General features: G+C 62.3%; 212 protein-coding genes, 3 tRNA genes, 4 pseudogenes and 1 riboswitch (2 of these 220 running past the window's edge). Of the genes and pseudogenes, 131 read left to right on the forward strand and 88 right to left on the reverse strand.

Going from position 1 to position 224,682, the window contains the following annotated elements; translation table 11 throughout:
* From DEJ54_RS10325 to DEJ54_RS10345, 5 genes are all read right to left on the reverse strand, one after another.
* Window positions 1-373 carry the beginning of a 4-(cytidine 5'-diphospho)-2-C-methyl-D-erythritol kinase gene (locus DEJ54_RS10325; RefSeq protein ID WP_245447490.1) on the reverse strand. The gene continues 527 nt to the left of window position 1, outside the view, so the window shows 373 of its 900 coding nt (coding positions 1-373); its start codon is at window positions 371-373; its stop codon lies off the left edge, out of view.
* A 100-nt stretch (window positions 374-473) separates the two neighbouring features.
* Complete coding sequence (locus DEJ54_RS10330; protein ID WP_113154490.1) at window positions 474-659, reverse strand: NfeD family protein; 186 nt, start codon at window positions 657-659, stop codon at window positions 474-476.
* Window positions 660-743: 84 nt separating this feature from the next.
* Window positions 744-1,619, reverse strand: coding sequence for a S49 family peptidase (locus DEJ54_RS10335; protein ID WP_113154491.1), 876 nt, complete (start codon window positions 1,617-1,619; stop codon window positions 744-746).
* A gap of 82 nt (window positions 1,620-1,701) precedes the next feature.
* Window positions 1,702-2,484: a tRNA1(Val) (adenine(37)-N6)-methyltransferase gene (locus DEJ54_RS10340; protein ID WP_113154492.1), complete on the reverse strand. Its 783-nt coding sequence runs from the start codon at window positions 2,482-2,484 to the stop codon at window positions 1,702-1,704.
* Window positions 2,477-2,716, reverse strand: a complete 240-nt coding sequence (locus DEJ54_RS10345; protein WP_113154493.1) for a DUF2007 domain-containing protein — start codon at window positions 2,714-2,716, stop codon at window positions 2,477-2,479. Before DEJ54_RS10345 ends, DEJ54_RS10340 begins: the two co-directional genes overlap by 8 nt.
* Before the next feature lie 171 nt (window positions 2,717-2,887).
* Between DEJ54_RS10345 and DEJ54_RS10350 the strand changes: the two genes are divergently transcribed.
* From DEJ54_RS10350 to DEJ54_RS23715, 5 genes are all read left to right on the forward strand, one after another.
* Complete coding sequence (locus DEJ54_RS10350; RefSeq protein ID WP_113154494.1) at window positions 2,888-3,901, forward strand: polyprenyl synthetase family protein; 1,014 nt, start codon at window positions 2,888-2,890, stop codon at window positions 3,899-3,901.
* A gap of 127 nt (window positions 3,902-4,028) precedes the next feature.
* A complete protein-coding gene (locus DEJ54_RS10355) occupies window positions 4,029-6,074 on the forward strand; it encodes a tetratricopeptide repeat protein (protein ID WP_113154495.1) in 2,046 nt (681 codons plus the stop codon).
* A 117-nt stretch (window positions 6,075-6,191) separates the two neighbouring features.
* Complete coding sequence (locus tag DEJ54_RS10360; RefSeq protein ID WP_204360896.1) at window positions 6,192-7,124, forward strand: glycine--tRNA ligase subunit alpha; 933 nt, start codon at window positions 6,192-6,194, stop codon at window positions 7,122-7,124.
* Window positions 7,125-7,202: 78 nt separating this feature from the next.
* On the forward strand, window positions 7,203-7,415 hold the full coding sequence (locus tag DEJ54_RS23710) for a hypothetical protein (RefSeq protein ID WP_371685872.1): 213 nt from the start codon (window positions 7,203-7,205) through the stop codon (window positions 7,413-7,415).
* Complete coding sequence (locus DEJ54_RS23715; RefSeq protein ID WP_371685873.1) at window positions 7,416-7,586, forward strand: VOC family protein; 171 nt, start codon at window positions 7,416-7,418, stop codon at window positions 7,584-7,586. It abuts the gene before it with no gap.
* 24 nt (window positions 7,587-7,610) lie between these two features.
* Here DEJ54_RS23715 and DEJ54_RS10370 read toward each other — a convergent pair whose 3' ends face one another.
* Window positions 7,611-7,808, reverse strand: a complete 198-nt coding sequence (locus DEJ54_RS10370) for a hypothetical protein (protein WP_113154497.1) — start codon at window positions 7,806-7,808, stop codon at window positions 7,611-7,613.
* Window positions 7,809-7,949: 141 nt separating this feature from the next.
* Between DEJ54_RS10370 and glyS the strand changes: the two genes are divergently transcribed.
* Complete coding sequence (gene glyS / locus DEJ54_RS10375; RefSeq protein ID WP_113154498.1) at window positions 7,950-10,256, forward strand: glycine--tRNA ligase subunit beta; 2,307 nt, start codon at window positions 7,950-7,952, stop codon at window positions 10,254-10,256.
* Between the two features lie 98 nt (window positions 10,257-10,354).
* Here glyS and DEJ54_RS10380 read toward each other — a convergent pair whose 3' ends face one another.
* On the reverse strand, window positions 10,355-10,768 hold the full coding sequence (locus DEJ54_RS10380; protein ID WP_113154499.1) for a hypothetical protein: 414 nt from the start codon (window positions 10,766-10,768) through the stop codon (window positions 10,355-10,357).
* Window positions 10,769-10,867: 99 nt separating this feature from the next.
* Window positions 10,868-11,389, reverse strand: coding sequence for a hypothetical protein (locus DEJ54_RS10385; protein WP_113154500.1), 522 nt, complete (start codon window positions 11,387-11,389; stop codon window positions 10,868-10,870).
* Here DEJ54_RS10385 and DEJ54_RS10390 point away from each other — a divergent pair.
* Genes DEJ54_RS10390 through DEJ54_RS10400 form a run of 3 tightly spaced genes read left to right on the forward strand, consistent with a single transcriptional unit; the run spans window position 11,388 to window position 13,974 of the window.
* Window positions 11,388-11,573, forward strand: a complete 186-nt coding sequence (locus DEJ54_RS10390; protein ID WP_113154501.1) for a hypothetical protein — start codon at window positions 11,388-11,390, stop codon at window positions 11,571-11,573. The two genes, DEJ54_RS10385 and DEJ54_RS10390, sit on opposite strands and share 2 nt — an antisense overlap.
* The gene (locus DEJ54_RS10395) at window positions 11,566-12,522 is read left to right on the forward strand and encodes an L-threonylcarbamoyladenylate synthase (RefSeq protein WP_113154502.1); all 957 of its coding nucleotides are present in this window, start codon (window positions 11,566-11,568) and stop codon (window positions 12,520-12,522) included. Before DEJ54_RS10390 ends, DEJ54_RS10395 begins: the two co-directional genes overlap by 8 nt.
* Window positions 12,523-12,558: 36 nt before the next feature.
* The gene (locus DEJ54_RS10400) at window positions 12,559-13,974 is read left to right on the forward strand and encodes an FAD-binding oxidoreductase (RefSeq protein ID WP_113154503.1); all 1,416 of its coding nucleotides are present in this window, start codon (window positions 12,559-12,561) and stop codon (window positions 13,972-13,974) included.
* 39 nt (window positions 13,975-14,013) lie between these two features.
* Here DEJ54_RS10400 and DEJ54_RS10405 read toward each other — a convergent pair whose 3' ends face one another.
* From DEJ54_RS10405 to DEJ54_RS10415, 3 genes are all read right to left on the reverse strand, one after another.
* Complete coding sequence (locus DEJ54_RS10405) at window positions 14,014-14,418, reverse strand: MarR family winged helix-turn-helix transcriptional regulator (RefSeq protein ID WP_113154504.1); 405 nt, start codon at window positions 14,416-14,418, stop codon at window positions 14,014-14,016.
* A 169-nt stretch (window positions 14,419-14,587) separates the two neighbouring features.
* Window positions 14,588-14,971 (reverse strand): multidrug efflux SMR transporter, encoded by a 384-nt coding sequence (locus DEJ54_RS10410; protein WP_113154505.1) that lies wholly within the window; start codon window positions 14,969-14,971, stop codon window positions 14,588-14,590.
* A gap of 77 nt (window positions 14,972-15,048) precedes the next feature.
* Complete coding sequence (locus DEJ54_RS10415) at window positions 15,049-15,369, reverse strand: multidrug efflux SMR transporter (RefSeq protein ID WP_113154506.1); 321 nt, start codon at window positions 15,367-15,369, stop codon at window positions 15,049-15,051.
* Window positions 15,370-15,860: 491 nt separating this feature from the next.
* Between DEJ54_RS10415 and DEJ54_RS10420 the strand changes: the two genes are divergently transcribed.
* Complete coding sequence (locus tag DEJ54_RS10420; protein ID WP_113154507.1) at window positions 15,861-16,424, forward strand: DUF6101 family protein; 564 nt, start codon at window positions 15,861-15,863, stop codon at window positions 16,422-16,424.
* A 35-nt stretch (window positions 16,425-16,459) separates the two neighbouring features.
* On the opposite strand, the gene ubiA is transcribed toward DEJ54_RS10420, so the two are convergent.
* A complete protein-coding gene (gene ubiA / locus DEJ54_RS10425; RefSeq protein ID WP_113154508.1) occupies window positions 16,460-17,443 on the reverse strand; it encodes a 4-hydroxybenzoate octaprenyltransferase in 984 nt (327 codons plus the stop codon).
* Between the two features lie 158 nt (window positions 17,444-17,601).
* Between ubiA and purD the strand changes: the two genes are divergently transcribed.
* Window positions 17,602-18,876, forward strand: a complete 1,275-nt coding sequence (gene purD / locus DEJ54_RS10430; RefSeq protein ID WP_113156211.1) for a phosphoribosylamine--glycine ligase — start codon at window positions 17,602-17,604, stop codon at window positions 18,874-18,876.
* A gap of 37 nt (window positions 18,877-18,913) precedes the next feature.
* Here purD and DEJ54_RS10435 read toward each other — a convergent pair whose 3' ends face one another.
* Window positions 18,914-19,150, reverse strand: coding sequence for a hypothetical protein (locus DEJ54_RS10435; protein WP_113154509.1), 237 nt, complete (start codon window positions 19,148-19,150; stop codon window positions 18,914-18,916).
* A 267-nt stretch (window positions 19,151-19,417) separates the two neighbouring features.
* Here DEJ54_RS10435 and DEJ54_RS10440 point away from each other — a divergent pair, with 267 nt between their 5' ends.
* Together DEJ54_RS10440 and DEJ54_RS10445 are read left to right on the forward strand one after the other, a co-directional pair.
* A complete protein-coding gene (locus DEJ54_RS10440; RefSeq protein ID WP_113154510.1) occupies window positions 19,418-21,187 on the forward strand; it encodes an acyl-CoA dehydrogenase in 1,770 nt (589 codons plus the stop codon).
* A 23-nt stretch (window positions 21,188-21,210) separates the two neighbouring features.
* A complete protein-coding gene (locus DEJ54_RS10445; protein ID WP_113154511.1) occupies window positions 21,211-21,963 on the forward strand; it encodes a crotonase/enoyl-CoA hydratase family protein in 753 nt (250 codons plus the stop codon).
* A 3-nt stretch (window positions 21,964-21,966) separates the two neighbouring features.
* Here the strand turns inward: DEJ54_RS10445 and pdxH are convergent, their stop codons facing one another.
* Window positions 21,967-22,584: a pyridoxamine 5'-phosphate oxidase gene (pdxH, locus tag DEJ54_RS10450; RefSeq protein ID WP_113154512.1), complete on the reverse strand. Its 618-nt coding sequence runs from the start codon at window positions 22,582-22,584 to the stop codon at window positions 21,967-21,969.
* A 176-nt stretch (window positions 22,585-22,760) separates the two neighbouring features.
* On the opposite strand from pdxH, the gene DEJ54_RS10455 reads away from it, so the two are divergent.
* The 4 genes from DEJ54_RS10455 (at window position 22,761) to DEJ54_RS10470 (ending at window position 25,857) form a co-directional block, all read left to right on the forward strand.
* Window positions 22,761-23,105 carry an RT0821/Lpp0805 family surface protein gene (locus tag DEJ54_RS10455; RefSeq protein WP_245447492.1) on the forward strand — a complete coding sequence of 115 codons (345 nt, stop codon included), beginning with the start codon at window positions 22,761-22,763 and terminating at the stop codon, window positions 23,103-23,105.
* Window positions 23,106-23,224: 119 nt separating this feature from the next.
* On the forward strand, window positions 23,225-24,175 hold the full coding sequence (locus DEJ54_RS10460; RefSeq protein ID WP_113154514.1) for a DnaJ C-terminal domain-containing protein: 951 nt from the start codon (window positions 23,225-23,227) through the stop codon (window positions 24,173-24,175).
* A 155-nt stretch (window positions 24,176-24,330) separates the two neighbouring features.
* On the forward strand, window positions 24,331-25,149 hold the full coding sequence (fabI, locus tag DEJ54_RS10465; protein WP_113154515.1) for an enoyl-ACP reductase FabI: 819 nt from the start codon (window positions 24,331-24,333) through the stop codon (window positions 25,147-25,149).
* Between the two features lie 117 nt (window positions 25,150-25,266).
* Window positions 25,267-25,857 (forward strand): histidine phosphatase family protein, encoded by a 591-nt coding sequence (locus DEJ54_RS10470; protein ID WP_113154516.1) that lies wholly within the window; start codon window positions 25,267-25,269, stop codon window positions 25,855-25,857.
* 3 nt (window positions 25,858-25,860) lie between these two features.
* Here DEJ54_RS10470 and DEJ54_RS10475 read toward each other — a convergent pair whose 3' ends face one another.
* Window positions 25,861-26,109, reverse strand: coding sequence for a DUF1344 domain-containing protein (locus tag DEJ54_RS10475; protein WP_113154517.1), 249 nt, complete (start codon window positions 26,107-26,109; stop codon window positions 25,861-25,863).
* A 201-nt stretch (window positions 26,110-26,310) separates the two neighbouring features.
* Between DEJ54_RS10475 and aroC the strand changes: the two genes are divergently transcribed.
* From aroC to DEJ54_RS10510, 7 genes are all read left to right on the forward strand, one after another.
* A complete protein-coding gene (aroC, locus tag DEJ54_RS10480; RefSeq protein WP_113156212.1) occupies window positions 26,311-27,411 on the forward strand; it encodes a chorismate synthase in 1,101 nt (366 codons plus the stop codon).
* Between the two features lie 11 nt (window positions 27,412-27,422).
* The gene (gene ribB / locus DEJ54_RS10485; RefSeq protein ID WP_113154518.1) at window positions 27,423-28,526 is read left to right on the forward strand and encodes a 3,4-dihydroxy-2-butanone-4-phosphate synthase; all 1,104 of its coding nucleotides are present in this window, start codon (window positions 27,423-27,425) and stop codon (window positions 28,524-28,526) included.
* A gap of 141 nt (window positions 28,527-28,667) precedes the next feature.
* Window positions 28,668-29,594 carry a histone deacetylase family protein gene (locus tag DEJ54_RS10490; RefSeq protein ID WP_113156213.1) on the forward strand — a complete coding sequence of 309 codons (927 nt, stop codon included), beginning with the start codon at window positions 28,668-28,670 and terminating at the stop codon, window positions 29,592-29,594.
* Window positions 29,595-29,597: 3 nt separating this feature from the next.
* Window positions 29,598-29,849 (forward strand): exodeoxyribonuclease VII small subunit, encoded by a 252-nt coding sequence (locus DEJ54_RS10495; protein ID WP_113154519.1) that lies wholly within the window; start codon window positions 29,598-29,600, stop codon window positions 29,847-29,849.
* Between the two features lie 176 nt (window positions 29,850-30,025).
* Window positions 30,026-31,942: a 1-deoxy-D-xylulose-5-phosphate synthase gene (gene dxs / locus DEJ54_RS10500; protein ID WP_113156214.1), complete on the forward strand. Its 1,917-nt coding sequence runs from the start codon at window positions 30,026-30,028 to the stop codon at window positions 31,940-31,942.
* A 78-nt stretch (window positions 31,943-32,020) separates the two neighbouring features.
* The gene (locus tag DEJ54_RS10505) at window positions 32,021-32,755 is read left to right on the forward strand and encodes a TlyA family RNA methyltransferase (protein ID WP_113154520.1); all 735 of its coding nucleotides are present in this window, start codon (window positions 32,021-32,023) and stop codon (window positions 32,753-32,755) included.
* Complete coding sequence (locus tag DEJ54_RS10510) at window positions 32,752-33,993, forward strand: class I SAM-dependent RNA methyltransferase (RefSeq protein WP_113154521.1); 1,242 nt, start codon at window positions 32,752-32,754, stop codon at window positions 33,991-33,993. The genes DEJ54_RS10505 and DEJ54_RS10510 overlap by 4 nt, the downstream gene beginning before the upstream one ends.
* 31 nt (window positions 33,994-34,024) lie before the next feature.
* Here DEJ54_RS10510 and DEJ54_RS10515 read toward each other — a convergent pair whose 3' ends face one another.
* From DEJ54_RS10515 to DEJ54_RS10525, 3 genes are all read right to left on the reverse strand, one after another.
* Window positions 34,025-34,723 (reverse strand): NAD-dependent deacylase, encoded by a 699-nt coding sequence (locus DEJ54_RS10515; protein WP_371685875.1) that lies wholly within the window; start codon window positions 34,721-34,723, stop codon window positions 34,025-34,027.
* A 2-nt stretch (window positions 34,724-34,725) separates the two neighbouring features.
* A complete protein-coding gene (gene tldD / locus DEJ54_RS10520; protein ID WP_113154522.1) occupies window positions 34,726-36,144 on the reverse strand; it encodes a metalloprotease TldD in 1,419 nt (472 codons plus the stop codon).
* 95 nt (window positions 36,145-36,239) lie between these two features.
* On the reverse strand, window positions 36,240-36,710 hold the full coding sequence (locus DEJ54_RS10525) for an invasion associated locus B family protein (RefSeq protein ID WP_224873325.1): 471 nt from the start codon (window positions 36,708-36,710) through the stop codon (window positions 36,240-36,242).
* A gap of 395 nt (window positions 36,711-37,105) precedes the next feature.
* Between DEJ54_RS10525 and coxB the strand changes: the two genes are divergently transcribed.
* The 11 genes from coxB to rnhA all read left to right on the forward strand — a co-directional run bounded on the left by coxB (window position 37,106) and on the right by rnhA (window position 46,200).
* Window positions 37,106-37,966: a cytochrome c oxidase subunit II gene (gene coxB / locus DEJ54_RS10535; RefSeq protein ID WP_162742254.1), complete on the forward strand. Its 861-nt coding sequence runs from the start codon at window positions 37,106-37,108 to the stop codon at window positions 37,964-37,966.
* Between the two features lie 38 nt (window positions 37,967-38,004).
* Window positions 38,005-39,657, forward strand: coding sequence for a cytochrome c oxidase subunit I (gene ctaD / locus DEJ54_RS10540; RefSeq protein WP_113154526.1), 1,653 nt, complete (start codon window positions 38,005-38,007; stop codon window positions 39,655-39,657).
* An 86-nt stretch (window positions 39,658-39,743) separates the two neighbouring features.
* The gene (locus DEJ54_RS10545; RefSeq protein ID WP_113154527.1) at window positions 39,744-40,682 is read left to right on the forward strand and encodes a heme o synthase; all 939 of its coding nucleotides are present in this window, start codon (window positions 39,744-39,746) and stop codon (window positions 40,680-40,682) included.
* Between the two features lie 10 nt (window positions 40,683-40,692).
* Window positions 40,693-40,848: a hypothetical protein gene (locus tag DEJ54_RS23355; protein WP_204360791.1), complete on the forward strand. Its 156-nt coding sequence runs from the start codon at window positions 40,693-40,695 to the stop codon at window positions 40,846-40,848.
* Between the two features lie 7 nt (window positions 40,849-40,855).
* Window positions 40,856-41,470, forward strand: a complete 615-nt coding sequence (locus DEJ54_RS10550; protein ID WP_113154528.1) for a cytochrome c oxidase assembly protein — start codon at window positions 40,856-40,858, stop codon at window positions 41,468-41,470.
* A gap of 1 nt (window position 41,471) precedes the next feature.
* On the forward strand, window positions 41,472-42,356 hold the full coding sequence (locus tag DEJ54_RS10555; protein ID WP_113154529.1) for a cytochrome c oxidase subunit 3: 885 nt from the start codon (window positions 41,472-41,474) through the stop codon (window positions 42,354-42,356).
* A 198-nt stretch (window positions 42,357-42,554) separates the two neighbouring features.
* Entirely contained in the window at window positions 42,555-42,971 is a 417-nt protein-coding gene (locus DEJ54_RS10560; RefSeq protein WP_113154530.1) for a DUF983 domain-containing protein, read from the forward strand.
* Between the two features lie 38 nt (window positions 42,972-43,009).
* Complete coding sequence (locus tag DEJ54_RS10565) at window positions 43,010-43,723, forward strand: SURF1 family protein (protein ID WP_245447494.1); 714 nt, start codon at window positions 43,010-43,012, stop codon at window positions 43,721-43,723.
* A 49-nt stretch (window positions 43,724-43,772) separates the two neighbouring features.
* Window positions 43,773-44,786, forward strand: coding sequence for a 4-hydroxy-3-methylbut-2-enyl diphosphate reductase (gene ispH / locus DEJ54_RS10570; RefSeq protein ID WP_113154532.1), 1,014 nt, complete (start codon window positions 43,773-43,775; stop codon window positions 44,784-44,786).
* A gap of 2 nt (window positions 44,787-44,788) precedes the next feature.
* Window positions 44,789-45,757 carry a homoserine kinase gene (locus DEJ54_RS10575; protein ID WP_113154533.1) on the forward strand — a complete coding sequence of 323 codons (969 nt, stop codon included), beginning with the start codon at window positions 44,789-44,791 and terminating at the stop codon, window positions 45,755-45,757.
* The gene (gene rnhA / locus DEJ54_RS10580; RefSeq protein ID WP_113154534.1) at window positions 45,754-46,200 is read left to right on the forward strand and encodes a ribonuclease HI; all 447 of its coding nucleotides are present in this window, start codon (window positions 45,754-45,756) and stop codon (window positions 46,198-46,200) included. Before DEJ54_RS10575 ends, rnhA begins: the two co-directional genes overlap by 4 nt.
* Window positions 46,201-46,274: 74 nt before the next feature.
* Here rnhA and DEJ54_RS10585 read toward each other — a convergent pair whose 3' ends face one another.
* On the reverse strand, window positions 46,275-46,772 hold the full coding sequence (locus tag DEJ54_RS10585; protein ID WP_113154535.1) for a peroxiredoxin: 498 nt from the start codon (window positions 46,770-46,772) through the stop codon (window positions 46,275-46,277).
* 36 nt (window positions 46,773-46,808) lie between these two features.
* A complete protein-coding gene (locus DEJ54_RS10590; protein WP_113154536.1) occupies window positions 46,809-47,606 on the reverse strand; it encodes a protein-disulfide reductase DsbD domain-containing protein in 798 nt (265 codons plus the stop codon).
* 175 nt (window positions 47,607-47,781) lie between these two features.
* Here DEJ54_RS10590 and DEJ54_RS10595 point away from each other — a divergent pair, with 175 nt between their 5' ends.
* Window positions 47,782-48,363, forward strand: a complete 582-nt coding sequence (locus DEJ54_RS10595; protein WP_113154537.1) for a YqgE/AlgH family protein — start codon at window positions 47,782-47,784, stop codon at window positions 48,361-48,363.
* Window positions 48,364-48,490: 127 nt separating this feature from the next.
* Here DEJ54_RS10595 and DEJ54_RS10600 read toward each other — a convergent pair whose 3' ends face one another.
* From DEJ54_RS10600 to thrC, 4 genes are all read right to left on the reverse strand, one after another.
* Entirely contained in the window at window positions 48,491-51,304 is a 2,814-nt protein-coding gene (locus DEJ54_RS10600; protein ID WP_113156216.1) for an EAL domain-containing protein, read from the reverse strand.
* Between the two features lie 80 nt (window positions 51,305-51,384).
* A complete protein-coding gene (locus DEJ54_RS10605; protein WP_113154538.1) occupies window positions 51,385-51,987 on the reverse strand; it encodes a GNAT family N-acetyltransferase in 603 nt (200 codons plus the stop codon).
* Between the two features lie 14 nt (window positions 51,988-52,001).
* Entirely contained in the window at window positions 52,002-53,294 is a 1,293-nt protein-coding gene (locus DEJ54_RS10610) for a pitrilysin family protein (protein ID WP_113154539.1), read from the reverse strand.
* Between the two features lie 25 nt (window positions 53,295-53,319).
* Window positions 53,320-54,723, reverse strand: coding sequence for a threonine synthase (thrC, locus tag DEJ54_RS10615; protein WP_113154540.1), 1,404 nt, complete (start codon window positions 54,721-54,723; stop codon window positions 53,320-53,322).
* 344 nt (window positions 54,724-55,067) lie between these two features.
* Here thrC and DEJ54_RS10620 point away from each other — a divergent pair, with 344 nt between their 5' ends.
* Window positions 55,068-55,568, forward strand: a complete 501-nt coding sequence (locus DEJ54_RS10620) for a hypothetical protein (protein WP_222473843.1) — start codon at window positions 55,068-55,070, stop codon at window positions 55,566-55,568.
* 113 nt (window positions 55,569-55,681) lie between these two features.
* On the opposite strand, the gene DEJ54_RS10625 is transcribed toward DEJ54_RS10620, so the two are convergent.
* The gene (locus DEJ54_RS10625; protein ID WP_113154542.1) at window positions 55,682-56,371 is read right to left on the reverse strand and encodes an HAD family phosphatase; all 690 of its coding nucleotides are present in this window, start codon (window positions 56,369-56,371) and stop codon (window positions 55,682-55,684) included.
* A gap of 347 nt (window positions 56,372-56,718) precedes the next feature.
* On the opposite strand from DEJ54_RS10625, the gene DEJ54_RS10630 reads away from it, so the two are divergent.
* Entirely contained in the window at window positions 56,719-57,852 is a 1,134-nt protein-coding gene (locus DEJ54_RS10630; RefSeq protein ID WP_113154543.1) for a site-specific DNA-methyltransferase, read from the forward strand.
* A gap of 108 nt (window positions 57,853-57,960) precedes the next feature.
* On the opposite strand, the gene DEJ54_RS10635 is transcribed toward DEJ54_RS10630, so the two are convergent.
* Both DEJ54_RS10635 and mutY read right to left on the reverse strand, forming a co-directional pair.
* Complete coding sequence (locus DEJ54_RS10635; RefSeq protein ID WP_113154544.1) at window positions 57,961-58,572, reverse strand: HAD family phosphatase; 612 nt, start codon at window positions 58,570-58,572, stop codon at window positions 57,961-57,963.
* Window positions 58,573-58,578: 6 nt separating this feature from the next.
* Window positions 58,579-59,697, reverse strand: coding sequence for an A/G-specific adenine glycosylase (gene mutY, locus DEJ54_RS10640; protein WP_113154545.1), 1,119 nt, complete (start codon window positions 59,695-59,697; stop codon window positions 58,579-58,581).
* A 50-nt stretch (window positions 59,698-59,747) separates the two neighbouring features.
* Here mutY and DEJ54_RS10645 point away from each other — a divergent pair, with 50 nt between their 5' ends.
* The 4 genes from DEJ54_RS10645 to DEJ54_RS10660 all read left to right on the forward strand — a co-directional run bounded on the left by DEJ54_RS10645 (window position 59,748) and on the right by DEJ54_RS10660 (window position 65,352).
* Window positions 59,748-60,245: a DUF721 domain-containing protein gene (locus DEJ54_RS10645; protein ID WP_113154546.1), complete on the forward strand. Its 498-nt coding sequence runs from the start codon at window positions 59,748-59,750 to the stop codon at window positions 60,243-60,245.
* Window positions 60,246-60,370: 125 nt separating this feature from the next.
* Entirely contained in the window at window positions 60,371-61,081 is a 711-nt protein-coding gene (locus tag DEJ54_RS10650; RefSeq protein ID WP_113154547.1) for a DsbA family protein, read from the forward strand.
* Between the two features lie 158 nt (window positions 61,082-61,239).
* Window positions 61,240-61,839 (forward strand): DsbA family protein, encoded by a 600-nt coding sequence (locus tag DEJ54_RS10655; RefSeq protein ID WP_371685975.1) that lies wholly within the window; start codon window positions 61,240-61,242, stop codon window positions 61,837-61,839.
* Between the two features lie 54 nt (window positions 61,840-61,893).
* Window positions 61,894-65,352 carry a chromosome segregation SMC family protein gene (locus DEJ54_RS10660; RefSeq protein ID WP_113154549.1) on the forward strand — a complete coding sequence of 1,153 codons (3,459 nt, stop codon included), beginning with the start codon at window positions 61,894-61,896 and terminating at the stop codon, window positions 65,350-65,352.
* An 80-nt stretch (window positions 65,353-65,432) separates the two neighbouring features.
* On the opposite strand, the gene DEJ54_RS10665 is transcribed toward DEJ54_RS10660, so the two are convergent.
* On the reverse strand, window positions 65,433-65,777 hold the full coding sequence (locus DEJ54_RS10665) for a VOC family protein (protein ID WP_113156217.1): 345 nt from the start codon (window positions 65,775-65,777) through the stop codon (window positions 65,433-65,435).
* Between the two features lie 151 nt (window positions 65,778-65,928).
* Here DEJ54_RS10665 and DEJ54_RS10670 point away from each other — a divergent pair, with 151 nt between their 5' ends.
* Entirely contained in the window at window positions 65,929-66,390 is a 462-nt protein-coding gene (locus DEJ54_RS10670; RefSeq protein WP_113156218.1) for a DUF1810 domain-containing protein, read from the forward strand.
* Here the strand turns inward: DEJ54_RS10670 and DEJ54_RS10675 are convergent.
* Window positions 66,356-67,381, reverse strand: a complete 1,026-nt coding sequence (locus tag DEJ54_RS10675) for an AraC family transcriptional regulator (protein WP_113154550.1) — start codon at window positions 67,379-67,381, stop codon at window positions 66,356-66,358. The two genes, DEJ54_RS10670 and DEJ54_RS10675, sit on opposite strands and share 35 nt — an antisense overlap.
* A 432-nt stretch (window positions 67,382-67,813) precedes the next feature.
* Between DEJ54_RS10675 and DEJ54_RS10680 the strand changes: the two genes are divergently transcribed.
* Together DEJ54_RS10680 and ppdK are read left to right on the forward strand one after the other, a co-directional pair.
* On the forward strand, window positions 67,814-68,581 hold the full coding sequence (locus DEJ54_RS10680) for an MFS transporter (protein WP_371685877.1): 768 nt from the start codon (window positions 67,814-67,816) through the stop codon (window positions 68,579-68,581).
* Between the two features lie 264 nt (window positions 68,582-68,845).
* Window positions 68,846-71,521 (forward strand): pyruvate, phosphate dikinase, encoded by a 2,676-nt coding sequence (gene ppdK, locus DEJ54_RS10685; protein WP_113154552.1) that lies wholly within the window; start codon window positions 68,846-68,848, stop codon window positions 71,519-71,521.
* Window positions 71,522-71,563: 42 nt separating this feature from the next.
* On the opposite strand, the gene DEJ54_RS10690 is transcribed toward ppdK, so the two are convergent.
* A complete protein-coding gene (locus tag DEJ54_RS10690; protein WP_113154553.1) occupies window positions 71,564-71,926 on the reverse strand; it encodes a hypothetical protein in 363 nt (120 codons plus the stop codon).
* A 278-nt stretch (window positions 71,927-72,204) separates the two neighbouring features.
* On the opposite strand from DEJ54_RS10690, the gene DEJ54_RS10695 reads away from it, so the two are divergent.
* Window positions 72,205-72,984, forward strand: coding sequence for a DUF1499 domain-containing protein (locus DEJ54_RS10695; protein WP_113156219.1), 780 nt, complete (start codon window positions 72,205-72,207; stop codon window positions 72,982-72,984).
* Window positions 72,985-73,026: 42 nt separating this feature from the next.
* On the opposite strand, the gene DEJ54_RS10700 is transcribed toward DEJ54_RS10695, so the two are convergent.
* Complete coding sequence (locus DEJ54_RS10700) at window positions 73,027-73,932, reverse strand: MBL fold metallo-hydrolase (RefSeq protein ID WP_113154554.1); 906 nt, start codon at window positions 73,930-73,932, stop codon at window positions 73,027-73,029.
* A gap of 129 nt (window positions 73,933-74,061) precedes the next feature.
* Between DEJ54_RS10700 and DEJ54_RS10705 the strand changes: the two genes are divergently transcribed.
* The 3 genes from DEJ54_RS10705 (at window position 74,062) to DEJ54_RS10715 (ending at window position 76,973) form a co-directional block, all read left to right on the forward strand.
* Window positions 74,062-74,667, forward strand: a complete 606-nt coding sequence (locus tag DEJ54_RS10705; protein WP_113156220.1) for a biotin transporter BioY — start codon at window positions 74,062-74,064, stop codon at window positions 74,665-74,667.
* Between the two features lie 84 nt (window positions 74,668-74,751).
* Entirely contained in the window at window positions 74,752-75,738 is a 987-nt protein-coding gene (gene galE / locus DEJ54_RS10710) for a UDP-glucose 4-epimerase GalE (RefSeq protein ID WP_113154555.1), read from the forward strand.
* Window positions 75,738-76,973: an O-antigen ligase gene (locus tag DEJ54_RS10715; protein WP_245447496.1), complete on the forward strand. Its 1,236-nt coding sequence runs from the start codon at window positions 75,738-75,740 to the stop codon at window positions 76,971-76,973. Before galE ends, DEJ54_RS10715 begins: the two co-directional genes overlap by 1 nt.
* Window positions 76,974-76,994: 21 nt before the next feature.
* Here the strand turns inward: DEJ54_RS10715 and DEJ54_RS10720 are convergent, their stop codons facing one another.
* The gene (locus DEJ54_RS10720) at window positions 76,995-78,401 is read right to left on the reverse strand and encodes a mannose-1-phosphate guanylyltransferase/mannose-6-phosphate isomerase (RefSeq protein WP_113154556.1); all 1,407 of its coding nucleotides are present in this window, start codon (window positions 78,399-78,401) and stop codon (window positions 76,995-76,997) included.
* Window positions 78,402-78,909: 508 nt separating this feature from the next.
* Between DEJ54_RS10720 and DEJ54_RS10725 the strand changes: the two genes are divergently transcribed.
* From DEJ54_RS10725 to DEJ54_RS10735, 3 genes are all read left to right on the forward strand, one after another.
* Window positions 78,910-80,010 (forward strand): DUF2793 domain-containing protein, encoded by a 1,101-nt coding sequence (locus DEJ54_RS10725; protein WP_113154557.1) that lies wholly within the window; start codon window positions 78,910-78,912, stop codon window positions 80,008-80,010.
* Window positions 80,011-80,107: 97 nt separating this feature from the next.
* A tRNA-Gln gene (locus DEJ54_RS10730) sits at window positions 80,108-80,182 on the forward strand.
* 90 nt (window positions 80,183-80,272) lie between these two features.
* Window positions 80,273-80,524, forward strand: a complete 252-nt coding sequence (locus DEJ54_RS10735) for a GIY-YIG nuclease family protein (RefSeq protein ID WP_113154558.1) — start codon at window positions 80,273-80,275, stop codon at window positions 80,522-80,524.
* 166 nt (window positions 80,525-80,690) lie between these two features.
* Here DEJ54_RS10735 and DEJ54_RS10740 read toward each other — a convergent pair whose 3' ends face one another.
* Window positions 80,691-82,052 (reverse strand): phosphomannomutase, encoded by a 1,362-nt coding sequence (locus DEJ54_RS10740; RefSeq protein ID WP_113154559.1) that lies wholly within the window; start codon window positions 82,050-82,052, stop codon window positions 80,691-80,693.
* A gap of 297 nt (window positions 82,053-82,349) precedes the next feature.
* Here DEJ54_RS10740 and DEJ54_RS10745 point away from each other — a divergent pair, with 297 nt between their 5' ends.
* The 4 genes and pseudogenes from DEJ54_RS10745 (at window position 82,350) to cysQ (ending at window position 87,414) form a co-directional block, all read left to right on the forward strand.
* Window positions 82,350-83,468: a DegT/DnrJ/EryC1/StrS aminotransferase family protein gene (locus DEJ54_RS10745; RefSeq protein WP_113154560.1), complete on the forward strand. Its 1,119-nt coding sequence runs from the start codon at window positions 82,350-82,352 to the stop codon at window positions 83,466-83,468.
* 217 nt (window positions 83,469-83,685) lie between these two features.
* Window positions 83,686-84,603: pseudogene (gene cysD, locus DEJ54_RS10750) on the forward strand (sulfate adenylyltransferase subunit CysD); the annotation flags it as partial.
* A 2-nt stretch (window positions 84,604-84,605) separates the two neighbouring features.
* The gene (gene cysN, locus DEJ54_RS10755; protein WP_113154562.1) at window positions 84,606-86,525 is read left to right on the forward strand and encodes a sulfate adenylyltransferase subunit CysN; all 1,920 of its coding nucleotides are present in this window, start codon (window positions 84,606-84,608) and stop codon (window positions 86,523-86,525) included.
* 85 nt (window positions 86,526-86,610) lie between these two features.
* On the forward strand, window positions 86,611-87,414 hold the full coding sequence (gene cysQ / locus DEJ54_RS10760) for a 3'(2'),5'-bisphosphate nucleotidase CysQ (protein WP_113154563.1): 804 nt from the start codon (window positions 86,611-86,613) through the stop codon (window positions 87,412-87,414).
* Between the two features lie 279 nt (window positions 87,415-87,693).
* On the opposite strand, the gene DEJ54_RS10765 is transcribed toward cysQ, so the two are convergent.
* From DEJ54_RS10765 to DEJ54_RS10790, 6 genes are all read right to left on the reverse strand, one after another.
* Complete coding sequence (locus DEJ54_RS10765; protein WP_113154564.1) at window positions 87,694-88,623, reverse strand: carbohydrate kinase; 930 nt, start codon at window positions 88,621-88,623, stop codon at window positions 87,694-87,696.
* 79 nt (window positions 88,624-88,702) lie between these two features.
* Window positions 88,703-92,029 carry an error-prone DNA polymerase gene (locus DEJ54_RS10770; RefSeq protein ID WP_113154565.1) on the reverse strand — a complete coding sequence of 1,109 codons (3,327 nt, stop codon included), beginning with the start codon at window positions 92,027-92,029 and terminating at the stop codon, window positions 88,703-88,705.
* Entirely contained in the window at window positions 92,026-93,516 is a 1,491-nt protein-coding gene (locus tag DEJ54_RS10775; RefSeq protein WP_113154566.1) for a DNA polymerase Y family protein, read from the reverse strand. Before DEJ54_RS10775 ends, DEJ54_RS10770 begins: the two co-directional genes overlap by 4 nt.
* Before the next feature lie 13 nt (window positions 93,517-93,529).
* The gene (locus tag DEJ54_RS10780) at window positions 93,530-94,411 is read right to left on the reverse strand and encodes an ImuA family protein (protein WP_245447497.1); all 882 of its coding nucleotides are present in this window, start codon (window positions 94,409-94,411) and stop codon (window positions 93,530-93,532) included.
* Between the two features lie 19 nt (window positions 94,412-94,430).
* A complete protein-coding gene (gene nth / locus DEJ54_RS10785; RefSeq protein WP_162742255.1) occupies window positions 94,431-95,315 on the reverse strand; it encodes an endonuclease III in 885 nt (294 codons plus the stop codon).
* Between the two features lie 335 nt (window positions 95,316-95,650).
* A complete protein-coding gene (locus DEJ54_RS10790; RefSeq protein WP_113154568.1) occupies window positions 95,651-96,739 on the reverse strand; it encodes a diguanylate cyclase in 1,089 nt (362 codons plus the stop codon).
* Between the two features lie 200 nt (window positions 96,740-96,939).
* Here DEJ54_RS10790 and DEJ54_RS10795 point away from each other — a divergent pair, with 200 nt between their 5' ends.
* On the forward strand, window positions 96,940-97,743 hold the full coding sequence (locus tag DEJ54_RS10795) for a GGDEF domain-containing protein (RefSeq protein ID WP_245447498.1): 804 nt from the start codon (window positions 96,940-96,942) through the stop codon (window positions 97,741-97,743).
* A gap of 68 nt (window positions 97,744-97,811) precedes the next feature.
* Here the strand turns inward: DEJ54_RS10795 and DEJ54_RS10800 are convergent, their stop codons facing one another.
* Window positions 97,812-98,357 carry a hypothetical protein gene (locus tag DEJ54_RS10800; RefSeq protein WP_113154570.1) on the reverse strand — a complete coding sequence of 182 codons (546 nt, stop codon included), beginning with the start codon at window positions 98,355-98,357 and terminating at the stop codon, window positions 97,812-97,814.
* A gap of 241 nt (window positions 98,358-98,598) precedes the next feature.
* On the opposite strand from DEJ54_RS10800, the gene DEJ54_RS10805 reads away from it, so the two are divergent.
* Window positions 98,599-98,859, forward strand: coding sequence for a hypothetical protein (locus DEJ54_RS10805; RefSeq protein WP_113154571.1), 261 nt, complete (start codon window positions 98,599-98,601; stop codon window positions 98,857-98,859).
* A gap of 238 nt (window positions 98,860-99,097) precedes the next feature.
* Here DEJ54_RS10805 and DEJ54_RS10810 read toward each other — a convergent pair whose 3' ends face one another.
* The 5 genes from DEJ54_RS10810 to betI form a co-directional block, all read right to left on the reverse strand.
* Window positions 99,098-99,307 (reverse strand): cold-shock protein, encoded by a 210-nt coding sequence (locus DEJ54_RS10810; RefSeq protein WP_113154572.1) that lies wholly within the window; start codon window positions 99,305-99,307, stop codon window positions 99,098-99,100.
* Between the two features lie 359 nt (window positions 99,308-99,666).
* A tRNA-Pro gene (locus DEJ54_RS10815) sits at window positions 99,667-99,743 on the reverse strand.
* Between the two features lie 58 nt (window positions 99,744-99,801).
* The gene (betB, locus tag DEJ54_RS10820) at window positions 99,802-101,265 is read right to left on the reverse strand and encodes a betaine-aldehyde dehydrogenase (RefSeq protein ID WP_113154573.1); all 1,464 of its coding nucleotides are present in this window, start codon (window positions 101,263-101,265) and stop codon (window positions 99,802-99,804) included.
* Window positions 101,266-101,379: 114 nt separating this feature from the next.
* A complete protein-coding gene (betA, locus tag DEJ54_RS10825; RefSeq protein ID WP_113154574.1) occupies window positions 101,380-103,032 on the reverse strand; it encodes a choline dehydrogenase in 1,653 nt (550 codons plus the stop codon).
* Window positions 103,025-103,627, reverse strand: coding sequence for a transcriptional regulator BetI (gene betI, locus DEJ54_RS10830; RefSeq protein ID WP_113154575.1), 603 nt, complete (start codon window positions 103,625-103,627; stop codon window positions 103,025-103,027). Before betI ends, betA begins: the two co-directional genes overlap by 8 nt.
* A 164-nt stretch (window positions 103,628-103,791) precedes the next feature.
* Between betI and DEJ54_RS10835 the strand changes: the two genes are divergently transcribed.
* Window positions 103,792-104,958: an acetyl-CoA acetyltransferase gene (locus DEJ54_RS10835; protein WP_113154576.1), complete on the forward strand. Its 1,167-nt coding sequence runs from the start codon at window positions 103,792-103,794 to the stop codon at window positions 104,956-104,958.
* On the opposite strand, the gene DEJ54_RS10840 is transcribed toward DEJ54_RS10835, so the two are convergent.
* Window positions 104,951-105,730 (reverse strand): DUF3750 domain-containing protein, encoded by a 780-nt coding sequence (locus DEJ54_RS10840; RefSeq protein ID WP_113154577.1) that lies wholly within the window; start codon window positions 105,728-105,730, stop codon window positions 104,951-104,953. The genes DEJ54_RS10835 and DEJ54_RS10840 overlap by 8 nt on opposite strands.
* Before the next feature lie 62 nt (window positions 105,731-105,792).
* Between DEJ54_RS10840 and DEJ54_RS10845 the strand changes: the two genes are divergently transcribed.
* A complete protein-coding gene (locus DEJ54_RS10845; protein ID WP_113156222.1) occupies window positions 105,793-106,806 on the forward strand; it encodes an asparaginase in 1,014 nt (337 codons plus the stop codon).
* Between the two features lie 439 nt (window positions 106,807-107,245).
* The gene (locus DEJ54_RS10850) at window positions 107,246-108,097 is read left to right on the forward strand and encodes a GyrI-like domain-containing protein (RefSeq protein WP_113154578.1); all 852 of its coding nucleotides are present in this window, start codon (window positions 107,246-107,248) and stop codon (window positions 108,095-108,097) included.
* A gap of 56 nt (window positions 108,098-108,153) precedes the next feature.
* Here DEJ54_RS10850 and DEJ54_RS10855 read toward each other — a convergent pair whose 3' ends face one another.
* From DEJ54_RS10855 to DEJ54_RS10875, 5 genes are all read right to left on the reverse strand, one after another.
* Window positions 108,154-109,521 carry a TIGR03808 family TAT-translocated repetitive protein gene (locus DEJ54_RS10855; protein ID WP_113154579.1) on the reverse strand — a complete coding sequence of 456 codons (1,368 nt, stop codon included), beginning with the start codon at window positions 109,519-109,521 and terminating at the stop codon, window positions 108,154-108,156.
* 55 nt (window positions 109,522-109,576) lie between these two features.
* Window positions 109,577-109,966 carry a type II toxin-antitoxin system death-on-curing family toxin gene (locus DEJ54_RS10860; RefSeq protein WP_113154580.1) on the reverse strand — a complete coding sequence of 130 codons (390 nt, stop codon included), beginning with the start codon at window positions 109,964-109,966 and terminating at the stop codon, window positions 109,577-109,579.
* Window positions 109,963-110,184 carry an AbrB/MazE/SpoVT family DNA-binding domain-containing protein gene (locus DEJ54_RS10865; protein ID WP_113154581.1) on the reverse strand — a complete coding sequence of 74 codons (222 nt, stop codon included), beginning with the start codon at window positions 110,182-110,184 and terminating at the stop codon, window positions 109,963-109,965. The genes DEJ54_RS10860 and DEJ54_RS10865 overlap by 4 nt, the downstream gene beginning before the upstream one ends.
* Window positions 110,185-110,250: 66 nt before the next feature.
* Window positions 110,251-112,377, reverse strand: coding sequence for a methylmalonyl-CoA mutase (gene scpA, locus DEJ54_RS10870; protein ID WP_113154582.1), 2,127 nt, complete (start codon window positions 112,375-112,377; stop codon window positions 110,251-110,253).
* Window positions 112,374-113,819 (reverse strand): methylmalonyl-CoA mutase family protein, encoded by a 1,446-nt coding sequence (locus DEJ54_RS10875; RefSeq protein WP_113154583.1) that lies wholly within the window; start codon window positions 113,817-113,819, stop codon window positions 112,374-112,376. Before DEJ54_RS10875 ends, scpA begins: the two co-directional genes overlap by 4 nt.
* Window positions 113,820-114,074: 255 nt before the next feature.
* Here DEJ54_RS10875 and DEJ54_RS10880 point away from each other — a divergent pair, with 255 nt between their 5' ends.
* Window positions 114,075-115,649 carry a helicase HerA-like C-terminal domain-containing protein gene (locus DEJ54_RS10880; protein ID WP_113156223.1) on the forward strand — a complete coding sequence of 525 codons (1,575 nt, stop codon included), beginning with the start codon at window positions 114,075-114,077 and terminating at the stop codon, window positions 115,647-115,649.
* Between the two features lie 40 nt (window positions 115,650-115,689).
* Here DEJ54_RS10880 and DEJ54_RS10885 read toward each other — a convergent pair whose 3' ends face one another.
* Window positions 115,690-116,436, reverse strand: coding sequence for a L,D-transpeptidase (locus tag DEJ54_RS10885; protein WP_113154584.1), 747 nt, complete (start codon window positions 116,434-116,436; stop codon window positions 115,690-115,692).
* 249 nt (window positions 116,437-116,685) lie between these two features.
* Window positions 116,686-117,342, reverse strand: a complete 657-nt coding sequence (locus DEJ54_RS10890; RefSeq protein ID WP_113154585.1) for a haloacid dehalogenase type II — start codon at window positions 117,340-117,342, stop codon at window positions 116,686-116,688.
* 196 nt (window positions 117,343-117,538) lie between these two features.
* Between DEJ54_RS10890 and DEJ54_RS10895 the strand changes: the two genes are divergently transcribed.
* The 4 genes from DEJ54_RS10895 (at window position 117,539) to DEJ54_RS10910 (ending at window position 120,854) form a co-directional block, all read left to right on the forward strand.
* On the forward strand, window positions 117,539-118,417 hold the full coding sequence (locus DEJ54_RS10895) for a branched-chain amino acid aminotransferase (protein WP_113154586.1): 879 nt from the start codon (window positions 117,539-117,541) through the stop codon (window positions 118,415-118,417).
* A 102-nt stretch (window positions 118,418-118,519) separates the two neighbouring features.
* A complete protein-coding gene (locus DEJ54_RS10900) occupies window positions 118,520-119,119 on the forward strand; it encodes a superoxide dismutase (RefSeq protein WP_113154587.1) in 600 nt (199 codons plus the stop codon).
* Window positions 119,120-119,297: 178 nt separating this feature from the next.
* Entirely contained in the window at window positions 119,298-119,747 is a 450-nt protein-coding gene (locus DEJ54_RS10905) for a cytochrome c (protein WP_113154588.1), read from the forward strand.
* 174 nt (window positions 119,748-119,921) lie between these two features.
* Window positions 119,922-120,854 carry a cytochrome c gene (locus tag DEJ54_RS10910; protein WP_113154589.1) on the forward strand — a complete coding sequence of 311 codons (933 nt, stop codon included), beginning with the start codon at window positions 119,922-119,924 and terminating at the stop codon, window positions 120,852-120,854.
* On the opposite strand, the gene DEJ54_RS10915 is transcribed toward DEJ54_RS10910, so the two are convergent.
* Window positions 120,829-122,946, reverse strand: coding sequence for a S9 family peptidase (locus tag DEJ54_RS10915; RefSeq protein WP_113154590.1), 2,118 nt, complete (start codon window positions 122,944-122,946; stop codon window positions 120,829-120,831). The two genes, DEJ54_RS10910 and DEJ54_RS10915, sit on opposite strands and share 26 nt — an antisense overlap.
* Window positions 122,947-123,419: 473 nt before the next feature.
* Here DEJ54_RS10915 and DEJ54_RS10920 point away from each other — a divergent pair, with 473 nt between their 5' ends.
* From DEJ54_RS10920 to DEJ54_RS10955, 8 genes are all read left to right on the forward strand, one after another.
* On the forward strand, window positions 123,420-125,765 hold the full coding sequence (locus tag DEJ54_RS10920; protein WP_113154591.1) for a putative monovalent cation/H+ antiporter subunit A: 2,346 nt from the start codon (window positions 123,420-123,422) through the stop codon (window positions 125,763-125,765).
* A 1-nt stretch (window position 125,766) separates the two neighbouring features.
* The gene (locus DEJ54_RS10925; protein ID WP_113154592.1) at window positions 125,767-126,186 is read left to right on the forward strand and encodes a Na+/H+ antiporter subunit B; all 420 of its coding nucleotides are present in this window, start codon (window positions 125,767-125,769) and stop codon (window positions 126,184-126,186) included.
* Window positions 126,186-126,563, forward strand: a complete 378-nt coding sequence (locus DEJ54_RS10930; RefSeq protein ID WP_113154593.1) for a Na+/H+ antiporter subunit C — start codon at window positions 126,186-126,188, stop codon at window positions 126,561-126,563. The genes DEJ54_RS10925 and DEJ54_RS10930 overlap by 1 nt, the downstream gene beginning before the upstream one ends.
* Window positions 126,564-126,570: 7 nt before the next feature.
* On the forward strand, window positions 126,571-128,127 hold the full coding sequence (locus DEJ54_RS10935; protein WP_113154594.1) for a Na+/H+ antiporter subunit D: 1,557 nt from the start codon (window positions 126,571-126,573) through the stop codon (window positions 128,125-128,127).
* The gene (locus tag DEJ54_RS10940) at window positions 128,124-128,597 is read left to right on the forward strand and encodes a Na+/H+ antiporter subunit E (protein ID WP_113154595.1); all 474 of its coding nucleotides are present in this window, start codon (window positions 128,124-128,126) and stop codon (window positions 128,595-128,597) included. The genes DEJ54_RS10935 and DEJ54_RS10940 overlap by 4 nt, the downstream gene beginning before the upstream one ends.
* Window positions 128,594-128,929 (forward strand): cation:proton antiporter, encoded by a 336-nt coding sequence (locus DEJ54_RS10945; protein WP_113154596.1) that lies wholly within the window; start codon window positions 128,594-128,596, stop codon window positions 128,927-128,929. The genes DEJ54_RS10940 and DEJ54_RS10945 overlap by 4 nt, the downstream gene beginning before the upstream one ends.
* Complete coding sequence (gene mnhG, locus DEJ54_RS10950; protein ID WP_113156224.1) at window positions 128,929-129,306, forward strand: monovalent cation/H(+) antiporter subunit G; 378 nt, start codon at window positions 128,929-128,931, stop codon at window positions 129,304-129,306. The genes DEJ54_RS10945 and mnhG overlap by 1 nt, the downstream gene beginning before the upstream one ends.
* A gap of 435 nt (window positions 129,307-129,741) precedes the next feature.
* On the forward strand, window positions 129,742-130,161 hold the full coding sequence (locus tag DEJ54_RS10955; protein ID WP_113154597.1) for a MucR family transcriptional regulator: 420 nt from the start codon (window positions 129,742-129,744) through the stop codon (window positions 130,159-130,161).
* A 215-nt stretch (window positions 130,162-130,376) separates the two neighbouring features.
* Here DEJ54_RS10955 and DEJ54_RS10960 read toward each other — a convergent pair whose 3' ends face one another.
* Window positions 130,377-130,739, reverse strand: coding sequence for a cytoplasmic protein (locus DEJ54_RS10960; RefSeq protein ID WP_245447500.1), 363 nt, complete (start codon window positions 130,737-130,739; stop codon window positions 130,377-130,379).
* Window positions 130,740-130,940: 201 nt separating this feature from the next.
* Between DEJ54_RS10960 and DEJ54_RS10965 the strand changes: the two genes are divergently transcribed.
* On the forward strand, window positions 130,941-131,375 hold the full coding sequence (locus tag DEJ54_RS10965) for a helix-turn-helix domain-containing protein (RefSeq protein WP_371685976.1): 435 nt from the start codon (window positions 130,941-130,943) through the stop codon (window positions 131,373-131,375).
* A gap of 1 nt (window position 131,376) precedes the next feature.
* Complete coding sequence (locus tag DEJ54_RS10970; RefSeq protein ID WP_113154598.1) at window positions 131,377-132,201, forward strand: DUF6456 domain-containing protein; 825 nt, start codon at window positions 131,377-131,379, stop codon at window positions 132,199-132,201.
* Between the two features lie 81 nt (window positions 132,202-132,282).
* Here DEJ54_RS10970 and DEJ54_RS10975 read toward each other — a convergent pair whose 3' ends face one another.
* Both DEJ54_RS10975 and DEJ54_RS10980 read right to left on the reverse strand, forming a co-directional pair.
* A complete protein-coding gene (locus DEJ54_RS10975) occupies window positions 132,283-132,711 on the reverse strand; it encodes a SufE family protein (protein WP_113154599.1) in 429 nt (142 codons plus the stop codon).
* Between the two features lie 63 nt (window positions 132,712-132,774).
* Window positions 132,775-133,125, reverse strand: a complete 351-nt coding sequence (locus tag DEJ54_RS10980) for a DUF5330 domain-containing protein (RefSeq protein ID WP_113154600.1) — start codon at window positions 133,123-133,125, stop codon at window positions 132,775-132,777.
* A gap of 463 nt (window positions 133,126-133,588) precedes the next feature.
* On the opposite strand from DEJ54_RS10980, the gene DEJ54_RS10985 reads away from it, so the two are divergent.
* From DEJ54_RS10985 to DEJ54_RS10995, 3 genes are all read left to right on the forward strand, one after another.
* Window positions 133,589-135,379 carry a PAS domain-containing sensor histidine kinase gene (locus tag DEJ54_RS10985; RefSeq protein WP_245447504.1) on the forward strand — a complete coding sequence of 597 codons (1,791 nt, stop codon included), beginning with the start codon at window positions 133,589-133,591 and terminating at the stop codon, window positions 135,377-135,379.
* Window positions 135,354-136,295 carry a peptidoglycan-binding domain-containing protein gene (locus DEJ54_RS10990; RefSeq protein WP_113154601.1) on the forward strand — a complete coding sequence of 314 codons (942 nt, stop codon included), beginning with the start codon at window positions 135,354-135,356 and terminating at the stop codon, window positions 136,293-136,295. Before DEJ54_RS10985 ends, DEJ54_RS10990 begins: the two co-directional genes overlap by 26 nt.
* Before the next feature lie 98 nt (window positions 136,296-136,393).
* Window positions 136,394-136,741 carry a DUF1491 family protein gene (locus tag DEJ54_RS10995; protein ID WP_113154602.1) on the forward strand — a complete coding sequence of 116 codons (348 nt, stop codon included), beginning with the start codon at window positions 136,394-136,396 and terminating at the stop codon, window positions 136,739-136,741.
* Here the strand turns inward: DEJ54_RS10995 and DEJ54_RS11000 are convergent.
* Window positions 136,717-137,631: a hypothetical protein gene (locus DEJ54_RS11000; protein ID WP_113154603.1), complete on the reverse strand. Its 915-nt coding sequence runs from the start codon at window positions 137,629-137,631 to the stop codon at window positions 136,717-136,719. The genes DEJ54_RS10995 and DEJ54_RS11000 overlap by 25 nt on opposite strands.
* 235 nt (window positions 137,632-137,866) lie before the next feature.
* Here DEJ54_RS11000 and DEJ54_RS23165 point away from each other — a divergent pair, with 235 nt between their 5' ends.
* Complete coding sequence (locus tag DEJ54_RS23165) at window positions 137,867-138,058, forward strand: hypothetical protein (RefSeq protein WP_162742256.1); 192 nt, start codon at window positions 137,867-137,869, stop codon at window positions 138,056-138,058.
* 146 nt (window positions 138,059-138,204) lie between these two features.
* Here DEJ54_RS23165 and DEJ54_RS11005 read toward each other — a convergent pair whose 3' ends face one another.
* From DEJ54_RS11005 to DEJ54_RS11015, 3 genes are all read right to left on the reverse strand, one after another.
* Window positions 138,205-138,747 carry a DUF1254 domain-containing protein gene (locus DEJ54_RS11005; protein ID WP_113154604.1) on the reverse strand — a complete coding sequence of 181 codons (543 nt, stop codon included), beginning with the start codon at window positions 138,745-138,747 and terminating at the stop codon, window positions 138,205-138,207.
* Entirely contained in the window at window positions 138,740-139,324 is a 585-nt protein-coding gene (locus DEJ54_RS11010; RefSeq protein WP_113154605.1) for a DUF1214 domain-containing protein, read from the reverse strand. The genes DEJ54_RS11005 and DEJ54_RS11010 overlap by 8 nt, the downstream gene beginning before the upstream one ends.
* An 85-nt stretch (window positions 139,325-139,409) precedes the next feature.
* The gene (locus DEJ54_RS11015) at window positions 139,410-141,557 is read right to left on the reverse strand and encodes a transglycosylase domain-containing protein (RefSeq protein WP_113154606.1); all 2,148 of its coding nucleotides are present in this window, start codon (window positions 141,555-141,557) and stop codon (window positions 139,410-139,412) included.
* Between the two features lie 344 nt (window positions 141,558-141,901).
* Between DEJ54_RS11015 and DEJ54_RS11020 the strand changes: the two genes are divergently transcribed.
* The 22 genes and pseudogenes from DEJ54_RS11020 to DEJ54_RS11125 all read left to right on the forward strand — a co-directional run bounded on the left by DEJ54_RS11020 (window position 141,902) and on the right by DEJ54_RS11125 (window position 162,320).
* Window positions 141,902-142,375 (forward strand): hypothetical protein, encoded by a 474-nt coding sequence (locus DEJ54_RS11020; RefSeq protein ID WP_245447505.1) that lies wholly within the window; start codon window positions 141,902-141,904, stop codon window positions 142,373-142,375.
* A gap of 226 nt (window positions 142,376-142,601) precedes the next feature.
* Window positions 142,602-143,126: pseudogene (locus DEJ54_RS11025) on the forward strand (phage portal protein); the annotation flags it as partial.
* Window positions 143,107-143,562, forward strand: coding sequence for a hypothetical protein (locus DEJ54_RS11030; protein ID WP_113154608.1), 456 nt, complete (start codon window positions 143,107-143,109; stop codon window positions 143,560-143,562). The pseudogene DEJ54_RS11025 and the gene DEJ54_RS11030, both read left to right, overlap by 20 nt.
* A 365-nt stretch (window positions 143,563-143,927) precedes the next feature.
* Complete coding sequence (locus DEJ54_RS11035; protein WP_162742257.1) at window positions 143,928-144,209, forward strand: hypothetical protein; 282 nt, start codon at window positions 143,928-143,930, stop codon at window positions 144,207-144,209.
* A gap of 568 nt (window positions 144,210-144,777) precedes the next feature.
* The gene (locus DEJ54_RS11045) at window positions 144,778-145,137 is read left to right on the forward strand and encodes a DUF6107 family protein (protein WP_113156227.1); all 360 of its coding nucleotides are present in this window, start codon (window positions 144,778-144,780) and stop codon (window positions 145,135-145,137) included.
* Window positions 145,138-145,164: 27 nt separating this feature from the next.
* Window positions 145,165-145,638 (forward strand): hypothetical protein, encoded by a 474-nt coding sequence (locus tag DEJ54_RS23720; RefSeq protein ID WP_343234507.1) that lies wholly within the window; start codon window positions 145,165-145,167, stop codon window positions 145,636-145,638.
* A gap of 99 nt (window positions 145,639-145,737) precedes the next feature.
* Window positions 145,738-146,169, forward strand: coding sequence for a transposase (locus DEJ54_RS23725; RefSeq protein WP_343225746.1), 432 nt, complete (start codon window positions 145,738-145,740; stop codon window positions 146,167-146,169).
* A 154-nt stretch (window positions 146,170-146,323) separates the two neighbouring features.
* A complete protein-coding gene (locus tag DEJ54_RS23360; protein ID WP_204360913.1) occupies window positions 146,324-146,482 on the forward strand; it encodes a hypothetical protein in 159 nt (52 codons plus the stop codon).
* A 24-nt stretch (window positions 146,483-146,506) separates the two neighbouring features.
* Entirely contained in the window at window positions 146,507-146,713 is a 207-nt protein-coding gene (locus DEJ54_RS11060; protein WP_113154611.1) for a hypothetical protein, read from the forward strand.
* 106 nt (window positions 146,714-146,819) lie between these two features.
* Window positions 146,820-147,086: a hypothetical protein gene (locus DEJ54_RS11065; protein WP_113156228.1), complete on the forward strand. Its 267-nt coding sequence runs from the start codon at window positions 146,820-146,822 to the stop codon at window positions 147,084-147,086.
* 75 nt (window positions 147,087-147,161) lie between these two features.
* Window positions 147,162-147,833, forward strand: coding sequence for a response regulator transcription factor (locus tag DEJ54_RS11070; RefSeq protein WP_113154612.1), 672 nt, complete (start codon window positions 147,162-147,164; stop codon window positions 147,831-147,833).
* 9 nt (window positions 147,834-147,842) lie between these two features.
* Window positions 147,843-149,249: a sensor histidine kinase gene (locus DEJ54_RS11075; protein ID WP_113154613.1), complete on the forward strand. Its 1,407-nt coding sequence runs from the start codon at window positions 147,843-147,845 to the stop codon at window positions 149,247-149,249.
* A gap of 98 nt (window positions 149,250-149,347) precedes the next feature.
* Window positions 149,348-149,785: an RT0821/Lpp0805 family surface protein gene (locus tag DEJ54_RS11080; protein ID WP_204360793.1), complete on the forward strand. Its 438-nt coding sequence runs from the start codon at window positions 149,348-149,350 to the stop codon at window positions 149,783-149,785.
* A gap of 169 nt (window positions 149,786-149,954) precedes the next feature.
* Complete coding sequence (ccmI, locus tag DEJ54_RS11085) at window positions 149,955-151,094, forward strand: c-type cytochrome biogenesis protein CcmI (RefSeq protein ID WP_113154615.1); 1,140 nt, start codon at window positions 149,955-149,957, stop codon at window positions 151,092-151,094.
* 7 nt (window positions 151,095-151,101) lie between these two features.
* Window positions 151,102-151,536 carry a cytochrome c maturation protein CcmE gene (gene ccmE / locus DEJ54_RS11090; protein WP_113154616.1) on the forward strand — a complete coding sequence of 145 codons (435 nt, stop codon included), beginning with the start codon at window positions 151,102-151,104 and terminating at the stop codon, window positions 151,534-151,536.
* Window positions 151,537-151,598: 62 nt separating this feature from the next.
* The gene (locus DEJ54_RS11095; protein WP_113154617.1) at window positions 151,599-153,587 is read left to right on the forward strand and encodes a heme lyase CcmF/NrfE family subunit; all 1,989 of its coding nucleotides are present in this window, start codon (window positions 151,599-151,601) and stop codon (window positions 153,585-153,587) included.
* Entirely contained in the window at window positions 153,584-154,060 is a 477-nt protein-coding gene (locus DEJ54_RS11100) for a cytochrome c-type biogenesis protein (protein WP_162742258.1), read from the forward strand. Before DEJ54_RS11095 ends, DEJ54_RS11100 begins: the two co-directional genes overlap by 4 nt.
* Before the next feature lie 103 nt (window positions 154,061-154,163).
* A complete protein-coding gene (locus tag DEJ54_RS11105; RefSeq protein ID WP_113154618.1) occupies window positions 154,164-155,408 on the forward strand; it encodes a bifunctional alpha/beta hydrolase/OsmC family protein in 1,245 nt (414 codons plus the stop codon).
* Window positions 155,409-155,532: 124 nt separating this feature from the next.
* Window positions 155,533-157,080, forward strand: a complete 1,548-nt coding sequence (locus tag DEJ54_RS11110) for a Do family serine endopeptidase (protein WP_113154619.1) — start codon at window positions 155,533-155,535, stop codon at window positions 157,078-157,080.
* Between the two features lie 97 nt (window positions 157,081-157,177).
* Window positions 157,178-157,849, forward strand: a complete 672-nt coding sequence (locus DEJ54_RS11115) for a response regulator transcription factor (RefSeq protein WP_113154620.1) — start codon at window positions 157,178-157,180, stop codon at window positions 157,847-157,849.
* Window positions 157,849-159,309 (forward strand): HAMP domain-containing sensor histidine kinase, encoded by a 1,461-nt coding sequence (locus DEJ54_RS11120; RefSeq protein WP_204360794.1) that lies wholly within the window; start codon window positions 157,849-157,851, stop codon window positions 159,307-159,309. Before DEJ54_RS11115 ends, DEJ54_RS11120 begins: the two co-directional genes overlap by 1 nt.
* A 44-nt stretch (window positions 159,310-159,353) precedes the next feature.
* Window positions 159,354-162,320, forward strand: coding sequence for a bifunctional [glutamine synthetase] adenylyltransferase/[glutamine synthetase]-adenylyl-L-tyrosine phosphorylase (locus tag DEJ54_RS11125; RefSeq protein ID WP_113154622.1), 2,967 nt, complete (start codon window positions 159,354-159,356; stop codon window positions 162,318-162,320).
* 25 nt (window positions 162,321-162,345) lie between these two features.
* Here the strand turns inward: DEJ54_RS11125 and DEJ54_RS11130 are convergent, their stop codons facing one another.
* Window positions 162,346-164,682 carry a PAS domain-containing sensor histidine kinase gene (locus DEJ54_RS11130; RefSeq protein WP_162742259.1) on the reverse strand — a complete coding sequence of 779 codons (2,337 nt, stop codon included), beginning with the start codon at window positions 164,680-164,682 and terminating at the stop codon, window positions 162,346-162,348.
* Window positions 164,683-164,812: 130 nt separating this feature from the next.
* Window positions 164,813-167,458: an aminopeptidase N gene (pepN, locus tag DEJ54_RS11135; RefSeq protein WP_113154624.1), complete on the reverse strand. Its 2,646-nt coding sequence runs from the start codon at window positions 167,456-167,458 to the stop codon at window positions 164,813-164,815.
* 187 nt (window positions 167,459-167,645) lie between these two features.
* On the opposite strand from pepN, the gene DEJ54_RS11140 reads away from it, so the two are divergent.
* Window positions 167,646-169,961, forward strand: a complete 2,316-nt coding sequence (locus DEJ54_RS11140; protein ID WP_113154625.1) for a xanthine dehydrogenase family protein molybdopterin-binding subunit — start codon at window positions 167,646-167,648, stop codon at window positions 169,959-169,961.
* Between the two features lie 68 nt (window positions 169,962-170,029).
* Complete coding sequence (locus DEJ54_RS11145; protein ID WP_113154626.1) at window positions 170,030-170,983, forward strand: DMT family transporter; 954 nt, start codon at window positions 170,030-170,032, stop codon at window positions 170,981-170,983.
* Window positions 170,984-171,008: 25 nt separating this feature from the next.
* Here the strand turns inward: DEJ54_RS11145 and DEJ54_RS11150 are convergent, their stop codons facing one another.
* The 4 genes from DEJ54_RS11150 to DEJ54_RS11165 all read right to left on the reverse strand — a co-directional run bounded on the left by DEJ54_RS11150 (window position 171,009) and on the right by DEJ54_RS11165 (window position 174,179).
* On the reverse strand, window positions 171,009-171,878 hold the full coding sequence (locus tag DEJ54_RS11150; RefSeq protein ID WP_113154627.1) for a hypothetical protein: 870 nt from the start codon (window positions 171,876-171,878) through the stop codon (window positions 171,009-171,011).
* Window positions 171,879-171,977: 99 nt separating this feature from the next.
* Window positions 171,978-172,814, reverse strand: a complete 837-nt coding sequence (locus DEJ54_RS11155; protein ID WP_113154628.1) for a uracil-DNA glycosylase family protein — start codon at window positions 172,812-172,814, stop codon at window positions 171,978-171,980.
* An 86-nt stretch (window positions 172,815-172,900) separates the two neighbouring features.
* Window positions 172,901-173,473, reverse strand: a complete 573-nt coding sequence (locus DEJ54_RS11160; RefSeq protein WP_113154629.1) for a hypothetical protein — start codon at window positions 173,471-173,473, stop codon at window positions 172,901-172,903.
* Between the two features lie 106 nt (window positions 173,474-173,579).
* On the reverse strand, window positions 173,580-174,179 hold the full coding sequence (locus DEJ54_RS11165) for a DUF2585 family protein (protein WP_245447508.1): 600 nt from the start codon (window positions 174,177-174,179) through the stop codon (window positions 173,580-173,582).
* Between the two features lie 361 nt (window positions 174,180-174,540).
* Here DEJ54_RS11165 and DEJ54_RS11170 point away from each other — a divergent pair, with 361 nt between their 5' ends.
* Complete coding sequence (locus DEJ54_RS11170; RefSeq protein WP_113154630.1) at window positions 174,541-176,223, forward strand: electron transfer flavoprotein-ubiquinone oxidoreductase; 1,683 nt, start codon at window positions 174,541-174,543, stop codon at window positions 176,221-176,223.
* A 5-nt stretch (window positions 176,224-176,228) separates the two neighbouring features.
* The gene (locus tag DEJ54_RS11175) at window positions 176,229-177,080 is read left to right on the forward strand and encodes a methyltransferase (RefSeq protein WP_113154631.1); all 852 of its coding nucleotides are present in this window, start codon (window positions 176,229-176,231) and stop codon (window positions 177,078-177,080) included.
* Between the two features lie 61 nt (window positions 177,081-177,141).
* Here the strand turns inward: DEJ54_RS11175 and DEJ54_RS11180 are convergent, their stop codons facing one another.
* The 4 genes from DEJ54_RS11180 to DEJ54_RS23365 all read right to left on the reverse strand — a co-directional run bounded on the left by DEJ54_RS11180 (window position 177,142) and on the right by DEJ54_RS23365 (window position 180,180).
* The gene (locus DEJ54_RS11180) at window positions 177,142-178,158 is read right to left on the reverse strand and encodes an endonuclease/exonuclease/phosphatase family protein (RefSeq protein WP_113154632.1); all 1,017 of its coding nucleotides are present in this window, start codon (window positions 178,156-178,158) and stop codon (window positions 177,142-177,144) included.
* 59 nt (window positions 178,159-178,217) lie between these two features.
* Window positions 178,218-179,717 (reverse strand): AMP nucleosidase, encoded by a 1,500-nt coding sequence (locus tag DEJ54_RS11185; protein ID WP_113154633.1) that lies wholly within the window; start codon window positions 179,715-179,717, stop codon window positions 178,218-178,220.
* 92 nt (window positions 179,718-179,809) lie between these two features.
* Window positions 179,810-179,986, reverse strand: a complete 177-nt coding sequence (locus tag DEJ54_RS23170; RefSeq protein WP_162742260.1) for a hypothetical protein — start codon at window positions 179,984-179,986, stop codon at window positions 179,810-179,812.
* 23 nt (window positions 179,987-180,009) lie between these two features.
* On the reverse strand, window positions 180,010-180,180 hold the full coding sequence (locus DEJ54_RS23365) for a hypothetical protein (protein WP_204360796.1): 171 nt from the start codon (window positions 180,178-180,180) through the stop codon (window positions 180,010-180,012).
* Window positions 180,181-180,406: 226 nt separating this feature from the next.
* Here DEJ54_RS23365 and DEJ54_RS11190 point away from each other — a divergent pair, with 226 nt between their 5' ends.
* Window positions 180,407-181,111 (forward strand): glutathione S-transferase family protein, encoded by a 705-nt coding sequence (locus DEJ54_RS11190; RefSeq protein WP_113154634.1) that lies wholly within the window; start codon window positions 180,407-180,409, stop codon window positions 181,109-181,111.
* 73 nt (window positions 181,112-181,184) lie between these two features.
* Here the strand turns inward: DEJ54_RS11190 and DEJ54_RS11195 are convergent, their stop codons facing one another.
* Together DEJ54_RS11195 and DEJ54_RS11200 are read right to left on the reverse strand one after the other, a co-directional pair.
* Window positions 181,185-181,502: an SMR family transporter gene (locus DEJ54_RS11195; RefSeq protein WP_113154635.1), complete on the reverse strand. Its 318-nt coding sequence runs from the start codon at window positions 181,500-181,502 to the stop codon at window positions 181,185-181,187.
* Window positions 181,499-181,837 carry a multidrug efflux SMR transporter gene (locus DEJ54_RS11200; RefSeq protein ID WP_113154636.1) on the reverse strand — a complete coding sequence of 113 codons (339 nt, stop codon included), beginning with the start codon at window positions 181,835-181,837 and terminating at the stop codon, window positions 181,499-181,501. The genes DEJ54_RS11195 and DEJ54_RS11200 overlap by 4 nt, the downstream gene beginning before the upstream one ends.
* A 111-nt stretch (window positions 181,838-181,948) precedes the next feature.
* Between DEJ54_RS11200 and DEJ54_RS11205 the strand changes: the two genes are divergently transcribed.
* On the forward strand, window positions 181,949-182,857 hold the full coding sequence (locus DEJ54_RS11205; RefSeq protein ID WP_113154637.1) for a LysR family transcriptional regulator: 909 nt from the start codon (window positions 181,949-181,951) through the stop codon (window positions 182,855-182,857).
* A 94-nt stretch (window positions 182,858-182,951) separates the two neighbouring features.
* On the opposite strand, the gene DEJ54_RS11210 is transcribed toward DEJ54_RS11205, so the two are convergent.
* From DEJ54_RS11210 to DEJ54_RS11220, 3 genes are all read right to left on the reverse strand, one after another.
* Window positions 182,952-183,296: a DUF2147 domain-containing protein gene (locus tag DEJ54_RS11210; RefSeq protein WP_113156231.1), complete on the reverse strand. Its 345-nt coding sequence runs from the start codon at window positions 183,294-183,296 to the stop codon at window positions 182,952-182,954.
* 117 nt (window positions 183,297-183,413) lie between these two features.
* Entirely contained in the window at window positions 183,414-184,328 is a 915-nt protein-coding gene (locus DEJ54_RS11215) for an ABC transporter substrate-binding protein (RefSeq protein WP_113154638.1), read from the reverse strand.
* An 84-nt stretch (window positions 184,329-184,412) separates the two neighbouring features.
* A complete protein-coding gene (locus tag DEJ54_RS11220) occupies window positions 184,413-185,312 on the reverse strand; it encodes an ABC transporter substrate-binding protein (RefSeq protein ID WP_113154639.1) in 900 nt (299 codons plus the stop codon).
* Window positions 185,313-185,442: 130 nt separating this feature from the next.
* On the opposite strand from DEJ54_RS11220, the gene DEJ54_RS11225 reads away from it, so the two are divergent.
* The 4 genes from DEJ54_RS11225 (at window position 185,443) to DEJ54_RS11240 (ending at window position 188,964) form a co-directional block, all read left to right on the forward strand.
* Entirely contained in the window at window positions 185,443-186,435 is a 993-nt protein-coding gene (locus tag DEJ54_RS11225; protein WP_113154640.1) for an iron ABC transporter permease, read from the forward strand.
* Window positions 186,432-187,487 (forward strand): iron ABC transporter permease, encoded by a 1,056-nt coding sequence (locus DEJ54_RS11230; protein WP_113154641.1) that lies wholly within the window; start codon window positions 186,432-186,434, stop codon window positions 187,485-187,487. The genes DEJ54_RS11225 and DEJ54_RS11230 overlap by 4 nt, the downstream gene beginning before the upstream one ends.
* Window positions 187,480-188,316 carry an ABC transporter ATP-binding protein gene (locus DEJ54_RS11235; protein ID WP_113154642.1) on the forward strand — a complete coding sequence of 279 codons (837 nt, stop codon included), beginning with the start codon at window positions 187,480-187,482 and terminating at the stop codon, window positions 188,314-188,316. The genes DEJ54_RS11230 and DEJ54_RS11235 overlap by 8 nt, the downstream gene beginning before the upstream one ends.
* A gap of 381 nt (window positions 188,317-188,697) precedes the next feature.
* Window positions 188,698-188,964 carry a sel1 repeat family protein gene (locus tag DEJ54_RS11240; protein WP_113154643.1) on the forward strand — a complete coding sequence of 89 codons (267 nt, stop codon included), beginning with the start codon at window positions 188,698-188,700 and terminating at the stop codon, window positions 188,962-188,964.
* A gap of 91 nt (window positions 188,965-189,055) precedes the next feature.
* Here DEJ54_RS11240 and DEJ54_RS11245 read toward each other — a convergent pair whose 3' ends face one another.
* A complete protein-coding gene (locus DEJ54_RS11245; RefSeq protein ID WP_113154644.1) occupies window positions 189,056-191,011 on the reverse strand; it encodes an acetyl/propionyl/methylcrotonyl-CoA carboxylase subunit alpha in 1,956 nt (651 codons plus the stop codon).
* Window positions 191,012-191,425: 414 nt separating this feature from the next.
* Here DEJ54_RS11245 and DEJ54_RS23175 point away from each other — a divergent pair, with 414 nt between their 5' ends.
* The 3 genes from DEJ54_RS23175 to DEJ54_RS11255 all read left to right on the forward strand — a co-directional run bounded on the left by DEJ54_RS23175 (window position 191,426) and on the right by DEJ54_RS11255 (window position 196,583).
* Window positions 191,426-191,587 (forward strand): hypothetical protein, encoded by a 162-nt coding sequence (locus DEJ54_RS23175; RefSeq protein WP_162742261.1) that lies wholly within the window; start codon window positions 191,426-191,428, stop codon window positions 191,585-191,587.
* A gap of 177 nt (window positions 191,588-191,764) precedes the next feature.
* Complete coding sequence (locus tag DEJ54_RS11250; protein WP_204360797.1) at window positions 191,765-195,664, forward strand: TonB-dependent receptor; 3,900 nt, start codon at window positions 191,765-191,767, stop codon at window positions 195,662-195,664.
* A 268-nt stretch (window positions 195,665-195,932) separates the two neighbouring features.
* Window positions 195,933-196,583, forward strand: coding sequence for a DUF922 domain-containing protein (locus tag DEJ54_RS11255; RefSeq protein WP_113154645.1), 651 nt, complete (start codon window positions 195,933-195,935; stop codon window positions 196,581-196,583).
* A gap of 17 nt (window positions 196,584-196,600) precedes the next feature.
* Here the strand turns inward: DEJ54_RS11255 and DEJ54_RS11260 are convergent, their stop codons facing one another.
* The 5 genes from DEJ54_RS11260 to DEJ54_RS11280 form a co-directional block, all read right to left on the reverse strand.
* Window positions 196,601-198,208 carry a carboxyl transferase domain-containing protein gene (locus DEJ54_RS11260; protein ID WP_113154646.1) on the reverse strand — a complete coding sequence of 536 codons (1,608 nt, stop codon included), beginning with the start codon at window positions 198,206-198,208 and terminating at the stop codon, window positions 196,601-196,603.
* Between the two features lie 177 nt (window positions 198,209-198,385).
* Window positions 198,386-199,546 carry an isovaleryl-CoA dehydrogenase gene (locus tag DEJ54_RS11265; RefSeq protein WP_113154647.1) on the reverse strand — a complete coding sequence of 387 codons (1,161 nt, stop codon included), beginning with the start codon at window positions 199,544-199,546 and terminating at the stop codon, window positions 198,386-198,388.
* A 13-nt stretch (window positions 199,547-199,559) separates the two neighbouring features.
* Window positions 199,560-200,168: a TetR/AcrR family transcriptional regulator gene (locus tag DEJ54_RS11270; RefSeq protein WP_113154648.1), complete on the reverse strand. Its 609-nt coding sequence runs from the start codon at window positions 200,166-200,168 to the stop codon at window positions 199,560-199,562.
* A 466-nt stretch (window positions 200,169-200,634) separates the two neighbouring features.
* On the reverse strand, window positions 200,635-201,189 hold the full coding sequence (locus DEJ54_RS11275) for a cysteine hydrolase family protein (protein ID WP_113154649.1): 555 nt from the start codon (window positions 201,187-201,189) through the stop codon (window positions 200,635-200,637).
* Between the two features lie 79 nt (window positions 201,190-201,268).
* Entirely contained in the window at window positions 201,269-202,471 is a 1,203-nt protein-coding gene (locus tag DEJ54_RS11280) for an MFS transporter (RefSeq protein ID WP_113156233.1), read from the reverse strand.
* A 348-nt stretch (window positions 202,472-202,819) separates the two neighbouring features.
* Here DEJ54_RS11280 and DEJ54_RS11285 point away from each other — a divergent pair, with 348 nt between their 5' ends.
* The 5 genes from DEJ54_RS11285 to DEJ54_RS11305 all read left to right on the forward strand — a co-directional run bounded on the left by DEJ54_RS11285 (window position 202,820) and on the right by DEJ54_RS11305 (window position 207,698).
* A complete protein-coding gene (locus DEJ54_RS11285) occupies window positions 202,820-203,641 on the forward strand; it encodes a M55 family metallopeptidase (RefSeq protein WP_245447512.1) in 822 nt (273 codons plus the stop codon).
* Window positions 203,638-204,663, forward strand: a complete 1,026-nt coding sequence (locus DEJ54_RS11290; RefSeq protein WP_113154651.1) for a P1 family peptidase — start codon at window positions 203,638-203,640, stop codon at window positions 204,661-204,663. Before DEJ54_RS11285 ends, DEJ54_RS11290 begins: the two co-directional genes overlap by 4 nt.
* A gap of 143 nt (window positions 204,664-204,806) precedes the next feature.
* The gene (locus DEJ54_RS11295; protein WP_113154652.1) at window positions 204,807-205,877 is read left to right on the forward strand and encodes an imelysin family protein; all 1,071 of its coding nucleotides are present in this window, start codon (window positions 204,807-204,809) and stop codon (window positions 205,875-205,877) included.
* Window positions 205,858-206,961, forward strand: a complete 1,104-nt coding sequence (locus tag DEJ54_RS11300) for a DUF1513 domain-containing protein (protein WP_113154653.1) — start codon at window positions 205,858-205,860, stop codon at window positions 206,959-206,961. The genes DEJ54_RS11295 and DEJ54_RS11300 overlap by 20 nt, the downstream gene beginning before the upstream one ends.
* Window positions 206,962-207,028: 67 nt before the next feature.
* Window positions 207,029-207,180: riboswitch (FMN riboswitch) on the forward strand.
* Between the two features lie 83 nt (window positions 207,181-207,263).
* Window positions 207,264-207,698, forward strand: a complete 435-nt coding sequence (locus DEJ54_RS11305) for a 6,7-dimethyl-8-ribityllumazine synthase (protein WP_113156234.1) — start codon at window positions 207,264-207,266, stop codon at window positions 207,696-207,698.
* A gap of 100 nt (window positions 207,699-207,798) precedes the next feature.
* On the opposite strand, the gene DEJ54_RS11310 is transcribed toward DEJ54_RS11305, so the two are convergent.
* Together DEJ54_RS11310 and DEJ54_RS11315 are read right to left on the reverse strand one after the other, a co-directional pair.
* Window positions 207,799-208,911: a pyridoxal phosphate-dependent aminotransferase gene (locus DEJ54_RS11310; RefSeq protein ID WP_113154654.1), complete on the reverse strand. Its 1,113-nt coding sequence runs from the start codon at window positions 208,909-208,911 to the stop codon at window positions 207,799-207,801.
* 156 nt (window positions 208,912-209,067) lie between these two features.
* Window positions 209,068-210,195 (reverse strand): porin, encoded by a 1,128-nt coding sequence (locus tag DEJ54_RS11315; RefSeq protein WP_113154655.1) that lies wholly within the window; start codon window positions 210,193-210,195, stop codon window positions 209,068-209,070.
* Window positions 210,196-210,692: 497 nt separating this feature from the next.
* On the opposite strand from DEJ54_RS11315, the gene DEJ54_RS11320 reads away from it, so the two are divergent.
* The 4 genes and pseudogenes from DEJ54_RS11320 to DEJ54_RS11335 all read left to right on the forward strand — a co-directional run.
* Window positions 210,693-210,783 (forward strand) — tRNA-Ser (locus tag DEJ54_RS11320).
* Between the two features lie 152 nt (window positions 210,784-210,935).
* Window positions 210,936-212,039 carry a porin gene (locus DEJ54_RS11325; protein ID WP_113156235.1) on the forward strand — a complete coding sequence of 368 codons (1,104 nt, stop codon included), beginning with the start codon at window positions 210,936-210,938 and terminating at the stop codon, window positions 212,037-212,039.
* Between the two features lie 394 nt (window positions 212,040-212,433).
* Window positions 212,434-213,258, forward strand: a pseudogene (locus DEJ54_RS11330) (tyrosine-type recombinase/integrase); the annotation flags it as partial.
* Window positions 213,259-213,792, forward strand: a pseudogene (locus DEJ54_RS11335) (site-specific integrase); the annotation flags it as partial. It lies immediately after the preceding pseudogene.
* Window positions 213,793-213,834: 42 nt separating this feature from the next.
* On the opposite strand, the gene DEJ54_RS11340 reads toward DEJ54_RS11335, so the two are convergent.
* Both DEJ54_RS11340 and DEJ54_RS11345 read right to left on the reverse strand, forming a co-directional pair.
* Entirely contained in the window at window positions 213,835-214,731 is an 897-nt protein-coding gene (locus DEJ54_RS11340) for an alpha/beta fold hydrolase (RefSeq protein WP_113154656.1), read from the reverse strand.
* A 66-nt stretch (window positions 214,732-214,797) separates the two neighbouring features.
* Entirely contained in the window at window positions 214,798-216,870 is a 2,073-nt protein-coding gene (locus DEJ54_RS11345; protein ID WP_113154657.1) for a lytic transglycosylase domain-containing protein, read from the reverse strand.
* 240 nt (window positions 216,871-217,110) lie between these two features.
* On the opposite strand from DEJ54_RS11345, the gene dapA reads away from it, so the two are divergent.
* Together dapA and smpB are read left to right on the forward strand one after the other, a co-directional pair.
* A complete protein-coding gene (gene dapA / locus DEJ54_RS11350; protein ID WP_113154658.1) occupies window positions 217,111-217,992 on the forward strand; it encodes a 4-hydroxy-tetrahydrodipicolinate synthase in 882 nt (293 codons plus the stop codon).
* Between the two features lie 120 nt (window positions 217,993-218,112).
* Entirely contained in the window at window positions 218,113-218,586 is a 474-nt protein-coding gene (smpB, locus tag DEJ54_RS11355; RefSeq protein WP_113154659.1) for an SsrA-binding protein SmpB, read from the forward strand.
* Window positions 218,587-218,623: 37 nt separating this feature from the next.
* Here the strand turns inward: smpB and DEJ54_RS11360 are convergent, their stop codons facing one another.
* Window positions 218,624-219,289 carry a uracil-DNA glycosylase gene (locus DEJ54_RS11360; RefSeq protein ID WP_113154660.1) on the reverse strand — a complete coding sequence of 222 codons (666 nt, stop codon included), beginning with the start codon at window positions 219,287-219,289 and terminating at the stop codon, window positions 218,624-218,626.
* Window positions 219,286-219,870 carry an NYN domain-containing protein gene (locus DEJ54_RS11365; protein WP_113154661.1) on the reverse strand — a complete coding sequence of 195 codons (585 nt, stop codon included), beginning with the start codon at window positions 219,868-219,870 and terminating at the stop codon, window positions 219,286-219,288. Before DEJ54_RS11365 ends, DEJ54_RS11360 begins: the two co-directional genes overlap by 4 nt.
* A gap of 293 nt (window positions 219,871-220,163) precedes the next feature.
* Between DEJ54_RS11365 and rpoZ the strand changes: the two genes are divergently transcribed.
* From rpoZ to DEJ54_RS11395, 5 genes are all read left to right on the forward strand, one after another.
* Window positions 220,164-220,562: a DNA-directed RNA polymerase subunit omega gene (gene rpoZ / locus DEJ54_RS11370; RefSeq protein WP_113154662.1), complete on the forward strand. Its 399-nt coding sequence runs from the start codon at window positions 220,164-220,166 to the stop codon at window positions 220,560-220,562.
* A 131-nt stretch (window positions 220,563-220,693) separates the two neighbouring features.
* The gene (locus DEJ54_RS11375) at window positions 220,694-222,943 is read left to right on the forward strand and encodes a bifunctional (p)ppGpp synthetase/guanosine-3',5'-bis(diphosphate) 3'-pyrophosphohydrolase (RefSeq protein WP_113154663.1); all 2,250 of its coding nucleotides are present in this window, start codon (window positions 220,694-220,696) and stop codon (window positions 222,941-222,943) included.
* A gap of 214 nt (window positions 222,944-223,157) precedes the next feature.
* Window positions 223,158-223,475 carry a hypothetical protein gene (locus DEJ54_RS11380; RefSeq protein WP_162742262.1) on the forward strand — a complete coding sequence of 106 codons (318 nt, stop codon included), beginning with the start codon at window positions 223,158-223,160 and terminating at the stop codon, window positions 223,473-223,475.
* 93 nt (window positions 223,476-223,568) lie between these two features.
* Complete coding sequence (locus tag DEJ54_RS11385; protein ID WP_113154665.1) at window positions 223,569-224,390, forward strand: methyltransferase, TIGR04325 family; 822 nt, start codon at window positions 223,569-223,571, stop codon at window positions 224,388-224,390.
* Between the two features lie 255 nt (window positions 224,391-224,645).
* Window positions 224,646-224,682, forward strand: the 5' end (the start) of a protein-coding gene (locus DEJ54_RS11395) for a DUF2062 domain-containing protein (RefSeq protein ID WP_113154667.1). It continues 560 nt past the right edge of the window; 37 of the gene's 597 nt are visible here — the first part of the coding sequence; it begins with the start codon at window positions 224,646-224,648; the stop codon falls past the right edge of the window.

Here is a 224,682-nt window from a genome sequence, read left to right on the forward strand (position 1 = left end):
CGAGGTCCCAGTGGCGGGCGAGCAGGCGCAGGGCCGCAGCCGCATCGGCGGAGCCGCCGCCAACGCCCGAGGCAACGGGCAGGTTCTTTTCCAGATGGAGCCGCACCGGCGCATGCGCATCGCCGCCGAAGGTCTCGCGCAGGAGGTCGCGGGCGCGGGTGACGAGATTGCCGGACCCGATGGGCACATGGGCGGCGTAATGGCCCGATACGAAGAAATCGTCTTCCGCGCCGTCTTCCACTTCCAGAAGATCGCCATCGCCGGTGAAGGCCACCAGCGTATCGAGCAGATGAAACCCGTCCGCGCGTCTTCCGACGACATGCAGTGCCAGATTCACCTTGGCGGGCGCGATCATGCTGCCGTGTGGGGACATGTGAGGGGCCGGTTCCTGACCTTGAAGATGGAGGGAGCACCGGACCGAAAACGTGGAAACCGGTTTTCAGTTATCCCGATGCTCTATCTGCATGAATGCTCTAGTCTTTGGGAACGCGATATTCGCCCGTCTTGGGATCGTATACCAGTGTTCCCATGCTGCCATTGGCCGCTTCCTTGCGGGCGCGGCGGGCTTTTGCGGTCACGCGTTCGGCCTCGCGGACGAATTTGCGATAGCCCACATAGGCCACAACGCCGACTGCGGCGAAGAAGATCAGTTGGGGCATTGTCGATCCTCCGGTTTCATGCCACCGAGTTTAGCGCATCCATTCGGACGCACAAAGGACGCTTTGATCCGGCGCGGCGCCGGGTCAAAGCCCGTAGCGACGCCACAGCGCCTGTTCCTCTGCTGCTTCCAGTAGACCGGAGGCTGCGTTGCCGGCAAAGGCCGCCCCGAGATCGGGCAGGCCGCCGGCGCTGCCGGCAATGCCAAGCTTGCGGCCGAACAGGCCACGCGGCTGGGTGATGAGGGCGAGTTTGGTCTTTTCGCCATAACGTTCCTTGAGCACCGAGCGCATGTCGCCGATGCCGTCCACAAGCCCCAGTTTCAGGGCGCTTTCGCCGGTCCAGAATGCGCCGGTGAAGAGATCGCCATCCTCGGCGAGCTTTGCGCCACGGCGTTCTTTCACCAGATTGATGAACGTGTCGTGGATTTCGAGCTGGAGCGATTTGAGGCGCTCCACGTCTTCCTTCTTCTCCGGCTGGAAGGGATCGAGGATCGCCTTGTTCTGGCCGGCCGTGTGCACGCGCCGCTCGACGCCGATCTTCTTAAGCATCTCCGGGAAGCCGAAACCGGCGGAGACGACACCGATGGAGCCGACGATGGAAGAGGGGTCGACGATGATCTCGTCGCCGGCAATGGCGATCATGTAGCCGCCGGAGGCCGCCACATCCTCAACAAAGACGAAGACCTTCTTGTTCTTCTCCGTCGCGAGATCGCGGATGCGGCGGAAGATCAGGCGGGACTGCACGGGCGAGCCGCCGGGCGAATTCAGCGAGATGGCGACGGCCGGCGCATCCGGCATGGAAAAGGCGCGCTCGATCACGGCGGCCGTGGTCGCCAGCGACAGATTCTGGCGAAAGGCGCTGCTCGACGGCATGATTGCGCCGGAAAGCCGGATCACGGGAATGGTGACCGTATTGCCGCGCAGGCTTTTGGGAAGAAGACGGCTGAAGAAGCGTCGCAAGGGCTCTGTTGCTCCGGATGACAGGGATTACAGCTCAAAAGCATGTAGGCATTTGCGCGGGCCGTGCAATGGCGAAGCGCGCTCAATCACCAAAAAGCGCCGCCCGGCCATTGGTCAGCGCCTCGGCGCGTTCGGTTACCTGGTCGTCGCGGTCGCGCAGGACAAGCGGCGGCTCCAGCGTGAGGCCGGCGCGGTTTCCCTTCCGGGCGCGAATCAAAATGCGGATCGCGGGGCTTTCGGCCCGACCATGCACCGGCACGATGCGCGCGCCGCCGAAACGGCCCTCCAGCGCGGCAAGAATTGCGGCCAGAGAGGCAGGGCGGGCGATCAGCGCCAGAAGCCCGCCGGGCGCGGTGATGGCGGCGGCGGTGCGCAGCCATGTCTCGAACAGATCGTCGGCCATCACATGCGCCGCCCGCTTCAGCGCATCGGGCGTGGCGCGGTCGCTGGCGCTGTTGAAAGGCGGGTTCATGACGACGCCGGAAAACGCATCGCGGCCAAGGCCTGCGGCTTCACGGGCCGTTCCGGTCAGCGTTACGTCGGCTTCGAGCACGGAGATACGGGTGGCAAGGGCGCTGTTTTGCGCAAGAGCGATGCTGCGGCGGGCGAAACCGGCCATTTCAGGCGCGTTTTCGACAAGGGTGATGCGCGTCTGCGGGCAGCGGGCGGCCACGGCAAAGCCGGCAGCGCCTGCGCCCGCGCCCAGATCGGCGACGGCACCGCTGAAACTGCCCGGAAGCGCGGACGCCACCAGCATCGCGTCCACACCGGCGCGATGGCCGCGCCGCACGGGCTGGACCAGACGGAAAGCGTCCCGATGGAAAGAATCGACGCTGCAGGCCGCGTCGGGAACCGTTTCAGTCATTGTCTCTGTCGCTGCTGCGCATCTCGTGTTCTATGCCCGCATCCTCAAGCAGCTGATGGGCCGCCTGACGATCTTCCTCGTCTATCAGGATGCGCTTTGGCAAGATGCCGAGCGACCCTTCCAGAATGCTCATGTTCTGGTCGGCGACGAAACAGGCAATGCCCGCATCGCGCAGCAGGCTCTGGACGAAGGAAATGACGACGGGATCGTTGGTGCGGACAAGCTCGAACATGCCGCGACGTTGACAGTTTGCGCCACGGCTGTAAACGACTTCGTGAATAACCGGGGTTACCCCGCGCGCATTCGCCGCTTGCTCCTCTGGGGCAGGGGGCACTAGATTGCGTTGAACGTTTATGAGTTCCGGCTAAGAAGTTCCGGCCCTGCCGCAATTGGAGGACCATCTGTGGGTGTAGTATTGAATCTTGACGGCAAGCGCGGCGCTGCCTCCGTCGCCAGCCTCATGGAGCTGACCGCCGACGAGATGGCGCGTGTAAACGAGCTGATTCTCTCCAAAGCGGGCTCGGATGTGGAACTCATCCCCGAACTTGCAAAGCACCTGATCGATTCCGGTGGCAAGCGCCTGCGTCCGATGGTGACGCTCGCCGCAGCCCAGATGTTCGGCTATTCGGGCGAGGGACATGTGAAGCTCGCCACCAGCGTCGAGTTCATGCACACGGCAACGCTTTTGCACGACGATGTGGTGGATGAAAGCGATCTGCGCCGTGGCCGCAAGACCGCGCGCATGATCTGGGGCAACCAGGCAAGCGTTCTGGTGGGCGACTTCCTGCTCGGTCAGGCGTTCCGCATGATGGTTGAAGTCGGCTCGCTTGAGGCACTCGACATCCTGTCGACCGCCGCTTCGGTGATTGCCGAGGGCGAGGTGCTGCAGCTCAGCGTCGCCAAGAACCTGGAGACCACCGAGGACGACTATCTCGCGGTCATCAAGGCGAAGACGGCGGCCCTGTTCTCGGCAGCGGCGGAAGTCGGCCCCGTGGTCGCAGGCGCGACCCGCAACGACCGCGCCGCATTACGCTCTTACGGCACCAATCTCGGCCTTGCCTTCCAGCTGGTCGACGATGCGCTGGATTATGGCGGCAAGAGCTCGGACCTCGGCAAGAATGTCGGCGACGACTTCCGCGAGGGCAAGGTGACCCTGCCGGTGATCCTGAGCTATCGCCGTGGCAGCCCCGAAGAGCGCGCATTCTGGAAGAGCGCCATCGAGGACAACCAGTGCGATGACGCGGCGCTGGAAAAGGCAATGACCCTGATGCAGAAACACGGTGCGATCGGCGATACGATCGGCCGGGCGCGCCATTTCGGCGAAATCGCCCGCGATGCGCTCGCTCCGCTGGAGAATACACCGCAGAAAGACGCGCTCCTTGACGTGATCGACTTCTGCATCAGCCGGGTGACCTAAAGTAATTCTTGACGTTGAAGCGCTTCCGCAAAAAGGCCATGCTTGTCTGCAAGACGGGAAGGGATTCCCTGCGTCTTCGCTTTGGCGGAGGAACAAGAGACGAGGGCAGCATGCAGCGGGACGGTAAATGAGAAAGCGCATCAACTCGAGACTGTTGGCAACGGTTGGTCTGGCGGGATTTCTCGCTCTTGCGCCCCAGGCGGGGTCTGCCAAGGAAGGCGGGGTGGACGATAACGATCTGATCTCGATCTCCTCCTTCTCCGGCGCGTTCCTTGCCGCCAGAGCGGCGGAAGCCGACAATGATCTCGACAGCGCCATCGATTATTACGAGCGCGCGCTTTCCTTCGAACCCGACAATCAGGTGATCCAGCAGAGCCTGCTTCTCTCACTGGTTTCGGAAGGCCGCTTCGAGGCGGCGCTTCCGCATATGCGTTCGCTTAAATCCGTGCCCGAGATCGAGCGCTTCTCGCGCCTCGGCCTTGCGGTGGATGCGCTGCGCAATGAAAAATACGAAGAGGCCGGAGACTGGCTGAAGCTGGTTCTGGAATCGGATCTCGATCGGCTGATCACCTCCATCATGTCTTCATGGAGCAAGGTGGGCGAAGGCAATTCCGACGAGGCGCTGAAGGCGCTGGACGAGCTGGAAGGGCCGGAGTGGTATCGTCTGTTCAGCACCTATCATGATGCGCTGATCAAGATGCAGAGCGGCATGAACGAGGAGGCGGAGAAGGCCTTCGACGCTCTGCTGAGCGACGTGGCGTCGGCATCCGCCGGCCCGGACACCTATATGCGCGCGGCTGAAACCTATGCCGCATGGCTCGCCTCGCGCGGCGAGAAGGAAAAGGCGCTCGCCGCGCTCGACAAGGGCGAGACCTATATTACGGGCCGCGCTGCGACGACCATTCTGCGTGAAAACATCGAGGCCGGCGAAGAGGTTGTCGTGCCGGTAGCCGATGCGCGCGCGGGTGCAGCCGAAATTCTCCTCAACATCGCGACCGCGCTCAACCGTGGCGGCGGCGAGCCCTTCGTGAAGCTCTATCTCAACTATGCGCTGGTGCTCACGCCCGACAATGACGACATTCTGATCCAGCTTGCTTCGCTCGCCGAGCAGCAGAGCGAGCCGGAAAAGGCCATCGCCTTCTATGAGCGGATCGGCGACGGGTCGCCCTGGCGGCGTCTTGCGGAACTGCAGACCGGTCTGAACCTGGCTGATCTCGACCGCCATGAAGAGGCGGAGACCTTCCTCAACACGGCAATCGAGCAGGATCCCGACGACATTCGCGCCTATCTGGCGCTGGGGCGCGTCTATGCGGTGCAGAAGGATTATGCATCGGCGGCGAAGGTCTATGACCGCGCGGTCGAGCGTGTCGAAGACCCGGAACGCGAGGACTGGAGCCTCTTCTACCAGCGCGGCATCGCCTATGAGCGGCTGAAAGAGTGGGAGAAGGCGGAGCCGAATTTCTTCAAGGCGCTGGAGCTTTATCCCGACCAGCCGCAGGTTCTGAACTATCTGGGCTATTCCTGGGTCGACATGAACATGAAGCTGGAAGAGGGGATGAAGCTCATCGAGCGCGCGGTCGAGCTGCGCCCCAATGATGGCTACATCGTCGATTCGCTTGGCTGGGCGCATTACCGGCTTGGCCGTTATGAAGAAGCGGCAAGCGAGCTGGAACGCGCGGTGGCGCTGCGGCCGGAAGATCCGGTGCTCAACGACCATCTGGGTGACGCCTACTGGCGCACGGGCCGCAAGCTCGAAGCCACCTATCAGTGGGCGCATGCGCGTGATCTCGATCCCGAGCCGGACCTGCTGGCCGAGGTGGAGAAGAAGCTCAAGGACGGTCTGCCAGAAGAAGACCGGAAGCGCCTTGCCGAGGTTTCACCGGTGGACGCGGTGAAAACCGACGAGAGCGCCACAGCCGAGGCTGCGCCTGCGCCTGAAACGGTGGAACCGGAAGCAGAGCCCGAGAGCGAGGCGAAGTCTCCCGAAACGCCGCAGAAGGCTGCGACGGGTGGTGCGATGTACACCATCAAGCCCGGTGAGACGCTCTGGTCCATCGCTGTCGACCAGCTTGGCGATGGCGAGCGGTTCCGTGACATTCTGGCGATCAATCCGGCGCTCAAGAGCAATCCCGACCTGCTCAGGGCAGGGCAGGAAATCCGGCTCCCGGAATGAGTTCGTGTCCTCCGCGCCTTGACGCTTGCCGGGGCGCGGAATAGGACGAGCCGGCATCCACCCCGGAGAAGCCCGGAATCCACCCGGAGAAGCATTGTGAACGCCCCCAGCACCGACCTGCCCAACACGCACCCCACGCGCTCGTTTCAGGGCCTCATTCTGACCCTGCACAATTACTGGGCCTCGCATGGCTGCGTCATTCTGCAGCCCTACGACATGGAAGTGGGCGCGGGCACGTTTCACCCGGCCACGACGCTGCGCTCGCTCGGCCCGAAGCCGTGGAACGCGGCCTATGTGCAGCCTTCGCGCCGCCCGGCGGATGGCCGCTATGGCGAAAACCCGAACCGGCTCCAGCACTATTATCAGTATCAGGTCATCCTGAAGCCGAACCCGTCCAACCTGCAGGAGCTCTATCTCGGCTCGCTGGAGGCCATCGGCCTCGACATGGCGACGCATGATGTGCGCTTCGTGGAAGACGACTGGGAAAGCCCGACGCTCGGCGCATGGGGGCTTGGCTGGGAGTGCTGGTGCGACGGTATGGAAGTGTCGCAGTTTACCTATTTCCAGCAGGTCTGCGGTATTGAATGCGCGCCCGTTGCCGGTGAGTTGACCTATGGTCTTGAGCGGCTGGCCATGTACGTGCAGGGCGTGGACAATGTCTACGACCTCAACTTCAACGGCCTGGAAGGCGACGCCAAGGTGACTTATGGCGACGTGTTCCTGCAGGCCGAGCAGGAATATTCGCGCTTCAACTTCGAATATGCCGACACGGACATTCTGTTCCAGCACTTCAAGGACGCGGAGGCCGAGTGCCGTGCGATCCTGGAGGCGGGTGCGCCGGCGGAAGCGGGCAATCTGCACAAATGCGTGTTCCCGGCCTATGATCAGTGCATCAAGGCGAGCCATGTGTTCAACCTGCTCGATGCGCGCGGCGTGATCTCCGTGACGGAGCGCCAGAGCTACATTCTGCGCGTGCGCGAGCTGGCCAAGGCCTGCGGTGAGGCCTTCCTGCTCACCGATGCCGGCGGCGCGGAGAAGGCAGCGGCCTGATCAATCTCCTTTGGCGAATGATGAAGCGGGGCGTATCATGGATGCGCCCCTTTTTCATTTGGGCCAACGGAGGAGATCATGACGCAGCATGGCCATTTCCACTGGAACGAACTGATGACCCGCGACGCGGAGAAGATGAAGAGCTTCTACGCGGATGCGGTGGGCTGGACCTTTGACGACATGGACATGGGCAACGGGCAGACCTACTGGATCGCCATGGTTGGCGAAACGCCGGTGGGTGGCATGTTCACCATGGCCGGTCCGGATTTCGACGGCGTTCCGGAATACTAGATGTCCTATCTCTCGGTGGATGACGTGGATGCCGCCCTTGAGAAAGCGAAGGCAGGCGGCGCATCGGTGATGCGCGAGCCCTTCGATGTGCCGGGTGTTGGCCGCATCGCCATTCTGCGCCAGCCGGGTGGCGCGGTGATTGGCTGGATGACGCCTGTTGACATGAGCTGAAGCACCGGTCCGGACAAAAGACCGTCAGGCGCGGCCGATCAGGCCTGCAAGATGCGCGGCATCGGCTGGAGCGGCCATGGCGCAGAGTTCCGTTTGCTGTGTCGAAAGGGTCTGCAGGGCGCGGCGTATGCCGGAGGGGCGTTCGCTGCTGCCGGGCACGGCCTGAATGGTCAGGCAGGCGCTGAGCGCGATTGAATGCAGGAGCGTTGAGGCGGTTGTCATTGTCTTCGTCCGGGGTGTGAACTGATGCAGGTCAGTCGCGCTGCGGCACGAAAAGGTTCATTCCCGGGTCGTGGCGGGTGACATTGGCGGGCGGAGTTGCTATTGCCGCACCCAATACAGTCCGCTTTTCAGAGATCCCAAATGCCCGATCTTCTTCTCGAACTCCGCTCCGAGGAAATTCCCGCCCGCATGCAGCGCAAGGCTGCCGGCGATCTGAAGAAGCTGGTGACAGACGGTCTCGTGGATGCCGGTCTCACCTATGAGGCGGCGACCGAATACTGGACGCCGCGCCGGCTGACGCTCGACATTCGCGGCGTGACCGCCCGCTCGAAGGATGTGCGCGAGGAGCGCAAGGGCCCGCGCACGGATGCGCCGGAAAAGGCGATCCAGGGCTTTCTGCGTGGCGCAGGGCTTTCCTCCATCGATGAGGCCGAGGTTCAGACCGATCCCAAGAAGGGCGATTTCTATGTCGCGGTGATCCAGAAGAAGGGCCGCGCGGCCGAAGAGATCGTCGCCGACATCATGCCGGGCATCATCCGCAATTTCCCGTGGCCGAAATCCATGCGCTGGGGGGCGGCTTCTGCAAAGCCCGGCAGCCTGCGCTGGGTGCGGCCGCTTCAGTCCATCCTGTGCACCTTCGGTCCGGAGACCGAGGAGCCGGTGGTGGTTGATTTCGAGATCGACGGCATTCGCGCCGGCAATGTGACCCATGGCCACCGCTTCCATGCGCCGGACGCCATCACGGTGCGCCGTTTCGAGGATTACGCGGAGAAGCTGGAAGCGGCGAAGGTCGTGCTCGATCCCGACCGCCGCAAGCGCATCATCCTCGACGACGCGCGCAATCTCGCTTTCGCCAACCGGCTTGAGCTGGTGGAAGACGAGGGGCTTCTGGAAGAGGTTTCGGGCCTCGTGGAATGGCCCGTGGTGCTGCTCGGCGAGTTCGAGGAAGACTATCTGACGATCCCGCCGGAGGTTATCCGGCTGACCATCCGCGCCAACCAGAAGTGCTTTGTCTGCCGCCCGCAGGGCGAGACGGACACGCTTTCCAACCGCTTCGTCATCACCTCGAACATCGAGGCGAAGGACGGCGGCAAGGAAATCGCCTATGGCAATGGCAAGGTGGTGCGTGCGCGCCTTTCCGATGCGCTCTATTTCTGGAAGACCGACCAGGCGGACCTGCCGGATCTCGGCAAGCTTGAGGCCTCGGCCAAGAAGTTCGGGCTTGATCTGGCAAAGCCGCTCGACCAGCGCATGGCGCGGCTCGACCATCTGGGCGTGACCTTCCACGCCAAGCTCGGCACGCAGGGCGAGCGCGTGGGGCGCATTGCGGCGCTGGCAAGTGAGCTTGCGCCGGTGGTGGGGGCCGATCCGGCAGAGGCCGTGCGCGCAGCGCATCTGGCCAAGGCCGATCTCCAGACCGAAGTTGTGGGCGAGTTCCCGGAGCTGCAGGGCTTCATGGGCCGCAAATATGCGGGCCTTCAGGGCGAGAGCGATGCGGTGGCGGCGGCCATCGAGGATCATTACAAGCCGCAGGGACCGAACGACGCCGTGCCGACCGATCCGGTCTCCGTCGCGGTGGCGCTGGCCGACAAGCTGGACGTGCTCACCGGCTTCTGGACCATCGACGAAAAGCCGACGGGCTCGAAGGATCCCTATGCGCTGCGCCGTGCGGCGCTGGGCGTGATCCGCATCATCATCGAGAACAAGGTCGATCTGTCGCTCATCGAGGCTGCGAACCCGGTCTGGCTGGAGCATTTCCGCACGCTTTACGGCCACGCGGCCAGCCAGTTCCTGGCGAAGGTCATGGAAATCGGCGGTCAGTTGAGCCCGGATTCCCTGAAGGTGATCCTGCAGCAGATCGCGGAAGACGAGCGGGCGAATGTGGAGCGCAATGCCGCGACATGGGCGGCGGGGCTGAACGACCGCGCCGACGATCTGCTCTCCTTCTTCCATGACCGGTTGAAGGTTTATCTGCGCGATCAGGGCGCGCGCTACGATCTGATCGACGCCGTGATTTCGGAAGACAGCGACGATCTGCTTCTGATCGTGCGCCGCGTGGAAGCACTGTCGGAATTCCTCGCCACCACCGACGGCGAAAACCTTCTGGCCGGTGCAAAGCGCGCGGCAAACATCGTCGCCGATGCGGAGAAGAAGGGCACGACCATCGCCGATACGGTGGATGCGGGCCTTTTTGCAACGGATGAGGAGCGGGCGCTGTTCGACAGTCTTGAAGAGCAGGAGCGCTTCGCCGGCGAGGCCATCGCGGAGAATGACTATGTGAAGGCGCTGTCCTTCCTTTCGGCGCTGCGCCAGCCGGTCGACGCCTTCCTTGACGGGGTGATGGTCAATGCGGATGACGAGGCCGTGCGGGCAAACCGCCTGGCGCTGCTCGCCCGCATTCGCAGTGCGACGGCCCAGGTGGCCGATTTCTCCCGGATCACCGGGTAAGAGGATCGCTGCGCCCCGTTCGGGCGTATGAGAGGTGATTGGACATGGGGCCGGGAAGCGGATTTCGCTTTCCGGCCCTGTTCTTTAGGGTCCTGACCCTAGGCGAAGACGTAAACCGCCAGCGCCACTGCCAGATAGGAGGCGAGGCCGGCCAGCGGCCCGAGCTTCTGCAGATAGGCGGGCGGGGGCGTGCCGGGCGAGGCGCGCTTCACGGCCACAAAGCCCAGAACTGCGACCACCAGAATGAAACCTGCTGCCAGAAGCTTTAGGACGAAGGCGGTGCTCATCAGTGCGCCGTCATACTGGACGAGCCACATCCACAGGCCGGTGAGCCACAGGAGCACGACGCCGATCAGCGTGATGAGGGTGAAGCGCGGTCGCAGCGCCAGAAGGCCCTGCGGCGGTGCGCCATCGGAGCGTTTGGCCTGAATGGCCACCATCATGCCCCCCATGCCGCCGGCAGCCCCCAGCATGAGGCCGAAAAAATGCAGGATTTTCATGAAGGTCAGCATGGGAAATTTCTCCGAACAATGTTGCGCGGAGGGTGCGTTGCGGCGCGCGCAAGGTCAAGCCGGGCTTAAAAACCCATCCTGACGGCCTGATGGCAGGAACTATTCGGGGCGGCCGAGGGGCTGACCGGAAGGCGGCGCTGCGGATGGAGGTGCTGCGGCAGGCCCGTTGTCTGCTTTTGTCCCGGCACGCCGTTTTGCCTTGTGCCGGCGCTCTGGCGCAGCGGGCGTGGCCTGTTCCGTCTTTCGAGGTGCGGAAGCAGCGCGCGGGGCAGCCGGACCGGTCTCGCCGCCGCGGATCACCCTTGGCAACTGGCGCGGTCTCTGCGGAATGGAAGACGTGGTTTCGCCTGTCGCCGGCCCAAGCGGCTGCGCGGGCGCGCCGATGTCGACCATGGAAGGGGAGAGGTGGTGGGGCGCTATCTCCGGCATGGCGCTCAGGGCAGGGCCGGGATAGGAGAGCGGTGGCGTATCCGGCGCGGGCTGCCGTTCTTCCAGCGCAAGCTCCTTGAGCGCGATGGTCGAATGCTGGTGCAGATGCTCTTCGGATTTCAGCTCAAGAAGGGATGAAGCGCGAACGCCGCCAGCCGCGACAAGCAGCATGGTGACAAGCAGTGGCTTCATGAGCCCTGATCGCATTCTTCTCCCCCAGTCATTGGCGGTTTATGGCGCGTATTTCATTTCGCCGGACCACTCAAACGCGAAATCCCTTAAGATTCAGCAAACTCGCTTGCCGGCGAACTTGCCCGCCATGGGCAGGCGCGATACTCAGCAGAGGGATTTTTATGAGGATCTGGTGCTTGGCTGATATCCTGCCGGAGAGTGAAGCCCTGTCGCGGGCGGTCGAATTGTTGCGTGAGGGAGCGGCCATCGCCATCCCCACGGAGACGGTTTACGGGCTGGCCGCCGACGCCACCAATGGCGAGGCGGTGGCGCGCATCTATGAAACCAAGGGGCGCCCGCAGTTCAATCCGCTGATCGCCCATGTGGCGGACATCGCGATGGCCGAGCGTATCGCCGATTTCAATCCGCTTGCGCGCAGGCTGGCCGATGCGTTCTGGCCGGGGCCGCTGACGCTCGTTCTGCCGCATCGCGCGGGATCGGGCATTCATCCACTGGTGACAGCGGGGCTCGACACGATTGCGCTGCGCTGCCCCAGAGGGTTCGGCGCGCGCGTGATTGCGGCGCTGGACCGGCCTGTCGCAGCTCCCAGCGCCAATTCATCCGGGCGCATCAGCGGCACCACGGCGCAGGCCGTTGCAGCCGATCTGGGCGCGCGCATTCCGCTGATCGTGGATGGCGGGCCGACCCCGGTGGGGCTTGAATCCACCATTGTGAAGGTTTCGGACGACGGGATTGCGCTGTTGCGGCCGGGCGGCATTGCGGCAGAAGAGATCGAACGCGTTGCCGGTCTTCCGCTCGCGCGCGGAGCAAAGGGCGTACAGGCTCCGGGCATGCTCGCATCGCATTATGCGCCGAGTGCGCATATGCGGCTCAATGTGGGGGAGGTAAAGCCGGGTGAGGCGCTTTTGGCCTTCGGTCCCCGGCGTGTGGCGGGCGCGGAAAAGGCGGTTGCGCTGCGCAATCTCTCCGAAAGTGGAGATTTGCGGGAAGCCGCGACCAATCTTTTCTCCCATCTTCTCGCGCTGGACAGTTCGGGCGCTGCCACAATCGCTGTGGAGCCGGTGCCCCTTGAAGGGCTGGGCGAAGCCATCAATGATCGCCTGGCGCGCGCTGCCGCGCCCCGTGATAGCTAATTTGAGACAGCCAATTCCTGAGGAATCCATCCATCCATGACCATCGATGCCGCACTGCTCGCCCGCTTTTCAGAAATCGTTGGTGAGCGCCATGCGCTGACCGCCCCGGACGAGATCGCGCCCTATGAGGAGGAGCCGCGCGGCCTTTTCGGAGGCAAGACGCCGCTTGTGCTGCGCCCGGGTTCTGTGAACGAGGTGAGCGCCATTCTGCGGCTGGCCAGCGAAACCGGCACGGCGGTGGTGCCGCAGGGCGGCAATACGGGGCTTGTGGGCGGCCAGATGCCCGATGGCGATGGCAATGAGATTGTGCTCTCGCTTTCGCGCCTCAATCAGATCCGCGAGATCGATTTGCAGTCCAACACGGCCACCGTGGAGGCGGGTGTGGTTTTGCAGGTGCTGCAGGAGGCCGTGGCGGAGAAGGATCGCCTGTTTCCGCTGTCGCTCGGCTCGCAGGGCTCCTGCCAGATCGGCGGCAATCTCTCGTCCAATGCAGGCGGTGTGGGCGCGCTCGCCTATGGCACGGCGCGCGACCTCTGCCTCGGCGTGGAAGTGGTGCTGCCGAGCGGCGAGGTGTTCGATGATCTGCGGAAGCTCAAGAAGGACAACACCGGCTACGATCTGAAAGACCTGTTTGTTGGCGGGGAGGGCACGCTCGGCGTCATCACTGCGGCGGTGGTGAAGCTCTTCCCCATGCCCAAGGGGCGGGAACTGGCCTGGGCGGCGCTGCCTTCGCCAGCCGATGCGCTGCGCTTTTTCGAGATGGCCAATGACCGCGCCGGCAACGGGCTCACGGCATTCGAACTCATCGAGCGCACGCCGCTGGCGTTCACGCTGGCGCATGTGCCCGGCGCTGTCGATCCGCTGGAGGAGGAGCATCCCTGGTATGTGATGATCGAGATTTCGTCCGGCCGCTCCGCCGACGACGCCAAGGAACTGATAGAAGAGATCCTGACCGTCGCCTTCGAGGAAGGGCTGGTGGTTGACGCGGCCATTGCCCAGAACGAAGGGCAGGCCAATGCTTTCCGCCATCTGCGTGAGTCCATGTCGGAGGCGCAGAAGCCCGAGGGCGGTTCCATCAAGCACGACATTTCGGTGCCGGTCTCGGACATTCCCGCATTCATCGAGCGGGCAGGGCCTGCCGCACAGAAGGTCGCACCGGGCTGCCGCGTGGTCTGTTTCGGCCATATGGGCGACGGCAATCTGCACTACAACATTTCGCAGCCGGAGGGCGGCGACAAGCAGGCCTATCTGGCGCTCTACCGCGAGATGAACGACGCCATCCACGCCATTGTACGCGATCTGAACGGTTCCTTCTCGGCCGAGCATGGCATCGGGCGCATGAAGCGCGACGAACTCGTCGCCACGCAGCCGGCCATCGCCACGGAGCTGATGCGCCGGGTGAAGGCAGCATTCGACCCGGCTGGCATCATGAACCCGCACAAGGTGATCTAGGGGGCGGGTAGACGAGAGCGGCCTGAGGGGTAGGCGCGGCTATCTGGCGGGTATTGCGGCAAGCATGCCTTCAAGGCCGCTTTCCTTCAGGGCGCTGGCGAGTGCGGTTTCGTAATCCGCCCTGGCCTCTTCGAGCCGCGCCTCTCCCTTTTCGGTGATGACGGAGAAGACGCCGCGCTTGTCGTCTGCACAGACGTCGCGAACCGTCAGGCCGGACCGCTCCATGCGCTCCACCATGCGCGAAATCGAACTCTGGTTCAGCTGAAGGTGGGTCGCCAGATCCTGCATGCGCAGTTCGCGATCCGGAGCCTTCGCCAGCGCCTGAAGCGCGCGGTATTCGGAAAGGCCAATGCCGTGCTTGCTCGTCAGCATGCGGGCGATATCGCTTTCCACAGTGCTGACGGTGTGGACCAGGCGGAGCCAGACATCGCTTGAACTGGGCATGGCTTGGTCTCCCGCGGGCGGTTTTCTGATGGTGAAGCAGATGTATGCGCATGCAAAGTCCGTTTCAAGCCGCTCTCCCGTCGATATGCGCTTCCCTTGGCTTTGGCGGGGCGTTTCGGGAAGCGAAGCGCCCGCGGCGGAGCGCGCCGCGGGGCTTTCGGACCGATGATCAGCCTGCGGCGGTCTGTTCGCCGGCAAATCTGGGACTGTCAGCGAGCTTGAGCCAGACCACGCCGCCGATGATGACGGCGAGCCAGCCGATCTGGCCGATCGTGAGCGGCTGGTCGAGAAGCAGGCTGCCGAAGGTTGCCGCGCCGACCGCGCCAATGCCGGCCCAGACCGCATAGCCGATGCCGACATCGATGGTCTTGAGAGCCGCGCTCAGAAAATAGAGCGTCAGCAGGAAGAAGATGATGGCAGCGATCGACCAGGACGGGACCGTGAAGGCCTGACTGCCGCCGACGCTGAGGGCGTAGCCGATCTCGAATGCGCCGGCCAGCAGCAGCATGATCCAGGCGCGGGCGTTGCCCGTGGTGTTGGTGTTGGTGGTCATGGGGAAGGTTCCTTGAGGCGATGGGCGGAGCGGCAGGCGCGCCAAACCGGCGAGTGAGGGAAGGACTCTCCGTTGCACTATGCTGCGCCGGTGAGGCGCAGGCCGACAACGCCGCCAATGACGAGGAGAATGCCAAAACCCTTCTTCCAGTCGAGCCGCTGGTTGAAGAAGAGTGCGCCGATCACGACGATGCCGACGCCGGCAACCGAGGTCCAGATCGCGTATCCCACGCCCACGTCGAAAGTGAGCAGGGCGAGGCCCAGGAAAAACGTGGCGATGGCGCCGCTGACGAGCGTGGCGGCGGTCCAGAATGGCTGGGTGAAGCCCTGCGCCCTGCCAGCCGATATGGCGACGGCGACTTCGAAGATGACGGCGATGCCGAGATATAACCAGTGCATGAGGGGTTTCCTTTCGAATTGAGCGGTTCGGGGCATGGCGGCGATGCGTGGGCTGGCTGTTTCTGGCAGTCGTGATTCCAGTTCAGGCAGGGCCGGGTGGTTGGTTTCCATCTAGTTGCATGTGCATACATATTGAATTGCACAGGTGATGTCAATTTATTTGCTTGCGCATGCAATTAAATCGTAAGCCGGCAGGCTTTCTGACGCAGCGTGAGGGCTCTGGCGGGCACTTGCGGGTGCCGAAACCCAATGCGCCACCCCTTGTCTTTCGGGCCTTTGGGCAATGCCGTTTACGTTCCGGTGACGGGACTTTCCAGACTGTTACACCCGGTTGGAAATCGCTAACCAATTGTAAGGTCAGCAAAATTTAACTGACTTTCTAAGCCTGCCGGTAACGAGCCATCGCTAGAGTGCATCCCATAACGAGGTCGAAAACGACCCGGTGAGAGAACCGGAAAACCGGCTCTCAGGAGTGACAGGAAGGCAAAGACATGAACGGTGGGCTTAAGCCAGTCTGGGCGGGCCGCGCGATGCGGCTCGACCCTTTTCATCTGCCGCAGGCGGTGAGCTATGCGTCGCATGATGCATTCGGTGAGGTGTCCTTCACCATCAATCAGCGTGGTGTGCGGATGCGGCGTCTGCTCAGCCAGAGCGGCCTGCCGGTGACCTTTGCGCTGCCGCCGCGCGCATTTCGTGGCGTGGCCGCCCGCGCCATGGAAGATGATTTCGGTGACGTGACCGTCACGCTCGAATTGCACCATTCCGATCCGATGCTGTGCGTGCCGCTTCTGGTGGCGGACGATCTGGACGATGTGGCCGCTGACTGGCGCGCCTGGTCCGAAGCGCTTGGCCTGCCCATGCTCATGATCGAGGATGATGGTCTTGCCCATGCGCTTGAAGAGAGCATTGGCGAAGTGAAGGCCGCGCCGCCGCAGGAGCGCCGTCAGGGCCGCCCGGTGCGTGCGCGCCGTCCGCGCTTTCTCGCCCGCCGCAAATGCGGAAGCCTCGGTGTGCGCGTGGTTGTCGGGGGCGACGAGATCATCGCCCGCGACTGAACCGCAGCCTTAGAAAACAGTCTTGGAAAGTAGTCTTAGAACTGTGGGCTGATGACGGCCCACAGGCTGCCGCCGATAAGGCCCAGGAAAATCAGCCAGCCAACCACATTGTTGGAACGGAAAAGCGCCAGGCACTGGTCCGGATTGTCGATGTCGATGACCCGGATCTGACGCGCCATATGCGCGCCGGCGGCGATCAGACCGGCGAGTGCTGGCATCGGCACTTCAGCGAGCGCAAAGGCGACGGCGAAGAACAGAAGCGCGCCGCCATAGAGCGCAATCAGCCATTGACGGGTCCTGTCGCCAAACAGGCGTGCGGTTGAACGCACGCCGACGATGGCGTCGTCTTCCTTGTCCTGATGCGCATAGATTGTGTCATAGCCGATCACCCAGAGGATGGAGCCGAAATAGAGCAGCACGGGCGCAAGCGTGAGGCTTTCGAAATCGGCTGCCCAGCCCATCAGCGCGCCCCAGGAAAAGGCAAGTCCCAGAAAGAGTTGCGGCCAGTCCGTGAATCTCTTTGCGAAGGGATAGATCGCCACGACCGCAAGCGAGGCAAAGCCCAGTGCGATGGCGAAGATGTTGAACTGGACAAGCACCAGAAGACCGACAAGCGCCTGCGCGATGAGGAAGGCCCAGGCCTGTTTGCGCGAGACCTGACCGGAAGGCAGGGGGCGCGAACGGGTGCGCTCGACCGCATCATCAATGCGCTGGTCAACGATGTCGTTATAGGTGCAGCCCGCGCCACGCATGGCGATCGCGCCGATGAGGAAAAGCCCCAGGTGCCAGAGCGAAGGCAGCACCTCTTCCAGAGGCGCGCCGGGCCGTGCATAGGCGGCTGCGGCCAGCGCGGCGGACCACCAGCAGGGCCACAGAAGCAATTGCCAGCCAATGGGGCGATCCCAGCGGGCAAGCTGCGCATAGGGCCACATGGCCTGCGGCATGACACGATAGACCCAGTGTCCGGAGGGGGCATCCGAGACGCGGCCCTGACCCTGACGGGACTGGATCTTTTCCATGACGCATTTTCCTTCTTGTTGTCTCCTTCAGGAGGGAGTGGCAAGGCCTGATGCGCGCGTCAAGCGTTTCTGTCGTGGGAAGTTGGCATCTGCGCCTTGATTTTCGCGGCAAAGAGCCATAGCCCGAAGCGACAATTGAACAAGTGGGGATGCGTGGCATGAATGTTCTCTTGATCGGATCCGGCGGCCGTGAGCACGCGCTCGCCTGGAAACTTGCGGCCTCCCCGGTTTTGACAAAGCTCTACGCAGCACCCGGCAATCCCGGCATGACGCAGGATGCCGAATGCGTTGCGCTCGACGTGTCGGACCATGACGCCGTCGTTGCGTTCTGCCGTGAAAAGGGCGTCGACCTAGTGGTGGTCGGCCCGGAAGCGCCGCTGGTGGCGGGGCTGGCCGATGCGCTGAACGCTGCGGACATTCGCGTGTTTGGCCCGAGCGCCGCCGCTGCCCGGCTTGAAGGCTCCAAGAGCTTCACCAAGGAACTGTGCGACCGCTACGGCATTCCCACCGCCGCCTATGGCCGCTTCGAGAACGCGCTGGCCGCGCGCGCCTATGTGCGCGAGCAGGGCGCGCCCATCGTCATCAAGGCCGACGGGCTTGCCGCGGGCAAGGGCGTGACCGTCGCGATGACGGAAGACGAGGCGATTGCGGCAATCGACGAGTGTTTCGACGGCAGCTTCGGCGAGGCTGGCGCTTCGGTCGTGGTGGAGGAGTTTCTGGAAGGCGAAGAGGCGAGCTTCTTCTGCCTGTGCGATGGCGCTGCGGCGCTGCCCTTCGGCACGGCGCAGGACCACAAGCGCGTGGGCGATGGCGACACCGGCCCGAACACCGGCGGCATGGGCGCCTATTCGCCGGCTCCGGTGCTGGACGAGGCCATTCTGGCGCGCACCATGGCCGAAATCGTCGAGCCGACGCTCAAGGGCATGGCGGAGATGGGCGCACCCTTCACCGGCGTTCTCTATGCGGGCCTGATGCTGACCAAGGACGGCCCCAAGCTCATCGAATACAATGTGCGTTTCGGCGATCCGGAATGCCAGGTGCTGATGATGCGCCTCAAGGAAGACCTTCTGGCGCTTCTCAATGCGGCGGTGGACGGTCAGCTCGCGCATGTCTCTGCCCGCTGGCGCGACGAGGCAGCGCTTACCGTGGTGCTGGCGGCCAACGGGTATCCGGCAAGCCCGGAAAAAGGCACGGCGATCCGCGGGCTGGAAACAGCGGCTGCGGACGAGAATGTCGAGATATTCCACGCCGGCACGGCGCTGAAGGACGGTGTTCTGGTGGCCAATGGCGGCCGCGTTCTCAATGTCACGGCGCTTGGCGCTTCAGTCACGGAAGCGCAGCAGAACGCCTATCGCGCGGTGGACCTGATCGACTGGCCGGAAGGTTTTTGCCGCCGCGACATCGGCTGGCGCGCCGTGGAGCGCGAAGGCTGAGGCGCTTCGAGGCTTGGCGCGGGCTTTCTCGCGCCGCCTAGTCCTCGAACTGATATTCCGTCTCGAAGGGATCGGGCGCGGGTTTGTCGGGCAGGGTGCCTTCGGCCGCGCGCTTCTTGTGGTGGGCTAGTGAGCATTCGATGGAGCAAAGAATACCGCGGTCGGTCCAGTAGGCCGGGCCGTTGTCGATGTCGCCCTGATGATAGGTGAAGCCCGGCATGCCGAGTGCCTTTCCGCATTCGATGCAGCGATGTTTTTCAGGTCTTGCAAGCATGGGGCGTTCCTTCCGTTGGCCGGTTTCTAACGCAGGGAGCCGAAAAGTGGAAACCGGTTTTCGATAACTTCGATGTGCCGTCGAACCTTTGGGGCGTCCTCTGCGCCGCGCGATGGCCGCATCGTGATCCGAGCCTGGTACCAGACGCTGCAAGCTTTCTAAGATTGACGTTTACGTAAAGAGAAAATATCAATCTTCCGCCAATGTATGATGGCGAGCGCTTTGCTGAACGGCTAGGGTCTCGCCGGACATCAGGAGGATTGCAGCATGTACCGAGCCCCTGTCGATGAAATCGCCTTCACCCTGAAACACGTCACCGGCTTTGCCGCTGACCTCGACAGCGGCCGGTTTGGCGATCTGTCGGAAGATCTGGTCGACGCCATCGTGGCGGAGGCAGGGCGCTTTGCAGCCGAAGAAATCGCGCCGCTGGCGCGGGTGGGCGACGAGCAGGGCGCGGTGCTGAAGGACGGGGCCGTCACCACGCCGCCGGGCTGGGCAGATCTCTATCGCCGTTGGTGCGAGGGTGGCTGGAACGGGCTTGCCGCGCCCGAGGAATTCGGCGGGCAGGCGCTGCCGACGCTTCTCTCGGTCGCCGCCTTCGAGATGTGGAATTCCGGCTCCATGGCCTTCGCCATCGGCCCGACGCTGACGGTCGGCGCAATCGAGGCGCTCGACAAGCATGCGACGCCCGAGCTGCAGCAAAAATATCTGGAAAAGCTCGTTTCCGGCGAATGGATGGGCACGATGAACCTGACGGAGCCGCAGGCCGGTTCCGACCTCAACGCGCTCAAGGCGCGGGCCGAGCCGGTGGGCGACGGCACTTATCGGATTTTTGGCCAGAAGATTTTCATCACCTATGGCGAGCACGATTTCACCGACAACATCGTGCATCTGGTTCTGGCGCGGCTGCCGGATGCGCCGGCGGGCACCAAGGGCATTTCGCTGTTTCTGGTGCCGAAATTCTTCGTCAATGATGACGGATCGCTCGGCGCGCGCAATGACGCCTTCTGCGCCTCCATGGAGCACAAGCTCGGCATCCACGCTTCGCCCACCTGCACCATGATCTATGGCGACGGCAAGTTCGGCGACACGCCGGGCGCTGTCGGCTGGCTGATCGGTGAGGAAAATCGCGGTCTGGCCTGCATGTTCACCATGATGAACAACGCCCGTCTGGCAGTCGGCATGCAGGGTGTGGGCATTGCCGAAACCGCCACGCAGAAAGCGCTGGCCTATGCGCAGGACCGTCGGCAGGGACGCGCCGCCGGTTTTAAGGGCGAAGGCATGAGCCCGATCGTGGCGCATCCCGACATCAAGCGCATGCTTTTGACCATGAAGGCGCAGACCCAGATGGCGCGCGCCATCACCTATTCCTGCGCCTACGCGATCGACCGGGCGCGGCTCGGTGAGGGCGATGAGGCAAAGGCATGGCAGGCGCGCGCGGATATCCTGACGCCCATGGCCAAGGCGTTCTCCACCGATGTGGGCGTGGATGTCGCCTCGCTTGGCGTGCAGGTGCATGGCGGCATGGGCTATGTGGAAGAGACGGGCGCTGCCGCGCTTTATCGCGACGCCCGCATCGCGCCGATCTATGAGGGCACCAACGGCATTCAGGCCATCGATCTCGTCATGCGCAAGCTGCCGCTTCAGGGGGGCGAGGCGATGGCGGCATTCTTAAACGAGCTGCGGGCCGACCATGCCGCACTCTCGGACGCATCGGGGCTTGGCGCAACGGCGGAAAGGCTGGGCCAGGCGCTGGATGATCTGGAGGAGACAACGGCGTATCTAACAACGGCTCTCTCCGAGGGGCGGGTGAACGAGGCGCTTTGCGGCGCAACGCCTTATCTGCGGCTTTTCTCGCTGGTTATCGGCGTTGCGCTGAACACGCGGGCGCTTGCCGCCGGCGACCGGCCCGACCACGCCGTTCTGGTGCGTTTCATGGCGGAAAACCTGCTCGTGGAGACGGCAACGCTCAGGCAGCAGGTGATCGGCGGCGCTGACAGTCTGGATGCGGCGGCTGACGCGCTGCTTTCGGCCTGAACGTTCCGGGAGGAGGAGAAACCATGAGCGAACATGTTCTGATCGAGCGGCGCGGTGCGGTGCAGGTGATCCGCCTGAACCGGCCTGAAAAGAAGAACGCCATCACCCGCGCCATGTATGCGGCGATGGCCGAGGCGCTGAAGCGCGGCGATGAGGATGCGGACGTGCGCTGCCACGTCATTCTGGGGCAGAAGGGCGCGTTTTCCGCCGGCAATGATCTGGCCGATTTTCTGGCCGTCGCCACGGGCGGCGAGGGTGGTCAGGAGGTCTATGATTTCCTTCTGGCGCTGGCAGGGGCGGCAAAGCCTCTGGTCTCCGGCGTCGATGGCGTTGCGGTGGGCATCGGCACGACGATCCACATGCATTGCGACCTGACCTTCGCGACGCCCGCGACCGTGTTCTCCACGCCCTTTGTCGATCTCGGTCTGGTGCCTGAAGCGGGCTCCAGCCTGCTCGCCCCGGCGATCATGGGGCAGCAGCGGGCGTTTGCCCTTCTGGCTCTGGGCGAGGGGTTGCCGGCAGCCGATGCTTGTGCTGCGGGGCTCATTCACAGGGTTGTGGGGGCAGAGGCTCTCGAAGAGGCGGTGTTTGCGGCTGCCGAGGCGCTTGTGGCAAAACCGCCGGAGGCGCTGAAGATTGCCCGCGATCTGCTGCGTGGTCCGCGCGACGACGTGATCGCGCGCATTCGCGAGGAGGCGGAGCATTTTCGTGCGCGCCTCAAATCGGATGAGGCGCGCGCCGCCTTCATGGCCTTCATGAGCCGCAAGGCGTCCTGAGGCTTACGGGTAGAGCCGTTTCGTCTGCCACGCGCCCTGATCGTTGCGGGTGAACACCACGCGGTCATGCAGGCGGAACGGACGGTCGTGCCAGAACTCGATCTGGCTCGGCACGATGCGGAAGCCCGACCAGTGCGCCGGGCGCGGGATTGCGCCCACGGCATATTTGGCGGTGTATTCGGCAACCGCCTTTTCCAGCGCAAAGCGGCTTTCCAGCGGTCGCGACTGTTTTGATGCCCATGCGCCGATGCGGCTTCCGCGCGGCCGCGACGCGTAATACTCGTCCGCCTCCGCGTCGCTCACCTGCTCCACCGGTCCGCGAATGCGCACCTGACGGCGCAGGCTCTTCCAGTGAAAGCACATGGCCGCCTTTTCCGCGCTCAGGATTTCACCGCCCTTGGCGCTCTCGAAATTCGTGTAGAAGACGAAGCCGCGCTCATCGAACCCTTTCAGTAGCACCATGCGCACATTTGGCATTCCATCGGGATCGACGGTCGCCAGCGCCAGCGCATTGGGATCGTTGGGTTCGGATTTCGTGGCGTCCTCGAGCCATTCGGCAAAGAGCCGAAAAGGCTCGCTGCGTTCGGTGAAGTCACCGGATTTTAACGTCTCGTCAATCATACTGGCTGCCTGGTTCGCGTTATCTACGGGGAGAATGCCGATTGTCGGGGGCAAAGCAAGCGCCAGTTCGGGGCAAGGCCTTGGCTCTGCATGTTCTGCAGCGCTGTGTCGCGCCTGCAGCGGTGATTCTTCTGGCCGGGTGCAGTGTCTCGGCGCTTGATCCTGGAGGGCAGGACGTGGACCGTTCGGTTGTGACGGGTTCCATTGCGCCGGTGCCGATGCCGGAAAACTTCATGTCTCAATCCGTGAAGCCTGCACCGCTACCGACAGGGACGGACGCCATGCTGCACGCCATGGTCGGCGGCATGGGCGCCAGTCTCGACGGCGCGCCGCCTCTTTCCTGGGACGATCCGGAAAATGATGTGCGCGGCGTTGTCACCGCCATTTTCGATGACGAGACCGGCACCTGCCGCCGCTTCGTGACCTCGCGTGAAAGTTTCGATGGCGTCGGACTTTATCGCGGGACGGTCTGTCCAACGCCCGAGTTCGGATGGCAGATACAGGCGTTCGAAGCGGTTTAGCGGCTGTTTCGGGCGCGGGGTCTGGAATTTCTTCCTAGCCAGACGCATATAGTGAACAACACCCCGAATTCACGAACGTTTTGCCGTATAATGCGGAACGATCAGGAATAGAGCTGCACATGCGCAATCCATATGACGTGTTGGGCGTGGCCAAGAACGCCTCGTCCAAGGAGATAAAATCGGCTTACCGAAAGCTGGCGAAGAAGTATCATCCGGACCAGAAGCCGGACGATCCGAAGGCCAAGGAGCGCTTCGCAGAAATCGGGCAGGCCTATGAAATTCTGGGCGACGAGAAACAGCGCGGCGCTTTCGACCGCGGTGAGATCGATGCCGAAGGCAAGCCGCGTTTCACCGGTTTTGAAGGCGGGGGCGCGGGCGGTGATCCGTTTGGCGGTTTCCGGCGGTCGGGCCGGGGCGGGCCGGGTGCGCAGCATTTCGAATTCAGAAGCGGTGGTCCCGATGGGGCCGGTTTCAGCGGCGCGGACATTTTCAGCCAGATCTTCGGTGATGCTTTTTCGCAGCAGGGCGGACCTGCCGGTCAGGGACGGCGCGCTGGCGCTGGCCACAAGCGCCCGAGCGGCATGGGCGATCTGAACGCGACGCTGGATGTCGATATCGAGGACGTTGCAAAGGCTTCCAAGGTCACGGCCATCTTCCCGGGCGGGCGGCGCATCGCGGTCAAGCTCCCGCGCCACGTGGAAGACGGCCAGACCATCCGCCTCAAGGGGCAGGGCGAGGAGACGCCGTTTGGCGAGCGCGGCGATGCGCTGGTCAAGTTGCGCTTCCGCAAGCACCCGCGCTACCGCGTTGAGGGCCGGGACCTGCATGTGGATCTGCCGGTGAGCCTGCGTGATGCGGTTCTGGGCGCGAAAGTGCCCGTTGAAACGCCGACGGGGCGGCTTGCGCTGACCATTCCGGCCTGGACAAGTTCTGACCGCACCATGCGTCTGAAAGGGCGCGGCCTGCCGCTGAAGACCGATGGAAACGGCGACCTTTACGCTCATATCCAGATCATGCTGCCGGAAGGCGGAGATCCGGCGCTTGAGGCATTGTTCCGCCAATCGGCTTGATGCCTTCGCCGGGCTGTGCGATAGGGCTGCCGGCTTATTTATATTGCGCGGTCGGGAATCGCCCGGTCGTGCTATGCAGGTAGTTGGAGTGATGAAGCGCCGCGCCTTCTGGTGAAAGCATGACGCTTCGGCAATTGAATTCGGAGAACCATTCCATGACAAGTGGCAATGGCCTGATGGCCGGAAAGCGCGGGCTCATTCTGGGTGTCGCCAACAACCGCTCGATCGCCTGGGGTATCGCCAAGGCGTGCGCCAATGCCGGCGCAGAGCTTGCTTTGACCTATCAGGGCGACGCCCTGAAGAAGCGCGTCGAGCCGCTGGCTGAAGAGCTGGGCGCGATCGTCGCCGGTCACTGCGACGTGACCGACATGGACAGCGTCGATGCGGTGTTCGAGAAGCTCGAGAAGGAGTGGGGCAAGCTGGACTTCCTGGTCCATGCCGTCGCTTTCTCCGACAAGGACGAGCTGACCGGCCGTTATGTCGATACGAGCCGCGACAACTTCCTGCGCAGCATGGACATCTCGGTCTATTCGCTCACCGCGCTTGCCAAGCGCGCCGAGCCGCTGATGACCGATGGTGGCTCCATCCTGACGCTCACCTATTACGGCGCCGAGAAGGTGATGCCGCACTACAATGTCATGGGCGTTGCCAAGGCCGCGCTTGAGGCGAGCGTGCGTTATATGGCGGTCGATCTGGGCGGCAGCAACATTCGCGTCAACGCCATTTCGGCTGGCCCGATCAAGACGCTGGCGGCTTCGGGCATCGGCGATTTCCGCTACATTCTGCGCTGGAACGAGTACAACTCGCCGCTCAAGCGCGTTGTCACCACCGATGAGGTGGGCGATTCCGCTCTCTACATGCTGTCGCATCTTTCGCGCGGCGTGACGGGCGAAGTGCTGCATGTCGATTCCGGCTATCACGTGGTCGGCATGAAGGCCGTGGACGCTCCCGATATTTCTGTCGTGACGGAGTAGATCGGCCTGCGTTCATTCGAACGCGCAAAGGACGATCCTAACCAGTGATGGAGCATCGGAATACCCGAAAGCCGGTTCCTGCTTTTCGGTCCGATGCTCCAAGTCAGAAGGCCCGCAGTGCTTCCCACTCTCTATATCATCAGACACGGCCAGACGGCCTGGAACGCAGAAGAGCGTCTTCAGGGGCAGGCCGATACTGATATCAATGCGGTTGGTCAGGTTCAGGCCGACCGTAATGGCATTCGCCTTGCCGATCTTCTCGATCACAATGCGGATGGCTTTGATTTTGTCGCAAGCCCGTTACGACGTACGCGCGAGACGATGGAGCGTGTGCGCGCAGGCCTTGGCCTGCCGCGCGAGGCATACCGCACCGATCCCCGGCTGATGGAACTGAATTTTGGCGACTGGCAGGGCTTTACCTATGCCGAGCTGGAAGCGGAAAATCCCGGCTGCACGGCAGCCCGTTCGAACGACAAATGGGGATTTGTCCCGCCGGGCGACAATGCAGAGAGCTATGAAAAGCTGGCTGAGCGCATCAAGCCGTGGCTTGGAGAGGTCAAGGGGCCGACCGTCTGTGTCACCCATGGCGGCGTGATCCGCTCGCTTCTTTACCTGCTGGGCCATGCGTCCAGCGATGAAGCGGCTGCGCTCACCATACCGCAGGATCGCATCCTGCGGTTTGAGAGTGGTTCGGCAGACTGGCTGTAAGGCTCACTCGGGCAGAAGCATGTCCGTGATCTGCTTCACGCCATTGTCGACTTCCCGATAGGCGAGAACCACTTCCATGCCGGGCTGAATGGCGGAAACGTCCATCTCGCTCGGCAGCTTGTAGGTCTGGCCATTTTCAAGCGTGATGGTGAGATTGTCCGGGTCCACATTGCGAACCTTGCCCTCGGCGTCGAGGGCAAAGGCGGATGAGGCAAGCATTAATAATCCCACTGCCGCGGCGAAAATGCGCATTCCACACCTCTCGGATTTCTATGTGGCGCCCGTATCCGGGGCGCGAATCCCTTCAATTTTGTAAACCACCTAATTGTGTCAAAACTTTCGCATTAGGCAATCCGGTTTGACCGCACCCGCAAAGGCCAATAGAAGCGAAACGACCGGCTCTCGGGGACGCGCTCGATGGTCGGGCTGTCTGTTTTCTGGAAGCCTGCATTCATGTCTCACAACACATTCGGTCATCTGTTTCGTGTCACCACCTGGGGCGAGAGCCATGGCCCGGCCATAGGCTGCGTGGTCGATGGCTGCCCGCCCGGCATTCGTTTCACGCTGGCCGAGATCCAGGCCGAGCTCGACAAGCGGCGTCCGGGGCAGTCGCGTTTCGTCACCCAGCGCCGCGAGCCGGATCAGGTGAAAATCCTGTCGGGCGTGCTGCCGGATGAGGACGGCGAAACGCTGATCACCACCGGCACTCCGGTCTCCATGCTGATCGAGAATGTTGACCAGCGCTCCAAGGATTATGGCGAGATCGCCAGGCGCTTCCGGCCGGGGCATGCGGACTACACCTACGAGACGAAATACGGTCTGCGCGACTATCGCGGCGGTGGCCGTTCTTCGGCGCGCGAGACGGCGACGCGGGTTGCCGCAGGCGCGCTCGCCCGCAAGGTCGTGCCGGGCATGAATGTGCGCGCAGCGCTTGTCGCCATGGGCGAGAAGGAAATCGACCGGGCCAACTGGGACTGGGATTTCATCGGCAATGCGGACAATCCCTTCTTCACTCCGGACCCGAACTCTGTTCCGGTGTTCACCGAATATCTCGACGGCATCCGCAAGGCGGGTTCGTCGGTGGGCGCGGTGATCGAGGTTGTGGCGGAAGACGTGCCTGCCGGTCTCGGCGCGCCAATCTACGCCAAGCTCGATCAGGATATCTGCGCCAATCTGATGTCGATCAACGCCGTGAAGGGCGTGGAGATCGGCAATGGTTTCGAGGCGGCGCGGATCACCGGCGAGGAAAACGCCGACGAGATGCGCATGGGCAATGACGGAACCCCGCGCTTTCTGAGCAACAATGCCGGCGGCATTCTGGGCGGCATCTCCACCGGTGAGCCCATCGTGGCGCGCTTCGCCGTCAAGCCGACCTCGTCGATCCTGACGCCGCGCCAGAGCATCGACAGGGACGGCAATGAGGTCGATGTTCTGACCAAGGGCCGGCACGATCCCTGTGTGGGCATCCGCGCGGTGCCGATTGCCGAGGCAATGGTGGCCTGCGCAATCGCCGATCATTATCTGCGGCACCGTGGCCAGACCGGTCGCATCTGAGGAGTTTTCCCATGCCCTATGACCAGAAGAAGGTCGTTGAAGCCCTGCGCGCCTTTGAAAAGGGCGAGATCGTTGTCGTCATGGATGATGACGGGCGCGAGAACGAGGGCGATCTGATTGTCGCCGCCGTGCACTGCACGCCCGAGAACATGGCCTTCATCGTGCGCCATACCTCCGGCATCGTCTGCGCACCCATGCCGCAGGGCGAAGCGCGGCGGCTGAACCTGACGCCGATGGTGGCCGAAAACGATGCGCCGCATTCCACGGCCTTCACCGTTAGCGTCGATTTCAAACATGGCACGACCACCGGCATTTCGGCTGATGACCGCACGCTGACCGTGCGCAATCTGGCGAACCCCAATGTCGGCCCCGGCGACTTTGTGCGGCCGGGCCACATTTTCCCGCTGGTGGCGCGCGAGGGCGGGGTGCTGATGCGCTCGGGCCATACGGAAGCGGCTGTCGATCTGTGCAAGCTCGCCGGCCTGCCGCCCGTTGGCGTGATCTGCGAGCTGGTCAATGATGACGGCACGGTGATGCGTGGGCCGCAGGTCTCCGCCTTTGCCGAGAAGAACGGCCTCAAGCAGGTGTCGGTCGCCGATCTCATCGCCTATCGCCAGCGTCAGGAAACGCTGGTGGAGCGGGTGGCGAGTTTTGACATCGACACGCCGAGCGGCCCTGCAAAGGCCCATGCCTACACGCTTCCCTGGGAAGCCATGCAGCATCTCGCCATCGTCTTCGGCGACATTCGCGACGGCGTCGACATTCCTGTTCGTCTTCACACCGAGGATGTGGTGACGGATGTGTTCGGCACGGAAGAGCGTCTGCGCGAGGCCATGGAGCGCATGAACGGCCTTGGCCGTGGCGTTCTGGTCTATCTGCGCGAGGGGTCGGTTGGCGTTGCCCATCAGAACCGCCGCCGTCCGGCCGGCAACGAAGATCGCGAGGATCATGACGAAGCCCTGCGGCGCGAGAGCGAGTGGCGCGAGATTGGCCTTGGCGCGCAGATCCTGAAGGATCTGGGCATTTCCTCGATCAAGCTGATGGCCTCCCGCGAGCGCCATTATGTGGGGCTTGAAGGTTTCGGTATCGAGATCGCTTCGACCGACATCATGTAAGAAAAACAGCCCCAGGGGCTGCGGAAGCGGGCATGAAAGCATCCATCCGGCCCAAAAGGCCGGGTGAAAGCCTGTTGACATGCGACCACTGCGCGAAATCCTGTCATGGCCAAGTTATGCTTTGGCAATTACAGTTATGACATGAACACCCGTTTCTACACGCATTCGATCTGCCGTGAGCACATCACACCACCCGGCCACCCGGAGCGGGCGGACCGATTACGGGTGATCGTGGATCGGCTCGACGACGAGCCCTTCACCTATCTGGAGCGGCTGGAAGCGCCGCTCGCCGATGAAGAGACCGTGCTCTACGCACATCCGCAGGAGCATCTCGACAAGGTGAAGGCGAACATTCCCGAAGAGGGGATGGCGCGCATCGATGAAGACACGATCATCAGTCCGAAGAGCTTTGAAGCGGCGCTGACCGCCATCGGCGGCGCGCTGGCCGGCGTGGACGACGTGTTTTCCGGCGATACCGGCAATGTGTTCGTGGCGGGTCGTCCGCCCGGCCACCATGCCGAGAAGAACCGCGCCATGGGGTTCTGCCTGTTCAACAATGCGGCCATCGCCGCGCGCCATGCCCAGAAGAAGCACGGCGCGGAGCGTGTCGCTATCGTTGACTGGGACGTGCATCACGGAAACGGCACGCAGGAGATTTTCTGGGACGATCCGAGCGTTCTTTACTGCTCCACGCACCAGATGCCGCTTTTCCCGGGAACGGGTGCGGCCCATGAAACGGGGGCGGGCAACATCTTCAACGCGCCGCTTGCCGCCGGCTCCGGTTCGGAGGTTTTCCGCGAGGCGTTCGACAAGGTCATTCTGCCGGCGCTCGACCGGTTTTCGCCCGATCTGATCATCATTTCCGCAGGCTTCGACGCGCACCGCCGCGACCCGCTTGCCGAGATCAATCTGGAGGCTGAGGATTTTGACTGGGCGACGGGCGTTCTGATGGAGCGGGCCGATCGTTTGTCACAGGGTCGCCTTGTCAGCCTGCTTGAAGGTGGGTACGACCTGCAGGGACTTTCCGTGTCGGTCGCTGCGCATGTCGGCCGCTTGTTAAAGGGGTGAGAGATGGCCGAAGAAGCCAACAGCGACATCAAGGGCATGAGCTTCGAGCAGGCGCTCGAGGCGCTGGAGAAGATCGTTGAGGATCTCGAGCGCGGCGACGTGCCGCTCGACCAGTCGATCAGGATCTATGAGCGCGGCGAGGCGCTGAAGAAGCACTGCGACCAGCTGCTCAAGGCAGCCGAGGACAAGGTGGAGAAGATCCGCCTCTCACGCGAAGGGCAGGCAGCCGGCAGCGAGCCACTCGACGAAAGCTGAGTCCGGAAAATCCCAAATATCGGCAACCTCTGTACATTTGTTTGTGCGGAGGTTGTTTTGTATTTGCACCATGAAAAATTATGCTCCTTTGAAACTGTACTGTTTCATCGCATTGCGTTTACTTTGGATAGCTGACGTCCTATGTCGAAGCGATGCAAACAGCCGAGGTGACGCGCGTGAAATCGCCACCCGAGACTCCACTTCTCGATACGGTCGGCATTCCCGCCGATCTCAAACGCCTTTCCGAGGATGCGCTTCCTCAGCTTGCTGACGAGCTGCGCGCCGAACTGATCGACGTGGTCTCCAGGACCGGCGGGCACCTGGGCGCAGGGCTCGGCGTGGTCGAGCTGACCGTGGCGCTGCACTATGTGTTCGACACGCCCGATGACCGGCTGATCTGGGATGTGGGCCATCAGGCCTATCCGCACAAGATCATCACCGGGCGCCGTGACCGCATCCGCACGCTGCGGCAGGAGGGCGGGCTCTACGGTTTCACCAAGCGCTCGGAGAGCGAATACGATCCGTTCGGAACCGCGCATTCCTCCACCTCCATCTCCGCCGGTCTCGGCATGGCCGTCGCCCATGAGCTGGCGGGCGAAAAGCGCAATGTGATCGCGGTGATCGGTGATGGCGCTATGTCGGCGGGCATGGCCTATGAGGCGATGAACAATGCCGGCGCGCTCGACGCCCGGCTAATCGTCATCCTCAACGACAACGACATGTCGATTGCGCCGCCGCAGGGCGCGATGAGCGCCTATCTGGCGCGGCTGGCCTCCGGGCGGGCCTATCAGGGCGTGCGCGATTTCGGCAAGAAACTCACCTCCTATCTGGGCGAGGGCGTCGATCGCGCGATCACCCGGGCGGTGGAGCATGCGCGCGGCTATGTGACCGGCGGCACGCTGTTTGAGGAGATGGGGTTCTTCCATATCGGTCCCATCGACGGGCACAATCTCAAACACCTCATCCCGGTGCTGAAGAATGTGCGCGACAATGGCACGGGGCCGGTGCTCATCCATGTGGTGACGAAGAAGGGCAAGGGCTACCCGCCCGCCGAAGCCGCCGCCGACAAATATCATGGCGTCAACAAGTTCGACGTCATCACCGGCGCGCAGGCCAAGGCGCCCGCCAACGCGCCGAGCTACACCAAGGTTTTCGCCCAGTCGCTCATTCAGGAAGCGCGCGAGGACGACCGGATCGTCACCGTCACGGCGGCGATGCCGTCCGGCACCGGGCTCGACCTGTTTGAGCAGGAGTTTCCCGAACGCACTTTTGATGTGGGCATTGCCGAGCAGCATGCGGTGACCTTTGCCGCCGGGCTGGCGACGGAGGGGCTGCGCCCGTTCGCGGCGATCTACTCGACCTTTCTCCAGCGCGCCTATGACCAGGTGGTGCATGATGTGGCGCTGCAAAACCTGCCGGTGCGCTTCGCCATTGACCGCGCTGGCTTTGTGGGGGCGGATGGCGCCACCCATTGCGGCGCGTTCGACATCACCTATCTGGCCAGCCTGCCGAATTTCGTCGTCATGGCGGCGGCGGACGAAGCGGAGTTGCGCCACATGGTGCGCACCGCCGTGGAACATGATCAGGGCCCCATCGCCTTCCGCTATCCGCGTGGCAATGGCATTGGCGTCGAGATGCCAGAGCGCGGCGAGGTGCTGGAACTGGGCAAGGGGCGCATCATGCGCGAGGGCTCCAAGGTGGCGCTTCTTTCGCTGGGTGGCCGGCTTGAAGACTGCATGAAGGCGGCGGACGAGCTGGACGCGGCCGGTCTTTCAACGACCGTGGCCGACGCCCGCTTTGCCAAGCCGCTGGACACGGAGATGATTCGCCGGCTGGCGCAGGAGCACGAGGTTCTCATCACCATCGAGGAAGGCTCCATCGGCGGTTTCGGTTCGCATGTGCTCAATTTCCTGGCGCATGAAGGTCTGCTCGAAAGCGGTGTGAAAGTGCGGCCCATGGCCATGCCAGACCGCTTTATCGGGCACGCCAAGCCGGAGCGCATGGTGGAGGATGCGGGCCTTGATGCCCCGGCCATCGTGCGCACCGTGTTTGCCGCTCTAGGCCAACAGGTGGAGAGCGCTGCGCGCGCCTGAAAACGGCGGGTTTTGGTTGGCAGGCGCGCCGCAGGCGGGTAAAGCACCCCAAATGCGCAATTCCAGCAGGACCCTCCGATGAGGCTCGACCAGTTTCTCGTAGAGCGAGGATTTTTCGACAGCCGCGCCCGCGCGCGCGATGCGATCCTGCGCGGCACGGTGATGGTGGACGGGAAGCCTGCGAAAAAGCCGGGCCAGACGGTCGCGCCAACCGTCGAGATCGGGGTCGATGATCCGGCGAGCGCCTATGTATCGCGCGCGGCGTTAAAACTCCTGCGTGGCCTCGAGGTCTTCGGTTTCGATCCGAAAGGGGCCGAGGCGCTCGATATCGGCGCGTCGACCGGCGGTTTCACGCAGGTGCTTCTGGAGCGCGGCGCGGCCCATGTCACGGCCATCGATGTGGGCAGCGGGCAGATGGATGCCCGGATCGAGGGCGATCCGCGTGTCACGTCGCGCGAGGGCGTGAATGCAAGGCATCTGACGGCGGAAGACCTGAATGGCCGCGCGCCGGATTTTCTGGTGTCGGATGTGAGCTTCATTTCGCTGAAACTTGCCCTGCCGCCGGCACTCGCTCTGGCAGCGCCGGGCGCGTACGGTGTCTTTCTGGTCAAGCCGCAGTTCGAGGCGGGGCGGGAAGCCATCGGCAAGGGCGGCCTGTTGCGTGATCCGGCGCGGGCCGATGAAATAGCGGCGGATCTGGAGAATTGGCTGGGGACGAACGCCGGCTGGCAGGCCGTGGGGCTTGCACCGTCGCCCATAGAGGGCGGAGACGGAAACCGTGAATTTCTTTTGGCCGGGCGCAGGAGCCGATGAGCGAAACTCTGACGATTGATCATCTGGGTGCACAGGGCGATGGCGTGGCGGTCACGAAGTCCGGGCCCGTCTATGTGCCGTTTGCGCTGCCGGGCGAAGTGGTGGAAGCCGAAGTGCACAAGGGGCGGGCCAGCAGGGTGAAGCTCCAGCAGGCCGCACCGGAACGCGCCGAACCCGTGTGCCGTCATTTCGCCGATTGTGGCGGCTGCGCGGTGCAGCATCTGGAACAGGAAGCCTATCGCGCCTGGAAGCGCGACAAGGTGGAGCGCGCGCTGCAGGCGCGCGGCATCGATGTGGCGGTGGAGCCGCTTGACGCGTGTCCGCCGCAGACGCGCCGCCGCGTGACCTTCACCGCACGGCGTCTGGGCTCCGATATCCTGCTCGGCTTCAACGCCGCGCAGACGCACCGCATCGTCGTGATCGAGGAATGCCCGGTCGCCACGCCCGGCATCACGAGGGCGCTGGATGATTTGCGGGATCTGGCAAAGGCCATCGCCGCAACGCCAAAACCGTTCCACATGACGGTGACCGAGACGGTGTCCGGCCTCGACATCGCGGTTGTGGGCGCAGGAAAGCTTGGTGAAAAGCAGCGCCGGGCCGTGGTGGACATGGCGCTCTCAAAACAGGTTTCGCGGCTGTCCGCCGATGGCGAGATCATCGTGGAAGGCAACAAGCCGGCCGTGCTCTTCGGCGGTGTGCCGGTGGCCATTCCGCCGGCCGGCTTTCTGCAGGCGACCGCCGAGGCGGAAAACGCGATGGCCGCACTCGTGGCGGGGCATCTGGAAGGCTGCAAGCATGTTGCCGACCTCTTTGCCGGCAGCGGCACGTTTGCGCTGCGGCTTGCGCAGAAGGCGCGGGTCTACGCTGCCGAGGGCGATGCTGGCGCGCTTGCCGCACTCGACAATGCCGCACGGCAATGGCCGTCGCTCAAGCCGGTGAAGGCGGAAAAGCGCGATCTCTTCCACCGTCCGCTTCTCGTCAAGGAACTGGCGAATTTCGACGGGCTGGTTTTCGATCCTCCCCGCGCGGGTGCGGAGTTCCAGTGCCGGCAGCTTGCCCGCTCGACCGTGCGGCGCATTGCGGCGGTGTCGTGCAATCCGGGCACGCTGGCGCGGGATCTGGCGATCCTCGTGGAGGGGGGCTATCGCGTCACCAGCGTCACGCCCATCGACCAGTTCCTCTGGTCGCCGCATGTGGAAGCGGTGGCGCTTCTGGAAAAGAAGCCGCAGCGGCGGTAAGGCGTTTTCGCCTGACCGCGAAATGTGCTGATCAGCCCTTCAGGAGCATGTCGACATAGGAAGGCACCACGCGGCTTGCCGGTCCGTGGATCGCCTCGTCGAAATCATCGAACGTGTCGGAGGGCTCGAGATTGAGCTCGATCGTGTGCGCGCCGGAGCGGCCGGCTTCCTGAACGAACTGGGCAGCCGGATAGACATTGCCCGACGTGCCGATGGACATGAAGAGATCGGCGGCGCGAAGCGCAGTGTAGATGCGTTCCATCTGATAGGGCATTTCGCCGAACCAGACGACATCCGGGCGCATATGGCCGACCGCGCCGCAGGCGGGGCAGGGCGTCTCCACCGACATGTCGCCCTGCCAGGCAGTGCGTACCCCGCAATCGGCGCATAACGCGCTCAGATGTTCGCCATGCATGTGGATCAGGTTTGTGGAGCCTGCCCGCTCATGCAGATCATCGATGTTCTGTGTGACGAGAAGCACTTCGCCTTTGAACTCGCGTTCCAGCCGGGCGAGCGCGCGGTGCGCATCGTTGGGCTCAAGCTCGGCAATCCTGCGCCGGCGCATATTGTAGAAATCATGCACCAGAACCGGATTGGCGGCGAAGCCCTCGGGCGTTGCCACGTCGCGATAGTCGATCTTCGACCACAGACCGTTCCTGTCGCGGAACGTGTCCACGCCGGATTCGGCGGAAATGCCTGCGCCGGTCAGTATGACGATGCGCTCGAACATGATCAGGTCTGCGTGCCGCCCACGGTCATCTGGTCCATACGCAGATGCGGCTGGCCGACGCCCACGGGCACGCCCTGTCCGGCCTTGCCGCACATGCCGATGCCATTGTCGAGGCTCATGTCGTTGCCGACCATGGAAACGCGGTGCATGGCGTCCGGGCCATTGCCGATCAGCATGGCGCCCTTCACCGGCTGGGTCACCTTGCCGTCTTCGATCATGTAGGCCTCGGTGCAGCCGAACACGAACTTGCCGGATGTGATGTCCACCTGACCACCGCCGAAGGAAACGGCGTAGATGCCTTTTTTCACAGAGGCGATGATTTCCTCGGGCGTCTTGTCGCCGCTGGTCATGTAGGTGTTGGTCATGCGCGGCATGGGCTCATGCGCATAAGATTCGCGCCGGCCATTGCCGGTGGCCGCCATGCCCATGAGGCGGGCGTTCTGGCGGTCCTGCATGTAGCCGACCAGCTTGCCGTCCTCGATCAGCACGTTGCGTCCGGTGGGCGTGCCTTCATCGTCGATGGTGAGGGAGCCGCGCCGTTCCGAAATCGTGCCGTCATCCACCACGGTCACGCCACGGGCGGCAACCTGCTCGCCCAGAAGCCCGGCGAAAGCGGAGGTTTTCTTGCGGTTGAAGTCGCCTTCGAGCCCGTGGCCAACGGCCTCGTGCAGCATCACGCCCGGCCAGCCATTGGCGAGCACGATGTCGAACGTGCCGGCAGGCGAGGGGACGGCCTCAAGATTGACGAGCGCCTGACGCAGCGCCTCGCTGGCGGCGAACTGCCAGGAATCTTCTGCAAGGAATTCGCCAAAGCTCTTGCGTCCGCCCATGCCGTAGGAGCCGGTCTCCTGCCGGTCGCCATCGCCGACCATGACAGACACATTGACCCGGACGAGGGGGCGGACATCGCGGGCGATCTGGCCGTCGGCGCGCAGAATTTCCACATGCTGCCAGGAGGCGGCAAGCGAGGCAGAGACCTGGCGCACGCGCGGATCCTTTGCCCGCAACCAGCCGTCGATTTCCTGCAAAAGCTTCGCTTTTTCCTCGAAACCGGGCGAAACGATCGGATTTTCGTCACCGTAAAGCCGCTGATTCGTCCCGGCGGGGGCGGCGGCCAGTTTTCCGGAATAACCGTCCTTGACGGTGGAAACGGCATCGGCGGCGCGGCGCAGGGCCGCTTCCGACAATTCGCTCGAATGCGCGTAGCCCGAAGCCTCGCCGGCGACGGCCCGCAGGCCAAAGCCCTGATCAGTGTTGAAATTGGCGGTTTTCAGCCTACCATCATCGAAGACGAGCGCTTCTCCTTCCCGGTATTCGAGAAAGAGTTCCCCGTCATCCGCGCCGCGGATCGTGTCGGAAACGAGAGATTTGAGTCGTTCGGCCGAGCAGTCGAACGCATCAAGCAGCGATTTGGCGGTCATGAACAATATCCTGTCGAAACTCTCTTCCATTTAGGGAAGAGAGCGCGTGCAATCCAGTGGTGATCCGGCAGCGGTTCAGACAGGCGGTCGTGAGATTACTTCGGCAGGGCGTCGAAACCGGCGGCAAAACCGTTCAGATCGACGGGAATGCCAATGCCTTCCTCCGGCGTCTGGAAGACGATGAAGGTGGCCGACTGACCGGACTTGAAGGTCTCGACGAGCTGATCCTCGAGGATGACCTCGGCGTAGCAGCCGTCCTGGAAGCAGCGCACGAAATAGGCCCGGCCGATGTCCTTGCCGTCCACATTGAGGCCAAGCCCGTTGGGAAGGAGGACGCCAAGCGGCGCAAGAACGCGCAGGATTTCCGCCTTTCCGTCGGCGGTGCGCAGAACAACGACCGAAAGCCCCATCTCGGGACGATCTTCGGCAACCACGTTCTGCATCATGGCGCACTGCTCGCTGGAAGCGCCGGCCGGCGTGTCGCAGAGGATAGACCACGCGCCATGGGTGGACCGCACCGTTCCGCTTTGCTGGGCCTGAGCGCCCAGTACGGGAAAGACGGTCATCGCGAGCGCTGCCGCGGCGCATTTGAGGAAGGACATACTCATTGTTCCTGGCTCCCGTACGAATCAGGACAATTTATCCTGCGTTTGCAGTTGGCGAAAAGGGACTGTGTCAGCAAAGATTGGGATAACCTGTTTATGCGGGGACAAAGAAAACAATTGCGTATGATTCCGACGGAAATGGGACGCTTGGACGCTTTGTGGTATTGCACTTTGATGAAGGACGGCGCTATGAGCCTGCCGATGGGGGTGCAAAAATGCCGCACGTGGCATTTCGCGCCCGCCTTGCGGTTCAAATAAGAGTATGTTTTGAACGCGCCTATAAAAAGCCAGAATTCCCTTTGCGGCAAAATCGAACGGTCGGTTTTGCCGTGTCGCCACGGGAGATGACGAGGGTTATGAAGAATATCGCTGTTGGCCTTGCCACTCTGCCGTTTCTCGCCACGGGCGCCGTTGCTGCGCAACCCGAGCCCTGGCAGATGCGCTTTCAACCCGCCGCCACCGGCATCATGCGGGAGATCACCTGGTTCGAGGAATACACTCTGTGGTTCATCGTGCCGATCACCATCCTTGTCACGCTGCTGCTGGCCTGGTGCATTGTGCGTTTCCGCGCAAAAGCCAATCCGACGCCGTCGCGGACCAGCCACAACACGCTGATCGAGGTCGTCTGGACCGTCGGCCCCGTGATCGTGCTCCTGTTCCTCGCGGTCCCGTCCTTCCAGCTTCTGACGGCGCAGTACACGCCCAAAGAAGAGCCGGCCATCACCATCAAGGCGACCGGCGTCCAGTGGTACTGGGATTACGAATACCAGCTCGAAGAGCCGCTTTCCTTCAGCTCGCTGATGCTGAAAGAAGACGAGCGCGCTTCGGCAGGCAAGGAAGACAAGGCGGAATATCCGCGTCTTCTGGCAGTCGACAATGAGATCGTCGTTCCGGTGGACACCACCGTTCGCGTTCTCGTGACGGCCAGCGACGTGATCCACGCCTTCGCCATGCCGGCCTTTGGCGTCAAGGTCGATGCGGTTCCCGGCCGTATCAACGAGACCTGGTTCAAGGCTGAAAAAGAAGGCCTTTATTACGGTCAGTGTTCCGAGCTTTGCGGCAAGGACCATGCCTACATGCCGATCGCCATCCGCGTCGTGGCGCAAGACCAATATGACACCTGGGTTGCAGCAGCAGGCGAGGATCTCGCCGGCGCCAATAAGGCGCTGATGGCTGCAGTCGAGGGCAATACGAAAGTTGCGTCTGCAGGCGAATGAGCCGGCAGACGTCCAGAGAGGAAATGGAGCGGTAGGAAATGGCAGGCGCTACAACCCAAGACGCCCATGGCGAACACAAGCCAACCGGATGGACCCGGTGGGTTTACTCCACCAACCACAAGGACATCGGTACGCTCTACCTGATCTTCGCCATCTTCGCAGGCGTCGTCGGCGGCTTCCTGTCCGTTATGATGCGCTGGGAACTGGCTGAGCCGGGCATTCAGATCTTCCACGGTCTTGCCGCGATGGTCTACGGCTACGAAGGCGATGCAGCCATCGACGCCGGCAAGCACATGTACAATGTGTTCACCACCGCGCACGGCCTCGTCATGATCTTCTTCATGGTCATGCCGGCGCTGATCGGCGGCTTCGCCAACTGGATGATCCCGATCATGATCGGTGCGCCTGACATGGCGTTCCCGCGCATGAACAACATCTCGTTCTGGCTTCTGCCCCCGGCCTTCATTCTGTTGATGATGTCGCTCTTCGTTCAGGGCCCGGCCGGCGCTTACGGCACCGGTGGCGGCTGGACGATCTATCCGCCGCTTTCGACCTCCGGTCAGCCCGGACCGGCAATGGACCTCGCCATTCTGTCGATCCACATTGCCGGTGCTTCGTCGATCCTCGGTGCGATCAACTTCATCACCACGATCTTCAACATGCGCGCTCCGGGCATGACGCTGCACAAGATGCCGCTGTTTGCCTGGTCGGTGCTGATCACCGCCTTCCTGCTGCTCCTGTCGCTCCCGGTTCTGGCCGGCGGCATCACCATGCTTCTGACGGACCGCAACTTCGGCACGACCTTCTTCGCGCCTGAGGGCGGCGGCGACCCGATCCTGTTCCAGCACCTGTTCTGGTTCTTCGGTCACCCGGAAGTGTACATTCTGATCCTGCCCGGCTTCGGCATCGTCAGCCACATCGTGTCGACCTTCTCGAAGAAGCCGATCTTCGGTTACCTCGGCATGGCCTACGCCATGGTCGCCATCGGCGCAGTCGGCTTCATCGTGTGGGCACACCACATGTACACGACCGGCCTGTCGCTCGACACGCAGCGTTACTTCGTGTTCGCAACGATGGTCATCGCGGTGCCAACCGGCGTGAAGATCTTCTCGTGGGTTGCCACCATGTGGGGCGGCTCCATCGAGTTCCGCACGCCGATGATCTGGGCAATCGCCTTCATCTTCCTGTTCACCATCGGCGGCGTGACGGGCGTTCAGCTCGCCAATGCCGGTCTGGACCGGGCCATGCACGACACCTACTACGTGGTCGCACACTTCCATTACGTGCTGTCCATGGGCGCCGTGTTCGCGATCTTCGCGGCCTGGTACTACTGGTTCCCGAAGATGACCGGCTACATGTACAACTCGTTCATCGCCCGCATCCACTTCTGGATCACCTTCATTGGCGTGAACATCATCTTCTTCCCGCAGCACTTCCTGGGTCTGGCCGGCATGCCGCGCCGCTACATCGACTACCCGGATGCGTTCGCGGGCTGGAACCTGGTTTCCTCCTACGGCTCCTACATCTCTTTCGTGGGTGTCCTGGTGTTCCTGTACGGCGTGTTCGAGGCATTCGCCAAGAAGCGTCCGGCTGGCGCCAATCCGTGGGGCGAGGGCGCAACGACGCTCGAGTGGCAGCTTTCTTCGCCGCCGCCGTTCCACCAGTGGGAGCAGCTGCCGAAGATCCGCTGATCGCAGGCAGTTCGTAACGGGTAAAGGCTGCGCGGCCTTCCGCAGAGACGGGCCGCGCAGCCGAATTAATGAAACAAGGGCACGACATGGCGCTGGTTGACCAAGAGCAGATGGAAGACACGGCTTACCGCCTTTCCGAGGCGGCGCCGGGCGATTTCATTGCGCTGTTGAAGCCGCGCGTCATGTCCCTTGTGGTGTTCACCGCCTTTGTCGGCCTGGCCATGGCGCCGGGCGTTACCAACCCGCTGCTGGCCGTGATTTCCATCGCCGCAATCGCGGTTGGAGCCGGGGCATCTGGCGCGCTGAACATGTGGTACGACGCCGATATCGACGCCGTCATGGGGCGCACCGCGCGCCGCCCGGTTCCGGCCGGCCGCGTGACAGCAGGCGAGGCGCTTGGCTTCGGTCTGGTGCTCTCCGCGTTTTCGGTGGCCACGCTCGGCCTGATGGCCAACTGGACGGCAGCGGCGCTGCTGGCCTTCACGATTTTCTTCTATGCCGTGGTCTACACGATGTGGCTGAAGCGCTCGACGCCGCAGAACATCGTCATCGGTGGCGCTGCAGGCGCGCTGCCGCCGGTTGTAGGCTGGGCTGCCGTGACCGGTACGGTCAGCATGGAAAGCCTCGTGCTTTTCCTCATCATCTTCCTCTGGACGCCGCCGCATTTCTGGGCGCTGGCCCTGTTCAAGTCCGGTGACTATGAGCGGGCGGGCATTCCCATGCTGCCCAATGTTGCGGGACATGCGGCGACCAAGAAACAGATCTTTATTTACGCCCTGCTTCTGGCCGTGAGCGGTCTCCTGCCGGTGGTCGCCGGCTTTGCGACCCTCGTCTACGGGGTCGTGGCTGCCGTTCTGGGTGTGGGCTTTGTGTGGTATTCTTGGCAGGTGCTGCGGATGCCGGAGAGCGACACGGCCATGAAGCCCGCCAAGGCGCTGTTCGGCTACTCGCTCCTGTATCTTTTCGTGCTGTTTACGGCACTTCTGGTCGACCGGCTGCTTGTCAGCCTCGGCCTGGTTTTCTGAGGTGGCTTTGATGGACAAGGATTTCGTCAAACCGACCGAAGCTCAGCTTAAGGCGCGCCGCAAGCGCTCCGTCGCGCTTGCCATTGCGCTCGCTGCTTTCGTCGTCATCGTGTATATCGGCAGCCTGGCCAAGATCGGCCCCGGTCTGTTCGAGCGCGGCATGTAGGTGTGACATGAGCAGCGAAACCACAGACCGGGAAAAGAAGGCGGGCAACCGCAACCGCACGGCAGCGATCGTATGCTGCGCGGTCGTTGGCGGCATGGTGGGCATGGCCTACGCAGCCGTGCCGCTCTACCAGCTTTTCTGTCAGGTGACGGGCTACGGGGGCACGACGCAGCGCGTCGAGCAGTATTCCGACACCATTCTGGACCGGACGATCACGGTGCGTTTCGACGCAAACACCAATGGTGTGCCGTGGGAGTTCAAACCGGTGCAGCGCGACATCACGCTGCGTCTGGGCGAAACGAAGCAGATTTCCTACGTTTCGCGCAATCTGGCTGACTACCCCACCTGGGGCACGGCGACGTTCAATGTGTCGCCACCGCAGGCGGGCGCTTATTTCAACAAGGTTGAGTGCTTCTGCTTTACCGAACAGGAGTTGCAACCCGGCGAGTCCTATGACATGCCGGTCGTGTTCTTTGTCGACCCGGAGATCGTCAACGTGCCCGAACTTAAAGACCTTAAAACAATTACGCTTTCCTACACATTCTTCCCGCTTGAGAAGAAGGCGCCGGTCGTTGCCGCGCCCAAAACAAACACCAATCAGAACGAAAATCTCGGGGGCTGACATGGCCGACGCGCACGCAAAACATCATGACTATCACATCATCGATCCCAGCCCGTGGCCCTTCTTGGGTTCGCTGGGCGCCCTGGTCATGTCCATCGGCGGCATCGCCTGGATGAAGGCCCTGAACGGGACCGATTTCACGATCTTCGGCTTCGATCTCGCCGCAAGCAATTACTGGCTGTTCCTGATCGGCCTCTTCATCGTGCTCTTCACCATGTATTCGTGGTGGGCGGACACGATCCAGGAGGGCCGCGAGGGCCATCACACGCGTGTTGTGGCGCTTCACCTGCGCTACGGCATGATCATGTTCATCGCTTCGGAGCTGATGTTCTTCGTGGCATGGTTCTGGGCGTTCTTCGACGCCAGCCTGTTCCCGGGCGAGCTGGTACAGGAGACGCGCGCCGAATTCACCGGCGGAACCTGGCCGCCCGTCGGCGTCGAGGTTCTCGATCCCTTCCACCTGCCGCTGTACAACACGATCATTCTGCTGCTCTCCGGCACGACGGCGACCTGGGCGCACCACGCCCTGCTCGAGAATGACCGCAAGGGCCTGATCTGGGGTCTGGCGCTGACCGTTGCGCTCGGCGTTCTCTTCTCCGCCGTGCAGATCTACGAGTACATGCACGCACCGTTCGCTTTCGCCGATTCCATCTACGGCGCGACCTTCTACATGGCGACCGGCTTCCACGGCTTCCACGTGTTCATCGGCACGATCTTCCTGCTGGTGTGCCTGCTGCGCGCAATGGCCGGCGACTTCTCGCCCGAGCGCCACTTCGCTTTCGAGGCGGCTGCCTGGTACTGGCACTTCGTTGACGTTGTCTGGCTGTTCCTCTTCGTCTTCATCTATGTCTGGGCCTCTTCGGGCGCGACGATCGCACATATGTAATCCCGCCCAGTGGGGGAACATGGAAACGGCCGGGGAGACCCGGCCGTTTTCTTTTTTGGGGCGCAATTTGCCTGTAGCGGTGGAACCCTTCGCGCTGCGACAGGGCGAGGCGTCGACCCGACCGGGCCGACTGTGTTAAGCGGCTTTATCAAACGCCCATCCGCGATGGGGCGTGGCTGCAATCCGGATTGGATGTGAATGACGGTGCCTGAGAACAATGAGCGTGGCGACGAACCTGTCGTCGACAAGGCCATCTGGCCACCGGTCGATCCCGTGAGTGCGGGGCTTGGCGGACGGTGTCCGCGGTGCGGGGAAGGGCGGCTCTTCTCCGGCTTTCTGACCGTGGGGCGCGGGTGCCACAATTGCGGTCTGGATTACAGCTTTGCCGATGCCGGCGATGGACCGGCCGTGTTCGTCATTCTGATCATCGGCTTTCTCATCGTCGGGCTGGCGCTCTGGATGGAGGTTTCGCTCGGACCGTCGCTCTGGGTGCATTTCCTTCTGTGGATCCCGCTGGCGATCGTTCTGTGCCTGACGGCGCTGCGGCTCATGAAAGGGCTGCTGATCGCACTGCAATACCGCAACAAGGCTGCTCAGGGAGAGCTGGACCAGTAATGGCCGCATCGGAAACGACTGCATCCCGCCGGTCTGGCATGACCTGGCTTCTGCTTCTGCTGAGCCTTGTGGTGCTTGCCTGTCTTCTGGCGCTCGGCACCTGGCAGGTGCAACGGCTCTACTGGAAGGAAGCGCTGATCGCGCAGATCGAAGAGCGGATCAATGCTGATCCCGTCGATCTGGAGAGCATGGAGCGGATCTATGCCGAGAGCGGCGATGTGGAATACCGCCCGCTCCAGGTGGAGGGGGCGTTCCGGCACACGGGCGAGCGCCATTATTTTGCGACCTGGAAGGGGCAGTCGGGCTATTTCGTCCACACGCCGCTGAAGCTTGACGATGGCCGCTTCATCTTCGTCAATCGCGGGTTCGTTCCGTTCGACCGCAAGGACGCCGAGGCACGCGCCGAAGGGCAGGTGGTCGGCGGTGTGCGGGTTGCCGGACTGGCGCGCAACGGCATTGAGGAAAAGCCGTCCTTCATCGTTCCCGAGAATGACGAAGCCAAGAACATCTTCTACTGGAAGGATCTGAAGGCAATGGCGACAACGGCCGGGTTGCCCGAGGCCTCGCGCGTGCTGCCATTTTATATGGATGCCGATGATTCGCCCAATCCCGGCGGTCTGCCCGTGGGCGGCGTGACGCGCATCGACCTTCCCAACAGCCATCTGCAATATGCGATCACCTGGTACGGGCTGGCGGTGGCGCTTTGCGGGGTGCTGTCTGTCTGGTGGCGGAGAAATCGCCGGCGCTCTTGACATTGACCGCCTGACACCGCCAATTCCGGCCCGAGCAAGGGGAAGACAGATGACGGCTGCCGATATGACAAAACAGAAGCTGACGGTGCGGCTTTGCGGTCCGCGTGGTTTCTGCGCGGGCGTTGACCGCGCTATCCAGATCGTTGTTCTGGCCCTGAAGAAATACGGGGCTCCGGTCTATGTGCGCCACGAGATCGTGCACAATCGCTATGTGGTGGAGGGCCTGCAGGAACGCGGCGCCGTGTTCATCGAAGAGCTGAACGAGATCCCCGAGGAACACCGCGACAGCCCGGTCGTGTTCTCCGCGCATGGCGTGCCGAAATCGGTGCCCGCCGATGCGCAGAACCGCAACCTGTTCTATCTCGACGCCACGTGCCCGCTCGTTTCCAAGGTGCACAAGCAGGCCATGCGGCACCACCGGCTTGGCCGGCACGTGCTTCTGATCGGCCATGCGGGCCATCCCGAGGTGATCGGCACGATGGGGCAGCTGCCGGAAGGCACGGTGACGCTGGTGGAAACCGTGGAAGGCGCGAACGCGCTGGTGCGCCCGGAAGGGGTGGAGCTTGGCTTCGTGAGCCAGACGACGCTTTCGGTGGAGGATACGGCGGACATTCTGAAGGCGCTTGAAGAGCGTTTTCCGGATCTGCATGCACCGGCAGCCGAATCCATCTGCTACGCCACCACGAACCGCCAGGAGGCGGTGAAGAAGGCTGCGCCGGGGGCGGACCTGTTTCTGGTCGTTGGCGCGCCGAACTCCTCCAATTCGCGCCGTCTGGTGGAAGTGGCGGAGCGCGCCGGCGCAAAGCGCTCGCTGCTGGTACAGCGCGCGTCCGAGATCCCGTGGGACGAGGTGGGCGGTATTCGCGTGCTCGGCCTTTCGGCTGGCGCTTCGGCCCCCGAGATCATCGTCAACGAAATCATCGATGCGTTCGGCGAGCGCTTCGACATCAATGTCGAGCTCGCGATCACGGCCGAGGAGACGGAGAATTTCCCCGTCATGCGCGCCATCAGGGACGTGGAATTGACCAGCGCCGACATGGCCTTTGTGAACGGCAACGCATAAGCATGGCAGTCTATACGGATATTACCGAACTCGAACTCGGTGCGCTCCTGAAGGAATACGACGTCGGTGACCTGCTCTCCTACAAGGGCATTGCCGAGGGGTCGGAAAACTCCAACTACATGCTGCACACGTCGAAGGCGGCTTTCATCCTGACGCTTTATGAGCGGCGGGTGGAGCGCTCGGACCTGCCGTTCTTTCTGGGGCTGATGGAGCATCTGGCGCAGAATGGCGTGAACTGCCCGCTGCCGGTGCACCGGCGCGATGGCGTGGTGGTGAGCGAGATTGCCGAACGGCCTGCTGCGCTGATCACCTTTCTGGAAGGGATGTGGCTGCGGAAGCCCGCGCCAAGGCACTGCCGCGAAGTGGGCAAGGCGATGGCCGGCATGCATCTCGCCGGGCAGGGCTTTGAGCTGACGCGGCCCAATGCGCTGACGGTGGGCGACTGGCGTCCGCTCTGGGAGAAGGCAAAGCCGCGCGCCGACGAAGTGGAGCCGGGGCTGGTGTCCGAAGTGGAGGCCGATCTGGCCGCTCTGACGGCAGGCTGGCCGCAGGACCTGCCCACCGGCATCATCCATGCCGATCTCTTTCCCGACAATGTGTTCTTCCTTGGCGACGAGGTGTCGGGCATCATCGATTTCTATTTCGCCTGCAATGATCTCCTGGCCTATGACATCGCCACCTGCCTGAATGCATGGTGCTTTGAGGCGGATGGTTCCTACAATCTGACCAAGGGGACGGCGCTGCTCGAGGGCTATCAGTCCGTGCGGCCGCTGGAGCAGGCCGAGATTGCGGCGCTGCCGCTTCTGGCGCGCGGTTCGGCGCTGCGCTTCATGCTGACGCGGCTCTATGACTGGCTGACGATCCCTGACGGCGCGCTGGTGAACAAGCGCGACCCGATGGAATATGTGCGCCGTCTGCGCTTCCACCGGCAAATCAGCTCACCTTCGGAATATGGGATCGGCATAAAGTGACAAGCGTGGAAATTTACACCGACGGAGCCTGCTCGGGAAATCCGGGGCCGGGCGGCTGGGGCGCGCTGCTGCGCTTCAACGGCACGGAAAAGGAACTGTCGGGCGGCGAAGCCGAGACCACGAACAACCGGATGGAGCTTCAGGCAGCCATCGAGGCGCTGAGTGCGCTCAAGCGGCCCTGCGACGTCGATCTCTACACGGACAGTGTTTATGTCCGCGACGGCATTTCCGGCTGGATCGAGGGCTGGAAGCGCAATGGCTGGAAAACGGCTGCCAAGAAGCCGGTGAAGAATGCCGAGCTCTGGCAGGCGCTGGACGAGGCGCGCCGCCGCCACCAGATCAAATGGCACTGGGTGAAGGGCCATGCGGGCCACCCCGAGAACGAGCGCGCCGACGCACTGGCGCGGGCCGGCATGGAGCCGTTCAAGAAGAACCGCCGCTGAGGCGCGAAGCGCTGCGGGCAGGCGCCCATTGACGCAAAAAGGCCGGCCGAGATGTCTCGACCGGCCTTTTCCATTCAGTACCAGGCCTGAAGCTGTTCAAGGATACGGGCGGCGCCGCTGGTCTCGGCCTCGCCGGGATTTTCCTCGACATTGATGGTTTTCACCACGCCGTCTTCGACAATCATCGAGTAGCGCTTGGAGCGGCTGCCAAGACCGGCGACCGACAGGTCGATGTCGAGGCCGAGCGCCTTGGTGAAATCGCCATTGCCATCGGCGATGAAGGTGATCTTGTCCTGCGCGCCGGTGAAGCCCGCCCAGGCCTTCATGACGAACGCGTCATTGACCGAGACAACGGCAATGTCGTCCGCGCCGCGCGAACGGATTGCATCGCCGTTCTCGACGAAGCCCGGCAGATGGCTGTTGCTGCAGGTCGGAGTGAAGGCACCCGGAACGCCGAAGACGACGATCCTGCGACCGGCGAAGAAATCAGGCGTTGCGACATCCGTCGCGCCATCTCCCTCAACCTTCTTGAAGGTGATCTCGGGAATGCGATCGCCAACCGATACTTTCATCTGGGACTCCTGAAAAACGTTTAAAATCAAATTGTTTTAGGGGATTTCGGATTCCCCCGTGACGGCTTTCTCGCCGGCCGTCAGCGTATATATAAGAGCGCTGCCTTCAAGTTTCCCGCCTGCGTCATCGAATATTTCAACAACGAAGTTTGCCGTCTCATTCTTTTGTTCTGCGAGCTTCGGCGCGCCCAGATGGCGCGACAGGCTGTGGTCGATGAAAAGAAGAGGAGACTGTGCACCTTCAGGCAGGCTGGCGGTCAGGGTCAGCGCGTCGGCACTGCGGCTGATATGCGTTATCCCGAAGCCCGCGCCGGCAGGGTCCGGCAGGTGTGCAAAGGCGCGCTCAACTGCGAGCGCGTCGGCGGCGTTATCGGCATCTGCTCCGGGATCGAACAGGAAAGACGCCTGAAAGGGAATGCAGATCGTTTCGCAGATGCCCAGAAACACGTCAGCGTCGATCAGCGCCACGGCGTCCGGCCGGTCCATCGTGAAGGTGACGGGGAGCGATACCGAGTGTTTGTAGCCCGCCCATGTCACATCGCCGTCCTGAATGCGCTGTGGCGGCGGAAACTGCATGTCGACTGCGGTGACATGGGTGCTGCGCGAAACATCAAGCTGCGGCGGGATGCCCGCCGCACCGGGGTTGCGCCAGTAAGTCTTCCAGCCGGGCTTGAGTTCGATCTCCAGCGCGCCTTTGAGACGCCCCCCGGCGTCGGGCAGGCCGCTGGTGACGATGCGCACGGCCCCGCCCTCGCTCTGCTGCCACTGGCTGGAAGCGGAGAGGGCAGGCGTAGCCAGAAACAGGGGCAATGCGAGCGCGATGTGTCGAATCATGGATGAAGAGTGCAGCGGCGCGGTTCGGGCGGCAACACACGCTTACGCGCACTGGCATCATAAATGCGTGAGCGCTGGGCCGGTCCGGGAATACATCCGCCTTTCAAGCTTCATGAAAACGCGCTAGGCTGTCTGCATGGAAATTTAGGGTGAAATCCAAGGGTATAGCAAGGGAATGACGGGACTTCCGTATCTGGAAAACCACTTCCTGATCGCGATGCCGGGCATGCGCGACGAGCGTTTTGCGCGCGCAGTCATCTATCTGTGCGCCCATAGCGAGGAAGGCGCGATGGGGCTGATCATCAATCAGCCACAGCAGCTCGCCTTTCCAGACATTCTGGTGCAGCTCGGCATTCTGGAGCAATCCGAAGCCATCCGGCTTCCGCAGGAAGCGCGCGACATGCCGGTGCGCAATGGCGGTCCTGTCGACCGCAGCCGCGGTTTCGTTCTCCATACGGATGACTATGTTGTGGAATCCTCCATGCCCGTTTCCGAAAGCATCTGCCTGACCGCGACGGTCGACATGCTGCGGGCCATTTCGCTCGGGCAGGGGCCGCGCCACGCGCTGATGGCGCTCGGCTATGCCGGATGGGGCGCAGGCCAGCTTGAGATGGAGATCGGCGAGAATGGCTGGCTCACATGTCCGGCCACGCCACAGCTCGTTTTCGAAGGTGATCTCGAGCACAAATATGAAGGCGTTCTCGCCACGATCGGTGTCGATGCGGCCAATCTGAGCCAAGTGGCAGGCCACGCCTGAAGCGGCTCATCGTTTCATGAAAATTGCCGGGCGGGTCGCCGCCCGTTTCATACCGGGTCATCCCGGGCTTATGCATGAAGCCCGGGAAGGAGGGCGTTTGTCGCTCTCTTGAGGCGCATGTTTCGCCTTATGACCTTGCAGCAGTCGTGTGCTCGAAGAGGAGCTTGTCGGTGGCTTCTGCATCTGCGGGCTCGCCGAAGATGAAGCTCTGCGCGTAATCGCATCCCATTTCCGCAAGCTGTGCTGCGTCCTGCTCGTCGACCACGCCTTCGGCGACGACCGAGAGCTCAAGCTCCTGCGCCATGCGCACCATGGAACGGACGAGAACGAGCCCACGGGGGCTGTGATCTTCCAGGAAGCGGCGGTCGATCTTGATCGTGTCGAACGGGAAGCTGGAGAGATAGGAGAGGGAGGAATACCCGGTTCCGAAGTCGTCCAGCGACAGGCCGATGCCGATTTTCCTGAGCTTCTGGAGCACATGGGCGGATTGCTCGGGATTGTCCATGACGATCGATTCGGTGAGTTCGAGCCGGAAGCCTTCCGGCCGGATGCCGGAGCGCGCGATGACGGAACGGACGTCGCCGACAAGATCGCGCCGGATGAGCTGGCGGCTTGAAAGATTGACCGAGACGAAGAGCGGCGTGTCCCTGAACTGCTTCTGCCAGCGATAGAGGTCTTCTGCCGATTTCTGCATTGCGAAGTGGCCAAGCTGAACGATCAGGCCTGAACTTTCGGCAATCGGAATGAAGTCCGAGGGAGAAATGGCGCCACGGCGGGGGTGATCCCAGCGCAGGAGCGCTTCAAAGCCCGCAATGGAACGGTCTTCAAGGCGGATGATCGGCTGATAGACGAGCTTGAGCTCGGAGCGCTCTATGGCGCGGCGCAGGTCCGATTCCATGCGCAGGCGATTGTTGTCGATGGAGCGGAATGCCGGGCGGAACGGTTCGATGCGGTCGCCGCCAAACCGCTTGGCCTGATACATGGCCAGCTCGGCGTCCTTCAGCATTTCCTCAGCCGACTCCTGCGTGGCAGTCCAGGAAATCAGGCCGATGGAGGAAGTGAGCACGATTTCGCGGCGGGCGAAGGTGACCGGCGTGCGGATCGCCTGTTTCACCGCATCGGCAACGGCGGCGATGCGCGCGGGCTCCTGCTCGGACAGAAGGATCATGGCGAACTGATCGCCGGAAAGACGGCACAGCGAATCGCGCGGCTTGAGCAGGCGATGGAGCCGGCGCGCGATGGTGAGCAGGATCGTGTCGCCGACCGAGATGCCAAGCTCGTCATTGACCTGCTTGAAGCGGTCGATGTCGATGACGAAGACGGTGGGGCGCACCTGCTGTTCGGTGCGTGCGATGGAGATGATCGCGTCGAGCCGGTTCAGGAACAGTTCGCGGCTGGGCAGGCCCGTCAGATTGTCGTGGACGGCGTCGTGCAGGAGGCGCTCTTCCGCCTTCTTCTGTTCGGTCACGTCGACCATGGTGCCGACGCAGCGGATGACCTCGCCATCAGAGCCGATCACGGGGCGGGCGCGCAGATCGAACCAGTGATAGTGACCATCCGCGCCGCGCAGGCGGAAGCTCTGCGAGATGCGGCCGCGGCGCTGCTCCAGAACCACGTCGAGTGTGGTGCGGAACGTGTCGCGGTCTTCGGTGTGCAGGTTCGACAGCCAGTCGCGGGCAGGGCCGTGAAGCGCGCCCACGGGCAGGCCGAGCTGGCGGCTGACATCGGGCCGGGTGATGATGCGGTCGCGCGAAACGTCCCAGTCCCAGACCACGTCGCCGGAACCGGAAATGGCGAGCGCCTGGCGCTCCATGTCGCTGAACAGGCCCTGGAAGAGCGCACCGCCGGCAAAGGCGTGCTGCATGACCGTGAAGCCGATGAGAAGGATGATCAGGATCAGGCCGCCGCCGATGGCCGGCTGCACGATGTCGTTGTCGAGGACGCCCGTTATGGCCATCCAGGAGGCGACCATCCAGGCGATGATCATCACCCAGCTTGGCACCAGCATGATGGCGCGGTCATAACCCTGAATGCTGAGATAGACGATGATGCCGAGACCGACCACGGCGGTGGCCGCAAAGGAGATGCGCGCGATGCCGGCGGCGGCGGCGGGATCGATGATGGCGAAACCGGCAATGATGCCGAGCCCCAGAACCCAGGCGAGCAGGCCGTAGCTGAAATGGTCGTGCCAGCGATTGAGGTTGAGATAGGCGAAGAGGAAGATGACCAGCGTGGCGGCAAGGCCGACTTCGGTGCTGGCGCGCCAGATCTGCTCATTGCCGGGCGTGATCTCGATGACCTTGCTCAGGAAGCCGAAATCGATGGAGATATAGGCCAGGACCGCCCAGGCGAGCGCTGCGGTGGCCGGGAACATCGAGGTGCCCTTTACCACGAACAGGATGGTGAGGAAGAGGGCCAGCAGACCTGCAATGCCAAGGACGATGCCGCGGAACAGCGTGTAGGCGTTCACCGTGTCCTTGTATGCGCCGGGATCCCAAAGATAGATCTGTGGCAGGTTCGGGGAGGAAAGCTCGGCGACGAAGGTGACGACCGAACCGGGGTTGAGCGTGACTCGGAATTCATCGGCATCGGCACTTTCCTGACGGTCGAGCGTGAAGCCGGAACTTGGCGTGATCGCCGCGATGCGCTGGGAGCCGAGATCGGGCCAGATGAGGCCGGAGCCGACCAGACGGAAATGCGGGGCGACAATCAGGCGGTCGAGCTGCTGATCCGTCGTGTTGGCGAGCGCAAAGACCGCCCAGTCGCCGGTGGAGCGCTCATCCTGGGCTTCCACCTCGATGCGTCGCACAATGCCATCGACATCCGGCGCCGTGGACACCTGAAACGCTTCGCCCTGACCACGATAGATCTCCACCGCGCCCGACAGGTCGAGCGCCACGTCATCGCGTGCAATCTTGATCGGCTCGATGGCGTGCGCCATGCCGATTGAGGACACAAGAGCGATGACAATGGCGGCGATGGTCGCAAGGGATGCGAAGAAGTTTGAGCGCGACAAGGAAATCAGCCTCGTGTTTCTAATGCAGGCACATGACGCTCCTCGGCGACCAGCGCATAAAGACAGTGATCACGCCAAGAACCGTTGATCCTGAGATAGGACCTGAGCAGGCCTTCGCGCTGAAATCCGGCTTTTTCAAGTAAACCGACAGATCGTTTGTTGTTTGGAATACAGGCCGCTTCCAGACGGTGCAACCGCAAGGTCTCGAATGCAAAGGGAATGATGAGACGCACCGCAGCAAGCATCATGCCGCGTCCCGCATAACGCTCGCCCATCCAGTAACCGATACTTGCGGTCTGGGCGACGCCGCGGCGGATGTTCGACATGGTGATGCCGCCGGCAAGCGCACCGGTCCCGGCATCGAAAACGAAGAAACTGACACCGGTGCCATTGTCATATTCGCTGCGATAGCGCCTCAACCGGTGTCGAAAGGCGCTTCTGGACAGCTCGTCAAAGGCCCAGCTCGGCTCCCACGGCACAAGGAAATTGCGGCTTTCCTCGCGCAGTGCCGCCCACTCCGCATGATCGGACATGACAGGGCCCCTGAGGAACACTGTTTCGCCCTTGAGCGCCGGAGGCGGGCGGCGGAAGAAGGGCACGTCCAACATATGGCGGGGCGGTCCTACACGGCGAGTTTGCGCGGCATGGGCCCCTGATCGGTAAGTGCGTCCTGGATCGTCTCGAACGGTGCGAGCGTGCCCACGGGGCCGATGGCCGCGAGGGTTGGCTTGGAGGTGAATAGACGCTGAGACAGGTCCGTCAGGCGGTCCACGGTGAGGTTGGAAAGGCGGTCCATCAGCTCGTCCACGTCGATGGGGCGACCGTAAAGCAGGAGCTGGCGGGCGATCTGCGATGCGCGGCTGGCGGGGTTTTCCCGCGCCATCATCAGGCCTGCGCGATACTGGGCGCGGGCCCGGTCAAGCTCGTCCTGACCGATGCTCTGGCCGGCTTTCTGCAATTCGCCCAGAAGAAGGGGAACGAGTTCCTCGATGTCACTCTTTCCGGTGGCGGCGTGGATGCCGAAAATGCCGGAATCGGAAAAGCCCCAGTGGAAGGCGTAGATCGAGTAGCACAGGCCGTGCTTCTCGCGCACTTCCTGGAACAGACGGGACGACATGCCGCCGCCGAGAATGGTGGAGAGCACCTGTGAGGCATAGAAGTCGCGCATGTGGTAGGCGCGGCCCTCAAAGCCGAGGATGATCTGCGCATCCATCAGATCGCGATGCTCGCGGAAATCACCGCCCACATAGTGCGCATATTGCGGGGCAACGCCTTCGGCCTTGCTGCGGAAGCTGCCCAGACGGTTTTCCACCTCGCGCACGAAATCCTCGTGCTTCAGGCCACCAGCGGCGACAATGACCATGCGGTCAGCGGAATATTGCCGCTCAAGGAAGCCGCGCAGCTGATCGGAGGTGAAGGACTGGACGGTTTCGGGCGTTCCAAGCACCGAGCGGCCAAGCGCCTGGTGGCGGAAAGCGGTTTCGGTGAACCGGTCGAAGACGATGTCGTCGGGAATGTCGTGCGCAGCGCCGATCTCCTGGAGGATCACGTGCTGTTCGCGCTCAAGCTCATGGGGATCGAACTTGGAATCGGTCAGGATGTCGGAAAGGAGTTCGACGGCCAGCGGCATGTCTGCGCTAAGAACACGCGCGAAGAACGCGGTGGTCTCGACGCTGGTCGCGGCGTTGATCTCTCCGCCAACATCCTCGATGTCTGTCGCAATCTGGCGAGCGGTGCGCTTGCTCGTGCCCTTGAACGCCATGTGTTCAAGGAGATGTGCGATACCGTGCTCGTTCTCATACTCGTTGCGCGAGCCGGATTTGACCCAGATGCCCAGCGCAACGGTTTCCAGATGTGGCAGGGTTTCGGTGGCGACCGTCAGGCCGTTCGACAGACGGCTTACCTCAACACCCATATTGACGTGACTCCCTGAACAATACTTAACGCGCCGCACGTGCGTGGCGGCTGATGTGATCCTGCAACAATTTTAAGTCTGAGGGAACGACTGTAAAGGATTCTTTCCGTTCCATAAGATCGCCGAGCCACGCGGGAAGGGGCGGCTCAACGCCGCTGGCGTCCTTGACGGCCTGTGGAAACTTGGCCGGATGGGCCGTCGACAAGACGACCATGGGCGCGCTGGACGCATCAAGTCCGCGCGCGACCTTCACGCCGGTGGCGGTGTGCGGATCGAGCAGATAGCCGCTTTCCTCAAGCACGGAGCCGATGGTGCCGGCGGTCTCGGCCATGTCGGAGCGGCCGGCGGCGAATTCCGCGCGGATCGCCTCAAGCGTCTTTTCCTCGACGGTAAAGCTGCCCGATTGTTTCAGCGACTGCATGTAGCGACGGATCTCGTCGACATTTCCGCCGGAGGCGAAATAGAGCAGGCGCTCGAAATTGGAGGACACCTGAATGTCCATCGAGGGCGAGGTGGTGGGGACCACGCCTCGGGTCGCATATTCGCCGGTGGCGAGCGTGCGGGCGAGAATGTCGTTGTCGTTGGTGGCGATCACCAGCTGGTCGACCGGCAGGCCCATGCGCTTGGCGGCGTAGCCTGCGAAGATGTCGCCGAAATTGCCGGTCGGAACCGTGAAGGAAATCGCGCGATCTGGTCCGCCGAGCGAAAGGGCTGCGGTGAAATAGTAGACGATCTGGGCCATGACGCGCGCCCAGTTGATCGAGTTCACGCCGGAGAGCGAAACGCCGTCGCGGAAGGCGTGATCGTTGAACATGTCCTTGAGCAGGGCCTGGCAATCATCGAAATTGCCCTTCACGGCCAGAGCGTGAACATTGGGCGCGCCGGACGTGGTCATCTGGCGCTGCTGGACCGGCGAGACGCGGCCCTCGGGGAAGAGGATGAAGACATCCGCGCGCTCGGTGCCGGCAAAGGCCTCGATGGCCGCGCCGCCCGTATCGCCGGACGTCGCACCGACGATGGTGACGCGCTCGCCGCGCTCGGCCAGAACATGATCCATCAGGCGCGCCAGAAGCTGCATGGCAACGTCCTTGAAGGCCAGCGTCGGCCCATGGAAGAGTTCGAGGATGAACTCGTTGGGGCCGGTCTGCACCAGCGGGCAGACTGCCGGATGGCGGAAGGTTGCGTAGCTTTCCTCGATGATGCGGCGCAGGGTCGCCGGCGCGATCTCGTCTCCCACGAAGGGGGAGAGGACGCGGAAGGCGATCTCGCTGTAGGAAAGGCCGCGCATGGCGCGAATGTCATCGGCCGAGAAATGCGGCCACTCGCGGGGAACATAAAGACCGCCGTCGCGGGCGAGGCCCGCAAGCATTGCATCGGAAAAGCCGAGCGCCGGCGCGTCGCCACGCGTGCTAATGTAATCTGTCGCCATACGTCGTATTGCCTCATGAACTGCGAGGAAGAACAGCCGGTGCGGACAAGAGCCCTTCGCATTCCGGCCGCGCGTCTGATATAGAGCATGATCTGGACGGGTGGGAACCGGTTTTCCACTCAAACCGCATGGAAATTGATTGTCGATGACGGGTTTTCTGGCAATTGCCGCCGAAATCTGTCATTTCTCCGCTGCCTTTTGCCGGTTGAACTTCAGTTGGCTTCGGGCGCGCGCAGATTCACGGGGCATGTCACTTGGTCAATTATCGTCTTTTCGTCAGTTCCATACTGCTTTCCGCCGCCGCTTTTGTTTCCGGCTGTCAATCCGATGACGCAACCGGGGGCATGAACCTGCAGTCCGGCAACAACACGCAGACCCAGGTCGCGCAGACGGGCGATCAGCCGGTCGAGACGATCCTCGAGAGCGAGCTGCGCGCCTATTGCCCGTCTGTTTCGCTGCGCGAGGGCACGGCCTATTTCACCACCTACAAGAAGGGTGCGCAGGGCGAGGCCGGTCAGGAAATCTATCAGGCGTCCATCACCGATGTGACGCGCAAGTGCAGCTACAACAATGGCGCGTTCAGCATGACGGTCGCCGTTGCCGGCCGCGTGGTGCCGGGCCCGCTCGGCAAGACCGGAACGATCACCATGCCGATCCGCATCGTCGCATTACGCGCCGGTGAGGTGGTCTATTCCAAGCTGTTCAAGCACCAGGTTTCCATCGGTGATACGGCGGGCGCGACGCAGTTCATCTTCAACGACCCGAATGTCACGATTGCCGGCAAGCCCGACCGCAGCGTGCAGCTGATGGTCGGCTATGACGAAGGTCCGACCAGCGGTCGCTAGAGCAGCGGCCGGATTGCAGGATAAAGAAAAAAGCGGGAGCCGGGCTCCCGCTTTTTTGTTGAATATCAGTCGTTTCCGATTCCCGTTTGAATCGGAATTTCAGGAACGGTCGCTCAGGCGTCTTCCGCCCATTCAGTGAGCGCGGCCAGAACGGCAATCAGGTCCTGGAAACGGTGGATGACCGTCTCGGCTCCGGCTTCCATCAGAAGGTCGGCATGGCCCGGCTGGATGTGCGAACCGCCGGTAAAGCCGATGACGCGCATGCCTGCGGCCCTGGCTCCGGCAATGCCGTGCACGGAGTCCTCGATGACGAAGCAGTCTTCCGGCTTGGCTCCCATTTTCTCGGCGGCGTAGAGGAAGACATCGGGCGCAGGCTTTGGCTGGCGCGTCGGTGTCTCAAGAGCCGAATAGATGTGGCCATTGAAGAGGGGCAGCAATTGCGTGCGGGTGAGCATCGCTTCCACCCGGTCATGGCTCGAATTGGAGCAGACGCATTTGGGCAGGGGAATGCGGGCCACTGCCTCGTGGACGCCGTCGATGGCCTTTACGTCCTTGCGCACCTTCCGGTCCACCTCGCTTTCGGCGCGGTCGATCAGCGTGGCCTGAAGCGGGGCCTCGGCATTTTCCTCGATGGACAGGAGAATGTCCTTGAAGGTGAGGCCCGCATAGCGGCTGGCAAGCTCTTCCGGCGTGATCTCGAAACCGGCCTCGGTCAGCACGCGCGCTTCGACGCGCGAGGCGATGATTTCCGAATCGACGAGAACGCCATCGCAATCGAAGATGACGAGTTCGGGAGCTGGCATGGCAAGACCTGTCCTTTTGGGGAAGCGGATGAATAAGCTCGGGGCGGCATAGCCCTTATGCCGCCCCGAAACAACTGTCCGGCAGATATGGCCCGGCCTTCGGGCTATTCTATGACGATCCCGGTGCGCTTGCCGGCAGCCACCGCCGCCTTCTGGCGTTGAGTGTTTTCTGACGGCCCTGAATGTCTTTCTTGCCCTTGAGAAACTTGGTCCGGCAAGCACCGGGAGCGGAGACAAAGAGAGCAGCTGCAACACCGACCTCGCAATTCGCTTCGAGTCCTTACGGAATATTTACCATCTTCCGTAACCATAACGGCAGGTTAATAGTCCGAGTTAGAGGTCAGTCCATGTCCGCCGTGCGTCGTATCGATGAGCTTGCCCCCGAACCAAAGAAGGCCGAATGGCTCGATACGATCATTAAGGGGGACTGCGTTGCAGCTCTCGATCGTTTGCCCGAGAAATCCGTCGACGTGATCTTTGCCGATCCGCCCTACAATCTGCAGCTTGGTGGTGATCTGCACCGTCCGGACCAGTCGCGGGTCGACGCGGTGGATGACGCCTGGGACCAGTTCGACAGCTTTGCCGCCTATGACGCGTTCACCCGTGCATGGATGCTGGCCGCGCGCCGCGTTCTGAAGCCGAATGGCACGATCTGGGTGATCGGCTCGTATCACAACATTTTCCGCGTCGGCACGGTGATGCAGGATCTGGGCTACTGGCTGCTCAACGACATTGTGTGGCGCAAGACCAACCCGATGCCGAACTTCCGCGGCCGCCGGTTCCAGAACGCGCATGAGACGATGATCTGGGCCTCGCGCGACACGTCGACCAAGGGCTACACCTTCAATTACGAAGCGCTCAAGGCGGCCAATGACGATGTGCAGATGCGCTCGGACTGGCTGTTCCCGATCTGCACGGGCAAGGAGCGCCTGAAGAATGATGACGGCGGCAAGCTGCACCCGACGCAGAAGCCGGAAGCGCTTTTGGCGCGCGTCATGATGGCTTCGACCAAGCCGGGCGACGTGGTGCTCGATCCTTTCTTCGGCTCCGGCACGACCGGCGCAGTGGCCAAGCGCCTCGGCCGTCACTTCGTGGGCATCGAGCGTCAGGACGAGTACATCCAGGCGGCCAGCGAACGGATCGCCGGCATCGAGCCGCTGAACGAGATGGATCTGGCGCAGATGCAGGGCAAGCGCGCCGCGCCGCGCGTGGCCTTCGGCAGCCTGCTTGAGGCCGGTCTCATGCAGCCGGGCACGCAGCTTTGCGATTCCAAGCGTCGCTGGACGGCCAATGTGCGCGCGGATGGCACCATCGCCATCGGTGACGAGGCAGGCTCGATCCACCGCATCGGCGCACGGGTTCAGGGACTTGAGGCCTGCAATGGCTGGACGTTCTGGCACTTCGAGGAAGAAGGCTGCCTGAAGCCGATCGACAGCCTGCGCCAGATCATGCGTGACAACATGCAGGGCGTTGCCGCCTGAGCGTGAGGACATGCGACTTCAGGGGGAAACCTGAAGTCGCTTTTTTTATGGAAAGACAGGCAGGTGGAGCGCTTTTGCGACTCTCTGCGTGATTCTTCGCATTGACCGTTAAACGGCGAAACCATACCCGCCGAGATCGGCGCGCAGTTTCTCCGCTCCGGTGAAATGAACGGCCTGCCAGCCGGCGGCTTTTGCCCCTTCCACATTCTTCTCGCTGTCATCGATGAACAGCGTGGCCTGCGGTTCCAGACCGAAATTCCCGGCATGGGTGTCGTAGATTGCGCGGTCGGGTTTGATGATGCCGATCTCGCCGGAAACGGTGACGCCACGCGGCTTCTCCAAAAAGGGATAGCGCCTGCGCGCCTCGGCATAGGTGTCGGCTGCGAAATTGGTCAGCATGGTCACGTCGTGCCCGGCGTCGACGAGCTTCTCCAGAAGTGCGACCGAATCATCATAGGCGTGCGGGACCATTTCGTGCCAGTGACGGCGGAAGGCGCGGATGTTGTCTTCCTCGTGCGGGTGTTCGGCGATGAGCAGGGCCTCGGCCTCGCGCCAGTCGCGCCCGCGATCCTGCTCCACGTTCCAAGCGCCGGTGCAGACGTTTTCAAGAAACCAGCGGCGTTCGCCGTCATCCGGGATCAGGCGGCGATAGGGGATTTCCGGGTCGTAGTGCAGCAGCACTTTGCCAATGTCGAAAACGATGTGGCGGATCTCGCTCATGCGGTTCTATCCCTTTCGGCGTTTCTTCGTGGCCCCGGGTATCGCAGCTTCAATTGCTTTTTTCATGACGGTTGGCAGCGCCTCGCCCGGAAGGGCGTCTGGGTTGGACCACCAGCCATCGCCGGCTGGCGCATTTTGCGGCAGTTCAGCGCGGAAGACGGAAAGCTCGAGGGCAAAATGGGTGAAGACGTGGCGGATCGCGCCGACCGCCTGCCAGTCGGCGGGGAAGGGTGCTGCGGTGATGTCGGCGACGCCATCCTGCCGCGCGGTCCACTGGCTGCCGGGCACTTCGGTCATGCCGCCCAGAAGGCCCTGCGGCGGACGCTGGCGCAGGAGCACCGCGCCATCGGCGCGCATGGCGACGAAGGCCGCACCCTTGCGGACGGGCTTTTCCGTTTTGGGAGCCTTCACGGGGAAGCGCTCGGCCGTGCCTTCGCGCCGGGCCGTACAGCCCTCCGTGATGGGGCAGAGCACGCAGGCGGGCTTGCGTGGCGTGCAGATCGTCGCGCCCAGATCCATCATGGCCTGCGCGAAATCGCCGGGCCGGTCGTGCGGCAATGCCGCGGCGACACGGGCGCGGATTTCCGGTTTTGCCTGCGGCAGCGGGGTCTCGATCGAGAAGAGCCGGGTGATGACGCGCTCGATATTGCCATCCACCACGGCGGCGGGCTGGTTGAAGGCGATGGCGGACACGGCGGCGGCAGTATAGTCGCCGATGCCCGGCAGCGCCTTGAGGCCGGCCTCGGTGTCGGGAAAGCGGCCGCCATGTTCGGCAGCAACGGTCTCGGCGCATTTCTTGAGATTGCGGGCGCGCGAATAGTAGCCGAGCCCCGCCCAGGCCTTCATCACGTCGTCGGTTTCGGCTGCGGCGAGCGCCTCGACGGTAGGCCAGGCCTCCACGAAAGCCTCGAAATAGCTTTTGACCGCGCCGACCGTGGTTTGCTGGAGCATGATTTCGGACAGCCAGACCCGGTAGGGATCGGGCAGGACGCCGACAAGGGTTTCATGCGGCGGGGTGCGCCAGGGCAGGTGCCGGTGGTGGCGGTCGTACCAGGCCAGAAGCGGGCGCGAAAAATCGGTCGAAGATGCTTGCGCGTCGGTGACCGACGCTTCCGTGCGTGCCATACTGGAGAGGAACTCAATATGCGTTGCGGATCAATTCGAGAAATCATGTCATGACAGGGAAGAGGCGTTACGGCAATCCCGTTGCGGTGAGCGACATCGCCACCGGTATTCTCGACCCGGTGATGCGCAAGCGCGCCGGGCTTTCGGTGGAGCTGGTGCAGTCGTGGGCCGAGATCGTGGGTGAGCGGCTGGCGCTCAGCACACAGCCTGAAAAGCTCGCCTGGCCGCGCCGCCGGCACGAGGACGACCCGTTTGAGCCGGCCACGCTGGTGATTGCCTGCGAGGGGGCGGCGGCTTTGCGCCTGCAGCACGAGACGGGCGAGGTGATTGGCCGGGTGAATGCGTTTCTGGGCTTTGCAGCCGTGGGGCGCGTGAAGATCGTTCAAAAGCCGGTAAAGGTTGCGCCGCAGCGCCGCCCGCGCCCGAAGCGGCCGCTGACGGCGCCGGAGAACGAGCGGATCGATCAGCTGACCGCAGGCATTGAGGATGACGCGCTGCGGCAATCGCTCCAGAAACTGGGCGAGAGCATTGCCCGCAAGCGCGGGTGAGCCGATCACCAAAACGTGATAGGGCGCTTGCTTTAGAAAATGACGCGCTTGACCCAAATTCGCCCGAAACGCCCGCTTTGTGGCGTTACGCTAGGCAACACTCCAAGACGAACAGGTGATTCTTCATGTCCGAAATGATCCAGCGCCGCAGACTTCTTCTCTCCATGGCCGCCTTGCCGGCGCTTGGACTGGGACTGGCCGCGTGCTCCGACACCAATGCCGAAGCCAATGCGGGCAAGCCCGGGACGGATCCGGTGACGACCGCTTCGGTGGATGCGCCTGCCTCGACCGGTTCGGTGGACATGGAGAAGCTGCTTGAAGAGGGCGCGCTCGAAGACAAGGTGCTGGGCGACGAGAACGCGCCGGTGACCATCGTCGAATATGCCTCGATGACCTGCAGCCACTGCGCCACCTTCCACGTGCGGACCTATCCGGAACTGAAGAAGAAATACATCGACACGGGCAAGGTGCGCTTCATCATGCGCGAGTTCCCGTTCGACCCGCGCGCGGAAGCCGGTTTCATGCTGGCGCGCTGCTCGGGCGACAATTACCACGCCATGGTCGATGTTCTGTTCAAGCAGCAGAACAACTGGGCGCCGGTGCAGGATGCGCAGACGGCGCTTCTGAACATCTCCAAGCTTGCCGGTTTCTCGAAGGAGAGCTTTGAGGCCTGCCTGACCGATCAGGAGCTTCTGACCAAGGTGCGCGCAGTGCGTACGCGCGGTGCGGAAGAATTCGGCATCGACGCGACGCCGACCTTCTTCATCAACGGCAAGAAATATTCCGGCGCGCTGTCCATCGATGAAATTTCCGCCGTAATCGACGGTATGCTCTAAGAGTGACTGATTTCGCCACCGGCTCCGGCCGGTGGCGCTTTGTTTAAAAGGTTTGATTTATGCGTTTGTTTTCGGCGCGCCCCGGATGTTTTTCCGGGCGCGGCCATGGGGACGATCATCGCGGTGGTCGTCGTTTTTTGAAGTCTCTGGCGCTTGTTCTGGCGCTCTTTGGAACCGGATTTTCTGCTGATCGAACCATGGCGGCGATGGCTGCCGGGGTGGACGCTGAATTGCTGCTCGAGGCCGGTGGCCTTGAGGAGAAGGTGCTCGGAGAGGCCGGCGCGCCGGTGACGATCGTGGAATATGCGTCGATGACCTGCGCTCATTGCGCGCGCTATCACACCGAGACGCTGCCGGAGCTCAAGCGCAAATATATCGAGACGGGCAGGGTGCGCTACATTGTGCGCGGCATCCCGACAGACCCGCGCGCGGAAGCCGGGCTGATGCTTGCCTATTGCTCGAAAGGCAATTATTTCAACGTCTCCGATCTCCTTTACAAAACCCAGTCTCAGTGGGCCTGGGCCAAGGATGGGCGCTCTGCCCTGTTGAAAACCGCCAGAATTGCGGGATTCTCACAGAAGAGCTTCGAAGCTTGCTTGACGGACCGCGAGCTTCTGGATGAAGTCAGAGCAATGCGCAATTGGGGTTTGGAGCGCCTGGGGATTGAGGCCGTTCCTACGTTCTTCATCAATGGGATGAAGCATTCGGGAGCCATGTCGATTGACGAAATGTCGGCGATCATCGACGGCATGCTTTAGCGGGCAACGCAATTGCCTGCCGCTTTCGCGCGCGCTGGCGCGGGTGAGGGTGGCATGAAGTTCACCAAACTGCGCCTTCTGGGCTTCAAATCCTTTGTCGAGCCGGGTGAGTTCATCATCGAAAGCGGGCTGACCGGTGTGGTCGGGCCGAATGGCTGCGGCAAGTCCAATCTGGTCGAAGCGCTGCGCTGGGTGATGGGTGAAAGCTCATACAAGAACATGCGCGCCTCCGGCATGGACGACGTGATCTTCTCGGGCTCGGGAACGCGCCCGGCGCGCAACACGGCCGAGGTGACGCTGTTTCTCGACAACAGCGACCGCACCGCGCCGGCCTCCTACAATGATGCGGATGAATTGCAGGTTTCGCGCCGGATCGAACGCGAGGCGGGGTCGGTCTATCGCATCAACGGCAAGGAAGCGCGCGCGCGTGACGTGCAGCTTCTGTTTGCGGACCAGTCAACCGGCGCACGCTCGCCCTCCATGGTGGGGCAGGGGCGCATCGGCGAGCTGATCCAGGCAAAGCCGCAGGCGCGCAGGGCGCTTCTGGAAGAGGCGGCCGGCATTTCCGGCCTGCACTCGCGCCGCCATGAGGCCGAACTCAGACTGCGCGGTGCGGAGCAGAATCTCGAGCGGCTCGACGATGTGGTGAGCGAACTCGACAGCCAGATCGAAAGCCTGAAGCGCCAGGCCCGCCAGGCCTCGCGCTTCAAGAAGCTCTCCGCCGAAGTGCGCAAGGCCGAGGCGATCCTGCTTCATCTGCGCTGGTCCTCGGCCAAGAGCCAGGAGGCGGAGGCGCAGAGCGCGCTTTCGCAGGCGACCGCGCTCGTGGGCGAGACAGCCAGTGGCCAGATGGAAGCGGCCAAGGCGCAGGCGATTGGCGCGCACAAGCTGCCGGAACTGCGCGATGCGGAAGCCGCCGCCGCCGCCGCCCTGCAGCGCCTGACCATTGCGCGCACGCAGATCGAGGAAGAGGCGAAGCGCGTTCAGGCGCGAACGCAGGAATTGCAGAAGCGGATCGATCAGCTCAATGCTGACGTGGCGCGTGAAGAGCAGATGGTGCGCGACAATGCGGAAGCGCTGGCGCGGCTTGCCGAAGAAGAAGAGACGCTGAAAGAGGCCGAGGACGGCGCCGAAGGCCGCGATATCGAACTGCAGAATGTGTTCGAGACGGTTTCCGAGGAGCTTTCGGCAGCGGAAGAGCTGCTTTCGCGGCTGACGGCGGAGAAGGCCGAGGCATCGGCGACGCGTCAGCAGGCCGAGCGCGCGATCCGCGAGCAGGCCGAGCGCCGGGACCGGCTGGCGCGGCAGGTTGCGACCATGGATGCCGAGCTTCAGGAAATCACGGGCCGGATTGCCGGTCTGCCTGACCCGGCTGAAAAGCGGCTTCTGATGGAAGAAGCCGCGGAACGCGTGGAGATGGCCGAAGGCGCGGCTGCGGAATGCGAAGAGCGGGTCGCTGCCGCACGTGAGACGGAACAGGCTGCCCGACCGCCGTTGCAGGAAGCGCGCTCCGAGCTTGGGCGTGTGGAGACGGAAGCGCAGACGCTGCGCAAGATCCTGAACGCCGGCGGCGCGGATCTTTATCCGGCGGTGCTTGAGCAATTGCGCGTGGAGCGCGGCTTCGAGACCGCGTTGGGCGCGGCGCTGGGCGAAGATCTGGACGTGCCGCTCGACAGTGCGGCTCCGGTCTATTGGGGGCCGTCCGGGGGTTCGGCGGATGATCCGGCGCTGCCGGAAGGCGCGATGGCGCTCGCTTCCGTGGTGAAGGCTCCGGAACAGCTTGCGCGCCGGCTCTCGCAGATCGGCATCGTGGATGCGGAAGACGGGCCGCGCCTTCAGAAGCTTCTGAAGACCGGGCAGCGTCTGGTGGCGCGCGATGGCGCGCTGTGGCGCTGGGACGGTTATCGCGCCAGCGCGGATGCGCCGACGGCTGCGGCGCAGAGGCTGGCGCAGAAGAACCGGCTTGCCGAACTCGATGGCGAAGTGATTGAGGCGACGGCGCGCCTACACGCGGCGGAGACGGCGCTGGCGGATGCGGAACACGCGGTGAAGGCTGCGGTGGAAGCCGAGCGGCGCACCCGTGAAGAAGGGCGCGAGGCGCAGGCGGCGCTCAGCCGCGCGCGCGATGCGCTGGCGAGTGCGGAAAGGGCGGCAGGCGAGCTTTCCAGCCGCAGGATGAGCCTCGAAGAAGCGCGTGGCCGTGTTGTCGAGGACCACGAGGAGGCCGTGGCTTCGACCATGGCCGCCGAAGAGGCGCTGGAGAGCGCGCCCGACATCACCGAATTGCAGACGCGGCTCGATCAGCAGTTTGCCGGGGTTTCGGCCAAACGCGCGGCGGTGGCCGAGGCGCGGGCAGCCTATGAGGGATTGCGGCGCGAGGCCGATGCGCGCCGGCGCAGGCTAGAGGCGATTGCCGCCGAACGGCGCAGCTGGCAGTCGCGCGTGGAAAATGCTGACCGGCACACGGCAGCGCTTTTGCAGCGCCGTGGCGACACCGAAGCGGAGCTGGAGGAGCTGGCCGAGGCTCCCGAAGAGATCGAGATGCGTGGCCGCGCACTGCTTTCCGAAATTTCAAAGGCGGAAAATCTGCGCAAGGAAGCTGCGGACAAGCTGCAGGAAGCAGAGAACCGGCAGGCGGAGCTGGACAAGCTGGCGACCGCAAGCATCCAGTCACTTTCCTCGGCGCGCGAAAGCCGCGCCCGCGCGGAAGAACGCGTTACGGCGGCGGAAGAGCGGCGCAAGGAAGCCGAGGCGCGTATTCAGGAAGTGCTGAACGTGCCGCCGCACAAGGTGCTGGCCATGGCGGAGCTGGAACCGGATGCGCCCATGCCGGAGATCGCCGATGTGGAGCGGCGTCTCGAGCGCTTCAAGATTGAGCGCGAGCGGCTTGGCGCGGTCAATCTCAGGGCTGAGGAAGAGCAGTCGGAGCTCAGCGAACGGCATGACACCATCGTGACCGAGCGCGAGGACGTTATCGAGGCGATCCGCAAGCTGCGGCTGGCCATCCAGAACCTGAACAAGGAAGGCCGCGAGCGCCTTCTGGCCGCCTTCGATGTGGTCAATGAGCAGTTCCAGCGCCTGTTCACCCATCTCTTCGGCGGCGGCACGGCGGAGTTGCAGTTGATCGAGTCCGATGATCCGCTGGAGGCGGGGCTGGAAATTCTCGCGCGCCCGCCCGGCAAGCGCCCACAGACCATGACGCTGCTTTCCGGTGGCGAGCAGGCGCTGACTGCCATGGCGCTGATCTTCGCCGTGTTCCTGACCAATCCCGCACCCATCTGCGTGCTGGACGAGGTGGACGCGCCGCTCGACGATCACAATGTCGAGCGGTTCTGCAACCTCATGGATGAGATGGCGGCGTCAACGGATACGAGGTTCGTGGTGATCACGCACAACCCGATCACCATGGCGCGCATGAACCGTCTGTTCGGTGTGACCATGGCCGAGCAGGGCGTCAGCCAGCTGGTCTCTGTCGACCTCCAGACCGCCGAGCGCCTGCGCGAGGCAGTCTAGCATCTCGTCGCGGCCTGCCTGATCCACCGCTTCTGGGAAATCAGACGGCGCGTCGAAACGCAGGGCCGACCCGAGGGCTCTCACGTTTCGCTCCATACGGCCAGTTCATTGCCTGCCGGATCGGTGAAGTGGAAGCGCCGGCCACCGGGAAAGGAGAAGATCGGCCTGACGATTTTGCCGCCGGCCTCTTCGATCGTTGCGAGTGTCGCCTCCAGATCGTCCGAATAAAGGACGGGAAGGGGTTTCTGGATGGCCTCGGGCGCGCCGTCGAAACCGCCATCGATCCCTTCGTTGAAGGCTGAATATCCAGCACCGTAATCGGTGAAAGACCAGGAAAAGGCGCGGGCGTAAAACGCCTTGACGCTGTCGATGCTGCCGCCCGAAGCGGGCATTTCGAGATAGTCGAGCTTTCCGGTCTGGCGCATGATGATCTCCATTGTTCTTGATTTGTTCTAATTCATCTTCGTCTTGCTTGCAAGCCCTGAAGCAGATGCGCGGTGCTCTCGCGAAATGTCTGGGAAGTCTCTGGTAAAATGCGCCAGCAAGGTTCCCGGAAAATATTCGCGGAGACGGATGATGACGGAAGACCCTTTCGACCTTCAGCGCTTCGTGACGGCGCAGGCGGACTGCTTTGACGAGGCGCTGCAGGAGTTGCGCGCGGGGCGCAAGAGAACGCACTGGATGTGGTTCGTGTTTCCGCAATTGCGTGAGCTTGGACGTTCGCCAGCCGCATTGTTTTACGGTCTGGTTTCGCTTGATGAAGCGCGGGCCTATCTTGTGCATCCGGTGCTTGGGCTGCGGCTGCGGGAAGCTACTGAAGCGGTGATGACGGGGGCGGGTAGCTCCCTGCACGAGATTTTCGGGACACCGGATGACCTGAAATTTCGCTCCTGCATGACCCTTTTCGCCTGCGCTGCCGCGCAGGGCGACACGCTTTTCTGCGAAGCCCTGCGGCAATTGTGTGAGGGGCGCGCGGATGAGGCGACTCTCGGTCTTCTTGGGGTTAAGCTGGGGGAGTGGCGTCCGCCCGATCCATAGGCGCGGGGCGCATGGGCGCAGGCGTGGCAGCGCGCAGCGCGCCTGGCGGCTTGCCGATGACGCGCTTGAAGGCACGGCTGAATGCTGCCTGTGAACCATAGCCAAGGCGGTGCGCAGTCGTTTCGATGGCCAGCCCCTCACGGCTGATCCACTGGGCGGCGAGGCGCATTCTCAGCTCCGTCAGATAGCGCACGGGCGTCATGCCGGTGACGGTCTGGAACCGCTCGGCAAAGACGGAGCGGGAGCTGCCCATTTGCCTTGCCAGTTCGGCGACGGTCCAGTCGCGACCGGGGTCGCGGTGCAGGGCGGCGATCACATGACCAAGGCGCGGATCGCGTAGCGCCGCCACCCAGCCGCTTGAGCCGCCGCAGCCGCATTCGACCCAGGAGCGGACGATGAAGGCGGAAACCACATCGGCAAGCCGCGCGAGGATGCCGGCAAAACCCGCGCGGTCTCCCCGTGTCTCACGCTCCATCGCGTCGAGGATGGGCAGGATTTCCGGGTAACGCTCCAGAAGCGTGGACACGCGCATGACATCGGGCATGAGTGCGACCAGCGGGTGCATGCTGCCCAGATCGAACTCCATGCATCCGGAGAAGATGAGCGCATCGTTTTGGCGATCCGGCTCGTTCGAACAGGCGATGATCTCTTTGACATCGCGGCAGAGCGGCCTGGCCTGGAAATTCGTGATGCACTGGCTCTGAAAGTCCGGCTCGGAGAGGAGAGCGTGTTCACCGCCGCGCGGCAGAAGAACGGCGTCGCCGGTTTCAAGTGTGTGAAGCGTGTCGTCAGGGCCGCGAAGGTAGACGGGACCACGGCCCACGAAGTGAAACTGGGCCCGCCCTTCGATGGTGCCGAAGCGAATGCCGAAGGGCGGCGTGATCTGGGTGCGGTGATAGGACATCCCGTAAAGGCGCATGCCCATGAGCAGTTCGCTGACCAGATCCGGATTGGCGAGTGATGGGGGTGTTTCGGCGTTTCGATCAATCATTCCGGTTTTTGTGATATGGTTCGTCCGGAATGTCCAATCTATCTCTTTTGCACTGCAAAACATATTGCATGCGAAAGGAAAGACATATGGACGAAGCCCCGCAGTGGACAGGCGCACAGGCCAGCCGGCAACCGGCCTGGGGCGCAGTGATTTCGATGTCGCTAGGGTCAGGACCCATTAATATGGCCGCAATGGTCGGCCTGATTTGTGCGGATACGCGAAGCAAGGCCGCAGGAAGACTTTATGTCTTTCAAGGGCTTGCGACAAAGTAGCCCGTGCAAATCAGGCTGATCCGAAGGACGCTCGATAGACCGGCGACCTGCTGCGTCAAACCCCTTGACCGGGGGGAAACCCCGCTCTGCGGGCTTTTCCTGGCATCTCTTGGTCTATCGAACGCCATTGCGGTCATATTAATGGGTCCTGACCCTAGGCGTGTTCGGGCTGGTGACGGCGGAATTTCTGCCGGCAAGCCTTTTGACGCCGATGGCGACTGATCTCGGTATTTCGGAAGGGATGGCCGGACAGGCGGTGACCGCGACGGCACTGGTGGGGCTGGTGGCGAGCCTGCTGATCTCTGCGGCGACCCGCAGCATCGACCGGCGGCGTGTGCTGCTGTCGTTCACGGTGCTTCTCATTGTGGCCAACCTGATGGTGGCGTTTGCACCGAACCTGCCGGTTCTGCTCACGGGCCGGGTTCTGCTGGGCATCGCGCTTGGTGGCTTCTGGGCCATATCGGCGGCGGTGGCGATGCGGCTGGCGCCGGAGGCGCTGGTGCCGCGCGCGCTTTCGATGATCGTGAGCGGCGTGGCCGCGGCAACCATCGTCGCCGCGCCCCTTGGCAGCTATGTGGGGGAGATGTGGGGCTGGCGCAGCGCGTTCCTGCTGGCAACGGTTCTCGGAGCGATCACCTTTGTGGTCCAGTTCGCGACCCTGCCGGCGATGGCTCCGAATGCGGCAACCCGGCTTCGCATGCTGGTGGATGTGCTGGCGCGGACCGTGCCGGATCAGGCTGAAAGCGCCGGCGGTCTTCTGGTGGCGGCAATCCAGTTTGCCATTGCCATTGGCGCGGCAGGCGGCGGGCTGATTTTCGATGTCGGCGGCGCGCAGGGCGTGTTCAGCGTTTCGAGCGTGGTGCTGGTGCAGGCGGCGGTGATGATCTTCATCCGCGTTCGCCCGCAGGTGGTGGCTGCACCCGCCTGACGCAGCGCCAAAAAACCAGAACGGTTGCGGGATGGGGCGAGAGCCTCGTCCCGTCTGCTTTGGCAAGCAGAAGGACTGTTGCCCTTGTCACATGCAGAACTGTTCCATTCCCGGTAAGAAAAAATCTTCTCTTCAATCGATAAAGCGGCGGATGCTCCGTTGGTTGGCCTTGCCTTGATGGTCGCTGCCGCTTAACGCTGCCTCCCGTAGCCGGTGCAGCAGAAGTTCCAGGCGCCGGCAAAACGACCGGAAGGGGAATGCAGCATGACCAAGTGGGTCTATGTGTTTGGCGATGGACGTGCCGAAGGCAGCGCGGGCGAGAAAAATCTGCTCGGCGGCAAAGGCGCAAATCTGGCGGAGATGTGCAGCCTCGGGCTGCCGGTGCCGCCCGGCTTTACGATCACGACCGACCTTTGCTCCCACTATTATGCGAATGGCCGCACCTATCCGGACGCGCTGAAAACACAGGTCGAGGCCGCGCTTGACGAGGTCGGCCGGGTTGCCGCCCGCCGTTTCGGCGATGCGGGGCAGCCGCTTCTGGTTTCCGTGCGCTCAGGCGCACGCGCCTCCATGCCCGGCATGATGGACACGGTGCTCAATCTCGGCCTCAATGATGAGACGGTCGAGGCGATCGCGGCGGAAGCCGGCGATGCGCGCTTTGCCTATGACAGCTACCGCCGCTTCATCCAGATGTACTGCAATGTCGTGCTCGGGCTCGATCATGATCTCTTCGAGGAAATCCTTGAAGAGGAGAAGGCGCGGCTCGGCTACGAGGTCGATACGGAGTTTTCGGCCGAGGACTGGCAGAACGTTATTGCGCTCTACAAGGGACGCATCGAAAGCGAACTTGGCGCGCCATTCCCGCAGGACCCGCACGAGCAGCTGTGGGGCGCGGTGGGCGCTGTGTTCTCTTCATGGATGAACCCGCGTGCGGTGACCTATCGCCGGCTGCATGACATCCCCGAAAGCTGGGGCACGGCGGTCAATGTGCAGGCCATGGTGTTCGGCAACCGGGGCGAGGATTCGGCAACCGGCGTTGCCTTTACCCGCGATCCTTCGACCGGCGAGAAAGCGCTTTACGGCGAGTTTCTGGTCAATGCGCAGGGTGAGGATGTGGTGGCGGGCATTCGCACGCCGCAGAACATCACCGAGGCGGCGCGGCTTGCGGCGGGCTCCGACAAGCCGTCGCTCGAAAAGCTGATGCCCGAGGCGTTCAACGCCTTCACCGGGATCGCCGACACGCTGGAGCGGCATTACCGCGACATGCAGGATCTGGAATTCACCATCGAGCGCGGCAAGCTGTGGATGCTGCAGACGCGCTCGGGAAAGCGCACGGCAAGTGCGGCGCTGAAAGTAGCCGTGGACATGGCCAATGAGGGGCTGATCACGCGTGACGAGGCGGTGACCCGCATCGATGCGGCGTCGCTCGACCAGCTTCTGCACCCGACCATCGATCCGTCTGCCCCGCGCGACATTATCGGCATGGGCCTGCCGGCCTCGCCGGGCGCTGCGACGGGCGAGATCGTGTTCTCGTCCGAAGCCGCCGAAGAGGCCAAGGCCGAAGGACGCCGGACCATTCTGGTGCGGGTGGAGACGAGCCCCGAGGACATTCACGGCATGCATGCCGCCGAAGGCATTCTGACGACGCGCGGCGGCATGACGAGCCACGCGGCGGTGGTGGCGCGCGGCATGGGCAAGCCCTGCGTTTCGGGTGCTGGTTCGCTGCGTGTCGATCATCGCAAGGGCGTGCTTCTCGCCATGGGGCAGATGCTCAAGGCAGGCGACACGATCACCATCGATGGTGCAACGGGGCAGGTGCTGAAGGGCGCGGTCCCCATGCTGCAGCCCGAACTTTCCGGCGATTTCTCCACCATTATGAGCTGGGCCGACGAGGCGCGGCGCATGAAGGTGCGCGCCAATGCCGAAACGCCGGCTGACGCGCGCACGGCGCGTTCCTTCGGCGCGGAGGGCATCGGCCTTTGCCGCACGGAGCACATGTTCTTCGATGATGGCCGCATCCTCGCCATGCGCGAGATGATCCTGGCCGACACCGAAAGCGACCGGCGCGCGGCCCTCGCGAAGCTTCTGCCCATGCAGCGCTCCGATTTCGTGGAGATCTTCGAGGTGATGGCCGGGCTGCCGGTCACGATCCGTCTGCTCGACCCGCCGCTGCACGAGTTCCTGCCGAAGACCGAAGAGGAAATCGGCGAGGTGGCTGCCGCCATGGGCGTTTCGGCGGAGAAGCTGCGCCAGCGCACCGAGGCGCTGCATGAGTTCAACCCGATGCTCGGCCATCGCGGTTGCCGTCTGGCGATTTCCTATCCGGAGATCGCGGAGATGCAGGCGCGCGCCATCTTCGAGGCTGCGGCAGAGGCGGCTGAGAAAGCCGGCAAGCCGGTGGTGCCGGAGGTGATGGTGCCGCTTGTTGGCATGTCGGCCGAGCTGACCTTCGTGAAGAACCGCATCGACGCGGTGGCCAAAACCGTGATGGAAGAGCGCGGCATCACGCTCGACTATCTGGTCGGCACGATGATCGAGCTGCCGCGCGCGGCATTGCGGGCAGACGAGATCGCAGGCAGCGCCGAGTTCTTCTCCTTCGGGACGAACGATCTGACGCAGACCGCATTCGGCATCTCGCGTGACGATGCGGCTTCCTTCCTGGAAACCTATCGCACACGCGGCATCATCGAGCAGGACCCTTTCGTGTCGCTTGATGTGGATGGCGTTGGCGAGCTGGTGCGGATTGCCTCTGAAAAGGGACGCACGGCGCGGCCGGAAATCAAGCTCGGCATCTGCGGAGAGCATGGCGGCGACCCGGCGTCGATCCGCTTCTGCGAGACGGTGGGGCTGGACTATGTGTCGTGTTCGCCCTTCCGTGTGCCCATTGCACGGCTTGCGGCAGCGCAGGCCGCCATTCACGCGGGCAAGGGCGCAGCCTGACGCGCTCTGCCGAATGAAGCCGTCGGGGATCAGTGGGCCGCGTTACTGAACGCGGTCCAGCGTCGTTATCAGGCTGGCATAGGCATTGACGATACGCGCCACCGGCAGATCGCTGGTCTCGATGCTCTCGACATCAAGCGTGTCGCTTCCCGTCCGCTGTACCACGAGCGCATGGACAGGCGTGTCCTCGTCCTCAAGCGCAATGGCGGCAACCCAGTCGCAATCGTTCACGCCATCAAGGCGCATCTGAAACAGAAGACGCCCTTCGATCTGTTCAAGAGCGTGTTTCACCGCGCCCTCAAAACCCTGTTCGACGAAATCCTGATGTTTGAGGGCGAGCTCCAGCTCGACCAGTTCGAGCGGGCCTGCTGCCGTTTCGTTCTGTTCTAGAAGCGCAGTCTGCATGGCGGAACCTCACAACATTTTCCCACGCAACCCCTCCGACCATGACATTGTGCGTGCGAGCGTGGCTGGATTATGGCGTGTTACAATAACCTAAGAAGATGGTTATATGGTCCGGTTGTCACCTGTTTCAAGGCGCGGGTGCTGGCTGAATCATTGTCGCAGCCAATGGGTGCAAGGCCCTGAAATCTTAAACATTCCACTGAAATTGAATTTTCTGCCGATCAGCAATGCGTTATGAGGCTCTATCTCTGATGGCAATGGCGCGTTCGGTTGGGTTCATGACGGCAACATTGGTACGGCAAATGGCTCCCGCCGCTCCCTGGTGCCGAAGGCTTGCGCTCTTCTCGCTGGTTCTGCTCATCGTGTCGGGCGCATCGCATCGCTTCGGACTTCTGGAAACGGTTCCTTTCCTGTGGCTCCTGGGGCTGGGCGGAGCGCTTGCCTTTGTCGCCTTCATGCTCGGTGTGATGGCGCTTCTGCAGGTCTGGGAACATGGCTCTCTGGGTGCTGCAATGGCGGCGGGTGGAATGTTCGTCGCGGCCCTCGCGCTGGTTCCCTTCGGCATTTCCGGATACCGCTTTTTTGAACACCCGAAACTGGTCGACATCTCGACCGACCCTGAAAACCCGCCGCAAATGCCACTGGCTGCGCGGGCGCGGAGCGGCGTGATGAATGCCGTCGAGCCCATGTCTGCCGAGAGCCAGGCAATGCAGCAGCAGGACTATCCCGAGGTGACGGGGCGGCGCTACGAGTACACGGCTGACAATGTCATTGAAGTTGTGCGCGCGATGATGCGCGAGAGGGGATGGCAGCCACAGGGGCCTGAAGGGCTGCAACTTGCCGGCGCCAGCGTCACGCTGGAAGGGGTGGCGCATTCCTATCTTCTGGGGTTTCCGTCTGATGTGGCCATACGCATCGAAGACGACCAGGCCGCCACCTTCGTCGACATGCGGTCGGCGTCTCGATATGGACGCCACGATCTTGGGGACAATGCGCAGCGTATCCAGCGCTTCCTGAAGGAACTTGATGAACGCATGGCCTTCCTGGCTCCGGTCTAGCGCTTCAGGCTGTTTCCGCTTTCGCTGAAATCGCTCTCGCGTTCAGCCCGGAAAATAGATCGCGTCGATTGACGGATCGTTCTCCGTCGTCACGGCCCCGCGTGCGACCAGATCTTCCAGATGGGCGAGAACGGAGAGGGCGGCTGCCCCATGAAGCCGGGGATCGGTGTCCCGGTAAATGGCCTGAACCATTTCCGTTATGGTGCGATCACCGCGCTCGATGCGGTCCAGAACGGCGCGCTCGCGCATCTTCCGGTGGGCCTTCAGGCCACGCATGAAGCGCTGGGGCATGCGGACGCGACTGCCATGGCCGGGCAGGAACACCGTGTCGTCACGCTCCAGCAGGCGATCAAGCGAGGCCATGTAATCGGACATCGCGCCGTCGGGCGGGGCGACGATGGAGGTGGCCCAGGCCATCACATGGTCTGCCGAGAAGAGCACGCCGGTTCCTTCCAGCGCGAACACCGCATGATTGGCGGCGTGGCCCGGCGTGTGGATTGCGCGCAGCGCCCAGCCATCGCCCTCGACAAGCTCGTCATCGGCGAGTGCGATGTCGGGCCTGAAATCCATGTCGGCGCTGGCGTCGAGCGGGTTGGTTTCGCCAACGCGCAGCGGACGGGCGGCGCGGTGTGGGCCTTCTGCGCAGACCAGCGCGCCGGTCTCCCGCGAAAGCCTCGCGGCGAGCGGCGAGTGATCCCTGTGGGTGTGGCTGACGAAGATGTGGCTGACCGGCCGGCCGCCAATGGCCTTGAGCAGCGCCTGGAAGTGGGCTTCGTCCTCCGGGCCGGGATCAATGACGGCGAGGCTGGAGGTGCCGACGATATAGCTGTTCGTGCCGTGAAAGGTGAAGGCGCTGGGGTTGTTGACCGTAAGGCGCTGAATGTCGGGAGCGATCTCGACGGCCTCGCCATAGGCGGGGTCGAAACGCGTTTCAAATTCGAGAGCCATGGGCAACGGGTCCGAAAGTTGGATGCATGCTGGACGCCTGAAAAGCGCATTCAGGTTGCCGCATATCATGGAACCGCTTATAGGAGAAGGAAAGCGGAACAACTCGCATAAAGCATGAACGGAGACGCCATGTCGCTCGCTATCGCATCCAGATCCCTCGTGTCGCAGTCGCTGCCCGACAATGCAGCACGACGCCTGACCACCCAGCTCTTCCTCGCCGTGGGCGCAACGCTCCTGCTGGCGCTGTCGGCAAAGACGCGCGTTGTGCTTGGCCCGGTGGATCTTTCGCTGCAGACGCTGGCCGTTCTTCTGATCGGCGCAACCTTCGGTATGCGCCTCGGTGTTGCGACGCTGCTTCTCTACATGGCTGAAGGCGCGATGGGGCTGCCGGTTTTCCAGGGCACGCCGGAAAAGGGCATTGGCCTTGCATACATGATGGGACCGACGGGCGGTTACCTTCTGGGCTTTGTCGCAATGGCGGCGATTGCCGGCTGGGCGGCAGACCGCGGCTGGGACCGCAATCCGCTGAAGCTTGCCGGCGCGATGCTGGTGGCGGAGGCAGCTCTGATGGTGCTCGGCTTTGCATGGCTTGCAGGCCTGATCGGCGCTGAGAATGCCTGGCAGTTCGGCGTTGCGCCATTCATCATGCCGGACCTGATCAAGGTGGCGCTGGCTGCCTGCTTCATGCCGGCGGCATGGGCGCTGCTGCGCGGCCTGGGTGTTTCCAGACACTAAGCGGTCATCGAATCGCCGCTTTCAAGCGGAACGGAGATCGGGCCAGAAGGGGATGTCTGGCCCGATTTTTTTGAGGGGAAGAGTATGAGCGTGTTGGTTACCGGCGGCGCCGGTTATATCGGCAGCCATATGGTCTGGGAGCTTCTGGACCATGGCGAAGACGTGGTCGTTCTCGACCGGCTGAGCACGGGTTTCGACTGGGCGGTTCCCGAAGCGGCCACGCTGGCGGTGGGCGACATCGCTGACCAGACCTTGGTAGAGGAGCTGATCCGCAAGCATGATGTGGATGCGATCATTCACTTTGCGGGCTCGATCATCGTGCCGGAATCCGTATCCGACCCGCTTGGCTATTATCTCAACAACACAGTCAAATCCCGCAGCCTGATCGAGAGCGCGGTTCGCTGCGGGGTTCCTCATTTCATCTTTTCTTCCACGGCTGCGGTCTATGGCAGCCCGGCGCGTTTTCCGGTGGGCGAAGATGCCGAGTTGCGGCCTGAGTCACCCTATGGCACCTCCAAAATGATGACGGAGCTCATGCTGCGGGACTGTGCGGCTGTGCACAATTTCGACTATACGGCGCTCCGCTATTTCAATGTCTCCGGTGCTGATCCGCAATTGCGCACTGGGCAGTCGACCAAGGGCGCAACGCATCTGATCAAGGTTGCCTGCGAGACCGTGACAGGCAAACGCGGCCATATGGAAGTTTTCGGCACGGACTATGAAACGCCGGACGGCACCTGCGTACGTGATTACATTCATGTCTCCGATCTGGTGAACGCACATTACCTGGCGCTCCGTCGCATGCGTTCGGGTGGTGGTAGCCTCGTGGCCAATTGCGGCTACGGAAACGGTTATTCCGTTCTTGAGGTGATTGAGGCGGTTAAAGAGGTGGCGCAGACCGATTTCGACGTGCGCATCGGCGATCGCAGGCCCGGTGATGCGGTTGCCATCGTTGCGGAGGCGGAGCGGTGCCGGAGGGAGCTTTCCTGGGAACCAAGGTATGACGATCTGCGCCAGATCGTGACGCATGCGCTGAGCTGGGAAAAGAAGCTTGCCGGACGGAACCGCTGATGCAGTATCGTAATATCAACAGGCTCTTTACGCTCGCCTGTTTCTCAATGCCGCCGGTCGTTGGGTCGGCAACAAGCGTGGTGTGGCATGGCGGCGCACTTTGGTGTGTCTTTGAAGTGCTTTCGGGACGGCGGCGGCTGAGCCCTGACAGCGCGATGCGCTGGATCGCCATGCTGATGCTGCTTTATGTGGCCGCGAACCTTGTCGCCTTCCTCATCAATGATCCTTCGTGGCAGAGTGTCTACAAGCTCCTGCCGCTTGCGACCTTCGCTTTGTTTCCCTTTTCCTACTCGATCTGGACAATCGCCGACCGGGAAGACGTGGCGCAGGCCGCACTCTTGGGATCGGTTATTGCAAGTTTCGGGGCATTGATTTTTGCCTTCGTACAGTCTGAGTTTCTGGGACTGCGTGCCGAGGGTGGCGCAGGCAACGCACTTGTGTTTGCGGATGTGGCTTGTCTGGCGGGCCTCACCTGTCTGGCAGGGGGGCTCATCCTTGACAGCAAGAAGGCTCTCTTTCTCCTGCTCGCTTTCGCGGCTGCTTTTGGAGCCGTACTGCTTTCAGAGTCCCGTTCTGTCTGGCTTGTGATGATTGTGCTCGCTTTCCTGCAATTGTTCATTTTCCGCGCGCGCGTCTTTACGGTTCTGAGAGGGCATGTGCTTGCGCTGCTGGGCGTAGCCTTGCTGTTGCTGGTCTTGACCTCCGGCCTTATTGTCAGCCGTTTCGATGCCCTTTGGCAGAACGTCGACAGGCTTATGGCCGGAGGGGATTACAACACCTCAATCGGACTGCGGGTGGCGCTCTGGGAAAGCGGTGTTCGGCTCTTTGCCGAGAGCCCGATTCTCGGCCACGGGATGCAGAACACCTCGGCGCTCATCAAGGAACATGTGCTGCGGGATTTCGGCATCGAGGTCGGGTTCACCCATTTCCACAACGGCTTCATGACCATCTTTATCGAGGGTGGCATTGTGGCGGGCTGTGCGGTGATCGCGATGTTCGCAGTGATCACGGTCTATGCGATAAAGAGCCTTGGGAACAAAGAGGACCCGCTTGCCCGCCTCGGCGGCGCAATGCTGCTCATGCTTGCAGCAGTCTATGCAGGAGGTGGCAGCGTGAATGTCATGTTCGGGCATGACATTCTCGATACGGTCTTCATGGTCTTTCTGATCGTGGGGCTGTTCCTGGCGCGGGGAACCTCGCGCCTGACCGATGCGGATCGGGCTGAAAGGCCCTGATGATGTGACGTTACGGCCGCGTTATGCGCGGCCGTAACGGTCCTCAAGACGCACGATGTCGTCTTCGCCGAGATAGGAACCGGACTGCACCTCAATCAGCTCCAGCGGGATCTTGCCGGGGTTTTCCAGCGCGTGGATCTCGCCAAGCGGAATGTAGGTGGACTGGTTTTCGGTGAGCATGATCGTGTCTTCGCCCTTGAGAACCCGCGCCGTGCCGCGGACGACCACCCAGTGTTCCGCCCGGTGGTGGTGTTTCTGCACGGACAGTTTTGCACCGGGCTTCACCGTGATGCGCTTCACCTGGTAGCGGTTGCCGAAATCGATGGAATCGTAATCGCCCCACGGACGATAGACCCGGCGATGGTCCACATGCTCGGTGCGGTCGGCGGATTTCAGCTGCGAGACGATCTCCTTGACGTGCTGTACGGCATCACGTTTGGCCACGAGGACGGCATCAGCCGTTTCAACGACCACGAGATCCTCAACGCCGACGATGGCGACGAGGCGTTTCTGCGCGGAGACAATGGAGTTTTTGGACGCGACCTGCAGAACATCGCCGATGAGCGCATTGCCATCCGCGTCCCGGTCCTGCGCCTCCCAGATGGCCGACCATGAGCCGATGTCGTTCCAGCCGGCGTCGAGCGGGACCACGGCCGCGCGGTCCGTCTTCTCCATAAGGGCATAGTCGATGGAATCGGAGGGGCATGCCTCGAAGGCGGCGCGTTCGGGGCGCAGGAAATAGGCATCGCTTTCCACGCCGGCCATGGCGGCGCGGCAGGCCTCCAGAATGGCGGGCGCATGTTTGTGCATGGCGTCCAGATAGGCGCTGGCGCGGAACAGGAACATGCCGCTGTTCCAGTCGCATGCGCCTTCCTTGAGATAGGCCTTGGCCGTTTCGAGATCCGGCTTTTCCTCAAAGCTGGCCACCGCAAAGCCGCTGTCGCCGATCTTCTTGCCACGGCGAATGTAGCCAAAGCCGGTTTCCGGACAGGTGGGCACGATACCGAAGGTGACGAGCCAGCCTTCCTCGGCAAGCGCCTTTGCCCTTGAGAGCCCCTCATGGAAGGCGGGCACGTTCTGGATCAGGTGATCTGCGGGCATGACGAGAAGCAGCGGGTCAGCGCCATTCGCCGTCGCCTGAAGGGCTGCGAGCGTGATCGCGGGTGCCGTGTTGCGGCCGACAGGCTCAAGCAGGATCGGCGCATTTTCGACGCCGGCCTGCCGAAGCTGTTCGGCCGCCAGAAAGCGGTGCTCTTCATTGCAGACGGTGAGGGGCGTGGCTGCGCCAATCCCGTCCAGCCGGCGCATTGTCTGTTGCAGCATGGTGCTGTCGCCCACCAGAGCGCAGAACTGCTTGGGGTAGTGCTCGCGCGAAACCGGCCAGAGCCGCGTTCCCATTCCACCCGCCATGATCACCGGTACCAACATGAGCCTACCCCCGCCGTTCTGGTTCTGAACCTCTGGATCGCCGCACGCCCTTTCGGGCGCGCAAAGGACGATCCAGAATTTTGACGGAGCATCAGGCCGAAAGCCGGAATCAACTTTTCAGTCCGACGCTCTATCTGTCTGTTTTTCCGCATTTATGCGGATGTCAGCTGTTTCCACCTGACTGCGAAATTTTGTGGCCTGTGCCGCAGGCCACCGGATGCCTTCGAACAGTGCAATGCCGGGAACCTTCGCCAAGGATGCCCCGACTTTAGATTGGAAACGTTGACGCGGGGTGTAGGCAAGAGCGTCATCAAGGGATTTGCCCCGTCCATGGGGAGAGGGGACTACCTCCACGGTTGTTTTTCTCCCCGCCGCGCCTCGTTCAAGCAGGCCAATCGTGCGCACTCATGCGCCCTTTGCCGGGGAGAGGGCGCGATGAACGGCACCGTTTTCTCCCCGCGCCCTCTGCCGCTCCTAGACTTTCCCCGATCAAAAGGAACGGGCCAAGATGGAACAGACCGCAAATCTCAAGCTTCCCTACATCATGCCGTCGCAGGCGCAGAAACACGTGACGCACAACGAAGCCATTCGTCTTCTGGACGGACTGGTGCAGCTCGCTGTGCGTGACCGCGACCTCTCCGCACCGCCGGTCAGCCCCGAAGAGGGCGAATGCCACATCGTTGCGGCGGCGGCGACCGGGGCGTGGACGGGCTGGGAAGGGCAGGTGGCGTATTTCGCCGATGGGGCGTGGATGCGGTTTGCGCCAGCTGCCGGCTGGCGGGCCTGGATCATCGACGAGGCGCGTCTTGCCGCCTTTGATGGCGTGGGCTGGCAGGCCATCAACGGATTTCCGGAGAGCGCGGCGGAGATCCAGAATGCAGCGCTGTTCGGGCTTGGAACGACCGCCGATGCGACCAACCCGTTTTCTGCAAAGCTCGACAAGGCGCTCTGGACGGCCCGCTACGCTGCCGAAGGGGGAACGGGCAGCCTGCTCTACACGATGAACAAGGAAGCGCCTGCCGGCGATGTGGGCTTCCTGTTGCAGAGCGGTTTCGTGACGCGCGCGATGTTTGGGCTTCTCGGGTCCGATGGCCTGAGGCTCGCGGTTTCTCCCGATGGTGTGGCCTTCAAGGATGCGATTCGCACCGATGAGGGTTCCGGCCTTGTGTCGCTGCCGGGCAACGCCAAATTCCTTGGCTTCATCAATTACGACCAATATGTCGCCGCCGACACATGGCAGACCGTGGCCATCAACAACACGCTGTCGAACGATCAGATGTCCTTCGACACAGGCGCAAACCGTTTCACCGCACCGGCAGACGGGCTCTACCGCTTTGGGGCGAGCATCGGCTGGAAGCAGAACGGCGCGAATGTGCCGACGGCGGTGAAGGCGAAGCTGATGCTCAATGGCGCGAGCGACCTCTGCGCGCCTTTGGTGGCGTGCGATGTGGCCGATCTGGCGGTGGATGGCTCGGAGACGGCGCTGCATCTTCACGTGATGGCGCGCCTGGCGGCGGGTGACACAGTGGCGCTTGCGCAGCTTTTCAGCGGGCTTGATGGCTATGTGCCGGCGACGGTCACGCGGTTCTGGGGAGAGTGGGTGGCCTGACGCATGGCGCAGCGACTGGCGCGTGCTCCACAGAAAGGCTGAAAACGCCTGCTTGTCGTGGGGCCGCGCTTCTGCTATCCACCGCTTCGCTCGGTCTTGGGGCGTCGCCAAGTGGTAAGGCAACGGTTTTTGGTACCGTCATTCGCAGGTTCGAATCCTGCCGCCCCAGCCAGCCTTCGCTAAAGCTACGGCTGGGCAAGCCGGAGCGCGAGTGGAGGCTGCCACGCCAAAGCCTAAAGGGCGAAGGCGGGCCGGAGATGCCATGCACTATGTCTATATTCTGCAAAGCCTGACGTATCCCGACAAACATTATGTCGGTTGCACAAACGACGTCGATGAGCGGCTGAGAAGGCACAATGCCGGTCGATCAGAATCGCAGTCGCGCCACTCATCCATGTTCGGTCCTTGGAAACTGGTCATCCAAATAGGTTTCGAAGACAAGGTGAAGGCATTTGCCTTCGAAAGGTATCTGAAATCCAGTTCAGGTCGCGCTTTCGCGAAGAGACATTTCTGATCCCTTCCAACCGGTTCTTGCTTCTCAGTTTTTCCGCGCGTGGTTGTCGTAGGTGGGGTCCTAATACTGTGCTGCGGCGGGCCGCCCCGTGGGAAACGTCATCTTGCTGAACCGCTCAACATAAAGAGCGGGTGCTTCGCCACGGAGCCCTGACCTCGCTACCTGTTTAACCAGCCTGCTCGATCATCCCGCGCAGCTCGTCCACCTTTGCCTTCAGGAGCGCCTTGTCGCCGCGGGTTTCCACGTTGAGGCGCAGCAGGGGTTCGGTGTTGGAGGCGCGCAGGTTGAAGCGCCAGTCGTCGAACACCATGCCGAGGCCATCCTGGCTCTCGATCTCGGGGTTCTGCGACATGTAGTGATCGGAAATGCGGGCCTGTACCGCGGCTGCGTCCGAAACGGTGAAGTTGATCTCGCCCGAGCAGGGATAGGCGGCGATGCGCTCTTCCAGGCGCTCGGCGAGCGTGGTGCCGCTGGCCGAAAGCTCCGCCACCACATTCAACCATGCAAGCATGCCTGAATCGCAATAGGCGAAATCACGGAAGTAGTGGTGCGCGCTCATCTCGCCGCCATAGATGGCGTTTTCCGCGCGCATCATCTGCTTGAAATAGGCATGGCCAGTGCGGCAGGCCTTCGCCACGCCGCCGGCGCTTTCCACCACGTCGATCGTGTTCCAGGTCAGGCGCGGGTCGTAGAGAACGGTGCTGCCCGGATTCTTGGCGAGCAGTGACTGGGCGATCATGCCAACCAGATAATAGCCTTCCACGAAACGGCCCTTGTGGTCGTAGAGGAAACAGCGGTCGAAATCGCCGTCCCAGGCGATGGCGAGGTCCGCGCCGTGCTCGATCACCGCCCTGCTGGCCTTCTCGCGCTTCTCCGGAAGCAGCGGGTTGGGCACGCCATTGGGCAGGCGCGGATCGGGCTCGTGGTCGATCTTGATGAAGGTGAAGGGCAGATGCTTTTCCAGAAGATCGATGATCGGGCCTGCACAGCCATTGCCGGCATGGCAGACGATCTTCATCGGTTTCAGGTTCTGGCCCGCCACCTCGTTGAGAAGACGTTCGATATAGGCATCGCGGTCGCACAGATCGTGCAGAGCGCCGCGCGCGGCATAATCGGCAACCGGCTGAAGCACCGCATTCGAACGCATGATCTCTTCGATTGCGTTGAAGGCGTTGTCCGGTGTGGCGGCGGACGCGCCTTTCAGCACCATCTTGATGCCGTTGTAATCGGGCGGGTTGTGGCTGGCGGTCACCATGAGGCCGGCATCCGCGCCGCTGGCGGCGGTGTGGAAATAGACCTCTTCCGTGCCGCAGCGGCCAACGGGGCGCACGGCGACGCCGCTGTCGAGAAGGCCCTGGGTCAGCGCTTCGGCCAGCGCCGGGCTGTCCATGCGCATGTCGTGGCCGATAACCACCGTGCCGGGGTTGAGGCTTTGCTTGAGCGCCTGCGAAAAGCGATAGGCGAAGGGAACATTGATTTCTGCGGGGATACGGCCGCGAACGTCATACGCTTTAAAGGGGGCGCCCATACTTTCCTTCCTGAATAATCTCGAAGATGAACAATGCTCTGTCATCGTTTAGCATTGCAATGATTGATTGAAGTTTTGTTAGAATTGGATGAATGCACACAGAGACACAATTGCGGCGACAAATGCGCACGCTACGCAAATACACAAGAGCTGAAACGGTTGCATGCCGGCTTGTTCACCTCGTGTAACAGCCGGCGCATCAGTTTGAAGGGGGGCGTTGGTTGCACTGCGCCCGCCGCATCCCTATTCAACGGACGGGGATAACGCGGAATCATCCCGCAACCGATTGGGCAACAAATGCAATTCATCGATCTCGGCGCTCAGCGTGAGCGCATCAAGGACAAACTGGCGACCGCAATCGACAAGGTTGTTGCCGAAGGGCGCTATATTCTTGGGCCGGAAGTCAGCGCTCTTGAAGAGCAGCTCGCGGCCTATGTGGGCACGAAGCACGTTATCGCCTGCGCCAATGGCACCGACGCCCTGCTCATGCCGCTGATGGCCTATGGCATCGGACCGGGCGACGCGGTGTTCTGCCCGAGCTTCACCTTTGCAGCGACGGCCGAAGTCGTGGCGCTGGCCGGTGCAGAGCCGGTTTTCGTGGAAATCGACGCCGACACCTACAATATGGACCCGAAGAGCCTGACGGCCGCCATCGACCACATCAAGGCGGAAGGCCGACTGACGCCGAAGGCGGTGATCCCGGTCGATCTCTTTGGTCTGGCTGCCGACTACGGAGCCATCGAAGGCATTGCCGCGCGTGAAGGTCTGCGCATCATCGAGGACGCCGCCCAGTCCATCGGCGGCACGCTCAACAACAAGCGCTGCGGTGCGTTCGGCCATGTGGCGTCCACCAGCTTCTACCCGGCCAAGCCTCTGGGCTGTTATGGTGACGGCGGTGCGATGTTCACCGATGATGACGAGCTGGCCGATGTGCTGCGCTCCATCGCCTTCCACGGCAAGGGCGAAAGCCAGTATGACAATGTGCGCGTGGGCCTGAATTCGCGCCTCGACACGATCCAGGCCGCGATCCTGATCGAGAAGTTGGCGATCCTCGAAGACGAGATGGAAGCGCGCCAGAAGGTTGCTGCACGCTATGCCGAAGGCCTTGGCGATGTGGTGAAGGTGGCGGTGACGCCGAAGGGCCATCGCTCGGCCTGGGCGCAATATGCCATCGAGACCGGGAAGCGGGACCTGGTGCGCAAGCGCCTTGGCGAGGCGGGCATTCCTTCGGTTGTCTATTACGAGAAGCCGCTGCACCTGCAGAAGGCCTATGAGATGCATGCGAAAGCGCCGGGTGGTCTCGCCATTTCGGAGAGCCTCCCGCACCGCATTCTGTGCCTGCCGATGCACCCCTATCTCGCCGAGAGCGACCAGGATCGTGTGATCGAGACCATCCGTAGCGCTGTCGCCGAATAGGCTGACGACTGCTTCCAAGACATCGAAAAGGCCCGTGAAAACGGGCCTTTTTTGCATTCTGAAATGCCTTTTCCCCTTTGCCGGAAACAACGCAAAAAGCGCCTCGCAAACCGGGGTGAGGTTGGGCGTGCGCGCCTTGAGAGGGCCGAAAACCGCATGGTACCCCAAGGGCAGGATCCGGAAGCCGTAGAGGCTCCGGCCGCAGCGACAAAGACGCGAAGGCGAAAACATGCCGGCAGCCCTTACCCATCTCGACAGGCTGGAAGCCGAGGCGATCCACATCTTCCGCGAAGTGGCGGCGACCTTTTCAAAGCCCGTGATGCTTTATTCCGTCGGCAAGGATTCGTCCGTGCTGATGCATCTGGCGATGAAGGCGTTCTACCCGGCCAAACCGCCATTCCCCTTCCTGCATGTGGACACGACGTGGAAGTTTCGCGAGATGATCGAATTTCGCGACTGGATGGCGCGCGAAAAGGGTTTTGAACTTCTGGTGCATGTAAACGAGGAGGGCGTGCGCGACGGCATCAATCCGTTCGATCATGGCTCCAACACGCACACCCATGTGATGAAGACGGTGGCGCTGCGCCAGGCGCTGGACAAATACGGGTTTGACGCCGCCTTTGGCGGTGCGCGGCGCGACGAAGAGAAAAGCCGCGCCAAGGAACGCATTTTCTCGTTCCGCTCCGCAGGCCATGGCTGGGACCCAAAGAACCAGCGGCCGGAAATGTGGAAGATCTACAACACGCGCGTGGCGCAGGGTGAATCGATCCGTGTCTTTCCGCTCTCCAACTGGACCGAGCAGGACATCTGGCAATACATCTTGCAGGAAAACATTCCCATCGTTCCGCTCTATTTCGCCGCCAGACGGCCGGTGGTGGATCGGGGCGGAATGACCATCATGGTCGATGACGACCGGATGCGCCTTCAGCCGGGCGAGAAGGTGGAGGAGCGTCTGGTGCGCTTCCGCACGCTTGGCTGCTACCCGCTGACGGGCGCGATCCCGTCGACCGCTGCCACGCTCGAGGAAATCGTCGGCGAGATGCTGACGGCCCGCACGTCTGAACGGCAGGGGCGTCTGATCGACCGCGATGAGGCGGGCTCCATGGAAAAGAAGAAGCGCGAGGGGTATTTCTGATCATGTTGACCGCCAACACAGCGCTTCTGCGTGAAGATGACGATGCTCTGGTCGATATCCGCGACTATGTGGCCGGGCAGGAGAACAAGGGGCTTTTGCGGTTCCTGACCTGCGGCTCGGTGGATGACGGCAAGTCGACGCTGATCGGGCGTCTCCTGTTCGACACCAAGCTGATCTTCGAGGACCAGCTGGCAGCGCTTGAAAATGATTCCCGCAAGCACGGCACGGCCGGCGACGAGATCGATTTCGCACTGCTGGTCGACGGGCTGGAGGCCGAACGCGAGCAGGGCATCACCATCGATGTGGCCTATCGCTTCTTCTCCACGCCGCGCCGCAAATTCATCGTGGCCGACACGCCGGGCCATGAGCAGTACACGCGCAACATGGCAACCGGCGCATCCACCGCGGATGTGGCCATCGTGCTGGTGGACGCGCGGCAGGGCATCCTGCCGCAGACGCGCCGACACTCTATGATCGCCTCGCTTCTGGGCATTCGCCACATCGTTCTGGCGGTGAACAAAATCGACCTTGTCAGCTTCGACGAAGCCGTGTTCGAGCGCATCGCGGCGGAATATCGCGCGTTTGCCGAAGAGCTCGGCTTCACGACGATCCAGCCGATCCCCATGTCGGCGCGCTATGGCGACAATGTCATCCGCTCGTCGGGCAAGACGCCCTGGTATGATGGGCCGTCGCTGCTGGAGCATCTGGAGACGGTCGACATCGAGGCCGAGGCGGAGGGTAAGCCGTTTCGCTTTCCCGTGCAGTATGTCTCGCGGCCGAACCTTGATTTTCGCGGTTTCTCGGGCACGGTGGCTGCTGGCAGCATCGGCGTCGGCGAGCGGGTGACGGTCGCCAAGTCGGGCAAGCAGACGCGCATCCGCCGCATCGTCACGCAGGATGGCGATCTCGACGTTGCCTCGGAGGGGCAGGCGGTGACGCTTCTGCTCGAGGACGAGGTGGAGCTTTCGCGCGGCAACATGCTGGTGACGCCGGAGGCGCGCCCGCATGTGGCCGATCAGTTCTCCGCGACGCTTGTGTGGTTCGATGAAAAGCCGCTCCTGCCGGGGCGCTCCTACATTCTGCGCACCGAAACGGATGAGGTTTCGGCGACGGTGAGCCAGCTCAAGCATCGACGGAACATCAACAATTTTGCCGAGGAAGCGGCAACCAGCCTCGATCTGAACGAGGTGGGGTTGTGCAATTTTTCAGCTCAGGCGCCGATTGCCTTTGACGCTTTCAGCGATAACCGCACCACGGGCGCTTTCATCCTGATTGACCGGCTGACCAATGCGACGGTCGGCGCGGGCATGATCCAGCGGCCTTTGCGGCGCGCAGCGAACATCCACTGGCAGGCGCTCGACGTGACGCGCCAGTCACGCGCGGAGCTGAAGCACCAGAAACCGGCGGTTCTGTGGTTCACCGGGCTCTCGGGCTCCGGCAAGTCGACCATTGCCAGCCTTCTGGAAAAGAAACTGCATGCAGCCGGCCGCCACACCTATGTTCTGGATGGTGACAATGTTCGCCACGGGCTGAACCGGGATCTGGGCTTTACGGACGAGGACCGGGTGGAGAACATCCGCCGTGTGGCCGAAACGGCAAAGCTGATGGCGGATGCCGGGTTGATCGTGCTCGTCTCGTTCATCTCGCCCTTCAGGGCCGAGCGGCGCATGGCGCGCGAACTGATGACCGAGGGCGAGTTTGTGGAGGTCTTCGTGGACACGCCCTTTGAAGAATGCGCGAGGCGTGATCCGAAAGGGCTCTATGCCAAGGCGCTCAATGGCGAGATACAGAACTTCACGGGCGTCGATTCCCCCTATGAGACGCCGGAAAGGGCTGATATCCACATCGAGACGATGGCCCGCGCGCCCGAAGAGCTGGTCGACGAAATCGAGGCCTGGCTCAAGGAACGTGGCCATTGCTGATCTGAATTGAAGAAGGGCATCGGAACAACCAAAAGCCGGTTTCCGATTTTCGGTCCGATGCTCTGGTGGAAAGACTGACTGGCCCATGGGCATGATGAAGGACGACGCGGCGCTTCTGGCGCTGTTTGAAGAACTCGCGCTGGCGGCGGGGGCTGCGATCATGCAGCACTACGAGGCGGGCTTCGAGGTGGAGCAGAAGGCCGACGATACGCCGGTGACGGCAGCCGACCGTGCTGCGGAGAGGGTGATCCTCGACGGGTTTCGGAATGTGGGGCTGGGAACGCCCTGCGTTTCTGAAGAGGCCGCGTCCGGTGGCGTCATTCCGGCCTGCGGCGATGGCAATTTCCTTTTGGTAGATCCGCTCGATGGCACGCGCGAATTCATTGCGCGGCGTCCGGATTTCACCGTCAATATCGGCCTGATCCGCAATGGCGAGCCGGTGGCGGGTGTTGTCTATGCGCCGGCGCGCGATCTGCTTTATTCGGCGCGTCCGGGGGCTGCTTTTGAAATTCCGGTGGTGGGTGGCAAGCCGCAGGAGCGGCGGACGATCAGGGCGCGGCCGCGCCGGACGCCGCCTGCGATTGTCGCGAGCCGCTCGCACTGTACCGACGAAACCCGCGCCTTCATCGCCCGCCATCCCGATGCCGAGACGGTTTCCATCGGTTCGTCGCTGAAATTCTGCATGATCGCGCGCGGCGATGCGGATCTCTATCCGCGCTTCGGCCGCACCATGCAGTGGGACACGGCGGCCGGTGACGCCGTGCTGCGCGCGGCAGGCGGCATGGCGCACACGCTGGACGGCGCGCCGCTCACTTATGGGCCGAAGGGCGGCGAGGGGCTGGAAGCCTTTGTGAGCCCGTCATTCGTTGCCGAAGGGGCGGGCTGGTAGCATCCTGCCTTTGGGGCGCTGTTGTGGTAGGCGCAGCCGTCAACGCCTCCTTCTCCCCGCTGGCGGGGAGAAGGTGAGGATGAGGGGCGGGCACCTGCAATTGTGATCAGTGCCAGGTTTTGAATGGGGGTGGCTGCCGTGCGGCGAGGCTTGCGCGGCCCCTCATCCCCCTGCCGGGACCTTCTCCCCGCACACGGGGAGAAGGAGGATGGCCGAAACTGCGGCGCTCCTTGATGGGAAGGGAAGGCAGGGCCCGGGCTTTTTCAACTGACTGTCCTGTCAGGCCGTCGTCAGCTCTTCCTTCCAGGGGGGATTTGCGCCGGCGCGTGACACGGTGATGGCGGCGGCGCGGGTTGCGAAGGTCATTGCTTCTGAAATCTCTTCAGCGCCGAGTGCGGCGATTTTCTCCTTCGTCAGAAGCCCCGCCATCTCAAGTGCCGCCAGAAGCGCGCCGTTGAACGTGTCGCCGGCGCCGACCGTGTCGACCACGGTGACGGGCCGTGCCGCGACGAACTGCTTTTGTGATTTCGTGTAGGCCGTCGCGCCCTTGCCGCCATCGGTGACAATGACGAGGGAGGGCCCGCGCGCCAGCCAGCGCGCGGCGATCGCGTCGGTGCTTTCCGTTTCGCCGAACCATGCAAGATCGTCGGTGGAGATTTTCACGATGTCGGACAGGGCAAGCATGCGCTCAATGCGGGCGCGGTGGCTTTTTGCATCGGTGATAAAGGCGGGGCGGATGTTTGGGTCGAGCATGATGACGCGGCCCGCAGCCTCGCGCGCCATCAGCGCCTCATAGGCCGAGCCACAGGGCTCTGACACGAGGCTGATGCCGCCGAACAGAAGGGCCGACACATCTGTGCCGATGGCGGGCAGGTCGTCGGGCGAGACCATCCGGCCGGCTGTGCTTTCATCATAGAAGGCGTATTCGGCCTGACCGGCGGTAAGGGTCACGAAGGCGAGTGTCGTGGGGCGGCTGGAAATCTGCGCAAGGCCAAGATCCACATGGCTTTCCTCAAGCTTCTCGCGCAGCATCCGACCGAAGAGATCGTCCGAGAGGCCGGTGAAGAAGCCACAGGACACGCCGAGGCGGGCAATGGCGATGGCGCTGTTGAAGACCGCGCCGCCGGTATAGGGCGCAAAGGCCGCTTCGCCGTCGCTCGACTGGCGCGGCAGCATGTCGATCAGCGCTTCGCCGCAACAAAGGATCATGACGTGCCTCCCGTTCGTTTTGCCCATCGGGAGTAGCGGGCGGCGGGCGGCTTGGCAATGCAGGATGCGCGGGGCCTTATCAATGGAAGTTGCGGCCCTTGGGCAGAACACGCACATCGCGCGGGTGACGCCAGAGATTTTGCGCGGTCGCGGGCTTTTCCGCCGCCTGTGCGTCCGCGCCCGGATCGGACATGGCGGCCAGAAGCTCCGGCGTCGTGTCGAGCAGACGGCGGGCGACCACATGGATGACATTGCTTTCTTTCTGCAGAATGCCCTCGATGGTGACCATGCGCGCGCCGAACACGATACGGCGAAAGCGCTGGAAGACGCGCGGCCAGACGATGACGTTGGCAATGCCGGTTTCATCCTCCAGCGTCATGAAGATGACGCCGCTTGCCGTGCCGGGGCGCTGGCGCACCAGAACGAGGCCCGAAACGCGCACGAAGCGCCCGGCCGGGATATCCGCGAGGGCGCGGGTTTCCACGATGCGGCGTTCCTTGAGCTGCTGGCGCAGGAAGGAAACGGGATGCGCCTTGAGAGAAAGGCTGAGCGTGCCGTAATCCTCTACCACCTGCTCGCCGGGAAGAAGTTCCGGCAGCGCCACGCTCTCTTCGGCCTGAAGGGGTGTTTCTTCCGTGTTTTTGGTGCTGGCGAAGAGCGGCAGTTCCTCGGCTGCCGCACGCACGCCCTGATGGCCGCTCAGGCCGCGCACCTCCCAGAGGGCAGCGCGGCGGTCGAGCCCGAGTGAGCGGAAGGCGTCCGCCTCGGCAAGCCGGCGCAAGGAGAACATGTCGATGCCGGAACGGAAATAGAGGTCGCGCACGGTGGCAAAGCCCGCGCCGCGCGTGGCCATGATCTTCAGCGCTGCGGCCTCGCGTATGCCATCCACCTGGCGCAGGCCAAGCCGCACCGCATGGCGGATCGCGCCCTTTCTCGAGGCCGGTTCCAGCGTGTGGTCCCAGTCGCTGCGGTTGATGTCGACGGGGCGTGTCTCGCCGCCATGATCGCGGAAATCCCGGACGATGGAGGAGGCGGAGTAAAACCCCATGGGCTGGGAGTTCAAAAGTGCGCAGGCAAAGACATCCGGATAGTGGCATTTGAGCCAGGAGGAGGCATAGGCGAGCAGCGCGAAACTGGCCGAATGGCTTTCGGGAAAACCGTAATCGCTGAACCCCTTCATCTGGTTGAAACAGCGCTCGGCAAAGTCGGGTTCATAGCCATTGGTGAGCATGCCCTTGATGAAGTCTTCGCGGAACTGGTCGATTGTGCCGGTGCGGCGGAAGGAGGCCATGGCGCGGCGCAGCCGGTCGGCCTTTTCCGGCGAGAAGCCGGCCGCGACGATGGCGATCTTCATCGCCTGTTCCTGAAAGAGCGGCACGCCGAGGGTCTTCTGGAGCACGGCGCGCAATTCTTCGGAAGGATAATCGACATTCTCTTCCCTGTTGCGGCGGCGCAGATAGGGATGAACCATGTCGCCCTGAATGGGACCGGGGCGGACAATGGCGATCTCGATCACGAGGTCATAGAAATTTTCCGGTCGCAGGCGCGGCAGCATGGACATCTGCGCCCGGCTTTCGATCTGGAAGACGCCAACCGTGTCGGCGCGCTGGATCATGGCGTAGGTGGGGCGGTCGTCGCGGGGCACGGTGGCCAGCGTGCGCTCTTCGCCATAGTGATCGCGCAACAGATCGAACCCCTTGCGCAGGCAGGTGAGCATGCCGAGCGAAAGCACATCCACCTTGAGGATGTTGAGCGCGTCGAGATCGTCCTTGTCCCATTCCACCATGGTGCGGTCCTTCATGGCGGCGTTGGCGATGGGCACGATTTCGCTCAAGGGCGAATGGGTGAGCACGAAGCCGCCCACATGCTGGGAGAGATGGCGGGGGAAGCCGATCAGCTGGCTGACGAGAACGAGGGTCTGGCGCAGGCGTGGATCGGTGGGGTCGAGACCGGCTTCGCGCACCTGGTCGCCGGCAGGCGTGCGCGAGGAATGGCCCCAGACAAGGCCGGTCATTGCGGCGACCACATCGGGCGACAGGCCCATGGCCTTGCCGGCCTCGCGCACGGCGCTGCGCGTGCGGTAGGAGATGACGGTGGCGGCCAGCCCGGCGCGGTGGCGGCCATATTTGTCATAGATGTACTGCATCACCTCTTCGCGCCGCTCATGCTCGAAATCGACATCGATGTCCGGCGGCTCGCCGCGCTCTGCGGAGATGAAGCGCTCGAACAGAAGGTCGATCTCGGTGGGATTGACCGAGGTGACGCCAAGGCAAAAACAGACGACAGAATTGGCCGCCGAGCCGCGCCCCTGGCACAGGATGGGCGGGGTCTGTGCGCGGGCGAAGTTCACAATGTCGTGCACGGTGAGAAAATAGGCGGCGTAGCCAAGCTGGCCGATGAGCTTCAGCTCATGGGAAATCATGCCGGCGACCTTTGGCGGAACCACGCCGTCGAAACGGACTTTTGCGCCAAGCCAGGTGAGGCGTTCCAGCTCCTCCTGCGGGGTGGCGCTCTCACCGCTCGATTCCTTCGGATAGTCGAAGCGCAGTTCATCGAGCGAGAAGCGGCATTCATCCATGAGCGCCACGGAACGGGCGATGGCGTCTTCGTGGCCGCGCAGCAGGCGGGCCATCTCCGCAGGCGCTTTCAGGTGCCGCTCGGCATTGCGTTCCAGCCGGAAACCGGCCTCGTCGATGGTGCAGTGCGCGCGGATGCAGGTGAGGAGATCCTGAAGGGGGCGGCGGGCCGGCGTGTGGTAGAGCACGTCATTGGTGGCGATGAGCGGGGTGCCGCAGGCCGTGGCAAGCGCGGCAAGGCGCTCTTGGCGCGCGCCATCATTGGCCCTCCGGTGGGGCGTGAGCGCCAGAAACACATCGCCGGGGAAGAGGGCTGCGAGGCGGCGCAGGTTTTCCTCGAAATCGGAGCCGTAATCATAGGGCGGCATGGCGATGAAGCGCTGGTCCGCGCCAAGCTGTTCCAGATTGCCCAGATGGAGGTGGCACTCGCCTTTCGGTGCACGGCGGTTGCCATCGGTCAAAAGCTGCGTCAGGCGGCCATAGGCATCCCTGTCGGTTGGGAAGCAGAGCGTTTCGAAATCGTCCAGCGTGACCAGTCGCGCGCCGACGACAAGGCGGATCTTCTGCGCCTTCGCCTCCACATGCGCGCGCACGACGCCAGCCATCGTGTTGCGGTCGGCAATGCCGATGGCCGCATGGCCAAGCCGGGCGGCTTCGGCAACCAGCTCGCGGGGATGAGACCCGCCGCGCAGAAAGCTGTAATTGCTGGTGACGCCGAGCTCTGCAAAGGGCGGGGCCGGTGGCGCGGAACGCTTTTTGGGGGGCGTTTCGGCGGTGTCGGCCTTTGAGCCGGTGGTCAGAGGGATGGGGCTTGACGATTGCGCGCTCATGCGAAGACCCCGTGGATGAACCAGCGCGGGGTTTCTTCATCGCGCTCATAAAGCCCGTCGCGGAAGAGCCAGAAGCGGCGGCCGGCTTCATCTTCGATGCGGAAATAGTCGCGTGTCTTGCGGCTGGCCCCGAGTGGCGCGCGCCACCATTCAGGCGCAATGCGTTCCGGCCCTTCGGCGCGCGTCACAAGGTGGGCCACGCGCCGCCATTCGAAACGGGTGGGCGGGCCATCGGGCACGCCGGCAAGCGTGGTGACGGGCTCCGGCACGGCAAAGAGGAAGAGGGGGCGGGCAAAGGCCGCGCCATCCTGAATGCAGCGGGCATGGGCCTGCCAGTCGTGGCTTTGCGCGGGTTTGAGCACGGAGACGGCGCGGGCGGCGCGCTCGGGCAGGAAGCTCGCATGGGGTTCGGCGCGGGTGACATTGCGCGCGCCGAACCGGTTGACCAGCCGGTCAAGCAGCAGGGCGATGTCGCCGTCACGCATGGTCATGGCGTCGTCGCCATCGCGCATGGTCATGGCGTCGTCGCCCAGATCCTCCTGCCGCATGGCGAGCGTTTCCACGGAAAAGGCGGTGAGGCTGGCCGCCTCAAAGCCGAAGCCGGCGCGATCCTCTATGCGGTCGAGCCGCTCGCCGAGAAGGCGGGCGAGATGTGCTGCATCGCGCGTGGGGGTGCTGGTTGCGAGCGGCAGGGCCTCGAACCAGCCATCGACGCGGAACAGCCGCAGCTCCACGCGCCGCGCGCCCTTGCCGGCCTTTTCAAGGAGCGCGCAGAGGTCGCGCGTGAGGCGGCCGATGGCGATCCCGATTGCTTCCTGCGTGACGATGGGCTCGGCGAAACGGCATTGCGCGGCATGCAGATGGGGCGGATTGAGGGGGCGAAAGCTTTCCTCCTCATGGCCAAGCGCCTCGTCCAGCCGGCGCAGCGCGAGCGGGCCAAAGCGCGACGCCAGCGGCGCGCGCGGCTTGCCGATGAGATCGCCGATACGTTTGAGGCCAAGCTTTTCAAGCGCCTTGACCGTGCTCTCCTCCAGCCGCAGGGCGCAGACGGGCAGCGGCGCCATGTGCCCGGCGAGGGTGGCGCGGGTGACGGCAAGGCGATCATCGGGCGCGTGGCGGGCAAGCGCCCAGGCGCCGCCGATGGTGGGCGCCAGCGCCAGCCGTGCGGTGAGGCCGAAACGGCCAAGCTTTTTCGCCAGCGTTTCCATGAGGGCGGTCTCGCCGCCGAAGAGATGCGCACAGCCGGCAATGTCGAGGCTCACCCCGTCGGGAAAGTCGGGACGCGTCAGCGGCGAGAAACACTGGCACCAGAGCGCCAGCCTTATGAGGGCGCGCTCATCGCCCTGAAGATCGGCATGGGCGACCTGCAGGGCGGGGTGGATGGCGCGCGCATCGGCCAGCGCCATGCCGGGCGAAAAGCCCAGCGCCTCGGCCGCCTGATTGAGCGCGGTGATGCGCTGGCCATTGTCCGTGGTGGTGACGAGCACCAGCGCCGCGTCCTCATGAGGCTTCTGCCCATTCGGGGGGCAATCTGGAGCTGGCGCGCCCGGCGTCATGTGGCCATGGTGTTGCCCCTGTGGTCGCTCCTGCCGGCGTTCTATCGGCCAGCGGGGCAGGAAGACGGAAAGAAAGCGTGTCATGATCCCACTCGACATCCCAGCCGCTTGAGAAACGGCGGGACATCCCTTGCCTTGATTTGAGAAGCGCAAGCCGCCAGCGCGGCGCACCCGAATATGAGGATTGGCCCGATGATTGGCCTGAGGATTGGCCTGAGGATTGGCTGGGCGAGGCGGGCGCTGCGGGAAGCGATGCGACGGACCAGCGGGTCTCGGCCGCCGTGCCCTCTGCTGAAGCCTGTCGCCCGCGCAGGATGAGGGCGGTGACGCCGTGGCGCGCGGCGCGCAGGGCAAGGCGGCGGCTGGCGGCGAAATCATAGGCGCGGGCGCTGTCGGGCAGGATGCCGGCGACGGCGGCGAGCGGCGCATGGGAAAGCCCTTCCTCCAGCGCCCACAGAATGTCGATGGGCTTGCGCACCTCGATCCTGATCAGCCGGTTCGGGTCAAGCCCGAGGGCTGCCAGACCGGGCGGGTAGAGCGCGCCTTCGCCGTTTGCCAGATGCGCGGGCACAGCCCAGAGAATGGGGCCGGGGCGCTGGCGGAGAAGACGCGCCAGAAAACAGATGCCGAAGCCCGCGCCGGCGGCGAAATCGCCATGGGTGGCCGGGAGGATTTCATGCAGCGCGCCGGTCTTGAGGCCGTGGGCGGGAAGGGCGGCGTCAAGTGCCTCTGCGCCCAGCCCAAGCGCGGGGCGGGCGTTGGGCGTCAGCCTTTCCTGAGGGGCGATGCGGCGGCGTAAGGCCTCTATCTCGAACCTGTGTTTCATGACGCAACTCCGGAACGCACTAACAGGACGCGGCGGATGCCGACACGGTCTGCACCGGTGGCGGCGCGCCGGAAGCGCCCTGATTCAAATTCGCAGCATCTTCCTTCAAGGGACTGATTTGACTCGTCTTCACGCCTGCGCCCGGCAGGGCGTGCGCGGGCGGCGCATCGCGCAGCCATTCTTCCAGAAGGCGTGTGCGCTGAGGCGTGGCACTGCCAGCGCAGACATTTGTGAAAGGGCAGGAAGCTTTGCTGCTGCGGGCGCAAAACGTCCGCCCGAGATCCTGCATGAGGATGTGATGTTCTTCAGTGTCGGAAGCCTCCCAGCCATTGGGAAGCTGGCGGTTGAGAAGGCGGACCGAACGCTCGGGCGACGTCTGCTCGGGCACGAGGCCAAGACAGCGCGCTGCGCGCCAGTGCGCCGTGTCGACGACAAGAACGCGCCTGCGCAGGGTGCTCATGTTGAGGGTGGCAGCGCTGGTCTTGGGGCCGACGCCGTAAAGCCGTTCCAGCCAGGCAAGGGCGTTCTCCACCGGCCAGCCATGCAGGAAGCCGAGATCGAGCGCGCCGCGCAGGCTGGCGATTTCCTGCAGGACGCGGGGCAGGGCCTCGGCCTTGCGCTCGGGGTGGGTGACGCCTTCAAGAAGCGGGTCGAGTTCGTGGGAGGATGCTTCGGCCAGACGCTGCCAGGAGCCTCTGTGCTGCGCCACTTCGAAATGCTCGACCAGAGCGGCGAAAACCCCGAGCGCCGTTTCATTGCGCGTTCTGCCGCTGAGCATCGCCAGAATCATCTGGCTTATCGGGTCGAGACGCACGAAATCCGAGGGCGGTCCGAAGACAGCCAGCAAGCGCTGATGGAGGCTTGCAATCCGGTCGAAAGGTGCAAGGGGCAGGGTGTATTGCATGCCCGCATGATAAGAACAAATAGGGAACAAATCAATCGTTCTCTACCATCGGGCTGAGAACAGCTGAGGAAAACGAAAGGCCGCCAGACAGCTGGTCCCACGGCAGACGCGCGCTGTCTGACGGCCCGCTCCAGCGTTCTGACGACGCTTTCAGCAGTGTCCCCTCTGGACCCTGCCATACTGAAAGCATCAAGCGTGCCAGTCGCAGTTCGCCTGGGCTTTATTCTGATTTTTCAGTGTGTTGCCGTTATCTGTCCAAGCGGGCGTGTTTCGTTCTCGCACCGGCCATGATGCGCGTCAGAGCAGGCTGCCCACGAAACGGGCAGACGCCTTCATCAAATAGCGACTTCCAGACGGTTGCGGCCTGTGGATTTGGCGCGGTTGAGGGCGGTGTCGGCCTGACCGAGCGCGATCCAGAAGCTCTCCTTACGCGGCAGCGGCGTGTGCAGGCCGACGCTCACGGTAAGCGGGATCTCGATCCCGTCGAGATTGAAGGGCGTGTCGGAAACGGCGGTCTGGATGCGTTCGGCAAGGCCGAAGGCGCGTTCGGCGTCATAGGCCGGCAGCACAAGCGCAATGGCCTGCCCGCCGAAGCTGGCGACCATGTCCGTCTGGCGAACGGCTGACTGGACGACGGACGCGACATGGCGCAGGGCCTGCTCACCGGCAGCGTGGCCGTGTTCCTCAAGCACCTGATCGAATTCGTCGATGTCGATGAGCGCCATGGAATAGGGCTGTCCGGCCCAGTTCATGGCGGCTGCGAGCTCCGGTCCGAGCTTGTCGAAGACGCGCCGGTTCAAAAGCCCGGTTGCCGTATCCGTGGTGCCCATCGGTGCCTCCTTCAAGCGTCGTGGTCCGAAATGCGAGCGCTGCAATTCAAGAATGCGGCCGATCACGATGGCGGCAATCACATTGGCCACAATAGCAACCGGTGCGACTTCGCCCAAGGTGCGCATGGCCGTTTCCCACGGCATGAGGAAAACCGAAATCAGGGAGACCGATGTCAGAAGACCGACGCCGGCGAGCGCGACCATGGAAACGCGCCGGCCTTTCACCATCTGCGCGAAAGCCAGGCTCACCAGGCTGCAGATCAGGACGGCGACAATGCCGCTCGCCACGCCTGCGCCGCCAAGCCAGATGCGACCGAGGATCGCGACAGCCGAGGTGATGGCAAGCGTGATCCAGCCGCCATAGGTCATGGCGAGAACGACAAACACATTGCCGATGTCGAAAGAAAGGCCGGAGGAGGCGTGTGCGGTGAAGAGGGCAGGCCCGATGGAGCCCACGGAGAAAAGCGCGGAGACGAGAAGGCTGCGCTGTAAGGATGTCAGCGCAAGCCGGGCCGCGCGTTCGTAAAGAAGCGCGGCGATGACCGCAATTCCCAAGCCTTGCAGGAACTCGGATGCCAGGGCAGCCATGTCCATCAGGTCAATCTCCGCAGACGCCTCACCAAAAGAAACAACGATTTGCGTGCGAAAATGCAGCCCGCCATTACTTCGCCTGATACTCAGTATGTATGACAAGGCAGCGTAAACACAAGAAGTTCCAGTGCAAAGCCCGGTTCTTCAACTTGTTCGCGTATTTCCGTGGAGGTTTGTCCGTCCGGTTGCCGCGGGGTAACGGCATGTTTACACCGCTGAAATATTATGTGCCGGCAAAAGGCGAGGGGATGGGACGTTTGCAGGCGGTGTTCGAGCGGTTTTACGCGTTGCGCATCTGGCAACAGGCATGCATCGTCACTCTGGGCGCTGCCGTGGGTGCTGACGCGCTGACGCTCATTCTCTACTCCATATTCTTTTCCGACCGGCTGATGCTCGACCTGATTCTCACGGCAGTCATCACCGTTCTTGTGGCCTACCCGATCGCCTATGTTTTTCTGAGCAAGACGGCGACCGTCGCGAAACTGGCAGCGGAGCTGGATAAGGCTGCAACGACTGATTACCTGACCGAGCTGTGCAATCGACGCAATTTCATGCAGCAGGCGGGCGCGTTTATCGGAGAAGCGGACGCCTCGGCAGGTGTCGTTCTCTTCATCGATGTGGATCACTTCAAGCTGATCAACGACCGGTTTGGCCATGCCGAGGGGGACCGGGTGCTTGTGCTGGTGGCGGAGGCAATTCGCCAGAGCGTGCGCGTGGATGATATCTGCGCGCGCATTGGCGGCGAGGAATTCGCCGTGTTCATGCCGGGCGCGGACCTGCCGCTTGCGCGCACGGTTTCGGAACGCATCGCCCTGAGCTGCCGTCTCGTTGGGTGCACGGCGCACCCCGAAGAGCTTTCCACCACGGTGAGCATCGGCGTTGCCATGCATCGCCCGGAGCAAACGCTGGATGAAGTTGTCCGCGAGGCCGATTTCCTTCTGTACAGGGCCAAGCGGGGCGGGCGCGATCAGGTGATGTATCGCGCGCCGCATGAGGTCGTCGCCTGAGGGTGGCGCCGGGCACGCGGTTCATGGAATGAAAAAAACGGCGCCGAAGTGCGCCGTTTGCGTTTCGTCTATTCGACTTCGATGTGGAAAACCGACCAGACCCAGCCGCGTTCTTCTTCTTCCGGCGCCTTGCGGCCACCGGTGTCGTAGACCAGCCAAAGCGGCCCGAGGCCGCCGATGCCGATTGGTTCGCCTTCGACCTTCATGGCGAGGATCCATTCATGGGCGGCCATCTTGTCGGCATCCATTTCGAAGCCGAAGCCATCGAGCGCATAGAGTGTCGCGCTGTCGCCTTTCGCACCGGCTGCAGCAAGAACGTCTTTCAGAAGCGGGCCTTCCATGGTGAGCGGGCGCGGCCAGTCTTCCGTGTCGGCATTCACCTTGATCGTCTTCTGCGGAAGGGCGGCAAGCGTCTCCCAGTCGAAGCTGTGCGCCTTGTCGAACGTCTTGTCGTGGAACTTCAGAAACCCGTCAAAGAACGGGTCAAACGCCTCACGATTGGTGTTGTCGATCTCGCCGCTGACCGTCAGCAGCGTACCCTCGGCCTGGCCGGGGGAAACCGTTGCAAACAAGAGGGACGTGGCGATGGAAGCCGAAATCAGTAATCCGCGCATTGCCGTCTCCGGGTGGTTTCGTTTGATAATGGCGCAGACCCTAGGCGCGTGCTCTTAACGCGGTGTTAAGAAATTCACCCGACGTAGCGGCCCTCAGCTGATTGTGGTGAAGCGGCTGTGCGAGGTTTCCCCAATTGACTGGAATTTACAGGTTGCATAATTCAACCAGGCATTGTGTATTGCTAGCCGTCGCACATCAGGGGACGCGGCACGGCATTTGTCATTCAGACGGAGGGACGGGGTGAACGTCGTCGCATTCAGGGCGGATAAAGAAGACGGGCACCCCGCGCGCGGACGGGGCGCGCGGCCTGCCGCGATGGGCGCAACGGATTTCGATGCCTGGCTGAAGCATCTCGGTTTCAGCGAACGGCATGCCGCCAGGGTGCTGCAGGTGGGCAGGGCGACGATCGCGCGCTATCGGCGCGAAGGCGCGCCGGCCCATATCGGCTATGCCTGTACGGCAATCGCTCTCGGCATGCCCATATGGCAAAAGGCCGAGTAGGCGGATTTCCCTCGAAGATCGCTCTTCCGTCATGGTCGGCCCGCCCGTGTTTCAGGCGAGGCGCTTCTGTTTCGGCATTAATACCGATTGATGCAGAAGCTCTGGGTGTGGCTGGCGCAGCGCGCTATCGCGCATAATCCCTGTCTGAAAACAAAAAAGGCCGGGCGCTAGCCCGACCTTCTCGATCATCTCAACGCCCCGTGCCAGTACATCCGTGGTCACGTGGCGGAGACGAAACTTATGCAGCCTGCAGGTTGTCCGCAGCGCTTTTGCCCGACTTGCGGTCCTGGACGATCTCGAAGCTGAGCTTCTGACCTTCCACGATGGTCTGCATGCCCGCCCGCTCGACGGCAGAGATGTGAACGAACACGTCGTTCTTGCCATCATCGGGAGCGATGAAGCCAAAGCCGCGGGTGGTGTCGAAGAATTTTACGGTTCCAGTGTTCATACGATTTTCCTTTCAAATCGTCATAGGGGATCGATGCCTGACGATTGCCATGCACCGGGTAGTTCGAATTTGAGGGAAGATCGTAGGGGCGCTTTGCAGCGCGAAACAAAGTTCAACAGCAAGTTCGATACGCGACATATAGGTGTGGATTGTGTTTGAAACAAGGTCTGATTGAGAGATAGTTCCACCCCGGATCACGCATGCGCATTTCCGACGCTCGGGAATGCTCAAAATCCCTGCCAACGCCCTGGAAGTGCGGGAGCAATCTGCGTGAAAACGGGTGGCAGAGAGGGGGAGGCGACACAGCTTGAAGGGGAGGACTGGCTCAACCCTTGGGAAAAATGTCGATTTTTGAAAACTGGTCGGAGTGGCAGGATTCGAACCTGCGACCCCCTCGTCCCGAACGAGGTGCGCTACCAGGCTGCGCTACACTCCGTGACCAGACGGCGGGCTTATAGCCGCCGGATTTGAACTGCGCAAGATCAAACCGACATTCAATACGGACTTTCTACATCGCCGGTCTCCACATAGACCGATTTGGCCTGTGAATAGGCGGCGAGCGCGGCCATGGCGTTCTCCCGGCCGAAGCCGGACTGCTTCACGCCGCCGAAGGGCAGTTCCACGGGCGTCAGATTGTAGGTGTTGATCCAGCAGGTGCCGGCTTTCAACGCGTTGATGACGCGATGGGCGCGGGCGAGGTTCTGCGTGAAGACGCCGGCTGCAAGGCCGAATGGCGTGTCATTGGCGCGCTCGATCACCTCGTCTTCGTCCTCGAAGGTGAGAATGCTCATCACCGGCCCGAAGATTTCCTCACGCGCGATTCGCATTCCGTCGGTCACATCGGTGAAGATCGTGGGCTCCACATAGTAACCGTCTTCCAGCCCCTGCAGTCCCGGTGCGCCACCGCCATGATGCAGCGTTGCGCCGTCCTCGCGGCCGATCTCGATATAGCGCAGCACCTTGTCATGCTGCGCCCTGCTGATGAGCGGCCCGAGATGGGTTTCGGGGTCGAGCGGGTCGCCCAGGCGAATCGCACTGGTGCGCTCCGTCAGGCGTGACAGGAAGCGCTCGTAAATGCCCTTCTGCACAAAAACACGGGTGCCGTTGGAGCAGATCTGGCCAGTCGAATAAAAATTGCCGAGCATGGCGCCGCCAATGGCGTTTTCCAGATCGGCGTCATCGAACACGATCAGCGGTGACTTGCCACCGAGCTCCATCGTGGCGGGCTTCATGTGGCTGCCGGCGAGCGACTGCACCTTCTTGCCGGTCTCCACCGAGCCGGTGAGCGACACCTTGGCGACCCCGGGATGGGCGACAAGCGCTGCGCCGACATCGCCCAGTCCCTGCACCACGTTGAAGAGACCGTCCGGAAGCCCCGCCTCGGTGTAAATCTCGGCGAGCTTCAGCGCGGAAAGCGGGGTCACCTCGGAGGGTTTGAACACCATGGCGTTGCCCATGGCGAGTGCGGGGGCGGATTTCCAGCCGGCGATCTGGATCGGATAGTTCCACGCGCCAATGCCGACGCATACGCCGAGCGGTTCATGTCGCGTGTAGCCGAACGCGCCGCCAAGCTCGACCTGCTCGCCGTTGAAGGCGGCAACCGCGCCGCCCAGAAACTCCAGAGCCTCGGCGGCGGAAGGCGCGTCGGCGACCAGCGTTTCCTGAAGCGCCTTGCCGGTGTTCAGGGTTTCCAGCGCGGCCAGTTCTTCATTGTGCTTAAGAAGAAGGTCGGCTGCGCGGCGCAGTATGCGTCCGCGCTCAACGGGTTTCAGCTTCGCCCAGGCCGGCTGGGCCGCGCGTGCGGCCTCGACGGCAAGCTCGACGATGTTCGGGGTCGCGGAATGAACGCGTGCGATGGTCTCGCCCGTTGCCGGATAAACGACATCGATGACGGCGCCCTGTTCATCTTCCACATAGTGGCCGTTGATGTAGTGCGATGCTTTCGGCTGCGCGCGCATAATGTCTCCAGCTTTGGAGCGCCTTCGCTTTTCGTTGAGTTGCGAAAGCGCTGAAACTTTTTGTTTTGCCCAATTCCGGGCGGAAAACCGGTTTCCGCTTTTCCTGAAATTGCCCTATCGGTCGGTTTCCCGCCAGCGCGGGTTGATCCAGGGTTCCTGATTGGACGGGCTGAGCGGTGTCCGGCCAAGAATATGATCGGCGGCTTTCTCGCCCACCATGATCGATGGCCCGTTGAGATTGCCGTTGGTGATACGGGGGAAAATCGACGAATCTGCGACCCGCAGCCCTTCGACCCCGATCACGCGGCATTCCCCGTCGACAACGCTCATCGCGTCGCTTGCCGCACCCATACGGCAGGTGCCGCAGGGATGATAGGCGCTTTCGGCATGATCGCGGATGAAGGCGTCGAGTTCATCGTCGGACTGGACGCTGTCGCCCGGCGCGATCTCGCGTCCGCGATAGGGGGTGAAGGCGTCCTGCGAGAAGATCTCGCGGGTGAGGCGGATGCAGTGGCGGAAGTCGCTCCAGTCCTGCGGATGCGACATGTAGTTGAAGCGGATCTCCGGCTTGTCCCAGGCGTCGCCCGATCTGAGGCGGATCGCGCCGCGCGATCTGGAGCGCATCGGTCCGACATGCGCCTGAAAGCCGTGTCCCTTCGCCGCCGCCTTGCCATCATAGCGGATGGCGACGGGCAGGAAGTGATACTGGATATCCGGATACTCGACGCCGGCGGCGGAGCGGACGAATGCGCCGGCCTCGAAATGATTCGATGTGCCCAGACCTGATTTAAAGAACAGCCATTCAGCGCCGATCAACCCTTTGGAAAGGAGATTGAGCTTTGAATAGAGCGTGATCGGCTGAAGTGATTCCTGCTGGATGTAGAGTTCCAGATGGTCCTGCAGATTGCCGCCAACGCCGGGCCGGTCGGCCACGACATCAATGCCGCGCTCCTGCAGATGTGCGGCGGGGCCGATGCCCGAAAGCATCAGCAGCTTTGGTGAATTGATCGCTGATGCTGCGATAATGACTTCACGTTTTGCTTTAACGACCTGAATCTTTCCGTGAGCTTCGATCTCGACGCCGGTGGCGCGTTGATTCTCCATGACAACGCGGCGCGCGAAGCCATTGACGAGACTCACGTTCTTTCTCTTCAGCGCGGGCCGGAGGTAAGCGTTGGCCGTGGACCAGCGCCGGCCCCTGTGGATCGTCTGCTGGAGTGCGCCGAAGCCCTCCTGCTGGGAGCCGTTATAGTCCGGCGTGGTCTCGAAGCCGGCCTGTCGACCCGCTTCAACGAAGGCGGAAAAGAGCGGATTGTCGCGCGGGCCCTTGCGTACATGAAGCGGGCCGTCGGTTCCGCGCCAGCCGGCTTCGCCATCCTCCATCGTCTCCATGCGCTTGAAGTAGGGCAGCACATCCGCATAGGCCCAGCCGGCCGCGCCCTGTTCGGCCCAGTGGTCGAAGTCGCGGGCGTGGCCGCGGACATAGACCATGCCGTTGATGGAGGAGGAGCCGCCGATCACCTTGCCACGCGGTGTGGCCAGAACGCGCCCGCCCAGATGTGGCTCCGGCTCGCTCTGAAAGCCCCAGTCATAGCGCGCCATGTTCATGGGGAAGGAGAGGGCGGCGGGCATCTGGATGAAGGGGCCGATATCGCTGCCGCCATATTCGATGACGATGACCGAATGCCTGCCGTCTTCCGACAGGCGGTAGGCAAGCGCGGCGCCGGCGGAGCCGGACCCGATGATGACGAAATCGGCTTCAGCCATGGAACGCACTCCCGTGGGGCGTGTGACGGGCAAGCGCCATGTCGAGATAGTCTTCGACGAGGAAGATGGCGGTCCGGGAATCCTCGACGCCTTCGCCGAGCGCACGGCGCAGATAAAGACCGTCGATAAGGGCGGCGATGCCGCGCGCTGTGCGTATGGCGGCAGGGCGGGGAAGATCGGCAAGGCCGCTCAGAAGGTCGCTGTGAAGGCGATGCACGTAGATGCGGAAGAGGCGGCCAAGCGCTGCATCGCGCCGCGCCTCCACATAAAAGGCGAGCCAGGCGGCGATGATCTCGGGGCGGAACTGCTCCGGCGAGAGGTTGACCGCGATGATCGCGCGCACCCGCTCAGGCCCGGAAAGCGGAGCGATGGCCGGGCGGATCTCATTGCCGAGCTGGGTGAGGATGTGGCGCATCGTGGCGAAAAGGAGGTCGTCCTTGCCGCCGAAATAGTGATGCGCAAGCGCGGTCGACACGCCGGCGCGGCCGGCAATGTCCGACATGGTGACGTTCAACGCGCCGCGCTCGCCAATGGCGCTGATGGCCGCATCAATGAGCGCGCGGCGGCGGATGGGTTCCATTCCGATCTTGGGCATGGCTCTCGTTTATTATTGATTGATGAGTCAATCAAGAAAAATTCGGAGGCTCAGACCGGGTGTTTGAATAGTTCAGGCTTGAACGGTCTTCGCGCCGGATTTATGATTTTGTGAGACAGTTCATCAACACGCTGGCCGCTGGCTGGCGGTCCGGGAGAGACGAGATGACCGCATGCATCGTGGGCTGGGCCCACTCCAAATTCGGCAAGCTGACCGACGACACGCTGGAAGGGCTGATCGTGCAGGTGGCGCGTGAGGCGCTGGACCATGCGGGCATCGGGCCGGAGGATGTGGACGAGATCGTGCTCGGCCATTTCAACGCCGGTTTCTCGCCGCAGGATTTTACCGCGAGCCTCGTGCTGCAGGCCGATGACCGGCTGCGCTTCAAGCCGGCGACGCGGGTGGAAAACGCCTGCGCGACCGGTTCCGCCGCCGTGCGGCAGGGCGCGCGTGCCATTGAGGCGCGTGCGGCGCGCATCGTGCTGGTGGTGGGCGCGGAGCAGATGACCAGGACGCCGGGACCGCAGATTGCGGAAAACCTGCTGAAAGCGTCGTATCTGCCGGAAGATGGCGAGATTCCGGGCGGTTTCGCCGGCGTTTTCGGCAAGATCGCGGATGCCTATTTCCAGAAATATGGCGACCAGACGGATGCGCTGGCGGCGCTGGCGGCAAAGAACCACAAGAACGGCGTCGACAATCCATATGCGCAGATGCGCAAGGATCTGGGTTTTGAGTTCTGCCGGCAGGAGAGCGAGCGCAACCCCTATGTCGCCGGCCCGTTAAAGCGCACGGATTGTTCGCTTGTTTCCGACGGGGCGGCGGCTGTCGTTCTGGCGGACACGCAGACGGCGCTTTCGATGCGCCGTGCGGTGGCGCTGCGCGCCAATGAGCATGTGCAGGACTTCCTGCCCATGTCGAAGCGCGACATCCTGCAGTTCGAAGGCTGTGAGGCGGCATGGAAGCAGGCGCTGAAGAGCGCCAGCGTGACGCTGGACGATCTCTCCTTCGTGGAGACGCATGACTGTTTCACCATTGCCGAGCTGATCGAATATGAGGCTATGGGATTGGCGAAGCGCGGCGAGGGCGGCAGGATCGCGCTCGAAGGTCAGACACAGAAGGACGGGCGTCTGCCGGTGAACCCGTCGGGCGGCCTGAAGGCCAAGGGCCACCCGATCGGCGCGACCGGCGTTTCCATGCACGCGCTGACGGCGATGCAGCTGACCGGCGAGGCCGGCGGCATCCAGATCCCCGGCGCGACGCTGGGTGGCATCTTCAACATGGGTGGCGCGGCAGTCGCCAACTACGTGTCGATCCTCGAACGGATCAAGTAGAAGGCGTGACCTTCTCGCCTGCCGTCGCCGACGGCCACAGTTCGACGCGTCCAAAGCCCGGCACCTTCAGTGCCGGGTTGCGTATGTCGAGGCCGGCGACCAGTCCCAGAAACTGAAGCTCGAAGCCTGAGCGCAGGCCGGCGGCAAACCCTGCCAGGCCACCAAAGGACACATGGACATCGCTCCAGTCGGGCGCGTGGTCGAAGGCGAAGATGCCCGGGCGATAATCACGGCCGACGGCGGTGGGCGGCAGGGCAATGTCGAGGTCGGCCACCGTGCGCAGCACATGCGCGGTGAAGGAATTGGAATTGGGGCCGGGCCACAGGCCGTAATCGCCGCGCTGCGAAAACGGATAGCTGGCGATGGCCGCTTCCACCTGAGGGATAAGGCGTTCGGCCTCTTCTCCCTTGATGGCGGTCACCACATAAGGCGTGTTTGAATACCAGCGCCCGTCCGCCGGGTAGGCGTTTCGGCGCACCGGGCTGCCCCAGCCAACCTTGTCGTAACGGTCATAGCCGGAGGCGTTCGCACGTTTGAGCACAAGCCAGCTGTGAACGGAGAGCGCGCCCTTCATGCCGCCGGTGCGTGCGGCCATCACGTAGACTGCGGCCTGCGGATCGCCTGCGGGCGCGGGCAGCACACCACTCGCCGACCAGTCGGCGCTGCGCCAGGAGCCAGGCCGTTCCTGCACCGCCCACCAGGCCAGTGAAGCTGAGGCCGGCAAAACGAAGACGACGAGGAGAAAGAGCAAAGTTCTCTTGAAAAAACGCATGGGGGCCAGTCTATTGTCGCCGGAAGATGATGAAAATGAATCCCGCAAATTACGGTGAAAACATGGGCAATCCGGTTCTGGTCGAGGTGTTGCGCGGTAACGTTGTCGAGAGCAGGCACCGGGGCGCTATCGCCGTGTTCGATGCGGATGGCGGCGCGGTGATGAGCCTTGGTGATATCGACCGGCCGGTTTTCCCGCGTTCAGCCGTGAAATCCATTCAGGCGCTGCCCTTCGTGGAAAGCGGGGCGGCGGATGCCTATGGCTTCGGCAACCGCGAGATCGCGCTCGCCTGTTCGTCGCATTCGGGCGAGCCGGAACATGCGGCGCTGGCTATCGCCATGCTCGAGCGGGCGGGGCTTGGCGCGGACGCTTTCGAGTGCGGGGCGCACTGGTCTTCTCAGGAACATGTGCTGCTCGAGCAGGCGCGCACCCTTTCGGAGCCGACGGCGGCGCACAACAACTGTTCCGGCAAGCATGCGGGTTTCTTATGCACCTGCGCCCATCTGGGACATGATCCGCAGGGCTATGTGGCGCTGGGTCACCCGCTTCAGGATGCGGTGAAGGCAGCGATGGAAGATGTGACGGGCGCTGCGCACAAGAGCGATCTGTGCGGCACGGATGGCTGCTCCATCCCCACCTATGCGGTGCCGCTTCGGGCGCTGGCGCAGGGATTTGCGCGCATGGCGACGGGCACGGGGTTTGCGCCGGAAAGGGCGAAAGCCGCCCGACGGATTTTTGCGGCCTGCATGGCCGAGCCGTTCTATGTGGCGGGCAGCGGACGGTCCGACACACGCATGATGGAGGCCGGACAGGGCCGCATCTTCACCAAGACGGGGGCGGAAGGCGTATTCTGTGCGGCGATCCCCGAGAAGGGCCTCGGCATTGCGCTCAAATGCGATGACGGAGCCACGCGGGCTGCCGAAGTGATGGTGGCCGAGGTTCTGGCGCAGCTTCTGAAGGGGGATGCGCTTGCCGGGACGCTGCATGAGATGGCGCGGCCCGTTCTGACCAACCGGCGCGGTTTCGAGGTCGGCGGGCTGCGGCCTTCAGACGTTCTGGATGTTCAGGTCGGCTAGGGTCAGGATCCATTAATATGACCGCAATGGTCGGCCTGATTTGTGCGGATACGCGAAGCAAGGCTGCAGGAAGACTTCACGTCTTTCGAGGACTTGCGACAAAGTAGCCGTGCAAATCAGGCCGATCCGAAGGACGCTCGATAGGCCGGCGATCTGCTGCGTCAAACCCCTTGACCGGGGGAAGCCCCCGCTCTGCGGGCTTTTCCTGGCATCTCTTGGTCTATCGAACGCCATTGCGGCCATATTAATGGGTCCTGACCCTAGATTGCCGTGCGCCTCTTTGGGGACGCAGGGGACGTTCCAAACTATTGATGGTGCAACGGCATGACGGCATGGCCTCTCAAGTGACAAGGCTGACGGCCATGCTTCAAGTGCGCAGGATTTGCCTGTCCACATCGTGCGAGAAGTTCCGTGATTTCAAGTATGACAGAGGACATTCATGACCTGCCTGGAAAACTACAATGACCGCCTCAACCGGGTGCTCGATCACGTCTATGCCAACCTCGAGGAGGATCTCTCCTTTGATCGGCTGGCGGAAGTTGCCTGCCTCTCGCCCTATCACTGGAGCCGCATCTACTCGGCCATGCGCGGCGAAACCATTGTCGCGACGATCCGCCGGTTGAGGCTCCAGCGCGCCGCCGACCGGCTGGCCAATTCAGAACTGGACATCGACGCCATCGGCGCGCGTGCCGGTTATGGTTCGCCAGACACGTTCGGCCGGGCGTTCAAGAGCGCTTTCGGCATGAGCCCCGCAGCCTATCGCGAAAAGGGATCGCATGCAGCATTCAGGGCCGCGAATGCCGCAGGTGCGGCGCGCGCTTTTCCGGTGGTGGTGGAGCGTGTGCCGGAACGTCGTTGCGCGGGGATCGATCACACGGGCTCCTATATGGAAATCGATCACGCCATGGGACGGCTCTTCACCACGCTTGCCGCGCGCGACGCGATCCCGGCCGAGCCTGCCATGATCGGCGTGTTCTTCGACGATCCGGATATCGGCCCCGAGACCGAATTGCGCTCGCGCGCCTGTCTGCCGGTGGCAGAGTCCTTCGCAATCGATGCGCCTCTCGTGGAGACGGTGCTGCGCGGTGGGGCATATGCGAAGCTGAGCTATACGGGCCCTTATGCCGACATGCGCGGGGCCTATCGCTGGTTTCTGGGCGTGTGGCTGCCTGCATCCGGCTATGAGCCGGAGGATGCTCCCATCTTCGAGGCCTATCTGAACGATCCGCGCGAGGTGCCGCAAAGCGAACTCCGCACGGATATTTACCTGCCTCTCAAGGCGGCGCAGTGAAGCCGAAGCCGCACACCTGCTGAGCATCGTTCGACAGAAAGGGCAGGTCTTTCGGTTTAGCCTGCGCGATTGTCTGCGACTGTCAGGTGCGGAATGTCCTTGCTGCCGGCGCGCAGCAGGTCGCTGGTGACGGCGTCGGCCCAGCGATGGCCGACGACCGCGCCATCCGGCGTGTCTTCGAAGACATTGCCGGAAATGACTGCTGCGCCCGTGCCTTCAACCACGGAGACAATGATGCCGGTTTTCGCCTTGCGGATGACGTTTCCCGAAGCGGTGATGTTGCGCAGGAAGGGCCCCCAGCCCATGCGAATGCCGGCAAGCGGCGCGTTCTCGATGACATTGCCGGTGACCGCGCTGTCGGCCTCGACATTGATGCCGATGCCGAAACCGGCCATGGGCGAGGGGTAGGGGCCGTTTGCGGAGAGGTTGCGGACGATGTTGCCCGTGCAGGCGCAGAGGCGGCCGCCCTTGTCGAAATTGGCCATGGAAATGCCATGGGCCGCGCCATCCACCAGATTGCCGGTGATGACCGCGCCCTGAAAGGCAAACTCGGCATAGAGCGCCGTCTCGCCGGAGCGCAGGCAGGTGTTGCCGGAAATCTGGAGATTGCCGGCGCTGTTGCCGCGTATGGCCGAGAAGGCGCAGTCGGTAATTTCATTGTCGGATATGCGCAGATTGTCGGCGCGATAGGCGTTGACCCCATTGCCATACTGGCCGGTGCCGCCCCTGTCTGCGCGGATGCGGGTGATGCGGTTTCCCGCAATGCGGCTGCCATCCGCGCCGGGGCTACTGCGATGGACGAGAATGCCGCCATTGCCGCAATCGGCAATGGTGTTGGCGCTGATGTCGAGCCCATCCGAATCCAGCGCGTAGAGGGCGTAGTCGGAGGCATCCGCGATCTCGCTGTCGCGGATCCGCCCGCGTGCGCGGTGAAGGGCGAGGCCACTGCCGCTGCTGGCCCGAAAGGCGCATTGCTCAATAGCGAGGTGTTCTGCGCCGTCAATGTCGAGAAGCGCACGGACATCGCCGGAAAGCGGCATGTACACGCCATCGAGCGCAAGGCCCGACAGGGAAAGGTGTTCACTGTCGCGCGCCGAAAGAAATGCGCCGGCGCGTTCCTGCACAAGGCGCGTTGCGCCGGGAACACCGATGAGGCGGACCTGACGGGGAAGCGAGAGGCCCGACAGGCGATAGCGGCCGGGCGGGAGAAAGACCGGTATGGATTCCGCGCTGGCGCGTTCAAGCAGGGCGGTGAGGGGCGAAGTCTGATCTGTGGCGCTGTTCGAATCGACGCCGAAATCCCGCGCACTGGCAGCACCAGCCGCCATGCGCCCGAGCGCGGCGTCGGCAAAGGCAAGATGCGGCATGGAAAGGCCGAGAACGGCAAACCCTGCGCTGGCTCTCAAAAATCTGCGGCGGTTCATTTTGGCACAACTCCGGACTGGCCCGATTTTGAATGCAGGTTTCGTGCCGTGAGGTTCAGGTTTCGAGAGGGACCGTGTGGTCGCGGAAGAATGCCGCAGCGCCTGCTTCATCGATCTCGCCGGCGGCGAGCGCCATGACAAATGTGTAAACCAGCCCGTTATCGGCCGTCATGCGATATCCATGGATGAGCAGGAACGCACCGGCAGCAACGATCGCAGTCCGCTTGTTCCCATCGACAAACGCGTGATTGCGGGCAATGCCGAAGACATAGGCTGCCGCCAGATCATGGATGTCCGGCGCTTCGTAGGCTGCCTTGTTCTCTGCCCGTGCAAGAGCGGACTCCAGTGCATTCTCGTCGCGGATACCCCGCGCACCGCCATGTCGTCGCAACTGCTCATCATGCATCGCCTCAACGGCAATCCGTGAAAGAAACATCCAGCTCATTCGGCGAGTTTCTGCAGCGCGACCTTGTATTGATCCATGATTTGATGGGCAGCTTCCAGCTGGCGTTCAAAATGGTCGTCCGCCGTTTTCAGAGAAATGCCATTCTCCGACTCCGTGAGGACCAGCTGGTCACCGGATTTGAGGCCCTGCCGCTCAAGCACTTCCTTCGGCAGGATGACACCTTCCGAATTCCCGATCTTGCGAATGGTTACATTCATGGCTTTGGCTCCGTGTGTTATAACTTAAGGTATAACAGAGGGGCGGCCATTTCAAGAATGGGGCGACTAGCCTGATTTCAGAAGCCGGTCGAGCAGGCGCTCGGCGGCTTCCGGGATGACAGTGCCGGGTGGGAAGATTTCCGCAGCGCCGGCTTCATGCACGGCCGCAAAATCATCCGGGGGAATGACACCGCCGGCAACCAGAAGAATGTCGCCATGGCCGCGCTTTTCCAGCGCTGTCTTGAGCTCGGGGATGAGGGTGAGGTGACCGGCGGCGAGCGACGATGCGCCGACGATCTGCACATCATTGGCGATGGCGAGCTCGGCCACTTCCTCAGGCGTCTGGAACATGGCGCCTACGGTGACGTCGAACCCCAGATCACCGAAGGCGGTGGCGATGACCTTCTGGCCGCGGTCATGCCCGTCCTGGCCGATCTTGGCGATCAGGATGCGGGGGGCGGCACCCGTCTTCTTGCGGAATTTCTCCACCTTCTGGTGCGCGCGCTCGACGGAGGGAAGGTCGCCCACCTCCTTGCGGTAGACGCCGGAAATGGTGCGGATCTCGGCCACATGGCGGCCAAAGACCTTTTCGAGTGCCGAAGAAATCTCGCCCACCGTTGCCTTGGCGCGGGCGGCGCGGACGGCGAATTCGAGAAGGTTTCCGTCTCCCTCGGCAGCGCGGGTGAGGGCGGCAAGGGCGCTCTCGGTTTCGGCCACGTCGCGGGTGCCCTTGAGCTGTTGCAGCTTGGCGAGCTGGCGGGCGCGCACTTCGGCGTTGTCCACCTTGAGCACGTCCACCTCGGTGTCGCGTTCGGGCTGGTAATTGTTGACGCCGACGACGAGCTGTTCGCCGGAATCGATCCGCGCCTGGGTGCGGGCAGCCGCTTCCTCGATGCGCATCTTCGGCACACCCTTCTCGATGGCCGCAGCCATGCCGCCGAGGGTTTCCACCTCTTCGATGTGTTTCAGGGCGCGGTTGGCGAGATCGTGTGTGAGGCGCTCGACGAAATGGGAGCCGCCCCATGGGTCGATCATGCGCGTGGTGCCGGATTCAAGCTGCAGCACAAGTTGCGTGTTGCGGGCGATGCGCGCGGAATGGTCGGTCGGCAGGGCCAGCGCCTCGTCAAAGGCGTTTGTGTGCAGCGACTGGGTGTGGCCCTGGGTGGCGGCCATGGCCTCGACCATGGTGCGCACGATATTGTTGTAGGGATCCTGCGCGGTGAGCGACCAGCCGGATGTCTGGCAATGGGTGCGCAGCGACAGCGAGCGCTCGCTCTTCGGCGCGAAATTCTCTTTCAGGAGCGTGGCCCAGAGAAGACGCGCGGCGCGCATCTTGGCCACTTCCATGAAGAAGTTCATGCCGATGGCCCAGAAGAAGGACAGGCGGGGCGCGAAACGGTCGATGTCGAGCCCGGCGGCGATGCCGGCGCGGGCATATTCGATGCCGTCGGCGATGGTGTAGGCCAGCTCCAGATCGGCGGACGCGCCAGCCTCCTGCATGTGATAGCCGGAGATGGAGATGGAGTTGAATTTGGGCATGTGCTCCGCCGTGTAGGCGAAGATGTCGGAGATCACCCGCATCGAGGGCTTGGGCGGGTAGATATAGGTGTTGCGGACCATGAACTCCTTCAGAATGTCATTCTGAATGGTGCCCGAAAGGTCCCTGTGGGCGACGCCCTGTTCCTCTGCCGCGACGATGTAGAGCGCCATGATCGGCAGAACCGCGCCGTTCATGGTCATGGACACGCTCATTTTGTCGAGCGGAATGCCGTCGAAGAGCTGGCGCATGTCGAGAATGGAATCGATCGCCACACCGGCCATGCCCACATCGCCCGCAACACGGGGGTGGTCGCTGTCATAGCCGCGATGGGTGGCGAGGTCGAAGGCGACCGACAGGCCTTTCTGACCGGCGGCGAGATTGCGCCGGTAAAAGGCGTTGGATTCTTCAGCCGTCGAGAAACCGGCATACTGGCGAATGGTCCAGGGCCGGCGGGTGTACATGGTGGGGTAGGGGCCGCGAATGAAGGGCGCGGCGCCCGGATAGGTGTCGAGAAAGCGCAGACCCCTTAAGTCATCCTCCGAATAGGAAGGCTTGATGGCGATGCCTTCCGGCGTTTCTGCCGGCGGGGTCTGGGCTGGGAGAGGCGATGAATGAGGGACCGACCAGTCGATGCTGGCGAAGTCCGGGATCATGCGATGCCTCCTCCAGTCTCGTCGAGACGCTGGGCAAGCAGCGGCTGGCAACGCACGGCGGCCACCTCACCGGAGATGTCGGGCGAAACCGCTTTGAGCGTCTTGACCGGGCGCTCTTCGGCAGCCGGATAGATGGTGGTGCCGACAATGGCCTTCTTGCCGTCATTGATGCGCTGCTCGCGGCGCTCGCGCATGGCGAGCACGCGCTCCTGAATGTGTCCGTTCATCAGGCTGCGCAGCACGCCGCCCTCGCTCTCGATGCGGCGGAACTCGTCCCACGCCTTTTCGCAGAGCGCGGCGGTGAGCGTTTCCATGCCGCCGGCGCCGGCCGCGGGATCGATGATCAGATCCAGATGGCTTTCGCCGGAGAGAATGAGCTGCGTGTTGCGGGCAAGCCGCCGCGCATCGGGATCGGGGAGACCGTGGACGATGGTGTGCGGCAGGACGGACAGCGTGTCCGCGCCGCCAACAGCCGCCGCGAATGCGGCGATGGTGGTGCGCAGCGTGTTCGTCTCGGGATCCTTCGCCGTCATCATCCGATAGGAGGTCTCTGCGTGGATCGTTGCGAGCGACGGCTCGATGGAGCAGGTCTCCTGAACGCGCGCCCACAGGCGGCGCAGGGCCCTGATCTTGGCAATCGACAGGAACTGATCCTGATCGACGCAGAGCGAGAAGCCGATATGCGGCGCGGCATAGACAAGCGGCTGGCGGGCCTGCTCGAACATGCGCAGATGCGAGACTGCGGAGGCAAGCATGATGCCAAGCTCCTGCGCCTCGGAAGCGCCGGCATTGTGGAACACGCGGCCATCGCCCTCGAGCAGGATGCCGGGCAGATCCATCGCGAAGAAGCCCGCGAAGGACTGCGGCATGGAGGCTTCAAGCGCCTCGATGGACATGCGCAGCTTGCCGGTGCCGGCGAAGGTCGCCGCCGGCGAAATGCCGAAGGAAAGCGTCATGGCGGCCGGGTTGATGCGGCGCTCGGTGAAAAGCTGGGTCAGCCAGTCGACAATGGCGCGGCTGCTCGGATTGGCGTCCATGCGCAGATGCATGCCCTGCAGGTCGATGCCGTCTAGCGCCTTCGCAACCGCCTCGGGCGTTGCGGGCATGCCGAAGCCGAATGCATTGGGAGCGCCTGCAAAGACGAGCGCGAGGCCCGTTGCACCCTGTGCGATGTCTTCCTTCGCCTGAAGATTGGCGCGCACGGGGTCCGGATCGTCCATGCGCTGAACATGCGCCCAGCCGGATTTTCCACGGCCGCGCGCCAGCGGCTTGGCGTCCTGCATGCGCTCGTAAAGTGCGCGCATGGAGATGTTGTCATCCGTCTGCCAGGAGAGAGCTTCCGGACCTGCTTCCCCCTTCAGGGATTCGACCACCAGGTCGCGCCAGCGCTCCTGATCGATCTGGGGGAACTTCACTTTTTTTAGGATCGCGCGATCCATCATGCCTCCCGATTCGCCGATGGCCGAGGCCGGATCCGCCGCTTTGCGCGTTTCCAGCCCAAGGCAACCACCCTTTACTGAGCCCGGAGTTTAGGACGCCACAGATCACGCCGCAATGCACAATAGGCCAAATAGCCCCGAGCGTTGCATGAAAGCCTCGCTTTCAGCGCGCGTGCACAACGCCGTTGAGTGTTTCTGCGGGGCTGACTATACCGGAGAACATTGCGCAGCAACGGGTTGATCGAGCGAGGCTATTTCATGACGGCAGACGACACGATTTTTCTGGGGGCCAGTCGGCATCCGGACGACAGCTACCAGCAGGCCGAGCGTCTTCTGCTGAAATACGCCAACAGGCACGGGCTCGTCACCGGCGCAACCGGCACCGGCAAGACGGTGACGCTGCAGATCCTCGCGGAAGGGTTTTCGAATGCGGGCGTGCCCGTGTTCTGCGCGGATGTGAAGGGCGACCTTTCCGGCATCGCCATGATGGGCGAGGAGAAGGACTTCCTCACCAAGCGCGCCGACGCGATCAAGCTCGACCCGTATGAGTTTCAGGAATTCCCGGTCATTTTCTGGGATCTCTTCGGCAAGAAGGGTCACCCGATCCGCACCACCATCTCGGAGATGGGGCCGCTTCTTCTGTCGCGGCTGATGAACCTCTCGGACGCGCAGGAAGGTGTTTTGAACATTGCCTTCCGCATTGCCGATGAGGAAGGGCTGCTGCTGCTCGACATGAAGGACCTGCAGGCGCTTCTGGTGCATGTGGCGGACCGCGCCGACGAGATCGGCACGCGCTACGGCAATGTGTCGAAGCAGTCTGTCGGCGCGATCCAGCGCACGCTTCTGGTGCTGGAGCAGCAGGGGGCGAACTTCTTCTTCGGCGAGCCGGCGCTCGAGATCGGCGACATCATGCGCACCACGCGCGACGGCCGCGGCGCGATCAACGTGCTGGCCGCCGACAAGCTGATGATGAATCCGCGTCTTTACGCGACCTTCCTGCTCTGGCTGCTTTCGGAACTGTTCGAGGAACTGCCGGAAGTGGGGGACCCGGACCGGCCGCGCCTCGTTTTCTTCTTCGATGAAGCGCATCTCCTGTTCGATGACGCGCCGAAGGTTCTGGTCGAGCGTGTCGAGCAGGTGGTGCGGCTGATCCGCTCCAAGGGTGTTGGCGTCTATTTTGTCACGCAGAACCCGCTCGATGTTCCCGAGACGGTTCTGAGCCAGCTCGGCAACCGCGTGCAGCATGCACTGCGCGCCTATACGCCACGCGAGCAGAAGGCCGTGAAGACGGCAGCTGACACGTTTCGGCCCAATCCCGAATTCGACTGTTTCGAAGCGATCACGCAGCTTGGCGTCGGTGAGGCGCTGGTTTCGACGCTGGAATCCAAGGGCGTTCCCTCCATCGTGCAGCGGACGCTGATCCGCCCGCCGGCATCGCGGCTCGGGCCGATCACGGATGCAGAACGCGACAAGCTTATGAAGGCGAGCCCGGTGTTCGGTCAGTACGACGAGAGCATCGACCGCGAATCCGCCTTCGAGATGCTGCAGAAGAAAGCCGAAGAGAAGGCGAAGGCCGAGGCAAGCGCGCAGGAGGCCGAAGAGGCCGGTGACGGGGAGGGGCGCACGCGCTGGTCGCTGCCCGATTTCGGCGATGGCGCGAAAACCAGCACCACCACCACGCGGCGCAAGACGACGACCACGCCGCGCCGGCGCACGTCCAACCGGCAGTCGGTCACGGAAGCCGCCATCAAATCGGTGGTCCGCTCCGTCGGCACCTCGCTTGGAAGGGCGCTGGTGCGGGGTATTCTCGGGAGTTTAAAAAAGGGGCGCTAGAGCGCCCCTTTCTCATTCAAGTCCTGACGGGACCATGGCGTCAAACGGTGCGCAGGCCCGAGGTGACGAGGATCGGCGCACCATCTGGAACGCGCGTGTAAAGGTCGATCACGTCCTGGTTGAGCATGCGCACGCAGCCCGAGGAAACCGACTTGCCGATGGTCCACCACTCGGGCGAACCGTGAACGCGGTAGAGCGTGTCCTTGCCATCTTCGAAGATGTAGAGCGCGCGGGCGCCGAGCGGGTTGGAAACGCCGGGCTGCATGCCGCCGACCCACTTGTCGTTGGCCTTGTCGTACTCGGAGCGATATTTTTCGAGCTCCGGGCGACGGTCGATCATCTCTGCCGGCGGGAACCAGCGGGGCCACTGCTGCTTGTATTTGATCTCGGCGCGACCGGCCCACTCAAAGCCGGCGCGGCCAAGGCCGACGCCATAGCGCAGGGCGCGGCCATTCTCGAGCACGAGGTAGAGGAAGTGGTTGGCGGTGTCGACGACGATGGTGCCGGGACGCTCGCCGGTCGGATCGGCAACTTCCTGACGATAGTAACGCGGGTTGATCTTCTCGATCGGAACAGCGGGAATGTCGTAGCCGGCATCAACGACGGCCGAGTACATGGAATTGTACTGGACGGGGCCGGGCTTGGGCGCGGGACGCGAGACAATCGCGGGCTTCTCGGTCTGGTCGCTGACGCAGGCGGACAGGCCGACCGATGCGGCGCCAATTGCGCTCAGGGACAGAAAACGACGCCGGGTGAGTGATCGTACGGCAGTGGGGGAATTGGACATGGTTTCTTCGTGTACTCGCGTTTCGTCAGGACTGATAACCCCGAAAGCCTGAATGCCGGCCCTCCGGATCACATGCGGGATTTAAATCCCTTGTTCCCGCCCTAGGGTGAGAGAAGTTATCGGAACATGCTTGATAGACCGAGTAACTTTGACTTGAAGGTGAAAAATCACGCATTCGGCGCAGTTCCTGGTCGAGTGTGTTATAGATGCATCATAGCACGCGCCCGGAATGTGCGGAATCTTCTTACGTCACGTCAGTAATCCGTCGAGGGACGGTAGAATCAGGTCAGGCGGAAACTCTTCATATTCGTCCGGCTGGTCCGTTCGGTTGAGCCAGACCGTGCGGAATCCGAAATGCTGTGCGCCCGCAACGTCCCAGCGATTCGACGACTGGAACGAGACGTTCTGCGGATAGATGCGCCAGGCATTGGTGACCATTTCATAGACGCTCTGATCGGTCTTGAAGCGGCGGACCGTTTCCACCGAGAAAACCTCATCCAGAACCGTGTCGAGGGCGGAGGAGCGGATTGCCGATTCCAGCATTGCGGGCGACCCGTTGGACAGAACCGCCAGCCGCGCTCCGCCGGCCTTCAGCGCCTTCAGGACCGCGGGAACTTCTTCATAGCAGTCGAGTTGCCAGTAGGCGTCGAGCAGATCCTGCCGCAGGCGGCGGTCAACCGAGGGAATTCTTGCGAAGGCGAAATCGAGCGCCCGCTCCGTCATGGTCCAGAAGTCGGTGTATTCGCCCATCAGGGTGAAGACCCAGGAATATTCGAGCTGCTTGGCGCGCCACAGTTCCGAAAAACGCTGTCCTTCCGGCCCGATTTCGCCGGCATGGCGACGCACCGCCGCATGCACGTCGAACAGGGTGCCATAGGCATCGAACACATAGGCCGCGTGGCGCATCAGTACTCCTTTACGCACTCCGTACTTGACCGCACGGGCTGGAGACGGTCAAGAAGCGTGGTCTGGCCTCATCGAAAGGCGCATGGCGGCGATTGACGGGACCGGACAAAGTCATTTCCATAATTGGCACCGAGAATTTAAGAATTTCGCATCTTTGCAGAGATTCTTGCGTGATCATCAGGAAGGAAGGCGCAGTATGACCGTAGTGACCGAAGTCCAATCGACGACCTGGACCTATGTTGATGGCGATTGGCATGAGGGCAACGTACCCCTCATCGGTCCGCGCAGCCACGCCATGTGGCTCGGCTCGACCGTGTTCGACGGTGCGCGCTGGTTCGAGAATGTTGCGCCGGACCTTGATCTGCATGCGGCACGCGTCAACGCTTCCGCCGCCAATCTCGGCCTCACGCCGAAGGTTTCGGCTGACGAAATCATCGGGCTGGCGAATGACGGTCTGAAGAAGTTCGACGGCAAGACGGCTGTCTATATCCGCCCGATGTACTGGGGTGAGCACGGCGGCTATATGGGCGTGCCGGCGGACCCGGATTCCAGCCGTTTCTGCCTGTGCCTCTATGAAGCGCCGATGCTGGAGCCGACCGGCTTTTCCGTTGGCGTTTCCCCGTTTCGCCGGCCGAGCTTCGAAACCGCGCCGACCAATGCCAAGGCAGGGTGCCTCTACCCGAACAACGCCCGCGCCATCATGGAAGCGCGCAGCCGCGGCTTTGACAATGCGCTGGTGCTCGACATGCTGGGCAATGTGGCCGAGACCGGCAGCTCCAACATCTTCATGGTCAAGGATGGCGTGGTCTACACGCCTGCGCCGAACGGTACGTTCCTGACCGGCATCACCCGCACCCGCGTGATCGGCCTTCTGCGCGATGCAGGTATGGAAGTCGTTGAAAAGACGCTTTCGGTGAAGGATTTCCTTGAAGCGGACGAGGTGTTCTCCTCCGGCAACCACTCCAAGGTCGTGCCGGTGAGCCGGGTCGAAGATCAGAATTATCAGGCTGGTCCTGTGGCCAAAAAGGCCCGTGACCTCTATTGGGAGTGGGCCCATTCGGGCGTGCCCGCCTGATCATTCGGGAACAATCGGACGCGATGGGTATTGTCTCTCTCAAGGGAGAGCACCATCTGCGTCCTGCAGAATTCAACCACCTGTACGAGGGAGTTTACCACCATGGCTTTTGAACTGCCGGATCTGCCTTACGATTATGAGGCACTGCAGCCCTTCATGTCGAAGGAAACGCTGGAGTACCACCACGACAAGCACCACAAGGCTTATGTCGACAATGGGAACAAGCTGGCTGCAGAAGCAGGCATGGACGGCCTGTCGCTCGAGGAAGTGGTCAAGCAGTCCTTCGGCAAGAATGCCGGCCTGTTCAACAATGCGGCCCAGCATTACAACCACGTTCACTTCTGGAAGTGGATGAAGAAAGACGGCGGCGGCACCAGCCTTCCGGGCGCGCTCGCCAAGGCCATCGACAGCGATCTGGGCGGCTACGACAAGTTCCGCGCCGACTTCATCAATGCCGGTGCAACGCAGTTCGGTTCGGGCTGGGCATGGCTCGCTGTCAAGAACGGCAAGCTTGAGATCATGAAGACCCCGAACGGCGAGAACCCGCTGGTTCACGACGCAGCGCCGATCCTCGGCGTCGATGTGTGGGAGCACTCCTATTACATCGATTACCGCAATGCGCGTCCGAAGTATCTCGAGGCGTTCGTCGACAGCCTGATCAACTGGGATTACGTGCTGGAGCTTTACGAGCAGGCTTCGTAATTCCGCTTGTGGATTTCATAATAAGTACGGTTTCTGATTGTACTCGAAAGGCCCGGCCCAGCGCCGGGCCTTTTTGATTCGACCGACCTTCACGAAAGCGTGAAGGCGTTCCCCGGAATAATTCCCGGCCAACCGCGTTGGTCCGGGTATTGTTCGAACAAATTACCGGAGGGTTTCCATGAAGAAGATTGCACTTGCCGTTTCAGCGCTTTGCCTGTCGGTTTCCGGCGTTGCCGCAGCAGATGATCCGATTGCCGTACGCAAGTCGATCATGCAGGCAACGGCCGCATCTGCCGGCCTTGCCGGCGCGATGATGAAGGAAGAGCTGGCCTATAATCCCGCAATCGCAAAGGCTGCGATCCTGACGCTGAACGCAGGCGCAAAATCGTATGGCGCATTCTTTCCCGAGGGTTCGGGCGAGGGCGACACCACCGCTGCACCCGCGATCTGGGAAGATGCAGCCGGCTTTCAGGCCGCGCTCGACAAATACATGACCGACACGGCGGCTGCCTTAGACGCGGCAGGCAAGGACGGACCGGCGGATCTCGCTTCTTTCCAGGCGGCGATCGGCCCGGTGTTCAGCAATTGCAAAAGCTGCCACGAGAAGTTCCGCGTTCAGAACAACTAGAGCGTTTCCGCTTTTTGTTGAAACGCGAAAACGCTCTAATTCATTGTCTTACGCAATTCCGGACCGAAATCCGGTTCCCACTTTTCCTGGAATTGCTCTAGTCGAGAACATCGGACCGAAAAGCCGTATTGGGCTTTCGGTTCGATTTTTCAGCTCAGGACGATCGGGATTGTCATGAAGAAGAAATTGCTGACCACTGCCCTCATTGTCATTGCGGGCGGTGGAGCGGCGTTCTGGCTGTTGAGCGCTCCGACCTCGCTGGAGGCCGGGGCGCTTGGCGCGCTGGAAGCGCCGAGTGCGGAGCGTGGCGAGCAGGTCTTCTGGGCCGGTGGCTGCGCCTCATGCCATGCGCGCCCCGGAGCTGACGGCGATGCGCGGCTGGAGCTTGCCGGCGGTGTTGAGTTGAAATCCGATTTCGGAACCTTCGTCGCACCGAACATTTCGCCACATATGCAGGACGGCATCGGCGGCTGGAGCGACATGGCGTTCGCCAATGCGATGCTGCACGGGGTTTCGCCCGAGGGCGAGCACTATTACCCGGCGTTTCCCTATCCCTCCTATGCGCGGATGGAGCCGCAGGATGTGAGCGACCTGTTCGCTTTCATCAAGACGCTTCCCGAAGTGGAGGGCGATGCGGGCGAGCATAAGCTTTCGTTCCCCTTCACCATGCGTCGCGGCATCGGGTTATGGAAACTGGCCTATATGCATGACGAGCCGGTGGTTGCGCTGGGAGCCGATGCTTCTGATGCGGAACGGCGCGGGCAGTATCTCGTGGAGGGGGCGGGCCATTGCGGCGAGTGCCACACGCCGCGCAATTTTGCCGGCGGACAGCTCTACGATCAGTGGCTTGCGGGTGCGGTTTCGGCGGAAGGCGAGGGCATCGTGCCGAACATCACCACGGGTGATGGCGGGATTGGCTCCTGGTCGGCCGGGGACATCGCCTATTATCTGGAGAGCGGCTTCACGCCGGAGTTCGATTCGGTCGGCGGAGCCATGGTCTCCGTGCAGAAGAACATGGCCCGGCTTTCCAAGGAAGACCGCGACGCGATCGCGGCCTATCTTCTTGCCGTTCAGCCGAAGCCTAACGGTTATCCATCTTCCCGGTGACCTTCAGGACGAAGGCATAGGTGAGCGCCTTTTCCTCGAGCCGCGAGAAGCGGCCCGAGGCTCCGGCGTGACCCGCGTCGAGATTGGTTTTCAGAAGAACCGGATTGTCGCCGCTCTTGCGCTCTCTCAGACGCGCCACCCATTTCGCAGGTTCCCAATAAGTCACGCGCGGATCGGTGAGGCCGGCGAGCGCCAGAATGGGTGGATAGTCCTGCGCGCCCACATTGTCGTAGGGCGAATAGGCGGCGATGGTGTCGTAATCGGCCCTTGAGGCAATGGGATTGCCCCATTCGGGCCATTCCGGAGGAGTGAGCGGCAGCGTGTCGTCGAGCATGGTGTTGAGCACATCGACAAACGGCACGGCGGCCACGATGCCGCCGAACGCCTCGGGGGCCATGTTTGCGATTGCGCCCATCAGCATGCCGCCGGCGGACCCGCCTTCGGCCACGATGCGGTCGTGGCTTGTATAGCCCTCGGCGACCAGATGGCGGGCGGCGGCGATGAAGTCGGTGAAGGTGTTGACCTTTTTTTCGCGCTTGCCGTCCTCATACCATGCGTAGCCCTTTTCCTTGCCGCCGCGGATATGCGCGATGGCGTAGACGAAGCCGCGGTCGACCAGAGACAGGCAATTGGTGTTGAAAGCGGCGGGCATGGCCATGCCATAGGCGCCGTAGCCATAGAGCAGGCAGGGCGCGGAACCGTCCAGTGCGATGTCCTTGCGATAGACCAGCGACACGGGCACCAGTTCGCCATCGGGGGCAGGGGCCATGAGGCGACGGGTGACATAGTCATCCGGATTGTGGCCGGAGGGCACTTCCTGCGTCTTCAGGAGTGTGCGCTTACGGGTGCGCATGTCGTAGTCGAAGACCTGCTGCGGCGTGGTCATGGACGAATAGGAGAAGCGGAGCGTCTCGGTGTCGTATTCGTAGGAACCCATCAGGCCGAGCGAATAGGCCTCCTCGTCGAAGGCGATCAAATGTTCCGACCCGTCGGCGCGGTCGCGGATGACGAGGCGCGGCAGGCCGTCCTTGCGCTCCAGACGCACGAGGTAATTGGCAAACGCCATGATGGCGAGGATGAGCCGGCCCGGCTCGTGGGGCACCAGATCCTGCCAGTTGGCGCGGGCGGGATCGCCTGCGGGCGCGGTGACGATCTTGAAGTCCTTGGCGTCATCCGCATTGGTGAGGATGAAGAAGATGTCGCCGCCTTCTTCCAGATCGTATTGCAGTCCGGTTTCGCGCGCGGCCACCAGACGCGGCGTGGCGTCGGGATCGCTTGCGGGAAGGATGCGGCACTCCGACGTCTCGTGATCGTGGGCGGAGATGTAGATCCAGTCGTGATTGCGGCTGCCGGACACGTCGACGAAGAAACCCGGATCGGCTTCCTCATAGATGAGGCGGTCTTCAGCGGAATCCGCGCCGATCCGGTGGTAGAAGATTTTTGACGGGCGGTGGTTCTCGTCAAGCCTTGTGTAGAAGAAGCCACTGCCGGCTGCGTCCCATTCGCCGCTTCCGCCGGTTTCGGTGACCGTGTCGGGAAGCTCCTTGCCGCTTTCGAGATCGCGCACGCTCAGTGTGTAGAGCTCGGACCCCTTGTCGTCCTGGCCCCAGAGAAGGCGCTTGTGGTCCGGCGAATGGTCTGCGCCGCCGATGCGGAAATAGCTCTTGCCCTCGGCCTCGCGGTCGCCATCAAGCAGCACGTCCTCTTCGGCGTTGTCGCCGCCATCGCTCGGCAGGCGGAAGAAGCGCGGATATTCGCCCCCGGTGCGGAAACCGGCGGCATAGGCGTAGGGGCCGTCCTTCGCAGGCACCGAGGTCTCGTCCTCCTTCATGCGTCCGCGCATCTCGGCGACGAGGGTTTTCTGCAACGCTTCCGTATCGGCCAGAAGTTCTGCCTGATAGGCGTTCTCGGCTTCCAGATGCGCGCGGATGTCGTCTGCCAGAAGGGCCGGGTCGCGCAGCACCTCCTGCCAGTTGTCGGCGCGCATCCAGGCATAGTCGTCCGTGCGCTCGATGCCATGGCGGGTGTCGCTGACGGGGCGGGCTTCGGGCGAGGGAGCGCTGGCTGTCGAGGAAAATGCTTTGGAAGTCATGGCAAACCTTGGAGTATCTGCGGAATGTGTGCAGGTGCGGCGCGAAGCGCTGCGTGAAGCTGGGCGCATTTTTGTCCCGCCGAAGGGGCGTGTGGCAATGGCCAATCGAAAAAATACCTGCGGCGCGGGGAGGGCAGGAAGATCGAGGGCGCGATCCGCCTCTTCTGGGCAGTCGAAATAAAAGACTGTGTCTAAGCTGCATTATGTTTCACGCGCGCAACGTGAATGATGCATTCTTCTTATATAGGGGAACAAACGACCTGATGGGGCCTGCCGATTGTATGGGCATGATTCCAGCGGTGTTTTTGCATAGTGAGCCCCCGGTGGTTTAAGCTGACCAATCTCTTGTGAATGGCGTCGTTTCATCGCGCCTGTGAGTTGCGTTTACGCCTTGTCGTGCCGAGGGCGAGTGTTTATGTCACCGTGAGATTTTCTGAAGTTTTTTGAAACACTAAGTCCAGTGGGGAGAGTTCATGACGGCAGACGGCCAGTGGCTGACATTTCTCGCTCTGTTGCTGCCGTTCGCAGCCGCCGCCATAGCACCAGCGCTTACAAGGGCGCTGCATCACAATGCAGCCTGGGTGCTGGCGATCGCGCCCGCTCTCATCTTTCTGCATTTTACGGGCTTTGTCGGACCCGTTTCCGATGGCGAAACGCTGACGGGCGGATATGCATGGATACCGAGCCTTTCGGTTGATTTTTCCTGGTTCCTCGATGGTCTTTCCGTCACTTTCGCGCTGCTGATCTCGGGCATCGGCACGCTGATCGTGCTTTATGCGGGCGGCTATCTGAAGGGGCACGAGCATCAGGGGCGCTTCTTCTCGTTCATCCTGATGTTCATGGGCTCGATGCTGGGCCTTGTGGTCGCGGATTCCTTCCTCACCCTGTTCGTTTTCTGGGAACTGACCTCGATCACCTCGTTCCTGCTGATCGGCTTCGATCACTCGCGCGAGGCTTCGCGCCGTGCGGCTTTGCAGGCGCTTGTGGTGACGGGGCTTGGCGGCCTTTCGCTGCTTGCCGGTCTTCTGGTGATCTGGAGCGCCACCGGCGTCAACTCCATGTCGGCGCTGCTTGCGACCGAGAGCGCGCTGCGCGACGCGCCGCTCTACATGGCGGCGCTGCTGCTCATTCTGGGCGGCGCGTTCACCAAGTCGGCGCAGTTCCCGTTCCACTTCTGGCTCCCCAACGCGATGGAAGCGCCGACGCCCGTTTCGGCCTATCTGCATTCGGCGACCATGGTGAAGGCGGGCGTCTATCTGCTGATGCGCCTCAATCCGGTGCTGGGCGATACGGCTGCCTGGGAAACCATTCTGCCGCTGTTCGGCGGCACGACGCTTTTGGTGGGAACGCTTCTGGCCGTGCGCCAGACGGACCTGAAGCTGATGCTGGCCTACACGACCGTGGCTTCGCTGGGTCTGCTTGTCATGCTGACGGGCGTGGGCTCGGAAAAGGCGGTCGAGGCGGCGGTGCTCTATCTCGTGGCGCACTCCATGTTCAAGGGCGCGCTGTTCATGGTCGCGGGCCTTGTCGACCACGAATCCGGCACGCGCGACGTCACGAAGCTCGGTGGCCTGCGCACGGCAATGCCGATCACCTTTACGGCGGCTGTTCTGGCGGCGGCCTCGATGGGCGGCGTGCCGCTGTTCTTCGGCTTCCTCGCCAAGGAAGAGATCTATGCCGGCCTCGGTTTTGCCAATGGCTGGACCACCATGCTGACGCTGGTGGCGCTCGCCGGCAACGGGCTGATGTTCGCCATCGGCTTCGCCGTGGCGCTGAAGCCGTTCCTTGGCGCGAAGGTGGAAACGCCCAAACATGCCCATGAAGGGCCGATCCTGCTCTGGCTCGGGCCGGTGGTGCTGGGCGCGCTGGGTCTGGTCTCGGCACTGTTCTCCGGCGTGAGCCATGAGCTCGTCAGCAGCCCGATGTCGAGCGCCGTGCTTGGCGCGGCCGTGACGGTGACGATTTCGACCATTCCGCATATCGGCATGCCGCTGGCGCTGTCGGTGGTGACGGTTGCGCTTGGCGTTCTGGTGTTCGTCATGCTGGGGCAGGGGCGCGCGGCGATGGCCGGCATCCTCAACGCCATCGGCTGGGGCCCGGACAAGGGTTTCGACCAGGTGATGCGCGGCCTGACGCGTGTTTCCTTCTCAGTGACCAATCTCATCCAGAACGGCCGGCTGGACTACTACATGACGGCGACCTTCATCGCCGTTGCCGCTGCCGTCCTGATCCCGATGGGGCTTTATGAAGAGTGGCCGGCTGTTCCTTCGATGCCGCGCATGCCGTTCTATGAGTGGACGGTGCTTCTGATCGCGCTGATCGGTCTGGGCGCGGTGATCTATGCGCGCGACCGCCTGACGGCGATCGTTTCGCTGGGCATTCAGGGTTTCTCCGTGGCGCTGATCTTCATGCTGCTGGGCGCGCCGGATCTCTCCTTCACCCAGTTCATGGTGGAGACGCTCTCGGTGGTCATCCTGGCGCTGGTCATGACGCGTCTGCGGCTTTCGCCGACGGATCATCGCCCGACGGGCGAGAAGGTGATGGACGTGGCGGTTGCGGGCACGTGCGGTGCGGCCCTCGGCCTGATGCTTCTGCGGGTGACGCAGGTGCCGTTCAACAGCGAGCTGAGCGATTTCTTCACGCAGTATTCGCGTGTGCTGGCGCATGGCCGCAACATCGTGAACGTCATTCTGGTGGACTTCCGCGGGACGGATACGCTGGGCGAGATCGCCGTGGTGATGATTGCGGGCCTTGCCATTCTGGCGCTGGTACGTGTTCGCAGTGTGAAGCCGATCGCTTCCAAGAACGGGGAGGGCTGATATGCGCACTTTGATTTTTCGTACGGTCGCGCCCTATCTCACGAGCCTGATGATCCTGTTCTCCGTGTTCGTGCTTCTGCGCGGGCACAATGAGCCGGGGGGCGGGTTCATCGGCGGTCTGATCGCGGCCTCTGCGTTTGCGATCTATGGCATTGCCTGTGGTGTTTCGCCGGTGCGGCGGGCGCTTTACTTCCACCCGATGGCGATTTCCGGTTTCGGACTTCTGGTCTCGGCGCTGGCTGGCTGGCTCTCCTACTTCTTCCAGGTGCCGTTCATGACGGGCCTGTGGACCAAGGTGAACTTTCTGGGCGTGCCGCTGGACCTGTCGACGGTCCTGTTCTTTGACATCGGCGTTTATCTGGTGGTGCTCGGCTCGATCACGTCAATCGCGCTGGCGCTTGAAGAAAGGGAGCATGGATAATGGAAGCCGCTCTTGCCTTTGTGGTCAGCGTGTTCTTTGCCGTTGCCATTTATCTCATGCTTTCAAAGCACATCATCCGCATCCTGCTGGGGGTCTCGATCTTCGGCAATGCGGTGAACCTGTCGATCTTCACGGCAGGGCGGCTCATGCGTGAGGTGCCGCCGATCATTCCCGAGGCTCTGCAGACGCCGGACTCCGCGATCGCCAACCCATTGCCACAGGCGCTGGTGCTGACGGCAATCGTGATCTCGTTCTCGCTGTTCGCGTTCCTCCTTGTGCTGGCGTTCCGCGCCTATCAGGAACTTGGAACGGACGATACGGACGGAATGCGCGTCGCCGAACCTGAGGGCGAGCCGCTGCCCCCGCTTGGATACTGAGACACTGATGGCCGCTGAATCGATAGACATTTCCGATGCAATGGTGATCCAGCCGACCACGCTGGGTGACTGGATGATTGTGGCGCCGGTTGGGGTGCCGATCCTTTTTGCCGCGATCCTGCTGATGGTGCGTCATGAGACGCGCCTGCATGCCGGTATCGCAATCACCGGCCTGCTTCTGACGCTGGCAGCCAATGCGGCGCTCTTGCTGCAGGTGCTCGCCGACGGGCCGCAGGTGATGACCATGGGGCGGTGGCTGCCGCCCTTCGGCATCTCCTTTGTCGCAGATGCGCTGGGCGCTTCGCTCGCCTTCGTGGCGACGCTGGTGGCAGCCGTGTGTGCGCTCTACGCCATGAAGGACATCGGGGCGACGGGACGCCGTTACGGCTTCTACCCGTTCGTGATGGCCCTGATGGCCGGTGTGGGCGGTTCGTTCCTGACGGGCGACATCTTCAACCTCTATGTGTGGTTCGAGGTGTTCCTGATCTCGTCCTTCGGTCTTCTGATCCTGGGCTCGACGGAACGCCAGCTCGACGGCGCGACCAAATATGCGATCCTGAACCTTGTGGGCACGACGCTGTTCCTGACGGCGACGGCCTATCTCTACGGCACGTTCGGTACGCTGAACATGGCGGACATTGCGCGCAGGGTCGACGCCGTGCGCGACACCGGGCCGCTGATGACGCTGGCGGTTCTCTATCTGCTCGCCTTCGGCATGAAGGCGGCGGCGTTTCCCGTCAATTTCTGGCTGCCGGCTTCCTATCACACGCCGCGCATCGTCACGGCGGCGCTGTTTGGTGGCGTTCTGACCAAGGTGGGCGTCTACGCGCTGCTGCGCGTGCTGGTGATGATGTTCCCGGTCGAGCGCGTGGAGCTTTCCGGCGTGATCGCCTGGGTGGCTGCCGGCACGATGGTGCTGGGCATTATGGGCGCGCTTGCCCAGTCGGATGTTCGCCGGGTTCTGGGTTTCGTGGTGATCTCGGGCGTGGGCGTGATGCTGGCCGGTCTGGCGCTGGGAACGGAAGAGGGGCTGACCGGTACGGTTCTCTATGCCTTCCATTCCATTCTGGCGATGACGGCGCTCTATCTGCTTGCGGGCGTGATGAAGGAGCTTGGCGGCAGCTATTCGCTGCATGAGCTGGGCGGTCTCTACCGCGCCTATCCGGCGATGGGCGCCTTCGCGCTGATCCTGATGCTTGCCGTGGCCGGCCTGCCGCCGGCATCCGGCCTGTGGCCGAAAATCCTGCTGGTGCAGGCATCGCTGGAATCCGGCCTGCCATGGCTCGCGCTGGCCATTCTCGCGACGGGTCTTCTGACCACGATTGCGCTTGGCCGCGTCTATATCCTGGCGATCTGGCGCAACCGGCCCGAAGGCGCGCCGAGCGGCGAGCCGAACGCACGGCCGGGGCTCGGCTATGTGTCGCTGGCTCTGCTTTGCATTCCGATCATCCTTCTTGGCGTGTATCCTGAGCCCTTCATTCGCATCGCAGAGACCGCTGCGGCAGGGCTTCTGGATCCGTCCGCCTATATCGGAGCGGTCTTTCCCGTGGAGGCAGCGCAATGAAACTGTCCCTGATCAACATTCTCCTGGCGCTGATCTGGACCGCAGTGAGCGGCTCGTTCACGCTGCCGAACTTCCTCTTCGGCTTTCTGCTTGGTGCGGCCACGCTCTATCTGATCCGCGAGCAGGTGGGCTCGCTCGGTTATTTCGAGCGCAGCATGCGGGTTCTCTCGCTGGCGCTTCTCTTCCTCTACGAGCTGGTGCTTTCAGCGTGGCGTGTAGCCATTCTCGTGCTGTCGCCCAAGATGGACATCAAGCCCGGCATTTTTGCCTATCCGCTCAAGGTGGATCGGGATTTCGAGATCACGCTTCTGGCGAACCTGATCACGCTGACGCCGGGCACGCTGTCCGTCGACGTGTCGGAAGACCGCCGTTTCCTCTACGTGCACGCCATCGACTGTTCCGACCCGGATGAACTGCGTCGCGACATCGCCGATGGTTTTGAACGAAAGATCATGGAGGCGTTTCGATGAGCGCCAGTCAAGAATTCCTCGACTTCGCCGAGTTTGTGGCGCTCGCCCTGCTCAGCCTGTCGTTTCTTCTCACGGTGGTGCGGGTGCTGATGGGGCCGAGCCTGCCCGACCGGGTTCTTGCTCTCGACATGCTGGTGACGATCGCCATCGGCTTCATCGCCGTCATCGGCATTCGCACGGGCTTCACGCTCTATCTCGACATCGCCATTGCGCTTGGCCTTGTCGGCTTCCTTGCGACGGTGGCGTTTGCGCGCTTCGTGCTCAGCCGCCGCTATGAGCAGGAGTTCGTGAAGCGCGATACGCTGGGCATTTACGGGGACAAGGACCAATGATGGGCGACGTGCTGAACATTCTCACCGGCGCGCTCATGATCATTGGCGCTGCCTTCACGCTGGTGGCGGCCATTGGCATTCTGCGCCTGCCTGACCTTTACACCCGCATGCATGCGGCGTCGAAGGCGGGCACGCTCGGCTCGGGCCTGTTGCTGATCGCCCTGGCGATCTTTGCGCAGGATCAGGCCATCGTCACGCGCGCGCTCGCCGCCGTGGTCTTCTTCCTGCTGACAGCGCCCATTTCCGCGCATCTCCTGGCCAAGGCCGCCTATGCGGCCGGCTACAAGCTCTGGGGTCGTTCGGTGCATGATGAGATGGCGAATGCGGGAGGGGATGCGACCACCCCTGACGCAGAGGCAAGAAGTGACAAAGAATAGTGGAATAATTTTCCGGTAAATCCTTTTTGAGGCATTGCCGGGATGGATTCTACTTATAGTGGTCTTTGAAAAGCCTGAAGCCGGCTTTTCCCGGGAAGTGCGGCTTCGGGGGCAGGTCCATACCCCACAAGGCATGGCTTCAATACTCAAATTTAATAAGGCGGGCTTAGATATAATTTTCCAGTAAGCTCAATTTTGTCTGATTTTTGGAATGAATTTGATTTTTTTGAGATGAGATAAACAATCTGCTTCTAGTGTCGCCTAGTATAAGGCTTAAAAAGTGAGTTGACCGAAAGCAGAAAAGTAATCATAAGATTGCTGCCTCATCGGGAGTCGGGCCAAGAAATGCCAAAAACATCTGGCTCCCTTTAGAGACTTCATGAGTGGCGACTTGAGGTGAGACCAATTTTAATGACGTTGGGGCAAGGTAACGAAATGAACGACGATTCTGTAAAGAACGACAACATGCTTATAGAGCTGACCGCGGACGTTGTTGCCGCGTATGTCAGCAACAATCCGGTTCCCGCATCTGAGCTTTCCAACCTGATCTCTGATGTGCACTCGGCTCTTGGCCGTGTCAGCGGAACGCCTGAGGCGCCGCCGGCCGAGAAGCAGAAGCCGGCCGTCAACCCCAAGCGCTCGGTGCATGAAGACTACATTATCTGTCTCGAAGACGGTAAGAAGTTCAAATCGCTGAAGCGCCACCTGATGACGCATTACGGCATGACGCCGGAGCAGTATCGGGAGAAATGGGGCCTTGACCCGAACTACCCGATGGTTGCGCCCAGCTACGCGGTTGCCCGCTCGAAGCTGGCCAAGCAGATGGGTTTAGGCCGCAAGCGCAAAGAGGCCTAGAGCTTCGGACCGAGAGGCGGCATCCGGTTTTCGGTTGTTCGGCTGCTCTATAAAAGTTTCGATCATCCTTTGTTGCCCGGGTGGGAGCAGGGTGATCCAGCGTAACGGCTACGCCGAGATTATACGCTTCAAGGTTCAGGCGTCGCTGCCACAGCGACGCCTGATTTGTTTCAGGGGGGGGGCGGCTTTTCCTGCCGCGCAAAATGCGACGCCTCTCATGCGCTTCCGGGAATTCGGGGGGCGGTGCGACCGCCCAGAGAGAATGCTGCGGGCGGATGTGTGTATTTTCTCCGTGCCGGGCATGGTGTTTCCGGCGCCAGGCGTTCCAGCGCCTGTTTCAGAGCGATGTGTCGGTTGAGATCATAGCTCCAGTGCCCACGCACGCCTTTCAGGCGCTCTCTTTCGATCAGACGCTTCAGGCGCTGAACGAGGGCTGTGCGTTCAGCGCCCGTTGTCTGTAGCGCTTTGGCAAGGTCGATGCCGCCAATGAGGAACAGTGCTGCCGTTTGCCGTGACAGTTCATGGCGTTTTCTCTTTTCTTCAAGGAACTCAAGGCGTTCTTGCTTCATCGCGGTCATGGTCGATCCCTGTCTTGATTTGGGGTGACTATGAGGGCGCGCGGCACGGGCGGGGATAAACCTGTGTTGGAAAAACGGTTCTCAGAATTTTTATGTCTGTATTTCAAGATCTTGATTGATCGATGGGAAATATCGTTCCCTCTTTGTTCGCTTTGGTGGTTGTGTAGGGTATAAGAATTTATTCCTCTTTTTTGGGAAGGGATAATGCCTGTGCTTTCAAATTCCACCAAACCGCCGCAAGACGCAGCCGAGCCGGAAGGAGTGTCCGGGGACACCGAGCGTCCGGCATTTGCGGGGCGCTTGAGCCCCGTCACCGAAGAGCGGTTGGGCGACGTCTGCGAATGCGTCATCGATATCCTCGCAGCGCTGTTCAATGTGAGCGGGCGCGAGCTGCGCGAGGCCCGTCGGTCATCCACCAGCGTGACGCGGGTGCGCCAGATCGGCATGTATGTCGCGCATGTTGTGCTTGGGTTGAACATGACCGAGGTCGGGCGTGGCTTCGGGCGTGACCGGACCACGGTTCAATATGCGTGCCATCTGATAGAGGACATGCGCGACGATGAAGAATTCGACCGGATCGTGCTGATGACGGAGCGGATCACCTCGGCTGCGTTTCGCAATATGGAGGTGCGCTGAGATGGCGGTGATGAAGGACGATGTGCGTCAGCGCCGTGAATTTCAGAGGGCGTTGCGGTTTCTGCAGAAAGGGCCCGCCTGGCTTCAGCGCGGGGCGAAGACGGGGGCGGTGCTTCTGGATGGCGGAGAGCGGGGAACGATCTCGATCGCGCGTGATGTGCTGGAAAGGCTGGGCCGTGATGATCTGGTCTCTCGTGATGGGGAACGGGTGAAGCTGACGCAGGCGGGAAGCGCACATGCGTGCAGGCTTGGCGCGCGTGAGGAACCTTTTCGCAGGCAGCACTGGGAGCTCGAACAGCGAAGCTTTGGCGAGGGGCTGGAGCGTGAAGTGGTGTCGGCGACATTGAGCGAATCGCCGCTCGCCCAGCTTGCCCGCCGGCGGGCCCGCAATGGCCAGCCATTTCTGAACCAGGCGGAGTTCGATGCGGGGGAAAGGCTGCGCGCAGACTATACGCGCGGGCAGATCATGCCGCGGATGAGCGCCAACTGGGTGGCGACGGTTTCGGCGGGCAGGAGGAGCGGTGGGGCAGGCGAGGGGGCCGACCTCACGGACGCGGCGCCCGCAGCGCGCCAGAGAGTGGACCGGGCGCTCAATGCGGTGGGGCCGGAACTTGCCGGCGTTCTCGTCGATATCTGCTGCTTCCTGAAAGGGCTCGAGCAGGTGGAGACGGAGCGCGGCTGGCCCGTGCGTTCAGCGAAGGTGGTGTTGAAGACGGCGCTTGGCGCGCTCGACCGCCATTATGCGCCACGGGACGCCCGGAGAGCGGCGGCGCAAAAGCCCATTCTTCACTGGGGCGTTGAGGATTATCGTCCGAAAATCGCCTGACGTGCGGCGGAACGATACACCAGCGCGGAGGCCCATGAGGGCCTTCGCATGTCAGTCTTGCGAGTCAGTCTTGCAAGAGATTTAGCCCGCTGCGGGAGCTACGGCTGCGGCCTCGTCCCGGATGCGCTGAACCATGGCGCGCAGGCCATTGGCGCGCTGCGGGGTGAGGTGCTCGTCGAGACCGAGCTTGCGCAACACGTCTTCGGCATTGATGGCGAGGATTTCGCTGGCGCGCTTCCCGGAAAAAAGCAGCATCATGATGGCCACCAGGCCGCGCACGATGTGGGCGTCGGAATCGCCCTTGAAGTTCAGGACCGGATCGTCGCCATCGGCGCGCTCGGTGTAAAGCCAGACCTGGCTGACGCAGCCGCGAACGCGATGCGCCTCATCCCGCGCGCTCTCCGGATAGGCCGAAAGGCCGTTGCCCAGATCGATGATGTAGCGATAGCGCTCTTCCCAGTCGTCCAGAAAGGCGAAGTCGTCGTAGAGGGTGTCAATCGTCGTGCTCATTGGGCCGGATATAGTGATTGTCCGGCCTGTCGTCACGCAAAACCTTTTTTAGGAAGAGCGCGCTTAGCGGTTCTCGGCGCTCTCGGGAATGCTGCCGGTGGTGATGGTGTCTTCGGGAGCGGCTGCCGCGTCGGGCGCTTCGCTGCCGCTTTCCTCGATCATTTCATAGGCCATGCGGGCGCTCTCACGGGCGCGGACGCCGATGGTCTGAAGGGCGGCGACGCCCGTGGCGCAGACTTCCGGTTTGCGCTCGCAGATGCCTGCCATGTCGCTGACCGCGTCACGGGCGGCGCTCAGAGCCTGAAGGGCGCCGATCTGCGGCGCCGCGCCATCGCCATCACTACCGGCGCCGCCAATCGGCACAAACAGCAGAACAAGCGAAAGCCAGAAGATTGCGCGAATAAGAAAGCCCATGACGTCCAGTCCCGTTTCCTGCCCCGTTTAGCTCAAGATCCAACTCAAGGGGGCGTCCCTTTCATTACCATTGCACGGTCCGGCCAAGGAGCTCTTGAGATTTTTGCTAAAATTGAAAGCAAATTTCTCACGCATTCGAAAATGATTGCCTTCGAGACAAGTCTGCATCAAAGCCTGTGAAACGCCTTAACCTTTGATTTACCATCCAAGCGCCTGTGCCGATTGAGGTGTCGGCGATGGTCAAAGGGCGAAAGCCTGTTTTTCTGAAGGGCGGGGAGCTGCGTATTTTGTTCAGCGGGCGTTAACCATGACGACATTCAGCCGGCTTTGTGGTGCGAGAAATCGGCGTTTTGCGGCCTGAGGCGGCCGTTTCACCGCTGCGCTTATCCTTTCCTTAAACGCTCGGTGCGAGTCTCCTCAGGAACAAGAACCCGCCGAACGGACCAAACAAGAGCGCGTCGAGTTGAGTTCACGAGTATCTCCATATCCGGAGTGGCTGGCAGCCGTTTCGGCAGCATTTGAAGGGCTGATCCATCCGAGTGTCGAGCAGGGGCCCGAACGCTCGCATCAGCTCAGGCTTGCTGCCGTTCTGTTTGCCGCTCCCTTTCTGTTTGCAGGCGCTGCGGCGCAGCTTCTTGGCGCGACGGTTGGCTTTGCCCAGACGCTGGCGCTGTCGAGCGCCGTGTTCGCCGCGAGCTGGCTGACGGCTGCCCTGCTTCTGGCGACCGGACGGCGCAGGCTCGTCGAAGCCGGCGCGCTTGTCATGGCTGTTCCGGCTGTTGCGGCGCTGATCGCGATTGCCGGCGGGGTTTCCTCGCCGATGACGCTGCTGGCCGGGGCGCTGGCCGCAGAATGCTACTGGATTGCCCGGACCCGTCGCGCGGCGATGACCGGCGCTTTCGCCGGTGCGGTCGCGGTGGCGCTCTCCTTCGGCGCAGGCACTCTTGGTTTTGGTGGTCTGCCTTCCGTGACGCCTTCGGCTGCACATTGGCTCGTGCCGCTCATCTATATTGCAACGCTTGGCCTTCGCTTCACCGTGAAAGAGCCGGCGCGTGCGGACGCGGATGCGGCTCCCGAAGCCTCCGGCATTGAAGAGCGCATGAGCGCAGTGCTGCTTCGCGTGAACCGTTCCGGCGATGTGATGCACGCATCCAGCCAGGCTGAAACTCTTCTGAACGTGCGTTCGGACATTCTTCTCGGCAATGGTTTCTTCCAGCGCATTCATGTGGCCGACCGCGTCGCCTATCTTTGCGCCGTCTCCGATATCAATGAAGGCGCCGAGGCGCGCACGATCAGCATGCGCCTGCGCATGCCGGTGGAACCGGGTGCACTGCGCGCACCCGGTTACCGCCAGTTCGGTGTCGAACTCCTGTCGGCAGCCGGCGAGGGCGGGGCCGTTGTCATTCTGCGCGATGAAGCCGGCATGGCCGAGCTGGAGCATGATCTGGCGAGCGCCCGCGAAGAGGCGCGTGTGGCGAAGGTAGAGAGCAAGCGTATGCTGGCTGCCGTCAGCCACGAACTGCGCACGCCGCTGAATGCCATTCTGGGCTTCTCCGACACACTTCTTTCGGAGATTTTCGGGCAGCTTTCCAACGAGAAGCAGCGCGAATATGTGCGGCTGATCAATGAGGCTGGCGGTCATCTTCTCTCGGTGGTGAACTCGACGCTGGAAATCTCCAAGCTTGAGGCCGGCATCTACACGCTTCATCCCGAGGCCTTCCGCTTCAGCGAAGTGGTGGACCCGAGTGTTGCCTTCGTTCAGGGGGATGCATCGGCGCGGTCCATCGACATCGAGGTCGCCATTGCCGACTCGGTTGGCGTGGTCTATTGCGACCGGCGCGCCGTGCAGCAGGTGCTGATCAATCTCCTGTCGAATGCGGTCAAATTCTCGCATGCGAACGGCAAGGTAAGCGTTTTGGCCGAGCGTTCAGGAAACCGGCTGGACTTCAGCGTTTCCGACAATGGCGTGGGCATTGCAGCTGCCGATCTGGAGCGGATTGGCGAGCCGTTTGCCCAGGTGCGCACCGACGAGACGCGGCATGTGGAAGGGACGGGCCTCGGCCTCGCACTGGCGAAAGGGCTTGTCGGCCTTCAGGGCGGTGGCATGACCATCGACAGCGCGCCCGGCGAGGGCACGCGGGTGAGCATTTCCCTGCCGGTCGGCGTCGGCGAGGACAAGGATCAGAATACCGGTAACGGCAAACCGGCGATTGACGATGAGTGGAGCGATGAAGAATACCGCAAGACGGCCTGAACCGGAGGTCACCTTTGGAACCCTGCTGCGCGCCGGTGCGGCCGGTGCAGGGATGGCCATCGCCCGCAACCCGATTGCGGTTGGCGGGGCGACGGCCTTCGCCGTGGCGTTTTCCTTCGTTTCTGCAAATGCGCTCTGGTATCAGCCGCATTTCCACGCCGGTGCGCTGATCTCGACGCGCGAACCCGTCTTCGTTGAAACGACACCTGCGCCGACCTTCCCGGCTGCGGTGGAGGACGTGCCGAGCCAGGCGCCGCGCCAGATCGCACCTGACCGGGACACGACCGGTGCGATACCGGTGCAGCGGCCCGACGTTCTTCAGGGCGGCGATCCGGTCGTGCGCAAGGTGCAGAAGGTTCTGGAAGACCTCGGCCTCTATCACGGCACGATTGACGGTCTGCAGGGCGCGGCCACCCGCACGGCAATCGGCAATTATCGGCGCATCGTGGGGCTGGATTCCAATCCGGTCGTCGATGAGGCGCTGCTGCGCCAGTTGGGGCTCTCGAACGCCACGGCTGCAACGGAGCAGGCTCCGGGCACGCCCTCGGTGGTGCAAACCCCGACAGTCGTACCAATCCCGACGCCCCGGCCCGCCTATCAGCCGCAGGCAGCGCAAGCGCAGCCCGCGATGGCCACAAGGCCGCAGACGGCGAGCGTTCCGGTTCCCGCCGCCGAAGTGCCGCAGCCGCGCGTGCAGACCGCAGCGCTGGAAGCGGTTGAGGCCGATCCCACCATCATGCGGGTTCAGGCGGGTCTGAAAGCCTTCGGCAATGATGCGATCACGGTGGATGGCATTCTCGGCCAGGACACGCAGACCGCGATCCGGGAATTCCAGAGCCTGTTTGGCCTGCCGGTCACCGGTCGCCCTGATGATACTTTCCTCGCCAAGATGCGGGAAGTCGGCCTGACCAATTGACGGGTCAGACCGGCCCTTGCACAGGGCCGGTGCGCGTGAGATTACCCCTGCCATCTGTTTTGCACGGCTGAAACTGCGGCGAGGAGGCCGATGCGCATATGCGTTTGACCAGCGATTTCTGGGTCTCTGCCCTGACCAAGAGACTGTTTGCAGAGGGCGGTTTTGCAACCGTTCTGCAAAAGGGCGCGCGCGAAGCCGGCACAATCTACATACTGTTACGCAACAGGCTTGGCGAGCAGGCGCTTTATGGGCCGGCGGCCCAGGCCGTTTATGACGAGGCGCGCCCCAATGAGCGCCGGTTTGCGCTGATCGTGCAGAATGACGAGGAGGCGATCGAAAAGCGCCTCGAACGCGAGCGTCGGTTCGATCCGGATTTCTGGCTTGTGGAGATCGAGGTCATGAACCTCGATGAGGCGGAGCGCTATTTCGAGATTGCCACCGGCTGATCGGCATGGCCCGGCGCGCTGGTGCCGTCCCGCCAGCTCTGCAGCCTGTGCCGTGCATTGTCGGCAGACAGGGCGCGGTAACGCTCCAGGAAAAAGCCGATGGCGCTGCGCTGTGAGAACAGTTTTGGAAACACGGCTGCGGTCAGGAGGAACGCCTCCGCATCCTCAAAGCCGAGCGCCTTCAGGACGATGATCAGTTCGCCATAGGTGGGAAAACCCGTGATCTCGCGGGCGGCATCTGAAGAAATTCCCAGAAGCTCTGTGAGCGCGGCTTCGAAGGCTCCATTTTCGCTGGAGAAGACGGCTTCGCGGAGTATCGCACCGGCAGTCTCAAGCGTCGGCAAGGGCCTGTCGATGCGCTGGCGGGCAGCCGGAGCCTGTGTGTTGGCTGCGCTCATGATGAGGCGCAGGCGATCGCGGACATCAGCCTCGCTGGCGCTTCCGGCGGACGGTGCGGTCTGCTCATCATCATGCGCCTGCGCCGACAATGCGCGCACGAGTGCGGCAATGGCCGGGTTGAGGTGCGCGCGACGGCCGATGACCCGCGCGTGGGGCTGCCCGTGCCGCGCGATCAGGCCGATGAGATCGACATCCGAAAGGGCGGGCGAGCGGACCAGAAGGGGCGCGCAGATTTCCGCCGGCTCGTCGGTCAGCCTGCGCAGGAGCCCGGGGGGCGGCGTTGCGAAATCGGACAGGACCGCAGCGGCGTAGCGGCGGGTCTCTGCGGCGATCAGCGGATAGAGCGGCAGGGCGAGGTCGTCCAGTTGCGCAATCTCGCGTCTGGTCGGTCGCGTCAGCGACACGAAAGCGGATATGGCAGCACGGAACAGGCGCTCCGGTCTATGCGCTTCCCCGCCCGAAGCCAGTTGCCTGAATACAGCGGATGACACGCAGACCTAAACCTCCAGAAACACGAATGGTTACATGAAACGCCATCGGGCGGACGCGCCAATGCCCGATGCCTGGTTAGAATTACACGAATTCCCTTAGCAAGCTGTTAACCGGTTTCTTTAGAGTTCCGTTCAGAAACGGATTGTCAGGGGTAACGAAACCTTAACCATGTGCTGCCTTACTCAGTAACGGAGGCGTTGCGTACCACTCCGTCACAGAAAGGGACGCGATGTCATGGCAACGATATTGAGCTTCGTACCAGCAGCAAAAAAGAGTTCGGCAAATGTGCCGAGGCAGCGCCGTTCGGACGCCGCGATCATCATCTTTCCCGGCGTGCGCTATGAGCAGCATCCGGATATGGGGCCGGAGGATGACAGCGGTGGCAACCAGCCGAAAAGCGTCGGCCGGCGTGTGACGAAACGCTAGGGCATTTCCGCTTTTCGTCGAATCGCAAAAACGCTTTCATTCATTGTTCTTGTGCAATTCCGGACGGAAAACCGGCTCCCACTTTTCCTGGAATTGCTCTGGCCAAACAGGCGGACCGGAGAGCGGGCCTGAGCGCGCGCGTGAACTCAAAGTGCCGAGCAGCGCAGTTCCTGAAAGAAACGCTCGATTGTGGCGCGCCAGCTCTTGTCTGGCTGAAAGACCCGCACGACAACTATGCCTTCGTCCAGATCGGTCTGGGCAATGAGTGAGGTGCTCACCATCTCAGGCATTTCCTTGCGCAACTCCAGAAGTTGCGGTGCGTTCATGATCAGCGCATCGAGTTTTCCATTCTCGGCGCCGCGGTCGTTTACATTGAAAACATTGATTCCGTCGCGGTCGTAGACCGAGAAAGACCAGAAGGGCACGCGGGTTTCTGCACTGAGCCAGGTCATGCCGTTTTCGAGATCGAACCGGCAGGCAGCCTCCTCAAGAAATGGATTCTGCTTCTCTGCGAGCAGCGCGTTGGCATCGTCCTTGCCGAGGCGCGTGAATGTGTAAAGGTCGTGCTTTGCGGCGAGCGCGGACCACATGTCCCGTTCCGAATAGGCGGGTAGCAGAAACAGGATGGCGAGATGGACGGCGGCTGCGCCGAAGAGGCCGAGAAGGACAAGGTGCGCAAATCTAAGCATCGCAGCCCGTCCGCATGATGACCGGAAGCCGGGTTTCGCCAACGCTGGACTCGGTAAACAGCGGGGTGTCGACCAGCGTCAGAACGATGCGCATGGGGCCGGGGCCCGTGGTGGCGATCCAGTTGTCCGGATGGGCATGTGGCGAAACCATGATGCGCAGGGGGGTGTTTCGCCGCCAGACCAGGGACTGTGAGTGGAGTGCGGATGCAAACCGCGCCGGCGCGGGCAGGGGGCGACGTTCAAGATCCGTCAGGTGCAGGGTGAAAAACCGGGTGGGCGGCATGTCGCCACGGATCATATAGCTGCATTCGCGCAGAAGCGGACGGCGCAGACTGTCCTGAGTGGCGGTGATTACGATGCCTTCTGCGTTTCCGAGCGTAAGGGTTCCCAAGCGAGCGCTGCGCGCACGTGCATAGGGATCGGCGTCGCTGGTGCCTTCATTGGGAAATGTAACCCAGGGACCGATTTCACGCGAACCGATCGTGCGGGTGGATTCCAGCGCAAGCCATGCCGTGCCGACACCGCCGCCAAGGGCGATGAGCAGAACCACTGCCACCTGGAAAACAGACTTCAGCATGTGATGCCCGACAAAAAACGGAGGGCCCCGGATAGCCTGATTTCAACCGCAGGTTCAAGAGGTTTGAAGTGTGCCGGGCCGGGCATTACAGGGCGGTGACTGTTTCAAGAGCGCTTTGGTTTTTGAGGCTCGGAGCTTTTTTGAAGTCCCCGGCCAGCTCCCTGAGGAAACGGGATGTGCGCGATGAAAGAGCGAGTGGCAGGTCTTCGCGCTTGCGGCTGGCGCCCTCCGCGCCTTCGCTGGCGACCAGCTCTTCGCCTGTTTCGATACGCATGGGGCCTTCGATGCCGGGCAGCGACTTGATCTCCACATTCTGGTGGGCGAAGGCCATCATGCGCTGCCAGACCATGGCGGGCAGGGAGCCGCCAGTCATGCGGCGCGTGGGGTGAAAATCGTCATTGCCGAGCCAGACTGCGGCGACATAATTGCCCGTATAGCCCACATACCAGCCATCCCGATAGGACTGGGTGGTGCCGGTCTTGCCGGCTGAGCGCGTCATGGGAAGCGCGGCGCGGCGACCCGTGCCCTGTTCGGGCACAAGGATGAGCATCTGGTTCATGGACGCCGCTGCCTTTTCGGACAGAACCCGGCGCGGCGGTGAGGCATCGCGGCCATGGTCGTAGAGCAGCCGGGCCGAATGAGTCGATAATTGCGAGATGCCAAACCGGGTGTCGGCGTAGCCGCCATTGGCGAAAACGGAATAGCCGGTGGCCTGATCGAGCGTGGTCATGCCGGAGGTGCCGAGCACCATGGTCTTGTGACCGTTGAGCGGGGATTCGATGCCAAATGACTTGATCAGCGCGATGATCGGGTCGATGCCCAGATGATCGCGCGCCAGGCGAACCGGCACCGTGTTGTAGGATTTGATGAGGGCGCGCGTAAGGGTGACGCGGCCGGCATAGCTGCGCCCGTAATTGCGGGGTGACCAGCTGCCCCATGAGATGGGGCCGTCTGAAATGAGGGAATCGGGCTCGAACCCGTTTTCCATCGCGACGGCGTAAACATAGGGCTTGAAGGACGAGCCGGTCTGGCGCTCAGCCTTGGTGGCGCGGTTGAACTGGCTTGCGCCATAGTCGCGTCCGCCGACGATGGCGCGCACGGCTCCGTTCGTGTCCATGAGCGTGATGGCGCCTTCGGAGACATCGTAATCCTTGCCGTACTGGCGCAGATGGAATTCCAGCGATTCCTCGGCCGCCTTCTGCAGATCCGGGTCAAGCGTGGTGCGGGCGACGAGCGAATGGGTTGTGCCATTGGGAATGACGCGTTTGACCTCCTCGAACGCCCAGTCGAGGAAGTAATCGGGGGCTTCCGCGCCATCGCGGTCGACGGCAGTGGCCGGCTGCAAGCGGGCCGACAGGACCTGCCCTTCGCTCATGAAACCGGCCTGCACCATATTGGTGAGCACTTCATTGGCGCGCGCACGGGCAGCCGGCAGGTTGACATGCGGTGCGTAGCGGGCCGGAGCCTTGAAGAGGCCGGCAATCATGGCGGCCTCGGCGAGGCTCATATCCTTGACCTGTTTGTCGAAATAGAAATCAGCCGCTGCTGAAATGCCGAATGTGCCGCCTCCGAGATAGGAGCGGTCGAGATAGTATTGCAGGATTTCCGACTTGGAGAGGTTCATCTCCAGCCAGACGGACAGGAAAGCTTCCTTGACCTTGCGTTCCAGCGTGCGCTCATTGGTCAGAAACAGGTTCTTGGCAAGCTGCTGTGTGAGCGTGGAGCCGCCCTGAACGACGGAATTGGCGCGGACATTTTCGGTGAAGGCGCGGGCAAGCCCCAGGAAGTCGATGCCGAAATGCTCGAAGAAGCGGCGATCCTCGGTGGCGAGAATGGCCTTGATGACGTGATCGGGCATTTCGTCGACAGGCACGGAATCGAGCTGGATGATGCCGCGCTGTCCGATTTCGTTGCCGTAGCGGTCCAGAAAGGTGACGGCGTAATCGTCCTGGGCGCGCCAGTCTCCGGCGGTCTCCTCGAAGGCCGGCAAGGCGAGCCCCAGCATGACGACAGAGCCGACGGCGGCGAGGGTGACGCCTTCGCTAAACAGTTCCACCGTTGCGCGTTTGAAACCGTAAACGCGAAAGCGACGGGAGAAGATTGTTATGCTTTCCCAGATTTCGGCGAGCTTGAACCCCGCCTCGTAGAGCGTTGAATCGATCCATGCATCGAGCGCCAGAAGTCTGGTCGCCCGGGGAGCCTTCGTCTGCCGTTTTTCGCGCGGCTTATTCACCCAACCTCCGTCCGGCCATTTGCGGCCAACCCGATCACATCCGCGCCATTGGATTATGTGCCGAGAATGGTCCTGCAGTGTGACGCATTTATGATATCCACCCTAGCGCGAATTTGTGTAAATTTCGCCGAATTTCAACGTTTTCTGCAAGTGAAATCCGGCATGATGGCTAACGCCGGGGCAGGCTATGTCAAAATATAGGAAAAAATTCTTGACACCGTAACGGCCCGCTGATAGGTTTCAGGCATGGTCGCAAAGTTGCGGCATCGGGGCGGGTCTTCTGGCGAAGGCGCGCCTTTTTTGTTTCCGAAAATGGATGGCGATCTCATGAGGGTCTCTTGGGCATGACGGTTTCGGCCGATCTGATGGCCCTGCGCGCGCTTTGTGAAGGCGCGCCGGCCTCGTTTGAGCTCTTGGCGCTGGCCAGTGGCCGCTCGGAGAGACTGTTGCGCAAGCGCGCGCAGACGGAAGGGTGGAAGACGCGGGATGGCGTCCAGCCCCGCGCCTGCGGGAACCGGGCAGAGGTTCTGACGGGGCTGATCTTCACGGAGCTCGAGCGGACGATTGAGCGCGGCGTGCGCGATGACGCCTATGACAAGGCGCGGATCGATGCGCTGGGCTCGATGCTCAAGATGGTTGAGAAGATGAGTGAGAACGCCGCCGGTGAGCAGGATGCGGATACAGAGCAAGCTCCAAGCGATGAAGACATGGCCGCCGCACTCGAACGCATCGACGAACGCATCCGCGGTCTTGCCGAAAAACTGGCGGGAGGGCTGGGCGCGGGCGAACCTTCAAAAGCGGTTGGCGCTGGCGATTGAGCGGGAATGGCTGGGCTCGGCGCGGCTTGCGCAATATCCGCTTGGCGCGATTTTCGACAGCTGGCTGGTGATGGGCGGGCGCGGCGCGGGCAAGACCCGGCTGGGGGCTGAATGGGTCAATGCGCTGGTGCGCGGTCTGCCGCCCTTTTCCGGCGGGCGGCGCTATGGGCGGCTGGCGTTGATCGGTGAGACGCTGACCGATGCGCGCGAGGTGATGGTGGAGGGGCCATCGGGTGTGCTGGTCTATGCGCCGAAAGAGGGCGGGAGCCTTTCCGACGACCAGTTCGACCGGCTGAATGTGGAGCTGGAGCAGGGCTATGCGGGCGCCGCGCGCGCCGGACGACCGCTGCTTCTGGAAGGCGGGCTCGACTGGAGGGCGATGAGCCTTTCGCCGCGCGACATGGACTTCATGGCGGCGAAGAATGGGGCTGCCCGCGACATCGCGCTGGCGCTCGGCGTGCCGCCCATGCTGCTTGGCATTCCCGGGGACAACACCTATGCCAATTATCAGGAGGCGAACCGGGCCTTTTACCGTCTGACCGTGCTGCCGCTTGTGGGGCGGGTGGCGAAGGAGTTCTCCGCCTGGCTCCAGCCGGTGTTCGGCGCTGGCGTGCGGCTCTGGTACGACGCGGACGGCATCGAGGGGCTGGCCGCCGAGCGCGAGGCGCTGTGGAGCCGGGTGGGCGCAGCCGACTTCCTGAGCGACGAGGAAAAACGCCGGGCCGTGGGCTATGGCCCGCGTGGCGAGTGAGGCGAACTCAGAAGCAAACGGCAGCAAACCAATCTACGAACTCCATGAGATGAACGAGGTGTTTGAGCATGCCGTGGACATTCTGAAGGAGGCGTCGGCACAAGATGTCGATCATCGATTGGTGATGGCCATCGTCTACATGGAGACCACGCATGGGTACTATGATCGGCTGCACCCTCGGCCCAAGACGGTTTTGCCGATGAATGTCCATGTGTCATATTGGTCGGGCTTTGGCTGGAGTCGGGAAGATCTACAGGTTCCGGCGACCAATATTCGAGCCGGAGTGACTTTGCTGAAGCGTATATCAGAGCGGGTGAAAGAGCCTACGGTTGCAAAGGTAGCAACGCTGTACAACAATCTTTCAGCAGAGCAGGTTTCAGGTTATGGGGCTCGTGTTCAGAAAATCTATGAAGAAGAACCGTGGTGGGATTTGTAGGAATATTTCTTTTGGGAAAATTTTAATATTTTCCCTTATTATATCGGTTTTTATATCTATTTATATTGTTTATATAGCACTAGATCATAATCCTCAGTCTTCATATTGTGCTTCATACGAAGGTTTTGATTGTAGGTTTGGGGCTGGTTTTATTTTTATTTTTGATTTGGTGTCGAAATCGGATTTTATAGAGTGGGGGAATTTATTTTTATTGGCCTTGTCATGGTTCTTTGCCTCGTTGTTAATTTTATTCATCGTTAGTTCTATGGTTTTGTGCCTCGTGCGGTATTTTCTCCGGCACACGTAGGGCAATGCCTTGATTGCCTCCCTTACGGGGACCGCAGAACAAGGCCGGGAGAAAGACAGTGTCTGTTCCAGACGCTTTTACTCGCATGGCGCGCCATATGCATGCCGATGTGGAGCTTGTCGTTCGATCTGATGACGAGTTGCCAGCCTATCTCGCTCGGTCCTTGACCGCGCAAGAAAAGGAAATTGCATCCGGTTTTATCGAACGGTTGCTGGCGGACGGGCTGAACGATGAGGATTTGGTGAAAATCTGGTCAGAAACGGGCTCTGATTGCTACCTTCGCAAAGGGTATGCGGAGCTTTTTTATCGGGAGCTCCTTGAGGCACTGCGTGCCGGGTAGATTGGCGATGACGAGGTGAGTGATGGAAGTTCCCGAGGTTTTTGCCGCCTGGCTGAAGGGATGAAACTCGCAATGGAACTTTCCGGCGATGATCGGGAGGCGCTGTGGAGCCGGGTGGGCGGCGCGGATCGACAAGCGCTACGTCCACCATACACGGTGAAATACTTCATTTCGAAGCTGTTGCTCGACAGGCGCGTGATCGATTTCAGGAGCTCACCCGTGGGGCGGTTCCCCATGTTAATCCTCTCTGGGGACGCAGGTGGTTGCTGAAAGAGCTCTTTCGAAACGGGTACAGATTTGAGCGCAATGCCAAAAGTGGAGATGGTGTGATCTACCGCAACCCGGATACCGGCAGTGAGGCGGAACTGTATCGATATCCGGCGAAGGCTGTCGCCAAGCGTGAGCACCGGGAGCGCCTGCTTTGCTTTGAAAGAAGACTGCTTTAGCGCCTGTTTGATGATCTCGGCGACAGGCTCACCATGAGCGGCGCCTGGCGTTTGGAGGCCGGGTAGGCGGCCGGGCATTTGAGCCCGGACATTTGAACAAGATCCCGAACGAGGATTTTCTGATGACCGACATGACCCATGCGGGCTGGATATGGCTCGCAAAGGGGGCTGGCGCTGTGGCCGGCTCCGCGATTTCGCTTGCCTATATCCTGCCGAGCCACCGGCGTGATGCGGCGATCCGCTTCGCGGTTGGCGTGGCGTGCGGGATGGTTTTCGGCGGGGCGACAGGCTTGAAACTCACCGAGATCCTGGAACTGACGGAGCGGCTGGGAGCGGCGGAAACCATGCTGATGGGCGCGGCGGTGGCAAGCCTCTGCGCGTGGAGCGCCATCGGTCTGGCGCTGCGTTATCTCCATGCGCGCCCGGTCGGGGCGCTGCCGCAGGAGAGGCATGATCGTCTTCGCGAACAGAAAGGACGCTAGAGCATCTTTGATGAACACAGAGTCGATTTGGGAATTCACGCGGACGGCCTTGTCGGGTTCACTGCTGTGGGTGGTTTGGGAGGAGGTGAAGATGACAAGAAGCCTGAGCGGCGACCTTCGCGGTCGGGTGGTTGCGCCGATCGAGGGCAGGGTTTCGACTCGAGAGGCGGCACGGCGCTTCAGCATCGGAATCTCGACGGCGGGGAGGGGTATCGTCGCTATCGCGAGACCGGCGAGACCGAGGCGCGCAAGCAGGGCCAGCCGTCTCATTCGAAGCTCGATGCGCACGAGGCCTTCATTCTGGGGCTCATCGAGGAGGTGCCGGACATCACCCTTGCTGAGATCCGGGAGCGCCTTGCGGCCGAACGCGGCGTAGAGGCTGCGACCTCGACGGCGTGGCTGTTTCTCGACCGGCGCGGTATCACGTATAAAAAAGACGGCGCATGCCTCAGAGCAGCAGCGCGCGGACATTCTTCGCCGCCGCATAGTCTGGTTCGATAGTCAGCTTGATCTCAATCCCTAGAAGCTGATCATCATCGATGAGACCGCGGCATCCACCAAGATGGCCAGACTGCGAGGGCGCGAGCCTTGCGGCGAGCGATGCCGAGCGGCCGTTCCCATGGCCATTGGAAGACGACCACCTTCACCGCCGGCCTGCGACTGCCCGGCATGGCGGCGCCGGTGCTGCTCGGCGGTCCGGTGAACGGTGCAGCCTTCCTGGCCTATGCTGAGCAGGTTCTCGCGCCAGAGCTTCGCTCCGGCGATGTCGTGGTCATGGACAATTTGCCGGCCCACAAGGTCAGCGATGCGCGCGAGGCCATGGAGAAGGTCGGAGCGCGGCTCCTGTTCCGGTCGCCCTACTCGCCCGACTTCAATCCGATAGAAATGGCCTTCTCCAAGCTCAAGGCACTGCTCAGAAAGGCCGCCGCCAGAACAGTCCACGACGGGTCCGTCGTTGCAGACTGCCTACCCGCCTTCACAGCCGAGGAATTCCAACACTATTTCGAGGCAGCCGGATATGACCCGGATTAAGTCAAATCTCCTCTAGACGATGCACGCAAAGAGCGTGCCGATACCCGACGAGCACAAATATGCCGGGCTTAACATCGAAACGATGTAGGCGGACGGAACCTTTTCGGGCTACGCGAGCCTGTTCGGGCGGGTCGATCTTGGCCGCGACGCGGTGGTGCGCAGTGTTTCCTCAGCGGCAGCCGAGTGGGTTTATGAGGCGGCGCAGAGGGCTGCCGATTTTCCGGGTGCTGCGGGGCCGATCCATTTCACCGTGCGCCAGGTCAGCGCTCAGGCCGGACCGGGAAACCCGGCCAGCATTGCAGTGACCGTTTGACCATTCAACAAGGGAAGGAAGACGATGATCAGAAGCAAACCATGGTACCTCTCGCGCACCATCTGGGCGTCTGTGGTCACGATTGCGGCGACGGCGGCGAGTGTGCTCGGCTATCCGGTCGGCGAGATCGACAGTTCGGCCGTGTCTGAAGGGCTGTTGCAGGCCATCACTGCCATTTCTGGGCTGGTCGCCATTTTCGGCAGGGTTCATGCCCGCAGCACGATTGCCTAGAAAGAGTTGCGAAGGCGGGCAATGACCCGCCTTCGCAAACCCAGCGCCCCGTAAAATAACACAGCCGTTCATTTCCTATTCAGGCTGTATGGGCTACACCGGATGCATGTTCTGGCATCGTGCAAATAAACCCTTCTTGCTGGTCGCTCTGGCGCTTTTGCCGGTGCTGATCTGGCCGTCCGCAGCCGCCGCCCAGTCGGGCGTCGATTGCTACTCCGTCGGTTCACGGGTTGCGGCCCAGAATGGCGGGCAACTGGTTCAGGCAACAGCCGAAGACCAGGGTGGAAAGACCGTCTGCAGGGTGGTCGTGGTCATTCCCGGTGGTAACGGGGAACGCCCGAAACGCGCCGAGTTCGTGGTGCCGGCCAATTGATGCCGCGCGCCCGGGCGAGGCGTTTGCCCGTGCGTGGCCATTGAATGACGTGAAACAGGACAAGTCGAGGGGCTGATGCGCATTCTGGTTGTCGAAGACGACAAGGACCTTAACCGGCAGATCTGCGAAGCACTGACCGATGCCGGCTATGTGGTCGACAAGGCGTTCGATGGCGAGGAAGGGCATTTCCTCGGAGACACCGAGCCCTATGATGCGGTGGTTCTTGATATCGGATTGCCGCAGATGGACGGCATCAGCGTTCTGGAGCGCTGGCGTCAGGACGAGCGCAAGATGCCGGTCCTGATCCTGACGGCGCGTGACCGCTGGAGCGACAAGGTTGCCGGTATCGACGCGGGTGCTGACGATTATGTCACCAAGCCATTTCACATTGAGGAAGTCCTCGCGCGGCTGCGCGCGCTGATCCGGCGCGCGGCGGGTCATGCATCGTCTGAACTGCGCTGTGGTCCGGTCCGCCTTGATACGAAAGCCTCGAAGGCGGATGTGGGGGGCGTTCCGCTGAAGCTGACGTCGCATGAGTACCGGCTGCTGGCCTATCTCATGCACCACAAGGACACGGTGGTTTCGCGCACGGAACTGGTCGAGCATCTGTACGACCAGGATTTCGACAGGGATTCCAATACGATCGAAGTGTTTGTCGGACGGTTGCGCAAGAAGCTTGGCAATGTGGATCTGATCGAAACCGTGCGTGGCATGGGATATCGTCTGCGCGAGCCGGGGGCCGGTTAGGCCGCCCCGATGGCTGACCATAACAAGCAATCCTATCTGAGGCGCATCCTGTCCCGCTCGCTTGCGGTGCGGGTGATCGCGTTTTCCTCTTTCTGGGCAATCATAGCGCTGGTGGTGATCGCCACCATCATCTCGGCGCTGTTCCGACAGGTCTCGGAACGGGGGTTTGACAGCGTTCTGTCAGCCTATCTGAACAATGTGATCGGTTCTGTCGGCGTGGCCGAGGATGGCGGGTTGCAGGGCAATCCGAACCTCGATGATCTACGCTTTCTGCAGCCGCAGTCGGGCTGGTACTGGGCAGTTGAGCCGGTGACGGATGATCTGGGGCGGGCACTGCGCTCGCCGTCCATGGCGACGCCGATCCCTTCGCCAGACGCGTCCAGGGTGCCGTTCAATGCGGGCTTTCAACGCAATTACAAGGCGACCGGCCCCGGTGGCGACACGATCCAGGTGGTTGAGGCCGAGCTGGTGGTGGGCGATCAGGGGCAGGTTGCGCGCTTTCGCGTGATGGGCAACCGCAGCGAGCTGGAAGACGAAATCAGCCGCTTCATTCGCACGCTCTATGGCTATCTCGCGCTTTTCGGCGTTGGCATGGTGGCGATCAATGTCTTCGCCATTCTTTACGGTCTGCGCCCGTTGAACCGCGTGCAGCAGGCGCTTTCCGACATCAGGGCGGGAACGGCGCAGCGGCTGGCCGGGCCATTCCCCACGGAGATCGAGGCGCTTGCGGATGAGACCAATGCGCTGATCGACAACAACAGACGCATTGTCGAACGTTCACGCAAACAGGTGGGCAATCTGGCGCATTCGCTGAAGACGCCGCTTGCCGTGCTTATGAATGAAGGCGATGCGGTGGGCGGCGAGCGCGGCAAGCTGATCACCGCACAGGCCAAGGCGCTGCAACAGCAGCTTGACCACTATCTCCAGCGTGCGCGTGCTGCAGCACAGCGCGACAGCCTTGTGTTTCGGACACCGGTGCAGGCTTCTCTGGAGCGGATGGCGCGGGTGATGAGCAAGCTCAATCCGTCCATTGATCTGCAGGTGGAACTGCCCGACGAGGTGCTGGTCTTTGCCGGCGAGCGGGAGGACCTGGAGGAGATCAACGGCAATCTGATGGAAAATGCGATGAAGTGGGCCGCAGGCCAGGTCGCGCTGACCCTTGAAGAATGGGGCGAGCCGGGCGAGGGGCGGGGCCTGCGCATCGTGATCGAAGATGACGGGCCCGGAATTCCCGAAGAGCAGGCGCGCGACGCAGTAAAACGCGGTCGCCGGCTCGATGAAACCAAGCCGGGAACAGGGCTGGGCCTTGCGATTGTTGCCGACCTGGTGGAAGAATACGGAGGCACGCTTGCGCTGGAGCGGTCTGTTCTTGGTGGGCTGAAAGCTGTCGTTACGCTGCCACGGGCCGAAGCATAGAATTGCTTGTTAAGGAAGATCGTCCAAATTAGGCCAAATCGATGCCCTAATCAGGGGCTCGTAAACGATGAGTGTGTCTCAGGGGATCATCGAGATCAATGAAACTCGCGCCAATCTTCGCTGTAGCGTTCTCCGCAGTTTTGTCGGGCTGCCTCAGCAGCAACATGTCCGGCTCGCAGCTTGAGCCCAATCAGTTCGCGGCGACGCAGACGCCTGCGGACAGCTCTGCCATTCTTGGCATGGAGGGCGGCGGGCTCGTCGGCGGTGAACTTGGTGACGCCCTGTCGCGACGGCAGAAGCGGCTTGCCATCGAGGCCGAGTACAAGGCGCTTGAAAATACGCCTGCCGGTCAGGATGTCTCGTGGCAGGATGCCTCGTCCGGACGGGCGGGAACAGTGCGCCCGGCGCAGCCTTACCGCGTCGGTTCGCAGGACTGCCGGCAGTATACCCATGTCATTCAGGTCAATGGCGGGCCGCGCGAGGCGCGCGGAACTGCTTGCCGCAACGAGGATGGCAGCTGGATGTTGCTCGGCTAACACATTGACAAGACAGCGCAAATGGCCTGACTGACCGGTTGTGCCGGTTTCTGAACGTCTGGCATTTTAGGCGTGTGTGCGAGATGTTTGCACAGCGCAACCGTGACTTGCCAAATGGCCGCAGGCGTATCGAGTTGGCAGCGGGTTTGCCGACCGCTATTTAGGGCTCATGTTGTTCTGGATCCTTGCAGCCTTTTTGACCTTCGTCGCCGCTTTCGCCGTATTGCGGCCCTTTGCCGTGCGCAACGGGCAGGCAGACGATGCCCCCGCTCATGATATCGAGGTCTATCGAGACCAGCTCGATGAAGTCGAGCGCGATGCCGAGCGCGGTCTCATCGGACCGCAGGAGGCCGAGCAGGCGCGTGCCGAAATCGGCCGGCGCATCCTCAAGGCATCCGAAGCGGCCGACAGCCAGGCCGGCAAGCGAAACGCCAGTCGACGCGTGACGCAGCTGACGGCTGCGATTGCGGTTCTGGCCGTACCGCTCGTCAGTTGGGGGCTCTACGTGTTTACCGGCTCGCCCAACATGCCGGCGCAGCCCTTTCATGCGCGTGCAACCGAAGAGCCAGCCAATGCCCCGATTGATGAGCTGGTGGCGCGGGCGGAAGCCCATCTGGCCGAAAACCCCGACGATGCGCGCGGCTGGCAGGTTCTGGCTCCGGTCTATATGCGGATCGGCCGCTTCGGCGATGCACAGACCGCGTTGCGCAATATCATGCGCATATCCGGCGACAGTGCAGAGATGCAGTCTGCGCTGGGCGAGGCGATTGTCGGCGGCGCACAGGGCATGGTGACGGCGGAGGCCGAAGAGGCCTTCAATGCCGCCATTGCGCTTGACCCGAAGGAGCCGAGGGCGCGTTTCTTCCTCGGACTGGCGCTGGCGCAGGATGGCGAAACCGAAGATGCCCAGGCGATGTGGCGTGAGATGCTGGCTGACCTGCCGGGAGAATCGCCGTGGCGCGTGGCGGCGCGGCAGGCGCTGCTGAGCTCGGGTGACACATCGGTGGCAGCCGCAGAAACCGCGCCAACGGGTCCAAGCGATGAGGATGTGGCTGCGGCAGCCGAACTCTCCCAGGCTGATCGTCAGGACATGATCGAAGGCATGGTTGCGAGCCTCGACGCCAAGCTGCAGGAAAACCCGGATGACATGGATGGATGGCAGCGTCTCATTCGTTCATACATCGTGCTGAAGCGTCCGGACGACGCAAAGGCCGCCCTGGAGCGAGCTGTGGCAGCCCTTGGGGCCGATGCGCCCGAGAGCCAGGAATTGAAAGCCTTCGCCGATAGTCTCGGCATCAAAAGCGAGTAGGTGTGACGTGACACGGAAACAGAAAAGACTGGCCGTCATCGCAGGCGCAATCGGTTTTCTGGGGCTCGCGACAGGGCTCACACTCTATGCGCTGGGCGAGCAGACGTCGTATTTCTATATGCCGGGCGACCTTGAAGAACGGCCGGTTGCGGCGGGTCAGCGCATACGTCTGGGCGGTCTTGTGGAGAAGGGCTCCATTCAGCGCGGCGACGACACATATGTGCGTTTTGCGGTCACGGATGGAACCGAATCCGTGGCGGTGCAGTATTCCGGCATTCTTCCGGACCTCTTCCGCGAAGAGCAGGGGGTTGTGACCGAAGGCGCCTTCGATCAGAACCGCAACTTCGTTGCTGATACGGTGCTTGCCAAGCACGATGAGAATTACATGCCGCGGGAAGTTGCAGACAGCCTGAAGGAAAAGGGCGTCTGGAAAGAAGATTGAACGCGGCTGATCCTTTACACTGAAGTTTCTCCGCAGACGGCTTGATTGGAGCGTACCGGATAATGAGCATCGAACTCGGTCATTTCGCCCTTGTCCTGGCCTTTGCTTTGGCGCTCGTCCAGATGTCGGTGCCGATCATTGGCGCGCAGCTCAGGAACGAAACGCTGATGCGGGTCGCGGAGCCTGCGGCGATCACCAGCTTCATGCTGGTCGCGTTGTCCTTCATGGCGCTGACCTCGGCCTATATCCAGTCGGATTTCTCGGTGCTGAATGTGTGGGAGAACTCGCATTCGGCCAAGCCGATGCTGTTCAAGATCACCGGCACCTGGGGCAACCATGAAGGCTCCATGCTGTTATGGGTTCTGATCCTCGTGTTCTTCGGTGCGCTGGTGGCATTCTTCGGCCGCAACCTGCCGCTTTCGCTGCGGGCCAATGTTCTTGGCGTGCAGGGGGCGATCAGCTGCGCATTCATCATTTTCATTCTGGCGACGTCGAATCCGTTTGCGCGGCTTGATCCGGCGCCGATTGAAGGCCGTGACCTCAACCCCATCCTTCAGGACATCGGGCTCGCCATCCATCCGCCGCTTCTCTATCTCGGCTATGTGGGCTTCTCGATTGCCTTTTCCTTCGCCATTGCGGCGCTGATCGAAGGCCGGCTCGATGCGGCCTGGGCGCGCTGGGTGCGTCCCTGGACGCTGGCCGCCTGGACCTTCCTGACGGGCGGCATCGCCATGGGCTCCTACTGGGCCTATTACGAGCTGGGCTGGGGCGGCTTCTGGTTCTGGGATCCGGTGGAAAACGCTTCGCTTCTGCCCTGGCTGGGCGGCACCGCGCTATTGCATTCCGCGCTGGTGATGGAGAAACGCTCCGCGCTCAAGATCTGGACCGTGCTGCTGGCGATCCTGACCTTCTCGCTTTCGCTGCTGGGGACGTTCCTCGTGCGCTCCGGCGTGCTGACGTCCGTCCACGCCTTCGCGACAGATCCTGCGCGCGGCGTGTTCATTCTGGGCATCCTTGTCCTGTTCATCGGCGGGTCGCTGGCGCTCTTTGCATGGCGCGCGGCGACGCTGACGTCGGGCGGGCTCTTTCAGCCCGTGTCGCGCGAAGGGGCGCTCGTTCTCAACAATCTGATCCTGACCACGGCGACGGCCACGGTCCTGATCGGCACGCTCTATCCGCTTCTGGTGGAGGCGGTGACAGGTGACAAGATCTCGGTCGGCGCGCCCTTCTTCAACCTGACATTCGGGCCGCTCATCCTTCCGCTGCTTGCAATCGTGCCCTTCGGCCCGCTGCTTGCCTGGAAGCGTGGTGATCTCTGGGCGGTCTCGCAGCGGCTCATCTGGGCCTTTGGCGGGGCGCTGGCGGTTGCACTTATGGCGCTGGTTCTGGTGGATCGCACTTCGGTTCTGGCTGCGCTGGGCATCGGCCTTGGCGCGTGGCTTGTGCTGGGGGCAATGACCGATCTCGTTATCAAGTCCGGTCTCGGCAAGGTTGCGCCTTCGGTTGCCTTCAGTCGCTTCAAGGGGCTGCCGCGTTCGGTGTTCGGCACGGCGCTTGCCCATGCGGGGCTTGGCCTCACCACCATCGGCATCGTGGCGGTAACCACGCTGGAGACGGAACGGATCGTCGCCATGGAGCCGGGCGAGGTCGTGGAAATCCACGGCTACAATCTGCGCTTCGACAGTTTCAGGCCCTTCACCGGACCGAACTACACCGAGGATCAGGCGCGCTTCGTTCTGACGCGCGTGACCGGCAGGCAGCTTGGCGAAATCGTTTCGTCGAAACGCTTCTACACGGCGCGTCAGATGCCGACCACGGAGGCGGGCATCCGCACGCTCGGCGTGAGCCAGCTCTATGTTTCGCTTGGCGACCAGACGCCCAACGGCAAGATTGTCGTGCGGATCTGGTGGAAGCCGATGGTGACGCTCATCTGGCTTGGCGCGCTCGTGATGATGATTGGCGGCACGGTGTCGCTGCTTGATCGCAGGCTGCGGATCGGAGCCCCGATGCCCCGCAAGAAAACCGCGCTGGCGCAGGGCGGGCAGGCATGATGCGCAAGCCAGTCAGCCTTCTGGCCGTGTCTGCGGCCGCACTCTTCCTGTCGCTGCAGCCGGTGGCGGCTGTGCAGCCCGACGAGGTGCTGGAAGATCCGGCACTGGAAGCGCGCGCCCGCGATCTGTCGACCGAACTGCGGTGCATGGTCTGTCAGAATCAGTCGATTGACGATTCCGATGCCGAACTGGCGCGTGATCTGCGCGTTCTGGTTCGTGATCGTCTTCAGGCGGGCGACAGCAATGAGGAAGTGCTCGACTATGTGGTCGACCGGTATGGCGAGTTCGTTCTTCTCAAACCGCGCTTCAGCTATCGCAATGCGCTCCTTTGGGGCGCACCGTTTCTCCTGCTGCTGATCGGCGGTGCGATCATTTATGCGAATGCCCGCCGTCGCGGGGCCAGCGCGGGTCAGCAGGCGCTGAGCGCCGAGGAGAAAGAGCGGCTTGACCGAATCTTGAACGAGCGTGATTGAGTTTTCGCTGCGTCAACCATTGCGTTGCGGGCGTTTCACCATAGCTTGAGCCTCTGGCTTCGGCCTGAAACCATCCGTTGAGGCACACGCAAAAGGCAGACGCATGACCGCGAAAACACTCAAGCTCGCTTTCCCCGGCCATTCAGGGGCTGAACTGGCCGCGCGTCTCGATCTGCCCAACGGCCCGGTTCGCGCCTATGCGCTGTTTGCCCACTGTTTTACCTGCTCCAAGGATTTGCTGGCGGCGCGCCGGATTGCCGCCGATCTGGCGCGCAGTGGCATTGCCGTCCTGCGGTTCGATTTTACCGGGCTCGGATCGAGCGAGGGCGAATTTGCCTCCACAAACTTCTCGACCAATCTCGGTGACCTTCTAAGCGCTGCCGAATTCCTGAAAGAGCATTATGAAGCGCCAAGCGTCCTGATCGGGCATTCGCTTGGCGGCGCTGCCGTGCTTTCGATTGCGGCGCGTCTTCCTTCCGTCAAGGCGGTCGTCACCATTGGCGCACCTTCCGACACGGCGCATGTTCTCAGGCATCTCGGGGCATCGCCGGAGAGCATCGAGGCGGAAGGCGAGGTCGATGTCACCCTCGGCGGCCGCCCGTTCCGCGTTCAGCATCAGTTTGTCGAGGATGTGCGCTCGCATGCCCTGCTTGATGCCGTGGCTGCGATGCACAAGCCGCTTCTGGTCATGCATGCGCCGCTGGATGAGATCGTCGGCATCGAGAACGCCACGCAGATCTTCCTCGCTGCCAAACACCCCAAGAGCTTCGTATCGCTGGACAGCGGCGATCATCTTCTGACGGGGCAAGAGGATGCCGCGTTTGCCGCAAGCGTCATGACCGGCTGGCTTTTGCGCTACATCTCCGGCGATGAGCCGCAGGGCGAGGCGCCCATCGAGCATGTCCGTGTCATGGAGTCGGGGCAGGGGAAATTTCAGAATGCAGTGCAGGCGGGTCGCCATCGGCTGTTTGCCGATGAGCCGGAAAGCTATGGCGGGATGGACAGCGGACCGTCGCCCTACGACTTCCTCTCCATCGCACTTGGCGCCTGCACGACCATGACGCTGCGCATGTATGCAGACCGCAAGAAACTCTCACTCGGCCGGATCAATGTGGACGTCTCGCATGCGAAGATTCACTCCAAAGATTGCGCTGACTGTTCCGAAGCGCTGAAGGCGCAGGGGAAGATAGACCGGTTTGAACGGGTCATCGATGTGGAGGGAGACATTTCGGAAGAGCTGCGCGACAAGCTGATAGAGATTGCCGGGAAATGCCCGGTTCACCGGACCCTGGAGAGCGTCGCACACGTGCATACGCGTGTCCGCGAGGGTGAAAGCATGACTGAGTAGGTGCAGCGAACATTACCAAAAATTCATCGGCTGGAAATGGCGCTGTAATGTTTGGGTCACTATCTCTGTCTTCGAAGACGGCGAGGCGCGCCGAAATGAAATGTTTTCAAGAGGATATCATTCCATGCATCAGAATGCTGACAACAACGCGACAAACAAGAGCGTTATCGGCAAGGGTCGCGGCCGGCTGATGGCCACGATTGCGTCTGTTGCGATTGCAGGTGCGGTTGGCCTTGGTGTCGTGACGAGCGGAACCGCGCCGGTGATGGCTGAGGCCGTTCGCCTCGAGCAGCCGGTTCAGGCTCCGAGCTTTGCCGACATCGTGGAAGAGGTTTCTCCCGCTGTCGTGAGCGTGCGCGTGAAGGCTGAAATCCAGACCACATCGGACCGTGGCGGCTCGTTCTTCGACATGCCGGGCTTCGAGGGAATGCCGGAAGGGCATCCGCTTGAGCGCTTCTTCCGCGAGTTCCGCGGCGAGCGTGGTGAGCGCGGCTATGAGAAGGACCGCCGTCCCGACCGTCGCCAGCGTGCACGTCCGGTCTCTCAGGGTTCCGGCTTCTTCATCTCCGAAGACGGTTATCTGGTGACCAACAACCACGTGGTGGAAGGTGGCAGCAGCTTCACCGTTGTGATGGATGACGGCACCGAGATCGACGCCAAGCTGGTCGGCACCGACCCGCGCACCGATCTTGCCGTGCTGAAGGTCGATGAAGAGCGCGAGTTCACCTATGTCGACTTCGCCGATGATGCGCAGGTGCGTGTTGGCGACTGGGTCGTGGCCGTTGGTAATCCGTTCGGTCTCGGCGGCACCGTGACGGCGGGCATCGTATCGGCGCGTGGTCGTGACATCGGCGCAGGTCCTTACGATGACTTCATCCAGATCGACGCTGCCGTGAATCGCGGCAACTCCGGTGGTCCGGCTTTCAACCTGACGGGTGAAGTCGTTGGCGTGAACACGGCAATCTTCTCGCCTTCGGGCGGCAATGTGGGCATTGCCTTCGCTATTCCCGCGTCCATCGCCAAACAGGTGGTCAAAGACCTGATCGACGACGGTACCGTGGAGCGCGGCTGGCTCGGTGTCCAGATTCAGCCCGTGACCAAGGATATCGCTGAATCGGTTGGCCTCGACGAGGAAAAGGGTGCGCTGATTGCCGACGCGCAGGCTGGTGAGCCTGCCGCCAAGGCTGGCATCCGCTCTGGCGACATCATCATCGCCGTAGAGGACAAGCCGGTCTCGTCGCCCAAGGAGCTTGCACGGCTTGTCGCCGGCTACGCCCCGGGCAATGACGTGGCGGTGACCGTGTGGCGCGACGGCAAGACCGAGAACCTCACGGTGACGCTTGCCGAAATGCCTGGCGTCAAAACAATGGCATCGGCAAGCGGTGGCGCGCAGCCGGATGCGGTGAACGCGCAGTTCGGCCTCAAGGTTACCCCGGCTGAAGATGGTGACGGTCTCGTTGTCACGGATGTCGAGCCCGGCAGCCCCGCCGATGATCGCGGCATTCGCGCCGGCGACATCATCCGCACCGTCAACTCTCAGGCGGTGAAGTCAGGCAAGGATGTCGAGGAAGCCGTTGCGGCTGCCGTTGAAGCCGGTCGCAAGGCCGTCCTGATCCAGATCCAGCGTGACGACGCAAGCCGTTTCGTTGCCCTGCCAACCGGCCAGGGCTGATCGCCTCACACAAGACCTCACATCTCCCCCGCAATCTTTGCGGGGGAGTTTGTCTTCTCTGAATTCGCTGGATCGGCAAACGGGGTATAACGGGCGTATGAAGATTCTTGTTATCGAAGACGACCGTGAAGCGGCGGACTATCTGAAGAACGCTTTTACCGAAGCCGGTCACACGGCAGACATCGCCCGCGATGGCGATACCGGTTTTTCCATGGCCGATACCGGCAGCTACGATGTTTTCGTCGTCGACCGGATGCTGCCGCGCCGTGACGGCCTGTCGATCATCACGGAACTGCGTGAAGGCGGCAATGATACCCCGGCGCTCATCCTTTCGGCACTTGGCGAGGTGGACGACCGTGTGACGGGTCTGCGCGCCGGTGGCGATGATTACCTCACCAAACCCTATGCCTTCTCCGAACTGCTCGCCCGCATCGAAGTGCTGCGCCGTCGCGCAGGCGCGAAAGATGTCGAGACCTCCTACCAGGTCGGCGATCTTGAACTCGACCGCCTGTCGCATACGGTGCGCCGCGCGGGGCAGGAGATCGTGCTCCAGCCGCGCGAGTTCCGTCTTCTCGAATACATGATGCGCCATGCCGGACAGGTGGTGACGCGCACCATGCTGCTCGAAAATGTCTGGGATTATCATTTTGACCCGCAGACCAACGTCATCGACGTGCATATCTCGCGCCTGCGCGGCAAGATCGAGAAGGGCTTTGACAAGCCGCTCCTTCATACGGTGCGCGGCGCCGGCTACATGCTGAAGGACTGATGGCGCGCATCCTTTCCATCCTCAACACGACGGCAGCGCGCCTCTCTGCGCTCTATCTCATCCTGTTTGCCGTCTGTGCCTCTTTCCTCGTCATCTACATGACGTCTCTGTCCGCCCGCATGCTGGTCGGGCAGACGCGCGATGCCATCAATGAAGAAGTGCGCGGCCTTGATCGCTCTTATCGGCGGGGTGGGCTGCCGCTACTTGTTCGCGTGATTGAGTCGCGCGCGCGCCAGCCGGGCGCAAATCTCTATCTGCTCGCAGACGCCAATGGCCGCATTCTCTCAGGCAATGTCGAAAGCCTCCAGCCGGGCGTTCTGGATGTGATGGGCTGGACAGAGCGCCCGTTCACCTACAGCCGTTTCGGTGAAGGCGAGGTGCGTCTGGACCCGAACGGGAGTGAAGCCAAACACAAGGCGGTGGCCGTTGTCTTTCGCCTGCCCAATCAGGTCATCGTAATGGTCGGGCGTGACCTGGGAGAGCCCGAAAAATTCCGCAGTGTGATGCAGCGCGCCCTTGTGGTGACGCTTGCAATCATGAGTGTCGGCGCGTTGCTGATCTGGTATTTCGTCGGCCGTCGCGCCCTGAAACGCATCGACCGCGTGTCTGAGGCAAGTCGCAGCATCATGGGTGGAGATCTGTCGCACCGGCTGCCGGTCTCCAGCGCAGGCGACGAGTTCGACCGTCTCTCCGACAATCTGAACAAGATGCTCGACCGCATCGCAGCCCTGAATGAAGGGTTGCGCCAGGTCTCCGACAACATCGCGCATGATCTGAAGACGCCCCTGACGAGACTGCGCAACCGGGCGGAAGCGGCACTCGCCGGCAAGCCGGAGACAGCGGATTACCGCGCCGCGCTTGAGCGCACGATTGCTGAATCCGACCAGCTCATCCGCACCTTCAATGCAATCCTGATGATCTCGCGCCTTGAGGCCGGCTATTCAGCCGAGGCGACCGGGATCATCGATCTGCGCGCGATCCTCGCCGATGTGGTCGAACTCTATGAGCCGCTGGCCGAGGAACAGGGCGTTGCGCTTGAAGCGCAGATCAACGGTGCGCTCGAAATGCCGGGCAACCGCGAGCTGATCGGACAGGCGCTCTCAAACATCGTCGACAATGCCATCAAATATTCCGCCGGTTCCGGCGAAAGCCCGGCAGTGAAGGTCTCTCTGGACAAGGTCGGCGACGAAATCCGCTTGACGGTTCGCGACAATGGCCCCGGCGTATCCGAGGCGGACCGGCAGCGCGTGACGGAGCGTTTCGTGCGGCTTGAGGAAAGCCGTACACAGCCGGGTTCCGGCCTCGGTCTCAGCCTTGCCAAGGCGGTGATGACATTCCATGGTGGTCGCCTCGAATTTGCCGACAATGCGCCCGGTCTCGCCGTCACGATGGTGTTTCCCGCGGAGCCGCCGAAACGGAAATCGGAAGCGATTTTCAAGAAGCGTGACGCCTCTGCCTGACGGGGGCGGACAAGCAAGAATGCCTGACTGAAGAGGGGACCGGAATGGGGCGTGATGCGGTTGCGGATGGGAGCCTGTGGTTCGGAGCGCCGGTCAAGGCGCTGACACCCGCCGACGCCGAGCAGGCTGCCGATGCGCTGGAAATGGTGCTTGAGGCCGCCCGTGACAATGAATGCCAACGGTTCGGCGATCTTCTTGCAGGCAAAACCGCGCTGACGGATTTTCTCGCGGCCGTGTTCGGGCTGTCGCCATTTCTGCGTGACTTCGCGCGCCGCAACCCTCAAGCGCTGGAAGCCCTGTTCGACACGCCGCTTGCCGCGCGGCTGGATGTTCTTTTCGAGGCAATCGAGCAGAGCGCCTTTGAAGAGGGGCAGAGCGAGAGCGGCCTCATGAAGGCCCTTCGCGATCTGAAGGCCGAGGCGCATTTCTTGATCGCGATTGCCCGCTTGGCAGATGCCGCCGATACGGCGCTCACCACCGAGCGGCTCAGCCTTCTTGCCGACAAATGCATCCGCGCCAGCGTCGACTTTCTTCTCCTTGATGCGGACCGGGCTGGAAAACTCAAACTGCCGGATCGCGCCGACCCCTCCAGCGGCAGTGGCTGGATCGTTCTGGGCATGGGCAAGCTTGGCGCAAATGAACTCAACTTCTCATCCGATATCGACCTGATCGTTCTGGTCGATCCGCACGCGCCCGCCATCCCCGAGCCCTATGAGGCTGTCGATCTGTTCGTACGGCTGACGCGCCGGCTGGTGCGGATCCTTCAGGACCGCACCGAGCATGGCTATGTCTTCCGCACCGATCTGCGGCTGCGGCCCGATCCCGGCTCCACGCCGCTTGCCATCCCGGTCGGAGCCGCCCTTCACTATTACGAGAGCCGCGGCCAGAACTGGGAACGCGCGGCCATGATCAAGGCGCGGCCGATTGCGGGCGATCTCGCAGGCGGCGAGAGCTTCCTCAAGGAGCTGCAGCCCTATGTCTGGCGCAAATATCTCGACTATGCGGCGATTGCAGATGTGCATTCCATCAAGCGCCAGATCCATGCACACAAGGGGCATGGCGAGGTCGCGGTCAAGGGCCACAACGTCAAGCTCGGGCGTGGCGGCATTCGCGAGATCGAGTTCTTCGTTCAGACTCAGCAGCTCATTGCCGGCGGGCGATTTCCGGAGCTGCGCGGGCGGCGTACGGTCACGATGCTGGCGGAGCTTGCCCGCTGCGGCTGGATCGATGATGAAGCGCGCGATGCGCTGACGCACCAGTACTGGTTCCTCAGGGATGTGGAACACGCCCTGCAGATGGTGGCTGACGAACAGACACACACATTGCCGGAAGACGATGACGAGCTGGAGCGCATCGCTCATATGCTGGGCTTTGACAGCGCCGGGTCGTTTGCGGAAACGTTCCGCGAAAGTCTGCGCCTCGTGGAGCAGCATTATGCGGACCTGTTCGAGACCGCGCCGCAGCTGTCGCGCGGCGTGGGTAATCTCGTCTTCACCGGCGATGTGGACGATCCGGGCACACTCGAAACGCTGAGCGAGTTGGGTTTCGAGCGGCCAAGCGACATGTGCCGTGTGATCCGTGGCTGGCACTATGGACGCTACCGCGCGACACAGTCTGCCGAGGCGCGCGAAAGGCTGACCGAGCTGACGCCGGCGCTTCTCGAGGCCTTTGGCGGCACAAGGCGCGCCGATGAGGCGTTGCTGCGCTTCGACACGTTCCTTGCGGGTCTTCCAGCCGGCATTCAGCTTTTCTCGCTGCTACAGTCCAACCCGGCGCTGCTCAACATGCTGGTCAGCATCATGGGAGCGGCCCCAAGGCTGGCGGCGATCATCACACGGCGTCCGCACGTGTTTGACGGTCTGCTCGATCCGGCGCTTCTCTCCGAACTGCCGGATCGCGCCTATCTCGCCGAGCGGCTGGACACGTTTCTGGCCGGAGCCCGGATTTTTGAGGAAATCCTCGACCGGCTGCGCATCTTCGCCGCCGAGCAGAAATTCCTGATCGGCATCCGGCTTCTCACCGGCGTCATTGATGCGTCCCGTGCGGGCAAGGCGTTTTCCGATCTCGCCGATCTTACTGTTGGCTCCGCGCTCGATGCGGTGATCGACAATTTTGCCGAACGCCATGGCCGCATCGCCGGCGGGCGCGCCGCCATTCTGGGCATGGGCAAGCTGGGTAGCCGTGAGTTGACCGCCGGTTCCGACATCGACCTGATCCTGCTTTACGATCACGATGCCGATGCGGATTATTCGGACGGGAAGAAGGAGCTTGCGCCGTCAGAATATTATGCGCGGCTCACCCAGAGGCTGATCGCCGCCGTTTCGGCCCCCACCGCAGAGGGCGTGCTTTACGAACTCGATCTGCGGCTTCGCCCGTCCGGCAACAAGGGGCCGGTCGCCACCAATATCGAGGCCTTCGCCCGTTACCAACGCAACGAGGCGTGGACATGGGAGCATATGGCGCTGACGCGTGCGCGCGCAGTCGCCGGCGACCCGTCGCTCATGGAACGCGTTGAAGGGGAGGTGGGCGAAATCCTCTCTCTGCCGCGCGATGCCGCGAAGATACGCGGCGAGGCGGCGGAAATGCGTCGCCTGCTCGAAGAGGAAAAGCCGGCCCGCGATATCTGGGATCTGAAGCTGGTTCCCGGCGGTTTGATCGATCTGGAATTCATCGCGCAGGTTGCGGCCCTGACCGGGAATATCGAGGAACAGGGCGAGGAGGCCACGGCAACCGGCGAGGTTCTGTCCGCGCTTTCAGAGGGCTTCTGTCCGCCGCAGGTCCGTCAGGAGCTGGTCGATGCGCATGCGCTCTACATGACGCTCACGCAGACCACGCGGCTTTGCCTCGAAGGCGGCTTTGACCCGGACGAAGCGCCGCCGGGCTTTGCCGATCTGCTTCTTCGTCAGACCGACCTGCCGGAACTGCCGGTTCTTGCCGCCCATGTGGAGGAAACCGCCGGCAGGGTGCGCCGGCATTTCGAGGCGCTCATCGGCGCGGTTGAACAGGATTAAGCGAACCAGCCTCTAACGACTGTCATCAGGCGGCCACGGCCGGCTTCTTGCGCTCGCCTGCCGGCAGGCGGACGGACACAATGGTGCCGACGCCTTCGGTCGAGCGGATTTTCAGCACACCGCCATGCAGCTCCGCCAGTGAGCGGGAGATGGCAAGCCCCAGCCCGGAGCCGGTATGGCTCTTGGAGAACTGGTTCTGCACCTGCTCGAAGGGCCGTCCGAGCTTTTTCAGCGCATCGCGCGGAATGCCGCAGCCCGAATCTTCGATGGTCAGCGTCACCGCCTGGCCAACCTTGCGCGCGCGCAGCGAGATGTGTCCGCCTTCGCCGGTGAACTTCACCGCGTTGGAGAGCAGGTTGATGACGATCTGCTTGATGGCGCGGCGGTCTGCGAAAACCTGCATGGTCTCCGGAATATCCATCTTCATGTCGATGGACTTCTCGGCTGCCTGCAGATCCACCACCCGCACCGTCTCGCGGATCAGCGGGCACAGGTCGATCTCCTCGCAATCGACGGAGAACTGGCCCGCCTCGATCTTCGACATGTCGAGAATGTCGTTGATCACGCCCAGCAGGTAGGAACCGCTGGAACAGATGTCCTGAACATATTCCGCATAGCGCTCGGAGCCGAGCGGGCCGAACATGCCCGACTGCATCACCTCGGAGAAACCGATGATGGCGTTGAGCGGCGTGCGCAGCTCATGGGACATGTTGGCCAGGAATTCCGATTTCGCGCGGTTGGCCGCCTCGGCGCGTTCGGTCTCGCGCATGTATTTGCGGTTCAGTTCGCTGAGCTCGCGGGTGCGCTCCTGCTCGGCGCGGCGCGCAAGGCTCAGATCGTGAATGGTCGCCATCAGGCGGCGTTCGCTGTCGACCAGCTTGCCCTGATGCTGCTTCAGCTGGGTAATGTCGGTGCCCACCGACACGGTGCCGCCATCGCGCGTCTTCAGCTCGGTGACCTGCAGCCAGCGTCCGTCTGCGAGCTGGCGCTCATAGGTCGCGCCATTGCCATTGCCGGAGGGGATGGCCAGCCTCCGCTCGGAGCGGAAAGCGGGCGCATGGGCCTCTATGTCGCGCCGGCGCGCGCCGGCCACGATCATGCTCTGGTCAACGCCCAGATCCTGCTTGTACTTCGTGTTGCACATGACGAGGCGCTCTGCGTAGTCCCATAGAACGAAGGATTCGCCGATGCTCTCGATTGCCGTGCGCAGCCGCTGGTCGGCCGCTTCCGTCTGCTGCACCAGCGTGCGCTGCTCGGTCACGTCCACGGCAATGCCGATCAGGTGCAGTTCGGGCGCGTTCGGGTCGACAACCTGCGCGCGGGCGCGCACCCAGACCCACTGGCCATCGGCGCGCTTCATCCGGAAAACCCGGTCCACATGGTCGATCTCGCGCGCCACGATGCGGTTGGCCAGATCGAACAGATCGCCATCCTCGGGGTGGATGATCTCCGCCACCTCGCCGAAGGAAAGCATGTCGTCGGTGGTCTCGTAGCCGAGCATCTCGAACATCGAACGCGACCAGAACATCTTGCCGCGCACCATGTCCCAGTCCCACAGGCCACACTTGCCGCGCACCATGGCCATGTCGACCCGTTGATGGGCTTCCATGTAGATGCGGTCGGCGGCCTGCGCCCGCGCGGCCTGGCTGAAATAGGCGTAGAGGATCACCATCAGGATCGCCGCTGTCAGCGCAAACAGCGTCACGTTCAGTGAGACGGAGCGCCGCCAGTCGGCAAAGAGCGCGTCATGCGAGGTCAGCGCAATCGCCGAGCCATCCTGTCCGGGCACATGCACGAGCGAGGCAAGCCAGCTCTCGCCGCCGATTTCCACGTTCATCACGCCGGCGCGTGCGCCGAACAGGAAGAGCGGCTGCCCGCCTGTCAGCACGGATTCCAGCGAACGGCCGACAAGGTCGGTCCCGTTGGGCGAGCTTGCGATCACGTCGAAACGGCTGTCGGTGATGGCCAGAACGCGCTGGTCTTCGGAACCCGCGCGGCGCATCGCTTCCTCGATCAGCATGCGGGCCTTGTGCGTCGGGTCGGCCTCGGTCGTGTCCACGGCCACGCTTGCGGCGAGCGAATCTGCGGCAAGCGCCAGCATGGTCCGCGCATCGCGTTCGATGTCGTCGCGCCAGGTGAACAGCGAGAGAAGGCGTGCTGCGGCCAGCACCAGCAGAAAGATGATGATCAGAATGGGGATCGAGCGGCGCAGATACGGTTCCACCGCCAGCAAACGCTCGTATGCCGGAGCAGCGATTATCTTGGCATTGCCAGCCAGTCCCATACGCCTTGCGCGTCGGGTTTTTGGCCCGGCAGCCATGCCCGCTATCAGGGGCAAAGCCCAACCCCCTGCCTTCGCCATCCGACGGGCTCCCTCGTTCCTCGGTTAAGTTCGGTGATTCGGCTCCGCCTGCTGCCGAATCATCCATAAGGAATCAAAGGTGATTCGCCTTGTCCAGATGTCATGGTAAAAAACTTATTAACGCGGCCCCTCAGGCCAGTGTCCTTTCAAGGATATCCGCAAGATCGCGCGACAGGTTTTTACGTCCCGCCATGTCGGCAAGAAGCGCGCGGGCATGTTCGCGCCGGCCCTTCTCGAGCGACCGCCACGAGCGGAATGCGGTGGCCAGCCTTGCCGCCACCTGCGGGTTCTGTCCGTCCAGCGCCAGCACCGTGTCGGCGACAAGGCGGTAGCCTTCGCCATCGGCGCTGTGAAAGGCCGTCTGGTTGGCCATGGAGAAGGTGCCGATCAGCGCCCGGACGCGGTTGGGATTGGCGAGCGAGAAATGCGGATGCTCCATCAGCGACCGCACCAGCGATACGGCCCCTTCGGAGGGGATCATGGCCTGGATCTGAAGCCATTTGTCGAGCACCAGCGGCGTGTCGCGATAGCGTTCCTCGAAGGCCGCAAGAGCAGCCCTGCCATCCTCCGTGTCGTGGAAATACTGCGCCAGAATGGTCAGCGCGCCGGCGCGCTCGGTCATGTTGTCGGCATCGTCGAACTGCCGGCGTGCGGCCTGAGGATTCCCTTCGCCGAGCACCAGATATTCCAGCAGCGTGTTGCGCAGGGCGCGGCGTCCGGCGCTGCGGGCGTCGGGCGAGAAGGGGGCGTTGTCATGCAGTCCCTCATAGAGGTCGCCAAACGTCTCCCGTCCTGCCCGCGCAATGGTCTCCAGCAGTGCCCTGCGGGCCGTGTGGATGGCGTCCGGATCGATGTCATGACCGATTTCACGCGCCACGTCGGCCTCGCTGGGCAGGGTCAGAACCAGTGCGCGGAAGGCCTCTTCCAGCGTTGCATCGGCAGCCAGATCCAGCGCCAGCTGCACGAGATCGTCGGCGAAGGCCGGCTCCTTGCCGCCGCGCACGGCCTTGCTTGCTGCAATCAGCGTGTCGGTGAAGAGCGTCGTGAGCGCCTGCCAGCGCGAGAACGGGTCGCTGTCATGGCGGGCCAGGAACAGCCGGTCGGCGGTTCTGGCCTCGCTGCAGAGCGTCACCGGCGCTGAGAATCCACGGTTGACCGAGAACACTGGCCGCGCATTTACGCCTTTGAAAACAATCGTATGCCGGCGCTTGCGCAGGTGAATGACGCCGTTTTCCACCACCGCGCCCTCAGCGCTTTCATAGGCGAGATCTTCACCTTCCGGCCCGACAAGGCCAAAGGCAAGGGGGATGTGCATCAGCCGCTTGCGGCTTTCAGAAGGTGTTGGCGGAACGGACTGCTCGATCTCCACCGTCAGCGTCTTCGCCTCGGCGTCATAGCGCGAGGAGAGCGCCACATTCGGGGTTCCTGCCTGATGATACCAGAGCGCGAACTGGGTGAGGTCGCGGCCCGAGGCATCCTCGAAGGCTTTTAGAAAATCCTCAATTGTCACGGCCTGCCCGTCATGCCGCTCGAAATAGAGGTCCATGCCGGCGCGGAACGCCTCTTCACCCAGAATGGTACGCAGCATGCGCACCACTTCCGAGCCCTTTTCGTAGACGGTCGCCGTGTAGAAATTGTTGATCTCGCGATAGCGCCGCGGCCGCACCGGATGGGCCAGCGGTCCCTGATCCTCGGGGAACTGATGCGCCCGGAGCGCGCGCACCTCGCCGATGCGCTTGACCGCGCGCGATCGCTCGTCGGCAGAGAATTCATGGTCGCGGAAAACCGTCAGACCCTCCTTCAGGCAGAGCTGGAACCAGTCCCGGCAAGTGATTCTGTTGCCTGTCCAATTGTGGAAATACTCATGCGCGATGATCGCCTCGATATTGGCGAAATCGACATCCGTGGCGGTCTCCGCATCGGCCAGAACATATTTGTCGTTGAAGACGTTGAGACCCTTGTTCTCCATCGCCCCCATGTTGAAATCCGACACGGCCACGATGTTGAACACATCGAGATCGTATTCCCGGCCGAAGCGCTCTTCGTCCCAGCGCATGGAGCGCTTGAGCGCGTCCATCGCGTAGGCGGCGCGCTCTTCCTTGCCGTGCTCCACATAGATGCCGAGCGAGACTTCGCGTCCCGACGCGGTGGTGAAGCTGTCCGTCACCACGCCAAGGTCGCCCGCCACCAGCGCAAACAGGTAGGAGGGTTTCGGGAACGGATCGTGCCAGACGGCAAAGTGCCTGCCATTCTCAAGCGCGCCGCTCTCGACCGGGTTGCCGTTCGACAGAAGCAGGGGCGCAGCCTTGCGGTCGGCTTCCATCCGCACCGTGTAGACCGACAGGATGTCAGGCCGGTCGAGGAAATAGGTGATCCGGCGAAACCCCTCGGCCTCGCACTGCGTGCAGAAGACGCCGCTTGAGACATAAAGCCCCATCAGTGTCGTGTTGCTCGAAGGCAGGACCCGCGTGACGATGGTCAGCTCGAATTCCCGCTCCTCGGGGAGTTTCCGGATCGTCAGCTTGTCGGGCGTCGCCTCGTAGCTTGAGACGGGCGCATCGACTCCGTTGATTCTCAGCGCTTCCAGCGTCAGCGCATCGCCATCAAGTTCCAGCGGCGCATTGTCCGGCGCATTCTCGGCCCGTTCCACCCGGAGCCGCGCCGTCACCAGCGTTTCGTCAGCGTCCAGCGCGAAATCGAGCGCAATCCCGGGGATGAGATAGGCGCTGGGTTTGTAGTCTTCGAGACGAAAAATCTGGCCGCTTTCTGTACGCATCTTCACTCTTTCCATGACTTGTGGCGCAGTGCGGGAAAATCCGCGTCCGCCTGGCCCAACAAAATCGGATTGCGGCTCTTTACACAACCATCCGGCTCGACAAAACTAAGGCATCAAACGTCGCTCGACTGTTTCCAGCCAGCTCACCGAACATCGGCCAGGAATTTTTGGCCAGAAGGGATTCCGCATGACTGTGATGACGCCGAAATTCGGCATGGGGGCTTCGGTCCGCCGCAAGGAGGATGCGGCTTTCATCACGGGCCGGGGACACTATACAGACGATTTCCTGCCCGAGGGTACGCTGCATCTCTATGTGCTGCGCTCGCCCGTCGCCAAGGCAACCTTCACCATTTCCTCGATTGAGGAAGCGCAGGCGTCGCCGGGCGTTCATCTGGTGCTGACCGGCGCCGATGTGGCGCATCTCAAGGATCTGCGCTCCGGCGCGATGCAGAAGCAGCCCGATGGAACACGTGCACCGACGCGTGACATTCCGATCCTCTGCCGCGACCGCGTGCAGTATGTCGGTGATGCCGTGGCGCTCGTGGTGGCCGACAGCCGCGCCCAGGCGCAGGACGCCGCAGAACTGATCGATATCGATTTCGACGATGAAGAGGCGATTGCGGCAACCGCCGAAGCGCTTTCGGAAGACGCGCCGCTCGTCTGGCCGGAACTCGGATCAAACCGCGCCTTCCTTTACCATGTGGGTGACAAGGAAAAGTCCGACGCCGCCTTCGCCAAAGCCGACCATGTGTCGCGCATCGAGTTCGTCAACAACCGTCTGGTCTGCAATTACATGGAGCCGCGCGCGGCGCTGGCCGAATGGCGCGACGACGAAAACCGCTATGTGCTGACAACCGGCTCGCAGGGCGTGCACTCCATGCGCGGCATTCTGTGCAAGACGTTCGGCATCGAGCCGGAAAATCTCCGGGTCATCACGCCGGATGTGGGCGGCGGTTTCGGCCCGAAAACCTTCGTCTACCGCGAATACGCCATGGTGATGGAAGCCGCGAAGCGCCTTGGCCGTCCGGTCAAGTGGACGGGCGACCGCAACGAGCATTTCATGACCGACGCGCAGGGGCGCGACAATGTCGTGACCGCTGAAATGGCGATGGATTCAGAAGGCCGTTTCCTTGGTCTTCGCGTGGATCTCACGGCCAATATGGGCGCGTATATCTCGCAATATGGACCGTTCATCCCGTTCGTTGGCGTGTCCATGTCGACGGGCGTCTACGACATTCAGGCGCTCGATGTAACGATCAACGGCGTCTACACCAACACCTGCCCGGTGGATGCCTATCGTGGCGCAGGGCGTCCGGAAGCAGCCTTCCTTCTGGAGAAGCTGGTGGATGTCTGCGCCCGCGATCTCGACATGGGACGCGAGGAGATCCGCCGCCGCAATTTCATCAGGCCCGAGCAGTTCCCCTATCGCACCCAGACCGGCCGTCTCTACGATGTCGGTGAGTTCGAAGGGCACATGAACAAATGCATGGAGAATGCGGGCTGGAGCACGTTCGATGAGCGGGCGGAGCTGTCGCGCCAAAACGGAAAGCTGCGCGGCATCGGCATGGCCACCTATATCGAGGCCTGCGCCTTCGCAGGCTCCGAGCCGGCCCATGTAAAGCTCAATGACGATGGCACGGTCACGCTTCTGATCGGCACCCAGTCCAACGGGCAGGGGCACGCCACGGCCTATGCGCAGTTCGTGGCCGACAAGCTCAATCTCGACATCGACAAGATCACTGTGCGCCAGGGCGACACGGATGAGCTGGCGTCGGGCGGTGGCACGGGCGGTTCGCGCTCCATTCCGCTGGGCGGCGTCTCCGCCGCGCGCGCCGGTGAAGACCTCGCCGAGAAAATCCGCAAGCTGGCGGCCGACGAACTGGAAGCGTCCGTCGACGATATCGAGCTTTCAGGCGGGGCGGCGCGCATCGTCGGTACGGACCGCGCGGTCGGTTTCGCAGCCATCGCAAAGGCCGCCAAGGCTCCCGAGGATGTCGAAGGGTTCGGCGAGTTCGTGCAGGAAGAGGCGACCTATCCGAACGGCACCCATATCTGCGAGGTCGAGATCGACCCGGATACGGGCCGCACGGAGGTGCTCGATTACTGGATCGTCGATGATTTTGGCGCAACGGTAAACCCGATCCTGCTGGCCGGCCAAGTGCATGGCGGCGTTGCCCAGGGGCTCGGACAGGCGCTGACGGAAGACACCGTCTATGGCGAAGACGGCCAGCTCATCACGGCCAGCTTCATGGATTACGCCATGCCGCGCGCCGATGATCTGCCGTTCATCCATTTCGAGACGCGCAACGTGCCGTCCACCACCAATGCCATGGGCATCAAGGGGGCGGGCGAGGCCGGCACCATCGGCGCAACGCCGGCGGTTCTGAACGCAGTCACGGACGCGCTCTACCGCGCCCACGGCATCGACCATATCGACATGCCGACCACGCCATCGCGCGTCTGGGAGGCTATCCGCATGGCCCGGGAGGCAGACGCGGCATGAGGCAGGCCTGCGCATACGCCCTGGAATGCTCTCCCATCCCCAGAAGCTGCTTTTCAGGATTTTAGAGAATGCCTGCTGTGACCGAACTCGGCGCCGAACGCCAGCCACTCATCGGCATCGCGCTGAAAGTCATCTCGGTCTCCATCTTCGTCGTCATGTCCTCGCTGATCAAATCGGCGGGGACCGTGCCGTCCGGACAGATCGTCTTCTATCGCTCCTTCTTCGCGATCTTCCCGATCCTCGCCATGCTCGCCTGGCGCAAGGAGCTGTCGACCGCCTTTCGCACCACGCACCCCGTCAGCCACATCATGCGTGGTCTTGTCGGCGTGACCTCCATGGGGCTCGGCTTCTTTGCGCTCACGCGCCTGCCGCTGCCTGACGCGATCACCCTCAATTATGCGCAGCCGCTCATCGTGGTGGTGTTCTCGGCCATCTTCATGGGCGAGATCGTGCGCGTCTATCGCTGGAGCGCCGTGGCCGTCGGCTTTATCGGCGTCATCATCATCGCGTGGCCGAAACTCACCCTTTTGACCGGGGATGCCGGTCTTGAGGCCGCGCAGGCGGTGGGCGTCATCGCGGCTCTTTGCGCAGCGACGGGCTCTGCCGTCGCCATGCTTCTCGTCCGTCGGCTGGTGCAGACGGAAAAGACCGCCACCATTGTTCTCTGGTTTTCCGTCACGGCCACGGTGCTGGCGCTCTTCACCATCCCCTTCGGCTGGGCAGACCTGACGCGTGATCAGTATCTGGCCCTTGCAGGGGCGGGCGTGTGCGGTGGCGTCGCGCAGATCCTCATGACGGAGTGCTACCGCCATGCGGAGCTCTCCACCATCGCGCCGTTCGAATACACCTCAATGCTGCTTGCCATCATCATCGGCTATTTCGCCTTTGGCGATGTGCCGACCATCTACACGCTGGTCGGCGGCACCATCGTCATCAGCGCCGGTCTGTTCATCATCTGGCGCGAGCGCAGGCTTGGCCTCCGGCGCGTTGCCGCGCGCCGCTTCGTGCCGCCGGCCTCCTGAAGGCCGGCGCAGCCGCGCCGCCTTTTCAAAGGTCGATGGGCAGGTCGGGCCAGAGCGGCCCGTAGCGCTCTTCTTCCTTCAGGCTCTGGCTGCCGAAATGATAGCGAAAGCCCGCGAAGACGCCGTGTGAAACCGTCTTCTCGGCGCTGCCATCGGCCTGCGCCAGCTGGTAGCGATAGCCGCCAAAGCTGCTGAACGGCAGCTCGTGCGGCCGGTAGCTCACCTCCGCGCCGAGCCCGTAGATGACCGGGTCGTCCTCGATGGTGAGAGGGCGCTCATAAGTGCCCTGAAGACCAAGGCGAAACTGATCCGTCACATAGTAGCGTGCGCCAAGCATGGTGAAGGCGCTGTCGCTCTCCTCCTGCTCGATCATCTTCCGGCGCAGACCGGCTGCGGCCAGAAGCGTGGTCTTCTCCAAAAAGAGCGCTGCCTCCAGGCCGCCGGCCGCACTGTCCACGCGTTTCCATTCATCGCCTGCGATGGCGGTTGCCGGCTTTGCGCGTTCGGTCGCCAGACTGCCGAAGGCTCCAAGCGCATAGCGCTCCGGGTCGCGATGATAGAGATGCGCCGTACCCTGCGTGCGCTGTCGCCTGTCGCCGTTCAGCTCCGAATGCCGGTGCTTCACATTGCCCTGCACGTTCCAGCCCGCGCCGATCCGTCGGTTGGCCTTCGCCGCCACGGAAACAGTCGAGCTGCGCCCGCTTTCACCGGCCACCCTGCCATCGCCATCCGACTGGCGATATTCGATCACACCCATGGTGCGCGCATGCCTGATGGAGCCGCTCTGGGCACTCCGATACCGCTCCAGCGCCTCATGCGCCAGAAGATCAGCACCGAATGCCTGGCTGGGCAGGAATGCAAAAGTGAGGATCAGAAAGAGAAAAAGAAGAACCACGCGCCCCCCGGATATAACGCGAACACACATGCTCGACTCCGGGACGTTGTTGAGGCTGTCGACTGTGCCCCAACAGGGTTAATGCGGGCTTAAGCGGCTCTACGCGCCAGCGCCTTCCAGCTTCACCTTGATCGCAAGAAGGTCATGCCATGCGAGCTTCTTGTGGGCGGGGTTGCGCAGCAGATAGGCCGGGTGCAGCGTCGGCATGGTCGGAATTTCCTGACCACCCGGCGTCTTGTGCAGCGCCCAGTTGCCGCGCATGCGCATGATGCCCGTCTGCGTGTTGAGCAGCAGCTTCGTCGAAGGGTTGCCCAGCGTCACCAGAACTTTCGGCGCGACCAACTCGATATGGCGCTCGATGAAGGGGCGGCAGATCTCCGTCTCAAGCGGAGAGGGATCGCGGTTGCCCGGCGGCCGCCACGGAATGACGTTGGAAATGTAGACCGATGTGCGGTCGAGGCCGATTGCCGCCAGCATGCGGTCGAGCAGCTTGCCGGAGCGCCCGACAAAGGGCAGGCCCTGAAGATCCTCGTCACGGCCGGGTGCTTCGCCCACAAGCATCACGGCGGCCTGCGGGTTGCCGTCTGAGAAGACGGTGTTCTTCGCGGTCGTTTTCAGATTGCAGCCATCGAAGGCGGCGAGCTGTTCGCGCAGTTCCTCCAGCGTGTTTGCACTTTTGGCGATCTCGCGTGCGCGGGCTGCCTGCGCATCGTCGGGAATGGCCGCGCGCTGCGAGCTTGGAAGGGGCGGCGCCTGGATCTGCGCTGCCGGCGCTTTCTTCTTCTGCTCCTGCGCGGCTGGCGCGCGGCGCGCGGCGCGCTTTTCCGCCTCGACCCGCGTTTCCTCAAACCGGTCGGCGGCAGATTCCAGCAGGGGTTCATCCACGCCGGCATCGGCGTAGAACGTCAGAAGCTCCCTTAGTCCTGCGGAATCCATCGTGCCCGAAATCCTGCCCGAAATCCTGATTGTCGCCGGTTGGCGTTGAAGCGGCACTTTCTCTTTCTTTGCCTGCCGTTGCAAGTTCACGAAGCGGGAATGCGTGGATCCTGCACCAGATAAAAGACCGGCTGGGGCGTCAGATCGGTCATCAGCAGGCGAAATGTGACGGAATGCCCCGCATCCACCGTACCGGACTGAAAGAGCAGTCGGTCATGGGGCTCGAATTTGCGGTCGTGGCTTTTAAAGGCGTCAGAGCCCACATGGTCACTGCCCACATTGCGCTGGTCGAACGAAAGCCCGTCACCATAGACGCTGGAAACCCCGCGCTTCTCCTGAAGTTCGAACTCGAATTCCACCCAGGGCAGATTGCTCGCATTCAGCGTTTCGATCTCGATGAAGAGATAGCCCGCGCCCGCGCGCTCGTCATATGCATAGCGCGGCGTCTCTCCGATGAGGCGAATGACCATCACCACCGCCGATGCGGTGTAGAGTTCCTGTTGAAGGATGACGGGATCGCTGCGCGAACCGCTGCCGGAAACCGCGCGGATGCGAAACCCGCCGCTCTCGTCCGAGAAGGCGTATGGCCCCGCCTGCCAGCGCCCGTCATCCCCCGGCTTCGCAGCCAGCAGGCATGCGAGCAGGGGCAGGGCGATCATGGTTGCGGCGCGAGGCAGGATAACACCTCCCTTCCTGCCGCACATTATAGCGCCATCGGTACTTTCCGCGAAATGGAATGGCGTTAGCCCAATTCAGCCGCCCAGCTCAGCCGCCCACTTGCCAGTTCGAGATCGTCTGAGAGGGATAGACCAGCTGAAGAATGTTGAGCGTGAGGTTGTCGCGGATCATCACGGCCATGAAGATCTCGGTCGCCACCACCAGAACGATGCTCAGCCATACTGGCGATATGCGGGCAACGAAGAAGCCGACAATCGTCGCGGCGGTATCGGAGAGCGAGTTCAGCACGCTGTCTCCGTAATACCCCTCCGCCAGCGCCGATTCCCGATAGCGGTTGATCACCATCGGCGTGTTTTCGGCCATCTCCCATGCCGCTTCGAGACCCACCGCCAGCGCGAGGCGAATTCCAATCGGCAGGCGTGGCGCGACAAGCCAGAGCAGCGCATAGAACAGCAGGCCGTGGAGAAAGTGCGAATAGGTGTACCAGTCGCCGATATGCTGCGAGGTTTCCGGTCCCGACGGATCCGAATACCAGAGTTTGACCGTGCCGCAGTCGCAGATGGTCGTCTGCCCCATCAGCTTCAGAAACAGCGCCTGTATCGCCAGAATACCGAGAACGCAGAACGCGGTGATCGCAACCGGTCTTTGCCGATATGCTCTCAGAAGCGCATTTTCACTCGCATTCACGCGCACGATCTCCTTCTCAATTGGAGCATCGGGCTCAATTCGGAACATCCAGCTGACAGCCGGATTGCATTCTTGCCTGACGCTCTCGAAACCGCGCGACACTGATGGGATTCGGGAAGGCTGGCAAACAGGAATTGCCGACCACCAGATTGCCCAATATTTACGTTTACGTTAAAGTAAGTTTTGTGCTTGCAGCAATCAGGAATGGGTTGATGCAACTTCTCTGGTTTCGATAGGGGCGCGGATGCGCTATAGCCCGGCGTTGAAACCGTTATGCGGGGCTGATTTGTATCCGGTCCGCACCGGCCCATATTCGGGTCGAAACCATGGTGCGCTAGAGAAAAAGACTGCGGAGGGTTAAATGAGCGAGATGGAACGCGAAAGCATGGAATTCGATGTGGTCATCGTCGGCGCAGGGCCGGCAGGACTGGCCGCATCCATCAGGCTCAAGCAGCTCGATCCCGAGCTTTCCATCGTCGTGCTCGAAAAGGGCGGTGAGGTTGGCGCGCACATCCTGTCGGGCGCTGTTGTCGATCCCATCGGCATCGACCGCCTGCTTCCCGACTGGCGTGAAGATCCTGACCACCCGTTCAAGACGCCGGTCACCGACGATCAGTTTCTGGTGCTGGGGCCGGCAGGCTCCATCCGCCTGCCCAATTTCCTCATGCCGCCGCTCATGAACAATCACGGCAATTACGCCGTGTCGCTGGGCAATGTGTGCCGCTGGCTCGCCGGCCATGCCGAGGCGCTTGGCGTCGAAATCTATCCGGGCTTCGCCGCAGCCGAAGTTCTCTACAATGACGAAGGCGCAGTCATCGGCGTCGCCACGGGCGACATGGGCGTCGAGCGTGATGGCTCGCACGGTCCCAACTACCAGCCGGGCATGGCGCTTCTGGGCAAATATGTGCTGATCGGTGAGGGCGTGCGCGGCTCGCTCGCCAAGCAGCTCATCGCCCGGTTCGGTCTCGACGAAGAGCGTGAGCCGCAGAAGTTCGGCATCGGCCTCAAGGAGCTCTGGGAGGTCAAGCCGGAGAACCACAAGCCCGGTCTCGTCCAGCACTCCTTTGGCTGGCCACTCGACATGAAAACCGGCGGCGGTTCCTTCCTCTACCATCTGGAAAACAACCAGGTGGCGGTCGGTTTCGTGGTTCACCTGAACTACAAGAACCCCTTCCTCTCGCCGTTTCAGGAGTTCCAGCGCTTCAAGACGCATCCGGCCATTCGCGACACGTTCGAGGGCGGCAAGCGCCTCTCCTATGGCGCGCGCGCCATCACCGAGGGCGGCTGGCAGTCCGTGCCCAAGCTCGTCTTCCCGGGCGGCGCGCTCATCGGCTGTTCCGCAGGCTTCGTCAACGTGCCGCGCATCAAGGGCTCGCACAATGCTGTTCTGTCCAGCATGCTCGCCGCCGAACACGTTGTCGAGGCGCTCGGGGCAGGGCGCACCAATGACACGCTTGAAGGCTATGAGGCCGCCTGGCGCGCCTCCGACATCGGCAAGGACCTGAAGAAGGTCCGCAACGTCAAGCCGCTCTGGTCGCGCTTCGGCACGCTTCTGGGCGTCGGCATCGGCGGTCTCGACATGTGGCTGAACTCGCTGTTCGGCGTTTCGCCCTTCGGCACGATGAAGCACGGCAAGACCGATGCCGCCTCGCTTGAGCCGGCCGCGAAACACGCGCCCATCGATTACCCCAAGCCCGATGGTGTTCTCACCTTCGACCGTCTCTCCTCGGTCTTCCTGTCCAACACCAACCATGAGGAAGAGCAACCCGTTCATCTTCAGGTGAAGGACATGGAGCTGCAGAAGACTTCGGAATACGGCGTCTTTGCCGGCCCGTCCTCGCGCTATTGCCCGGCGGGCGTCTATGAATGGGTGGATGCCGACGGCAACGCGCTGACCGATGGCAGCGATGTGGCTGACGCGCGTTTTGTCATCAACGCGCAGAACTGCGTCCACTGCAAAACCTGCGATATCAAGGACCCGAACCAGAACATCAACTGGGTGCCGCCGCAGGGTGGCGAAGGGCCCGTCTACACCGGGATGTAACCGCATTGTCCGATCATGAAACCGGCGCCGCCGAAGCCAGCCCCGTCGATGAAGAGGCGCTGGCCGAAGCCTATAATCGCGCGCTTGCACTGGAAAAGGCGGGCGATCTCGACGCCGCCGCCGAGGCCTACAGGGAAGTTCTGGCGCTGGATCCCGCCGATCATGGCGGGGCAGCCGTGCGGCTCGCCAGCATGGGGCGCGGCGAAACGCCGACACGCGCCTCGGAGGCCTATGTCGCGACGCTGTTCGACCAGCACGCCGGTGAATTCGAAAGCATCCTCGTAGACCAGCTCGGCTACGATGTGCCCGCACTTGTGCGTCAGGCGCTGGAAGAGATCGCGCCCGGCCCCTATGAGCGCATGCTCGATCTTGGCTGCGGTACCGGCCTTGCCGGCGAGGTGCTGCGCGATATGGCGGCCCACATCACCGGCGTCGATCTCTCCGAAACAATGATCGAGGTCACCGACGAGAAAGAGCTCTACGACGCCCTCTATGTGGGCGATGCGGTGGACTTTCTGCAGCATGCGGATGTCGAACCCTTCGACCTGATCACGGCGACGGATGTTCTGCCTTATCTCGGTGAGCTGGAAGCCTTCTTCGAAGGCGCTGCGGAACTCGCCACAGAGGGTGCGGTTCTGGCTTTCTCAAGCGAGACCCTGCCGGACGAAACGCTTGCCGGCCGCCCCTTCATGGTCGGCCCGCATCAGCGCTTTGCCCATGCGCAGGCCTATCTCGGCAAAATGCTTGCCGATCACGGCTTTTCCGGTCTGGCGATTGGCGACATCGTGGTGCGGCATGAAATGGGCCAGCCGGTGCCGGGGCATCTGGTCATCGCCCGCAAGCAGAAAGCCGATTAGCGCACCGTGCTTTCCAACAGGTTAGGGTGTCATTTGTGCGTCCGGATGGACGCACGGCGCTCTAACCGGCGTTCTGCGCCAGCTTTACCTCAAGGGTGTTCTGTTCGGCGTCAGGCATGATGCCGAATTCGAACAGGACGGGCAGGTGGTCGGAACCGGCATCCTGCGGCCTCGAGATGGCAATCGGCACGATCCGTCCCTTGCTGAACACATGGTCGATGGGCAGGCCGGCAGCCCGGCGAACGGGCTCGGGCACCAGACGTTTCAGCCAGGTCGGGCCAACGCCCGGCACAAGATCCAGCTCACCGGCAGCCGCAACACGATGCGCCGTAGCGCTCCACGGCGCTGCGTTCAGATCGCCGGCAAGGATCGCCGTCTTGCCGAGCCGTTGCAGAACCGGCGTCACGCGCTCCACCTGGCGATGCTGTTCATAAGGCCAGGGCCAGCCGAGATGCAGCGCGGCGATCTCCACCGGATCCGCACCAAGGCGCACCGTCGCCACGGCCATTGAGCCGCGGTCGTAGCACGCATAGGCGGATGAGCTGGCAAAGGGGCGGCGGGAGAGAATGGCAACGCCGCCGATCCGGGCCGGCGGCGGGCAGATCACGCGGTAGGGGTAGGTGGCTTCAAGGAACTTCAGTTCCTCCACCCACATGCTCGAAACCTCGTTCAGCGTCACGATGTCCGGCCGGGTCTGGCCGATCAGTGAAAACACCTGTTTTGGGGTGGGGTTGTCGTAGCGCAGATTCATCTGGAGCAGCCGGTAGCGCGCAGCCGGCATGTCGGCGGCTTCGGCTTTGGCCGTTCCTGCCGCATTCTGTCCCGGCAAAAGCGTGGCGCTCAGGGCTGCAAGGCCGAGCACGGTTCCTGCCGCACCGATCTGCCGCCAGCCCCGTATGAAGATCAGAGGCAGGGAGAGAATGGCGATCAGCACCGCCAGATGCATCCGGAAATGCGCCATGGCGTCGAAGGCCGGGTGCAGCCGGCCCCAATAGCCGGCCACGAGAGGCACCGAAATCAGAACCGCGCCGATTGCCAGAATTGCCGGCAGTGCGGATGCGGTTCTGCTCTTCTTCATCTCTCGCGCCTTGTTTGCTGCGTGTCCCTTGAGATACGCGGGCTAGCCGTTCTTTTGGGCTATTGGAAGGCGGTTTCGAAAAAGCTTCTCAGCTTGCGCGAATGGAGCCGTTCTGGCGGCATTTCCGCAAGTTTCTCGACCGCCCGCATGCCGATCTTGAGATGCTGGGAGACCTGCCGCTTGTAAAAGTCGGTGGCCATGCCCGGCAGCTTCAGTTCGCCATGAAGCGGCTTGTCCGAAACGCAAAGCAGCGTGCCGTAGGGCACGCGGAAGCGGAAGCCATTGGCCGCGATGGTGGCCGATTCCATATCCAGCGCAATCGCCCGCGACTGCGAGAGCCGCTGCACGGGGCCGCGCTGTTCGCGCAGTTCCCAGTTGCGGTTGTCGATGGTCGCCACCGTGCCGGTGCGCATGATGCGCTTCAGCTCATAGCCGGAAAGGCCGGTGGTCTCCGCCACCGCTTCCTGCAACGCAACCTGCACCTCTGCAAGTGCGGGCAGCGGCACCCACACCGGCAGATCGTCGTCAAGCACATGGTCTTCGCGCACATAGGCATGCGCCAGAACGTAATCGCCCAGCGCCTGCGAGTTTCTGAGCCCCGCGCAATGGCCGAGCATCAGCCAGGCATGCGGGCGCAGAACCGCCACATGGTCGGTGATCGTCTTGGCGTTGGAGGGGCCGACGCCGATGTTCACCATGGTGATGCCGGCGTGACCGTCACGCTTCAGATGATAGGCGGGCATCTGCGGCAGACGCGCCGGCGTGCTGGCCGAAGGGCTCGTCTCGCCGGCCTTGGTGATCACATTGCCGGGCTCCACGAAGGCCGTGTAGCCCTTGCCGCCTTCGGCCATCATCTCGCGGGCGAGGGCGCAGAACTCGTCAATGTAGAACTGATAGTTCGTGAACAGCACGAAGTTCTGGAAATGCGCAGGCGCCGTCGCCGTATAGTGCGACAGCCGGTGCAGCGAATAGTCGACACGCTGCGCCGTGAACGGGGCCAGCGGTTCCGGTTCTCCTGCCGGCGTCTCATGGGTGCCGTTGACGATGTGGTCATCGGTGGCGTTCAGATCCGGCACGTCGAACAGATCGCGCAGTGGCCGTTTCAGCCGGTCGGCGATGGAGCCTTCCACATAGGTGTCCTGCAGGAAGGCGAAGTGCAGCGGGATCGGCGTTTCCGATTCCGACACGGTCACCGGCACGCCGTGATTGCGGATCACCAGGCTCAGCTGGTCGATCAGATAATCGTCGAAAAGGTCGGGCCGGGTGATCGTGGTCGCATAGACACCGGGTGCCGCCACATGGCCATAGGCCAGCCGCGTGTCGATCTGGGCGTAGGTGGCGGTGGCGAGGCTGACTTCGGGATAGAAGGCGCGGAAGCGGCAATCGCTCTCGCCTTCTTTGGAAACCTGCGCAAACGCATCGCGCAGGAATGCGGTGTTGCGCTCATAGAGCGCTTTCAACGCCGCGACGGCTTCGCGGGCATCGGTAAAGCTCTTCCGGGCGTAGGGCTCCGGACTTGAAATCGTCTGAATGGGCTGAGGATAGATTCTATGTTCCATGGCCTTTTATATGGATTTTCCCGGTCTTCTCAAGGCCCGGTTGCGGCATCCATGGTCTGCTCGCGCACTTCCAGCTGGTGGGGGAAGCTCTCCTAGCGCGAGCGTTGCAGGCTGACCATCAGAACGAGACCGGCGCCACTCGACCTGTCATAACGCCCTTCGATGATGTTTTCATCACCGGCGCGCACATTCTGGACCGCCAGAAGCGGCGAGCCGATCAGCATCGCGAACATCAGTCCCTTGGCCATATGTGTCATTGTCTGCAACATCACCAACCCCACTTCTTTTCTGCTCAGCGCCGCACCGTCTGGCCGCAAAACGCGTTCTCATCCGTCATGCAGGCGAAAGGCCTGCCACCCTGCCAGCGGTCGGAAGACCGGCCGGCCTCTGCAACGAGGATCGCCAGGCCCATGCCGAACAGGGCTGCAATCAGGCAGACAATCGAAAAACGGCGTATCAGCATCGGGCTCTTCCTCTTTGTTGCCATCAATGTGGCAGGGGACGGCTGAACCGATACTGATGGGGGCATTCATCCGGCGTTCAGCAGCGTTAACACGGCGGTTAACACCCGATGACAGATCGTTTATCGGCGCGTGTGTTGCAAAACGGGCGGGCGGTGCTTACCTGCCCCAATGTCGCCACGATCCTCCCCCGACCGCGTGGCTCTGAACCCTTGGAGGCAGACAAGCATGACCACCCAGATCAAGCCGATTGAACTTCATTACTGGCCGACACCAAACGGCTGGAAAGTCACCATCTTTCTTGAAGAGACCGGACTTCCCTATGCCGTGCACTATGTGAACATCGGCAAGGGCGAGCAGTTCGAGCCGTCCTTCCTGAAGATCGCACCGAACAACCGCATGCCCGCCATCATCGATCCCGAAGGCCCGGGCGGCGAGCCCATCTCCGTTTTCGAGTCGGGCGCGATCCTGCAATATCTTGGCCGCAAGACGGGCAAGTTCTATCCCACGGACGAGCGCGCCCGCGTGGAAGTCGATCAGTGGCTGTTCTGGCAGATGGGCGGTCTTGGCCCGATGGCCGGTCAGGCGCACCATTTCCGCAAATATGCGCCCGAGAAAGTGCCTTACGGCATCGAGCGCTACACCAATGAGGTCAACCGCCTTTACGGCGTGATGGATCGTCGTCTTGCCGACCGCGCCTATCTGGCGGGCGATGAGTACACGATTGCAGACATGGCCTGCGTTGGCTGGATCAAGCCCCATGAGCAGCAGGGGCAGGACCTCAACGACTTCCCGAACCTGAAGCGCTGGTTCGAAACCGTCATGGCCCGGCCGGCGGTCATTCGCGCGCTCGAGGTTGGTCAGACGCATCGCAGCAATCTGGCCGAGGACAAGGAGGCCCAGAAGGTTCTCTTTGGTCAGCGCGCAAGCTGATCCCTGTCCGGAATGCAAAAAGCGGGCGATCCCGGTCGCCCGCTTTTCTTTATCGTCAGCCCAATCTCAGACGTTAGCCAAGCCTGATCAGCAGTATGGCCAGGATCAGAATGCCTACGCCCACCCAGCTTGTCAGGTTGAGGCGCTGGCCGAAAACGAGCCAAACGGCGATGGCCGTTCCCAGGATCGAAAGCACGCCCCACACTGCATAGGCGATGAAAAGATCCATGCCGGTGACGGCCAGTGCGAGCAGCGCGAACGCCGCCATGATCAGAAGAACTGCCGCAACGCCCCAGCCTCTGCGGGCAAAGCCGTTCGATTTTTCCAGCGCCAGATTGGCCATGATGTCGAGCGCCACCGAGCCGAGCACATATCCCATATAGATGGTCATCGCTTCTGCTCCTGCTGGTGGTGGCCATAATTGATTATAACAATACCCAGCAGCGCCACGCCGATGCCGACCGCCTGCATGGTCGAGATGCTCTCATCCAGCAGATAGAGCGATGCAAGCGCGATCAGGATCATGCCGAGCCCTTCCCAGAAGGCGTTGGCCAGCGCCACCGGTATGCGCAGCGTCGCTTTGCCCAGAAAGAGATAGGCCATGGCGACCATGAAGATTGCGGCAAGCGTCCCCTGAGCCAGCTGGCCCGCGGACACCAGGAATTTCATCAGTGTGGTCCCGACAACTTCTGCGGAGACCGCAGCGATCAGATAGAACCAGTGCAATTTCGTCCTCGTGATGTAAGATCAAATTTAATGTCACTTGATTGAGATATACGCCTTTTCGACGTATGAGAAATCGCTGAGTGACAAGAATTTTGACGAAAGGCCGTTCCAATGCGGCTCGACTACCTGGAATATTTTGAGGCTGCGGCGCGAACCGGCTCCATTTCGGGCGCAGCGGTGCAGCTGGGCCGCAACCGTTCCACGGTCAGCATGGCCATTGCCGCGCTGGAGGATGAGCTGGGTGCGGAGCTTTTCGTGCGGCGCGGCAACAGCCTCACCCTGTCGCCGGTCGGCGAGCATATTCTGGACGACTGCGCCCGTATCATCGCGCTTTCCAACAGCATCATCGAGCGTTGTGCGCGCGGCGAGGAGACTGCGGGCCAGGAGTTGCGGATCGGTCGCGACGACGTGCTTTCGGAAAATTTTTGGCGCCACGTAATCCGCTCCATCAGACGCGCGCGGCCGGATGTGCGCCTGAGCATGCGTTACGCGGAAAGCGACGTGCTGCCGGAACTGGTGCGCGAGGGGCAGCTGGACATTGCCTATTTCATCGCTTCAGGCCGGTCCGGCCCCGCCAGCGGGCTTTACAGCCGTGTCATCGCGCGGATTGGCATGCGCATGATGGTCGCGCGTGGTCACCCGCTCGCCGCGATGAGCTATGTCGCCGATGCGGATCTCTCCATCCTGCCGCAGATCACCTATCTCGACAGCACGCAGCATGAGCGCTTCCACCTCGACGCCATGGGCAGCGAGCGGATTGCGCTGAGTAGTTTTGAACTCGGCAAGGATGCGATCTGTGACGGTCTGGGCTGGGGCTATGTGCCCGAATCCCTGCTGTCGGAAGAAGACTACGCGCAGCTCGGCCAGATCAATCATGGTCTGGGCGCTGCGTGGTATCCCTATTTCGTCTGCAGTCGCGAGCCGCTGGCCGCCAAGGGGCAGGCGAGGGAGCCGCTACAGTCGCGCGCGCACGACATCATTCTTACACAGATGCGTAGCGATGGGCTGATTGCGGATTGAACCTCCATGCACCCGCAGGGATAAGGCGCATGGAGGCATTGAGCTGGAGGCTTACGCCTGACCCTAGAGCGTTCCCACTTTTCCTGGAATTGCCCTAGATGCGGGACCAGGTCTGGTTGCGGCAGATCAGGCCGCCGAGAACGCAGCCACCCATCTTCAGATTGTTGCCGGTGAGGGTGCCCTTGCCGGAATAGGTCTTGTCCTTGGCTGGGTCGGTGATCTTGCCGGTGTACTTGTTGGTGCCCGCTGCCTGAAACGTGCCGATCTTCTTGCCGGCGAACTTTCCACTTTTCAGCGTGATGCAATAGGAGCCGCCGCAGGGGGCAATCTGCGCAGTCGCGCCCGATTCCGTTTTCCAGTTCCCCTCGATCGGGTCGGCCATGGCGACACCGCCGGCAAGCAGCAGGGCCGCACCGCCCAGAAAGAGTTTGCCAATCATCATTCTTCCTCCCAATGACGTTGCGGCTGTAAGCTTACGCGAACGTAAACGTAATACAACCTCTTTCTGAACGGGCTTTTGAAAGCCCCTGCCGCATGAGGGGCAGGGGTTTCTCTCTCAGTCGACGCCGTAGATCTTCGCCACGTCATCCAGCATGCGCTCTGCCGCGAGGATGCCGCCAGCCGTGTTCCAGATCACGTCATCAACGGCATGAACCGAGCCAGCCTGCACGGCCTTCAGGCTCTGCCAGAGCGGATCGCTGGCAATGTCGCGCGAAAGCGCGGTGGCCTTTCCGTCACCGGATTCATAGGTGAAATGCACCAGCCGGTCGCCATCCATGTCGGGAATGCTCTCCTTGCCGACCTTAAGCACGAAGCTGTCTTCCTGCTGGAGTTCAGGCCGCGCAATGCCGAGGCGGGCAAGCACATCGCCTGAAAAACTGTCTCTCTGGTAGATGCGGATCTGTCCGGGCATGAAGCGAATGACGGAAAGCGTCTCGTCCTTCTGCGCGCCAAGCGCGTCGGACAGTTCAGCCACACGCTTGTCGAAGGCCGCAAGCACCGCAGCCCCTTCGTCCTTCTTGCCAAGCGCTTCGGCATAGAGTTCGAAATTCTTGCGCCAGTCGCCCCTGAGACGGTTGGACAGCACGGTGGGCGCAATCGCCGAGAGCTGGTCGTATACGCCCTCATGACGCTGGCGGTTGCCGAGGATCAGGTCCGGCTCCAGCGCCGCGATCTGCTCCAGATTGACCGCACGCTCCTCGCCAAGCGGCTCCACGCCGTCAAGCCAGTCGGCCACATGCGCATACCAGACGGAGCCACGCGCATTGACTGCGCGTCCATTGGCGGCGCCCACCGGTTTGATGCCCAGTGCGAGAACCGCCTCCGTTCCCTCGGTGGTCAGCACCACGATGCGCTGAGGGTTGTCGGGCGTCGTCGTTCTGCCCATGGCATGCTGCACATTGCCGGCCAGAGCGGCTCCGCTCACGGCGGACAGGGCAAGGGTCAAAAGGGGAATAAGCAATCGTTTCATGAAAAATCTCGTCTGAAAATGAGAAAAATCCCCAAAACGGGGAGGGTGGGACGGCCCGTCACTGGCAGGCCGTTCCGGTCTTGATCAACGAAGCCCGTAAAGGCGGGCAAGATCGTCGAGCATCAGGTTCGCGGCCAGAACGCCTCCGGCCGTATTCCAGATCGTGTCATCCACCTGGTGAACCTTGCCCGCTTTCACGGCTGAAAGCGTCTGCCACAGCGGATCGGCCAGCACCTCTTCAGAAAGTCTGGTCGCGTCGCCATCGCCGGGTTCATAGGTGAAGTAGAAAATGCGGTCGCCATCCATGTCCGGAATGCTTTCCTTTCCGGCCTTCAGCATGAAGTTGTCCACGTCCTGATTTTCAGGGCGCTGAAACCCGACCCTGTCGAGGATGAAGCCGGAAAAACTGTCCTTCTGGTAGATGCGGATGTGGCCGGGCATGAAGCGGATCACGGAGACTTTCTCATCCACCGCTTCGCCCAGATCATTTCTCAGGGACGAGACCTTCGCGTCGAAGTCCTCAAGCACCTTCTCGCCGGCTTCCTGCCGGTTCAGCGCCTTCGCCCAGAGTTCGAAATTCTCGCGCCAGTCGCCGCGCAGGCGCTCCGAAACAACGGTCGGGGCGATGGCGGAAAGCTGCTCGAAAATTCCTTCGTGACGGATCCTGGTGCCCAGAATGAGGTCTGGCTCAAGTGCAGCGATCAGTTCCAGATTGACGGCGCTCTCCTTGCCGACCGGCTCCACGCCCTCCATCTGGTCCGCGATATGGGCATACCAGGGATCGCCATTCCAGGAATTCGCCGCGCCCACGGGCTTCACGCCCAGCGCCAGCAGGGCTTCCGTGCCTTCATTGGTCAGCACGATCACGCGCTGCGGAGCGTCGGGCACCGTGGCCGTTCCCATGGCGTGCTCGATCCCGGCAGCGCCTGCCGCCGCCGTGAACAACGCCATCAGCATGGCCGGTAAGAGGGGAAGGACGCGCATGATCTGTCTCCTGATTTGACGCGGTGGCTGTCTTGCCGGCACGACCAACAAATCTTGCGTTAAAATGTCAAGTTTGAAGTTGACATTATTAGTCAATTTCTGGGATGCAGCGGGCACGAAAGAGAGACGGATGCCGCGCTATCTTCCACACGCCATATTGATTGCGGTGATTGCCCTTCTGGCGATCATCAGCCTGCATGTGGGTATTCGCTTCACACCCAGCGCAGAGGTCTGGCGCGCCCTGAGCCAGGGCGGGGACGATCAGGCCGCGCTGATCGTCAACACGCTGCGTGTTCCGCGCACGGCTGTGGCGCTCATTGTGGGAGGGGCGCTCGGTCTTGCCGGGCTTCTGCTTCAGACGGCGACCCGCAATCCGCTGGCCGAACCCGGTCTTCTGGGCATCAATGCAGGGGCTGGCTTTGCCGTCGTGCTCTTGGTCGTCTTCACCGGCACGGGATCACTCTCCCTCATTGCGCTCGCGGCCTGCCTTGGCGCGCTTTTATGCGCGCTTCTCGTCTTCTCGCTTGCCTTCTCGGCAGGGGGCATTTCCTCGCCTTCCTATCTGCTTCTGGCGGGTGTCACCATCGCCGCCCTTCTGTCATCCGGCATCCAGATCGTCATCGTTGCCGATGAACGCACCATGGAAGAGCTGATCTTCTGGCTTTCCGGCGGTTTCGCTGACCGGGACGCGGAGCTTCTCTATCTGGCGGCTCCGGTGGTCGTTCTGGTGGCGGTGGCATGCCGTTTCCTCGCCCCGACGCTCGACGCGCTCATGACCGACGATACGACTGCCGAGGCGCTGGGCGTGCCGGTTCTGAAAGTGCGCATGACGGTGCTTGTTCTTGCGGCCATCCTTGCCGGTGTCAGTGTTTCGGTTGCCGGGCCGGTCGCCTTCATCGGTCTTGCCGCGCCACATCTGGCGCGGCTCAGCGGCTTTCCGGGGCACCGGCAGCTCGTGCCGCTCTCGCTTCTTGCCGGGTCGGCGCTGGCGCTCGCCGCCGACATTGCGGCCCGTTTCATCATCTATCCGTCAGAAGCGCCGGTTGGCGTTCTTCTGGCCGTGGTCGGCGTGCCGATGCTGCTTTATCTCCTTCAGCGCAAACGGCTCGGAGCCGCAGCATGACGGCAGCCTCTTTCGCGCAGCGTCCGCATCCTGTCCGCTCGCGCATCCCGGCGCGCGTGGCCATCCTGGTCGCCTGCGCCACCGTCTTATGCGCGCTTGCGCTTGCAAGCGTTGCGCTGGGCAGTTCGGGCATGTCGTTGCAGCGTGTCCTGTCCGCCATCCTCGGCACGGGAGAGCGCAGCGACACCATCATCATCTGGTCGCTGCGCATGCCGCGCCTCGCCATGGCCGGGTTGAGCGGCCTGGCGCTGGCGCTGGCAGGCTTCGCGCTTCAGCGCGCCACGCGCAATCCGCTCGCCTCACCGTCGGTTCTCGGCATTGTAGATGGCGCTGCCCTTGGCGTGGTGGTGTTTCTCTTCCTCTTCAGCAATGACGCGAATGCGCTCACTGTCAGCATTCAGTGGCAGCCGCTGGCGGCGGTGCTGGGCGCGCTCGGCTTCGCAGGGCTTGTCATCCTGCTTGCCGCGCGCACCGGAGCGCCGCCCCTGCGGGTCATTCTCTACGGCGTCGCGCTGGGTGCTCTGGCCAAGGCCGGCGTCACGCTCTTCATTGTTGATGGCCCGGTGCATCGCGCGAGCCAGGCCGCCATGTGGCTTGCCGGTACCGTCTATCAGGCGCGCTGGGCCGATGTTCAGGTGCTGGCCATCGTGCTTGCCGTTCTGGTCCCGCTTGTCTTTCTGCTCACGCGTCGCATGGACCAGCTCCAGCTTGACGAACTGAGCGCGCAGGCCACGGGCCTTCCCGTCCGCGCCACCCAGTTGATGCTCTTTGCGCTCGCCGCCACCCTCACAGCCGCCGCCGTCTCCTTTGCCGGAGCCATCGGTTTCGTTGGCCTCGTCGCGCCTCATGCCGCGCGGCTCATGCTCGGGGGCAGGGCGGGCGTGCAGGCGCTTGGCGCGGCGCTCATCGGCGCGGCCATCGTCATCGCGGCCGATCTGGCGGTGCGGGTGTTTTTCGCGCCGCTTGAAGTGCCCGCCGGCGCGGTCACCGCCGTGATCGGCGCACCATACTTCCTATTCATTCTGATCCGTGCAGGACGCGTTCATGCTTAAAGGCCATTCGGCAGACCAGTGCGAAATCGAACTGCGCGCCGCAGCGCTCGGCTATCCGGGCAAGCTCGTCTTCGATGCGCTCGATCTTTCAATCCGTCCGGGGCGTCTCACCGCTTTGTGCGGGCCGAATGGCTGTGGCAAGTCCACGGCCCTGCGCGCCATGCGGGCCATGCTGCCCACGCAGGCCGGTTCCGTGCTTCTGCGCGACACGCCGCTCTCGCAGATCCCGGCCAAGGCGCTTGCGCGTGAGATCGCCATGCTCACGCAAAGCCCCACCGCACCCGACGAAATGTCGGTCGAGCAACTGGTCTCTCTTGGCCGCTACGCCCACCGCCGGGCGTTCGCGCCCGATGCCCGCGCCGACCGCGAGGCCGTCGCCGCCGCGCTCGCCCAGACGAATCTCGCCGAGCTTGCCCATCGCGCCATCGGCACGCTCTCGGGCGGCCAACTCCAGCGCGTCTGGATCGCCATGGTTCTGGCGCAGGCCGCACCCGTCATACTGCTCGACGAGCCCACCAATCATCTCGACATCGCCCATGCGCTGGAAGTGCTGTCGCTTGTGCAGCGCCTCGGCGCGCAGGAGGGCAAGACCGTGGTGGTCGTGCTCCATGATCTCAATCTGGCCGCGCGCTTTGCCGATGACATCGTGTTCTTCCGTGCGGGCCAGGTCGCCGGCTGCGGGCCGGTGGAAGCGGTTTTCCATCAGGAGCTGATCGAGGATGTGTTCGGCATTGAATGCATTGTCCGCCGCGAAGAAGCGTCAGGCCGCCCCTTCTGCGTCCCGCTCGCAGCCTGTCCGGCCCGTCGCGACCGCCTCGTGCAGGACTAAAGCGCCGAGCGTCCGTTCGGTCCGATGCTCTACACCGTCCATGGGGCATCGGAGTGGCCGAAAGCCGGTCCCCACTTTTCGCTCCGATGCGCCGCAATTTTCACAAAACCGTCTGTTCTTGCGTTCCGCATGGTTAGCGAAGTCTTAGCCTGGGCGTTAACGAATGAGCCGGTCACACAGAGCCCAAACCCCGACACCGTGCGGGTTTGCGATGCTTAACAAAATCAGGCGTTTACTGAAAATTTGAACTTTGTTTTCTTCAAATTAAGCACAAGATTTAACGGCGATTTCAGCCGCTCCCTGCATTCTCGGAAGCATCGAAGGGCTAGCCCAGACGGGCAAAAACAAAAGGCTCTCGGGAGAAAACAGGGATCTTGGATTATGGCACGTTATGACGTTCAGGAAGCAGGCTTCGGTACGGCTGGTTCGTCCACCCAGGCGGACGTGCTGTTTCAACTGGGAATGATGTATGCGACCGGCCGCGATTGTGCTGTCGATCTGGTGGCCGCGCACAAATGGTTCAACATTGCGGCCATCAAGGGTTCTGGACGCGCCGCTGCGCTGCGCTCGGAACTGGCCGCAAGCATGAGCAAGCCGGAACTCGCCAAGGCGCTGCGCGATGCGCGCGAATGGATGACGATGCACTGATAACGGGGGGCGGAACGCCCGGGAACTGATAGCGAGGGCGGAACGCCCGGGACCGGACGCAGATCCACCGGCTCCCGGGCGCCTTATTCTCCTAATCAGCGTCCTGGAAGCGGACAAGCATCGCGCCGTCATTCACCTGCGCCCCCTCGGTCGCAATCTCTGCGACCACGCCGTCATGAGGCGCGGTGATGGTGTGCTCCATCTTCATGGCTTCAAGCACCAGAAGCGGCTGACCTTTCTTCACCGTGTCGTTCACCGCTGCCCGCACGACCTTCACAAGGCCGGGCATGGGCGCGCTCAGCCTGTCACCGCCAGCACTCTCGTCGGCAGCCTGAAGGCGATCCGGCACCTTTAACGTCAGCGCATCCGCGCCCTCAAAAACCGTGACATGTCCCGGCCAGCGCGCGATGCGTGTCGGATCATCCCGACGCACGATGATCGGTCGCGCCGCCTCGTCGTCGCCGAGACGAATGCTCAACGCGCCATCCCCCTGCGCCGTCACCCGCGCCTCCACCGCGTCCTCGCCATCCACCAGTGTCCGCCTGTGAACGAGCGGCCCAAAATGCCCATAACCCGAGATTGCCGAAAACGGGTCTGAGGCATCGGCACCCGTGGCCGTCCCGCTTGTGGCGGCAACGGCAACGGCCAGATGGCGGTCCCGCAGCGGCGCGACCGTGGTCAGCGCTTCCTGCTTGCGCGCGATCAGCCCCGTTTCCAGCCGGCCGGCCGCAAAATCGTCGTCGCGCAACAATCGGGTCAGAAAGCCGAGATTGACCGTTGATCCGGCAACCTCCGTGCGTTCCAGCGCATTCGCCAGCCCCTCCAGCGCTTCCTCGCGGGTCGGGGCATGCACGATCAGCTTGGCGATCATCGGATCGTAGAACGGGGTGATGGCGTCGCCTTCGGCAACACCGGCATCCACGCGCAGGCGCGCGCCATCGACATGCTCGGGAAACTTCAGATGATGCAGCGTTCCGGTGGCCGGCAGGAAGTCCCGCGTGGCGTCTTCCGCATAGAGGCGCGCCTCCACCGCATGGCCATGCGCGGCGATCTCGTCCTGCGTGCGGGGCAGGGGCTCGCCGGCGGCCACCCGCAACTGCCACTCCACCAGATCAATGCCGGTGATCATCTCGGTCACGGGATGCTCCACCTGCAGGCGCGTGTTCATTTCCATGAACCAGAACCGGTCGGGCCGAAGCCCCTCGGACGCATCCACGATGAATTCGATCGTGCCCGCTCCGCTATAGGAGATGGCCTTTGCCGCCTTCACCGCAGCATCCGTCATGGCTTCACGCGTCAGCGCATCCATGCCGGGCGCGGGCGCTTCCTCGATCACCTTCTGGTGACGGCGCTGGGCAGAGCAGTCACGCTCGAACAGATGCACCGCATTGCCATGCTTGTCGCCAAAGACCTGCACTTCGATATGGCGCGGCGTCTCGATGTATTTCTCCACCAGAACGCGCTCGTCGCCAAAGGCGGCCTTTGCTTCGCGTTGCGCGGCCGCGAGCGCATCGGGAAACGCATCCGGGTCCGCGACCAGGCGCATGCCCTTGCCGCCACCGCCGGCCCGCGCCTTGATCAGCACCGGATAGCCGATCTCGTTCGCCTTGGAGGCGAGCGCCACCAGCGCCTGCGTGTCTCCGTGATAGCCGGGCACCACCGGCACGCCCGCCTTTTCCATCAGGCGCTTGGCGGCGTCCTTGAGCCCCATGGCGCGAATGGCCTGCGACGAAGGCCCGATGAAGACGAGGCCCGCTGCTTCCACCTTTTCCACGAAATCCGGGTTTTCGGAGAGAAATCCGTATCCGGGATGGATCGCCTCTGCACCGGCTTCATGCGCCGCCGCAATGATACGGTCCCCGTTGAGGTAGCTTTCAGAAGCTGCAGCCGGGCCGATATGGACGGCCTGATCCGCCATGCGCACATGCCGGGCATCCCGGTCCGCGTCCGCATAGACCGCGACCGTGGCGATCCCCATTTGCCGCGCGGTCTTGATCACCCGCACGGCGATCTCGCCGCGGTTTGCAATCAGGATTTTCTGAAACATGCGAACCGATCCTCCTACAAAGCTGCCAGAGCATAACGCCTGTCGCACAGGCTTGCAGCGAAGAATCGGTCACTGGCGCTGTTTTTTGGATGCATAAGCAAACACCGTTCCGGGAGCCACGCTGAACTGTCCTGCTGCGCTTGTCCGAGAGACCGCATCGAACAGGTCTGCTCTCCGTTTGTGTCCTGAAAGGCGAAGTGATTTCAGTATCTTAATCCGTAACCTCTTCGATTTCGATACCGTAACCATACCCTTCCAGCACTGCTCAAGCGGTATCCATTCCGTCTATTTTTTTCGTGTGTCTAGACCCCGAGTACGCGTCGGTTCGTTCCAAGTACTTCGCATCGTCAACAAAGTCCCAGCCAGGAGCACTGGTTGCGGGCGCGATACACATAGGCTGGTTCCCGAATGGTCATGCAAGAACTCGAATGTGGTCATCCCTCGTGCGGTAACGCTGACGGCAACGATATTTTTGCGCTGAACATCAGTGGTTTGAGCGTCGCGTCCAAAGGCAGCGCATCGCCGTCGCCTGGTCTGCCCTGCGCAGTCATCAAGACGGAAATCAAGAATGACTGAGGCGGGGCGTCGAATGCCCACCATCAGTGCCCGAACAAAAATGAGAAGCAAGGCGGTGTCGCGAGAGCCGGTTGGTCAGCCGCGCCAGCACCCGCCGGGGAGAAACCCCGATTTGCTCGGAGGCGTGAAAACGGCGCGATCCGTTGAATTCGTCAGCAGACAACAAATGGAAATTTCATGATGGAACGTTCACGACCCCGCTTTCTGCTCGCGAGCAGTATCATATCAATTTCTGCCGCCCTTCAGGCAGAGCCGCTTCTGGCTGCAGACATGCAGGGCATCGAGCCGATCCCGGAACCGCCCATTTTGGCCCGCTCGCCGCTTGGCGGGAGTGGGCGCATTGTCGGTGGTGAGCCCATGGCGGGGACTGTCGGAGGACCGCCCGTCGGTGCCCCCGGTGATGGCGGCGTGGTTTACAAGGGCGATGACGGGTTGCCGCCTCTTATGGAAATGAACGATGCCTGTGGCGGGCTTCCATGTCCGGCTACCGTCCGTGGCAAGATGCTCGACAATAGCGGGTCGGGCACGCTCAGGATCGGCGAGAACACCGAACTGGCCCAGCCCGGCGATCAGCCCTCCATCCCCTTTGTCATCTCCGTGGATGGCCAGGTTGTTGATGAGAGCGGCCAGATCGTGGACGAGGGCATGTTCGGCGTATCGCCGGGCGCACGCCCGGTCGACAAACAGCGCAAGACCGATCTGGATCTGAGCTCCGTCGATATCCAGATCAAGTTCGACGGGCTTGATGTCGAGCCGCTGCTCAACGTCTCGACAGTGCCGGTCCAGCGCATATTCCGCGCCGGTGAACCGGTGCGTTTTTACGCGACCTCCAACTATCCCGCCTTCATCACCCGGTCCGAAGTGCGCATCTATGAGAACAATGTCGCCTGGCAGAACAAGCCGGTCGCCGTGGTTCCCATCAATGTGAACGGGGAGGCTGGCTGGGTGATGCCGGCCCAGAGCGGGCGTGAGTTCCGCTATGTGCTGCGCGTCTACGACGCCAAGGGCCGCTTCGATGAAACGGTTCCGATGACCTTCGCAAGCACGCGCGGCGAGTTCATGTCCGACTCCGGCAATGGCGTCGCGCCGGGCAATTCAGAAGATCGAACCGCATTCCGCAACATTCCCGTCTATGGCGGGGCCGTCACGGTCCACGGATCGCGCGTTCCCGAAGGATATGGGATTGTGGTTTTCGATGAGCTGGTCCCGCTCGATCCCAAGGGCACTTTCGTGACCCAGCGTATTCTCCCGCCGGGGCAGCACATGGTCGACGTGGCCGTCGATGGCGGCTCCAAGGCAGGTGGTCTCTATTTCAGCCGCGACGTCAACATTCCCACAAATGACTGGTTCTACGTCGCTCTGGCCGATTTCACCGTCGGCAAACGCAGCGGCGATCCGCGCATTGAAGAGGTGCGTACGGGCGAATACGACAAGGTGTGGAACTCCGGCAGGCTGGCCTTCTACCTGCGCGGAAAGATCAAGGGCAAGTTCCTGCTCACGGCAGCGGCAGACACAGGCGAAAACGAGATCAAGAACCTTTTCAAGGATCTCGATGCCCGCGACCCGAGAGAGCTTCTCCGGCGCATCGACCCGGACAAGTACTATCCGGTCTATGGCGATGACTCCACCTCGGTGGAAGACGCGCCGACCAACGGAAAATTCTATGTCCGTCTTGAGCGCGGCGAGAGCCACGTCATGTGGGGTAATTACAAGACCAAGATATCCGGAACGCGCTTTCTCCAGGTCGACCGAGGTCTTTACGGCGCGGAAATGGTGCTGCGTTCGCCGGGCAATAATGCAAGGGGCGAGCCCAAATTCAAGGCCACCGCCTTTGCCGCAAAGCCCGAGACACTACCGCAGCGCGACGAATTTCTCGGCACCGGCGGCTCCGCCTATTTCCTGAAGCGGCAGCGGATCGTCGATGGTTCCGAAACGCTGCATATCGAGTATCGCGACAAGACCACGGGGCGCGTCGTCGAGCGTCGTGCGCTGGTCTACGGCGAGGACTACACGATCGATTATCTGCAGGGCGTGGTGATCCTTGATGCGCCGCTCAACTCCGGCACGGTCGACGGCGGCGCGGTGCGCGATGGGGCGCTTGGCGGCCATTCGGCCTATATGGTGGCCCAGTATGAATATCGCTCCAGGGCGAGCGAGATGGAAAACTATGTCTATGGCGGCCGCGCCGAGACATGGCTCAAGAACCATGTGCGCCTCGGTGCGACCGGCCTGCGGGACGAGACGGGCCTGTCGGACCAGACCGCTTATGGCGGCGACATTCGCGTCCAGCGTTCCGAGGATACCTATATCGATGCCGAAATCGCCTATTCGAAAGGGCCGGGCTTCGGTCTTACCCGCTCCACCGATGGCGGTCTCACTCTTGCAGATCGCGAAACCGCCGGTCAGGCGGGACAGGCAGCCAAGGCATGGAGCATTCGCGGACAGGCGGACTTCAAGGATTTCCGTGTGTTTGGCACGCCCGGCAAGATCGGCGGCTACTATGAGAAGAAGGAGGCCGGCTTCACCAGCGTCACCGACCAGGTGGATGTGGAAGAGCGGATCTGGGGCGCGCATGCCGAAATTCCGCTGACTGCGAACATGGAGTTAAAACTCTCCTACGACGATTACAGGAACGTCGAGGGGCGCGAGAGCAAGGAAGCCGAGTTCGAAGTCAGCTACACATTCGACGCATACTGGAAGGCTGCGTTTGGTGTCGCATACTCAGAACTTCATTCGCCGGCAGCGGTCGCCGCAGGCAAATCCGGCTATAGCGGTCGGCGGCTGGATGCGGGTATGCGCGTCGATTATCGCCAGAACGACGATTATCTCTATTACGGCTTTGCCCAGGCGACCTTCGATCGCGGCGGCAATATGAGCAAGAATGACCGCTATGGTGTTGGCGCGGAAGTTCGTCTGACCGAGAAAGTGGGTGCAGAGGGCGAGGTGTCCTGGGGTGAGTCCGGTATCGGCGGTCTCGCCGCCGTTACCTACGATCCGACGCCCGAGGATCACTATTACCTCGGGTATCGCCTCGATCCGGATCGCGCCTCGAATGGCAACTACGGCTACGATCTGCAGGGCAGGGACTATGGCGCAGTGGTTGCCGGCGTGAAGAAGCGCATGACCGATGTTGTCTCGGCCTATTCCGAAGCGGATTACGATCTGTTCGGCCGGCGTAATGCTCTGGCTCAGCGCTATGGCGTGATCTATACGCCCGATGCAGCCTGGACCGTCGATGCCGGTGTTGAAGCAGGCAATATCGAAGATGATCGCATCAATCCGAACACCGGCAAACAGTATTCCGATTTCGAGCGCTATGCCGGTTCCGTCAGCGTCGGCTTCAAGGATGAAGAACTGGGCGTCAATGCCCGTGCGCGTGGTGAAGCGCGCTTCGAGCGTTCAGACGATGAAAGCCGCAACCGCAACACCTATCTGGTCAGCGCGGGTGCTTCCATGGACCATGATGGTTATGGACGGGTCCTTGGCAATGTGGATGCCGTCATCTCGCAGACGCCGGGTGGAACCTATTACAATGGCGATTATGTCGAAGGCTCGCTGGGCTACGCCTACCGACCGGTAGATCATGACGCGCTCAATGCTCTGGTGCGTTACACCTATCTCTACAATCTGCCGGGCAATGAGCAGATCAGCACCGCGTCACGCTCGACAAATGGCCCGCTTCAGCGGAGCCATATCGTCTCTGCCGACGTCACCTATGATCTTCTTCCATGGCTTTCGGTGGGTGGCAAATACGGTATGCGTATGGGCGAAATTCGCCACAGGCGCACCGATGGCAGCAATGCGATGGGAAGCTGGGAACAGTCTTCCGCCCATCTTGGCATCGTCAGGGCCGACCTGCACGTGGTCAAGAACTGGGACGCCATGGTGGAGGGCAGGGCCTTCTATCTGCCAGAGATCGAGTCGATGGATTACGGCGCACTCGCAGCCCTCTACCGCCACGTCGGCAACAATTTCAAGGTCGGAGCGGGCTACAATTTCGGGCGCTTCTCGGACGATCTGCGCGATCTCACGCTTGATGATCGCGGCGCCTTCCTGAACATGGTTGGCAAGTTCTGAGGCCCGAGGCGGGCGCCGCTTGAGGGGGCGGCGCCCACCACCTGTTTTCGCAAGCGTATGGCGCGGGTCGTCATTTCGACAAACTTGCCCGTGAAACAGACCCGTCTTGCATTTCCGCCAGAACGCCATGGCCGGCGCTCTGGCGGTCTGCTAGAGCAATTCCAGGAAAAGTGGGATCCGGTTTTCCGTCCGGAATTGCGCAGAAACAATGAATTAGAGCGCTTTCGCGCTTCAACGAAAAGCGGAAGCGCTCTATTCCAGCCGCAACATGGTGCGCGGTCGGAAATGCGTGTCGGGGGTGTTGGATTTGAGCAAGCTTGTTCGGGGTGTTGTCCTGGCGGTGGCGGTGGTGCTGCCGTCCGTTGCATTGGCCGGGTGGAAGCCCGTCGAACAGGTGGAGCCCTACAAGATCACCGGTTCCACCGCGCTGGATCTCTACCGTTCCATCGGCGAGCGTGGTCCCAAGCTGGGCGTGCGACGCGTGATTGCCTATACGGATTTCAGGCTGACCTGGCAGCGCGATTATCAGCAGCGCAAGGACGGAGCCTGCGTGCTGGCTTCCGCAAAGCCGAAGCTCATCATCACCTATCGCCTGCCGCAGGCGCCTTCTTCTCTCTCACCGCAGACGCAGGCCGCCTGGGATCGCTTCAGTGCGGGCGTGCGCACGCATGAAGAAATGCATGGCGAGATCATCACCGACATGGTGAAGGAGATCCAGGCCGTGTCCGTCGGTCTGCGCGCGGAGGATGATCCCGGTTGCCGCAAGGTGCGGGCGAAATTGCAGGAGCATCTGGGCCGCCTGTCGCAGGCGCAGCGTCAGCGCAGCCGCGATTTCGATCGCGTCGAAATGGGCGATGGCGGCAATGTCCACCGTCTGGTGATGGAGTTCATCAATGGTGACCGGCAGCGCAGCAACTGATCTGCCACGCCGTTTGCCTACATTCTGAAAACGCCGAATTTCGTGTCGCCAATCGGGGCGTTCAGCGCCGATCCGAGCGAAAGCGCCAGAACCTCGCGTGTTTTCGCCGGATCCACGATGCCGTCATCCCACAGCCGCGCACTCGAATAGAGCGGGTGGCCTTCACGCTCGTATTTTTCAAGGATCGGCTGGCGAAACGCTGCCTCTTCCTCCGCGCTCCAGCTTCCGCCCTTGCGCTCGATGCCTTCGCGCTTGACGATTGAGAGGACCGTCGCGGCCTGTTCGCCACCCATCACGGAAATGCGCGCATTGGGCCACATCCACAGGAAGCGGGGCGAGTAGGCGCGGCCGCACATGCCGTAATTGCCGGCCCCAAAGGAACCGCCGATGATGGCCGTCACCTTGGGGACCTGCGCGGTGGCGACAGCCGTCACCAGTTTCGCGCCGTCACGGGCGATGCCGCCGGCCTCATATTTGCGACCGACCATGAAGCCGGTAATGTTCTGGAGGAAGACGAGCGGGATCTTTCGCTGGCAGCATAGCTCGATGAAATGCGCGCCTTTCAGCGCACTTTCGGAGAAAAGCACCCCGTTATTTGCCAGAATGCCCACCGGAATTCCGTAAATATGGGCAAATCCGGTGACGAGCGTGGTCCCGTAATTGGCCTTGAACTCATCGAATTCAGAACCGTCCACCACCCGCGCGATCACCTCGCGCACATCATAGGGCTGGCGGGTGTCGGCGGGAATGATGCCGTAAATCTCGCGCGGGTCGTAAAGCGGCGGAATCGATTTGCGAAGATCGAGCGATACCGTCTTCTTTCGATTCAGGTTTTTGACGATGCGCCGCACGATGGCCAGTGCGTGTTCATCGTCCAGCGCATAGTGATCGGCAACGCCGGATTCGCGCGTGTGCACCTCCGCGCCGCCCAGTTCTTCGGCGGTCACCACTTCGCCGGTGGCCGCCTTCACCAGCGGCGGGCCGCCGAGGAAGATCGTTGCCTGTCCCTTGACCATGATGGTCTCGTCGCTCATCGCGGGAACATAGGCGCCGCCGGCGGTGCAGGAGCCCATCACGCAGGCAATCTGGGGAATGCCCTTTGCCGACATGTTGGCCTGGTTGAAGAAGATGCGGCCGAAATGCTCGCGGTCGGGAAACACTTCGTCCTGGTTCGGCAAATTGGCCCCGCCCGAATCCACCAGATAGACGCAGGGCAGATTGTTTTCGAGCGCGATCTCCTGCGCGCGCAAATGCTTCTTCACCGTCAGCGGATAATAGGTGCCGCCCTTCACGGTGGCGTCATTGACGACGATGACGCATTCGCGACCCTCGATGCGCCCGACGCCGGCGATCAGGCCGGCCGAAGCGATGTCGCCGCCATACATGTCGTGGGCTGCGAACTGGCCGATTTCGAGAAAGGGCGCACCGACATCGAGCAATTGGGCGAGCCGTTCGCGCGGCAGAAGCTTGCCGCGCTTCACATGGCGTTCGCGCGCCTCGTCAGACCCGCCACGCTCCACGAGCGCGGCTTTCTCTGCCGTTTCGGCCACCAGCGCCTGCATGCGTTCGAAATTGGCCCTGTATGCGTCGGAGGCGGTGGAAAGCTGCGATTGAAGGACGGTCATGCGATCTCCGGCGGCATTGTCGGGCGCAAGGCCCTTTGGTGGTCAATCTGCGCAAACGAATTGAGCGTCAGGTAAGCGCATCATGTCTGCCCGGCGCAACGGATAGAAGAGCACCGGCCAGAAAATCCTGCAGAAAATCTTGCAGAGAAGCGGGCAGTGCGGTCTGCAAGGCCCGCATCAGGCTTCCGTCATCATTTCGCGACCGATCAGCCAGCGCCTGATTTCGCTCGTGCCGGCCCCGATCTCGTAGAGCTTGGCGTCGCGCAGGAGGCGACCGGCGGGGAACTCGTTCACATAGCCATTGCCGCCCAGAAGCTGGATCGCATCGAGCGCCGTCTGCGTCGCTTTCTCGGCTGCGTAGAGAATGCAGCCGGCGGCGTCCTTGCGGGTCGTTTCGCCACGGTCGCAGGCGCTGGCCACCGCATAGACATAGGACCGGCAGGCGTTCATCGTCGTGTACATGTCGGCAAGCTTGCCCTGCACAAGCTGGAACGAGCCGACCGGCTGGCCGAACTGCTGGCGCTCGCGCACATAGGGTGCTGCCACGTCGAGGCAGGCCGCCATGATGCCCACCGGGCCGCCGGCCAGCACCACACGCTCATAGTCGAGCCCCGACATCAGAATGTTGACGCCCTTGCCTTCCTCGCCAAGCATGTTCTCGAAGGGCACTTCCACATCCTCGAACACCAGTTCGCCGGTGTTGGAGCCGCGCATGCCAAGCTTGTCGAGCTTTTGCGCGACCGAGAAGCCTTTCATGTCGCGCTCGATGATGAAGGCGGTGATGCCGCGCGGGCCCGCATCGGGATCGGTCTTGGCGTAGACAACCAGCGTGCCCGCATCGGGGCCGTTGGTGATCCACATTTTCGAGCCGTTGAGCACGAAGCGGTCATTGCGCTTTTCTGCCTTGAGCTTCATGGACACGACATCGGAGCCCGCGCCGGTCTCGGACATGGCGAGCGCGCCCACGGTTTCGCCAGAGCAGAGTGCCGGAAGGTATTTTTCCTTCTGCGCATCATTGCCCCAGCGGCGGAGCTGGTTGACGCAGAGATTGGAATGCGCGCCGTAGGAAAGGCCGACCGAGGCCGAGGCGCGCGAGATTTCCTCCATCGCCACCACATGCGCCAGATAGCCGAGGCCCGAGCCGCCATAATCCGGATCAACGGTCATGCCGAGCAGGCCGAGCGCACCCATTTCCTGCCAGAGATGGGCTGGAAACTCATTGCTTTCGTCGGTTTCCGCCGCCAGTGGCGCTATCTTTTCCTGAGCGAAGCGATGCGTCATGTCGCGCAGCGCGTCGATGTCCTCGCCAAGCCCGAAATTCATCGATCCGGTATACATCGGTCTCCTCCGGTCAAGCCTCCGCGCCCACAAGGCGCATGGTCATGGTGTGATAGTTAGCGGCAACTTCGTCTTCGGAAAGCCGCAGCTCCGGGCGAAACCAGACGATCACACCTGTGATCATCTGGATGATCGCCATCGCCGTCAGCGCCACATCGTCGATCTGGAAAACGCCTTCGCGCTGGCCATCGGTCAGGATGGAGCGCAATTCGCCCTCATACTGGCTGCGCAGCGCAAGGATCTGCTCGAGCCGCTCTCTGGAAAGGCTGCGCAGCTCCAGATTGCTCACATGGGTTGCGTTGCGCCGCGCCAGGTGAAAGCGGATGTGGTTTTCAACGAATTTAGCGAGGCGTCCTGCCGGCTTCTCTTTGTCGGAGCCATGTGCAGGACGCGCTTCCCCCCAGGAAGCGATAAGGCGCTCCATATGCTCGAGCATGAGTGCATGGAGCAATGCTTCTTTAGTCGTAAAGTATCGGTAGAGAGCAGCCGGCTGCACGCCGACGCTGGCGGCAAGCTGGCGCATGGACATGGCTTCAAAGCCGAGACGCGCAATCAGGTCCAGCGCCGCCTCGCGGATCGCTGCTTCCGTCTTTTCACCGTCTGAGCCGGTCGTGCGCGCCATGGTGCCTCCCTGTCGTATTAATAAAACGAACGTTCAATTAATTCAAGATGGGTGTGAATTGGTTGGTTACGGACAAAAGGGCGTTTGATCACAGTTCATGCCGCAAGATGGTTTGGCAGTCCCAGCGCGGTGCGTGGTTCGCCCTTCGACAAGCTCAGGAAGCTCACCATGAGGGAGGCGGTGTTTGTCAAATCCGCTGCAACGACCGGGATCTAGGCTCCTGTCGGATACCACTTCCCTCATGGTGAGCTTGTCGAACCACGCACTGGGTCAATGCCATGGACGTGCCTACCATGGCATTCGATGGATTTGCGGCAATCTGAGCAAGCAAACGAGGCCTACGCTAGAGAAGCGAAGCCGCCCGGACGCGACAGAAGCAGGTATGCCAATGCGTTGTTACCAGGGTGGGAAACCGGGAAAGCCGTCCCTGTTCTCTGTGCCGTCGCGCCCGGTTCATACGGGCGGCTCAGAGCGCGCTCACAACGTCTCTTGTGGTCGCAACCCTGCAGAACTCGAAGCCGAGCGTGGCCACATGCGCGCGGTGAACCTCTTCGGCAGGAACGCTCCCGCCCTTGCCATCCGGCAGATCGAAGCAGTCGCAGGCGTCTTCCACCAGCATCATGTTCCAGCCCATATTCGCGCCGGTGCGTATGGTGGTAGACACGCACATATCCGTGGAAATGCCGCAGGTAACCACCGTCTTCGCGCCGAGACGACGCAGGCGCAGGTCGAGATCGGTGCCGATAAAGGCGGAGTTGACGCTCTTGGTGACCAGCTGTTCGCCGGGCAGCGGCTCGAAACCCGGCCGCAGAGCGTTGCCGGGCGCGCCGGGGCGCAGCGTGGAAGCCTGCTCGACGGAATCGTGCCGCACATGGATCAGCGGGCGTTTTGCCCTGCGCCAGGCGGCGAGAAGTGCAAGACCGTTCCTGTCGACATCGCTGTTCCAGCGTCGGGGCCAGGACGGATCGTCAAATGCCTGCTGATAATCGACAAGCAGAAGAACGGCGTCGTCTAGATCCATCGGTGAGCCCTTGCATATCCGGTTGTTGTGCAATTGCCTGTACTGGGTGCCTGCATCAGGCAGGGGGAGCAGGTCAATGCTACCGCCGGCTGCCGGACCTGCAAGAGCCATCGCGCTGGGGTTTCGCCAGCTTCTGGACCAACCCGTCCATCAGGAGGAGGGCCGCCCCCAGCGCGAGCCCGCTTCCAAGCACCATGCCTGCCGCAGGCAATCCAAAGCTCTGCAATGCGAAGGCCGCACCTGTGAGCAGCGAGAGCAGCGCGATATTGTTGGCGCTCTCCGACAGGGCCAGCACAAACCCTTTGTCTGCACCCGCCCGGCGGGCGATCAGCGCCGTGCTGGCAGGGGCTGCAAAACCGAGCGCAATGCCCCAGCAGGCAAGGCAGAAAAGCGTGCCGACAAGCGGCAATGGCAGAAGCAGGAAGGCTGCAAAACTGAGCGCGAGAAACAGAACGGCGGCGACCAGCAGCCGCTCATCGCCGTGCGACAGCCGCCTGACAAGGCCGGTCGAAAGGTTGCCCACGGCCAGGCCGAAGCCGAATGCCGTGACCGCCAGCCCCGTTTGCAGCGTGTCGGTTGCAAAGCGGTCCCGCAGCATCTCGCCACTCAGACCGAAGGCGGCAACGGCAGCGCCATTCCAGAGAGCCTTGGCGATGAGAAGAAGGAGCGCGCTTCTTCCAGAACTGCCGAGCCCGCTTAAACGCTGCCGTGTGGCAGGCACCTGTGTCGTCTCATCGCCCCGAAGCACACGACTTGCCGGGATGAGCAGCAGAAGACAGCCGATGGCGCTGGCAAGGAAGGGCGCGCGCCAGTCAAACAGCTGTGTCAGGACGCCGGCCAGCGCTGGCCCGGCGGCGATGCCTGCCGTCATGCCAAGCATGACAAGGCCCATGGCCTGTGAATGTCGCGCCTCGGGAAACCGGTCGGCAATGAGGGCGAACACGGCGGGAATGAGCGCGGCCGCCGCCACTCCACCCAGAACACGAAGAATGATGGCAATGCCAAGCGTGGGGGCGAAGGCCACCGCAAGCCCATCGGCGGCGAGAAGCGTCAGCGCCGTAAGCAGAAGACGCCGCCGGTCAAGCCGGTGGGCGACAAGACCGATAAGCGGCGCGCCGACGGCATAGGCAAGCGCATAGCCGGAAATCAGCCAGGAGGCGGCAGCCGGGGTTACGCCAAAGGCAGCGCCGATGGGCGTCAGAAGGGGCGCGATCATGAACTCTGTCACGCCGACGAAGAAAACAGCCAGCGCAAGCACCGGCAAAAGAAGCCGTGAAGGCATGGAAAACTCCATGTTCAGGATGAACGGGATGGCGCTTTGAGCGCCGGGAAAGACGTTTTTTGGGGGGAGAGCGCACGGAGTGCTGGCGCAGAAGGTTTGCGCAGCGTTTCAGGGAAGAAAGGAGAGGTGCTGAAGCGTCTTGTGGCAATGTTGCCGGGAGGGGGCTGCCGGGGGCTGCCAGGGGGGGCTGCTAGGGGCTGCCAAGGGCTGTTTGCCCGAACGCTAGCTTCATTTTGCATGATGCAGGCTGCGGTGCAAGCGGCTGGCATCGTTTCTATCGCATGCTGGGACTGGAATTCGTCATGCGTTTCAAGTCGAATGCCGGCGATTCATTATCAGGGGAGCGGCATGCATATTTTTATCTCTGTCGATATCGAGGGCGTGGCCGGGGTCTGCGAGAGCCTTCAGGGCCAGCGCGGCAACCCGGAATACGAGGTGGCGCGCAGGCTCATGACCGAAGAGGCGAATGCCGCGATCCGTGGCGCTTTTGCGGGCGGAGCGGACGCGGTGACGGTGGCGGATTCGCACGGGCCGATGCGCAACATGATCGCTGAACAGCTCGACCCGCGCGCGCGTCTTGTTTCCGGTCGCGCGCGTCCGCTGTCGATGATCGAAGGCATTCATGCCGATCACGATGGTGTGGTGCTGATCGGTTACCACGCGGCCGCCGACAATTTCGGCGTGCTTGCCCACACGGTCAGCGGTCTGGCGTTCCGCCGCATCGAGGTGAATGGCGTGCGCGCCGGAGAGCCGACGCTCTTTGCCGGCCATGCAGCGGAGATCGGCGTGCCGCTTCTTGCGGTGAGCGGCGATGACCGGCTGGAAGCCGAAATCGCCGAGCAGTTTCCGGCAGCCCGCTCCATCACCGTCAAGCGCTGCATCAACGCCTTTGCCTCGGAAAGCATGTCGCCGGACGAAGCGCGCGAAAGGATCGAACAGGATGTCTGCGAGGCGGTTGAGGCGGCTGCGAGCACCGAGGTGAAAGCGCCATGCACGCCGCCGCTTACGGTGGATATCGGCTTTTCCAAGCAGATTTTCGCGGATGCCGCCGCACTCCTGCCTTTCACGGAGCGCACCGGCGCGCTGGATGTGCGCTTTGTCGCAAAAAGCCATGCCGAGGCGATCAGCATCATCTCCAGCTTCTCTCTCATGGCATCGGCTCTGGCATGACCGAACGGCTTTTCGACAGGGCGGGCGCGTGGTGGGATCTTCCGGCGGGGCCAGCCAACAGCATTGCGGATGTGCCGGGCGTCACCGTCGGGCATCTGACCCACCGCGCTCAGACCGCGCGCACGGGCGTCACCGCGATCCTGCCGCATGATGGCGATCTCTTTCGCAATCCGGTTCCGGCCGGCGTCGCGGTGCTCAATGGATTTGGCAAGAGCGCCGGCCTGATGCAGCTTGCAGAGCTCGGCCGCATCGAAACGCCGATCCTTCTCACCAACACATTTGGCGTGGCGGCCTGCACCACGGCTCTGATCCGCCGGGCGATTGCACAAAACCCTGAAATCGGGCGCGGACGCCCAACCGTCAATCCGCTGGTGCTGGAATGCAATGACGGGCGCGTCAGCGACATTCAGGCGCTGGCGGTGACCGAAGCCATGGCGGAAGAGGCTATCTCCGCCGCCCGCACAGATGTTGCGCAGGGCACGGTGGGCGCAGGCACCGGCATGCGCACCTTTGGCTTTGCCGGCGCCATCGGCAGTGCATCGCGCCGTGTCGCGCTGCCGTCCGGCCGCACGCATACACTGGCGGCGCTTGTTCTCTCCAATTTCGGCAGGCCGGGCGATCTGCGGCTTCTGGGGGAACGCATCGAGACGCCGGAGGCCGGGCGCGCCGACCCGCAGGACAAGGGCTCCGTCATCATCGTCTATGCCACGGATGCGCCGCTCGATTCGCGCCAGCTCACCCGCGTGGCGCGGCGGGCGGGTGCAGCGCTTGGACGGCTTGGCAGCTATTGGGGTGACCAGAGCGGCGATGTGGCCATCGCCTTCTCCACCGCCAACCGCCTCGATATCGACAGCGAGGTGGATGCCGTCGAGCGGCTTGCCGAAGCGCGCATCGATCCGTTCCTTCATGCAGCCGTCGAGGCGGCGGAGGAGGCGGTTCTGAACGGGCTCTGGCACGCCAGCCCCGTGAGTGGCTATGACGGGCTCCGGCTTCCTGTGCTGCGCGATCAACTTTTGTCGTGAAGCCTGACTTTCCCTTGTCGTGAGCGGTTACGGGCGATAAGCCGGATGGACGGGAGCCTGCTCCCGGCTTCCGGCCAGCCCTCGCGCCTCTTCCCCCCTGCGCGATAGCCAGCAATGCCAGCCACGGTTATGGAGTCTGCCCGATGCAAGCGCGCCTCTCACGATGCGTTCTGATCCTTTGTCTTTCATCTGCGCCAGCGCTGGCGCAGGAAACTGCCAGCACCATCGCCCCTGATGTGGGAAACCGGGTTCTGGAAGGATATGTCACGCCCACGCTGGCGCGCTTTCGCGAGGCGAGCGGGGCGCTTTCAGCCGCGCTTGGCGATGTTTGCGGCGCGCCGTCGGACAGCGGGCTTGTCGCCGTGCATCAGCGTTTTTCCGAGACGGTTTCTGCCTGGGGGCATGTTTCTGTTCTGCGGTTTGGGCCTCTGGTGGCGGAAAACCGTTTCGAGCGTGTCTTCTTCTGGCCCGATCCGCGCGGCGTGACGCTGCGCCAGGTGCAGGGGCTGCTCGCTTCCGACGAACCACTGCCGCAGGATCTGGCCGCGCAGAGCGTCGCGCTGCAGGGCCTGCCGGCGCTCGACTATGTGCTCTTTGGCACGGGCGGCGACAAGCTGGCAGGCGATGCCAGGCGCTGCGCCTATGCGCAGGCAGTGGCGTACAATGTGGCCGATATCGCCGGGGCGCTGGAGAATGGCTGGGCCGAGGGTACGGCCTTTCGGGCCTCGTTCACCGCGCCTGCGGCGGATCGCGACCCCTATCGCTCAAGCGCCGAAGTGGCGGGCGAAGTGGTGAAGGCGGCGGGCACGGCAATCGAATTCGCGCGCAATGCGGAGCTTCTGCCCGCCCTTGGAAAGAGCGTGGAGAAGGCGCGTGGCAAGCGCGCGCCCTTCTGGCGCAGCGGAGAGACCTTCGCCTTCACCGCCGCCCAGATCGAGGGCGTGCAGCAACTGATCACGGCGGCGGGCTTTGTCGACGGCCCCTCGGATCTGGTGAATGGCTATGGCGAGAGCATGAATTTCGACCTGGCGCATGCGCGCGACGCACTGGAGGCGGTGGCGGGTGCGCCTGAAGCGGCATTCGCCGGGGAAGAGGATCGTGGCCGCATCAGCTATGCGGCCATCGCCATGGAGGGCGCGAAGCACACGCTCAATGGCGAACTCGCAGGGGCTCTGGGGCTGGTGATGGGGTTCAATGCGCTCGATGGAGATTGACCGCCGGACATTTCTCGCGCTCGCCGGCGCTGCTGCGGCCTTCAGGCCGGCGCTTGCCAGCGCTGCTAATGAAGCGCTGTTCCTTGGCGCGCGCCTCAATGGGGGTGCGTTCGAGGCGGCGGTGATCGACGCTTCCGGCCGTGACCGGCTGGTGCTGCCGCTGGAGGCGCGCGGACATTCCTTCGCCATCGATGCGCCGCGCCGCCGCGCCGTTGCGTTTGCGCGGTCGCCGGGGCGTTTCGCGGTGGCCTTCTCTGTCGATGGAACGGGCGAGCCCATCGCATTCGCCCCGCCGCCGGACCGCCATTTCTACGGGCATGGCGTCTTCACCCCGGATGGCCGGCTGCTTCTCGCCACGGAAAACGATTATGACGGCGAGCGTGGCGTCACCGGGCTTTACGATGCGAGCGCCGGATTTCACCGCATCGGCGAGTTCGAGACTGGCGGCATCGGTCCGCATGAGGTGATTTTGCTGGCAGACGGCAGGACGCTGTGCGTTGCCAATGGCGGCATTCTCACCCATCCCGACTATGAGCGGGTGAAGCTGAACCTTGCCACGATGAAGCCGAGCCTTTCCTATGTGGATCTGGAGACGGGCGATCTTCTCGAGCAGGCGGAACTTGCGCCGGAACTCCACAAGCTTTCGATCCGCCATATGACGCTCGACCGGTTCGGCGCGGTCTGGTTCGGCGCGCAGTATCAGGGCGAGGACGATGCGCGCCCGCCGCTCGTCGGGCGGCATCGCCGGGGGCACGCGATTGAGCTCTTTCCAGGTCCCGAAGAAACCCTGAAGAAGCTCGACAATTATGTCGGTTCGGTCGCCATCGATGCATCCGGCGAGATCGTCGCCACATCGTCGCCGCGCGGCGGGCTATCGGTGTTCTGGGATGCCGAAACCGGGCGATGCCTCGGCGAACGCCTGCTCAAGGATGGCTGCGGTCTCGCGCCACTCTCGGGGCACCGTCTGCTTGGCACCAGCGGCCGTGGCGCAATCGTGCGGACAGGCCCTGACGTGGCGCTCGAAAGCGTTCGCGAGCCGCAGGCCGACGCGCCCGCCTGGGACAATCATCTCCGCCGAATCTAAGCACCGCGCTCAATCCGTGCGGGCGGTTTTTTCGGCTTGCCGTTCTTTGGAGGGATGCTTATCTTCGCCTCGTTCTCAGGGCGGGGTGAAATTCCCCACCGGCGGTAAGCGGCACTGGCCGCAAGCCCGCGAGCGCTTTCCCATGACACTCGGGAAGGGTCAGCAGACCAGGTGAGACTCCTGGGCCGACGGTTAGAGTCCGGATGGAAGAGAACGCGCGATGTTTCGCTTGCCGTTTGGTCGGCTGCGCTGCGTCGCACGTGATCGCCTTGGGTGACGTGTCTGTTGCAAAGGAGATCACGATGACACACACCCGCTATGCATTCATCAAGGCCAATTGGCACGCCGACATTGTCGACAGGGCGCTGGAAGGCTTTTGCGAACTGATTCCCGCCGAACAGGTGGATGTGTTCGATGTGCCGGGCGCATTCGAAATGCCGCTCGTGGCGCGCGACCTTGCATCCTCAGGCCGTTATGCGGCGGTGGCCGCAGCCGCCTTCGTGGTGGATGGCGGTATTTACCGGCATGATTTCGTCGCGCAGGCCGTCGTGGACGGCTTGATGCGCGCCGGCATGGACACCGGCGTGCCGGTTCTGTCCGTGTCGCTGACACCGCACCACTATCAGCCGACCGAGCATCACACGGCGATCTATCGCGAGCATTTCATTGAAAAGGGTCGTGAAGCCGCGCAGGCCGCTCTTATGATCGGCAAGACCCGGGCCGCACTGGCAGCCTGAGCCTGAATAAAAAAGAGGGGCGATCAGATCGCCCCTCAGAATTCGAAAAACTTTTATAAATCAATCGATTATTCTTTCCGCCTGAATCAATCTCAGAGCTTCAGCGCTGATTGTGCGCCGCTGCCAGGGCCTCGGCAAAGGCCTGTTCAAAGACATCCATTTCGTTCTCCGGTCCGACACTGACGCGAATGCAGCGATCAAGGCCCGGGGTTGCCGGTTTGCGCACGAACACATCGCGGTCGAGCAGGCCCTGCATGACCGCCTCGGCAATGGCCTTGCCGCCGCAGTCGACGGCCACGAAATTGGTGGCGGAGGGAACGCTCGCCAGCCCGTTGGCTGCCGCAATCGCTGCAATCCGGTCGCGGCTCGCGCTGATCTTCTTGAGCGTTTCCTGAAAATAGGCCTTGTCCTGAAGTGCGGCCAGACTGGCGGCCTGCGTGATGCCCGGCATGCCGAAATGATTGCGGATCTTGTCGAAGGCGCGGATGGTCTGCGCTTCGCCAATGGCGTAACCGCAGCGCATGCCGGCCAGCGCATAGGCCTTGGAGAAGGTACGCATGCGCAGCACATTGGGCCGGTCGGGCTCAAAGCGGGGCAGGGCGCTCGCCGGTGCGGTCTCGCCATAGGCTTCGTCCAGAATGAGCATGCTGGTTTCGGGCAGCGATTCGATGAAGCGCTGAACCTCGTCGGCCTCCCACCAAGTGCCCATCGGATTGTCGGGATTGGCGAAATAGACCAGCGGGGCCTTTTCGGCAAAGGCCGCGTCCCGCAGGCCTTCCAGATCCTCGTGATCTCCCGAATAGGGAACCGGCACGAGACGACCGCCAAAGCCGACCACATGATAGTTGAATGTCGGATAGCCGCCGAGCGAGGTGACGACAGGCGTTCCCGGCTCAATATAAAGACGGGCAATCAGGCCAAGAAGCCCGTCAATGCCTTCACCGACGACGATGTTCTCCGGCTTTACGCCGTGTTCCTGCGCCAGCGCCGCCCGCAGATCGCTGCTTTCGGGGTCGCCATACTTCCACACGTGATGCGCTGCGTTCTCCATGGCTTCGATCGCCTTCGGGGACGGACCAAAACCATTCTCATTGGCGCCGAGACGTGCACGAAAAGGCCGTCCGGCCGCGCGCTCCTGGGTTTCAGGGCCGACAAACGGAACGGTGGAGGGGAGGGAATCTGCAAGCGGCGTAAGCGGTGGGCGTATTGTCATGGGGCGGTATGTGTCTGCTCTCTTGGTCTTGTCGAATGCAGAGACCCTACAGCATGCCCGTCACAAGAGAAAACGCTTTCGCAGCCCTTCAATTGTACCAGAAATGAAAAAGGCCCGGCAAATGCCGGGCCTTTCCCAAAACACCGTAACTTCTGATTAGAAGTTGCGCTGGAAGCGAACGAAACCGCTCCAGTGATCGTCCGGCAGACCAGAAGCGGTCGGCGCGTCGATGTTGGTGTAGTTGACTGCGAGCTTCGCGTCGAAGTTCTCAACAATCTCGTAATCCACGGTCAGACCGGCGTTGATGACGTCAACGTCGCCGCCCCAAGCCAGAGCCGGAAGGTCATGACCAACCTTGTCGTAGTACTGTGCACCGAGCGAAGCTTTCAGCTTCGGGGTGAACTTGTAGCCAACGAGGCCGCCGATGGACCACTGCGAACCAAAGCGAGCAATGGACGGCTGGCCGTAACCGGACAGATCGAACGGATCGGTCGAGTAGAAGTTGATGCCGCTTTCGTAGATCGCCATTGCCTGTGCGAACACGCGCTCGGTCAGGTCAGCCTTGACGATTGCCTTAAGAGCGAACTCTTCTGCAGTTGCGTCGTAAGCAGCGTAGAAGTCTGCAGTGCCCCAACCCTGAGCAACGCCAACCTTACCGACGAAGTTCGGCGTGTAGTCGTAGTTGCTGTCAGCTTCTTCGAGAGCGAGCGTAGCGGTGAAGCCGTTGCCTGCTGCGAAGGTGTAGTTGATGAAGTGAACGCGATCACCACCGCCATTGTCGAACTCACCCGAGATGGATGCGTCGTACAGCGTGTCGGAAAGACCCATGGAGAGGCCGCCGAGCGAGATGATTGCCTGCTGCAGGCCAACGGTCGAGTTAACGCCGAGCGAGTAGGCGTCACCGTCGTTCAGGCCGGGAATGATTGCCGGGCCAGATGCGCCACCAGGCAGCGTAGCATTGCCGGACGTGGCGCGCAGCTTGATGAAGCCGCCGAGCGTGCCGTATTCGGTCTCGGAGCGGGCGTCGATGTTGAGCTCACCGCGAGCATACTTGCGCCAGCCGTCGTCGTTCTCGTCCCAGTTGATCTGGTAACGGACCATGCCGCCGATCTTCAGGCAGGTTTCGGTGCCCGGGATGTAGAAGAAGCCTGCGCCGTAGACGTCGCAAACGCGAACGTATTCCATCGGCTCCGGCTCGGGAACGATGATCGGGTCGGCTGCTTTTGCGCCGGTGGCAGCAGCTGCGAGAGCTGCGGAGCCGATGAGAAGGCTCTTGAGTTTCATGTTCTGACCTCCAGTCAAAGTTCTAAATGCGGGTCTGGGTATTTTTGCTGAAGGACAGCGTTCCCTGCCCCATCCCCAAGAATTGAAAAGTTCACGCTCTCGCGTCCCCTTTCCGAGCCTGACATTACTCATGGGGCCGCCGGGTTCAACCGCGATTACGCGGCAAGGCCCCCTGGCGACCTTCTATCCGGAATGGCTGTTGCACAAATGACACGATCTGAGCCGCCGGGTAAGCCTTTCTTAACACTTGGAGCCCGGATGAGCCCATAAGCGGAGGGTGTAGTAGGCCAATTCTACTGTGTTTCGGAGACGAATCGTGGGGAATCGCGAATGAAATGCCGGACGGAAGCCAGGCTTGATTCTCTGACGACTCTTCGCGGAACTGGCGTCGTCAGCGCTGTCCGCTGACGACGATGTGGAATTTCTCTATAATAAAGCATGGAAATTCGAATGCCGTATTGATTGTCGGTCCGGTTTTCTTTATCCAGCGTCTCGCCGGAGAGGTGGCCGAGTGGTCGAAGGCGCTCCCCTGCTAAGGGAGTAGACCCCAAAAGGGTCTCGTGGGTTCGAATCCCATCCTCTCCGCCATTTTCCCTTAGCTTTGACAATCCACCCAGCAGTTCAGACAAGCCGCACTTCGCGGTGATGGCCACCGACGCAGGTCGGATCCCGCCTGGATTCCCTTGTTCTCGGGCATTTTTGCTTCCACCGGTCTCATGATTCTGACTGGAGGTCAGAACATGAAACTCAAGAGCGTTCTCATCGGCTCCGCAGCTCTCGTAGCTGCTGCCACCGGCGCCAAGGCTGCCGATCCGCTTTTCGTTGCCGAGCCGGAGCCGATGGAATACGTCCGGGTCTGCGACGTCTATGGTGCCGGCTTCTTCTATATTCCGGGCACCGAAACCTGCCTGAAGATCGGCGGCTATGCGCGCTATCAGATCGACTGGTCGGATGCCGATGATTCCAAGCGTTCCCTCATGGGCGGGGATGTCTATGACGAGGTCTGGGAAACTTGGGGAGCCGGACGCAGCGATAAAGCTGGCGGCTGGCGCAAGCTCGCTCGGGCCAACCTGACAATCGACGCCCGTTCGGAAACCGAGTTCGGTACGCTGGGCAGCTTTATCGAGCTGCGGGCTGACGCCTATTCAGGTGTTTCTCGCCTCGGCGCGCCGAGCGGAAGTGGTCCATTCTCTGTCAATGGTGCAACGCGCGGCGCATATCTGAATCAGGCCTACATCACGCTTGGCGGGTTCTTCCTGGGCTACAAGAGCACGATCTTTGATCAGGGGCTCGGCGGCGAGTTCGATGCTGGCGGCTTTGATTCTTCGGTTCACACGCTGGGTTACACCTTCGTGCCGGGCAACGGCGTGTCGGTTTCGCTGGCGCTGGAAGAGAACGACTACAATTACGACTACACGCCCAATGTGGTCGGCAAGGTGGGTGTCTCGCAGGGCTGGGGGTCGTTCGACGCATTCGCAGCCTATGACGCAACGGCCAAGGAATGGGGCCTCAAGGGCTTTGCCCAGTTCAAGGCGACCAATCAGCTGAGCGTCGAGCTGCTGGCCACCTACTTCTCGGATCCGAGCCTCTACAGCAATGGCTATGACTACTCGGCCGGTGGTTACCTGAAATATGCTGCAACGCAGAAACTCTCGGTCGGTCTCGGCGGTCAGTACTTTGCTGACAAACATGGCTCCAAAGCCGACGACTGGGCTATTGGCGGTGTCATCGACTACGAGCTGGTCGAGAATCTCGATACCAAGATCGCCGTGAACTACAAGGATGGCGACAGCTACAAGGACGGCGCGATGAGCGGTTTCTTCCGCATCACGCGAAGCTTCTAACGAAGCAGCAGTGCATACCGGGATCTGGCGAGACTTCGCCGGGTCCCGGCCTTGGAGATATCGTTGTTGGCGGGCGCTTCGATCAATTGAGAGTGCTTTTGGTGACAGGGGTTGGCGACATCTTCGTGCAGGCTCTCCCATGGGTGGGTTTGCCAGTTCCGTTCAACAGGGCCGCTTAAAAATACAGACGAATGCCGCGGGGGCTCAGCGGGGCGGACGGATCAATAAGAATAAGCGTGTGTTCTTTGGACCATCAGTTAGTGGTGATGGTATCTCCGACAATCGGAGGTTGTGTACATGGGGAACTGGTACAAACTCGCTCCGTTGAGTTTCTTCGGAGGTCAGGACAAGGTTGAAATAAACGCCCTGAATTGCGTCCGGGACGCTCTCTGACATGGGGAGCGTCAATCGTCTGGAAGAGGCATGGGGTGTTTCAGGAGAGGGCTACTCTGTCACTTTCGACAGTGAGCGGCTCCGGCTTGTCTCTGAATTCAGCCTGAAGGAGCTCTTTGCAAAGTATGGCGACATACTTTGGGAGCCTGGCTCGCACAAATACAATGTCACCTTCTTTATCGGGGAGCTGGATGAGCTCCTGATGGGGAAGCGCTTCAGCACATTCGGGCAGGATGCCCTTGATGCGTTGATCGGGAAATTGCGCGCTCGCGGAAACAGCAATGCGACCATCAATCGAAAGATGGCCGCGCTGAGCAAGCTTCTGCGGAAAGCGCATAAAATGGGTGACATTCACAGCCTGCCCGAATTTCGACGTCAGAAAGAGCGCTCCGGACGCATCCGCTTTCTCTCGTGGAGCGAGGAGGAGATGCTTTTCGCCGCCATTCGACGCCGCAGCGAAGATGCGTGGCGGCTTTCTGTCTTTCTGGTGGATACGGGGTGCAGGCTGGGCGAAGCCATCGGGCTCACCTGGAACGACGTGCAGGGCGGACGGGCGAGCTTCTGGATCACGAAATCCGCGCGTGCGCGCTCCGTGCCGCTGACGGCGCGTGCACAAAACGCTGCGGGTGTGCGTAAAGAGGGGCGGGAAGGGCCATTCGCCATGCTGCGGCAGACCCAGTTTCGCACGATCTGGAACGAAGCCAAGGCAGAGGTGGGGCTCTCACAGGATACGCAGGTCGTGCCGCATGTTCTGCGCCACACATGTGCGTCACGTCTCGTGCAGGGCGGTATTGATCTGCGCCGGGTGCAGATGTGGCTTGGCCATTTTCTCTCGTGGAGCGAGGAGGAGATGCTTTTCGCCGCCATTCGACGCCGCAGCGAAGATGCGTGGCGGCTTTCTGTCTTTCTGGTGGATACGGGGTGCAGGCTGGGCGAAGCCATCGGGCTCACCTGGAACGACGTGCAGGGCGGACGGGCGAGCTTCTGGATCACGAAATCCGCGCGTGCGCGCTCCGTGCCGCTGACGGCGCGTGCACAAAACGCTGCGGGTGTGCGTAAAGAGGGGCGGGAAGGGCCATTCGCCATGCTGCGGCAGACCCAGTTTCGCACGATCTGGAACGAAGCCAAGGCAGAGGTGGGGCTCTCACAGGATACGCAGGTCGTGCCGCATGTTCTGCGCCACACATGTGCGTCACGTCTCGTGCAGGGCGGTATTGATCTGCGCCGGGTGCAGATGTGGCTTGGCCACCAGACGCTGACAATGACCATGCGCTATGCGCATCTGGCGACCGGCGATCTCGACCCCTGCGTCGACGTGCTGGAACGATGCTCCTGCGGAAAGATCACGACTGCCAGCTAGGCGGAACGTTGGTCTGAAAGGGGCAGCCCGGACGCTGCTTCTTTATCCGGAGTGTCGCGACGTTTTCTCGGCCTTATCGACAAAGGCTGCGATGATTTCCGGCAAATCGCCGGTTTCAAGCAGTGGTGCGTGTCCCTGTCCGGGAACGACAATGGACTGCATGTCAGGATGGCGGCTTTCCATCTCGTCCAGTGTCTTCATGGAAAGAAGACGCGAATTCTCGCCGCGCACCGCAAGAAGCGGAATACCGGTCAGGCCGGAAAAGAGCGGCCATAGCTCTGGAAGCGGGCGATCCAAGTCTATCTCTTTGAGCGGCTTGACGAGTTTTGGATCGAAATCCGCCAGAAGACGCCCGTTATCCTGCCGATAGAGCGCGCCGGTAAAGCGCTCCCAGTCTTCATCCGAAAGGGCGGAAAAAGCATCGCCATGGATGGTTTTCTGGATCTTGATCGCTTCTGCAAGTGTGGCCGGTTTGGGGGCGCGTTGCAGATGGGAGCGGATCTGGACAAGCCCGTCTCCTTCCACCACCGGGCCGATATCGTTGAGAACAACTGCCTTCAAAAGGGCGGGCCGTGAGGCGCTAAGCGCCATGATGATCAATCCGCCACGCGAGGTGCCGATGAAGGCCGCGTGTTCGACGCCCAGAACGGCAAGGCCGGTGGTGATATCGGCGGCCTCAATGGCCACGTCATAATGACGCCAGTCCGGGTCGCGGTCGGACAGGCCGCGTCCGCGATAGTCGAAGACGATGACCTTGCGCGGTTTCGGGGCATCGGTCGCGAGGAAAAGGGCGAGCGGGTGGAAGTCCCGCGCATTGCGTGTCAGTCCGGGAAGGCAAACCACGGGCAAACCGGGATTGTCCTCACCATAAACGCGTGCGTGAAGTTTCAGGCCATCCTGCGCCGTGTAGTAGACATCGCGAAAATCTTCTTCCGACACAGCTTCCCTCGAATGTCGCCTGTCTGTCGTTTTATCAGACGGCTTGGCGCGTCGATCCGATCTGGATCAGCCGCCGACCGTCAGGTCCTTTTCGATGTCGAACCGGCCGGTCAACTGCATCTTGTAGATCTGCAGATTCTCCATCACCCGTTGAACATAGTTGCGCGTTTCCGAATAGGGAATGCGTTCGATCCAGTCGACGATCTCCTCCACCGATTTTCCGCGTGGGTCGCCATAGCGTCCCATCCATTCCGTGGCGCGGCTCGGGCCGGCATTGTAGCCGGCGAAGGTGAGGATGTAGGAGCCGTTAAAGCGCGCGAGCTGTTCTTCCAGATAGGCTGCGCCAAGCGTCACATTGTAGGTGGGGTCTGCCGTCAGGCGGGCTCGGGAATAGGGCAGGCCGCTCTTGCGCGCCATTTCCTGTGCCGTCGCAGGCATGAGCTGCAGGAGGCCGCGCGCTCCGGCGGGCGAGACGGCGGCGGCGTTGAACTCGGTTTCCTGCCGGGCAATGGCGTAGGCCAGGGCCTGCCGGGCAGACGGGATGGAGGCGGCGTCCGGGATTGCGCCGACCGGATGGGCAAGTGCGCCGATGTCCAGTCCGCGCCCGGCTGCGATCTTGCCGACGCGCAGCGCCGTTGTGTAATCGCCTCGGTTTGCCGCCATATTGGCCAGAAGCGCCAGCTCGCCCGGACTGTCGAGCTGTTGTGCGAGTTTCCGGTAAAGGCTGCCGGCGCGCCACGCATGGCTTGTCTGTTCCAGGCTCTTGATTGCTCGCACCATCTCGCGGGCAAAAAAGTGCCGCCGGTCATCGTCCCGGGGGGCAGGCGCATCGGCGGCAAGCTTTGATTGCCCCAGCCGGGCCGTCGCCAGCTGCCCGTAGAAGGTCGCGCCGAAGCGCGCTGCCTCTTTATAATGGGCGTCCGCATCGCCGGGGCCGCCGGCCTCTGCCGCGCGGCCGAGCCAGTAATGCGCTCTGGCGTTGGAAATCGGCCCTTCGGCGATCCCGGCGATCCGCGCGAAATGCTCTGCCGCCTTTTCAGGCCTGTCGAGCATGCGCAGTGCATACCAGCCGGCATGGAACTCCGCATCGGCTGCCCGCGAAGGGCTTTCGGCGGCATGGTTCGCCGCGACCTTATAGGCCGTTTCCGCGTCATCGATATCCAGAAGCTCGCGGGAGAGGACGCGTCGTTCCACCCACCATTCATCCGGGTCGATCAGGCTTTGCGCATCCTGCGGCGCGGTCAACATGACCTTTGCAGCCTCGTCGAACCGGCCGCTGCGGCGCAAATAACGGGTTTTGGCGAAAAGATATCCGGCGCTCTGCTGCGCCTCGGGCACGGCGTCGAGCAGCTCTTCCGCATTTTTCTCGCCGCGAATGACCGCCGCCCATGCCCTGGTCAGTTCCACACCGCCGGCGCGTTCTGCGACGCGTTCGGCGGAGCGTATGCGCGCATTATAAAGCATCTGCTCCATCCTCACCCGGTGGTCGGCGGTTGAAAGCAGGGTGTCGAACTCTTTCATGAACGCGGTTTCGCGCGCCGCATCGAGTTTTGCCTCGCGCCAGAATGTGGATACCAGCGCACGCGCCTTGTCTTCCTGCGATAGCGCCAGATGCGCGCGGGCAAGCGCCACCATTCCCTCAAAGGTTCGGGGCGGCATGTCTCCAAGCAGGGCGACGACCACATTGGGGCGCTGATTCTCGCGATAAAGCGCCCGCTCGCTGTGATCGCGCAGGGTGAGCATGCCGGGCCAGCCCGCGAGATCGCCGGCAGTCTTGGCAATTTCGGCGCTGGACAGCGTGTCGCTGGCGGAAAGAACCAAAGACCAGCTCAGAATGCGGCGCTCCAGTCCGTCTTCCGTCATGCGGTTGCGCAGGGTGCGCGCCGTTTCGGGATCTCCGGTCGAGATTGCATCCAGTCCCGCGATCATGGCGCGCATGTCGGTCGACTGGCCGGTTTCGCCGTCCACGACATTGGGGCGCACGGTTGCACGGGTCAGCGCGTCAAACACGGCGCTGGGCGCAGTTGCTGCATCGGGGCGCGCAAAGGGAATGGGCGCCATTTCGGGCAAAGACTGGGCCTGCACGATTGTCGAAACGGAGAGGAGAAGCAGCGGGACAAGCGCGGCTGATGTCTTCATGCAAAAAGCACCCGAACAGGTCGACCAGAGGTCCGACGATAATGAACCAGCGTGGACGCTGTTTTTTCCGGCGAGACGGGCCCGACCCCGTCCTGCTGAAGCAAACATGCCACTCAGGTCGGATTCTTGCGGGCAAGAGATGGCAAGACTATGGTGCGCCGCGACATCTTCGGCTAGAAGCATCCGTCGGCGGTTCTGGCCGTCATAATTGCATCCAATCTCATTCAGGAGTTCGACATTATGTTCAGGGGGTCTCTCACAGCGCTTGTGACACCGTTTGCCAAAGATGGCAGCCTGGACAAAAAAGCGTTTCGCGAACTCGTTGAATGGCAGATTGCCGAAGGCACGACGGGCCTTGTTCCGGTCGGCACCACGGGCGAAACGCCCACGCTGACGCATGAAGAGCATCGCGAAGTGGTCCAGATCTGCGTCGAGACGGCTGCCGGTCGCGTTCCGGTGATCGCAGGCGCAGGGTCCAATTCCACCCGCGAAGCCGTTGCGCTGGCCAAGTTCGCCGAAGAGGTGAAGGCCGACGCGGCACTGGTGGTCACGCCGTATTACAACAAGCCGACGCAGAACGGTCTCTATGAGCATTTTGCGACGGTGGCGCGTTCGACGAGCCTGCCGATCATCATCTACAACATTCCGCCGCGTTCGGTGATCGACATGTCGCCCGAGACCATGGGCCGGCTGGCGAAGGACTTTGCCAATATTGTCGGTGTGAAGGACGCAACGGCAAAGGTGGACCGCGTTTCAGAGCAGCGTCTCACCTGCGGCAAGGACTTCATCCAGCTCTCCGGCGAAGATGCGTCGGCTCTGGGCTTCAACGCGCATGGCGGCGTCGGCTGCATTTCGGTGACGGCCAATGTTGCGCCGCGCCTGTGCGCGAAGTTCCAGGCGGCAACGCTTGCCAATGACAAGGAAAAGGCCCTTGAGCTGCAGGACCGGCTGATGCCGCTGCACAAGGCGATCTTCATCGAGCCGGGCTTGTGCGGTGCGAAATATGCGCTGTCGCGTCTCGGCAAGACCGAAAACCGGGTCCGCCTGCCGCTCGTGCCGATCGAGGCTTCCACCGCGGCGGCCATCGACGCAGCCATGCAGCACGCAGGCCTGCTGAAGTAGAGCATTTTGCAGCCGGGCAAATACGCCCGGCGTCGCACAAATGCGGTGAAACAAACGGGCATTCTTCTGCCCGCTGGAAGGCGGAAGCGCTCATGAGCGCTTCCGGCGCATTTGGGACACATGGCGAAAGACAAGAATCCGAACGTTCAGACGATTGCCGAAAACCGCAAGGCGCGCTTCTCCTATGAAGTGCTGGACACGCTGGAAGCCGGCATTGTTCTGACGGGCACCGAAGTGAAGTCGCTGCGCGAAGGGCATGCGAACATCCAGGAAGCCTATGCCTCGATAGAGGACGGCGAATGCTGGCTGATCAACTCGTATATCCAGGAATATTCCGCCGGCAACCGGTTCAACCATGAGCCGCGGCGCAAGCGCAAACTGCTGATCTCCAAGCGGGAACTCTCAAGGTTCGCCCAGTCAATCGAGCGGGAGGGCATGACCCTCGTGCCTCTCAAGCTCTATTTCAACGAGCGCGGGCTGGCCAAGCTCCAGGTCGCCGTGGCGCGCGGCAAGAAGCTGCACGACAAGCGCGAGACCGCCAAGAAGCGCGACTGGAACCGTGAAAAGGCAAGGCTCCTGAAGCAGAGCGGTTGATCCGCATACTGCCGCAGAAGCGTTTCGCCATCAGAATCTAATTATCGAGAAATTCGCGTATATCGCGGAAAACGCTGACGAACATGTCTTCGGTCAGGCGACCGGTGTTCGTGTTGTAGCGCGAGCAGTGATAGCTCGAGAATATGGAAAAGCCGGCGACTTCCTGGCGCGCGCCATGCGCGAACTTGTGTGCCGCGACGCGGCCGCCAAGGGCGCGCACGGTTGACTGATGCGCGATCACGCCGAGCGTCAGAATGGCCTTCATGTTTTTGAAGCGCTTCATCGTGGGGGCGAAAAAGTGTTCGCGGCAGGTGTTTATTTCCGAACCCACGGGCTTGTTTTCCGGCGGCACGCAGCGCACGGCATTAACGATTGCCGCATCAATGAGAGTGAGGCTGTCGTCTGGGCGCGCCTCATACTCTCCTTCGGCGAAGCCAAAGCGTTTCAGCGTGCTGTAGAGAAGATCGCCGGCGTAATCGCCGGTGAAGGGGCGTCCGGATTTGTTCGCGCCGCGCAGGCCCGGTGCGAGGCCGACAATCAGAAGCGAGACATTGTCGTCACCGCCTTTGGGAAGAAAGGTCGGGACCGGCGCGTTGTGCCACTCGGGCTCCTTGACGCGCCAGTCTGCGATGAACTGGTGCAGGCGCGGACAAAGCGCGCAATCACGCGGCGGCTCGGTGGCCTGCGCCGGAACAGTGCTCATAGATCGTCGAACGTCTCGTCATCTTCAGGATCAGCCTTGCGGGAAGGCCGCTCGCTTGTCGCACGGCCAACTTCGTCGCGCAATGACGAGAGATCGATGAAATTGTCCGCCTGACGGCGAAGATCGTCAGCGATCATCGGCGGCTGGGACTGGATGGTGGAAACGACGCTGACCTTGCGGCCCTTGCGCTGAAGAGCCTCGACCAGCGTGCGGAAATCACCATCGCCGGAGAAGATCACGTAATGATCGACCACGTCGCACAGCTCGAGCGCATCGATTGCCAGCTCGATGTCCATGTTGCCCTTGATCTTGCGGCGACCTGCGGAGTCGGTGAACTCCTTGGCCGGCTTGGTAACGACCTTGTAGCCATTGTAATCCAGCCAGTCGATCAGCGGGCGAATGGACGAATACTCCTGATCCTCCACCAGAGCGGTGTAGTAGTAGGCGCGCAGCAGGTAGCCGCGTTCCTTGAAGCTGCTCAGGAGCTTGCGGTAATCGATGTCGAACCCTAATGCCCGCGATGTGGCATACAAATTTGCGCCATCAATGAAGAGCGCTATCTTTTCCCGTGGATCGAACATCGTCAAATTTCCTGTTTCAAAAAAGGTTGGCGCACAAAACGAAAGCGTCGCGCCGGAAGGTGCCCAAAAAGCTATCTCTTATGAGGAAATAGCGCTGAACTATGATAGTTCCAACCAATATATAAATTCGTCATAATTACAAGCTGTGGGCTGGCGCGCCGGCTGCCATCACCGCGCCGCAATTGCGTGTTGATCGGAAAGCAAGCGTTGCGTCTCGGCCTTGAATTTTTCGGGCTGGCAGGGTATTGACGCGCTGGATTTCCTTGCAGATTTACGCATGAAAGGGGCACTGAATGGCCCGTGTGACCGTTGAAGACTGTATCGACAAGGTCGATAACCGCTTTGATCTCGTGCTCCTGGCGAGCCACCGCGCCCGCCAGATTTCGCAGGGCGAAGCAATTACCGTGGACCGTGACAACGACAAAAACCCCGTTGTCGCCCTGCGCGAGATCGCTGACGAGACCCTGTCTCCGGGCGACCTCAAAGAAGATCTGATTCACTCGCTGCAGAAGCATGTCGAGGTTGACGAGCCGGAAGCCGATCTCCCGGAGATCAGCGAGCCGTCCGCCGAGGCCGTGGAAGCAAGCGCAGAGCAGCCGGAGGAGGAGATTTCCTTCGACCGCATGAGCGAAGAAGATCTGCTCGCCGGCATCGAAGGCCTCGTGCCGCCGGAAAAAAGCGACGATTTCTGATCGACACGAATGTTCGGCATGGCAATCTCTTCCTTGCCGGAACATTCCTGCCTATCTTAAACATGCGCCGTGCACCTCGCGGCGCATGTTTTGCTTTGCGTAGACAACAATAAGAACAGAGGAAGCCGCCCATGATGCGTCAATACGAGCTTGTCGAGCGTGTTCAACGCTACAAGCCGGACGTCAATGAGGCGCTACTCAACAAGGCCTATGTCTACGCAATGCAGAAGCACGGTCATCAGCGCCGCGCTTCTGGCGATCCCTATTTTTCGCATCCCCTCGAAGTTGCCGCCATCCTGACCGACATGCACCTGGACGAGGCGACCATTGCTGTCGCCCTCCTGCATGACACGATCGAGGATACGAGCGCCACGCGCGCCGAGATCGATGAACTGTTCGGCCCCGATATCGGCAAGCTCGTCGAGGGTTTGACCAAGCTGAAGCGCCTCGATCTCGTTTCCAAGAAGGCGCATCAGGCAGAAAACCTGCGCAAGCTTCTGCTCGCCATTTCCGACGATGTGCGTGTGCTTCTGGTGAAGCTCGCCGACCGTCTGCACAATATGCGCACGCTCGACCACGTGCCGGAGCACAAGCGGCTCCGGATCGCCGAGGAGACGATGGACATCTATGCGCCGCTGGCCGGCCGCATGGGCATGCAGGACATGCGCGAGGAGCTTGAAGAGCTCGCCTTCCGCCACATCAATCCCGAAGCGTTTCGCGCGGTGACGGAGCGGCTGGCGGAGTTCTTCGAGCGCAATCGCGGGGTCATCAAGGCCATTGAAGAGGCGCTGTCACACCTCTTTACCGAACACCAGATCGAGGCGACGGTGAAGAGCCGCCAGAAGAAGCCCTGGTCGGTGTTCCGCAAGATGGAGACGAAGGCGCTTTCCTTCGAGCAGCTGTCGGACATTTTCGGTTTCCGCGTGCTCGTCGATACGGTCGAAGACTGTTACCGGGCGCTGGGCGTCATCCACTCCACTTGGTCTATGGTGCCGGGGCGCTTCAAGGACTACATCTCCACGCCCAAGCAGAATGACTACCGGTCGATCCATACGACGATTGTCGGGCCGTCGCGCCAGCGCGTGGAACTGCAGATCCGCACCTATGACATGCACGGCATTGCCGAATACGGTGTTGCCGCGCATTCGATCTACAAGGATTTCGGCGGCAAGGTGAACGGCGCGGATCACCGCATCTCGCGCGACACCAATGCCTATGCCTGGCTGCGGCGCACCATCGAGGCGCTGTCTGAGGGCGATACGCCGGAAGATTTCCTCGAAAACACCAAGCTGGAGCTGTTCCAGGACCAGGTTTTCTGCTTCACGCCCAAGGGGCGGCTGATTGCGCTGCCGCGCGGGGCAACGCCCATCGACTTTGCCTATGCGGTCCACACCGAGGTGGGCGACACCTGTGTCGGCGCAAAGGTCAATGGCCGGATCATGCCGCTCATGACCGAGCTGAAGAACGGCGACGAAGTGGAGATCATCCGCTCCAAGGCGCAGGTGCCGCCGGCGGCGTGGGAATCGGTCGTTGTCACCGGCAAGGCGCGCGCCGCCATCCGCCGCGCCACGCGAAACGCGATCCGCAAACAGTATTCCGGCCTCGGCGCGCGCATTCTCGAGCGCGCCTTCGAGCGGGCCGAAAAGACCTTTTCGCGCGATGCGCTGAAGCCGGTGCTGCACCGGCTCGGGCGGCAGGATGTGGAGGATGTTCTGGCTGCGGTCGGGCGCGGGGAGCTTTCCTCGCAGGACGTGGTTCGCGCCGTGTTCCCCGACTACAAGGACGAGCGCGTCACGCAGGCCCCCAAGGAGCGCGAGGAGGGCTGGTTCAACCTGCGCAATGCGGCGGGCATGCTGTTCCAGATCCCCGGACGCTCTTCGCGCAAGGCCAAGCGCACCACGCGTGATGCTTCAGGCGAGACCCCGCAGGGCAGCGCCGTGCCGATTCGCGGCGTGACGGGCGATCTGCCGGTCAGCTTCGCGCCTGAAGGGGCGGTGCCGGGCGACCGCATTGTCGGTATTCTTCAGCCCGGTTCCGGCATCACCATCTATCCGATCCAGTCGCCGGCGCTCACCGCGTTCGACGATCAGCCGGAGCGATGGATCGATGTACGCTGGGACATTGACGAGCACATGAAGGAGCGCTTCCCGGTCCGCATGTCCGTCACGGCCATCAACGAGCCCGGCTCTCTGGCCGAGATCGCGCAGGTGGTGGCCTCAAATGACGCCAACATTCACACGCTCGCCATGGAGCGCACCGCGCCCGATTTCACCGAAATGCTGTTCGATCTCGAGGTCTGGGACCTGAAGCATCTCAACCGGCTGATTTCGCAGCTCAAGGAAATCACCAGCGTGAGCGATGCGCACCGCGTGAACGGCTGATCGCACGGGCGGGGCAAGGCATCACAATGTTGCGGCCCGCTGTCCGATGGTGGTGGGGCATGCGCCAATAGGCGGTCGCGCCATCCCGCCTGTCTGCAAAATGGTTAGTTGCGGTGCGGCCGGGGTGAATTGACCCGACCAGCGCTCATGAACAACGTGCCGAATGCGCTGTTTTTGGCAAGATAGGTCTCTGGCGAGACTGGGAGCGGGCGGGGTGATCGCGGTTTTCACCCTGATTGTTCTGCTGTTCTATCCAATGCCCGAGGCCAGTGCACACCCGGCTTCCGAGATAACAATCACAAGCGTGATTGCAGTCGCCGCTGATCATGGGCCTGAGGGCGGTGCTCATGATGACGTGGATGCCTCCGCTCAGGACTGCTGCGCCCTTCACTGCATGCCCATGGGGCAATCTTCTTTCCATGCCATCCGGCCTGAGCGGTTTTCTGCCTGTCTGGCTGCCGAGCCGGCACGGAATATCTGCACCTTTCAGCCTAAACGATTGCTCAAGCCGCCCCGTCAAAACCTCTCCTGAACATTCTCCCCGCGCGATCTGAACGCCTCACGCATCGCCGTGCGTTCGTCCGGGCGCGGGGAGGAACGCTCCTTCTGTTCAAGAGAGGCTGATATGAAAGCTCTACTGCATTTCGACAGTGGCGGGATCAAGCGCGCCGCCCGGCCGTTCCGCTCTGCCCTTTCAAAGCTGCATCTCGTCGCCCGCCGTGCGGAGCTGACGGGCGCATATCCAGACCGGCAAAGCGCCGTGCGCGCAGCGCCGGGCTGGGCGCTGACCGATTACGATCACGAAGCGGTCGTGCCCGTTGCGCTCGACAAGATGAGCCGGGTCATTGACTGGGATTACCCGATCCTCTTCTGGCTCGAACGGGAGCTGCGCGCACGCAATGGCGCGCCCTTGCGCCTGCTGGATGCCGGTGGGCATGTGGGCACCAAGTTCCGCGCATTTCGTGACCTTCTGGATCTCTCACGGGTGCAATGGCAGGTCTATGAACTGCCGGCGATGGTGAAGGCGGGAAGGGAGATGGCGGTTTCCGAAGGTCTGGAGGCACAACTCTCGTTTTGCGATTGCCTTGAGGAAATAGAAGAAGCGGACATCCTGCTTTGCTCGGGGCTGCTGCAATATCTGGATATGCCGTTTCCCGATTTCGTCAAAAGCCTGCCTGCGCGGCCAAGGGTCATCCTTCTCAACAAGGTCGCCTTAAGGGAAGGGCCTTCGGTCTACACGCTGCAGCGTGGCGGGCCGACCTATCTGCCCTACCATATCCGCAACAAGGCCCGCTTTCTGGATGATCTGGAAGCGCTCGGTTATCAGGTCGTCGACAGCTGGCGCATCCAGTATCTGGCGCATCAGGTTGCGAGTCACCCTGAACTCGGCTGGAGTGAAAGCCGCGGCTACATGCTTCAGGACAGGAACATGGCGCGCGTTTCATAACCGCGCGTCATGCGGTCACTGATTGATCGGCGGCGTCAAAATTCTGCCGTTTCAGGCGCTTAGAACAATCGCGTTTCCGGCCATCTCTTCGGAAGCGCAATTGGTCGAGTGGTTGCCCTTGCCCCATCTGTCTCAGCTTGCCTATATCGATGCACAAACCGGTTTGCGGGAACGCGCCGTTAAGGAGGTCGGTTTTATAGGATCGGAGTGCTGGGGGAGAAGCATGTTGGCATTCGGGGGTGCGGTGTAGGCGCGATGTTGTTTCGACGTAGAAAACCTGCCGATTTATGGG

It is taken from the genome of Nitratireductor sp. OM-1, from assembly GCF_003296175.1.
In the GTDB taxonomy this organism is placed as follows: domain Bacteria; phylum Pseudomonadota; class Alphaproteobacteria; order Rhizobiales; family Rhizobiaceae; genus Nitratireductor; species Nitratireductor aquimarinus.

Excerpts from the sequence above, each read along its gene's own strand:
- DEJ54_RS10330 (WP_113154490.1), bottom strand. The coding sequence starts at position 659 with ATGCCCCAACTGATCTTCTTCGCCGCAGTCGGCGTTGTGGCCTATGTG.
- DEJ54_RS10340 (WP_113154492.1), bottom strand. The coding sequence starts at position 2,484 with ATGACTGAAACGGTTCCCGACGCGGCCTGCAGCGTCGATTCTTTCCAT.
- DEJ54_RS10345 (WP_113154493.1), bottom strand. The coding sequence starts at position 2,716 with ATGTTCGAGCTTGTCCGCACCAACGATCCCGTCGTCATTTCCTTCGTC.
- DEJ54_RS10355 (WP_113154495.1), top strand. The coding sequence starts at position 4,029 with ATGAGAAAGCGCATCAACTCGAGACTGTTGGCAACGGTTGGTCTGGCG.
- DEJ54_RS23710 (WP_371685872.1), top strand. The coding sequence starts at position 7,203 with ATGACGCAGCATGGCCATTTCCACTGGAACGAACTGATGACCCGCGAC.
- DEJ54_RS23715 (WP_371685873.1), top strand. The coding sequence starts at position 7,416 with ATGTCCTATCTCTCGGTGGATGACGTGGATGCCGCCCTTGAGAAAGCG.
- DEJ54_RS10370 (WP_113154497.1), bottom strand. The coding sequence starts at position 7,808 with ATGACAACCGCCTCAACGCTCCTGCATTCAATCGCGCTCAGCGCCTGC.
- glyS (WP_113154498.1), top strand. The coding sequence starts at position 7,950 with ATGCCCGATCTTCTTCTCGAACTCCGCTCCGAGGAAATTCCCGCCCGC.
- DEJ54_RS10380 (WP_113154499.1), bottom strand. The coding sequence starts at position 10,768 with ATGCTGACCTTCATGAAAATCCTGCATTTTTTCGGCCTCATGCTGGGG.
- DEJ54_RS10390 (WP_113154501.1), top strand. The coding sequence starts at position 11,388 with ATGAGCCCTGATCGCATTCTTCTCCCCCAGTCATTGGCGGTTTATGGC.
- DEJ54_RS10385 (WP_113154500.1), bottom strand. The coding sequence starts at position 11,389 with ATGAAGCCACTGCTTGTCACCATGCTGCTTGTCGCGGCTGGCGGCGTT.
- DEJ54_RS10400 (WP_113154503.1), top strand. The coding sequence starts at position 12,559 with ATGACCATCGATGCCGCACTGCTCGCCCGCTTTTCAGAAATCGTTGGT.
- DEJ54_RS10405 (WP_113154504.1), bottom strand. The coding sequence starts at position 14,418 with ATGCCCAGTTCAAGCGATGTCTGGCTCCGCCTGGTCCACACCGTCAGC.
- DEJ54_RS10410 (WP_113154505.1), bottom strand. The coding sequence starts at position 14,971 with ATGACCACCAACACCAACACCACGGGCAACGCCCGCGCCTGGATCATG.
- DEJ54_RS10415 (WP_113154506.1), bottom strand. The coding sequence starts at position 15,369 with ATGCACTGGTTATATCTCGGCATCGCCGTCATCTTCGAAGTCGCCGTC.
- DEJ54_RS10420 (WP_113154507.1), top strand. The coding sequence starts at position 15,861 with ATGAACGGTGGGCTTAAGCCAGTCTGGGCGGGCCGCGCGATGCGGCTC.
- ubiA (WP_113154508.1), bottom strand. The coding sequence starts at position 17,443 with ATGGAAAAGATCCAGTCCCGTCAGGGTCAGGGCCGCGTCTCGGATGCC.
- purD (WP_113156211.1), top strand. The coding sequence starts at position 17,602 with ATGAATGTTCTCTTGATCGGATCCGGCGGCCGTGAGCACGCGCTCGCC.
- DEJ54_RS10435 (WP_113154509.1), bottom strand. The coding sequence starts at position 19,150 with ATGCTTGCAAGACCTGAAAAACATCGCTGCATCGAATGCGGAAAGGCA.
- DEJ54_RS10440 (WP_113154510.1), top strand. The coding sequence starts at position 19,418 with ATGTACCGAGCCCCTGTCGATGAAATCGCCTTCACCCTGAAACACGTC.
- DEJ54_RS10445 (WP_113154511.1), top strand. The coding sequence starts at position 21,211 with ATGAGCGAACATGTTCTGATCGAGCGGCGCGGTGCGGTGCAGGTGATC.
- pdxH (WP_113154512.1), bottom strand. The coding sequence starts at position 22,584 with ATGATTGACGAGACGTTAAAATCCGGTGACTTCACCGAACGCAGCGAG.
- DEJ54_RS10460 (WP_113154514.1), top strand. The coding sequence starts at position 23,225 with ATGCGCAATCCATATGACGTGTTGGGCGTGGCCAAGAACGCCTCGTCC.
- fabI (WP_113154515.1), top strand. The coding sequence starts at position 24,331 with ATGACAAGTGGCAATGGCCTGATGGCCGGAAAGCGCGGGCTCATTCTG.
- DEJ54_RS10475 (WP_113154517.1), bottom strand. The coding sequence starts at position 26,109 with ATGCGCATTTTCGCCGCGGCAGTGGGATTATTAATGCTTGCCTCATCC.
- aroC (WP_113156212.1), top strand. The coding sequence starts at position 26,311 with ATGTCTCACAACACATTCGGTCATCTGTTTCGTGTCACCACCTGGGGC.
- ribB (WP_113154518.1), top strand. The coding sequence starts at position 27,423 with ATGCCCTATGACCAGAAGAAGGTCGTTGAAGCCCTGCGCGCCTTTGAA.
- DEJ54_RS10490 (WP_113156213.1), top strand. The coding sequence starts at position 28,668 with ATGAACACCCGTTTCTACACGCATTCGATCTGCCGTGAGCACATCACA.
- DEJ54_RS10495 (WP_113154519.1), top strand. The coding sequence starts at position 29,598 with ATGGCCGAAGAAGCCAACAGCGACATCAAGGGCATGAGCTTCGAGCAG.
- DEJ54_RS10505 (WP_113154520.1), top strand. The coding sequence starts at position 32,021 with ATGAGGCTCGACCAGTTTCTCGTAGAGCGAGGATTTTTCGACAGCCGC.
- DEJ54_RS10510 (WP_113154521.1), top strand. The coding sequence starts at position 32,752 with ATGAGCGAAACTCTGACGATTGATCATCTGGGTGCACAGGGCGATGGC.
- DEJ54_RS10515 (WP_371685875.1), bottom strand. The coding sequence starts at position 34,723 with ATGTTCGAGCGCATCGTCATACTGACCGGCGCAGGCATTTCCGCCGAA.
- tldD (WP_113154522.1), bottom strand. The coding sequence starts at position 36,144 with ATGACCGCCAAATCGCTGCTTGATGCGTTCGACTGCTCGGCCGAACGA.
- DEJ54_RS10525 (WP_224873325.1), bottom strand. The coding sequence starts at position 36,710 with ATGACCGTCTTTCCCGTACTGGGCGCTCAGGCCCAGCAAAGCGGAACG.
- coxB (WP_162742254.1), top strand. The coding sequence starts at position 37,106 with ATGAAGAATATCGCTGTTGGCCTTGCCACTCTGCCGTTTCTCGCCACG.
- ctaD (WP_113154526.1), top strand. The coding sequence starts at position 38,005 with ATGGCAGGCGCTACAACCCAAGACGCCCATGGCGAACACAAGCCAACC.
- DEJ54_RS10545 (WP_113154527.1), top strand. The coding sequence starts at position 39,744 with ATGGCGCTGGTTGACCAAGAGCAGATGGAAGACACGGCTTACCGCCTT.
- DEJ54_RS23355 (WP_204360791.1), top strand. The coding sequence starts at position 40,693 with ATGGACAAGGATTTCGTCAAACCGACCGAAGCTCAGCTTAAGGCGCGC.
- DEJ54_RS10550 (WP_113154528.1), top strand. The coding sequence starts at position 40,856 with ATGAGCAGCGAAACCACAGACCGGGAAAAGAAGGCGGGCAACCGCAAC.
- DEJ54_RS10555 (WP_113154529.1), top strand. The coding sequence starts at position 41,472 with ATGGCCGACGCGCACGCAAAACATCATGACTATCACATCATCGATCCC.
- DEJ54_RS10560 (WP_113154530.1), top strand. The coding sequence starts at position 42,555 with ATGACGGTGCCTGAGAACAATGAGCGTGGCGACGAACCTGTCGTCGAC.
- DEJ54_RS10565 (WP_245447494.1), top strand. The coding sequence starts at position 43,010 with ATGACCTGGCTTCTGCTTCTGCTGAGCCTTGTGGTGCTTGCCTGTCTT.
- ispH (WP_113154532.1), top strand. The coding sequence starts at position 43,773 with ATGACGGCTGCCGATATGACAAAACAGAAGCTGACGGTGCGGCTTTGC.
- DEJ54_RS10575 (WP_113154533.1), top strand. The coding sequence starts at position 44,789 with ATGGCAGTCTATACGGATATTACCGAACTCGAACTCGGTGCGCTCCTG.
- DEJ54_RS10585 (WP_113154535.1), bottom strand. The coding sequence starts at position 46,772 with ATGAAAGTATCGGTTGGCGATCGCATTCCCGAGATCACCTTCAAGAAG.
- DEJ54_RS10590 (WP_113154536.1), bottom strand. The coding sequence starts at position 47,606 with ATGATTCGACACATCGCGCTCGCATTGCCCCTGTTTCTGGCTACGCCT.
- DEJ54_RS10595 (WP_113154537.1), top strand. The coding sequence starts at position 47,782 with ATGACGGGACTTCCGTATCTGGAAAACCACTTCCTGATCGCGATGCCG.
- DEJ54_RS10600 (WP_113156216.1), bottom strand. The coding sequence starts at position 51,304 with ATGGCGCACGCCATCGAGCCGATCAAGATTGCACGCGATGACGTGGCG.
- DEJ54_RS10605 (WP_113154538.1), bottom strand. The coding sequence starts at position 51,987 with ATGTTGGACGTGCCCTTCTTCCGCCGCCCGCCTCCGGCGCTCAAGGGC.
- DEJ54_RS10610 (WP_113154539.1), bottom strand. The coding sequence starts at position 53,294 with ATGGGTGTTGAGGTAAGCCGTCTGTCGAACGGCCTGACGGTCGCCACC.
- thrC (WP_113154540.1), bottom strand. The coding sequence starts at position 54,723 with ATGGCGACAGATTACATTAGCACGCGTGGCGACGCGCCGGCGCTCGGC.
- DEJ54_RS10620 (WP_222473843.1), top strand. The coding sequence starts at position 55,068 with ATGAACCTGCAGTCCGGCAACAACACGCAGACCCAGGTCGCGCAGACG.
- DEJ54_RS10625 (WP_113154542.1), bottom strand. The coding sequence starts at position 56,371 with ATGCCAGCTCCCGAACTCGTCATCTTCGATTGCGATGGCGTTCTCGTC.
- DEJ54_RS10630 (WP_113154543.1), top strand. The coding sequence starts at position 56,719 with ATGTCCGCCGTGCGTCGTATCGATGAGCTTGCCCCCGAACCAAAGAAG.
- DEJ54_RS10635 (WP_113154544.1), bottom strand. The coding sequence starts at position 58,572 with ATGAGCGAGATCCGCCACATCGTTTTCGACATTGGCAAAGTGCTGCTG.
- mutY (WP_113154545.1), bottom strand. The coding sequence starts at position 59,697 with ATGGCACGCACGGAAGCGTCGGTCACCGACGCGCAAGCATCTTCGACC.
- DEJ54_RS10645 (WP_113154546.1), top strand. The coding sequence starts at position 59,748 with ATGACAGGGAAGAGGCGTTACGGCAATCCCGTTGCGGTGAGCGACATC.
- DEJ54_RS10650 (WP_113154547.1), top strand. The coding sequence starts at position 60,371 with ATGTCCGAAATGATCCAGCGCCGCAGACTTCTTCTCTCCATGGCCGCC.
- DEJ54_RS10660 (WP_113154549.1), top strand. The coding sequence starts at position 61,894 with ATGAAGTTCACCAAACTGCGCCTTCTGGGCTTCAAATCCTTTGTCGAG.
- DEJ54_RS10665 (WP_113156217.1), bottom strand. The coding sequence starts at position 65,777 with ATGCGCCAGACCGGAAAGCTCGACTATCTCGAAATGCCCGCTTCGGGC.
- DEJ54_RS10670 (WP_113156218.1), top strand. The coding sequence starts at position 65,929 with ATGACGGAAGACCCTTTCGACCTTCAGCGCTTCGTGACGGCGCAGGCG.
- DEJ54_RS10675 (WP_113154550.1), bottom strand. The coding sequence starts at position 67,381 with ATGATTGATCGAAACGCCGAAACACCCCCATCACTCGCCAATCCGGAT.
- ppdK (WP_113154552.1), top strand. The coding sequence starts at position 68,846 with ATGACCAAGTGGGTCTATGTGTTTGGCGATGGACGTGCCGAAGGCAGC.
- DEJ54_RS10690 (WP_113154553.1), bottom strand. The coding sequence starts at position 71,926 with ATGCAGACTGCGCTTCTAGAACAGAACGAAACGGCAGCAGGCCCGCTC.
- DEJ54_RS10695 (WP_113156219.1), top strand. The coding sequence starts at position 72,205 with ATGACGGCAACATTGGTACGGCAAATGGCTCCCGCCGCTCCCTGGTGC.
- DEJ54_RS10700 (WP_113154554.1), bottom strand. The coding sequence starts at position 73,932 with ATGGCTCTCGAATTTGAAACGCGTTTCGACCCCGCCTATGGCGAGGCC.
- DEJ54_RS10705 (WP_113156220.1), top strand. The coding sequence starts at position 74,062 with ATGTCGCTCGCTATCGCATCCAGATCCCTCGTGTCGCAGTCGCTGCCC.
- galE (WP_113154555.1), top strand. The coding sequence starts at position 74,752 with ATGAGCGTGTTGGTTACCGGCGGCGCCGGTTATATCGGCAGCCATATG.
- DEJ54_RS10715 (WP_245447496.1), top strand. The coding sequence starts at position 75,738 with ATGCAGTATCGTAATATCAACAGGCTCTTTACGCTCGCCTGTTTCTCA.
- DEJ54_RS10720 (WP_113154556.1), bottom strand. The coding sequence starts at position 78,401 with ATGTTGGTACCGGTGATCATGGCGGGTGGAATGGGAACGCGGCTCTGG.
- DEJ54_RS10725 (WP_113154557.1), top strand. The coding sequence starts at position 78,910 with ATGGAACAGACCGCAAATCTCAAGCTTCCCTACATCATGCCGTCGCAG.
- DEJ54_RS10735 (WP_113154558.1), top strand. The coding sequence starts at position 80,273 with ATGCACTATGTCTATATTCTGCAAAGCCTGACGTATCCCGACAAACAT.
- DEJ54_RS10740 (WP_113154559.1), bottom strand. The coding sequence starts at position 82,052 with ATGGGCGCCCCCTTTAAAGCGTATGACGTTCGCGGCCGTATCCCCGCA.
- DEJ54_RS10745 (WP_113154560.1), top strand. The coding sequence starts at position 82,350 with ATGCAATTCATCGATCTCGGCGCTCAGCGTGAGCGCATCAAGGACAAA.
- cysN (WP_113154562.1), top strand. The coding sequence starts at position 84,606 with ATGTTGACCGCCAACACAGCGCTTCTGCGTGAAGATGACGATGCTCTG.
- cysQ (WP_113154563.1), top strand. The coding sequence starts at position 86,611 with ATGGGCATGATGAAGGACGACGCGGCGCTTCTGGCGCTGTTTGAAGAA.
- DEJ54_RS10765 (WP_113154564.1), bottom strand. The coding sequence starts at position 88,623 with ATGATCCTTTGTTGCGGCGAAGCGCTGATCGACATGCTGCCGCGCCAG.
- DEJ54_RS10770 (WP_113154565.1), bottom strand. The coding sequence starts at position 92,029 with ATGAGCGCGCAATCGTCAAGCCCCATCCCTCTGACCACCGGCTCAAAG.
- DEJ54_RS10780 (WP_245447497.1), bottom strand. The coding sequence starts at position 94,411 with ATGAAACACAGGTTCGAGATAGAGGCCTTACGCCGCCGCATCGCCCCT.
- nth (WP_162742255.1), bottom strand. The coding sequence starts at position 95,315 with ATGCAATACACCCTGCCCCTTGCACCTTTCGACCGGATTGCAAGCCTC.
- DEJ54_RS10790 (WP_113154568.1), bottom strand. The coding sequence starts at position 96,739 with ATGGACATGGCTGCCCTGGCATCCGAGTTCCTGCAAGGCTTGGGAATT.
- DEJ54_RS10795 (WP_245447498.1), top strand. The coding sequence starts at position 96,940 with ATGTTTACACCGCTGAAATATTATGTGCCGGCAAAAGGCGAGGGGATG.
- DEJ54_RS10800 (WP_113154570.1), bottom strand. The coding sequence starts at position 98,357 with ATGCGCGGATTACTGATTTCGGCTTCCATCGCCACGTCCCTCTTGTTT.
- DEJ54_RS10810 (WP_113154572.1), bottom strand. The coding sequence starts at position 99,307 with ATGAACACTGGAACCGTAAAATTCTTCGACACCACCCGCGGCTTTGGC.
- betB (WP_113154573.1), bottom strand. The coding sequence starts at position 101,265 with ATGCGCGCGCAGCCGAAAGCATCGCACTACATCAACGGCCACTATGTG.
- betA (WP_113154574.1), bottom strand. The coding sequence starts at position 103,032 with ATGGCTGAAGCCGATTTCGTCATCATCGGGTCCGGCTCCGCCGGCGCC.
- betI (WP_113154575.1), bottom strand. The coding sequence starts at position 103,627 with ATGCCCAAGATCGGAATGGAACCCATCCGCCGCCGCGCGCTCATTGAT.
- DEJ54_RS10835 (WP_113154576.1), top strand. The coding sequence starts at position 103,792 with ATGACCGCATGCATCGTGGGCTGGGCCCACTCCAAATTCGGCAAGCTG.
- DEJ54_RS10840 (WP_113154577.1), bottom strand. The coding sequence starts at position 105,730 with ATGCGTTTTTTCAAGAGAACTTTGCTCTTTCTCCTCGTCGTCTTCGTT.
- DEJ54_RS10845 (WP_113156222.1), top strand. The coding sequence starts at position 105,793 with ATGGGCAATCCGGTTCTGGTCGAGGTGTTGCGCGGTAACGTTGTCGAG.
- DEJ54_RS10850 (WP_113154578.1), top strand. The coding sequence starts at position 107,246 with ATGACCTGCCTGGAAAACTACAATGACCGCCTCAACCGGGTGCTCGAT.
- DEJ54_RS10855 (WP_113154579.1), bottom strand. The coding sequence starts at position 109,521 with ATGAACCGCCGCAGATTTTTGAGAGCCAGCGCAGGGTTTGCCGTTCTC.
- DEJ54_RS10860 (WP_113154580.1), bottom strand. The coding sequence starts at position 109,966 with ATGAGCTGGATGTTTCTTTCACGGATTGCCGTTGAGGCGATGCATGAT.
- DEJ54_RS10865 (WP_113154581.1), bottom strand. The coding sequence starts at position 110,184 with ATGAATGTAACCATTCGCAAGATCGGGAATTCGGAAGGTGTCATCCTG.
- scpA (WP_113154582.1), bottom strand. The coding sequence starts at position 112,377 with ATGATCCCGGACTTCGCCAGCATCGACTGGTCGGTCCCTCATTCATCG.
- DEJ54_RS10875 (WP_113154583.1), bottom strand. The coding sequence starts at position 113,819 with ATGATGGATCGCGCGATCCTAAAAAAAGTGAAGTTCCCCCAGATCGAT.
- DEJ54_RS10880 (WP_113156223.1), top strand. The coding sequence starts at position 114,075 with ATGACGGCAGACGACACGATTTTTCTGGGGGCCAGTCGGCATCCGGAC.
- DEJ54_RS10885 (WP_113154584.1), bottom strand. The coding sequence starts at position 116,436 with ATGTCCAATTCCCCCACTGCCGTACGATCACTCACCCGGCGTCGTTTT.
- DEJ54_RS10890 (WP_113154585.1), bottom strand. The coding sequence starts at position 117,342 with ATGCGCCACGCGGCCTATGTGTTCGATGCCTATGGCACCCTGTTCGAC.
- DEJ54_RS10895 (WP_113154586.1), top strand. The coding sequence starts at position 117,539 with ATGACCGTAGTGACCGAAGTCCAATCGACGACCTGGACCTATGTTGAT.
- DEJ54_RS10900 (WP_113154587.1), top strand. The coding sequence starts at position 118,520 with ATGGCTTTTGAACTGCCGGATCTGCCTTACGATTATGAGGCACTGCAG.
- DEJ54_RS10905 (WP_113154588.1), top strand. The coding sequence starts at position 119,298 with ATGAAGAAGATTGCACTTGCCGTTTCAGCGCTTTGCCTGTCGGTTTCC.
- DEJ54_RS10910 (WP_113154589.1), top strand. The coding sequence starts at position 119,922 with ATGAAGAAGAAATTGCTGACCACTGCCCTCATTGTCATTGCGGGCGGT.
- DEJ54_RS10915 (WP_113154590.1), bottom strand. The coding sequence starts at position 122,946 with ATGACTTCCAAAGCATTTTCCTCGACAGCCAGCGCTCCCTCGCCCGAA.
- DEJ54_RS10920 (WP_113154591.1), top strand. The coding sequence starts at position 123,420 with ATGACGGCAGACGGCCAGTGGCTGACATTTCTCGCTCTGTTGCTGCCG.
- DEJ54_RS10925 (WP_113154592.1), top strand. The coding sequence starts at position 125,767 with ATGCGCACTTTGATTTTTCGTACGGTCGCGCCCTATCTCACGAGCCTG.
- DEJ54_RS10930 (WP_113154593.1), top strand. The coding sequence starts at position 126,186 with ATGGAAGCCGCTCTTGCCTTTGTGGTCAGCGTGTTCTTTGCCGTTGCC.
- DEJ54_RS10935 (WP_113154594.1), top strand. The coding sequence starts at position 126,571 with ATGGCCGCTGAATCGATAGACATTTCCGATGCAATGGTGATCCAGCCG.
- DEJ54_RS10940 (WP_113154595.1), top strand. The coding sequence starts at position 128,124 with ATGAAACTGTCCCTGATCAACATTCTCCTGGCGCTGATCTGGACCGCA.
- DEJ54_RS10945 (WP_113154596.1), top strand. The coding sequence starts at position 128,594 with ATGAGCGCCAGTCAAGAATTCCTCGACTTCGCCGAGTTTGTGGCGCTC.
- mnhG (WP_113156224.1), top strand. The coding sequence starts at position 128,929 with ATGGGCGACGTGCTGAACATTCTCACCGGCGCGCTCATGATCATTGGC.
- DEJ54_RS10955 (WP_113154597.1), top strand. The coding sequence starts at position 129,742 with ATGAACGACGATTCTGTAAAGAACGACAACATGCTTATAGAGCTGACC.
- DEJ54_RS10960 (WP_245447500.1), bottom strand. The coding sequence starts at position 130,739 with ATGACCGCGATGAAGCAAGAACGCCTTGAGTTCCTTGAAGAAAAGAGA.
- DEJ54_RS10970 (WP_113154598.1), top strand. The coding sequence starts at position 131,377 with ATGGCGGTGATGAAGGACGATGTGCGTCAGCGCCGTGAATTTCAGAGG.
- DEJ54_RS10975 (WP_113154599.1), bottom strand. The coding sequence starts at position 132,711 with ATGAGCACGACGATTGACACCCTCTACGACGACTTCGCCTTTCTGGAC.
- DEJ54_RS10980 (WP_113154600.1), bottom strand. The coding sequence starts at position 133,125 with ATGGGCTTTCTTATTCGCGCAATCTTCTGGCTTTCGCTTGTTCTGCTG.
- DEJ54_RS10990 (WP_113154601.1), top strand. The coding sequence starts at position 135,354 with ATGAAGAATACCGCAAGACGGCCTGAACCGGAGGTCACCTTTGGAACC.
- DEJ54_RS10995 (WP_113154602.1), top strand. The coding sequence starts at position 136,394 with ATGCGTTTGACCAGCGATTTCTGGGTCTCTGCCCTGACCAAGAGACTG.
- DEJ54_RS23165 (WP_162742256.1), top strand. The coding sequence starts at position 137,867 with ATGGCAACGATATTGAGCTTCGTACCAGCAGCAAAAAAGAGTTCGGCA.
- DEJ54_RS11005 (WP_113154604.1), bottom strand. The coding sequence starts at position 138,747 with ATGCTTAGATTTGCGCACCTTGTCCTTCTCGGCCTCTTCGGCGCAGCC.
- DEJ54_RS11010 (WP_113154605.1), bottom strand. The coding sequence starts at position 139,324 with ATGCTGAAGTCTGTTTTCCAGGTGGCAGTGGTTCTGCTCATCGCCCTT.
- DEJ54_RS11020 (WP_245447505.1), top strand. The coding sequence starts at position 141,902 with ATGACGGTTTCGGCCGATCTGATGGCCCTGCGCGCGCTTTGTGAAGGC.
- DEJ54_RS11030 (WP_113154608.1), top strand. The coding sequence starts at position 143,107 with ATGGCCCGCGTGGCGAGTGAGGCGAACTCAGAAGCAAACGGCAGCAAA.
- DEJ54_RS11045 (WP_113156227.1), top strand. The coding sequence starts at position 144,778 with ATGACCGACATGACCCATGCGGGCTGGATATGGCTCGCAAAGGGGGCT.
- DEJ54_RS23725 (WP_343225746.1), top strand. The coding sequence starts at position 145,738 with ATGCCGAGCGGCCGTTCCCATGGCCATTGGAAGACGACCACCTTCACC.
- DEJ54_RS11060 (WP_113154611.1), top strand. The coding sequence starts at position 146,507 with ATGATCAGAAGCAAACCATGGTACCTCTCGCGCACCATCTGGGCGTCT.
- DEJ54_RS11065 (WP_113156228.1), top strand. The coding sequence starts at position 146,820 with ATGTTCTGGCATCGTGCAAATAAACCCTTCTTGCTGGTCGCTCTGGCG.
- DEJ54_RS11070 (WP_113154612.1), top strand. The coding sequence starts at position 147,162 with ATGCGCATTCTGGTTGTCGAAGACGACAAGGACCTTAACCGGCAGATC.
- DEJ54_RS11075 (WP_113154613.1), top strand. The coding sequence starts at position 147,843 with ATGGCTGACCATAACAAGCAATCCTATCTGAGGCGCATCCTGTCCCGC.
- DEJ54_RS11080 (WP_204360793.1), top strand. The coding sequence starts at position 149,348 with ATGAAACTCGCGCCAATCTTCGCTGTAGCGTTCTCCGCAGTTTTGTCG.
- ccmI (WP_113154615.1), top strand. The coding sequence starts at position 149,955 with ATGTTGTTCTGGATCCTTGCAGCCTTTTTGACCTTCGTCGCCGCTTTC.
- DEJ54_RS11095 (WP_113154617.1), top strand. The coding sequence starts at position 151,599 with ATGAGCATCGAACTCGGTCATTTCGCCCTTGTCCTGGCCTTTGCTTTG.
- DEJ54_RS11100 (WP_162742258.1), top strand. The coding sequence starts at position 153,584 with ATGATGCGCAAGCCAGTCAGCCTTCTGGCCGTGTCTGCGGCCGCACTC.
- DEJ54_RS11105 (WP_113154618.1), top strand. The coding sequence starts at position 154,164 with ATGACCGCGAAAACACTCAAGCTCGCTTTCCCCGGCCATTCAGGGGCT.
- DEJ54_RS11110 (WP_113154619.1), top strand. The coding sequence starts at position 155,533 with ATGCATCAGAATGCTGACAACAACGCGACAAACAAGAGCGTTATCGGC.
- DEJ54_RS11115 (WP_113154620.1), top strand. The coding sequence starts at position 157,178 with ATGAAGATTCTTGTTATCGAAGACGACCGTGAAGCGGCGGACTATCTG.
- DEJ54_RS11120 (WP_204360794.1), top strand. The coding sequence starts at position 157,849 with ATGGCGCGCATCCTTTCCATCCTCAACACGACGGCAGCGCGCCTCTCT.
- DEJ54_RS11125 (WP_113154622.1), top strand. The coding sequence starts at position 159,354 with ATGGGGCGTGATGCGGTTGCGGATGGGAGCCTGTGGTTCGGAGCGCCG.
- DEJ54_RS11130 (WP_162742259.1), bottom strand. The coding sequence starts at position 164,682 with ATGGCGAAGGCAGGGGGTTGGGCTTTGCCCCTGATAGCGGGCATGGCT.
- pepN (WP_113154624.1), bottom strand. The coding sequence starts at position 167,458 with ATGCGTACAGAAAGCGGCCAGATTTTTCGTCTCGAAGACTACAAACCC.
- DEJ54_RS11140 (WP_113154625.1), top strand. The coding sequence starts at position 167,646 with ATGACTGTGATGACGCCGAAATTCGGCATGGGGGCTTCGGTCCGCCGC.
- DEJ54_RS11145 (WP_113154626.1), top strand. The coding sequence starts at position 170,030 with ATGCCTGCTGTGACCGAACTCGGCGCCGAACGCCAGCCACTCATCGGC.
- DEJ54_RS11155 (WP_113154628.1), bottom strand. The coding sequence starts at position 172,814 with ATGGATTCCGCAGGACTAAGGGAGCTTCTGACGTTCTACGCCGATGCC.
- DEJ54_RS11160 (WP_113154629.1), bottom strand. The coding sequence starts at position 173,473 with ATGATCGCCCTGCCCCTGCTCGCATGCCTGCTGGCTGCGAAGCCGGGG.
- DEJ54_RS11170 (WP_113154630.1), top strand. The coding sequence starts at position 174,541 with ATGAGCGAGATGGAACGCGAAAGCATGGAATTCGATGTGGTCATCGTC.
- DEJ54_RS11180 (WP_113154632.1), bottom strand. The coding sequence starts at position 178,158 with ATGAAGAAGAGCAGAACCGCATCCGCACTGCCGGCAATTCTGGCAATC.
- DEJ54_RS11185 (WP_113154633.1), bottom strand. The coding sequence starts at position 179,717 with ATGGAACATAGAATCTATCCTCAGCCCATTCAGACGATTTCAAGTCCG.
- DEJ54_RS23170 (WP_162742260.1), bottom strand. The coding sequence starts at position 179,986 with ATGTTGCAGACAATGACACATATGGCCAAGGGACTGATGTTCGCGATG.
- DEJ54_RS23365 (WP_204360796.1), bottom strand. The coding sequence starts at position 180,180 with ATGCTGATACGCCGTTTTTCGATTGTCTGCCTGATTGCAGCCCTGTTC.
- DEJ54_RS11190 (WP_113154634.1), top strand. The coding sequence starts at position 180,407 with ATGACCACCCAGATCAAGCCGATTGAACTTCATTACTGGCCGACACCA.
- DEJ54_RS11195 (WP_113154635.1), bottom strand. The coding sequence starts at position 181,502 with ATGACCATCTATATGGGATATGTGCTCGGCTCGGTGGCGCTCGACATC.
- DEJ54_RS11205 (WP_113154637.1), top strand. The coding sequence starts at position 181,949 with ATGCGGCTCGACTACCTGGAATATTTTGAGGCTGCGGCGCGAACCGGC.
- DEJ54_RS11210 (WP_113156231.1), bottom strand. The coding sequence starts at position 183,296 with ATGATTGGCAAACTCTTTCTGGGCGGTGCGGCCCTGCTGCTTGCCGGC.
- DEJ54_RS11215 (WP_113154638.1), bottom strand. The coding sequence starts at position 184,328 with ATGAAACGATTGCTTATTCCCCTTTTGACCCTTGCCCTGTCCGCCGTG.
- DEJ54_RS11220 (WP_113154639.1), bottom strand. The coding sequence starts at position 185,312 with ATGCGCGTCCTTCCCCTCTTACCGGCCATGCTGATGGCGTTGTTCACG.
- DEJ54_RS11225 (WP_113154640.1), top strand. The coding sequence starts at position 185,443 with ATGCCGCGCTATCTTCCACACGCCATATTGATTGCGGTGATTGCCCTT.
- DEJ54_RS11230 (WP_113154641.1), top strand. The coding sequence starts at position 186,432 with ATGACGGCAGCCTCTTTCGCGCAGCGTCCGCATCCTGTCCGCTCGCGC.
- DEJ54_RS11235 (WP_113154642.1), top strand. The coding sequence starts at position 187,480 with ATGCTTAAAGGCCATTCGGCAGACCAGTGCGAAATCGAACTGCGCGCC.
- DEJ54_RS11240 (WP_113154643.1), top strand. The coding sequence starts at position 188,698 with ATGGCACGTTATGACGTTCAGGAAGCAGGCTTCGGTACGGCTGGTTCG.
- DEJ54_RS11245 (WP_113154644.1), bottom strand. The coding sequence starts at position 191,011 with ATGTTTCAGAAAATCCTGATTGCAAACCGCGGCGAGATCGCCGTGCGG.
- DEJ54_RS23175 (WP_162742261.1), top strand. The coding sequence starts at position 191,426 with ATGCAAGAACTCGAATGTGGTCATCCCTCGTGCGGTAACGCTGACGGC.
- DEJ54_RS11250 (WP_204360797.1), top strand. The coding sequence starts at position 191,765 with ATGATGGAACGTTCACGACCCCGCTTTCTGCTCGCGAGCAGTATCATA.
- DEJ54_RS11255 (WP_113154645.1), top strand. The coding sequence starts at position 195,933 with ATGGTGCGCGGTCGGAAATGCGTGTCGGGGGTGTTGGATTTGAGCAAG.
- DEJ54_RS11260 (WP_113154646.1), bottom strand. The coding sequence starts at position 198,208 with ATGACCGTCCTTCAATCGCAGCTTTCCACCGCCTCCGACGCATACAGG.
- DEJ54_RS11265 (WP_113154647.1), bottom strand. The coding sequence starts at position 199,546 with ATGTATACCGGATCGATGAATTTCGGGCTTGGCGAGGACATCGACGCG.
- DEJ54_RS11270 (WP_113154648.1), bottom strand. The coding sequence starts at position 200,168 with ATGGCGCGCACGACCGGCTCAGACGGTGAAAAGACGGAAGCAGCGATC.
- DEJ54_RS11275 (WP_113154649.1), bottom strand. The coding sequence starts at position 201,189 with ATGGATCTAGACGACGCCGTTCTTCTGCTTGTCGATTATCAGCAGGCA.
- DEJ54_RS11280 (WP_113156233.1), bottom strand. The coding sequence starts at position 202,471 with ATGCCTTCACGGCTTCTTTTGCCGGTGCTTGCGCTGGCTGTTTTCTTC.
- DEJ54_RS11285 (WP_245447512.1), top strand. The coding sequence starts at position 202,820 with ATGCATATTTTTATCTCTGTCGATATCGAGGGCGTGGCCGGGGTCTGC.
- DEJ54_RS11290 (WP_113154651.1), top strand. The coding sequence starts at position 203,638 with ATGACCGAACGGCTTTTCGACAGGGCGGGCGCGTGGTGGGATCTTCCG.
- DEJ54_RS11295 (WP_113154652.1), top strand. The coding sequence starts at position 204,807 with ATGCAAGCGCGCCTCTCACGATGCGTTCTGATCCTTTGTCTTTCATCT.
- DEJ54_RS11300 (WP_113154653.1), top strand. The coding sequence starts at position 205,858 with ATGCGCTCGATGGAGATTGACCGCCGGACATTTCTCGCGCTCGCCGGC.
- DEJ54_RS11305 (WP_113156234.1), top strand. The coding sequence starts at position 207,264 with ATGACACACACCCGCTATGCATTCATCAAGGCCAATTGGCACGCCGAC.
- DEJ54_RS11310 (WP_113154654.1), bottom strand. The coding sequence starts at position 208,911 with ATGACAATACGCCCACCGCTTACGCCGCTTGCAGATTCCCTCCCCTCC.
- DEJ54_RS11315 (WP_113154655.1), bottom strand. The coding sequence starts at position 210,195 with ATGAAACTCAAGAGCCTTCTCATCGGCTCCGCAGCTCTCGCAGCTGCT.
- DEJ54_RS11325 (WP_113156235.1), top strand. The coding sequence starts at position 210,936 with ATGAAACTCAAGAGCGTTCTCATCGGCTCCGCAGCTCTCGTAGCTGCT.
- DEJ54_RS11345 (WP_113154657.1), bottom strand. The coding sequence starts at position 216,870 with ATGAAGACATCAGCCGCGCTTGTCCCGCTGCTTCTCCTCTCCGTTTCG.
- dapA (WP_113154658.1), top strand. The coding sequence starts at position 217,111 with ATGTTCAGGGGGTCTCTCACAGCGCTTGTGACACCGTTTGCCAAAGAT.
- smpB (WP_113154659.1), top strand. The coding sequence starts at position 218,113 with ATGGCGAAAGACAAGAATCCGAACGTTCAGACGATTGCCGAAAACCGC.
- DEJ54_RS11360 (WP_113154660.1), bottom strand. The coding sequence starts at position 219,289 with ATGAGCACTGTTCCGGCGCAGGCCACCGAGCCGCCGCGTGATTGCGCG.
- DEJ54_RS11365 (WP_113154661.1), bottom strand. The coding sequence starts at position 219,870 with ATGTTCGATCCACGGGAAAAGATAGCGCTCTTCATTGATGGCGCAAAT.
- rpoZ (WP_113154662.1), top strand. The coding sequence starts at position 220,164 with ATGGCCCGTGTGACCGTTGAAGACTGTATCGACAAGGTCGATAACCGC.
- DEJ54_RS11375 (WP_113154663.1), top strand. The coding sequence starts at position 220,694 with ATGATGCGTCAATACGAGCTTGTCGAGCGTGTTCAACGCTACAAGCCG.
- DEJ54_RS11385 (WP_113154665.1), top strand. The coding sequence starts at position 223,569 with ATGAAAGCTCTACTGCATTTCGACAGTGGCGGGATCAAGCGCGCCGCC.